This window comes from Bradyrhizobium sp. AZCC 2262 (genome assembly GCF_036924535.1).
Lineage (GTDB): Bacteria > Pseudomonadota > Alphaproteobacteria > Rhizobiales > Xanthobacteraceae > Bradyrhizobium.
The window spans coordinates 4734117-4964802 of the sequence record NZ_JAZHRT010000001.1 but is presented as its reverse complement, the minus strand read 5'-3'; the positions used below and the strand labels follow the sequence as shown (position 1 = coordinate 4964802).

The following is a 230686-nucleotide window of genomic DNA, read 5'->3' as shown; positions in this document are numbered from 1 at the left end:
TTCCAGGCCAAGACCACAGATCCGCTCGCCGATGCCGAGCCCGGCAAGATTTTGCACGAGATGCGTGGCGGCGAGATGGCCGCGCTGCGTGAGGTGCCGTTCGCGCAGTATTACGGCAGCGTCGATTCGACCTCGCTGTTCGTGCTGCTGGCCGGCCTCTATGTCGAGCGCACCGGCGACGAGGCAACGCTGGCCGAGCTATGGCCGGCGATCGAGGCGGCGCTGCGATGGATCGACGGTCCCGGCGATCCCGACAAGGACGGGTTCGTCGAGTATCAGCGCGCCACCGAGCAGGGGCTTGCGAACCAGGGCTGGAAGGATTCCTTCGACGCGATCTTTCATGCCGATGGGCAGCTCGCCGAAGGCTATATCGCGCTGGCGGAGGTTCAGGGATATGTCTTTGCCGGCAAGCGGCTGGCGGCGCGCTGCGCCCGGCGCCTGGGATTGATCGAGCAGGCGGCGCAGCTCGAATCCGCAGCCCTGCTTCTCGCCGACCGCTTCGAGCAGGCGTTCTGGTGCGAGGAGCTCGGCACCTATGCGCTGGCGCTCGACGGCGCCAAGCGGCCGTGCAAGGTGCGAACGTCCAATGCCGGCCAGCTTCTTTTCACCGGCATCGTCCGAACCGAGCGTGCCCGACGGGTCGCGGCCGATCTGATGAGCCAGAAGTTCTTTTCGGGATGGGGCATCCGCACCGTTGCGCGCGGCGAAGCCCGCTACAACCCGATGTCCTATCACGATGGATCGATCTGGCCGCACGACAATGCGCTGATCGCGCTCGGCTTCGCGCGCTACGGCCTGAAGCATTCGGTGGCGCAGCTGTTCAGGGGCCTGTTCGATACCGCCAGCTACATGGATCTGCGGCGGCTGCCGGAATTGTTCTGCGGATTCCAGCGCGAAAGGCGGCGCGGACCGGTGCTCTATCCCGTCGCCTGCGCGCCGCAGGCATGGGCCAGCGCGACGCCGTTCAGCCTGCTGGAAGCGGCGCTGGGTCTCGAGTTCGACGCTGCGCGCGGCGAGATCCGTCTGCGCGATCCGCATCTGCCGGAATTCCTCAACGAGGTGCTGTTGCGTGATCTGAAGCTCGGGCCTTCCAGCGTCGACTTGAGGGTTCGCCGCCACGGCGATGAAGTATCGCTTGAGGTGGTGCGAACGCGCGGTCAGATTCAGGTGTCGATCGTATTGACGCATTAGGAGCCATGCGCGGCTCGTGCATCTAAAAGTCAGGAGACCACATGCGCATTGGTATTCTCATCCTGTTTCTGATCGCTGGATTAGCCGGCAGCCCGGCGGCTTCAGCGGCGGAGGACACCGGCACGACACAGGGTACCCGCACCGCGCCGCCGGACGCCGCAAAGGAGCCCGCGCCTCCGCCATCGGTGACGGTGATCGGCGCCAGGGATGCCCACGGCATCCTCGGCCGCGAAGTTCGCAGCGCGGCGAACGAGGATATGGGGCGGGTCGTCGATGTGATCGTGGACCGCGAGGGCAATGTGCGCGCGGCGGTGATCGATTTCGGCGGTTTTCTCGGCGTCGGCAGCCGGAAGATCGTTGTTGACTGGGGCGCGCTGCGTTTCGGCGGCGTCGCCAACAAGCGTGACAGCATCACGCTCGAGCTGACCAAGGCGCAGGTCTCGGCGGCGCCCGAATACAAGGAGGACGCGCCGGTCATCGTGCTCGGTGCGGCCGGCCGCCTGCAGCCGTGGGATTTCGATCACTAGAGCATGATCCGGAAAATTGGGTACCGGGTTTCCTCGGGACCAACGCGAAGCATTGGCCCGGAGATCACACTTAAATAAGGAGCAGCAGCCTGGTCGCGCGTCCATCCCCATCGTTCGATCGGATTGACGACGGTCGCCACGGGCGATCCGCCGGGCAAGGCAACGTCGTGCCGCTGCCGCCCGCGCCGGGCGGCAAGCCAAAACCGTCGCGCGAAAGCCAGCGCGGTCTCGACTGGTTCATCTTCTTTCTTGCCGACGTCCAGACCGGCTTCGGTCCGTTCATTGCGGTCTATCTGACCACGCAGAAATGGACGCAGGTCGAGATCGGTTTCGTGCTGTCGATCGCCGGCATTGTCGGCCTGCTCGGGCAGATGCCGGGCGGCGCCATCGTCGACTACGCGCGTTCCGAGCGGCTGATGGCGGGTCTGGCGGTCGCCACCATCGGCTGCGTCGCGCTGGCCTATGCGCTATGGCCGATCTTCCCGGTGGTGACGGTGGCGGCGATTCTGCATGCGTTGGCGAGCTGCGTGCTGGGTCCGGCGATCGCGGCGATCAGTCTTGGCCTGGTCGGGCCGTTCGCGATCGGGGAGCGGCTTGGGCGCAATGCCCGCTTCGCTTCGCTCGGCAACGGCTCGGCGGCGGCGCTGATGGGCGCGACCGGCTACCTGCTGTCGAGCCGGTCGGTGTTTCTCGTGACCTTCATGCTGGCGATTCCGACGTTGCTGGCGCTCTCGCGCATCCGCGAGCAGGAGATCGACGTGGCGCAATGCCACGGCGCCGTCGTGCGCGAGGTTCCCGATAAAGAGGCCACCAGCGTGTTCCATCTGCTGCGCCAGCGCCCGCTGCTGATCTTTGCGGGCGGCGTGCTGCTGTTTCAGCTCGCGAACGCCGCCATGCTGCCGCTGATGGCCGGCGTCGTCACCACGCGGTCGAGCCAGTGGGCGCCGGTGCTGATTGCAGCGTGCATCATCGTGCCGCAGGCCATCGTCGCGCTGGCCTCGCCCTCGGTCGGGCGCAAGGCGCAGGCGTGGGGTAGGCGGCCGCTCCTGCTGCTGGCGTTCGGCGCGCTGGCGATCCGTGGCTTGCTGTTTGCGGTGGTGAGCGATCCCTACCTCCTGGTCGCCGTGCAGGTGTTCGACGGCATCACCGCGGCGGTGCTCAGCGTAATGGTGCCGCTGATCGTGGCCGATGTCGCCTTCGGAAGCGGCCACTTCAATCTGGCGCAAGGCATCGTCGGGACCGCGACCGGCATTGGCGCGTCGCTGAGCACGGTGCTCGCGGGCTATATCAGCGACACTTTTGGCAGCAGCACAGCCTTCACCGGCCTGGCCGGGATCGCAGCCGTTGGCTTGACGGTGATCTGGCTGTTCATGCCGGAGACCCGGCGGACCGAGGAAGCGTGAGGCGCGCAGCCAATAGCGCCGCGATAGCCAGTGACGCGCCGACGCCGGCGACGCAGGCGGTCCATCCCAAGCGGTCGAACAACTGGCCGAGCACGGCGCTGCCGGCGAGGCCGCCGAAAAAATAGCAGGCAAGATAGGTTCCGCTGGCAATGCCGCGGCTGTCGCTGGCGGCCTGGCCTACGAAGCCGGTGGCGCAGGCCTGCGCGAAGAACGTGCCGACGCCGACCAGCACCATACCGGTCAGCACCTCGGCCAGATGCCAAGACAGCAGCAGCGGCAGACCCACAGCGGCGACCGCAAGCGCGCCCCAGATCGTCGCTCGCGTGCCGAAGCGCGCCACCGCCTTGCCGGCGAACAGCGTCGTGACGACTGATGGCGCGAACACGAAATAGACAAAGCCGAGATCCATCCGCCCGAGCGACAGCGGCGCGCGCACCAGCACGAAATTCACGAAGGTGAAGATGCCGATAAACGCAAACAGGATGCAGAAGCCAATGGCAAAGGTCGAGCGCAGCGCCGGATTGCGCCAATGCTCGATCGTCGCGGCAAACGGCGATTGCGTCGGGGACATCGCGTGCATCGGCTTGACGCGCTGGATGGTGAAGTAGACCAGCACCGCACCGGCAAGATTGAGCAGCGTGAAGAAGTAGAAGTTCGAGGCCAGCCCGAGCGTATCGACGAGGGCGGCCGACACCAGCCGTCCGATCAGATTGCTGGCGACGTTGCCGGTGATGTAGGCCGCGAACGCGCCACCCGCATCCATCGAACTGCATTGCTCGCCGAGATAGGCGAGCGTCAGTGCAAACGCCGAGGCCATGCAGAGGCCCTGCGCGACGCGCAGCACCGTGAATATGGTGAGATCGGGAGCGCTCGCCAGCAGCGCGGTAGGGATCGCGAGCAGGACGAGGCTTACCAGAATGCCGAGCCGGCGGTCGATGTGCGGGCTCAGGAAGCCGACCACGAGCCCCGCGACCGCCATGCCCATGGTGCTCGCGTTGACCGCAAAGCCCATCGCGGCGGGGGTGACGTTGTAATGCCGGGTCAGCGAGGGAAGGATCGCCTGGGTGGCGAACAGATCGACCACGGTCAGGAATGCCGTGAGGCCGATGACGAGGGACCGCAGCACCACGCCGGGTGAATGGCCGTGCATTTCCATCGCTTTCGTTTTCATTTGCGCGGAGATGGCGGTCATGGCGCTTCTCGATGTTACGCTTGAGAAAAGAAGGATGTGACGCCTGGGCGTGTGGGGCGACACGCGGGACCCCAGGACGTCACATCCAGCAACGAGACGTCGGGTGGCGCTCGTTACAGCTCCTTACATGTTGTGGTCGTGCGGATCCTTGCGGACGTCGCCGACATAGAGAATGACGGTCTCCTTGCCGAGATTCTTCCACCAGTGCGAGGTACCGGCGACTTCCGGCCTGATCTCGCCGGCCTTGTGCACGATCGGCTCGGCGCAGTTGCTGGCGTATTCGACGATCTCGCCCTGCTGGACGAAGATCAGCGCGGGGCGGTCGTCATGGCTGTGCCAGGGCACGATGCCACCGGGCTCGATCGTCAGCTTGCGGAAGCGCAGCTCGCGATCCCTGATGTTGGCCGGCTGCTTCTCGAGGTTGATTGCGCCGAGCGTGACGTCGGTGACGCCGACCGGCTTGGTGTCGACCATCGGGCGGACATTGGGCTGCATCTTGCCGGCCGGGCATTCGCCCGCGATGGCGGTCGAGGTAGCTGCAATTGAACCAGCAATCATTCCGGCGAGTGCGAGGCCTTGCCAGATGGTGCGTGACTTAATGCTTGATATGAACATGTCGTGGTCTCCTCTGTTTCTGTCTTATGCCTTGGCCCCGGAATAATTTGGCCGGCTACATCAGGACAATCATTGAAATCGCGCATCGGAGGAAATGCCGGTTGGCTCTCGACTCCATAGCGCAGCGCTATGTGCGGCTCAGCCGTGGCCGAGCATGTGCCTCGTCGGCCATTGGCTGGCGCTCAATACGTCGCGGCTATCGAACCGATTGTGCAACGGCATTTCTCATTCAGGTCAGGCGGCCCTTTGATGGGTTAGCGCCCGATTGGCGGGCGTCACCATCCATCCAGAGGAAGCCCATGAAAGCCTTTTCCAAGACCCTGATTGCCGCTGCGGCGTTCGCTGCCATTGCCACCACGGCCTTCTCGCAAGTTCCCTGGGAATTCAATCCGGGCATGGCCTACATGTATGCCGGCCCCGGCAAGATGTCGGCGATGGCCATGGCGGCGACGCCCAAGAACCACGACGCGATGATGAAGAACGCCAGGAAGGTGCCTGCGAACACCGTGTTCTTCATGGACAAGGGCCAGCTCTACTCGGCCTCCGGCATGCTCGACCCGACCGGCAACTTCTATCTGCCCTGAGCCTTTCGGTGCCGCGGCGTTTGGGCCGCCCTTGCGGGGCGGCCCGGAACGGAAAATAATACTGATCTGCCGGAGCACACCATGACAACGACGCTATCATCAGCCAATGCCGAACGTCTCAAGCAGGCGTTCCAGCACTGCCGTGACATGGAAGGCACCTTGCGCGACCAGCTCGAGGCCTACGCCGCGGCAGGGCGGGAGATCTTTCCGGCCTATGGCGAGGCGGTCGACCGGCTGGTCACGCGGCTCAATGAGAACGGCGGCGGCGAAAACGCGCCGCGGCCGGGCGAGGTGATGCCGCCGTTCCTGCTGCCGGATGAGACCGGCCGGCTGGTCAGCCTGAAATCATTGATCGACCACGGCCCGGTTGCGGTGATGTTTTATCGCGGTCACTGGTGCCCTTATTGCCGGCTGAATGTGCGGGCGGTGATCCAGGCCCAGGATCGGATCAAGGCGTTGGGTGCGCAAACCGTTGCGATCATGCCGGAGACGCAGGCCTATGCTGAAAAATTCAAGTCCGAGGCGGAAGCGCCGTTTCCGGTGCTGACCGACCTCGACAATGGCTACGCGCTGTCGCTCAATCTTGCGATCTGGCTCGGCAGCGAAATCCAGCGGTTGCTGTCATACCAGGATATGGCGAGCTTCCAGGGCAATGATGGCTGGGTGTTGCCGATCCCCGCGACCTTCGTGGTCGGCCGCGACGGATTGGTGAAGGCCCGCTTTGTCGATCCCGATTTCCGCAAGCGCATGGAAATCGACGACCTGATCGCCGCGCTGAAGAGCGCGAGTGAAGAACGGTAGCGCCACACCATCCCTCAGGCGCCTGCGGTCTTGCCGATGAATTGCTGCCAGTCGGCGCCGCGCAGCATGCGCATCACCGCGGACGCCACCGCCGTCCGTTCACGCCCGGCAACGCCATAGAGGTTCACGGTTCGCCGCGCATCCAGCCCCTCGACGGCGGCTCGCTTCAGCGTCGGCGGGATCGAGGCGGTGTCGGGCACCACGGCGACGCCGATATCGGCTTCCAGCAGTTCGATCAAATCGCGTTCGGAGGCGATCTCGTGGCTGCGATCCACATCGAGGCCGTGCTCGCGAAGCGAAGCGTTCACCCGCGCGCCATGCTCGCAATAGTTTCGCGAGAGCAATTGTTCAGCGCGAAGATCGCCAAACTCGATTTTGTCGCGCGCCGCCAGCGGATGGTTTTTGTTGACGACGAGCTGAAAGTTTTCCGTGAACAGCGGCCAGGTGTCGAGCCGCTCCCATTCCTCGCTGATTTCGGCGGCAATGCCGAGCTCGGCTTCGCCCCGCTTGAGAAACTCGGCGACTTCGCGGGCGTTGCCGCGCAGAAAGCGGAGCTCCAGCCGATTGAACAGCCGCTTGATCTGGTCGAGATGCGGAATCAGCAACGACAGATCGACGGAATGGGTCAGCGCGATCCGGAGCGCGCCGACTTCGCCGCTCTTGAAGGACGAGGCAAGTTCGCGCGCCCCTGTCGCCGCCTCGTAGCATTGCTTGAGCAGCGGATGCATGCGCTGGCCGAGTTCGGTCAATTGTGCAGCGGGGCGCTCGCGGCGAAACAGGTCGCCGCCGAGTTCGGCTTCGAGTTGCTTGATGGCTCGCGTCAGCGACGGTTGCGTGACGTTGCACTCGTCGGCCGCGCGCGTGAAGTTGAGTACACGCGCAACCGCAAGGAAGTAGCGAACCTGATGCATCTCCATGGTCGTGCCCCGGTCAATGGTGCGCAAAACGTACCCGATCGCGGCGTCCGGCGACACCATAACCGCGATAGCGCCAGCGTATGGTTTTGGAAGCCAAACGGCATTTCCTTGCATGAAGGCCGCCGGGCAGGGTGGGGCGGAGATGGTCAGCGTAAGGCGCTGAATCCTCAACCCGAAAGGACGGCCATGAATATTCAGCTCAAAACCCAGGGTGCTGCGGCCGAGCGGCCGCTGGCCGGCAAGGTCTCGCTTGTCACGGGTTCGACCAGCGGCATCGGGCTCGGGATTGCCCGCGCGCTGGCGGAAGCCGGCTCGGCGGTCGTGCTGAACGGCCTCGGCGTCGCCGCCGAGATCAACCGGACCAAAGACCAGTTGGCCGCCGATTTCGGTGTCGAGGTCAGCTATTCCCCGGCCGACATGACGAGCCCGGAAGCGATCGTCGAAATGATCACGGCTTCCGTCGCCGTTCACGGGCGGCTCGATATTCTGGTCAACAATGCCGGCATCCAATATGTCGCGCCGCTCGACCGGTTTCCGGTCGAGAAATGGAATGCGATCCTGGCGATCAACCTGTCGTCGGCGTTTCACACCATACGGCTGGCGTTGCCGGCGATGCGCCAGAACAAGTTCGGGCGGATCGTCAACATCGCGTCCGCGCATGGATTGGTCGGCTCGCCCTTCAAGGCGGCCTATGTCGCGGCCAAGCACGGCATCGTCGGCCTGACCAAGGTGACCGCGCTGGAGACCGCCGAGGACGGCATCACCTGCAATGCGATCTGCCCGGGTTACGTCTATACGCCGCTGGTGGAGGCGCAGATCGACAGCCAGGCCAGGGCGCACGGCATCTCCCGCGAGAAAGTCATTCACGACGTGTTGCTGGCGCAGCAGCCCAACAAGCATTTTGCCAGCGTTGAGGAATTGGGCGCCTTGACCGTGTTTCTGGCAACCGATGCGGCGGGATCGATCACCGGGACTGCGCTGCCGGTTGACGGTGGCTGGACCGCACACTGAAGCGTGAACGTAACATCGGCAAGCCGCGCGCGAACATCAGAACGCGCGATGCGGAAGGAGCACGACATGAGCGACGTGAACCACAGCAATTCCTCGCCGACCTTGCGGTCACTGGCCAGGTCCGAGCCGGGTCAGGTCGTGCTGGTGCTGCAGGGCGGTGGCGCGCTCGGCTCCTATCAGGCCGGCGTCTATCAGGCCCTGCATGAGGCCGGGATCGAGCCGGACTGGATCATCGGCACCTCGATCGGCGCCGTCAACGCCAGCCTGATCGCCGGCAATGCGCCGCGGAACCGGTTGTCGCGCCTGCGCGAATTCTGGAAGAAGGTGGAACAGAATCCGATCTGGAGTTTTCGCGACATCTTTCCGGGCTTCAACGAAAAGCTCTCTTACTGGTCGACGGTGACCAACGGCATTCCCGGCTTCTTCCGGCCCAACCCGCTGGCCCATGCCGGCGACAGCTATCCGCTCGGCGCCGACAATGCCGGCTATTACTCGACCTCGCCGCTGGCGGCGACGCTGACCGAGCTGGTGGATTTCAACCTGGTCAATCAATGCACCCCGCGCCTGACGGTGGGCGCCGCCCATGTCCGCACCAGCCAGATGCGCTATTTCGACAGCCGCGATGGCGAACTCGGCGTCAGGCACATCATGGCGTCGGGCGCGCTGCCGCCGGCGTTCCCGGCGGTGCGCATCGACGGCGAACTCTATTGGGATGGCGGCATCTTGTCGAACACGCCGACGGAGGCCGTGTTCGACGACAATCCGCGCAAGAACTCGCTGATCTTCGCCGTGCATCTGTGGAATCCGTCCGGGCCTGAGCCGACCACGATGGCAGAGGTGCTGAACCGCCACAAGGACGTGCAGTATTCGAGCCGGATCGCCAGCCACATCGCCCGCCAGCAGCAGGCGCACCGGCTGCGTCATGTCATCAACCAGCTCGCCGCGCGCTTGCCGGAGGCCGAGCGCCAGAGCGAGGCGGTGAGGGAACTCACAGGTTACGGCTGCCCGACCCGGATGCATGTGGTGAGGCTGCTCGCCCCGCAGCTCAGCCGCGAGGACCACACCAAGGACATCGACTTCAGTCCGTCCGGCATCATGCAACGCTGGGACGCCGGCTACCGCCACACCAAATCGGTGCTCGAAAAGAAGCCCTGGGTCGGCGAGTTCGACCCGCTCTCCGGCGTCATCCTTCATGAGCAGATGGAAGTCATGCCGGAAGCGGCGGAATAATCGGAATCACGCGAGGATGGAGGGCGCGATCGTCTTGCGGTACAGCGCGCTGTAGCAGGCGGCCGATAGATCCCAGCTAAAGGATCGCGCCATGGCGCTGCGCCGCATCGCATCGAGGCGATCCTTGGCGCGGAACGCGTCGAACGCGCGCCTGACGCCGCCGAGGAAAGATTCCGCCGACGGCTGCGAAAACAGGAATCCGGTTTCGCCGTCCTTGATGGTCTCCGCCAGCCCGCCGGTCTGGTGACCGATCGGCAGCGATCCGAACCGCTGCGCGTACATCTGGCTCAACCCGCACGGTTCGAACCGCGACGGCATCAGCGTGAAATCGCTGCCGGCAAAAATTCGTCGCGCCTGGGCGTCGTTGAAACCGATGGTGACGCCTATCGCATCTGGTCTGCGGCGGTGCGCGTTGACCAGCGCCTGTTCGATCTGGAACTCGCCGCTGCCGGTCACCACGATCTGCCCGCCCGCCTCGATGATTTCGTCGGCCGCGGACAGGACGAGATCGACGCCCTTCTGGTGAACCAGACGGGCAACCAGGCCGAACAGTGGACCGCGCGACAGCGCCAGGCCAAACTGCTTGCGCACGTAATCGGCATTGGCCTGCTTGCCCTCCCAGTCGCCGGGGGCGAAGGTCTGCGCCAGATGCGCGCAGGCGCTGGGATCCCAGCTTTCGTCGATGCCGTTCAGGATGCCGGTTAGTTGCGCGGCATTCGAGCGACGCTGCAGCAGACCTTCCAGCCCGCAGCCGAGTTCGCGCGTCGTGATCTCCTTCGCATAGGTGGCGCTGACGGTGGTCAGGTGCGAGGCATAGACGAGGCCGCCCTTGAGGAACGAGACATGGTCGTAGAACTCGAGCCCGTCGATATGGAAGGAGCTTTCGGGCGCCCCGATCCGGCGCAGCGAGTCCGGCGGGAACAGCCCTTGATAGGCGAGGTTGTGGATGGTCAGGATCGAGGGGACCTTTGAGCCCCTCCATGCCAGATAGGCCGGCGCCAGCGCAGCCTGCCAGTCGTTGGCATGAACCAGGTCTGCTGCCCAATTCTTGTCCAGGGTGCCCGCGGCAAGTTCGGCGGCGGCGGATGCGAAGCGGCCGAACCTGACGTCGTTGTCCGGCCAGTCGCGCCCGGATTCGTCGCCATAGGGGTTACCCGGACGGTCGTAAAGTTGCGGGCAGAGCAGGACGTAAACCGGCAGACCATCCTTGGTCGCTGCCCGCCCGAGCGAACAGGCCGGCATCTCTGCGAGAGAGGGGCATTCTCCAACGATTTCAATGTGGGTGAACTGTTCGACGATGTCCCGATAACCGGGCAGCATGATCCGGACGTCACTCCAGCGGCGCAGCGCCCGGGGTAGCGCCGCGGATACGGCAGCAAGCCCGCCCACCCGGACAAAGTCATCCATTTCAGTGGTAACGAACAAGACCTTCAAGGCAAACGCCCTCGTACCAGCCGCACTGATCCCGCCGCACCGAGTACCGATGCAAGAATGGGTCCAACTTCCTTACCCGTAACAACGCGCGCTGCGGGCCAGCGTTCCTAGCGAACTACTTTCCTGTCGACGCTGCACAATTTAGGGTCTGGCCGCCAACCAAAACGAATGGCCGCAAAAGGCCGGGGAGTTTCACGCAATGACCATAGCCGGCAATGATCAGAGGAATTTGACAGGCAGCTTCGCAGGCCTGCGGGTCCTCGATTTTTCAACCACGATTGCCGGACCCCATTGTACACGAATGCTCGCCGATATGGGGGCGGAGGTCATCAAGATCGAGACCGAGGAAGGCGAGACGATGCGGACCCGCCCGCCGGTGCGGAATAATTGCTCGACCGCCTTCGGCCAGCTCAATGTCGGCAAGAACAGCCTTGTGCTGGATTTGAAGTCGCCCGGGGGATCGGAGGCCGTCCGCCGGCTGGTCGCCACATCGGACGTGCTGGTGGAGAATTTTCGTCCAGGCGTGATGCGGCGATTGAAGCTCGATCATGCCTCGCTGCACGAGCTCAACCCGAAGCTGATTTATTGCTCGATCTCGGGATACGGCCAGACCGGGCCGTCAGCCGAGCTGCCGGCCTATGCGCCGGTGATTCACGCGGCCTCGGGCTATGAGATGGCACATCTGGCCTACCAGCCCGGACGCAGCCGGCCGGACTATTGCGGCATCTACCATGCCGACGTGCTGACCGGCGTCTATGCGTTCGGCGCCATCTCGGCGGCGCTGTATCAGCGCAACACAACCGGGCAGGGCCAGCACATCGACGTCTCGATGCTGGAATCGATGCTGAGCCTGACGCTGAACGAATTGCAGTGGTCGCAATTCGAGGTGAAGCCGACGCAGCGGCCCATGTTCGGCCCGATCGAGACGGTGGACGGCTATGTGATGATGGCGATCGCCAGCGAGAAAACTTTTCAGAGCCTGATGCAGGTGATCGGTCACCCCGAATGGGTGAGCGATCCGCGCTTTGCGAAATATTCCGACCGCCGGGAAAACTGGGTGAGCCTGATCGAAGGCGTGGAGGCGTGGTCGCGCACTGTCACGACCGGGCAGTGCCTCGCGGCGCTCAACGAGCACGGCGTTCCCTCATCGGCCTATCGCACCGTCGCCGAGGCGCTGCGCGATCCGCAGATTGCCCACCGCGGTGCATTGGCCGAGGTCGAGGACGGCGGCGGCACCTTCAGGGTGCTCAACCTGCCGTTTCGCATGTCGGGCGCCAACGTGTCGGCGGCGCGACGCATGTCGACGCTCGGCGAGCACACGCGCGCCTACCTGAAGGAGACTGGCCTGTCGGAGGATGAAATTGCATCCTTTGCCGGCAAGGCGCAGGTCGCCGCGCGCGGCTGACATCGCGATCCGCAGAGCGAAACATTAACCCTGCGGCGTTTCATCCGCGGGGTTGCAAACGCCCTTGCCCGCGACTGCGTTTCCAGACAATCTTACCGCAGCGATCACGATCCGGAATGCCGGACGGACGACACATCGGAGGGAACATCCATGAAAGCGGCGATCCGTTCGAGCGCGCTCGCGCGAATATTTCTTGTGGCGGGATTTGGTGTGGCGCTATCGGCTATGCCCGCCAACGCGCAGAAAGCAGGCGGCAGCATCACCGTCGGCCTTGAGCTCGATATCCCCGGTTTCGATGTGCTGAAGGTCGGCGTTTACGACACTGCGGCACTCACCGCATCCTCCGCGCTCTTCGATACGCTCACTACTCTCGATGCGAACGGCAAGCCGCAGCCGAGGCTGGCAGTGTCCTGGGAGCCCTCCGAGGACTTCAAGATGTGGACCTTCAAGCTGCGTCCGGGCGTCAAGTTCCACGATGGCACGCCGTTCAATGCCGCAGCTTTCAAAGCGAATTTCGACCGGCAGAAAGATCCCGCCAACAAGTGCCGCTGCGCCTTCTATATCTCCAACGTCAGCAACGTTCAGGCGCCGGACGAGCTGACGTTGGTCTATAACCTCAGTGACCCCTCGGTGAACTTCCCATCGTTGGTTTCGTACGCGAGCCAGACCAACGCGATACACTCCCCAACCGCGTGGAAGACCAAGGGCGACGATTACAACCGCAATCCTGTCGGCGCCGGTCCGTACATTCTGAAGTCCTGGACGGCCGGCGATCGCATGATCCTGGAAAAAAACCCGGACTACTGGGACAAGGACAAGGTCTATTTCGACCGCATCACGCTGAAGCCGCTGCCCGACGCGCAATCGCGCTTCGCCAGCCTGCAGTCCGGTGAAGTCGACCTGATCTGGGATGATGAATTTTCCGCCGATAACATTCAGAAGGCGCAAAAGGACTCCAAGCTGACGGTGCACACTTATGCCGGTTCGGGTGCGGCCGTTTATGCCATGAACACCAAGACCCCGCCGTTCGACGACGTGCGCGTGCGCCAGGCGCTGGTGATGGCGCTCGACCGCAAGAAGATGTCGCAGGCGATCACCAACGGTTTGTCTCGCCCGGCCAGCAATCCCTATGGCGACGGCTCCTGGGTCAAATGCAAGGATGACGGTGCGCTTCCCGAAGACCTTGAGAAGGCCAAGGCGCTGATCAAGGACTACGGCAAGCCCGTCGATTTCAAGATGCTCGTCACGGCGACGCCGCGAGGGCGTACCGTTGGCCAGGTGCTGCAACAATTGTGGAAGCGGGCCGGTGCCAACATGGAAATCGAGCAGGTCGATCAGGCGACCATTCCGCCGCGCGCCTTCATGCGTCAGTTCCAGTTGACGCCCTGGCGGATCGTCGATCTCGCCGATCCCGACATCCAGATGTACGCCAATTTCCACACCGGCAGCCCGGTCGCGCTTGCCAACTATTCGAATCCGGAGCTCGATAAACTGCTCGAGCAAGCGCGAGTCACCGCCGACCAGAACAAGCGGGTCGATCTCTATTGCGAGATCACGCGGCTGATCAACAAGGAGGCGATCTGGTTCTGGACCTTCCAGAACACCTACTACGCGATCTCGAGCGCGAAGCTCAAAGGACTGCCTAAAATGTACAGCGGGATGATCGACGTATCGCGCACCTGGAAGGAATAGCCGCCCATGGCGTTCTTCGTCGCACGCCGGCTCCTGTATCTCGTGCCCGTGCTGATTACGGTTTCGCTGCTGACCTTCTCGATCGCCTCGTTGCTGCCCGGCGATCTCGCCTACACCATCCTCGGTGACCAGGCGACGCCGGAGAACGTGGCGGCGTTGCGGCACGACATGGGGCTCGATCAGCCGATCTGGTGGCGCTATCTGAGCTGGCTCGGCAATGTCCTGCAGGGCGATTTCGGCCGTTCGTTCCGCACCGGCCAGACGGTGCTGCAGGCGGTTGCCGAGCGGCTGCCGGTATCGATCGAACTGATGCTGCTGGCGCAGCTCGGCGCGCTGGCGATCGGCGTACCACTGGCGATCGTCTGCGCGGCGCGCAGCGGCGGGCCGTTCGACCGCTTCATGACCGGCACGGCGTTCGGCATGCTGTCGGTGCCGACATTCCTGTCGGCGATCCTGCTGATCTATTTTTTCGCGGTCGAACTGCGCTGGCTGCCGGCTACCGGCTATGTGCCGTTCGCCGAGGATCCGGTGGCCAACCTCCGCTTCTTCGTGTTGCCGTCGCTTACGCTCGCGCTGGCCGAATGGCCGGGGATCATGCGTATTCTGCGATCCGACATGATCGCGACCTTGCAGGAAGACTATATCGCGCTCGCCAAGGCGAAGGGCCTGACGCCGGCGCGCATCCTGTTCGTGCATGCGCTGAAGCCGTCGTCGCTGACGCTGGTGACGATCACCGGCATCAATATCGGCCGGCTGATCGGCGGCGCCGTCATTGTCGAGACGGTGTTCGCGCTGCCCGGAATCGGCCGGCTTCTGGTCAGCGCGATCGGCACCCGCGACCTCATCATCCTGCAGGGCGTGGTGCTGCTGGTCGCCGCCGGCTTCGTCATCATGAACTTCATCGTCGATCTGCTCTACGCCGTCCTCGACCCCAGGATTCGTCATGGCCACGCTTGAACTCACACTGGACGAGGAACTCCAGGCACGGCCGCTCAAGCGCGGACGCAGGCTGGGACCGTTGTTCTGGGCGGCGATCGGCTGGATGGTGCTTGTGTTTGCAGTCGCGATCTTCGCCGATTTCCTCCCGCTGCCGAGCCCGACCGACATGGACATGCTGGAACGGCGCGCAGCGTTCTCCGCGGCGCATTGGCTTGGAACCGACGGGCTCGGCCGCGACGAACTCTCGCGGCTGATTCATGGCGCGCGCATATCGCTGGTGGTCGGCCTCTGTGCGCCGGTGATCGGCCTCACCATCGGCGGCGCGCTCGGCATGCTCGCCGGCTATTTCCGCGGCCGGTTCGAGACGCTCGTCGTCGGCAGCATGGATGTGCTGCTGGCCTTTCCGCCGCTCATTCTCGTGCTGGCTGTGATCGCCTTTGTCGGGCAATCGATCTTCAATCTCACCTTGATCCTGGGCGTGCTGAGCATTCCCGCCTCCATGCGGGTGGCGCGGGCGGCGACGCTGACGCTGTCGCGGCGCGAATTCGTCATCGCGGCACAGGCGCTGGGCGCCTCGCATGCGCGCATCCTGCTGCGTGAACTGCTGCCGAACGTCATCCTGCCGCTGTTTGCCTTCTTCCTGCTCAGTGTCGCCGTCATTATCGTGGTCGAGGGCGCGCTGTCGTTCCTTGGCCTCGGCGTGCCACCGCCGATTTCGAGCTGGGGCAGCATGATCGGGGAGGGGCGCGAGAGCCTCGATGTGGCGCCGCGGCTTGCCTTCCTGCCGGCAGCGGCGATGTTCCTCACCGTGCTTTCCTTCAATCTGGTCGGCGACACGCTGCGGGCGCTCACCGATCCACGTCAGGGCGCGCTGTGACCGACAGTACATTGCTTTCCGTGGAGGATGTTTCCGTCAACCTGCCGACCCCGCGCGGCAACCTGCGCGCGGTGGATCGGGTGAACCTCACGGTGGGCGCGGGACAGACGCTCGGCGTCGTCGGTGAATCCGGCTGCGGCAAGACCATGCTGTCGCGGGCGATCCTGCAATTGCTGCCCAAGAAGGCAAAGCTCTCCGGCCGCGTGATGTTCGATGGGCAGGACCTGCTGCGGCTCTCAGCAGAGAAACTGCGCAAGCTGCGCGGCCGGTCGCTGGCGGTCGTGTTCCAGGATCCGATGACCTCGCTCAACCCGGTGCTCACGATTGGCACCCAGTTGATCGAGACGCTGCAGGAGCATCTCGAACTCGACGACGCCACAGCCACCAGGCGCAGCATCGAATTGCTCGCAGCTGTCGGCATTCCCGCGCCCGAGCAGCGGCTGGCGCAATATCCGCACCAGCTCTCGGGTGGAATGCGCCAACGCGTGGCGATCGCGATCGCGCTGTCGTGCGAACCAAAGCTCCTGATCGCCGACGAGCCGACCACCGCGCTCGACGTGACGATCCAGGCGCAGATCCTCGATCTCCTGGCGCGCGAGCAGCGCCGCCGCCACATGGCGATGATCATCATCACCCACGACCTCGGGGTCGTCGCCGGCCGCACCGATGAAGTCGCCGTGATGTATGCCGGCCGCGTGGTCGAGCGCGCGCCGACGCCCGCGTTGTTCAAGAAAATGCGAATGCCCTATACCGAGGCGCTGCTGGCGGCGCTCCCCAAACTCGACGCCGCGCCCCATACGCCGCTGCCCGCGATAACAGGGCGTCCGCCCGACCCGACACGGCCGCTGCAGGGCTGCTCGTTCTCGCCGCGCTGCCGCTATGCGGTGGCCCGCTGCCAGATCGAGAAGCCGGCATTGACGGAAGCCGAGTCCCGCGAACATCAATACGCCTGCTTCCACCCGATCGAGATCCATGCGGAGGCCGGCGCATGATGCTGCAAGCCGTGTCGGCCACTCCAAACGAACCGCTGCTCGCCGTCGATGATCTGGTCGTGGAATATCCCGTCGGCACGAAGATCGTTCATGCCGTGTCCGGTGTGTCCTTGCAGATCGCCCGTGGCGAGACGCTGGGTCTGGTCGGTGAATCCGGCTGCGGAAAATCGACGCTGGGCCGGGCGGTGCTGCAGTTGCGCCGGCCGACCGCAGGGCGGGTTGTATTCGACGGCCACGACCTCACGACGATGCAGGGCGACGCCTTGCGGCTGATGCGCCGGCGCGTGCAGTTGATCTTCCAGGACCCGATTGCATCGCTCAATCCGCGCCGCAGGATCGGCGACATCGTCGCCGAGCCGCTGGTGATCGCGGGCGTCAAGGATCCGGAGAAGCGCGAGCGGCTCATCCACGAGGTGCTGAGCGCGGTCGGGCTCGATCCGACCCTGGTCGTGGGACGGCTGCCACATGAATTCTCCGGCGGGCAGTGCCAACGCATCTGCATCGCGCGCGCGCTCGTCCTCAATCCGGAATTCATTGTCTGCGACGAGCCGGTCTCCGCGCTCGACGTTTCCATCCGTGCCCAGATCCTCAATCTGCTGGAGGAGATGAAGGGCCGGTTCGGCTTGACGTTATTGTTCATCGCGCACGACCTTGCGGTGGTGAAGGCGGTGAGCGACCGCGTGGCAGTGATGTATCTCGGCCGGCTCTGCGAGGTCGGCCCGTCCGAGCAGTTATTTGCCCGGCCGGCGCATCCCTATACCGCGCTGCTGATCGAGGCGATTCCGGTGCCCGATCCGGACGTCCGTCCAACCGAGACCGTGCCGGTGGGCGAGCCGCCATCGCCGATCGCGCCGCCATCCGGCTGCCGGTTCCGCACCCGCTGCCCTCGCGCGGATCAGCGATGCAGCGATGAGGTACCGGAACTGCGCGCCGTGGCACCAGGCCAGTTCGTGGCCTGCCATCATCCGCTGATCTGAGTACCGGAAGACCGTCGCCTGCGTTTGTCTCGATGGGATGGACGTGGCAATGTCCATCCGAAAGAGGTCTGCGTCCAAGAACGAGAAATGACGGGAGAGAAGCGATGAAGAGTTTTCAGGTCGCCGAGTTCAACGCACCGCTGAAAGAGGTGGATCAGGAGACGCCGCAGCCAACGGGCACGCAGGTGCTGATCAAGGTGAAGGCGGCCGGCGTCTGCCACAGCGATCTCCACATCTGGGAAGGCGGCTACGATCTGGGCCATGGCCGCAAGCCGCTGTCGCTGAAGGACCGTGGCGTGTCGCTGCCGCGCACGATGGGTCATGAGACCGTCGGCGAGTTGTTGGCATTCGGGCCCGACGTCACTGCCGCCGACAAGGGCGATCTCAAGGTGGGCGACACAGCCCTGGTCTACCCCTGGCTCGGCTGCGGCAAATGCGCGACGTGTGTGGGCGGCGACGAGAATATGTGCGTCGTCAAGCCGAATTCGCTCGGCGTCTATTGCGACGGCGGCTACGCCGATCACATGACGGTGCCGAATCCAAAATATCTCCTGAACCTCAGGGGGCTCGATCCCGTCACCGCGGCGCCCTATGCCTGTTCCGGCGTCACCACCTACAGCGCGCTGAAGAAGGTCGAGTTCGCCTTCAACTCGCCGATCGTCATCTTCGGCGCCGGCGGGCTCGGCCTGATGGCGCTGTCGCTGTTGAAGGCGATGGGCGGCAAGGGCGCCATCGTCGTCGACATCGATGCGCGCAAGCGCGAAGCGGCTGAAGCGGCCGGTGCGCTCGCCACCGTCGACGGCAAGGCGCCGGATGCGCTGGAGCAACTGGCGAAGACGGCCGGCGGACCCATTCGCGCCGTGATCGATCTCGTCGGCAATGCGCAGACCACGCAGCTCGGCTTCGACTGCCTGACCAAGGGCGGCAAGCTCGTCATCGTCGGTCTGTTCGGCGGCGGCGCGCCCTGGGCGCTGCCGCTGATCCCGATCAAGGCGATCACGATCCAGGGCAGCTATGTCGGCAATCTGCGCGAAACCGAGGAACTGCTCGATCTCGTTCGCAACAAGATGATCGCGCCTATCCCGGTGACGACGATGCCGCTTGCAAAAGCCAACGAAGCGCTGACCGATTTGCAGAAAGGCAAGCTGGTCGGCCGCGCGGTGCTGACGCCGTAACTTTCCGTCATTCCGGGATGGTGCGTTAGCACCAGACCCGGAATCTCGAGATTCCGGGTTCGATGCTTTGCATCGCCCCGGAATGACGACTCAATTAAGGAACCCCCATGTCCGCAAATAACGCCCTCCAAATCGCCGTGCTCGGGGGCGATGGCATCGGCCCTGAAGTGATGGCGCCGGCGATCGAAGTTCTGCGCAGGATCGAAGCGACCAGCGACCTGAAGTTTCGCTTCACGGAAGCCCCGGCCGGCGCCAACAATTATCTCGCGACCGGCAAGTCGATGCCGGACTCGACGATCCGGTTATGCGAGGAAGCGGATGCCGTGCTGCTCGGCGCCTGCGGCCTGCCGTCGGTGCGCTACCCTGATAACACCGAGATCGCCCTGCAGATCGAACTGCGCTTCCATTTCGATCTCTATGCCGGGGTGCGCCCGGCGCGGCTCGTTCCGGGCGTGCCGAGCCCGATCGTCGGCGCCGACCAGCGCGGCATCGACCTCGTGCTGATCCGGGAATCGACCGAAGGCCTGTTCGCCTCGATGGGCAAGGGCGTGGTGACGGACACCGAGGCGCGCGAGACGCTCGTCATCACCCGCAAGACGTCTGAGCGGCTGTTCGAGTTTTCGTTCCGCCTGGCCGAACGCCGCAAGGCGCGCGGGAAGGCGAATGGAGGATTGACCTGCGTCGACAAGGCGAATGTGTTCAGGGCGTTTGCGTTCTTTCGCGGGATGTTCGATGAAGCCGCCAAACGCCATCCCGGCGTGAAGGCCGACCGAGTCTATGTCGACGCTTGTTCGCTGATGCTGGTGAAGCGCCCGTGGGACTTCGACGTCATGGTGACGGAGAACATGTTCGGCGACATTCTCTCCGACCTCGCCGCCGGCCTGATCGGAGGGCTCGGCATGGCCCCCTCCGCCGACATCGGCGACCGCTACGCCGTGTTCCAGCCCTGCCATGGCACCGCGCCCGACATCATGGGGCAGGGCAAGGCCAATCCCACCGCGATGATCCTATCGGCGGCGATGATGCTGGGTTGGCTGGCGGAGAAGCATGGTCTCGAAAGCGCGGCCGAGGCTGGCGAGCGCATCGAACGCGCAGTCGACAAGGCCTATGCGGGGGGCGTCAAGCCGATGGAATTCGGCGGCAGCAACGGCACCGCGGATATCGCGAAGGCTGTGCTCGCGGCGCTGTAAAGAACTATGCCGCGCGCCGAACTAAACCCGTCATCCTGAGGTGCGAGCGGAGCGAGCCTCGAAGGATGAGCGGCCCCGGACCGGGCCGTCGTCCTTCGAGACGCGCTTCGCGCTCCCGCGGGTGAACGCAATTGCGTTCATCCCGGGGATGACGGATATGGAGTGTGCGCCGCTTCGATCCTTACTACTTCCCCTTGAACTGCGGCTTGCGCTTTTCCATGAAAGCCGTTCGCCCTTCGCGAAAATCTTCGCTATCCATGCAGGCCATGCCGATCGCCTTGATCGCGTCCGTGTCGCGCTTGCTTTCGTCCTTCAGCACTTCGGCAATCGTGATCTTGGCGGCCTTGATCGCCAGTGGCGCGTTGCCGGAGATGGTGCGCGCGATCTCCATGGTGGCGTCCCACAACTCCGCACCCGGCAGCACGCGGTCGACCAATCCGATCCGTAACGCTTCCGCGGAATCGATCCGCATGCCCGTATACATGATGAGCCGCGCCCAGGATGGCCCGACCAGCGAGACCAGATGCTTGAGGCCGTCATAGCCATAGGCAATACCGAGCTTTGCGGCGGGAATGCCGAACTGGCTGTTGTCGGAGGCAATGCGAATATCTGTCAGCATCGCGACCTGCATGCCGCCGCCGAGGCAGAAGCCGCGGATGCAGGCAATGGTCGGCTTCGGGTAACTCGCGAGCAGCGCGCGCTGCGCCTCGCTCCGCTTCGAATATTCTTCCGAGGCCGCCGCATTGTGGCGGGTCTTTTCGAACTGGCTGATATCGGCGCCCGAGACGAAGGCCTTGTCGCCGGCGCCGACCAGGATCACGACGCGAACGTCGGGATCGTCGCGCAGCTCGACCAGGGCGTGGCCCAGGCCGTCCCACATTTCGAGCGACATCGCGTTGCGCTTGTCGGGATTGTTGAACGTGATGACGCCGACGCCATCGCGGACGCTTTGCAGGATCTTGCCGTCGGCATGGGATGTTTCGGCGTTCTTCGGGGTGTCTAGCATCGAATTGTCCAGTCCATTTCAGGAATCAACGAAGGGGCCGAAATTCGCCTGGGCGTAGGCCGGCCGCGCCTGCAGTCTAGTCCACCACGCCGCGACGCGTGGATGTTTCTTTTCGGTCATCTCGTCCGGCGCTATTTCCTCGTCGATGCGTTTCACGAACGGGGCCGCGGCGATGTCGGCGATCGAGTAGGCCTTGCCGACCAGCCACCCGGACGGCTTCAGCGCTTCCTCCATCTTGTCCAGCAGCACGACCAGTTTGGCCCGCGCCGCGTCGCGCTCCTCCTCGGTGTAGGGTTTGCGCGCGGCCCGGAGCCAGGCCTCCTGCCGCTCCTTGCTCGGTATGTTCTTGAGTTTTTCGGCGAGTTCCTGATCCGACCATTGCGACGCGGTCTTCGCCAGATGGTGCCGCCAGTTGAAGATGATGAGATTGCCGATCAGCCCGTCGATGTGCCGGATCCAGTTGCGCATCTCGGCGCGCTCGTAAGGTGCATCCGGCCGGAGCGGGGGAGCGGGGAACGCCTCGTCGAGATACTCGCAGATCGTGCCGCTTTCATGCAGCGGCCGGTCGTCATGGATCAGTGCCGGGATCACGCCGAGCGGATTGATCCTGAGATATTCCGGCGAATGATGCTCCATCGCAGCCATGTCGACCACGTGGCCTTCATAGGCGAGGCCCTTTTCGGCGAGGCACAGCCGGACACGGCGCGAGGCGCTCGAACGCCAGCCGTGGTGAAGGATCATCATTGCGTGCCTCCCGAAGCCGATGGACCGGTCTTTTTATCGGGAGGGGTGGTGCCACGTTTCGCCGGCCACGGGCAAGGTCTGCGGCCGCAGCCCAGGATAAGCAGTTTCGCCGGAGCTGTCGGCACCGGATGGCTTTGCGGCTTACATCAAAAGAGCGATGGGCAATGATCAAAAAAAATTCCGGGCGCCACGTTCGAATAGCAGAAGATCTCTTCAACGGCCCGCGCCCGCGAGACCACATATTCAGGGCTTGTGTGTCGAAGGACCGGACTCCGCCATCGACAATGGCTTTGCTGATCTTTTCCAGCCAGATCAATATGTGACCCAGCGCAGCAACAGGCTACCCGGCGATTTCTCGCGTCGGTTGATCGGGTCCGCGGTGCTGCGATCCAGGCGCGATAATGCCTAAGCCTCGTTGGCGGCGATCGATTCCATCAAGGAGACCAATTGACGCTGTACGGTCTGGTCCTTGATCTTGCTGTAGGCACGCAACAGCCTCAGGCTGAACGCGCTGTCCAGGAACAGCAGGCTCTCGACTTCGCGCGCCTTGCCGTCGCCGTCGTAGAAGAACGTCACGGGCACGTCGAGCGCAGTAGCGATTTGCTGAAGACGAGCCGCGCCGACACGATTGACGCCCTTCTCGTACTTCTGAACCTGCTGGAAGCTGACGCCGAGCTTGTCGCCGAGCTCCGCTTGAGAGATTTTCTGTTCCACGCGCCGCAGGCGAATCCGCTTGCCCAATTCGATATCGGGTTTGCCGGCGCTGCGCTGTTTCATCTTCTTCGCTGCTGATCTGTTCATTCTGGTTTTACCGTCCTTCAATCGGGAAACCCTGGCAAAAGTAGGTCAGAGGTTCATCCGTATTTGCCGCGTTTAAAGTCAGTCCGAACCGTGAGGTTGTAAAGAGAACCACCGGAATCCTGAGATATTACGGATGGTAGCCAAACGCATGCGCGTATTGGAAGCACCCTGATACCGGCGCCGACAACTACCTAAAGCTGTCGGCACCCGGGGCGTATTGGCAAAAACCCCGCCCACTACATTTGACAAAATATTCGACAAACCACAACCACCGCGAGTTCAATGGACACAGATTTTGGCCGCATGCTTACTGTGTTGCGCTTATGCACCGGATTTTTACGGGGTTTGCCGGCTAATTATGCGATTGCTCGCAGAGCGCGCCGGCTCGATATCGGCCCTGCGCGAGATGCCCGCGTCCAGTGATGCCTGACAAAATGCAGTAACGTTCAGTTCCGGCTTTTCGGATCAGGCATGACGGGAAATTGCGGCAAGCCGCGTGCTGGCGCACCTTTGACGGCGCGGGCCAGATCCGGCAGCGCGCAACATTTGCGGCGTGCCGGCTGGCTGCGCATGAACATCGCCCGCCGGCATCAGATGCAATCATAAGACGTTGCCTCGGCAACTGATAGGGACGGGAAGGCCGACCGGCATTTTCAGCGATTTGCGAAGGGGGCACCGGTTCGGCCCGCGCCTTCCGGGGCGGGGTTGCCAAAATGATTGCCATCACCGGTCCGGCCGTCTGCGGCCTATTGGCTCGGGTACTCTACTTAAATTGGCTTCCACAGCCGCGCCGTTTTGCATACGCTTTGCGGTAGTGGCTGCGTCGTCGGCCAGGCCAAAGTCCTGCTTATAAGGGACAGGCATTACAGGGGAGGAACGCCATGAAGCGAAGAACCGTACTTGCGGGCCTTGGTGCGACGGCGGCTGCCGGCGTCCTCGGCACGCCAACGATCCTGCGGGCACAGGCGCCCGTCACGCTCAACGGAGCCGTGCAGTTCAACGACGACCACGCCTTCAACAGGGCGCTGCTGCGGTTCGAAGAGCTGGTAAAGAAATACTACGGCAAGCCGATCAATTTCACGCTGCACAGGAACTCATCGCTCGGGCTCGAAAAGCAGTATTTCGAATACATGTCCCAGGGCAAGGCGGTCGACTACGGCATCGTTTCTCCGGCCCACATGTCGACCTTCGCCAAGGCGGCGCCGTTCATCGATGCGCCCTTTGTGTTCAAGGGCATCGAGCACATGAACAAGGTGGTCGAAGCGAACATCCTCGCGCCGATCGCCGATGAAGTTGCGGCCAAGGCCGAGGTCGTCCTGCTCGGTTATGCAGGCGGCGGTATCCGCAACATCTTCGCCAACAAGCCGGTCCGGAACCTTGCCGAGATCAAGGGTCTGAAAGTCCGCGTGCAGGGCGCGCCGATCTGGTCGAAGACGTTTGCGGCCGTCGGCATGAGCCCGACGGTAATCGCCTACAACGAGATCTACAACGCCATCCAGAACGGCGTGATCGCCGCCGGCGAAAACGAGGCGGCCGGCGTCGAGGCGATGAAGTTCTACGAAGTCGCGCCGCACCTCAACCTGACGCAGCACGCGGTATCGATCCGGCCGATCTGCTTCTCGGTGAAGACGCTGAAGACCTTGCCGAAGGATTTGCAGGAGGCGATCTTCAAGGCTGGCAAGGAAGCCGGTGACTACGGCCGTCAACTGGAGTCGAGCGAGGAAGTCGTCAAGCTCGACACGCTGGAGAAGGCCGGCAAGCTCAAGCGCGTCCCGTTCGAGGAGCGCGACGCCATGAAGAAGCTCGCTGATCCCGTGATGGCCACCTACGCCAAGGAAATCGGCGCCGAGGGCATCTTCGAGAAGATCAACGTCGCGTAGAGCATGATCCGGAAAAGTGGGTACCGGTTTTCCCTCGCGACAAACGCGGAACGCGTTTGCGCGGGGATCATGCTCAAACAAACAGATGAGATCATGATGCGATTCTTCCAATCGCATCATGATCTCAGGAATTGTCGCTGCCCACGCGGCAGGAAGTCGGGGCAAGCCGGACGGCTTGCCCCATTCCATGATCGTGATCCCCCGGAGCCGTGATGACTGAAATATCGATGCCGCCGAACCCGTCGCTGTGGCGCCGAGCGACGGCGGCCTATGCAAAACTGCTGGAAATCCTGCTTGCCGCCTGCGTCGGCATTCTGGTCGTTCCGGTCACGCTGCAAATCATCTCGCGCTACACGCCGCTCATCCCGTCCTACATCTGGACCGAGGAGATGGCCCGATTCCTCTTTGTCTGGACGATCATGATCGGCGCCATGGTCGGCATCAGAGAGTCGCAGCATTTCGAAGTCGACGTCTGGCCTGACCTGTCACGCCGAAGCGAGGCCATGGTGCGAATTCTCGCGCGGCTTGGCGTGCTGGCGATGGCGCTGGTGTTTGTGTGGGCCGGGCTCGAATTCACGCGGTTCGCCTGGAACCGGACGTCGGAACTGGCTGATCTGCCGCTCTGGCTGATCCATGTCGCCTGGCCGGTGGCAGGCGTGACGTGGATCGTATTTGCGGGCGAACAGATCTTCGACGAGATGCGGATTTTGCTTGGGGCACAACAATGAGCGGCAATGTTCTTTCTGCCGGACAGGCGGCCATGGTGCTGTTCGGGGTTTTCATCGGCCTGCTCATTATTCGCGTGCCGGTCGCCTTTGCGCTCGGCCTTGCCTGTGTGCCGATCCTTTTGATCGAGCCGCATCTGTCGATCATGACGCTCGCGCAGGAGACCTTCAACGCCTACAATTCGTTCATCCTGCTGGCGGTGCCATTCTTCCTCCTGACCGCCAACCTGATGAGCATCGGCGGCATCACCGATCGCCTGGTCGCGTTGTCGCGCTCGATGGTCGGGCATTGGCCGGGATCGCTGGCTCAGATCAACGTCGTGCTGTCGGTGTTCTTTGCCGGCATTTCCGGCTCTTCCACCGCGGACGCGGCGAGCCAGTCCAAGATCTTCATCGACGCCCAAACCAAGGAGGGCTACGACCTCTCGTTCTCCATCGCCATCACCGCGGTGTCGGCCGTGCTCGCCGTCATCATCCCGCCCTCGATCCTGATGATCGTGTGGGGCGGCCTGATCTCGACCTCGATCGCCGCGATGTACTTGGCCGGCATCATACCCGGCCTGCTGATCGCGGGCGCGCAGATGGCGACCGTGCATGTCTATGCCGTTCGCCGCGGCTATCCGACCTATCCGAAAGACACCTGGAGGGAGATGTGCTGCGCCATCTGGCGGTCGATACCGGCGCTGATCACGCCGTTCATCATCGTCGGCGGCATTTTGCTGGGGTGGTTCACCGCGACCGAATCCGCCTGCGTCGCGGTGCTTTATTCCGTTGCGCTATCGGCGTTCTTTTACCGGGAAACCGGAGCGCGAGAACTCTACAAGGCGCTGCTCGACACCGGGCGTCTGGCCGGAGTCGCGCTGTTTTGCGTCGGCACCGCAAGCGCTTTCGGCTGGCTGCTGGCCTACTACAAGATTCCGCAGGAACTGCTGGCCAACGTCTCGACCTGGGGCATGGGCCCGATCGGGGCCGGCTTCTTCATCGCGTTCTGCTTTCTGGTGGTGGGCTGCTTCCTCGACGCGATTCCGGCGATCGTCATCGTCGGCACCGTGCTGGAACCGCTGGCGAAATCGGTCGACCTCCATCCGGTGCAGTTTGCGATCATCTCGATCGTCTCGCTGGCGTTTGGGCTGGTGACGCCGCCGTATGGGCTGTGCCTGATGATCGCCTGCTCGATCGCGGGCGTACGGCTGCGCTATGCGCTCAAGGACACGGCCATCATGCTGGTTCCGATGCTGCTGGTGCTGGCCGCGCTGATCGTCTGGCCCGAGGTCTCACTGTTTCTGCCGCGGCTGATCGTGCCGGAGATGCTTAAGTAGCCATCTTCGTATCGAGCTATTCCTCCCTGTCGAGCGCGCAGCTCACCGTGTAGATGACGCCGCGCGGCAGGAAGTCGACGGTCGCTTCACCGCCGAGCTGGTCGCGCGTGCTGCGCTCGATCAGCCGCGAGCCGAAGCCGCGCTGCACCGGCGCCGTGACCGGCGGGCCGCCGGCCTCGGTCCAGATCAGCCGCAGCTTGCGCCCGTCCCTTTCCTCGAGGATCTCCCAGTCCAGCGCCACGGTGCCGGTCTCGTTCGAAAGCGCGCCGTACTTCGCCGCGTTGGTCGCGATCTCGTGCACGATCATCGACAGCACCACGGCGAGCCGCGGCGACAGCGGAACCTGCGGCCCGAACATCCGCATCCGCTCCGGAGTGTTGAGCAGATAGGGCTGCAGCACCCGCGTGATCACTTCCCGCAACTCGGCGCCCTGCCATTTTTCCTGGCTCAGCAGATTGTGCGCCTCCGCCAGCGCGCCGAGCCTTCCCTCGAACTTCGCGCGCTCGGCCCGGCTTGCGCTCCGGAACGTCTGGGTGGCGATCGACTGCAGGACTGCGAGCGTGTTCTTGACGCGGTGGTTGAGTTCCTCGATCAGGAGATTGTGCAGCATCTCGCCACGCGCGATCTGGGTCGCCATCCGCACCGCAAAGGCGAGACCGACCATCAGGAGCACGGCGCCCATCACGCTTGTGATCGCGAGGTTGCGCCAGAGCGGCGCGACCAGCGAGCTTTCGGCGACGCCTGCGGCGACCGTCCAGCCGGTGAGCGAAGAGCGGGCGAAGCTCGTGATCAGCGGCACGCCCTCGAGCGATACGGTCGACACGGTGGATTCCGGAGTCCTGAACATCTCGGCGTGGAGCGAGGGCGATGCGCGCTTGCCGACGGTCTCCTGAGGATTCGGCGTGCGCGCGAAATTGGTGCCTTCGCTGTCGAAGATAGAGATCGTCCAATCCCGGTTCGGCCGCTGCTGCTCGATCATGGCCTGGAATATTTCGATCGGCGGGCTGAACGAGATGTCGTAAAGCACCTCGTCGCCCTGCATCACCGGCACTTCGATCGTCACGATCAGCCGCTTCTTGACCGTCCCAAAGAACAGGTTGGAATAGACTGGCTTCTTCTCCGCGAAGACTTTCTCGACCATGGGCAGGTTGTTGCGGAACGGCAGGTTTGCCGTGTCAGGCGTGAGCGAGGAGAACACCTGACGTCCTTTGCGGTCAGCCACCAGCACGACGCCGCCTTCGCCATACTGGTCGAGAAAACCCTGGCAGATGCGGCGGAATCCCTCGAAATCCCGGTGGTGCAGGGTGTTTGTCAGCGACAATACCTGCAGCGCGCCGGTGATCCGCTGCATCTCCGCATCAAGCACGAGACGAATGCTGTAAACCGTTTCAAACACGCGTTGGGTAGCGGTCTGGCGGTCCTGCCTGTAATGGTTGAAAACAATGCCGGCCGCGAAAAGAATCAGCGGCAGCGTGGTTCCCGCAACCAGAAGGGCAAGACGCACTGGTAGTGAAGGTTTCGGCAACACACGCCCCGGATCGGCCCCCAATACCGAAAGCATAGGAGAAGCCGCCGAATTTCGCCAAGAATAATAGGAGGATAAAGTAAGATATTCAGCCGGGTTCAAGAGCGGCCGGGTTCCGTCATGCGGCCCGGCCGTCGGTTCTCAGAGATTGCTGTCGGTGATCGCGGCATACACCATGGTGCGCAGCTCGCGCCGCAACGGATAAGCGCTCGACGGCAGCACCTGCGTCATGAAGATCATGATCAGTTCTTCCGCCGGATCAATGAAGAACGAGGTGGTCGCCGCGCCGCCCCAGTTGAACTCGCCGGGACTGCCGGCGATCAGCGTCTGCGCCGGGTTCATGGTGACGGCAAAGCCCAGACCGAAGCCGATGCCGTTATAGGCGGCTTCCGAGAACAGCGAGCGCGACATCGCCGGCAGGTCGACGCCGCCGGGCAAATGGTTCGACGCCATGAGCTTCAGCGTCTTCGGGCCCAGCAGGCGGACACCGCCGAGTTCGCCGCCATTGAGCAGCGCCCGGCAGAAGGTGAGATAGTCGGCCACGGTCGAGCACAGGCCGCCTCCGCCGGAGATGAACGAGGGCGGCGACAGGAACGAACTCGTGGCCGGGTCGTCCTGCAGCGTCAGTTTGGTCTCGCCGGCAGTCATGCCGATCTGCACGCCGGCCGAATAGCAGGCCGCCAAACGATGCGCCTTTTCCTTCGGTACGAAGAAGTCGGTGTCGTTCATGCCGAGCGGATCGAAGATGCGTTCTTTTAGAAACTGCTCGAACGGCTTGCCGCTGATCACGCCTATGAGATAGCCGAGTACGTCGGTGGCGACGGAATAGTTCCAGGCCTCGCCCGGCGAGAATTCCAGCGGGATTTTTGCGAGGTCGTCGATCATGGTCTGCAGCGAGCCGGCCTTGATCACCTCGCCGATCTTGGTCTCGCGATAGGCGGCATCGACATTGCTGCGCTGCTGGAAGCCATAGGTAAGGCCCGAAGTGTGGCGCAACAGGTCCACGATCAGCATCGGACGCGTCGGCGGGCGGGTCAGGAAGGCCGGATGAGTGCCGGCCATGAACACGCCAAGATTCTTCCAGGCCGGAATGTATTTGTGCACGGGCTCGTCAAGCGCGACGCGGCCTTCCTCGACCAGCATCATGAAGGCCACGCTCGTGAGCGGCTTGGTCATCGAATAAATGCGGAAGATCGTGTCGTCCTTGACCGGCACCTTGCGCTCGAGGTCGGCGAAGCCCTGCGCGGTCGAATGCACGACCTTGCCGCGGCGGTAGATCAGGAGCTGCGTTCCCGGAAAGCGGCCGGCGTCGACGTAGCGCTGCTTGAGGTGATTTTCGAGGCGATCGAGCGCCGCCTTGGACATTCCGGCTTGTTCGGGCGAGGCAGGGGTGGGGGCTAACATCGGCACAGATCTCCGGCTGGGATGCGGCCTTGATAGCCGAAAAGTGTGCTGCGTTCCAACCAGTCGCGCTTACCCCCCGCGGGACGCTGGTATAGGCTGCCGGCAGCCTTGGTCTATTCCCGCAGGACAGAAAAATGCGCCAATTCAGCGAAACCGAACTGACCGCCGCCGTGATCCGCAGCTTTGACGACACGCCGGATCCGCGCGCCAAATTCCTGCTGCAGGAACTGGTGAAATCGCTTCACGACTATGTGCGCAGGACCGATCTCACCTTCGAGGAGTGGGAATATGCGATCGATTTTCTGACCCGGACCGGTCAGAAGTGCACCCCGATCCGGCAGGAGTTCATCCTGCTCTCCGACGTGCTTGGCGTGTCGATGCTGGTCGATGCGGTCAACCACCGGGAGCGCGAGGGCGCCACCGAGACCACGGTGCTCGGCCCGTTCTATGTCGGCGAGCACAAGGTGACGCCGCATGGCACCGATATCTCGGCCAATCTGTCCGGCGAGCGGATGTTCGTGCAGAGCCGCGTCACCGACCTCCAGGGCAAGCCGCTGGCTGGCGTGCCGGTGGACGTCTGGCATGCCGATGATGACGGCTTCTATGATTCCCAGAAGCCGGCCTATGCGACGGAGGGGCCGTCGTCGCGGGCGCGCTTCATCACCGACGCCGATGGAAAATTCTTCTTCCGCACCATCCTGCCGTGCAGCTATCCGATCCCGACCGACGGCCCGGTCGGCGAGATGATCGTGCAGACCCGCCGCCATGCGATGCGGCCGGCCCATGTGCATTTCCTGGTCGACGCGCCCGGTCACCAGCCGCTGATCACGCATGTCTTCATGGACGGCGACAAATATCTCGATTCCGACGTCGTGTTCGGGGTCAAGGACGAACTGATCGCCAAAATCGAAAAGCGCACCGATCCGACGATGCCGGACGGCAAGCCGACGGGCGAGCCATGGCACCTCATGACCTACGAATTCCGGATGAAGCCGGGCGACGGAAACGCGCCGAAACCGATGATGGCGAAGGCCAAAGAGGACGCTTAGGGACACCGATTTTAGCGCTTGCCCAATTCTTGTGCGCCGCACAAAAATTGGGCGAATCGCAAATTTAGAATGCGAATAGCGGTTCCTTTGCGGCGCGATAATACGCCGCATCTGGCTCATATCTATCTGACAAATATATCTTTTTTGCAGCGCAAAAGGCTTGGCACGAAGCTTGAATAGCTAGTGCTGACGCCATTGATGCCGTCCCTCGAGACCACTCATCCGAATTGTGTCGCCGCCATTCCGGGGCCTCCCTGGAGCACGCCCTTCTGCGCCCTGCGCGGTGACCCCAATCGGGCGGCCCCGTTCACGCACTGACGCAAAAGGACAATGATGCCCATGACGAAGCCCACCATTCCGACCTCGCGCCGTGGTCTCAGCCGCCGCCAGCTTCTGAAGGCGGCCGGCGGAACGGCTGCCTTGCTCGCCGCCGCCAAGCTCAACTTTCCCGCCGGCGCGTTCGCGCAGGGCGCAGGTCCGGAAGTGAAGGCTGCGAAACTTGGCTTCATCGCGCTGACGGACGCCTCGCCGCTGTTCGTCGCCAAGGAGAAGGGCATCTTCGCGAAATACGGCATGCCCGACGTCGAGGTGCAGAAGCAGGCCTCGTGGGGAACGACGCGCGACAACCTCGTGCTCGGCTCCGAGGGTAATGGCATCGACGGCGCACACATCCTCACGCCGATGCCGTATCTGATTTCGGCCGGCAGGGTGACGCAGAACAATCAGCCGACGCCGATGTACATCCTGGCGCGGCTCAATCTGAACGGTCAGTGCATCTCGGTCGCCAAGGAATATGAGGACGTCAAGGTCGGCGTCGATACCGCGCCGTTCAAGGTTGCGCTGGACAAGAAGAAAGCCTCAGGCAAAGCGATCAAGGCGGCAATGACGTTCCCGGGCGGCACCCACGATCTGTGGATCCGCTATTGGCTCGCCGCCGGCGGCATCGATCCCGACAAGGACATCGAGACCATCGTGGTGCCGCCGCCGCAGATGGTCGCCAACATGAAGGTCGGTACCATGGATTGCTTCTGCGTATGCGAGCCGTGGAACCTGCAGCTCATCCATCAGAACATCGGATACACCGCCATCACCACCGGCGAGCTCTGGAACAAGCATCCGGAAAAATCCTTCGGCATGCGCGCCGCCTATGTCGACAAATATCCAAAAGCGGCGAAGGCGCTGCTGATGGCCGTGTTGGAAGCCCAGCAGTGGTGCGAGAAGCCGGAAAATCGTGACGAGGTCGCCGCCATCTGCGCCAAGCGGCAGTGGATCAACTGCCCCGTCGATGACGTCACCGATCGCGTCAAGGGCAAGTTCGACTACGGCATTCCCGGCAAGGTGGTCGAGAACTCGCCGCACATCATGCGGTTCTGGGCCGATCACGCCTCCTATCCGTTCCAGAGCCACGACCTCTGGTTCATGACCGAGGACATCCGCTGGGGCAAGTACGAACCGGGCTTCGACAGCAAGGCGCTGATCGCCAAGGTGAACCGCGAAGACCTCTGGAAGGACGCTGCCAAGGAACTCGGCGTTGCGGCTTCGGATATCCCGACCTCGACCTCGCGCGGCAAGGAGACCTTCTTCGACGGCAAGGTGTTCGATCCCGAGAATCCGGCTGCGTATCTCAAGTCCCTGTCGATCAAGCGTGTTGAGGTCTGATCCAAACCGGGCCGCGCGGCTAGCGCGCGGCCCGCTCATTGAAACGCGGAGATACAATTTCAATGTCGATGCATGCGATGAAAACCGAAGCCACGGCGGTGGCAATCCCGGTCACCTCGCCCACGACGGCTGCGCCGGTCGTGACGATGACGCCGAAGCCGGCGCCACGTGCCGAAAAGTACATCAAGATGGCGAGGGAGACCGCGGTGCGGGTCGTGCCGCCGCTCATCGTGCTCGCGCTGCTGTTATTGTTCTGGGAGTTGGTCTGTCGTCGTGCCGGCTCGACCCTGCCGCCGCCGTCGCGGGTCTTCAAGGATACCAGGGAGCTGATCTTCGATCCCTTCTTCGACCGCGGCGGCATCGACAAGGGCCTGTTCTGGCATCTCTCCGCCTCGCTGCAGCGCGTCGCGCTGGGCTATTCGCTGGCCGCGATCGCCGGTATCGCGCTCGGCACGCTGGTCGGGCAGTCGGTGTGGGCGATGCGCGGGCTCGATCCGTTGTTCCAGGTACTTCGCACCATCCCGCCGCTCGCCTGGCTGCCGCTGTCGCTTGCCGCGTTCCGTGATGGCCAGCCTTCGGCGATCTTCGTCATCTTCATCACGTCGGTGTGGCCGATCATCATCAACACCGCGGTCGGCATCCGCAACATCCCGCAGGATTATCGCAACGTCGCGGCCGTCGTGCAGCTCAATCCGCTGGAGTTCTTCTCGAAGATCATGATCCCGGCGGCGGCGCCCTACATCTTCACGGGTCTTCGCATCGGCATCGGCCTGTCGTGGCTGGCGATTGTGGCTGCGGAAATGCTGATCGGCGGCGTCGGCATCGGCTTCTTCATCTGGGACGCCTGGAACTCCTCGCACATCAGCGAAATCATCCTGGCCCTGTTCTATGTCGGCATCATCGGCTTCGTGCTCGACCGCCTGATCGCGGGACTGGCGAAGATCGTGACCCGCGGCACCGCGCTGAACTGAAGGAACATGTCATGCAGGCCTATCTGAAGCTCGACCACATCGACAAGACCTTCACCCGCGGCAATGCCACGACCGAGGTGCTGAAGGACATCAACCTGACGATCGAAAAGGGCGAATATGTCTCGATCATCGGCCATTCCGGCTGCGGCAAGTCCACGCTGCTCAACATCGTCGCCGGCCTCACCGACACCACCCAGGGCTGCGTGCTCCTGGAAAACCGCGAGGTCAATTCGCCGGGACCGGACCGCGCCGTGGTGTTCCAGAACCACAGCCTGCTCCCCTGGCTGACGGTCTATGAGAACGTCAGGCTGGGCGTCGACAAGGTGTTCGCCTCGACCAAGACCCGCGCCGAGCGCGACGCCTGGGTGATGCACAATCTCAACCTGGTGCAAATGGCTCACGCCAAGGACAAGCGGCCGTCCGAAGTGTCCGGCGGCATGAAGCAGCGCGTCGGCATCGCCCGCGCACTCGCGATGGAGCCGAAGGTGCTTTTGCTCGATGAGCCCTTTGGCGCGCTCGACGCGCTGACCCGCGCGCATCTGCAGGATTCGGTGATGGCGCTGCACCAGAAGCTCGGCAACACCATCCTGATGATCACCCACGACGTCGACGAGGCCGTGCTGCTGTCGGATCGCATCGTGATGATGACCAACGGTCCCAGCGCACGGATCGGCGAAGTGCTGGAAGTGCCGCTGGCGCGTCCGCGCAAGCGGCTCGAGCTCGCGACCAACCCCGGCTACCTCAAGTGCCGGCAACGGGTGCTCGAATTCCTCTATGAGCGGCATCGCTTCGTCGAAGCGGCCTGAGTTTTGCTTGGTCCCGCGTGGGGCGGGGCCTGGAAGAGGCAGGAGAAGAAAATGACACCTGAACAAGTCAATCTCGTGCAGCAAAGTTTCGCCAGGGTCGCTCCGATTTCCGAACAGGCCGCCGTCTTGTTTTACGACCGCCTGTTCGAAGTCGCTCCCTCGGTCAAGGCGATGTTCCCCGCCGACATGGCCGAGCAGCGCAAGAAGTTGATGGGAACGCTCGCCGTCGTGGTCAACGGCTTGAGCAATCTCGGCGCGGTGTTGCCGGCCGCCAGCGCCTTGGCAAAGCGTCACGTCAGCTACGGCGCCAAGCCTGAGCACTATCCCGTCGTCGGCGGAACGCTGCTGTGGACGCTTGAGAAAGGGCTCGGCGAAGCCTGGACTCCTGAAGTCGCCGATGCCTGGACCGCGGCTTACGGCACGTTGTCCGGCTACATGATCTCGGAAGCCTACGGCAGCACTCAAGCCGCCGAGTGAGGGTGCGTCATGAGCGAACCGCTTGTCATCGTCGGCAACGGCATGGCCGCTGCCCGCCTGGTCGACGAATTGGCCAAGGTGGCGTTGGGCCGCTACGCCATCGCCGTGATCGGCGACGAACCGCGGCTCGCCTATAATCGCGTGCTGTTATCATCGGTGCTGGCCGGCGAGACCACCTCGCAGGACATCGAGCTGCGGCCGGCCTCCTGGTGGCGCGACCGTGGCGTCACCCTGAAATATGGCTGCACGGCCACCGAGATCGATGTCGGCCGCCGCGAGCTCAAGATCGAGAATGACGAGAGCGTTCCGTTCTCGAAGCTGGTGCTGACCACAGGCTCGTCGCCGCTGCGGCTCAACGTGCCGGGCGCCGGCCTTGCCGGCGTGCATACGTTTCGCGACAGCCGGGACGTCGATCTTCTCCTGACGCTGGCGGCGCAGAAGAAGCGCGTGGTGGTGGTCGGCGGCGGATTGCTGGGCCTTGAAGCGGCCTACGGGCTCGCCAAGGCCGGTGCGCCGGTGACGCTGGTGCATCTGATGGACCGCCTGATGGAGCGTCAGTTGGATGCGCCCGCGGCCGAACTTTTGAAGTCCCTTGTCGAGCGCAAGGGGATCGAAATCCTGCTCAACGCCAACACCGCGCGCATCCATGGCGTGACCCGCGTCGAAGGCGTCGAACTGGTGGACGGCCGCCTGATTCCGGCTGACGCCGTGATCTTTGCGGCGGGCATCCGGCCAAATATCGCACTGGCTAAGGAAGCCGGCATATCGGTCAATCGGGGCATCGTGGTCGACGACCATCTGCAGACCGGCGCGGCGGACGTATTCGCGATCGGCGAATGCGCCGAGCATCGCGGCATCTGCTACGGGCTGGTCGAGCCGGCCTATGAGCAGGCGAGGGTGCTGGCGCGGCATCTCGCCGGGCGGGAAGCCTGCTATGCCGGCAGCATCGTTGCGACCAATCTGAAAGTCTCCGGCGTCAGCGTGTTCTCCGCCGGCGATTTCATCGGCGACGACGGCAGCGAGACCATCGTGCTCTCCGACATCAATCACGGCACCTACAAGAAGCTTGTGATTGCTGGCGGGCGATTGACCGGTGCGGTCCTGATCGGCGATGTCGCCGACGCGCTCTGGTATCTCGAACTGATCCGCACGCGGCAGCCGACACAAGGAATTCGCGCTGACATGATGTTCGGCCGCTCGCTCGCGATCCGTTCGGAAGCTGCATGATCCGGTTGCCGCCATGACTGCCATCGATCCCGACCTGCGCGCCATCAGCACCACCTGCGCCTATTGCGGCGTCGGCTGCGGCATCCTGGCGACGCCGGACGGGCGGGGCGGAGCGGCGATATCGGGCGATCCCGAGCATCCCGCCAATTTCGGCCGGCTGTGCTCGAAGGGCTCGGCGCTCGGCGAGACGCTCGGCCTGACCAACCGGCTGCTCTATCCGATGATCCGCTGCGGCAAGGGCACCATGGAGCGGGTGGCCTGGAGCGACGCGCTCGACCACGTCGCGCACCGCTTCCAGCACATCATCGCGCGCGACGGCCCGGGCGCGGTGGCGTTCTATCTCTCCGGCCAGCTGCTGACGGAAGACTATTACGTCGCCAACAAGCTGATGAAGGGCTTTATCGGCAGCGCCAATGTCGACACCAATTCGCGGCTGTGCATGGCGTCATCCGTCGCCGGCCACCGCCGCGCCTTCGGCGCCGACACGGTGCCGGGGTGCTATGAAGATCTCGACGAGGCGGATCTTCTGGTGCTGGTCGGCTCCAACGCGGCCTGGTGCCATCCGGTGCTGTACCAGCGCATGCTCGCCAACAAGCAGAAGCGCGGCGCGCGGATGATCGTGATCGATCCGCGCCGGACCGATACCGTCGGCGACGACGATTTGTTCCTCGGGTTGAAGCCGGGCACCGATACGGCGCTGTTCAGCGGGTTGCTGGTGCATCTTGCCGATAACGGCGTGCTCGACCGCGACTACATCGAACTCCACACCACCGGCTTCGACGACGCTATCGCCCGTGCGCGCAGCATAGCGGGCAGCGTCGGGGCCACTGCGCTGGCGACCGGCCTCGCCGAGCAGGACGTCGCGGCGTTCTTCCAGATATTTGCCAATACGCCGCGCGTGGTGACGCTGTATTCGCAGGGCGTCAACCAGTCGGCGCAAGGCACCGACAAGGTCAACGCCATCCTCAATTGCCACCTCGCGACCGGGCGGATCGGCCTGCCGGGCGCGTCGCCGTTCTCGTTGACCGGGCAGCCCAATGCGATGGGTGGCCGCGAGGTTGGCGGGCTCGCCAACCAGCTCGCCGCCCATATGGGCTTTACACCGCCCGACATCGATCGCGTGCGCCGGTTCTGGAAGGCGCCGCGCATCGCGACCCATGAAGGCCTGAAGGCGGTCCAGATGTTCGAGGCCATCGCGCGTGGCGAGATCAAGGCGCTGTGGGTGATGGGGACCAACCCGGCGGTGTCGCTGCCGAACGCCGACGGCGTTCGCGACGCCCTGAAGAAGCTCGAACTGTTCGTGGTTTCCGAGAACGTCATCTCCAACGACACGGTCGACGTCGGCGCGCATGTGCTGCTGCCGGCGGAGGCGTGGGGCGAGAAATCCGGCACCGTGACCAATTCGGAACGGCGCATCTCGCGGCAGCGCGCATTCCTTTCCCCACCCGGCGAGGCCAAGCCCGATTGGTGGATCATGGGCGAGGTCGCCCGGCGCCTCGGCTTCGGCGCGGCCTTCGGCTTTACCTCGGCGGCGGATATTTTTCGCGAGCATGCTTCTCTCTCGGCATTCGAGAACGAGGGCGCGCGCGACTTCGACATCGGCGCGCTGGCCTCGCTGTCGGACAGCGATTTCGACGCAATGGCGCCGGTGCAGTGGCCGGTCCGGCAGGGAAGCGAGCCGCAGGCGCGCTTCTTCGCCGAAGGCGGTTTCTTCGCCAACGATTTCAAGGCCCGCTTTGTCGCACCGGAAATTCCTGCGTTGCGGACCGAGACCACGGCGGCGCGGTCGCTGCGGCTGAACACCGGCCGCATCCGCGACCAGTGGCACACCATGACCCGCACGGGTGAAAGCCCGCGGCTCGGCCAGCATCTGCCGGAGCCGTTCGTCGAGGTCCATCCGGACGATGCCGCGCGTTATGGCGTGGCCCATGGCGACTTCGCGCGGGTCACCACCGATTACGGGCAATGTACGCTTCGGGTCGTCGTCAGCGAACGGCAGCAGCGCGGCATGCTGTTCGCGCCGATCCACTGGAGCGAGGCCAATGCCACCGGCGCGCGCGTCGGTTCGCTGGTGGCGCCCATCACCGATCCGTTCTCCGGCCAGCCCGAGAACAAGGCGACGCCGGCATCGATCGCGCCCTATGAATATGTATTCCGCGGCTTTGCGCTGTCGCGAACACCGCTCGCGCTGCCGGATCATGCGTGGGTCGCGCGCGTCGCCGTCAGCGGCGGTTACGGCTATCTGTTCGCCGACAACGCCGACGTTGCGGGATGGCAGTCCTGGCTGAAATCCGTGACCTCGGACGATCTTGCCGAATACAAGGATTTTGGCGGCGGCGTGTATCGTGCGGCGTCGTTTGACGGCGACCGCATCGAGGCCTGCCTGTTCATCGGGCCCGCGCGCGACGCCGGCGACTGGAATGTAGTCAAGGACCTGTTCGCCGCCGATACACTAAGCACCGACCAGCGCCGCATGCTGCTGTCGGGCAAATCGGTCGATGGCCTCGCCAATACCGGCCCAATCGTCTGCGCCTGCTTCGGTGTCGGCCGCAACACCATCTGCGATACTATCGCGGGCGGCGCGCGCTCGGCGGCGGATATCGGTGCCAGGCTGAAAGCGGGCACCAATTGCGGCTCCTGCATTCCGGAGCTGAAGCGGCTGATCGCGCAGACCGGCACGAGCGATCCTGAGCAGCGGAAGCTGGTGGCGGTGAATTAGAAATTGTCCGCCGTCCTTGCGGGAAAGATCAATCCAGTTTCTTCTTGGGACCGATGCGGATAGGCGAGGCACCGTCGCGACCGGTCGTTGCAAACCTCGGTAAGTCATCGAGCGCCTCGAACCAAGGTAGCTGTTCATTAACGAAGACGTGGCAGCGCGGCGACGCATAATTCGGATCGAGCAGCGACACCGCATATATGTGAATTTCTCCCTCTATCCGTTCATTCTCATATGTGAGGGGTGACCCACAATTCTCACAGAAACCACGCCGAACGCCTGGCGAAGAATGGAAATAGCGGGGCGCGCCCTTCGTGAACGCGAACGCGCTGCGTGGCACTGAAATCCATGTCGTTATTGGGGAAGAGGTTGCTCGTCGACAGCTCTCGCAATGGCAATGCAACGTCCAGTTCGGTTGCCCGGTGTATTGGAAGACAATCGAGCCGCACAAACATTTGCCAGACACTGAAGTGGCATCCATTGCCGCACCTTGTTCCTGTAAAGGACTGTTCGATTGTGCCGATTGACCATCGTGTGTCAACGATGTCGCCGACTGGCCCTTAGCGCGGACATGCCGGCCGCGCCAACCGACGTCTGCTTTTGACCCTGGCTGGACCCAAAGCGGACATCCGCACACACATGCCCTTCCAGTGCGCTGGTTTAAGCTGGTACAGTCCCCGCGAGAAGTTGAACGGAGACCAGTTAAATGAGCATTGCCGATCCCAACAAAACGATCCTTACGGGCGAGAACCCATTTATCCGCTTGAGCTTGAAGGATGGCGATCCGAACTCAACAGATGCGAGCTATTGGCGGATTATCTTTTCGCCAGCTGGGCCCGGCCACGTCCTCTACCTGAAGAGCGAGCTGACAGAAGGCCGCTGGCGCATCTATTCCGACAACATCGCGATGGCGCGGTGGCTGCAGACGACCGTACAAGGCATGCTCAATGCCGAACTTTCCGACACAACGATCCCCTGTGCGGAGGCGACGTTTTCCAAGGCTGGAGATCCGCGCTACTTCTGGACTGAGTACATCAAGTCGCACAGCGAAGACATCTCGCTCACCTGGTTCGATATCGGCGAGCCGCTGCTCATCCACTCGCAGCCGAACCAGATCCCCAACCGGCGCTACGGCGTATGCACTGTATTGATACCAGCGCTCGGCACGCGCCTCGTCCGCAATGGCATGGAGGCCAAGGGGCAGTCCTGGCCGCGCGAGCGCGAGGGGCGGCCCTTCTCGACATCGGCGTTGGCGTTCTCGGAAAGCTGGACTGACGCGGTCTGAGCGGAACGGCTAGGAGTGGCAGACGTCTGCTATTGCGTTGCCACCGGTCCATTGCCTGAACTTTGAACGCGACATGCACCGCTCACGGCTTGACGAACTTGAGCACGAATTCGTCCTTCGGTTGCGGCGGGTCCGGCGTATTCTTATCTCTGGGATCGTTCGGGTTGCGCAGGAAATTGCCTTCGTCCCTCAGCTTGAATCCCGCCGCCTCGACTTCCTGCCGAAGAAACGCTTCTTCGATGCGATGCAAGGTACCGGATTCGGAGATGCCAGTTCCAGGCCGACCCGAATGATCAGCTATAACGTAGAGGCCTGCCGACTTGAGCGCGCCGAAGACAGCCTTGTTCATCGCCGCGCGATCCACGCCGAGGTGTCCGAGGTCGTGATAGTTGAACATCAAGGTCGCGAGATCGACGCCTCCCGCCGCGAGCTCGGACGGAACGGGATCTTCGAACGGTCGGGAGAGCGCGACGATCGGCGCGGCCTGAACGCCATTGCTTCGGAGATTGTTTTCGCGTTCGGCGAGGGCAACCGGGGATGGTCGTGGCGCGCTTGCCGGCGCTGCTGCTGGCGCCGCACTCGGCGTGCTGGCTGGGTTGCTGTTGCCTTCGAGCGCTACCGGAGGCGTGGGTGCCCGGTTGGGATCGCGCGGCCGGCTCTGACCATAAACCTTGCCCGAGGGGCCGATCGCACGGGCTAATAATTCCGTGGTGTAGCCACCGCTCGCGCTGAGATCGACCGCGACGATACCGGGACGAATGCCGATGAAGCCCAGCATCTGCTCAGGCTTGCGTCGTCCATCATTGGCGCGATCTGCCGCAGTGCGATCGGAGCTCCTCACGATCTGGGCAATTTGCTCGGATGAAAGTGGCGGCGAACCCTGTTGCGCTGCTGCTGCTTGGGCGTTGAGAAACGGACCCGCGCTGACGCTGACTGCAACCAGGAGGCCTTTTATTCCGCTTTTTATGTTGCTCATTGCTCTCTGACCACTCTCATCTACAGGACCGGCGACGCGACGACCTCAGATGGTTTCCCTTCTCCGGCCAATGATAAGAGCACAATGCTGTCCGGAAGTACCGTCAAGCCCATAAACACTTTCGTTACCTCAACTGGTTTCCGCTATACGCTCGACTTCGACTAGAAAATCCGGGTGAGGCAACGGCGCTTCGAGCGAGCTGGTAGCCTTGCAAGCACGGGAGGGCCAGTTGCCGGCAGCTCACCCGGCGGAGGTAAGCCGGCGCGGCCGAGTGCACGGCGTTGATGACAGGGAGTAACAAGATGATACTCAATCCGGATCATGTTACGATCGCGGTGGCAGACGCTGGCCCGGCGATCGAGTTCTTCGCGCTCCTTGGCTTTAGAAAGGGTCACGTCGCGACGATCGACGGTGGCCTTCCGGCCCGGTACATGGGCATGCCGGGGATGAAAGCACAGCACATCACCCTCGCACTCGAAGGAGCGGATCCTCATTTCGAGATCCAGCTGCTCGAGTTCGACCCGACCCCGGGGACCGATCCGGGTGCGCACCCGACGAATCTGCGACAACGGGGCTTCAATCACCTCGCGTTTCGCGTCGACGACATTGAGGCGGCCACCGCGCACCTCGTGGCCAACGGCGTAACCATGCTGAGCGACGAGATGGATTACATCAGCCGAAAGCTGCGGCTCTTCGAGGGTCCCGAGGGCATCACCCTCGAGTTGGTGCAGTGGGGCGGCTCAGACGCTTCTGGCTAGAACCTCCAACTAGGCCGCTGTCCCGGCCCTGAAAGACCTCGCGTCATAAAGGTGCTTCCAACTACTCGCGATTGAGGTGCGAACTTCGCACGGCAATGCGCGCGCCGTGCCGCAGCATGGCCGGCGCGCTTGATATTCGGCTTACATTTTCATCACCTGCGGCCTATCCTCCACGTTTCTGCCCGCGTTGGCGGCCCGTCGGAGGCAGCATCAGGGGGTCCGCAGTTTGCGCTATCTCTTCGAGAAGTACTCGTTCGACACCGCCCGTCGCGAACTCCGTCGCGGATCGGATGTGACTACTGTCGCCCCGCAGGTGTTTGATCTTCTTGATTATCTGATCCGTCACCGGGAGCGTGTCGTCACCAAGGACGATCTCATCGGCGCCATCTGGAATGGACGCGTCGTGTCCGATGCGGCCCTGACGACCCGCCTGAACGCCGCCCGTAGCGCCATCGGCGATTCCGGCGAGGAGCAACGCCTGATCAAAACGTTGCCGCGAAAGGGATTTCGTTTCGTCGGACAGGTGCGGGAGGGGCAAGAGGTTGCGGGCCCGGACGATGCGCCCGAGAGCGCTCCTGCAGTACCCGACAGGCCCTCCATCGCCGTGCTGCCGTTCGCGAACATGTCTGGCGATCCCGAGCAGGAGTACTTCGCGGACGGGATGGTTGACGAGATCACGACCGCGCTTTCGCGGTTCAAATCGTTGTTCGTGATCGCTCGCAATTCGAGTTTCACGTTCAAGGGCAAAGCCGTCGATATCAAGGAAGTCGGGCGCAGGCTTGGCGTGCGCTATGTCCTCGAGGGGGCGGTGCGCAAGGCTTCGGGGAAAGTTCGCATCACGGGCCAGTTGATTGAAGCGGCTACGGGCGCACACATTTGGGCGGACAGGTTCGAGCGTGACATGACAGACATTTTCGCACTGCAGGACGACGTCACGCTCGCCGTTGTCTCAGCTATTCAGCCAAAGTTGTTTCAAGCAGAAATTGCAATGGCGACGCGGCGGCGACCGGAAGACCTCACCGCGTATGATTATTTTCTCAGAGCTTTGCAGCAGGCGATTCTTACGACCCGCGAAGGGTTGGCCGAGGCACTCCGACTGGTCCAGCGCGCCTTGGAGCTTTGCCCTGGGTTTGCTAGTGCCGCTGCTCTGGCAGGTGAATGTCACTCGGAAAACGTGCTAAGGAACTATGCCATCGATCCTCAATTCGAACGCAAGGAAGCCGTTCGGCTTATGCGCCTGGCATTGAGCCTCGACGATGGTGATCCAGACACGTTAGCAACTGCTGCATCAATCTCGGCTTTGTTGGTCGGCGATTGTGAGGCTGAGATTGAGATGGCCGATCGGGCGGTCGCGCTCAACCCAAATTCATATCACACATGGAACCGCAGAGGCTGGGTCTACAAGATTGCGGGGCAGCCGGAGGAAGCGATCCGGAGCTTTGACCGTGCCATGCGCATGAGTCCGGTAGACCCGCAACTATACTCAACGTTTACCGGGATGGGATTTGCGCTTATTGAGCTTCGTCGCTTTGACGAGGCCATCATTGCAGCGAAGAAAGCCTTGCGTCACAACCTCTGCCATCCAGGACCATACCGCTGCCTCGCGTCCGCTTTCGCCCATCTCGGACGCGACGCTGAGGCCCGTGAGGCGGCGGCTCGTATGCTCGAGATCGATCCCGCTTTCACAATATCGGCGTGGATCGCTCGGAGCCAGGTATCAAAAACTGCGAAGCTGATGATCGAGGGCTTTCGGAAAGCGGGATTGACCGAATGAGCCGTGCTCGTCCGCATCGACAGGCTGATCTATAGGGCGCGACTTGCCGCGGTGCATGAGTCGGCTGCCCTTGTCGGACGCGCCGCGCCACGCTGACGATGTCAGTTGATTAAGGGCAAAGCGGACTTTGCGCTTGGGCGCAGCGAGGTCCGGAAATGACCCAAAGCGGACATTGACCGAGCGCAACTTCTAATTACAATCTTTGCAATCGACCAGCCATGCAGGGAGGTTCGCCGTGAAAAAGCTTTTCATTTTAATCGCTTTTGCCTGCAGTGCCGTGTCTGCATACGCACAGTCATCTTCCGAAGAACTCAACCGCCGCATGATCGAGCGGCGCGCGGTCGAGGCTGTCGTCTGGGGTATGCCGGCCGTCAATTACGACCTGATGCGGCAGCAAATGCTGACGAAGACGCCGGGCAAGGTCGGACAAGTAATCTATTGGGGGCGGCCGCTGGATTGGCGCAACCAGACGCTCACGCCCAATGCCGATGCGCTCTACTTCATGACCTTCTTCAACACCAAGGATGGCCCAATTGTGCTCGAACTGCCGCCCGGCGATGCCAATGGATCATTCAATGGCAACATCGTCACCGTTTGGCAGGCGCCGCTCGAAGACGCGGGCCTGCTCGGCGCCGACAAGGGCGCCGGCGGAAAGTATCTGGTGCTCCCACCCGGCTACACAGGCGCGAAGCCCGACGGCTATATCTCGCTGCAGTCCGACACCTTCGGCAACTACATGCTGCTCCGTTCCAATCTCAAGAGCCACGGCGATGCTGATGTGCAAGCCGCCGTCGCCTACGGCAAGCGCATGAAGGTCTATTCGCTCCTGCAGGCGGCTAATCCACCTCCGACGATCTTCTCCGACGTCAAGGACGTCGATTTCGATTCGACGATCCGCTACGACGGCAGCTTTTTTTCGAATCTCGACCGCATCGTGCAGGAAGAGCCGTGGATCGCCCGCGACCGGACCATGATCGATCAGCTCAAATCGTTCGGGATCGAGAAGGGCAAAACGTTCAATCCGGACGAGGCGACAAAAGCCCTCCTGTCGTCCGCGGCGCTCGAAGCAGGCGCGCTGCTGGAAGCCCGATATAATGCCGGCCTGCCGCCGTTCTTCTCGGCGACGAGCCGCTGGACCTTCCCCGCGCCGCCTGAACTTATCAAGGCAGCGCAGGAAGGTTTCACCGATCCGAACCATTATCCGGTCGATCTGCGAGGCATGGCCTACAGCTACGCTTATATCGGCATCAAACGGCTGGGCGCGGGACAGTTTTATTCTATCTCGATCCGCGATAAGGACGGCGACGCCTTCGACGGCGGCAAGACCTACCGTCTCAATGTCCCCGCCAACGTACCGGTCGAACAATACTGGTCAGTCACGGCATATGACCGGCAAACCCATGCTCTGATCAAGAATGTCTCGCGAGCAAGCCGCTCCTCGCAGATCCCCGACCTGCAGAAGAATTCGGATGGCTCGATCGACATCTTCTTCGGACCTGCAGCACCCGCAGGCAAGGAGACGAACTGGGTGCCTACCGACCCTGCACGAAAATTCGAGCTGATGGCGCGCTTCTACGCCCCGAAGAAAGAATTCTTCGAGAAGAAATGGATCCTCTCGGACGTCGAGAAGATGAGCTCAGCGATTGGAAGCGGAGCAAGGCAATGAAAACGATGATTCACATCGCGCTTATTCTGGCGGCTACCGGCATGGCCCACGCCCAAAGCGGCAACGCTATCACCGTCACCCCCGATAATTTCGCGCGGGCAGAGAGCGACATGTACTTCGCGGCTTCAACCAAGGATATGGGCGGAACTGGAAAGCTCCTGCATCGCCGCGAGGTCGTGTCCGTGGACAAGCAGCCCGTCGTGCGGGCGAACCGCGACACGCTCTATTCATCGGGCGTGTTCGATCTCGACGCCGGCCCGGTGACCATTACGCTCCCCGACGTTGGCAAGCGTTTCATGTCGCTGCAGGCGTTCAACGAGGACCATTATGTCGTAGGCGGCGTGCGTTACGGCGCGGGCAAATACAAGTTTGACAAGGAAAATGTCGGCACCCGCTACATGCTTGTCGGAATCCGCACATTGGTCGACCCCAATGACCCCGGCGATGTCAACCAAGCCCATGCCCTGCAGGATGCCATCCAAATCGATCAGCAAGGGTTCGGCAGTCTGGAGCTGCCCAATTGGGACACTGCCAGTCAAAAGAAGGTACGAGACGCTTTGATCGCGCTCGGCGCGACGACCCCCGACTTCAAGCGCGCTTTCGGCGCAAAGGACCAGGTCGATCCTGTCAGGCATTTGATCGGCACGGCGACCGGCTGGGGTGGCAATCCCGACGAGGACGCCACCTACCTCAACGTCACGCCTCCCAAGAACGATGGCACCACCGTGCACAAACTCGTCGTCAAGGACGTGCCGGTGGACGCCTTCTGGTCGATCAGCCTCTACAACGGCGACGGCTACTTTCAGAAGAACGAACTCGACTCCTATTCGCTAAACAATCTGACCGCGAAGAAAGGGTCGGACGGATCGGTTGCGGTGCAGTTTGGCGGCTGCGACGGCAAGCTTCCGAATTGCCTGCCAATCATGAAGGGCTGGAACTACACCGTGCGGCTCTACCGGCCGCGGTTGGAGATTCTGGACGGCAGTTGGAGATTCCCCGAGCCGCAGGCGGCGAACTGAAAAGGCGCAACGCGATTTGCAAGAGATCGCGAACCGCTCGATCCGCTCCACTTGGCCTTGTCATACCGCCGACGTTGCTCGCCCGCGCCGACGAGGTCATCGAATAGTAGGTGATCCGCTTTTGGCCATCGGCGGACATGCCGAGTAGGCCGGACGATGTCCGCGTTTGGGAGCAAAGCGGAAGTCGCTGGATCATCCCGTGATGTCGCACTTTGACCCTGAGCAGGCCAACCGGCGACAGACACGGCCCGCCCAAAATTTTTCGGTGCAGCAGCCTACCCCGGCGCGCTGATGTGTTAATCCTCCCGGCCGAGTACAGGAGGGGCTGACCACAGCGATTACGTCTGCTTAGTAGGAGGCCATCCTCGGCATCAGGCGGAGCGAGTTCACCGCCCGCATAGGCGGCATCACGCGCTCACCTGCCTTAGGCGCCGAAGACTGTTCGCGCAGTACCCGTACAAATGAAAGCAGCAACGGCTGCCACGTATCCAATCGCCTTTAACGGATGTTCCTTCCCCTCTTTTAGGAACCACTGCGTTCTTCCGACTATCCAAGACAAGGGCGTCAATAAGCGGGCGGTCATGATGCCGAGCGCGAACAACGGCAACCAAGTGAAAACTGCCAGCGCAGGCAATGCCATCGTCACTTCGCCGAGCGACGTCGGCACGATATTAAGGGGCTGTTCACCGAAAATTACGGTCAGTAAAACGTTTCGCATTGTATTGGCTGCAAACACTATTGCTATCCCACTCACGGCACCGAGGACGAGGCCCATAACCGCCGCATCAACAGGCCGGACACGTGACCGCACCCGACCAATGCTGCAGAAGCGTCAGAAAGTTCTTGCCAGGGCGCCGTCCACACGTGACCCAAACCGGACATGGTGTAGCTACCGACAAAATCGCCTCGGCGGCACGGCCCCATAAGAGCACAATCAGGCTGGTGGAGGGGGCGCGCTCAACGTTTCGGGTTGCGCCCGCGGATGTGGTCGAAGCCTTCCTTGATTGCGGCGAAGCGCGCTTCGATCATCGGCTCAAATTCGAGGTCGGTGAAGATATATGGCCAGTCCTTTTCGACGCCTTCGCGGACGAGTTCACCGGCATAGATGGGATCTATGCCCTGAGAGACGCGTTCCCGGACCATATTGATGCGCTCGGCAACTGGGCCCGAAGTCGGCAAGGCGCGGACCGCCCCCTCGAAGCGCTTGGGTAGATTGCGTCTTGAATTCATGATTTGAGTGCGGATGTACCCTGGACACAGCACGGATACGCCAATCCCGCGGGGCGCGAGTTCACGCCGCAGGCCCTCGGACAGCGCGACAACGCCGTACTTGGAAACGTTGTATGCATTGCTCTGCCCCGAAATAAGGCCAGCGACCGAGGCTGTGGAGACGATGTGTCCACCCTCACCATGCTGCTCGATCAACGGCCCGAAAATCTCGATCCCCCAAATGGTCGCCATCAGGTTGACGCCCATGGTCCAATTCCACGAAGCCTCGGTCCAGGCACCATAAGGCCCACCGCCGCCGACGCCCGCGTTGTTGACGAGGATATGCACCTTGCCGTAGCGGGCAGTCGTGGCTTCGGCGGCCGCCACGAGTTCGGCTTTGAGTGAAACGTCCGCTTTCACGCCGTCGACGTCGACGTTGGTGAGCCTCAGTTGCTTGAGCGCTGCGGACAGAGCCGCTTCTTCAATGTCGCAAAGCATGACTTTCGCCCCCGCCTGGGCGAAGGCGGTCGCGATCCCCAGTCCAATGCCTGACGCTGCACCGGTCACGAACGCGGTCTTCCCAGCGAGTTCCTTCACGCGCATTCTCCCTTCGCGTCCGATGGCAAAGCGATTGATTGATCATGATTCATCTCACCCGCTGCGCTGATCGGCGCATCGGCTCCGTCGGCGACTATTGGAAGCGTCATAATGATCGAGGTACCCTTTCCCAGGACCGAGACTAGCTTGATACGGCCGCCCAGTTGCTCGGTAACGAGGTTGTGGACGATGTAGAGGCCAAGCCCTGTACTGCCTTTAGCCCGGCGCGTGGTGAAGAAAGGATCGAACACGTGCCGCTGGGAGTCCTCGGAAATGCCAGCTCCGTCGTCGGAAAAAATGACTTCCACAAAGTCGTTGCCGACGCGAGTTGCCTCAAGCGACATGGTGCCGCCGGATCGGTCAGCAAAGCCGTGGGTAACGGCATTGAAGATCAGGTTCGTCAACACCTGGCCATAAGCGCCCGGGTAGCTGTCCATGATGACGTCGGAGGGGATATTGAGATCCAGGGGATTGCGCGGTTTGGGTAGACCGGGTGTTACGCTGGCCACGATTTGCTCGGTTGCAACCCTGAGATCAAAGTTGCGGCGATCTGCAAGGCTGCGATCGACGGCGACTTGCTTGAACGCTTGAATCAGTTCGCCGGCACGCTCCAGGTTGGCAACTAATTGGTTGGCGGCGTCGCGGTTGCTATCGACGAATGCCGTGAAGGACGAACGGCGCACTGGACCGGATGATATCTGATTGGCGAACTTCGCGCAGCGCTGCGCGAGCGTGGAGGCGACCGTCAAGCTGATACCAACGGGGCTGTTTAGCTCGTGTGCGACGCCTGCAACGAGTCGACCCAGCGCGGCGAGTCTCTCGTTCTCAATCAGGTAGCGCTGGGTTTCGCTGGCGTGCAGCGCCGCTTCCGTAACCCTCCTTTTATCCCTGACTTCAGCAAACAACGCCGCCAGGAGCGATGCGCCGATTGTAACAAGCAAAATGCTGACCTGCGCTGCAGCTATGCGCTCGTCCATCGAAAGAGTGGGGTTGCCGAAATAGCCTATGCCAAAGGTCGTTGTCCAAACGATTGAAAGACTGACAGTGAAAGCTGCAGCGGCGGCAAAAACCGGCCGGCATCGCGCTGCGAGCCAAAGCAGCGGCGCGAAAAGGACGGCGACGGGTCCAACGTTTGCCAGAAGATCCGAGCGCAGAAAAATGGCGAGCGCGCTCACAAGCGCCAGCATGGCAACGGTCAGGGCGCCCTCGAGAAGCTCGGCCGCCGGCGGTCGGTCCCGTATGGCTGAAGCGAACTCGATCAGCAATGGCGCAACTACGATGATCCCCAATGCGTCAGATGCGAACCAATGCTGCCAGGTAACCCATATCGGCGTGGTCGCGCTGTGAAAGAACTTGAATGCAACGGCGCCACCGATGCCGGACATGGCGGTCCCGACGGTTGCTGCCCCGAGGAGCACCATCACGTTATTCGGCCTGGCCAGGGTGAAACCGGAACCATGGTAACGATCAATCAGCCAAGCTGTGAGCGCGGCCTCGAAAGCATTGCAACAGCCGAAGAAAACGGCACCCCAGATATTTCGATCGCCAAGCATGTTCGCCAAAATGGTAGCGGCCACTGTGCCGAAGACGACTGGCCATCGCGCGCGCGAGCCCAGGACGATCAGAGCGCCTGCCGACACGCCTGCCGCAGGCCAGAAGACCGCCACCCCCTCTGGCTTGGTCAGCAATTCGAGGCTAAGCCGCGCAGCGATGAAATACGCAATAGCGATCGCAAATGTGAGCGTGACTGCGCCCACCCACGTCGTTAGATCGAATGCGGCGGGCCTCTCTTGTTGAATCTTGGTAACTTTTGCTGCGAGGTCGGACATGGGCAGGCCTACCAAGGGTTCCAAGCATACTGACGGAACCAACCCTCGGCCTCAAGTGGCCTGAAGGTGACAAGTTCAGCGTAGGGTCCGGCATTGGCCCTTCGGACATCTTGAGCTCCAGCCAATGTTCGCCTTTGACCCAAGACCCGAAGGAGACGTCGATCATCATGTTGCCGCAAACAGGGGGCGGCGGCCATTTCCCGCAAGTAGCGGTGAAGCTCGAACTTCACGAAGTTTGTTCGCCATGGCGAACCAAATCTGCCGCCGTACCGACCAATCAAGGCACCCGAGAGGACACCCCTGGCGAGGATGCGATGAAACTGCAGAAGATCCTTTTCAGCTTCCACGGCCGGATCGGCCGCCGCACCTATTGGCTGGCGATCCTCGCCCTGATCGTCGCGGTGCAGGTCTTGACCTTCGCGCCCTTTCTCCTCGAAAGCGAAGGGTGGGCCGTCCTGATCGTCGCCTTGACCTCGCAATTCATATGGCTCTTAAGCCTGTGGCCGATAGTGGCCGTGGGCAGCAAGCGATTGCACGACCGCAACAAGAACGGCTGGTGGCTGCTGGCTTTCTGGCTGCTCCCCGTCGCACTGTTCGTTGGCGGCTTCAGCATCGTCTTCTTTGACGACCCCAGAACCGGCCAGAGCGGAGATTTCTCGACCGGCTCGATCCTGATTTTTGCGAGCCTTCCGCCCGCGCTATGGGGCATCGTCGAGCTCGGCATTCTGCCGGGCACCAGGGGGCCGAACCTGTACGGCGCCGACCCGGCGCAACAGCTGACTTGAAAGCCGCTATGCGTCCCGCGCTGGAGCTGTCCTGATCGCTCTTGCACCATAGCCGCTCCAACCCACGACCGGGTGTCAAACCGATCAGCCGGCATGTCCTACTTTGTTTCGAGGCGGGAGAAGCGGAAATTGCAGTGGCTGGCGCCGCCAGCCAGCGTTTGGGTTCGTTCCAAACGAATGCCACGCGTTGCGTAGGCCTCGAAATCAAGTCCGCAAATGTGTGGGAGGATTTCCTTGTCTCCGTGACGCGCGGCGAATTTGCAGAAGCCACAAGCCTTGTAATCGATACCGAATTCAAAGCTGTCGCCGGGCCCTGGCTCGACGAAATCGTAGACAAAATCCTCTGGATATTCGTTCGCCAGGCTTTTTGCTGCCTGCTCGCGGAGCAAGGATTGGTTCTCCCGCGACATGAACTGACGTCCCGAAGCGAGCCGTTCGGCCTCCGGCACGGTCAGCAATTGAGCCTTGTAACTTTCTCGCTCGATATCGCCAATGATCGGGAGAGCAACGCCATGCCGCCGGAGCACGCGCCCGATAGCCATAAAGCCCGTCAAGCGCATGAAGAAGTCGCTCATGCGGCCAGCCGCACCACCGACATAAGGCATCTGGCGGAGCACGACTTCGAACTCATCCATCACATCTTGTCTGACTTTGTCCAAATCCGCGAGATGCGCGCGTTCGCGCAACATCGTCTCGGCAAGATCGAGGCGCTGGCGCATGGCGGCTTCCATTGCGCCGCGATGCGCCTGATAAAATGGATGAATTTCGCCCATGCGATGTCCTTCCGCAGGATCAGCCTTCGCGTTTCATTCCGCAGCGATCGCCTCGATTTCCAGTAACCATTTGCCGTCGACGGTTTCAGCGATCATCACGGTGGACGCGGGTTCATTTCCTTGCAGCATCTTGCGGCGAACAGCGCGGTTGGCCACGACCTGGCTTCGGTCGGTCAGGAACGTATTGACCTTGACCAGATGCTCGACGCCGAGGCCGGCGGCGGCGAGCACCGCGATGACGTTGCGCCAGGCCTGCTCGCATTGTGCTTCGAAACCTTCGGGCACGCTGCCATCAGGCTGTTCCGGCACCTGGCCGCTGACGAACAGCAGCCGGCGATGCTGGGAAACCTCCAGTCCCATGCTGTAGCCGCTGGAAGGGGCGTGGACGCTTGCGGGATTGTGCCTGACAATTTGAGCCATGTCAGATTGTCTCCTGTTCGACGAATTCCAGCGCCAGACCATGCGACGCCGCGGGTGGAATCAGCAGCGCAGCATCGGTCACCTCGAAGCCGACCCCGTTGTTTTTCAAAACCCGCTTTGTCGCATCCAGATCGGTGACCGCCACACGCGCGGCGCAAAAGCGCGGCGAAGGTGCGGCGGCGAGGCTGGGCAGCCGGCGCGCTGTCTCGGCCGGGCCGAGCACGGTGATCTGGTCGCCGCGAGCGCCGACCGTCAATCGCCCGGGCGCAAGCTCGGCTGCGCTTTCCGTGAAATACTCGAGGAAAATGCGGTGCGCCGCCGGTTCCGGCGCCGACATCACGATCTCGATCACGCGCAAGGCGCCGTTGGGGTGGCGCTGATATTCGGGCTTCCAGAACAGTTCCGGCGGATGACGCTGCTGGCACGTGAAGAACGCGATCCCGGGCATCGCGGGATCGGTGGCGAAGGCCAGCGAGAACTCAACGCGCGCCGCGCTGCCACTCGGAAGCACCGCATCACGGCCGAAATCCAACGGCGCGTAGTCGCCGATGTGATCGGCCTTGAAGCGCGCCGCATCGGCGTAGGCGTCGGCGCTATGCATCGCCAGCATCGACATTCCCTCACCGGTGGCGAGAAAATCCCGGTTGTGGGCGGCGAAGCTGAACCGGCCTGATGCAGCCGGCGGCACCGCCGCCACATCGGTGACGGCCAGCAGCTCCAGAAAATTGTTCCCGAACATCGCCAGGCGGTTGCTGGTTCCGAATGGGTGCACGCCGGTCGGTGTCAGGCTGAAACCGAGCGTTTGCCAATCCGGCGCGACCTGCGCCAGATCGCGGACACAGATGACGAGATGATCTAAACGGCGGGGCATGGGATCTCCGATTTGCGGGCCGACCGTAACCGGCCGCAGTGCCGCCGCGCAAAGCATTGTTGCTGCGGTCCAGCGCAAGAAAATCTATTGCAAGGCTGGCGCCTATCAGTGACAAACTGGGCTGCGATGACCTACAGCCTTCCACCGCTCAATGCGCTCCGTGCGTTCGAAGCCGCAGCCCGACACCTCAGCTTCAAGCTGGCCGCGCATGAGCTGCATGTGACGCCTGCCGCCGTGGGGCAGCAGGTGAAGGCGCTGGAAGCGCGTCTAGGCGTACGGCTGTTCGAGCGGCTGCATAAGCAGCTCGTCCTGACCGAGGCCGGCCAGGCCTATTTGCCCGAGATTTCCGGCGGCTTTCGCCGCATCGCCAATGCGACCGAAAAATTGAAGCCGGTAGGGGCGGTGCTGCTGCAGCTCGGCTTGCACGGCAGTTTCGATCTGCGCCGTCTGGAGCTGGCGGCGTTTCGCGCAAGCCACGAAGAAATCGGCTTGCGGGTGTTGCAGCCCGCGGGCTTGCACGAGTTGATCGAGGGCAAGGTCGATGTGCTGATCGCCCGCGGTCTCGGCCACCATCCGGGCTACCGCTGCGATCGCGTGACGGAGGGCTCCGGGCTCGGCGATTGGCTGATTGCGCCTGCCGGCACCGCGGATTGTCCCGAGATATCAAGCTTCCGCGATTGGCTGCGCGGTCTGCCGGCGGAGAACACGCTCGCGCTGCATCGTCGTCGCCGTCTGGTCGGCATCAACCCAAGTTGAGGTGATCTTGAAGCAGAAAAAATTCGGCAACGGCCCTGATGTCTCCGTGATCGGGCAGGGCACCTGGTATCTCGATCGCGGCGATCGCAAGGCGGCCGTCGCCGCACTTCGCCGGGGTATCGAAACCGGCATGACCCACATCGACACCGCCGAGATGTATGGCGAGGCCGAACTCGTGATCGCGGATGCGATCGCCGGGCTGCCGCGTGAAAAACTGTTTCTGGTCTCAAAAGTGTTGCCGAGCAATGCCTCGCGGCGCGGCACCATCACCGCCTGTGAGCGTTCGCTGAGGCGGCTGAAGACCGATCATCTCGATTGCTATCTGCTGCACTGGCGCGGCTCGTGTCCGTTCGAGGAGACGGTGGCGGCGTTCGACGAACTGGTGAGAAGCGGAAAAATTCGCTCCTGGGGCGTCAGCAATTTCGACTCGGACGATCTCGACGAACTGCTCGATGTGGCGGGCGAGGGCAAGATCGCCTGCAACCAGGTGCTCTATCATCTGCAGGAGCGCGCCATCGAGCACGCGGTGATTCCGTGGTGCGAGCATCACGGCGTCGCCGTCGTCGCCTATTCGCCGTTCGGACATAATGATTTTCCGTCCGCGCGCCGCAGGGGCGGCGAGGTGCTGCAGACGATATCAGATGCGCACAAGGCGACCCCGCGCCAGATCGCGCTGGCGTTTCTCACGCGTGCGCCATCGGTATTGGCGATTCCGAAAGCTTCAAGCGCGGAACACGCCGCGGACAATGCGGCTGCCGGAAAGTTGAAATTGAGCGATAGCGAGATCGCTGCGCTCGACAAAGCCTTTCCGCGCGGGCCCAAGCCACGCGGTCTCCCGATGCTGTAGCGCGCTCCTGTAATCCGTCATCCTGAGGAGCGCGAAGCGCGTCTCGAAGGACGACGGCCACAGGTAGGGCCGCTCATCCTTCGAGGCTCGCTCCGCTCGCACCTCAGGATGACGACGGAGCCCTGCGTCTCACCGTCCTTAACAAAGTGTTGCAATCGTCCCCTCAGCGCATATCCGCATCCTGTTTTCGGACCTAGTCGCACGGAGCGAATTGGTGTTTTTTACAACCTCGCCCGAGTCGATCATTACTGCCTTTCGAGATTGCCGTGACACCGCCCCCCGCCGCAGCCGCGAGGCTGGACAGCGCTACAATACCTTTGCCCGAGAAGAGGTCCGCCGCTCCGACTGCGCCCGCGCGCGCCGATCGGCCGTTCAAGGGCATCGCGCTGATACTGGCCTCGACGGTCTTTCTCGGCGCCTCCGATGTCACGGCGAAATATCTTTCGGCGACACTGCCCTCGATCGAGATCGCATGGATCCGCTTCCTGGTGTTCGCGCTGATCATGATGCCGGCGATGATGCCGGGTTCCCCCCTCTTTGCGATGGCTACCAACCGGCTCGGCCTGCATCTGCTGCGCGGCTTGACGATTTTGGGTTCGTCGCTGTTCTTCATTTCCGGCCTGCGGTTCTTGCCGATTGCGGAAGCCTCCGCCACCGGCTTCGTCGCCCCGCTGCTCGTCACCGCACTGTCGATCATCTTCCTCAGCGAAAAGGTAGGCCTGCGCCGCTGGATCGCGACCGGCGTCGGCCTCGTCGGCGTCATCATCATCTTGCGCCCGGGCACCGGTGCGTTTCATCCCGCGGCGTTCTTTCCGCTGGTCTCGGCGCTGGCCTGGGCCTGCACGCTGATCATCACGCGGATGATGAGCGGCACCGAGCGCGCCATCACCGTGATGGCCTATTCGTCGATCGTGGGCGTCTGCATTCTCTCGGCACTGGTGCCGTTCGTCTGGGTGACGCCGACCTGGCACGACATCGCCTTCGGCATCTTCATCGGCGTCGCCTCGACTGCAGGCCAGTGGATCGTGGTGCTGGCGTTCCGCTATGCCGACGCCTCCGTGCTGGCGCCGTTTTCCTACACGCAGTTGCTGTGGGTCAGCATCCTCGGCTTCCTGATCTTCGGCGAAGTCCCTGACGTCTACACCGTCACCGGCGCCGCCTTCATCGTCGCCAGCGGACTCTACACCGCCCATCGCGAGCGGGTGCGGCGGTCGCAGCTTCTGTCGGTGTCCGGCGAGCCGTCGCCCAACGCCTGATCCTGCGCGGCCACTTCGAGCGTCTGCGCGCCCAGTTCAATGCCAACGCCTGGTCCGGCCGCACCGATGGCGGCTACCGCTATGTGACGCCATGGATGGGCATCACGCCCTATGCCGCCGGCCAGTTCACCACCTACAGCCTGCCGGCCTATGCCGAGCAGGTACTGGTGGGCTCCGGTACATTCGCGCTGAACTAGGCGGCCAAGGACGTCACGGCCTCGCGCACCGAACTCGGCGTGCGCACCGACAAGTCGTTTGCGATGCAGAAGCGCGTCTTCGCGCTAGATGTGTCGGGCAACCACGTCTTAAAGGCCTCGCAGTGACAAAGACGTGGATGGCCGGGACAAGCCCGGCCGTGACGGAAAATGAATCGATTTCAAGCCATTAGAAGGCGCCCGAGAATGCTGGCTCCTTTTTCAGTCAGGCTCTAAGGTGAAAGAAAATCACCGGGAGGAACCATGCGCGCAGCCATTTTTCGAAACGGCGAGATCGTCGTCGATCAGATGCCGGAACCCACGCCGGGGCCCGGCATGGTTCTGGTCAAGTCACTGGCCTGCGGCATCTGCGGCTCCGACCTGCATGCGCGCAAGCACGCACATCGCATGGTCGAACTTGCAAAACATTTTCCCGGCCGCAAGCCGATGGACCTGTCCCGCGATGTCGTGTTCGGCCATGAATTCTGCTGCGAGGTGCTGGACTACGGTCCGGGCACCACCGGCAAGTTCAAGCCCGGCGCCAAAGTCTGTTCGCTGCCGGCGCTGCTGACCGCGGAAGGCCCGCAGGGCATCGGCTACTCCAACGACAATGTCGGCGCCTATGCCGAACGCATGCTGCTCAGCGAGGCATTGCTGCTCGAAGTCCCGAACGGCCTCGCCGCCGAGCACGCCGCGCTGACCGAGCCGCTCGCAGTCGGCGTGCATGCGGTGGCAAAAGCCAACATCAGGGGCGGCGAGGTGCCGCTGGTGATCGGCTGCGGGCCGGTTGGCCTCGCCGTCATCGCGGCGCTGAAGATCAGGGGATTGCACCCGATCGTCGCCGCCGACTATTCGCCGGCCCGCCGCGCGCTCGCCGAAAAGCTCGGCGCCGACGTGGTCGTGGACCCTTCGCGCACGCAACCCTATGCGACGTGGGCCGAGCATGCCCAGATGTCTCCGGAAGAAAAGGCCGCGCGCCCGCCGCTGCAGGCGCTGTTGCCGGCGCTAAAACCTGCGCTGATCTTCGAATGCGTCGGCGTGCCCGGCCTGATCCAGCAGGTGTTCGAGGGCGCGCCGCGTGATGCACGCGTCGTCGTGGTCGGCGTCTGCATGGAAACCGACCGTGCCGAACCGATGCTCGGCATCCTGAAGGAGCTCAACGTTCAATACGTGCTGGGCTACACGCCGGAGGAATTTGCCTATTCGCTGCGCCTGATTGCGGAAGGGCAGGTCGATGCCGCCTCGATGGTGACCGCCAGCGTCGGCATCGACGGCGTCGCCAAGGCGTTCGCCGATCTCGCCAACCCGGAAGCGCACACCAAGATCATCGTCGAGCCGTGGCGGTGATCGACAGCGTAGCTGCGTAGGGTGGGCAAAGGAGCGTCAGCGACGTGCCCACCATTCATCCGCAGTCGTGTTGTAAGGGTGGGCACGCTACGCTTGCCCACCCTCATATGAGGGCTTTTGAGTCAAGCATCCCGACCGGGGCTTGGATGTGATTTTTTGCATTCGGTGGAGCGGCGGCGCGCGGAGCCATGCGTAGCGCAGCGTGCCGCCGCGGTCGGTGCGCTCAGGAACTGGCTTCCGGCGATTTATGCAGCATCTCACTGCATCACCTCATATCCGGTCGGGCGTTTTGCAGCCCGGTACCCACATTCCGCATGCATGCGGCGAGGAAGCCATGAGGATGAGACCCATCTACGAAGCGGCCTGTTGATTTGGCCCAAGGGTGGCACGGTCATCATCCATTCCGCGCTGACCGCGGCCGACGCCGCGACGCTGACGCGTTGCTTGAAACGTTTACGCCTTCGCGGCCTTGAGCACGGCTCCTTCGGGAACCATGCCGGTTGTGAGGTAGCGCCAGAGCGCCACCATCAGCTTGCGCGCCAAGGCCACGATGGCGATGCGCTTGTTGCGCTTGCTGGCATTGTTGTGGGTGCGGCTGCGGAACCATCGGGTGAGCGCACTCTCCGGCTGATGCCGCAGCCACAGCCAGGCCAGTTCGATCGCGGCGCAGCGGGCGCGTGGATTGCCCGCCTTGCTGATGCCCTGGTCGCGGTCGGTCCCGCCGCTCTGCCATGGACTGGGCGTCAGCCCGAAATAGCTCGCGACCTCACGCCGATTACGAAAGTCCTTGTAGAACACCTCGCTGGTCAGCGTCGTCGCGAACGCCGGACCGAGGCATTTGAGCCGGAGCAACAGTTCGCTGCGCTCGGTCATCTGCGCCGCCGCAGGTGCCGGATCCGCTTGAGCCGACGCCTGTGCGAGTTCCTCGAGCCGTTCGCGCACCAGCATCAGCCGTGCGTGCTCGTGCCTGATCTCCGCCAGCATCCGTGGCGGCACCGCCTGGCCCTGCCAATCCCGCTGCGCCGAAAGCCAGCTCAGCCAGTCACGCCGGCGCGGGTTCCCCACCGCCATGCCCAACAATCGCAGCAGCGCCTTGATCCGGGTGGTGTGCGCGGTTTGCTCCTTGATCAGCCGGCCGCGTTCACGGCTGGTGCGGCGGGCGTCCTCTTGCTCCGGCGCAGGTGCCCGCACGATCCGCACCACCTGCGGCTCACCGCGCAGATACGCCATCAGCGTCCGTAGCATCTTCTCGCCATCGATCCGGTCGGTCTTCACCCGCCGTGCCCGCTGATCCACCGCTATGCTCGCAGGGTCAAACACGTAGTTCGTGATCCCGGCAGCCAGCAGAAGCCGATGCAGCCAGAACCCGTCGTAGCCCGCTTCGTAGCAGCTCACCACCGCCGGAACGGCTCCCAGCGCCCGGGCCGCCCGCTCCCGAACCTGACCGATCAGCGCCAGCAGCGCAGCATGATCGCCGCCCTCCAGCTTGTGACGCGACATCTTGCCTTTGTCCGGACTGTGCAGCGTTACCAGCCAGCTCTTCTGGCTCAGTTCAATCGCAACGAAAATCGTGCCACAATGCCCGGCGGTGGGCGTGTCTACGGTCGATGCTTGCATCTGGCTCTCCGATGGTTCGAGTGTGGAAACCCAAACCTACCGGAAAGGGCACGCTCACCGCCCCATGGAATCTACGGACCATCACTGCGTCGCCCGGCGTCTCGGATACTCTAGCTGCATCGCAACGAAATCGGTCGTGCGCGTCCCGTAGCGGGCGGTGATTCCGTGCAGGGCATCGTCCAGCGCTTCCGCTGGTTTTCGATTCCCCACAGACGGCAGCAGGCGTTCCGCCGGCCAGCTCGCCGCGACCTGATCGGGATAGATGCGGATGCCGTTGCGGGTTTGTCGTGCATCAGCCGTGCGCGCGAACGTCACCGCCTGCGACCGATAGGTCCGTGACCACGCATCGGTGACCAATGCCAGCGACACTTCGTCGATATCAGGCTTGAGTTCGATGCCGAGCCGTTCGTGCGCCCAGAACGCCGCCGTGTTGCCGATCGCCGTCAGCGCGAACGGCCGTGTGAAGCGAAACTCGTCGCTCTCGTGGCGCGCGTCCCACTCGGGGAGGCCGATCTCCCGGCCGACCGCCTTGGCCTTGTCGCGGCCGGCGATGGCCTCGATCAGCGTCAGCGACATCGGCATCGATGCCGTGATGCCGGTCGTGGTTGCCACGCCGTCATCGACCACCAGCCGCCGGTCTTCGACATAGCGCATCGACGGATGCTTCCCGCGCAATTCCTTGACGGAATACCAATGCGTGGTCGCCCGCTTGCCATCCAGCAGCCCGGCGTCGCCGACCACTTTGGCGCCGACGCAAACGCCGATGACGATCGCGCCCTTGCCCGACTGGTTCCGGATCCATTGCAGCGCCTCGGGATCGTCGTCACGGCTCATGGCGGGGACGATGACATAGTCGGCGCCATCGGGATGCCGCGCATCGAATTCCGCGATGGTCGCCTGTGGCTCGACCTTCAGCGCCGGAAACAGCGTTATGGGGCCGGGCGCCGTCGCCAGCGTCACGACGTCGGCGACATCGGCGCGCGTGAGGATGCCGTAGGGCATCAGGTAATCGGTGGTCTCGGTGGCGTCGTTGATGCCGATGATGGCGACCAGCGGGCGCTGCCGCTTCGGCGGCTTCAGCGCCGCAATCGTCGCATCACGCTCGTCCTGCGCGATCGGCGGCGGCGCTGCGACGGAAGGCGCCGCCGGCAGCGAAAGAATCCAGACTCCGCCGATCGCGATCAGAAATACAAATGCGCCAAGGGCGCTCCACAACAGACGTCGCGATTTCATGCTCTTCCTGATCCGATGCTCACCTGATTGAATCGAGTCTACTGCCGTCATATTCGTTTCGAAATGACGCAAATCCCGCGAAAACGGTCATGGCAGAGAATGGCATTCGCGAGCTGGGCAAAGGCGCGTTAGCGACGTTCCCATCATCATGCGCGTAGCCCGGGTGAGCGTAGCGACACCCGGGAACCGCTATCACCGCATATCGCTTGCGCTCATGCGGGCTACAATTCCGCTGGGCCCTGCGGACTGATTTGCTTCGGACCACAAGCGCAACTTCATGCGGTGGCCTGCGACAAACTGGCACGACGGGCAAATCACCCAAAACCTGTCCAGCCTCTTTTGCAAAAATATTCTGCTTTCGTTCTCACCCAAATCAGTCCCATAACTCCGCTTGTCTCACGGCGGATGAGGGGCGTTGGCCATCGTCACGAACGCGCGGTGAGATGCGATGGACGTGAATGGCGCGAGACGTACGTGCCTGAAGCGTACGGTGAAGTCGTGTGGTTCGGGCGCCGCGGTGCTGGCGTTAAGTTGGCGGGATCTGTCTCGCTGGCGACGGAGGCAAAAGAGCCGTTCTCCGGGAAGAGCACGAAGTAAGCCGTAAAGCCATTGCGCAGGGAAGGCCGGAATGCTCCCGCTGCCCTGTATGCTCGTGTGCACTTTTGTTTGCGCAATTCGCACGCGAGACCGCGGGTGCAGCAAGCACCCGGTCTTCCCTGCGCCCTCTGATTGGAGGGCGGGAAGTTCTCCAGCAAACCTCGGGCGACCAGCGCCGCGAGAACGCGAAAGTGTGTTTTCGTAGGATGGGTGGAGCGCAGCGATACCCATCGCCACATGCACCGGCCTTGATGGGTATTGCTGCGCTCCACCCATCCTACGGGACCGCATGACGGGGGGAGAGCTGTGCTACACCGGCAGTGCGATCGAATACTTCACCTGGCTCAGCGCAAAGCTCGACTCGATCGAGGCGATGCCGTCGAGCCGCGTCAGCTTGTTCTTCAGGAACGCTTCGTAAGAGGAGAGGTCGGCGGCCACGACGCGCAGCAGGTAATCGCGGTTGCCGGTCATCAGATAGCACTCCAGCACCTCGTCCCATTTCGAGATCGCCTTCGCAAACCGGTTGAGGTCCTCTTCCTTCTGCCGCGCCAGCTTGATCGAGATGAAGACGCTGACGTGGAGGCCCAACGACTTCTGATCGACGGTCGCGATGTAGCGCGTGATGACGCCGCGCTCTTCCAGCAGTTTGACCCGGCGATGGCAGGGCGACACCGACAGGCCGACCTTCTCGGAAAGCTCCTGCATGGTCATGCGGCTGTCGGATTGCAGCAGGCTGAGGATCTTGCGGTCGATGGCGTCGAGGGCATGCATTGGGATGAACCCATGGTTTGGAGGCTGGACGCGGGATTTTATCCCAACATTGGGGTGTATGTCGCGATAATTTGAGATTTTTGGTGCCTGCACGCCCGCTAAAATCGGCGCATACTAACCGTCGGAGCATTGCCATGCCCATCGAGCCTGCACGCCTTGAACTATTGTCCGCGCTGGCACGGAAAGTTCTCTGGCTGTCGTCATGGACGATCCATCATGCCAACCATGTCAGGCCCAATGTCGACGGGCTGAAGGTCGGCGGCCATCAGGCCTCGTCCGCTTCGCTCGCTAACATCATGTCGGCGCTGTACTTCTCGGTGCTGCGGCCGCAGGACCGCGTCGCGGTGAAGCCGCATGCGAGCCCGGTGTTTCACGCCATCCAGTACCTGTTCGGTCACCAGACCCGCGAGAAGCTGGAAAATTTCCGCGGCTACAAGGGCGCGCAATCCTATCCCTCGCGCACCAAGGATGCCGACGATGTCGATTTCTCCACCGGCTCGGTCGGTCTCGGCGTCGCGCAAACCCTGTTCGCCTCGCTGGTGCAGGACTACGTCACTGCGCATGGCTGGATGAAGGACCGGCCCGAGGGGCGCATGATCGCGCTGGTCGGCGATGCCGAGATGGATGAGGGCAACATTTTTGAGGCGCTGCTGGAGGGCTGGAAGCACGGCCTGCGCAATACCTGGTGGGTGGTCGACTACAACCGCCAGAGCCTCGATGCCGTCGTGCGCGAAGGGCTGTGGGCGAAGTTCGAGTCCATGTTCCGCAATTTCGGCTGGGAAGTCGTGATCGTTAAATATGGCCGCCTGATGCAGGCGGCGTTCGCCGAACCCGGCGGCGAGGCCTTGCGGCGCTGGATCGACAATTGCCCGAACCAGATGTATGCGGCGCTGTGCTTCCAGGGCGGGGCGGCCTTCCGCAAGCATTTGCAGGACGACATCGGCGATCAGGGGCAGGTGTCGCAACTGATCGACCGCCGCAGCGACGACGAGTTGCTGGCGTTGATGTCCAATCTCGGCGGCCACGACATGGCCAGCATGATCGAAGCCTTCGAGGCGATCGATCACGATCGGCCGGTCTGTTTCATTGCCTACACCATCAAGGGCGTCGGCCTGCCGATGCAGGGCCACAAGGACAACCATGCGGGCCTGATGACGGTTGCGCAGATGGAGAAGTGGCGCAGCGCGCAGAACATCCGTCCTGGCCATGAATGGGAAAAGTTCGAAGGCCTGTCGCAGGCGCCGGCCGAACTCGAAGCATTTTTGGCGGCAGCGCCCTTCAATCAGGAAGGCCGCCGCCGACTGAGCGCGCCCGTGATCGACGTTCCGCAACAGCTTGCCTTCAAGCCGGCGGCGCAGATGTCCACCCAACAAGGCTTTGGGCTGATGCTCAATGAACTCGCACGCGGCGATAGCGAACTGGCTGCGCGGATCGTCACCGCGTCGCCTGACGTCACCGTGTCCACCAATCTCGGCGCCTGGGTCAACCGCCGCGGCTTGTTTGCCAAGGCGGAGAACCACGATCTGTTCCGGCAGGAGAAAATCCCGTCGACCTTCAACTGGGATTATTCGCCCAAGGGTCAGCATCTGGAACTCGGCATTGCCGAGATGAACCTGTTCATCATGCTCTCGGCGCTCGGCCTGTCGCATGCGATCAATGGCGAGCGGCTGCTGCCGGTCGGCACGCTGTACGATCCCTTCATCGAGCGCGGCCTCGATGCGTTGAATTACGCCTGCTACCAGGACGCCCGTTTCATGGTGGTGGCGACGCCATCCGGTATCACGCTGGCGCCGGAAGGCGGCGCGCACCAGTCGATCGCCACGCCGCTGATCGGTATGGCGCAGGATGGGCTGGCCTCGTTCGAACCGGCCTTCGTCGATGAACTTGCCGTGATCATGGGATGGGGTTTTCGCCACATGCAGCGCGAAGCCGGCGAGGGCGGTTCGGTCTATTTGCGGCTCTCGACCCGCACGCTGGACCAGCCGCAGCGCATCATGGCGCCGGAACTGCAACGGGACATTACCGAGGGCGCCTACTGGCTGCGCGAGCCGGGCCCGAACTGCGACATCGTGATCGCCTATACCGGCGCGGTGGCGCCGGAGGCGATCGAGGCGGTGGGCTTCATCGGCGAAAGCCACCGCGATGTCGGTTTACTGGCGGTAACCTCGGCCGACCGGCTGCATGGTGGATGGTCCGCCGCGCGGAATTTGCGGCGCGACCGCCGTGGCATCCAGTATCTCAGCCACGTCGAAAGGCTGCTGGCGCCGCTGCCACGCGACTGCGGCATCGTGACCGTGATCGACGGTCATCCAGCCGCGCTCGGCTGGCTCGGTAGCGTGCGCGGCCACCGCGCCGAGGCGCTCGGCGTCGAGCAGTTCGGCCAGACCGGTACTATCGGCGACCTCTACCGCCACTACGGCATCGACGCCAACGCCATCATCGACGCGGCGGAAAGCCTCACGGTGGGAGCGCCGGTGCGGCACCGCAAGATGGCGGTGTAGCGGTAAGGGGTGGTGTAACAGTAGGTGTCGTCCCTGCGAACGCAGGGACCCATAACCACAGGGAGTAATTGTTCAAGGCAGTATCTGTCCGCGTGCCCCAAAGAGAGGACACGGCGTATGGGTCCCTGCGTTCGCAAGGACGACGGCTACGGGCAGGGACGACGGCGAAAGTAAGCACCTTGCCACCTCCACGCCGGTGACCTTATATCCAGCGCCTGCCGCAACGCGGCACCCCGCATATGGCGGGTTCAACTGCCCTGGCTTTCGTGCAAGGATGCCTGCCGAACGCTACCGTTCCCCCTCATTACTCCCTGATAAAGAGGTTTCCGATGGTCAATCGCATGCAATTCTACATCGATGGCGCCTGGGTCGATCCCGTCGTCAAGAAGTCCACCCCCGTCGTCAACCCGGCGACCGAAGACGCGATGTATGAAGTTGCGCTCGGCTCCAAGGCCGACCTCGACAAGGCCGTGGCCGCCGCCAAGCGCGCCTTCCTGACTTATTCGCAGACCAGCCGCGAGGAGCGCGTCGCGCTCTTGGAAAAGATCATCGAGGTCTACAAGGGCCGCATGAAGGAAATCGGCGCCGCCGTTTCCGACGAGATGGGCGCGCCGCTGCCGATGGCCGAACGCCTGCAGGCCGGCGCCGGCTTGGGCCACATCGCTTCCACGCTGGAAGTGCTGAAGAACTATCATTTCGAGGAGACGGTCGGTTCGGCCGTCGTCGTGCGCGAGCCGGTCGGTGTCATCGGCATGATCACGCCGTGGAACTGGCCGCTCAACCAGATCGCCTGCAAGGTCGCACCCGCGCTCGCCGCCGGCTGCACCATGATCCTCAAGCCCTCGGAGTTCACCCCGAGCTCGGCGTTGATCTTCGCGGAAATCCTCCATGAAGCCGGCGTGCCGAAGGGCGTGTTCAACCTCGTCAACGGTCTCGGCCCGGAAGTCGGCGCCGCCATGAGCGAACACCCCGACATCGACATGATCTCGTTCACCGGTTCGACCCGCGCCGGCGTCGACGTCGCCAAGCGCGCCGCGCCGACCGTGAAGCGCGTCAGCCAGGAACTGGGCGGCAAGTCGCCGAACGTCATCCTCGAAGGCGCCGACCTCACCAAGGCCGTCACCGGCGGCGTGATGCATATGTTCAACAACTCCGGACAGTCGTGCAACGCACCGTCGCGGATGATCGTGCCGCTGTCGAAGATGAAGGAAGTCGCCGCCATCGCCAAGGGCGTCGCTGACAAGACCAAAGCGGGTGATCCCCGCGCCGAAGGCACCACCATCGGCCCGGTCGTGTCGCGCATCCAGTGGGACAAGATCCAGGCGCTGATCAAGAAGGGCATCGACGAAGGCGCGACACTGGTCGCCGGCGGTCCCGGTCTGCCCGAGGGCGTCAACAAGGGCTTCTATGTCCGTCCGACCATCTTCGCCGACGTCACCAACGACATGACGATTGCGCGGGAGGAAATCTTCGGACCGGTGCTCACGATCCTCGGCGCCAAGGATGAAGCCGAGGCGGTGAAGATCGCCAACGACACGCCCTATGGTCTCGCCGGCTACGTCACCGGCGACACCGTTGAAAGCGCGCGTCGCGTCGGTAAGCAGATCCGCGCTGGCAACGTCAACCTGCAGGGCGTGCCGAACGACCGCACCGCGCCGTTCGGCGGCTACAAGCAGTCCGGCAACGGCCGCGAGTGGGGCAAGTACGGTCTCGAGGAATATCTCGAGGTGAAGGCGGTTGCCGGCTACAACGCGGCGTAAATTGATGCGGCGCTCGCGCCGATCGTGAAAGATGCCGGCCGCCGAAAAGCGGCCGGCATTTTTTTGACCAGAATCATCGTCAGGCTAACACTCAACGTCGATGCCGCATCCGACACGGCGACGACGCAACAAAGAAAAAATGGAGGATGCCCGTGAAGAAAATCGTCGTTGTGCTTGTCGCGCTGGTGTCGCTGACCGGAACAGTACAGGCCCAGACCGTCAAGGATCTGCTCGAAACCCTCAAGGTCAAGTGGAACACGCCGACCGAGCCGTTCAAGATGATCGGTAACGTCTATTATGTCGGAACCGACGGCCTGGCGTCCTACCTGATCACATCGCCGCAGGGCCATATCCTGGTGGATACGGTGATGCCGGAAGCAACCTCCCAGATCAAGGCGAACATCGAAAAGCTCGGCTTCAAGGTCACCGACATCAAATACCTCGTCAACACCCACGCGCATATCGATCACACCGGCGGCCTTGCCGAAATGAAACAGGCCAGCGGCGCCCAGATGATCGCAGGCGAAGCCGACAAGCCACTGCTCGAAGGCGGCTATTATCCGGGCGCGCAGGAAGACACCGCGCTGGCATTTCCGCCGGTGAAGGTGGACCGAACGGTGCGCGAAGGCGACACGGTCAGCGTCGGGGACGTGACTCTAACCGCCCGCGAAACGCCCGGCCATTCGCCGGGCTGCACGAGTTGGGAATTCTCCGTGAAGGATGGCGACGCAACGCGCTCCGTGCTCATCTTCTGCAGCGGCACCGTGGCGCTGAACCGGCTCGTCGGCAATCCGACCTATTCCGGGATCGTTACCGATTACAGGAAGACGTTCGCGCGGGCGAAGGACATGAAAGTGGATGTGCTGCTCGCGCCGCATCCGGAAATGTACAGGATGCAGGACAAGCGTGCCATGCTCTCGGATGGCGCGCCGAATCCGTTCGTCAATCCCGGCGAGTTCAACGCCTATGCCGCGACGCTGGAAAAGGCGTTTGAAGACGCGCTCGCCAAGCAGACCGCCGACGCACAGGAAAAGAAGGGGTGAAGCGGCGTTGAAGGGCGCGCGGACCTATCCGCCCGGCGCGCCTTGCGTGTTCAGGTAGAGCGCGTAGATCGATTGGCTCGCGGCCATGAACAGTCGGTTGCGCTTCAGGCCGCCGAAGCAAAGATTGGCGCAGCGCTCGGGCAGCGCGATGCGGCCGATCATGACGCCGTCGGGGGCGAACACCACGACGCCGTCGAGCTCGGGATCGCCCATGCCCCAGCCGCACCACAGATTGCCGTCGATATCGACTCGAAAACCGTCCGGCGTGCCTGGTCCGGCATCGACAAACACGCGCTTGTTGGAAAGCTTGTCGCCGGAAGGCGAGACGTCATAGGCGAGGATCTTGCGGGTCGGCACGCCGCGGGACTCGATGACATAGAGGATTTTTTCATCCGGCGAAAAGGCGAGCCCGTTCGGGCCCAGCACGCCCTCGGCGACGATGGTGGCCTTTCCGGTCGCACCGTCGATCCGATAGACGTTCATGTCGATCTCGGGCTCGGCCTTGTAGCCCTCGTAATTGCCGAGCAGGCCGAACACCGGATCGGTGAACCAGATCGAGCCGTCGGACTTCACGACGACGTCGTTCGGCGAGTTCAACCGCTTGCCGTTGAAGGAGTCCATCAGCACCGTGATCGATCCGTCATATTCGGTGCGGGTGACGCGGCGGCCGCCGTGCTCGCAGGTGACCAGCCGTCCCTGGCGGTCGCGGGTGTTGCCATTGGCGAAGTTCGACGGCTTGCGGAAGATGCTGACCGCGCCGGTCTCCTCTTCCCACTTGAGGATGCGCTGGTTTGGGATGTCGCTGCAGAGGAGGTAGCGCCCATCGCCGAACCACACCGGGCCCTCGGCCCAGCGCAGCCCGGTGGTCAGCCGCTCCACCGCCGACAGCTTGAGCCAATACTTCTCAAAGCGCGGGTCGAGTGCGTGGATGGCCGGATCGGGGTAATACGTCGCTGGTCGCCAGCCGGCTGAGTGCGATGCTGCATCGGACATTTGCTGTTCTCGTTGTTGCGTTTCCCTGACAGTTGGATTTGCTATCATTGTCAGCTAATGACCGCAAATCGGTCGAGAGATAAGAGGAACGAAATGCCACGCATATTGATGACCGGCGCCGCCGGCGGGATCGGCACATCCTTGCGCAAGCTGTTGCCGCCGATCTATCCGGACCTGCTGCTGAGCGATTTGACGGCGCCGGCCGATCTCGGCAAGAACGAGCAATTCAAGGCGGCCGATCTCGCCGATCTCGTCCAGGTCGAGGCGATCTGCGAAGGCGTCGACGGCATCCTGCATTTCGGCGGTTATTCGGTCGAAGGGCCCTGGGATTCGATCCTGCAATCCAACATCATCGGCGGCTACAATCTGTTCGAGGCGGCGCGCAAGAAGGGTGTCAAACGCGTGGTGTTTGCCTCGTCGAACCACGCGGTCGGCTTCTACCCGCGCCATCACAGGATCGGCACCGACGTCACCGCGCGGCCGGACAGCCGCTATGGCGTCAGCAAGGTGTTCGGCGAAGCGGTCGGCGCGCTCTATGCCGACAAGCACGGGCTTGGTGTCACCTGTATCCGGATCGGCAATTTCGGCGAGATGCCACTGGATCATCGCCGCCTGTCGATCTGGCTGAAGCCGGAGGATCTGGTGCAGCTCTGCCACATCGGGCTCGATCATTCCGACATTCACTTCGAAATCTTCTACGGCGCCTCCTATAACGAGCGTGCCTGGTGGGACAACCATCGCGCCTACGAACTCGGCTACCGGCCGACCGGCCGTGGCGAAGATTTCCGCGAGCACGCGATGGCCGAGCAGGCCAAGCTGAAGCCGGATCCCGTCGGCGATTACTACCAGGGCGGTACGTTCTGCAGCATGGAGTTCGACGGCGACAAGGGTGGGATCGTGGATTGGAAGAAGTGACGTTCTGAGTGTCATTCCGGGATGGTCCGAAGGACCAGACCCGGAATCTCGAGATTCCGGGTTCGATGCTGCGCATCGCCCCGGAATGACGGCCAACTATTCGCTCTTATCTCCCGCGATGCGGCCGAGATAGTCCGACTTGCTGTACTGCATGTGATCAACGCACAGCTGCGCCAGCGCCCAGCTGTCGCGGCCTTTCAACAACTCGATCATCAATTCGTGCTGGCGGCGGGATAGCGCCAGTCCCTCCTTATCGGCGAGATTCTTGGCGCGCATCGGCAGCGTCAGGTTCATGTAGTCCTGCAGTGAGTGCACCAGATACGGGTTGCCGCAGGCCGAGAACAGCGCGACGTGAAAGGCGTCGTTGGCCTCGTGAATGCCGCGCAAATCCTGCGCGTCGGCCTTGGCGCAATATTGCCGCTGCAATTCGTTCAACTGCGCGATCAGGCCGGCGGGGGCGGGCAAGGCGATCATCAATGCCGCCTGCCGCGTCAGCATTTCCCGCACCTCGTAGATCTGGCGCACTTCCTCGGATGAATAGAACCGCACCGTGGCGCCAATGTTTTTCTCGCGCAGCACGATGCCCTGGCGTTCGAGCTGGAACAGCGCCTGCCGCACGAAATGCCGGCTGGCGCCGTAGCGCGTCATCAACGTGTCCTCGACCAGCCGCGAACCCGGCGCGAAGCGGCCGAAGATGATGTCCTCTTCCAGCCGGCGGATGACTTCGGCCTGTTCCTCCTCGCGCGTCGGCGCGGATGGTTCGGTCAATGCTTCCTGCGGCTTCATCGCAAGGCCTCCCAGCCCGACAGCCGATAGCAATCCTCGACCAGGCGCAAGGTCTCGAGATTGTCCTGCGGTGCCGTCTCGAAGGGCTTATTGTCGCGGAGCGCGTCGACGAAATGCGCGATCGTCCGGTTGTAGGAACCCTGATACTCGGTGGGGAGATCATAGGTGCGCTCGCCGGGCGACGCGCCCGAGCAGGTCAACGATGGTCCGTCGAGCCGGATTGCGCCCGCATCGCCGAGAATCTCCAGCCGGTCGACCTGCGCGGCCGGATGTCCGTGGGCGGCGAAGCTTGCAAAGACTGTAACGCCCGCACCGCTGCCGGTCGCAAGCTGGATCACCGCGCCGTCTTCGCCGACGAGAAGATCGCTGGAACGCGAGAGTTGCGCCGCCGTCACCTGCAGCGGCCCGAGCAGCATGCGGAGCGTGTCCAGATGATGGATCAACACCTCCGCGACCAGCATGCGCCGTTCCCGACGCATGAAGGGCTGCCGCTCCAGCGCCGGACAAAGCCCGTCCGGCCCCGGCAACACGCCCGATGTCAGCAGCGTCAGTTGGGCCTGTTTGACCTGGCCGATGCGTCCCTCGCGCAGCCACGCTGCGGCATCGCGATAATAGCCGCGAAAGCGCCAGTTCTCGTGCACCATCAGGCGCGTCGAAGCCTCGACCTCGGCGGCGAGGTCGCTTGCCTCCCGCAGGTTGGGTGCGAGCGGCTTCTGGCAAAGCACCGGCAATCGTTTCGCGGCGGCGAGCCGCACCAGCGGCGCGTGCATCTCGCGGGGGGCCGCGATATCGATGGCGTCGAGCGTCACAGTCGCGAGCATTGCCTCGGCGCTGGCGTAGGTTTGCGAAATCCCGAACTCGGTCGCGCGACGTGCGGCGTTTTCAGCGAAGGGATCGGCGATCGCCACGACGCGGGCCTGATCTGGTATAGTCGCCCAGGCAATCAGATGATGACGGCTCACCATGCCGGCGCCGATCAGGCCAATGCGCAAAGGCTGGTTCATGGGCGCGCGTTTCCGGTCATGGCCGGTAGTCAGCATACGCCTCTGATATTGTCAATAATACCGTTGGATTTTCGGGCAAAATGGCCCATTGCAGTGCTGAATAATCAAATATTGACAATAATCCAACGGGCTTCTTAAGTGCCCATCCACGACGACAGGAAGCAAGAAAATGGCCGACGGACTTCGCAAGGGACTGACGAGTTATGGCGATGCTGGCTTCTCGCTGTTCCTGCGCAAGGCCTTCATCAAGGCGATGGGCTATTCGGATGATGCGCTGAACAGGCCAATCGTCGGCATCACCAATACCTACAGCGACTACAATCCCTGTCACGGCAACGTTCCGCAGATCATCGAAGCGGTGAAGCGCGGCGTGATGCTGTCGGGCGCGATGCCGATGGTGTTCCCGACCATCTCGATCGCCGAGAGCTTTGCGTTTCCAACCTCGATGTATCTTCGCAACCTGATGGCGATGGACACCGAGGAGATGATCCGCGCGCAGCCGATGGATGCCGTGGTCGTGATCGGCGGGTGCGACAAGACCTTGCCGGCGCAGATCATGGCAGCGGTCTCCGCCGATCTCCCAACCGTCGTCATTCCGGTGGGGCCGATGGTGGTCGGGCATCACAAGGGCGAAGTGCTGGGGGCGTGCACGGATTGCCGGCGGCTGTGGGGAAAATATCGTGCCGGCGAAATTGACGACGTTGAAATCGAAGCCGTCAACGGCCGGCTGGCACCCTCTGTCGGCACCTGCATGGTGATGGGCACCGCCAGCACCATGGCATGCATCACCGAGGCGCTCGGTCTGTCGCTGCCGATGAGCGCGACGATCCCCGCGCCGCATGCCGAGCGCTTTCGCTCGGCGGAGGCGAGCGGCAGGGTGGCGGCCGTGATGGCCAGGACGAAGGGGCCAAAGCCGAGCGAATTGCTGACGGCTACTTCGTTCCAGAACGCACAAGTGGTGCTGCAGGCGATCGGTGGCTCGACCAACGGGCTCATTCATCTGACGGCAATCGCCAACCGCACCAAGCATCGCATCGATCTCGAAGCGTTCGACAAGCTCGGCCGCGAGGTGCCCGTGCTGATCGACCTGAAACCGTCCGGCGAGCATTACATGGAGCATTTCCATCATGCCGGAGGCGTGCCCAAACTGATGGCGCAACTCGGCAATCTTATCGACCTCGATGCCAAAACCATTACGGGGCAAACGCTGCGCGACGTCGTTGCCGACGCCGAGGAGGTACCGGGACAGGACGCCATCCGGCCGCGCGACAATCCGATCAAGGCTGAAGGCGCGATGGCGGTGCTGCACGGCAACCTCGCGCCGCGTGGCGCGGTCATCAAGCAATCGGCGGCAAGCCCAAAGCTGCTGCAGCATACCGGCCGCGCCGTGGTGTTCGAATCCGTCGAGGACATGACGCTGCGGGTCGACGATTCCGATCTCGACGTCAACGCCGACGACGTGCTGGTGCTGCGCAATGCCGGCCCCAAGGGTGCGCCCGGCATGCCGGAGGCGGGCTATCTGCCGATCCCGAAGAAGCTCGCGCGCGGCGGCGTCAAGGACATGGTGCGGATATCGGATGCGCGCATGAGCGGTACCGCGTTCGGCACCATCGTGCTGCACATCACGCCGGAATCCGCCGTGGGCGGTCCGCTGGCGCTGGTCAGGAACGGCGACATGATCCGCCTCGATGTCGCGAAACGCAGCATCGATCTCCTGGTCGACGAAGCGGAGCTTGCGAAGCGCCGCGCGGCGCTTGCGCCAGCCGTCACGCCCGAATGGGCCAGGCGCGGCTACGCGCACCTGTTCAACGAGACGATTCTGCAGGCCGACGAAGGCTGCGACTTCGACTTTATGCGCGGGCAGGGCAAGGACTAGCCTCTGCGGTTCTTAATTATCGACAATTATCGCCTGAAGGCTGACGATATGGCCCGTCCTGGGAGATAATCCCGATACTTTATTGACAATCTCGCTGCCCTGATGGTTTGATTGGGAAAAATCAAACCAACGGGGGAAACGCGTCATGGGGAATCCAGGGAAATCGATATTCGCGGCGATCGCCGCTGCGGTCGTCATGCTCGCTACCGGTGCAGCCGCGCAGGACGCCAAGCATTATCGCTTCGCGCACGACCAGCAACTCAACTCCGGCTACAGCATCGCCTACGACATTTTTTCAGCGAAGCTGAAGGAGTTGAGCAAGGGTACGATGCTGGTCGACCAGTTTCCCGGCGCGCAGCTCGGGCAGGAGCCCCAGCTCCTGCAGCTCGTGAAAGCCGGCGATCTTGATTTCGCGGTCGTGTCATCCGCCAACACGTCGACGATCTCGCCGCAGGCCGGCGTGATGTCGTTGCACTTCCTGTTCCGCTCGGAAGAACACAACATCAAGGCGCTCGGCGACGAGAAGGTGTTCGAAGCCGTTCGCGACATGATCGACAGCACCACGCAGGGCATTCACGCCATCGGCCTCGGCACCCAGGGCTTCCGGAACATGTACGGCAAGAAGGAGGTGCGTAAGCCGGAGGATATGAAGGGCCTGAAGGTCCGCGTTCAGGCGACCGCGACCGAGGACATGATGTTCCCGGCCTACAGCGCCCAGACGGTACACATGCCGTTCGGCAGCGTTTACACCTCGCTGCAAACCGGCGTGGTGGATTTCGGCGAGAACGCGGTCAACGTCTATCTGATCAACAAGCACTATGAAGTCGCGCCGGTGCTGTCGATGACCGGGCACGAGGCCAATAATTGCATCGTGTGGATCAGCGACAAGCTCTGGCAGAGCCTCAGTGACGAGCAGAAGAAGTGGGTGCTTGCCGCCGCGCGGGACGTCAGCGTGCAGGAGCCGAAGCGGGCTTTCGACCTGGAGAACACGGCCGCGACGAAGCTCGAGAAAATGGGCGTCAAGATCGTCAAGGACGTCGACAAGGCGAGCTTCCAGAAGATCGCCGATCCCTATCTCGACAAGCTCGCCAAGGATCTCGGCCCGCACGCCGACAAGATCAAGACGCTGATCCGGGCGATCAATTAGCATTTTATCCGTACGTCGTCCCGGCGAACGCCGGGACCCATACGCCGCGGCCCGTCGGTTGAGCGATCGGTTAGCCGATTTTCCGCAAAACAATTAGCAACTGTGGTTATGGGTCCCTGCGTTCGCAGGGACGACGACAGAGAGTGTGAAGTCAAGATGTCCATTGCCGACAAGCTGGTGCTGCAGCGCCAGCATCATTTGAAGTGGCGGGCGTTCGATCGGCTCGAACTGTTCCTGATGATCGTCTGCGGCGTGCTGTGTTTTGGTTTCTCGCTCTCGGTCACGGCCGATATCGTCACGCGGACCCTCGGCAATCCATGGCTATGGCTGCAGGAAGCCACCTCGACGCTGTTCATCTACGCGATCTTCATCGGCGCCGCGGTCGCCACGCGCCGCAACGATCATCTCTATCTGACGGCGGTCTCCGAGGCGATGCATGGCACGCCGCGGCTGATCGTCGAAATCCTGATCCGCGTCGTGGTGCTCGCTGTGGCGGGGGTTCTGATCTATTACGGCTATATCAACTATCTCAGGGGCTTCGGCAGTTTTCGGCTGCCGTCGAATACGCCGATCGCCTCGCTCTATGCCGCGATCCCGCTGTCCGGCGCACTGATCGCGCTGTTCACCGTCGAGCAACTCGTCAATGGAATCCGCAACGGCTTCGACCATCCCGAGCCGCCGCTTGAGGACGCCAGCGACATTCCGCCGGCCGACACCAGCTTCCGGAACAGGGTGCAGCCGTGAGCGCGCCCGTCATTCTTGGCCTGATGACGTTCTGCTTCCTGTTCTTCGGCTATCTCGGCGTGCCGGTGCCGTTCTCGCTCATGGCCGGGGTTTTCGTCGGCGCGCTGCTTGCCGACGTCTCGCTCGCGGCCATCATGCAGAAGATCTTTGACGGCGTGGATTCCGAAGCGCTGCTGGCGATACCGTTCTTTCTCCTGGTCGGCGAACTCATGAGTTCGGCCAACGTGGTGGTGCGAATAGCGAACCTGTCGCTGTCGCTGGTCGGGCATATCAGGGGCGGGCTCTCGCAGGTCGTGGTCGTCTTCTCGATGTTCTTCTCGGAAATGTCGGGCTCCACCACCGCCGACGTCGCCGTGATGACGCGCGCGCTGGGCGGTCCGATGAAGAAGGAGGGCTACAGTCCCTCCTTCATCGCCGCGATCATCGCCGCCGCTTCCACCATCGCGGCGCTGGTGCCGCCGAGCATCACCGCCGTGGTCTACGGCGCAGTAGGCAACGTCTCGATTGCCGGCCTGTTCATGGCCGGCGTCGTGCCCGGGCTGATGATCGGCTTCGGCCTGATGATCTACTGCTATTTCTTCGGACCGACCGGGATGCGCAGGCCGCGCGCGCCGTTGCGCCAGATCGTGTTCGCGGCAGGTGACGCCGCTCTGCCGCTGATGATCCCTGTCATCCTGCTCGGCGGTATCCTGACCGGCGCCTTCACGCCGACGGAAGCCGGCGTCGTCGCGGTGATCTGGATCATCGCGGTGGTGATCCCCGCGCTCAACCGCGGGCACTTCAAGAACATTCCCTATGATTTTTGCCTGGCTGGGCTGATCTTCTCGTTGCCGCTGATCACGATCGGCGCCGCCAATGCGTTCGGCTGGATGCTGGCCTACCTGCGCGGCGCCTCCGTGATCGCCGACTGGATCATCTCGCTCGCCGGCAACGATCCGCATCTGATCATGCTGTTGCTGGTGCTGCTGTTCACGATAGTCGGCGATTTCATCGAGCCGGTGCCGACCATCATCATCTTCATGCCGCTAGTGAACACGCTGACCCAGGCCGGCGACATCAACGCCGTTCACATGGGCGTCGTGCTGATCGCGACATTGGCATTCGGGCTGATTACGCCGCCATACGGATTGGTGCTGTTGATGGCCTCGAAATTCGTCGGCGTCCCGTTCTCCAAGGCATTACGGGCAGCGCTGCCGATCTATGTGGTATTTCTGGTGACCATCACCTTCACGATCTATTTCCCGAAGGTGGTGCTGTGGCTGCCGAAGCAGGTGATTCCGGAATCGGTCGGTTGCTTCAAGTCGCCGTCAGGGACAGGGTACATTTGTCCGAATTGATCGTCGTCCCTGCGAACGCAGGGACCCATACCGCGTTGTGCTATTGGTTGAAGCGAGACGGCTGACGTCTTCCAAAACAATTGCTGCCGCGGCGTATGGGTCCCTGCGTTCGCAGGGACGACATCGAGAGTGGGGCGACGTTAATCTACCTCCGCAACGCGCCACACATCGCCCGTCCTATCGAACCTGAACGGCGTGCCGTGGCGGAGGCAGATGAAAGAGCGTGACGGTGTCGCCACCGGTCTCACTTCGACTTGCTGGTGAACTTCTTCACAGCAACGCGAAAATCTTCGGTGAGCATGGCGTCGATGATCTTCGCTTCCTCGGCATCGAGTTGTTGCTTGGTCGGCGTAACCGCGGCCTGGTAGACCAGCGACTTGGTGCCTGCGATCGCCCCGGGCGGATTCTGCGCCAGCCGTTCGGCGAATTTGCGCGTCTCGGCCTTCAACTCTGCCGCCGGAACCACGCGGGCGACCAGGCCCATTCATGGGCCTGCTGTGCGGTAAAACTGTCCTCGGCCAAAAATATCTGCAGTGCGCGGCGGATGCCGACGGTGCCGACCATGCCGACCGTGCTGCCGCCATCCGGCGAGACGCCGATCTTGGCGTAGGCCGGCGTGAAGCGGGCGTCATCGGCGGCAATGCAGAGGTCGGTGACGAAGGCCAGCCCCATGCCGGCGCCGGCGGCGGAGCCGTGGACGCTGGAGAGAACGATCTTCGGCATCCGCCGCACCGTCTCGATGAAGGCGTGGTAGTGTTTCAGCAGTTCACCTACCACGGGCGCGACGGTGTCATTGGCGGCGGCTGCTCCAATGGTCTGCAGATCGCCGCCGGCCGAGAAGGCGCGGCCTTCGCCCTCGATCACCAGCACGCGGATATCGTCGTTGCCCTCGACTTCCGCGCCGAGTTGCTCGAGCTTCTGGGCGATCGACAGATTGATGGAGTTGAAGGCCGCGGGCCGGTTCAGGGTGATGGTGGCAATCGGGCCCTCGATCCGGAGCAGGGCGGGCGCGCTGGCGGTATCATCTGATGTCGACATGACAGGACCTCAGGGCAGGGAAAGGGGCGGGCATTTAAATCGCAGAAGGCCAGAGGTGACAATCCCCGATCAAGACAGCAAAATACGGCCCAAACCGGCCTCAGGAGGCCAGAGATGCTCTTGCGTCTCTTCGCGCCATGAGGTCAGATGGGGCCTGTCATCGTTTGGAGTGCGGACACGAGCGCCGCTCCCAGGGGACGAGACAGGCAAGCCAAAATCAGTGGAGAGGAAACAACATGGGTCATTCCCGTGTGCTTGAACGTAGGATGTTCCCATGACGGCAGGACCGGTTGTCATCATCGGCGCGGGCCATGCAGGCTTTCAGCTTGCGATGTCGCTGCGCCAGCACGGCTTTTCCGCACGCGTCGCGCTGTTGAACGATGAAGGCCATCTGCCATACCAGCGGCCGCCGCTATCCAAGGCCTACCTGAAGGGGACCGGCGGACCCGACAGCCTGATGTTCCGGCCGGAAAAATTCTATTCCGACCAGAACATCGATCTGATCTCCGATCGCGCGGTGTCGATCGATCGCGTAGCGCGCAAGGTGTTGCTCGCCTCCGGCGCTTCGCTCGATTACGGCCATTTGGTGCTGGCGACCGGCGCGCGCAACCGTCTGCTCGATATTCCCAACGCCAATCTCGACAGCGTGCGCTATTTGCGGACGCTCGACGAAAGCCAGTCGTTGCGCGACTACATCGCTCCGGGGCAGCGCGTCATCGTGATCGGCGCCGGATTCATCGGCCTGGAATTCGCGGCGACCGCCCGGGCCAAGGGCCTCGAGGTCGACGTCATCGAGCTCGCGCCGCGGGTGATGGCGCGCGCGGTGACCGCGGAAATCTCGGAACACTTTCAGTCGCGGCACGCCGCGGCCGGTATCCGGATTCATCTCGGGGTGCAGGTCACAAGCATCGAGAGCGACGGCAGCACGGTCACCGGTGTAAGCCTCAGCGACGGGCGGCATATCAAGGCCGATCTGATCGTGGTCGGCGTCGGCGTCCTGCCCAATGTCGAATTGGCGGCGGAGGCAGGGCTGAAGGTCGCGGCCGGCATCGTGGTCGACGAGCATCTGCTGACCTCCGATCCGAACATCTCGGCGATCGGCGATTGCGCGCTTTACGAAAGCCCGCGGTTCGGTGGCTCGTTGCGGCTGGAGTCGGTGCAGAACGCTACCGAACACGCGCGTTGCGTCGCGGCCCGGCTGACCGGCGATGCCAAGCCCTATGACGGCTTGCCCTGGTTCTGGAGCGATCAGGGCCCTGACAAGCTGCAGATGGTGGGGCTCACCACCGGCTACGACCGCGTGGTGGTGCGCGGCGATCGTGCCGCGGGCGCATTCTCCGCTTTTTGCTACAAGGCCGGACAACTCGTCGGCATCGAGTCAGTCAACCGCGCTGGCGACCACATGTTCGGACGGCGCCTGCTTGCCGCCAACGGCTCGATCACACCCGAGCAGGCGGCCGACAGCAGCTTCGACCTGAAGAGCGCGCTTGGTTGAGGCTCCGTAGGGTGGGCAAAGCGAAGCGTGCCCACCATCTCGCAGCGAGTTCGGTGATAGATGGTGGGCACGTCGCTATCGCTCCTTTGCCCACCCTACGAAGTCAGGCGCGTTTTGCCAGTATCTCATCCACTTCCGCCGCCATCGGCATCGATGGCGCAGCGCCCATCCGCTGCACGGAGATCGATGCCGCCGCATTTGCGTAGTTGAGCGCGTCGCGGATGGCCGTGCCGCCCGCCAACTGCGCGGCGAGGGCGCCGACAAAGCAGTCACCGGCGCCGGTCGTATCCACGGCCTTCACCGCGCGTCCGGCAATCATCAATGCCTCGCCGCCGACAAGCGCAAGCACGCCACGCCTGCCCAAGGTGACGCAGATGATTCCGTTCGTGCCTGTTTGTAGGCGCCTCGCCGCCTCGACGAAGCGATCAGGCGCGTCGCCATCGTGAAGCTCGGTATGCGCAAGAAACCCCAACTCGGTCTCATTGAGGATCAGTATATCGACGAGGTCGAGCAACTCCGGGCCACAGGCGATGGCCGGCGCCGGATTGAGGATCGTGGTCGCGCCGGCCGCCCGCGCGCGCTCGAAAAACGCGGCGATCGTAGCTTGCGGAATTTCGAATTGGCTGACAGCGACATCACCCTTGGCGAGCACGGGAGCGGCAACATCGTCCGCACTGACGAGCGCGTTGGCGCCAGGCACGACCACGATGGTGTTGTCGGCGTCGGCGATGGTGATGATGGCCGTTCCGCTATGGGTCCCGGCGGTGTCCTTGACGAGCGCGAGGTCGACGCCTTGCGCGGCGAGGAATGTCCGCAATTGCTGGCCGAAGGCATCTGTGCCCAGCCGGCCGATCAGCGCGGTCGATGCACCCAGCTTCGCCGCGGCGACCGCCTGGTTCGCACCCTTGCCGCCCGGAAAATAATGCACGGCGTTGCCGGCGACGGTCTCGCCGACCCTGGGATGCCGGCTGGCTGTCGCCACCACATCCATGTTGATGCTGCCGGCGACGAAGACGCGCCCCAAATTGCTTCTCAAGGATGCCTAATCCCAAAATTCCTTCTTACGCCCGATCTGGAACTCCTGCTTGACGGCATCGATATCGGCAAGCGCCGGCAATCCAGCCTCGTTGCCGAGGCGCTGGATCTTATAGGTCGAGGCCGCGCGCGCAAACTCGAAATGGTCCTGCCAGCCTTTCGAGGGATTGTTGAGATACGAAAACACGTAAGCGCCATGAAATACGTCACCGGCGCCGTTGGTATCGATCACGCGCTCGCCTGCGATTGGCAGCGCCGGTAGCTTGCGGACCGCACCGGTCTCGTCATACCAGAGCAGGCCCTGTTCGCCCATGGTGACGCCGCCGACCCGGCAGCCGCGGCTCTTGAGATAGTCCAGCATCGCGTTCGGCGTCTTGTCCATCTGCTCGCACAGCCGCTCGGCCACGATGGCGACGTCTATGAACTCCAACAGCTCGTGCGTGTTGGTGCGCAGGCCGCCGCCGTCGAGCGAGGTCAGAATGCCATCCTCGCGGCATAGTTTTGCGTAGTGGATCGCGGCATCCGGCTGATGGCCATCGACATGCAGCGCGCGGCAGCCCTTCAAATTCAGCATCGGAAAGGGATGGATATGCTCGTCGTCGCGGCAGCGCACGATGGCGCGCTTGCCGTCCTTTGGCATGATGAAGGACAGCGAGGAGGAATTGACCTTGCGCGGATGGATCGAGATTCCGTATTTCGCCGCCATGTCCTGAAACATGCGGCCGAGCCAGTCGTTGGCGATGGTCGCGATCAGGTCGGGCACGATGCCGAGCTTGGCGCAGCAGAACGCCGCGGTGACGGCATTGCCGCCAAAGGACACCGCGTAGGCGGAGGCCACATGTTTTTCGTCGCCGGTCGGCATGTGGTCGGTGATGAAGGTGACGTCGATATAGGTCTGTCCGATGAAGAGGGCCTGCATTCGTTTTCCGTCATGAGCTGATGGGTGATCCCGGCCCGGCGCGCTACATTAGCACTGGTTATCGAATGCATTCGCTGAAATTATTCGCAACCGTGCCGTCTTTGCAGCTTGAGATGGGAGTATAGAGGAGACTGCGACCGTCCTTAAGGGGGCTGGGGCATACCGTCGTATAACGGCTGACGGCCGTCCGGGTTTCCCAGCAACGCGACAAAAGTGGAGGAAATGATGACCGTTTATTCCGGTCCGGTGTTCGACATGGCGGTGAACCAGTTTGGTGTGATCGCCAACCATCTCGAAATCCCGATGGACGAACGCGACCGTATCCTGATGCCGAAGCGAGCCATCACCGTTTCCTGTCCGATTCACCGCGATGACGGCACGGTCGCAGTGTTCGAAGGCTACCGGGTGCAGCATCACCTCACCCTCGGCCCGACCAAGGGGGGAACGCGATTCGCGCCCTCCGTCGACATCGGCGAAGTTGCAGCACTTGCGATCTGGATGAGCTGGAAATGCGCGCTGGTCGGGCTGCCTTACGGCGGCGCCAAGGGCGGCGTCAATGTCGATCTCTCCACCATCTCCAAACGCGAACTGGAAGCGCTGTCGCGGCGCTACATGCAGGAGATGATTCCCTTCGTCGGCCCGCACACCGACGTGATGGCGCCGGACATGGGCACCAATGAGCAGGTGATGGCCTGGTTCATGGACACCTATTCGATGTACCAGGGCCAAACCGTGACCGAGATCGTCACCGGCAAGCCGGTATCGTCGGGCGGCACGCTTGGCCGCCGCGAAGCGACCGGTCGCGGTGTGGCCTATCTCGCCAGGCGCGTGCTGAAGGAGCTGTCGATCAATCCAGGCACCGCCACGGCCGTCATCCAGGGCTTTGGCAATGTCGGCTCCTATGCCGCGCTGGAGCTGCATCAATACGGGTTGAAGATCGTCGCGGTCAGCGATCACACCGGCGCGCTGCACGATCCGGCCGGGCTCGATATTCCCGCGTTGATGCGGCACGCGGGCGCGCATGGCAGCATCGCCGGTTACTCCAACCAGTTGGCCTTCGATCCCGAGCAAATCCTGACGCTGCCCTGCGACGTGCTGGTGCCGGCGGCGATGGAGCGGGTGATCGACGCGAAGGTCGCGGAAAACCTGAAATGCCGGGTGCTGGCCGAGGGCGCCAATGGCCCGACCACGCCGGATGCCGATCTGGTACTGGAAAAGCGCCAGGGCGAAGTGTTCCTGATTCCCGACATTCTCTGCAATTCCGGCGGCGTCGTGGTCAGCTACTTCGAGTGGGTGCAGGACCTGCAACAATTGTTCTGGGAGGAAGAGGAGGTGACGCGGCGCGAATATGCGATTCTCGATCGTGCCTTCGATCAGATGGTGCAGCGTGCCAATGCCGACACGATTCCGCATCGCACCGCAGCGATGGCGATCGGCGTGGAAAAGGTCCGCGCTGCCAAGAACACGCGAGGCCTCTTCCCGTGATCACCGGCCTCGATCACGTCGTCGTTCTCACCGGCGACATCAACGCGGCGGCCGCCGCCTACCAGACCTTGTTTGCCCGTGCACCGGCCTGGCAGTACGGCGGCGACGGCGCCGACCGCGTTCTGTTCACGCTCGATAACACGACGCTGGAATTGGTGGCGCCGAGCGGCGAGGGCGCGAATGCGGACCGTATTCGCGCGGTGTTTGCCGCAGAAGGCGAGGGGCTGGCGAGTATCTGCTTCCGAACCAGCGACATCGCCAAGACGCACCACAGACTCGATCGGCTGACGCTGAAGCCGGAGCCCGTTGCCGAGGTCGAAAGCCGCGACGCGATCTCAGGTGCGACGCTCACCTGGAAGCGCACGCGGACGGCCGCGGAGGCCACGCGCGGCGTGCGCCTGTTCTTCCTCGAGCGGGACAAGGAGCGCCCGCTCTCGGTCCCAACGAGCGTCGGATCGATCATGGCGATGGACCATGTCGTGGTCTCGACGTCGGACCCCGAACGCGCAGCCGCCCTCTATGGTGCGCGGCTCGGCCTCGACATGGCGCTCGACCGATCGCACCCCGATTGGGGCCGGCTGATGTTCTTCCGCTGCGGCGACTTGATTGTCGAGGTTACGCACCGGCCGGGCAAGGAGACGGATACGTCGCCGGACAAACTTCAGGACCGGCTGCGCGGCCTGTGCTGGCGCGTCGCCGACATCGACGCCACCCATGCGCGGCTGACTCAGGCCGGTGTCGACGTCTCGGAAGTCCGCACCGGCCGCAAGCCGGGGACGCGGGTGATGACGGTGCGCAGCGGCACGTGCGGCGTGCCGACCCTGCTGGTGCAGCCGTCGGCTGGGAAGCCAACCGCTGCCGACTGACCCAGCCGTCATTGCCTGCGACAAACGCGAAGCGTTTGCGCAAGGGAGCGCCAGCGACGAAGCAATCCATCTTGCTTTGTGGCCTCTGGATTGCTTCGCTGGCGCTCGCAATGACGGGGATAATGCATCCCACGTTCTCAAACGCTTCCCTGCATGCTACAGCTTGCCTGATGCAATCATCGGGCGACTAATTTGGCAAAGGCAAAACGCGTTCAGAAATGGCAGCGCGACCCCGAGGGGATGCGGCTTCGCATTCTCGAGGCCGCCAAGCAGGAATTCGCCGCCCATGGCCTGGCCGGCGCACGCGTCGACCGCATTGCGGCAAACGCCGGCGCCAACAAGCGCATGCTGTACTACCACGTCGGCAACAAGGAAGACCTCTATCTCGCGGTGCTGGAAGGCGCCTATGACAAGATCCGTTCCGAGGAGCGCGAACTCGATCTCGAACATCTCGATCCGCCCGAGGCGATCGAACGGCTGATCGACTTCACCTGGAACTACTTCCTCCGCAACCCGGAATTTCTGGCGCTGCTCAACACCGAAAATCTCGCCAAGGCCCGCCATCTGAAGCGCTCCACCAAGGTCAAATCGATGCATTCGCCGTTCGTCGAGATGATCCGCACCGTGGTGACGCGCGGTGTCGAAAGCGGCGATTTTCGCGTTGCCGTCGATCCGGTCCAGCTTTACATCTCGATCGCCGCGCTGTGCTTCTTCTATCTCTCCAACAGCGCCACTCTCTCCGTGATCTTCGGCCGCGACCTCCTGAAGAAGGAGGCGAGGGACGAACGTCTCGCCCACATGGTGGCGCTGGTGCTGGCGGCGCTGACGGGAAAGTCGACCGCGGATTTCGGCAAGCCGGCATTATCAGGCGTGCGGTCCCCGGCGCATCAGCCGGTTTGATTCTGTCGTCCCGGCGAACGCCGGGACCCATACGCCGCGGCCTTTCGATTTGAGGCGGTAGTCCTTGATCTTACTCTGACAATTGACGCCGGTGGCTATGGGTTCCTGCTTTCGCAGGAACGACGGCGGCAGTCGCAAATTGCAGCGCCAAAACCCGCTTGCCAGTATTTATCCAACGGGTTAATTTCTTCCCCGAAAAAGACGATCACAGGGAGCGGGATGTGGCGGAGCTGAAGCGCGAGAGTGGCGTGTCGAAAGCGCTGAATGCTGCGTGGGTGCGGCCGTTTTTGTTCCTGCTGTTCATCGTGGTGGCCTGGGACCTCACCATCCGCCTGTTCCAGATTCCGGCCTACCAGATCCCCGCGCCCGGCGATGTCGTGGCGGTGCTGCGGACGGAGTGGCCGGAACTGTTGCGGCAGGCCTGGCCGACCACCTACGCCACCATCTGCGGCTTTCTGCTGTCAGCGCTGTTCGGCATTCCCGTCGCCATGCTGATCGCGGGCTCGAAGACGGTGGAAAGCTACGTCTATCCGCTGCTGGTGTTCTCTCAATCGGTGCCGAAAATCGCGATCGCGCCGCTGTTCGTGGTGTGGTTCGGCTTCGGCATCATCCCGAAGGTGATCTCGGCGTTCCTGCTGGGGTTTTTCCCCGTCGTGGTGTCGGCGGTGCAGGGCTTCAAATCGGTCGACCCTGACATGGTCGATCTCGCCCGCGCCATGCAGGGTAGCCGTTTCCGCGTGTTCTGCGCCGTCAACCTGCCGCATGCGATGCCGGCTATCTTTTCGGGGCTGAAAGTCTCGATCACGCTGGCGGTGGTCGGTGCCGTGGTCGGCGAGTTCGTCGGCTCCAATTCCGGCATCGGCTACGTGATGCAGCGCTCGATCGGAACGTTCGATCTGCCGACGATGTTTGCCGCGCTGGTGATCCTGGCGCTGCTCGGCGTGGTTCTGTTCTGGGTCGTCGACCGCATCGAGCGTCTCGTGATCCCCTGGCATGTCAGCCAGCGCGACGACATCATTTTTGCTTCGTAAAGATTTATTACTGGAAACACCAACAGATGACGTCATTGCGAGCGCAGCGAAGCAATCCATAGCGCCGCAAGTGGAGGAATGGATTGCTTCGCTTCGCTCGCAATGACGAAGCAAAACGGGAGGAAGACAATGATGCGAACGACAGCGGCGATCTCCGCCGCCTTGATCTGGACTGCGCTTTCGGTGCTTCCGGCATCGGCAGCAGACAAGGTCGTGCTGATGCTGAACTGGTACGTCTATGGCGAGCACGCGCCGTTCTATTATGGCAAGGCCAAGGGCATCTATGCCGCCGAGGGCATCGACCTCGAAATCCAGGAAGGCCGCGGCTCGGCGGCGACCACGCAGGCGGTAGCGGCGAAGACCGCCAATTTCGGCTATGTCGACGTGCCCACCATGATGCGCGCCGCGGTGAAGGGTGCGCCGATCACCGCCACCGGCGTGCTGCTGCAGACCAGCCCGATGTCGGCAATGGGGTTTGTCGAAAAGAACATCAAGAAGCCCGAGGACATCAAGGGCAAGACGGTGGCGATCACGCCGGCTGACTCGATGACGCAGATCTGGCCACTGTTCCTGAAGAAGACCGGCCTCAAGGAAAGCGACTTCCAGACGGTCGCCGGTGACGGCCAGACCAAGCTGAACGCCGTCATCAACGGCCAGGCTGACCTTCTGCTCGGCTATGTCATGGACCAGTCGATGAAGATCAAGGACGCCACCGGCAAGGACGTGAATGCCATCAAGTTCGCCGACTACGGCATCAACATGGTCTGCTCGGGCGTCGTCGCCAACACCGACTTCGTCAAGGCCAATGCCGATCTCGTCAAGCGCTTCATGTCGGCGACGACGAAAGCAGTCGAAGCCGCCGAGAAGGATCCGAAAGGCGCCGCGCAGTCGATCCTCGACGCCAACCCGAAGGGCGGCAAGATCGAAACGCTGACGCAGGGGTTTGAGCTGACGATCCCGCTCTACCGCACGCCGGAAACCAGGAACAAGCGGCCGTTCCAGGTCACCGATCAGAACATGACCGATACGGTCAATCTGATGGTCGAATATGGCGGGTTGGATGCCAAGGCCAAGGATAATCCGAAGGCGTTTTACACCAACGACTACCTGCCGCAGGGCGGTTCGTGAGCAGACTAATGACGTATCTATCGTCGTCCCTGCGAACGCAGGGACCCATAGCCACCGGCCTGCATTGTTGCAGAAGGTCTCTACCCCCGTGCCCGAACCGAAGGGCACGGCGTATGGGTCCCTGCGTTCGCAGGGACGACGGGTGGAGGGGGCCTTTCTCATGAACCCCGCGACCAAACCATCCGACTTCGGCGCACCGGGCGCGCATCTGCGCCTGGTGTCGGATCGTACCGGCGGCGCGGCGTCGGGCATCACGCTGTCGGGCGTCTCGAAAACCTATCGCTCGCGCGACGGCGATGTGCCGTCGCTGCGGCCGCTGGATTTCCACATCAACGAAGGCGAGTTCTTTGTCGTGGTCGGCCCGTCCGGCTGCGGCAAGTCCACGCTGCTGAAGATGATTTCGGGCCTGCTCCCGCCTTCGACCGGTGAGATTCTCGTCGAAGGCGAGCAAGTTACAAAACCGCACGGTAATGTCGGCATCGTGTTCCAGAACGCGCTGCTGCTGCCATGGCGCAACATCCTTTCCAACGTAATGCTGCCGATCGACATGAAGAAGCTGCCGCGCGACGAATATCTGCCGCGGGCGAAAGCGCTGCTAAAGCTGGTTGGCCTCGAAGGGTTCGAGAAGAAACTGCCCTGGCAGCTTTCGGGCGGCATGCAGCAGCGCGCTTCGATCTGCCGAGCGCTGGTGCACGATCCCAAGATCATGCTGATGGACGAGCCGTTCGGCGCGCTCGACGCCATGACGCGCGAGAGGATGAATGTCGAGCTGATGCGCATTCAGCGCGAGACCGGCAAGACCGTCTTGCTGATCACGCATTCTATACCGGAAGCCGTGTTCCTCGCCGACCGCGTGCTGGTCATGACCGAGCGTCCCGGCGCGATCGCGGCGATCTACGACGTGCCGCTGCCGCGCCCGCGCTCGCTGGACGCGATGGCTGATCCCGCCTTCACCGAACTGGTGCAGCGGATACGCAAGCATTTCTTCACCCAAAGTGCGCTGGACTGAAAGCTGGCTTGATGCCGTATCGCTTGGCCGTAAAGGACATTGCCTTCTTTGAGCGTCCGGTCAGCTTCGCCCGGCCGTTCCGGTTCGGCGCGGTCGTCATCAACGCGACGCCGCAGGCCTTTGTGCGCGTCGAGATCGAGGTCGAAGGTAAGGGTACGGCCACTGGCGCCGGCGCCGAATTCCTGGTGCCAAAATGGTTCGATAAGCGGCCGCAGCTGGCGCCCGAAGAAACGGTTACCGAGCTGCGGCGCTCGCTGTTGATCGCGCGAAATATTTATCTGACGCATTCCGGCTTCGAGACGGCGTTCGGCCTGCATGCCGCCTGTATCGGCGCGCAGATCGAGGCCTGCGGCACGGAAGACATTCCGCCGCTGGCCGCGGCCTACGGACCAGCCGAAATCGACAAGGCGATCCTGGATGCGCTGCTGCGCTGTATTGGGACCAACTTCTTTGATGGTATGGCGGCCAATGTCGCCGGCATCGATGCGCGGTTGTCGCGCGATCTGACTGATGTCGACGCGCCGCAGTTTCTTGCGAGCCGCAGGCGGCGGGAGCGCGTGGCGATCCGGCACACGGTCGGCATGGACGACAAGGTCGAAGGCGAGGGCGGTGTCGCCGACATCAGAGAAAACGCCGGGGCGCGCTATTTCAAGCTCAAGCTCAACGGCGATCCCGCACACGATGCGGATCGCCTGATCAGGATCGGCAAGGAACTCGCCACGCTGCCCTACGACTATCGCGTGACGCTCGACGCCAATGAACAATATGCCGACCTCGCTGCTTTGAGCGCGCTGGTCGACCGGCTCGACCGCGAGGCGGTGTTGCGGCCGATCACGGCAAAGCTCTTGTATATCGAACAGCCGATGCCGCGCGACATCACCCGCCAATCGCCGCTCGGCGCGCTGGCACGTCGCGATTTCATCGTCGACGAGGCTGACGACTCCTACGATGCGTTTCCGATCGCGCGGGCGCTCGGCTATCGCGGTATCTCCTCGAAATCCTGCAAGGGCATCTACAAGTCGGTGATCAACGCGACCCGCGCGGCCAAATGGAGCGCCGCCGGCGAAAAATGCTTCGTCGCGGGCGAGGACTTGACCTGCCAGGCGGGATTGGCGGTGCAGCAGGATCTGGCGCTCGGCGCGCTGATCGGCGTCACCCATGCCGAGCGCAACGGCCATCATTACGTCGACGGTTTTGGCGACACGCCCGCTACTGAGGCAGAGGCATTTTTGTCCGCGCATCCCGATCTCTACGCGCGCGATGGCAACAAAATTCGGCTCGCGATCCATGACGGCGATCTCCTGACGGGATCGCTGACGGCACCGGGCTTCGCCACTTCAGTACATCCAGACTGGTCGGCGATGTCGCCGCTCGAGCAGCCCACAGCCAGAATTCCTTTGGAGAAAGCAGTATGACGACCAAACGCCTCGGCCTGATCATGAACGGTGTGACGGGCCGGATGGGGCTCAACCAGCACCTGATCCGCTCCATCATCGCGATCCGCGACCAGGGCGGCGTGCTGCTGTCCAACGGCGACCGCATGCTGCCTGATCCGATCCTGATCGGCCGCGACGCCGACAAAGTCGAGCGCCTTGCCAAGCGCTTCAACGTCGAGCGCTGGTCGACCGATCTCGACAAGGCGCTGGCCGCGAAGGACGATACGATCTTCTTCGACGCGGCCACCACGCAGGCGCGTCCCTCGCTGCTGACCAAGGCGATCAACGCCGGCAAGCATGTCTATTGCGAAAAGCCGATTGCGACCAATCTGGACGAGGCGGTTGCGGTGCTGCGGCTCGCCAACGCCAAGGGGCTCAAGCACGGCACGGTTCAGGACAAGCTGTTTTTGCCGGGCCTGAAGAAACTCGCCTTCCTGCGCGATTCCGGTTTTTTCGGGCGCATGCTCTCGGTGCGTGGCGAGTTCGGCTATTGGGTGTTCGAAGGCGGCTGGCAGGAGGCGCAGCGGCCGTCGTGGAACTATCGCAGCGAGGACGGCGGCGGCATCATCCTCGACATGGTCTGTCACTGGCGCTACGTGCTCGACAATCTCTTCGGCGAGGTCGAGAGCATCTCCTGTCTCGGCACGACAGATATCCCCGAACGTTTCGACGAGAAGGGCAAGAAGTACACGGCGACCGCCGATGACTCCGCCTACGCCACCTTCCGCCTCAAGGGCGGCGTGATCGCGCATATCAACATGAGCTGGGTGACGCGGGTCTACCGCGACGACCTCGTGACTTTCCAGGTCGACGGCACCCACGGCTCGGCGGTGGCGGGCTTGACCGATTGCGTGATCCAGGCCCGGCAGGCGACGCCACGGCCGGTATGGAATCCGGACGAGAAGCGCACCCATGATTTCTACGCCGACTGGCAGAAGGTTCCGGAAAACGTCGTCTACGACAACGGTTTCAAGGAGCAGTGGGAGATGTTCATCCGCCACGTCTGCGAGGATGCGCCCTACAAGTTCACGCTGCTGGAAGGCGCCAAGGGCGTGCAGCTTGCCGAATGCGCGTTGCAGAGCTGGCGCGAGCGGCGCTGGATCGACGTCGCCCCGATCAAGGTGTGAGGAGGCCTAGCCATGAACAAGCCAGTCTTGCCGATGTCTTCGCTGTCGCTGAAATTGCCGATGGCGGATCGTTCGATCGAAACCTATCGCCTGGCGGCGTCGCGGATGTTTCCGGCGAAGCTCGAAGGCACGCTCAACCGCGTGGCGTTCTCTGCCGCCCATGTGGTGGCCGATCCATTCGCGGATAACGACCCGTGGCTAACATCCGCTATCGACTGGGATCGGACCATTGCGTTCCGCGAGCACATCTGGGACCTCGGCCTCGGCGTCGCCGAAGCGATGGACACCGCGCAGCGCGGCATGGGGCTGGACTGGCCGACCTCGCTGGAATTGATCCAGCGTTCGGTGAAGGCGGCGAAGGCAAAGGGCAATGCGCTGGTGTTTTCCGGTGCCGGCACCGACCACCTCGCGGTCGAAGATGCGAAGTCCATCGATGACGTGATCCATGCTTACGAAGAACAGATCGCCGCGGTCGAAAAGGCTGGCGGCCGCATCATCCTGATGGCCTCGCGTGCGCTGGCAAAGCTCGGCCGCAGCGCCGACGACTACGCAAGCGTCTATAATCGCGTGCTGGGCCAGGTCCGCGAGCCCGTGATCATCCACTGGCTCGGCGACATGTTCGACCCGGCGCTGGCGGGCTATTGGGGTACGGCAGACCTCGACAAGGCGATGGACATAGTGGTTGCCATCATTAACGCCAACGCCGCCAAGGTCGATGGTGTAAAAGTCTCGCTGCTCGACAAGCAGCGCGAGATCGACATGCGCCGGCGTCTCGACAAGAACGTCAAGATGTATACCGGCGACGATTTCAACTACGCCGAATTGATTGCCGGCGACGCGAAGGGTTTTTCGCACGCGCTGCTCGGCATCTTCGACGCCATCGCGCCGGCGGCGTCCTATGCGCTGTCGCGGCTGGCTGCCGGCGACGAGGCTGGCTTCCACGATGTGCTGGGGCCGACGGTACCGCTGTCGCGCCACATCTTCCGGGCGCCGACGCGGTTCTACAAGACCGGCATCGTGTTCATGGCGTGGCTCAACGGCCATCAGAACCATTTCACCATGGTCGGCGGGCAGGAGAGCACGCGCTCGACGCTGCATCTGGCGGAACTGTTTCGTCTGGCCGACAAGGCCGGGCTGCTCTCCAACCCCGAACTGGCGACGCGGCGCATGAAGACAATGCTGGCAACGCGCGGCATCGAGCCCTGATGCGCGATTTTTCTTCCGACCATCGCTGGCTGTCGCTGAACACGGCGACGGTCCGCAAGCAGGGCGACCTCACAGCCATCGTCGAGGCCTGCGCGCGGCATGGCATCCGCGCCATCGATCCCTGGCGCGATCAGGTGGCGGCCATAGGCCTCGACTGTGCGGTGCGGGCGGTACGCGACGCCGGGCTGGAATTATCGGGCTATTGCCGAGGCGGCATGTTCACGGCGGATGCGGCGCGCCGCATCGAGGCGCGCGACGACAATCGCCGCGCCATCGATGAAGCCAAGGCGCTTGGCGCGCCCTGTATCGTTCTGGTCGTCGGTGGCCTGCCGCAGTATTCGCGGCCGGGAAGCGTTGCCTCGAAAGACATCGTGGCCGCGCGCGCGCAGGTCCGTGACGCCATCGCCGAAATGATGGAGTACGCCAAACAGGCCAACATGCCGCTCGCGATCGAGCCCTTGCACCCGGCCTATGCCGCGGACCGCGCCTGCGTGAACACGACGAAGCAGGCGCTGGATATCTGCGACCAACTCGATCCGCAGCGCACCGGCGCGCTCGGCGTCGCGCTCGACGTCTATCACATCTGGTGGGATCCGGAATTGATGCCGCAGATCGCGCGCGCGGGAAAGGATCGCTTGCTGGCGTTTCACGTCTGCGACTGGCTGGTGCCGACAAAAGATATCCTCAACGATCGCGGCATGATGGGTGACGGCGTCATCGACATCACATCTGTGCGATCGGCCGTCGAGGCGCAGGGCTTTGTCGGCTATTCCGAGATCGAAATTTTTTCCAACGACTGGTGGAACAAGTCGATGGATGAAGTCTTGAAGACTTGCATCGAGCGGCACCGGACTGTGGTGTAGCAGGGGCGAGCGTTAGTCGCGCGCTCACTGTGTCATCGATGGACGATGTTGTCTCGTCGCCGAACTGGCCCGGCGCTATTTTTCGAATGGCGTAGCAGAACGCGACAGGATGCCAGTTCCAGATTTAACCTTTGTTGAGGGTATTTAGCTTAACAAAGGGTTACCGTTGCGCCTCTACGGACTCCGGCGCTAGCTACACCGCACGGAGAACGTCTCCGCGAGCGGAGCGACAACATGAAAATCCTTTACGCAATTGCGACCCTCGCCCTGCTGTCGACATCGGCGCAGGCCTGGCAGACCGTGGAACGCTGCACCCACAGCAAGTTCTATGGAAGTGTGTGCACGACGTCCTACGTGGACGATCCGGTGCGCAACGCGGCGCAGGATCAGGAAGACGAAAAGGCCAGGCGCGCCAGCATCGAAAAGTGGGAAGCGTTCTGCAAGCCGAAGCGCACCTATGACGATGAAGGCGTCGTCCGCCTGCTTTACGCCCGCAAGGGCTGCGAGTTCGGCCGCAGCGAGTAACGCGCTTTCGCGCCTCGCGACCAGCGAGAAGCATTCCGAGCCCGCTGGCTCGATGAATTATGGCGCCTTGCCGCGCCCGAAAGACCGCTAAATCTTTATCGACCAAATTGCGGCCCGGTTAGTCACGCCGCTTTACGCCGCCTCAATGCTTGCCGGGCATTCCTGACGTTCGGCATTCATTTCAAGAGGCAGTGTCCATGCGCGTCTTCATCGCAATCTCGATTGTCCTCGCTTCGGTATCGTCCGCGTCCGCGCAGTTCGCGATGGATCACGGCCACGCCGCTGATGCCGCTCGCGCGGCGCAGGCTGCAGCGGATGCCAAGGCCGCTGCCGCCGCTGCCCCCGGCGCGCCGCTGCTTCCCAGCCAGCAAACCAATTTCTACGTCGGCGGCGGCGGCACCGTGAAGATCGTGTCCCGGACAGCGGAAGAGCTGAAGGCCGATGAAGCCGCCCAGGCCGCCTGGAGCGCGCGTTGCCGGCCGACCGTGATCGAAGACCGCGACGGCCTGCGCCGCGTGAAATACGCCGAACGCGATTGCGATCTCTCCCGCTTCAACACCGCTGGAAATTAGAATTCCCGTGCACTAGGCCAGAATCGAGCGGCCTGCTGCGACCCGGCAATCCCGGTTTCGGCTAGGCCCTCCCACGTCGAGATGCTAGAGCTTCCCCCAACTACCGTTGGGGCGGCATGACTTTCACTTCCTGGCAGTTCGGCGTCTTCACCGCGATCGTATTTGCGGCCTATTACCTGCCGGCCCTGCGAGTATTTCAGGTCCAGCTACTCGTTTTCGCGAGCCTGTTCTTTTACGGCTATGGCCAACCTGAACTGCTGGCGCTGCTGGCCGTCGCGGTTTTTGGAACCTACCTCTTCCTGGTCCTGGCATTGCGAAACCGGCAGGCCTGGCTTCCAGTCGGCATCGCCTTCAACCTCGCGCTGCTCGCGTTCTTCAAATACAAGCTGCTGTTCATTGATCCGGCGTCCCCCAGCCTGGTCGACTTCGCACCGCTTGATTTCCTGCTGAAGCTGCCGCTGCCGATCGGCATTTCATTTTTTGTCTTCCACAACATCAGTCTGCTGGTCGATCTGACCCGGCAGAAGGCGGCGCCGCCGACGCTGGCGGGCGTCTTCCTCTACATCATCTTCTTTCCGCAGCTGGTTTCAGGCCCGATCACGCGCGCCGAAATGTTCATGCCGCAGATCAATCCGAAATATATCGCGGATGTACCGTTTGTTGAGGTTGCGAAGTGGATCCTGACCGGATTTTTCTTCAAGCTCTACGTTGCGAACAACCTCAATGAAATGACGTCTTACATGAGCTTCCCGCTCTATGAGACGCTGCAGACGCAGGATCGCTGGTTGCTCGTTTTCCTCTACAGCTATCAGATCTATGCGGACTTTTTCGGCTATTCCGCGATTGCGATCGGGCTTGGTCTCCTGTTCGGCTACCGCCTGCCGATCAACTTCAATCTTCCCTACATCTCGACCTCCTTCTCCGAATTCTGGGCGCGCTGGCATATCTCGCTATCGACCTGGCTGCGGACCTATCTTTACGTCCCGCTCGGCGGCAATCGCCACGGCTTGTGGCGGACCTATTTGAACCTGATGATCGTGATGGGATTGGGCGGCCTCTGGCACGGCGCCGGGCTAGGCTATCTGATGTGGGGTTTGTTGCACGGCCTGCTGCTGGTGCTCGAACGCCCCTTGTTGGCGCGCCTGGCGTCGATCGACTTTGCGGTGTTTCGAGCGGCGCAGATGACGGTCGTTTTTGTCTGCGTCACCATGCTCTGGATTTTCTTCAAGCTGCCGAACTTCGATCATGCGGTCGGTTACCTCACGGGCATGTTTGTGCCGAGCACAAATCCCAACCCGACCAAGCTGTTCTACAGCCTGGCGCTGCTCTATTCACTGCCGGTCATGATTCAGCACCTTGGTTTCCTTCCGCTGCTCGAGGGAAGACTTCGCTGGGCGGAGCCATATCTCTACGGCGCGATGGCTGCGCTGATGTATCTGGAGGCTGGCGCTGAAACGTCGTTCATCTACTTCCAGTTCTAGCGACGAGAAAAAAATGTCTACCATTCGTTGGTTGGTGAAATGCGGTACTGGCGCAGCGATTGTCCTGATCGCCTGCGGTTTCGCCACCGTGCGCTTCGGCGGCGGGCTACAAATGCCGGCGACGACGACGCGGGACGGCACGCTGATCACCCTGAGCCGTTACTTGCGCGAACCGGTGCCTGCTACCGTGCTGGTGGGCAGTTCGATCACGTTCCGCCTCAAGGAGGAATATTTTGCAACGCGCGGCTTGCGGAATCTGGCGCTTGCCGGGGGCTCTCCGGTCACCGGGCTGGAGATCGTTGCGAACCAGCCTCAGCTCCCGAAATTCATTCTGGTCGAGGCGAATGTTCTCGCCCGTCCCACCGATGCCGCGCTGGTCGAACGTTACTCGCGCGGTGACACCGAGCCGTTTTTCTTTCGCCCGGTGCGGGCCGCGGTGGCCGCCTATGAGCAGCTGCGTCATGCGCCGCTGACCTATGAGCAGGTTGCGCTCGACCTGCGCCGATTGGTCGCGCAGCCGCCGGGCGATTTCGACAACCGGATCTATGCCGATCGCGCGCTGCAGCAATTCGATGCGGAGGATCCGACGGATGCCGCCCGGCTCAACGTGAAGCGAATTGGGGAATTGATCCGGCAAATGGAGCAGCGCGGCGCGCGGGTGTTCCTGTTCGAGCTACCATATTCCGAAGCGATTGAAGGCTCGCGCTTTGCAGCGACCACGCGGGGGATCGTTCACGCGGCGTTTCCCGATATGAAGCGATGGTTGCCTGTCGAAGTGAATCGGAGCGAGTTGCGCTGGGCGGACGGCGTCCATCTCGACGAACGCTCCGCGGTCGTTGTAACGCAGGCGATGGAACGCGCCTTGGCATCGGCGCGCATGGTCAAATGACGGAGGAGGCTTGGTCGCCCCCATCTTCACCGACTGAGGCCGCCGCGTCATCGCGATTGAGCAAGGAAGGCGATGATCTTTTTTCTATCGCCGCTCGATGCGAGGCCACCAAACGGCTTCATGCTGTTGCCGGGTACGACCTCATCGGGGTTTGCAATGAAGCGATCGAGCTTTTCCTCATCCCAGACGAAACCGGCCTCCTTCATCGCGCTGGAAAACCCGTAGTCCGGCAGCGATCCTGCTTTCCGTCCAACAACCTTGTACAGGTTAGGGCCGAGCCGATTGTCGCCCTCTCTCACCATGTGACATGTCCGGCAGGCATTGTTGAATGCCTGTTGCCCTGAGGGGTCCTCGGCGCCTTGGGATGCCTGAGGGAGCGCGGAAGGCGATGGAAGCAAGTACGCTACTGCGCTCAATGTCCCTATCAGGAATATCCGATTACGGCGCCGCACAGGTACGTCTTGCCTGCTGGACGTTGGCCAGGCAAGAAGCATGATGAAGTGCCATTGCTTCATTCGATCACCTCTTCAAGAGGATCGGGGTCAAAGTTGCGGTCAGGGGCTTGCGGTCTGCTGCAGCGTATTGAAGCGCGCCTTCTGCTCGTTGCTCAGCACGGCATAGAACTCATCCAATCCCGGCTGCACCAGCGCGGATGCCTGCAGCATGGCGTCGAGCCGCTTTTCCATCGCCTCCAGCCGGCCGAGCGGTGTGAGCGGTACGTCGTCGGGGCAGGCGGCCTGCAATTTTTCAACCGCATTCTTCGTCGCCGTGCCCAAGCGGTCGAGTGCTTCCTTTTGCTTACCTGCCGGATGTATCACGGCCTCGATCCGCTCGATCGGTAGCTGCGTGAGACCGGATTTCGGTTCGCCGCAGCCCTCGGTTTGAGCGTTCGATGCCTGTTGCGGTTGCTGTTGCGAATGCTCGCCGACGTTGGGGCCGAGCGCGTTGAAACGCGCCTTTTGCTCGTCGTTCAGCGAATTGTAAAACGCCTCAAGTGCCGGACGCACGATCCTTACCGCGTTGAGCGTTGCGCTGACGCGGTTCGTCATCGCCCGCAGGCGACCGGGTGGCGTCATCGCATAGGAATCGACACAGGATTCCTTGAACGCGTCGGCAGCCTTTGCCGCAGCGGCTTTCAGTTCATCGAGCAGGGCGCGCTGCTCGGGCGTCGGCCGTACTGCCCGCGTGATTTCCGCGATCGGCCAGGCGGTCACGCCCTTATCCGGATCTCCGCACAATTGCCGGATAGTCTGCGCGCTCGCGCTAGCGCGTCCGCGCGCTTGAGAATCCGTGACCGCTGCGCCTGGTTCAGGATATCTAGCGTAAGCGGAATACGGGCTGTCCGCGCCCCAGAACACTGTGTCGACGAAATCATCGTAAGCGTAGGCCCAATAGCCGGGGTCGTAGGCGGTGGGCCAGAAGGTATAGTTGAAGATATCGGAATAGGCATAGGGCCAGAACACCGGACCGAGCCACGCTACAAACGCGGCGCGATGGCCGCGCCGCCAGGCGTGGCGGGGAGCCCAGCGGTTCTCCCGGGCGGTGAGCGCTGCCTGGGCTTGCAGCGCATCATTATTGCGGAAGTGCGCGGCAAATCGCCCGCGGGCTGCAGCTGCAGCCGCGGTTCGTTCTTCAGCGGCAGGCCGCGGTCCCAGCCGCTGCAGGCGTGCCTGATCGCCTTGCTGTAGCCGTTGTTCGCGCTGGAGCAGGTGGTTTTGAGTCTGCAGCAACCGTTCCTGCACGCGTTGCGCCCGGCGACCTTCCGGCTTTTGCGACTGCAATTGCTGCACGCGCTGTTGCAAACGATCGATGCGGCTCTGCCGCGCTGTGCTTTGGCGCGACAGCATGTCACGCTGCCGCTCCTGCACCATTTGTGTCCGCTGCTGGACGCGCTGCTCACGCTGCTGCGCCAGCGTTTCGATCTGTTCCTTTCGCGACGGTCGCGCGCCGGCAGCGGGTGATGTGCTCGATGGTGTAGCGATGCGCGGCTCGGGGTGTCTCGTCATCGCCGGTTGCTGCGGCGGCGCGGCACGATGGATCTCGGGGCGTGGCCCCGCAACGTGTGGCGCGGCTGGTCGCGGTGGCGCGGCAATACGTGGCGCCGCGTGCGGGATCATGGCCAGTGCTCACCGCGATCGCCGACACACCAAGAAAAAGCGCCGTAACACGAACGCCGCGTGGAAGCATGATCGCAACTCCCTGCTTCGTCGCCCGGAAATGTCAACGCGCACGCGCAGAAATCGTTCGCTTGGGATCTATGGCTTGCATTTCGATTTTGCGGCGCTGGGCTGGTGCAATTCGTCGCACCCCTAGCTGACCGCGCAAGGCACGCTCAAATACCCGCGGAATCTGACCCGACCGCCGCGCACGGGTTCACCGCTGATCGCGTAATCCGGAAGCCGTGCCAGGAAGCGCGAGATCGCAACCGCGCCTTCGAGCCGTGCCAGCGCCATTCCCGCGCATTGATGCGCGCCGGTGCCGAAGGCGAGATGCCGGTTCGGCGTGCGGCCAATATCGAAACGTTCGGGATCGGCGAACTGCGCGGGATCGCGGTTGGCGGCGCCGATGCACAGCGTCACCGGCGTGCCCGCGGGCAACGCGACGCCGCCGAGTTCGAACGGCTCGACGGTCATGCGGTTGCCGAGCTGGTTCGAGCTTTCGAACCGCAGCATTTCCTCGACCGCGGTCTTGATCAGTGCGGGATTTTCGATCAGCCGCTGTTTCTCGCCAGTGTGTACCGACAGCGCCACCAGCCCGTTGCCAATCAAATTGGTGGTGGTCTCATGGCCGGCATTGAGCAGGAAGATGCAGTTGTGCAGCAGTTCCTTCTCCGTCAGCCGCTCGCCATTGTCTTCACCCTGAATCAGTCGTGTCAGCACGTCGCGATCGGGGTTGCCGGGCTTGGCCCGCCGCCGCGCCACCAGCCCCTCGAGATAGAGAAGGAAGTCCTGCACCGCCTTGTTGCCGCGGGCGAAGGCGTCCGGGCTAACCACCGGCTCCAGCGCACCGAGGATGGCCAGCGACCAGTCGCGCAAGGGCTCGCGCTCGTCCTCGGGCACGTCGAGCAGATTGCCGATCACCTCGATCGGGATCGCGGCAGCAAAGTCGTCGATCAGGTCGACCTTGCGCTTGACGGTGATGGCGTCGAGCAGGCGGTCCACCAGCCGGACCAGATCGGGCTCCATGCCGGCGATCGCGCGCGGCGACAGCGCACCCATGATCAGCCGCCGGACGCGGGTATGGGCCGGGGGATCGTTGAAGACGAGGCTCGTGGTGTGGTGCTCGTAGAGCAGGGAGGCACCGTATTTCGGCGAGAACTCCTTCTTCTTGTCCGATGAGAAGGCCTTGGTATTCTTGTAGGCCGCAACCAGATCGTCGTAGCGGGTCAGAAAGTACGCGCCGTTCGGCAGCCGCTTGACCGGCTCGGTCTCACGCAGCGCGCGATAGGTCGGGTAGGGGTTGGCATAGAATTCCGGCGTCAGCCGTTCGAGGTCGAAGGTGGCTGCCAGTTCGCGCGCATCCAAATTCATGGCTCTCTCTGGGAAGACAAGTAAGCGACTATCAAATTAGTCGCATCTGCAACTATCTTAAATGCCGTGCCCAAGACGTCAAGAAGACGTCAAACCGGAGCGCAATTTTCAGTTCCAGGCCATCAGCGGCGCGTGGGAGTTGCGGCCGGTCCGGGATGAGCCGAAAAGGTGAGTGCCGGATTCCCGGGAAAATGGTGCTCGAACAAGGCGATGTAGCTGTGTCTTTGACGTCACCCCGCAACAGAATCCGCTTGGTGCGCTGCAATAGATCCTTGACTTCGTCAAGGTGAGTGATTACTCACGCGCTCATGTCTACCCTGCGCATGACCAGTGACCTGCGGCGGCAATTGATCCTGAGCGCGGCAAAGCGATGCTTTGCCCGTAACGGCTTTGCCGGCACCACAACCAAGAGCGTGGCGGCCGCCGCGGCCATTTCGGAAGGGCTGCTGTTCAAGCACTTCCCCTCCAAGGCCGCGCTCTATGCCGAAATCCTGGCGGAGGAGTGCGAGGCCGATCCGGATTTCGCACTCCTGCTCGGCCAGGAGCCTTCAACTGCCACACTGGTCGAATTGGTCAAGGGCATGGTCGGCCATTTCATGGAAGTATCCGACGGGTCGGATCAGGAGGAAGCACAGCGGCTGCGGCTGATGACGACGAGTCATCTCGATGACGGCGAGTTCGCGCGGCTGCTCTACGACAAGATCAGCGGCCTGATCGGACCGATGTTCAGTGCATCGATCGAAAGAGCGGTCGCGGCTGGCGACGCAAAACAGATTGGCGGCGATCCGCTCAACCTGTTCTGGTTCGCCCATCACACCGTGCTGATGTCGGCGCTCACGCGGCTTCCGGCCGTGCCCTGTCTTTCCTACGGCAACGCTGCTGATCTGGAGCGGCAGCTCTGTCAATTCATCCTGCGTGGCATCGGACTTACCGAAGCCGCAATTGCTTCTCATCTGGGCGGCGAGCTGTCACCGAATTCGGGACAATCGGTAACTGCAGAAAGTGCATGACATGAATATTGTGACTGAACCAAAAATTTCGGGCAAGCCGATTGTCGACAAGTCGCACAAGCGGCCGGTTCGGCTGGTGCGCTGGTTCATCGTCGTCGGGCTGCTGCTGACCTTGCTGGTCGGCGGGCTGGTCTGGTTCAATTACTTCCGCGGCAAGATGATCGCGCAGTTCTTTGCGAACAACAAGCCGCCGCCGGTGAGCGTCAACGTTGCCACGGCGAAGCCCGAGACCATTCCGAACCTTCTGATCGCAGTCGGTGATCTCGCCGCCGTGCATCAGGTCAACGTGACCTCGGACGTCAACGGCCGCATCACCGACATCCAGTTTACGGCCGGTGCCACCGTGAAAGCGGGCACGCCGCTGGTTCAGTTGTTCGACGGTCCGGACCAGGGCGACCTCGCCAACTTCAAGGCGCAGCAGCGGGTGGCGCAGATATCGCTGGATCGCGCCAAGCAACTGATGGAGCGTCAGGTCGGACCGCAGGCGACGGTGGACACCGCGCAAGCGGCGTTCGATCAGGCCAGCGCCGGCATTGCCAAGACCGAGGCCATCATCTCGCAAAAGCTGGTGCGGGCGCCGTTTGACGGCGAACTCGGCGTTCGCAAGGTCGAGGTCGGACAATATCTGACCGCCGGCACGCAGATCGTCTCGCTGACCGATCTGTCGGCGCTGTATGCCAACTTCACCGTGACGGAAAAGGATTCCGCCCAGCTCAAGGTCGGCCAGATCGTTCGCATCGCGGTCGATGCGTATCCGGGGCGTACGTTCGAAGGCAAGATCACCACCATTGAGCCGCAGATTGCGACCGACACGCGCAACATCCGCGTGCAGGCGACGATCCAGAATCCGGACAAGATCCTCAAGCCCGGCATGTTCACGACCACCACGGTGGTGCTGCCGGACAAGCCGCCGGTCATCACCGTGCCCGAAACCGCGGTCGATTACACGCTCTATGGCGACTCGGTCTTCCTCCTCAGCGAGAAAAAAGAGGAAGACGGCAAGACCAGCCTGACAGTGACGCGGACCTTCGTGCAGGCCGGCAAGCGCCTCGAAGGACGTGCCGAAATCCTGAAAGGGTTGAAGGACGGTGACCGCGTCGTGGCCGTGGGGCAGCTCAAGCTGCAATCGGGGTCGGCGGTAACGGTCTCGAACGATCCGGTGCCACCGATTCCGGCGAACCCGCCGCGCTATTGACACATGACCCGCGGCCCAGAGGGGCCGCGCTGGCGAAAGGCGGGCAGCGGTCTTCAGCATGAGACCGCGCCCGAAAATGCTGAACTCAGCGGGATGATCTGCGATGGCCTTAACCGATATCTTCATCAAGCGTCCGATCCTGTCGGTCGTCGTCAGCCTGCTGATCCTGCTGATCGGTTTGCGGGCCGCCAGCGTGTTGCCGATCCGGCAGTATCCGAAACTGTCGAACACCGTGGTCAACGTCACCACCGTCTATCCGGGCGCGTCGGCCAACTTGATTCAGGGCTTCATCACCACGCCGATCGAGCAGGCGGTCGCTTCCGCCGAAGGCGTCGACTACATCACCTCGTCGTCGGTGCAGGGCACCAGCACGATCCAGGTCTACGTCAAGCTGAACTTCGACCCGAACCAGGCGCTGACCGAAGTCCTCGCCAAGGTGAATTCGGTCAAATATTTGATCCCGAAGGAATCGAACGATCCGATCGTGACCAAGACCACCGGCCAGACCACGGCCGTGATGTATCTCGGCTTCTCCAGCGATGAGCTCTCCGGTTCGGCGATCTCGGATTATCTGACGCGCGTGGTGCAGCCGGTGCTGTCGACGGTCGACGGCGTGGCATCCGCCGACATTCTCGGCGGACAGACATTCGCGATGCGGCTCTGGCTCGATCCCGTCAAGATGGCGGGCCGCGGCGTGTCGCCAAGCGATGTCTCTGCGGCGATTGCGGCCAACAACTTCCAGGCCGCCGCCGGTCAGGCCAAGGGCTACTTCATCGTCTCGAACATTTCGACCAACACCGACCTGCGGAATCTCGAGCAGTTCAAGAAGATGATCGTCAAGTCCAAGGACGGTGGCTTCGTGCGGATCGAGGATATCGCGAGCGTCGAACTAGCCGCCCAAAGCTCGGATGCGAGCGTCGCATTCAGCGGCGAGCGCGCCATCTTCATCGGCGTGCAGGCAACCCCGCAAGGCAACCCGCTGACGCTGGTCAAGGGCGTGCGCGCGCTGTTTCCTGAGCTCGAACGCAACCTGCCGCCGTCGATGAAGATGAAGGTGGCCTATGATTCCACCAAGTTCATTCAATCCTCGATCGACGAGGTGAAGAACACGCTGATCGAGGCGGTGCTGATCGTCGTCGTCGTGATCTTCCTGTTCCTGGCCTCGTTCCGCTCGGTCATCATTCCGGTGGTCACGATTCCGCTGTCGCTGATCGGCGTCTGCAGTCTCATGCTGGCGATGGGCTTCAGCTTCAACCTGTTGACGCTGCTGGCGATGGTGTTGGCGATCGGACTTGTGGTCGACGACGCTATCGTGGTGGTCGAGAACATCCATCGCCATCTGGAGGAGGGCAAGACGCCGGTGCAGGCGTCGCTGCAGGGCGCGCGCGAAATCGTCGGGCCCGTGATCTCGATGACGATCACGCTGGCGGCGGTGTATGCGCCGATCGGCTTCCTCGGTGGCCTGACCGGTTCGCTGTTCCGCGAATTTGCCTTCACGCTGGCGGGCTCGGTGATCGTGTCAGGCGTGATCGCGCTGACGCTGTCGCCGATGATGTGCTCGGTGCTGCTGAAGAGCGCCGACGAGGGACGATTCGCCAGGCTCGTTAACCGGGTGTTCGGTGCGATGACGCGCTGGTACGGCCGTCAGCTCGACCGCTCGCTCGACTATCGTCCGATCACCGGACTGTTCGCGCTGACGATCCTCGGCCTGGTCGGCTTCCTGTATATGAACACCTCCAAGGAGCTGGCGCCCGAAGAGGACCAGGGCATCGTGTTCTCGGTGACCAAGGCGCCGAAATACGCCAACATCGACTATGTCGACTTCTACGGCGAAAAGCTCGACAAGGCGTTTGCCAAATTTCCCGAAACCGACCTGACTTTCGTCCTGAACGGCATCAACGGGCCGCAGGGCGGTATTGCCGGCATGCTGCTCAAGGCGTGGGACGAGCGCCCGCGTTCCTCGATCAAGCTGAAGCCGCTGGTGCAGGCTGAAATCAGCAAGATCGAAGGCGTCCAGGCGTTCGCGTTCAACCTCCCGCCGCTCCCGGGCGGGCCGGGCGGCCTGCCGGTTCAGATGGTGATCAATTCGACCGCCGGCTTCCAGGCCGTCTTTGAGCAGATGGCCAAGCTGAAGGATGCCGCACGCAAGAGCGGCCTGTTCATCGTCTCCGACAGCGACCTCGACTTCAACCAGCCGATCGTGCGCGTCTCCATCGACCGGTCCAAGGCGAGCGATCTCGGCATCAACATGGCGCAGGTCGGCAGCACGCTGCAGACGCTGCTCGGCGGCAACTATGTCAACCGCTTCAACCTCGAGGGACGGTCGTACCAGGTGATCCCGCAGGTGCCGCGCGGCATGCGGTTGTCGCCGGAAGCGCTCGGCGGTTACTACGTTCCGACCAACACCGGGCAGTTGGTGCCGCTGTCGACCATCGTGTCGATCGAAACCGGTACCGATCCGAATTCGCTCACGCATTACAACCAGCTCAACTCCGCGACCTTCTCGGCGGTGCCGATGCCGGGCGTGACGGTCGGGCACGCGGTGGACTTCCTGGAGGGCGAAGCCAAGAAGCTGCCTGCCGGCTTCGGTCATGATTACCTGGCCGACTCCCGCCAATATGTGCAGGAAGGCAACCAGCTCGCGGTCACCTTCGGCTTTGCGCTGATCATCATTTTCCTGGTGCTGGCGGCGCAGTTCGAAAGCCTGCGGGATCCGCTGGTGATCATGATCAGCGTTCCCATGGCGATTGTTGGCGCGCTGATCCCGCTGTTCTTCGGCGTGGCGACGATCAACATCTACACCCAGGTCGGGTTGCTGACGCTGGTCGGCCTGATCACCAAGCACGGCATCCTGATGGTGGAGTTCGCCAACGAATTGCAGCTCAACGAAGGCCTCGACAAGCGTTCGGCGATCGAAATGGCGGCCCGCATCCGGCTGCGTCCGATCCTGATGACGACGGCGGCAATGGTCACCGGCTTGATCCCGCTGCTGACGGCCACCGGTGCGGGCGCGGCCAGCCGCTTCTCGATCGGTCTCGTCGTCGTATCGGGCATGTCGATCGGCACGCTGTTCACGCTGTTCGTGCTGCCGGCGGTCTATGTCTGGCTCGCCACCGACCACCAGGCGAAGGCCGACTCGCAGCGGACCAAGGAGATTGCCGATTTCGATCTCGACAGGACGGCGCTCAAACCGACCTGAGCCTTTCCCACGGGTAGAGAAAGTTTACGGGCGACGGCAGCGGATTATCGCTGCCGTCGTTTTTTCGTGCCGGCAGCCATGCGACCGGCGCCGCCGCCGGCTTCTGCATGCTAGGAAGAAAGAAAAACAGGGGAGCCAACATGACCAGCGACTTTTCCGCCGGCAATTACCGCTTCATTCCAGCCGTGTTTCAGTATTCCGGCGGGATAGCGGCCAATCCCGGATATGAAATCGAGCGGGTGCGTTTTGACAAGCTGGTACCGCTGGCCGAAGGCTTTGCGCAGATCGCAAAATACATCCAGGCGGCGGGCAGGCCGCTGACGTCATTCTGTGCCTGCGAGCTGCGCTCGCCAGCTGCCTTCACCGACGAAGGATTCCGCAATTTCAACCTGCACTACGTCAAGACGCTGGCGGAGTGGGGCGTGTATGACGGTACGACCAACCCGGTGGCGCGCAGCAATGTCTGCCCGGAGATCGATCCGCCGGCCGAGCCATCGTTCTACGCCTTTTCATTCACACGCCCGAGCCAGAGCGCGTCGCCGAGTTTCGTCATCGCAGGCAGTGGCGAGTCGCAGGAAGGCAACGCCAGCTATGCAGAGCGCACCGTACGCTATCGGGACGTCAGTCCGGAGGGCATTGCGGAGAAGGTCCGCTACGTCGCCAGCGTGATGGAGCGGCGCATGGGCGAATTCGGGTTCGGCTGGAAGGATGCGACCGACGTGCAGACCTACACCATCCACGATTTCCACCACGTCTTTGCCGATGCGCTGGTTCGCCGTGGCGCCGCGCGGTCGGGCCTGACCTGGCACTTCGCCCGCCCGCCGGTGATTGATCTGGAATACGAGATGGATTGCCGACGGGTGATGCGGGAGATTGTGATTTAACCGCTGCCCGAAACGAATTGTCCGTCATTGCGAGGAGCGCAGCGACGAAGCAATCCATACTTTCTTTTTGTGACGCTATGGATTGCTTCGCTGCGCTCGCAATGACGGCTTTCCGCTGCTACCGTTCCCTCGGGTCCAGCGCGTCGCGCAGGCCGTCGCCGACCAGATTGAACGACAGCACCACGAGGAAGATCGCCAGTCCCGGCCAGACCGCCATCCAGGGCGCGTTGGTCAGGAAGCGTTGCGCGGCGTTGAGCATGCTGCCCCAGGAGGGCGCCGGCGGCTGCTGGCCGAGGCCGAGGAAGGACAGCGCGGCTTCCGCGATGATCGCCGCGGCGATCGACAGCGTCGCCTGCACCAACAGCGCCGGCATGATGTTCGGCAGGATGTGAAACAGCGCGATCCGCCAGCGCGGATTGCCCATCGCGCGCGCGGCCTCGACATAATCCTCGACCTTGACGCTCATCACCTGGCCTCGCGTGAGCCGTACGAAGATCGGCGTCGCCGATATGCCGATCGCAATCATGGCGTTGCCGAGGCTGGGCCCTAAGAATGCGGCCAGCGCAATCGCGAGGATCAGGAACGGACAGGCCAGCATCGCGTCCGTCATGCGGCTGATCAGCGCGTCGATGAAGCCGCCGCGGTAGCCCGACAAGAGGCCGAGCGGCACGCCGATCGAAAGTGCGATCCCGACCGAGATCGCGCCGGCCAGCAGCGAAGCCCGCGCGCCGTAGATCACGCGGGCGAGTATGTCGCGGCCGAGTTCGTCGGTTCCGAACCAGTGCAGCGCGGAAGGCGGCATGCGCACCAGCGACCAGCTTGTCGCGATCGGCTCGTAAGGCGAGATCAGCGGCGCAAACACCGCGAGCAGGATGAAAACCGCGATCACGACAAGGCCCGCCACCGCGCCCTTGCGCTTGAACAGACGCCGCAGCGCGCGCCGCGCCGGGCTCTCCAGTTCGTCGGAGGTGGTCAGCTTGATCGCGCCGAGGGCCGCGTCGGTCATGACTTAAGCCCTCAGCCGCGGATTGACGAGGACATACGCGATATCGGCGATCAGGTTCAGCGTGATGTAGATTGTGGCCGTCGTCAGCACGACGCCCTGCACGACCGCATAATCACGGTTGAAGACCGCGTCGACGATCAGCTTGCCGAAACCCGGGATGGAGAAGATCTGCTCGGTCAGCACCGCGCCCGACAGCAGCGTGCCGAGTTCGAGCGCGCCGAGCGTGATGACTGGCGTCAACGCGTTGCGCATGGCGTGCTTGAGAATGACGGAGCGTTCGGAAAGGCCCTTGGCGCGGGCGGTGCGGACGTAGTCGCTTTCCAGCACCTGCAGCATCGCGCTGCGGGTATGCCGCATCAGGATCGCGGCAATCGCATTGCCCAGCACGAAGGCCGGCATGATGGTGGAAGCGATACTGGCGCGCCAGTTCTCAGAGGGTGGCACAAAGCCAGACGCCGGCAGCCAGCCGAGTTCAACCGAGAAAAGGAAGATCAGCATGATGCCGAGCCAGAAATTCGGCGTCGAGATGCCCCATAATGCGAACAGATTGGCGCCGTAGTCCCAGGCCGTGCCCTTCTTCACCGCGGAGATGATGCCGGCGGGAATGCCGATCAGGAAGGCGATCACGATCGCCATCGACGCCACTTGCATCGTCACAGGCAGTTTCTGCGCGATCAGATTCAGGACGGGCACCTTGATGCGCAGGGACTCGCCGAGATCGCCGGATAAAACGCCTTTGATCCAATAGGCATATTGGACCGGGATCGGTTGATCGAGCTTATATTGCTGGCGAATTTGCTGGATGACGGCGGGATCGCGCTCCTCGCCGGCCATCACCAGTGCTGGATCCCCGGGCAGAAGATGCTGGAGCGAGAAGATCAGGACCGACACGAAGAACAATGTCGGGATCAGCTGCAGGATGCGCTGGCTGAGGAAGTTCAGCATGGTGTTTCTCGTGTCTCGGGCGCAGCGCAACATGCAATGTTGCGCTGCTGAACTGGGACCCAGTCTGGTCGTGTGGTGGGTCCCCGCTCTGCGGAGCAGCGTAAGAATGCTGCACCGCGTCCAGGACACGAGAGCATAGCTCGGCCTCTCACTTCAGTTTCAGCCCGACCACCCGCACCAGCCCGTCCGGCATCTGCCTGTAGCCCTCGAGCTTGGTGGTATGCGCGATCAGAAGTTTGGGATGATAGAGATAGATCAATGGTTCGTCGTTGAGGACGGCCTTGGTCAGCTTCTCGTAAGCCGCCATGCGCTGCGCCTGATCGTTCACGAGACGGCCATCTTCAAGCGCTTTGTCAGCTTCCGGATTGGAGTAGCCGCCGTCATTCTGCGGCGCCTTGCTGTGCAGAAATACAAAGGCGTTGCCGTCCGGATCGATGCGTCCGCTCCAAGGGATGAGGAAGGCTTGAAATTCTCCGGCCTGGGCCTGCTTGAAGGACGTCGCGAACTCAATGGTACGAATCTTCAGGTCGAAACCCGCTTCGGATGCCATCGACTGCAGCACTTGCGCGACCGCCTCGTTCTCCGCGCCTAGCGGTACCATGAGATCGACCGTGACCGGGAGGCTTACACCAGCTTCCTTCAACAGGGCCTTGGCTTTGGTGACGTCGCGAGGTTTGACTGGAAATCCCTTTTGATAATAGGGATGACTGGGGCTGACCCATTGATTACCGGGGATGAACTCGCCGTTGAACACCACCTGATTGAGGGCTTCGCGGTCGATCGACAGATCGAGTGCCTGCCGCACCTTGACGGACTGGCTGAGCGCGCCCTTGTTCTTGTCGTTGGCGACATTGATGGTGAGACCCATGTAGCCGATCCCGGGCGCTGTCGACAACTTCAGCTTGCTGTCGGCTCGAACGGCCTTGATGTCAGTCGCCAGGACACGCTCGATCAAGTCAAGGCCGCCTGATTTCAGATTGGCGAGCCGCACGGTAGAATCGACGATGGGCAGAAACACCACGCGATCGATGAAGATGTTGTCCTTGTTCCAGTAATCGGCGAACTTTTCGAACACCATGCGGTCCTGCTGCACGCGCTCAACGAATTTATAGGGCCCGGCGCAAACCGGATGCTGTGCGAACTTGTCGCCTTGCTCCTTGACGGCCTTGGGCGACATCATCATCCCGGCACGGTCGGTAAGTTGTGCGATCAGCGGTGCAAACGGTGATTTGAGCACGAGCTTGATCGTCAGGGGATCGACGACATCGACATGGTCAACTGTCGCCAGTTCTGGTTTTCGGAACGAGGCCGGCAGCGTCAGGTGGCGCTCGATCGAGAATTTGGCGGCTTCGGCATCGAAGGGCTCACCATCATGGAATTTGACGCCGGACCTGAGCTTGATCGTCATCTCCTTGCCGTCGGCGGATGTCTCATGTGACAGCGCCAGTTGCGGCACGATATTGAGCTTTTCGTCGATATCGAACAGCTTGTCGCAAAATGCCGCGAACACGATACGGCCGACATAGGTGCGGCTGATCGACGGGTCGAGGGCATCCGGATCCTGGGCGATGCCTATGCGCAGCGTGCTTTGGGCGTGCACGACCGCCTCCGACGACACCAGCAACCCTGCTGCGGCAAATGCCAAACGCAAGAATTTCATCACTGACGACCCCATATCCATTAACTCACCGTTGTTGTGGTCCCAACCATATCAACCCCGTTGCGCCCTGCACCTTCCGTGCCTTTGCTGAAGGCCGCCACCAATTTTTCCAGGGCGGGTGAAAAGCCGCTGTCCATTGCCGTGACCGTCTCCGGTGGCGGCAGTTCCGCCGTGCGGTGGCAGGCTGTGGCATGTCCTGCACCATCCGTGAGCAGTTGCGGCACTTCCATGCGGCATCGGTCAATCACGTAGGGACAGCGGGTATGAAAACGGCAGCCGGCTGGTGGATCGAGTGCACTCGGCATTTCCCCTTGCAGCACAATTCGGCTGCGCTTTGCCCGCGGTTTGGGCACGGGAATTGCCGACAGAAGGGCCCGGCTGTAGGGATGCCGGGGAGCTGCGAAGAGCGCCTGCGCATCCGCGGCCTCGACGATCACGCCGAGATTCATCACCGCGACCCGGTCCGCGATGTGCTTCACGACCGCGAGATCGTGTGAGACGAAGATGTAGGCGAGGCCGAGCCGGTCCTGCAGGTCGCGCAGCAAATTGAGGATCTGCGAACGGATCGAGACGTCGAGCGCCGACACTGGCTCGTCGCAGATGACCAGTTTCGGCTCCACGGCGAGCGCTCGCGCAATCGCAATGCGTTGGCGCTGGCCGCCTGAAAATTCATGCGGATAGCGGCGGGCAAAGCGCGGCTCAAGGCCGACCAGCCGCAGCAGCTCCTCGACCCGCTCGCGCCGGCGTGCAGCCGGCACCAGATCGTGCAGCGCCAGCGGTTCGGTCAGGATCTGGCTGACGGTCATGCGCGGGTTGAGTGACGCATAAGGATCTTGAAAGATAATCTGCGCATCGCGGCGGAAGGCACGCAAATCATTGGCATTTAGCGCACCGAGGTCGCGGCCCTCGAAGCGGACAGTGCCCGCGTCCGGCTCGATCAGCCGCAGCACCAGCCGGCTCACGGTGGATTTACCGCAGCCGGATTCGCCGACCAGCGCCAGCGTCTTGCCGGCCTCGACCGTGAAGCTGACGCCATCGACCGCTTTGACATAGGCGGTGGGCCGGCCGAACACCGAACGCGCGGCGACGAAATGCTTCACCAGGCCGTCGACTTCGAGCAGCGCGGTCATGACACCAGCCGCTCCAGCGGCGCCCGGATACAGCGCGAGGCGTGACCTGGGTTCACGATTACGAGCGGTGGCGGCGCGGCGATGCAGCTCTCAACGACAAAGGGGCAGCGCGCGGAAAAACGGCAACCGGCTGGCGGGTTCGCCATATTCGGCACCATGCCCTCGATGGTCGCCAGATGCGCGGCGCGGCGGTCGAGCCGCGGGATCGAGCCGAGCAGGCCGACCGTGTAGGGATGCTGCGGGTTGGCGAAGAGTTCGTCGACCGGTGCGCGCTCGACGATTTCGCCGGCGTACATCACCGCAACCTCGTCGCAGACTTCGGCGACCACGCCGAGGTCGTGGGTGATCAGGATGATCGCGGCACCACTGGCGGCCTTCAGCTCGCGCATCAGGTCGAGGATCTGCGCCTGCAGGGTGACGTCGAGCGCGGTGGTCGGCTCGTCCGCGATCAAGAGGCGCGGGTCGCAGGCCAGCGCCATCGCGATCATCACTCGCTGGCGCATGCCGCCGGAGAGCTTGTGCGGATATTCGTCGATCCGCTTGTCGGGGGAGGGGATGTGGACGCGGCGCAACAGCTCGATGGCGCGCTCGCGCGCCTGCCGCCGCGAGCCGCCGCGATGGCGCAGGATCGTCTCGATGATCTGGTCGCCGATGGTAAAACTCGGATTGAGCGAGGTCATCGGCTCCTGGAAGATCATCGCCAGCCGGTTGCCGCGCAGGTCGCGCAGCGTCTCGTCGGGGACATCGAGCAGATCGAATCCGTCGAAGCGGATCGAACCGGAGACCTCGGCGGAGTGCTTTGACAACAAGCCCATGATGGCGAGCGACGTCACGCTCTTGCCGCAGCCGGATTCGCCGACCAGTCCGAGCGTCGCGCCATTGGCCACGCTTAGATCGACACTGTCGACCGCGTGCGTTGTGCGGCCGTCGTCGCCGTGGAAGACCACGCGCAGGCCCTCGATTTCGATCAGCGGGCCAGCCGTCATGTCTTTCGCGCCATGGCCGCCTCGATAGTGGCGTCGATGACGGCACGGTCGGTGATTCCTGCCGGATTGCTGCGCGTCGGCAGGAACGGGCGGAAATGCACCCAGCGTTCGCGGCTGACCTGTTCCAGCCGCTCGAGTTCGGCAAGTGGATCGGTATGGTCGTCGACGCGCAGGTCGAGATCGGACCATTCCTCCTCGCCCTGGATCACCAGCGCGGCCGATTGCTTGCCGCGCTTGTCGCCGCCGGCGGCTTCGCCGGCCTTCATGGCCACGATCAGCCGTTGCGCAAAGGGCAGGTTGGCATTGGTGATAAAGGTTTTCGCGGTATCGTCGAGCACGGCGGCGCCCGCCAGCATGTTACCGGCGAGGGAGAAGCCGTTACCCTGAATATGTCCGCACCAGTCGACGCATTCGGCTCCGGTATGCGCTGCGATCCGGCCCTTGATATCCATGACATGAAGCTGCCGGGCCTCGCGGCCGCTGTCGGTGGCAATCAGCGTGTCCACCACCTCGCGGGGCGAGCTTCCTTCGCGCAGCAGTTTCACGCCGTCGATGCCGTAATAGGGATTGACCAGCGCCTGCGTCGCAATACCGCCGATGCCGGGGGCGATATGCGGAACGCGCGCGCCGACCGCGAAAAACCTGGTCGCAACCGCGATGCCGATTTGGCCGGTGAGGGGATCGCGCGCGATGATCGACCAGGTCATCTCTTTGTTGCTCTTCGAACTATCGTCCTGCCGCGTAGCCCTGCATGCCCCTCGGATTGGCGGCGGCGCGGCGGCGGCGACCGACCCTGGAGGCTGCGGTGAGGCGTCCTTCCGACCAGTCGGGGCCGATCTCGACGACGTGGCCGCGGCTTTTCAGCTTATCGACGGTCGCCTTCGGCACGCGGTTCTCGACCACCAGCACGCCGGGGCGCGCGGTGCGCGGCCAGAACGAGATCGGGAAGTGTTCGGAATGCCATGCCGGCGCGTCGATCGCTTCCTGCAGGTTCAGTTTGGCGTGCACATGCCGCAGGAAGAACTGCGTGGTCCATTGATCCTGCTGGTCCCCGCCCGGCGAACCCCAGGCCATGTACGGCTCGCCGTCACGCAACGCCATGGTGGGCGAGAGTGTGGTGCGTGGGCGCTTGCCGGGCGCGAGCGCCGCCGGGTGATCTTCCTCCAGCCAGAACATCTGCGCGCGGCTACCGAGGCAGAAGCCGAGTTCCGGAATGACCGGCGAGGATTGCAGCCAGCCGCCGGATGGCGTTGCCGAAACCATGTTGCCGGCCTGATCGATAATGTCGAAATGCACGGTATCGCCGCGCACCTCGCCGAAGCGGCCGACGGTCGGCTCGCCCGCGCCCATAGCGCCGACGGCCTCGCGATGGCCTTCGGCGCGGCGCAGTTTGACGACCGAGCCAAAACCTTCGACCGACCCCGGGATGAAATCGAGCGAGGCTCTGTCTTTGGAGATCAGCTTGCGGCGCTCGTCATTGTAGGCGTCCGACAGCAAGGTCGTGATCGGGATTTCGGTGAATTTCGGGTCGCCATAAAACTTCTCGCGATCGGCGAAGGCGAGTTTTGCGCATTCGATCTGCAGGTGGATGAATTCCGGGCCGGCGGGATCGAGCCCGTCGAGCTCAAAACCCTTCAGCAAGGCGAGCTGTTGCAGCATGACCGGGCCTTGGCTCCAGACGCCGGGCTTGCAAACGGTGTAGCGGCCATAGTCGTAGGTCAGCGGCGCCTCGACGGTCGGTTGCCAGCGCGCCATGTCATCTGCCGAGAGCACGCCGCGATGCGGCGAGCCGGAGACGTCCATGACTTCCTGCGTGCGGCAGAACTTGTCGATCGCTTCCGCCACAAAACCCTGCGACCAGGATTTTCGCGCGCGTTCGATCTGCGCGACGCGGTCGGAGCCGGCGCTTTCGGCCTCTTTCAGGATGCGGGCGTAGGTTTCCGAGAGCTGCTTGTTGGTGAAGAGCGTACCGGGCCTCGGCACCTCGTTGTTTGGCAGATAGACGGCAGCCGATGTCTTCCAGTGATTGCGGAACAGTTTCTCGACGACCTGGATAGTCGCGGATGCACGCTCGACCAGCGGATAGCCGTCGCGGGCGTAGGCGATCGCGGGTTCCAGCACGTCGCGCAGCCGCATCGTGCCGTAATCGCGCAGCAGCAGCATCCAGGATTCGAACGTGCCGGGCACGCAGGCGGCGAGAAGACCGGTGCCGGGCACCATTTCCAGGCCTTCGCTCTTGTAATGCGCGATGGTCGCCTTCGCAGGCGCGGGGCCCTGACCGCAGATCACCTCGGTGCGGCCGCGTTCGGTGTCATGCACGATGATGGGCACATCGCCGCCTGGGCCGTTCAGATGCGGCTCGACCACCTGCAGCGTAAAGGCGGTAGCCACACCGGCGTCGAAGGCGTTGCCGCCTTTTTCAAGGATGCCCATGCCGACGGCGGTGGCGATCCAGTGGGTCGAGGTCACGACGCCAAAGGTGCCTTCGATTTCCGGCCTTGTGGTGAACGGATCGGGATTGATGTTGCTCATGGGAATCCGATGCGGTGCTGAGATCACGATGCGGGCGCACTTGACCACAGGTGCGGCTGGATGCCAACCGCTGGGATGCCACGCATTGCACCCATCTCCGTGATCATACCGCGGCTGCGGTCTCAACCGGATGGTTGACGGCATGGCAGGCGACGCCATCGATCAGGACGGGCGCTTCCTTGCGGCAGAGATCGAACGCCAGCGGGCAGCGCGGGTTGAAGGCGCAGCCGGGCGGCGGATCGATCGGGTTGGGGATTTCGCCCTTGACCGGGATGCGCTGGCGGCCGGACATCGCGAGATCCGGAACCGCGCCCAGCAGCATCCGGGTGTAGGGCATCCGCGGATTGGCGAATAATTCGCGCCCTTCCGCAATCTCGACGATGCGGCCGAGATACATCACGCCGATCCGGGTCGCCATGTGGCGGACCACGGCGAGGTTATGGCTGATGAAGAGATAGGTCAGCCCGAACTTGTCCTGCAGGTCACGCATCAGGTTGAGGATCTGCGCCTGCACGGAAACGTCCAGCGCCGAGGTCGGCTCGTCGCAGACGATGAATTCGGCCTCCGACGCCAATGCTCGCGCGATTGCGATGCGCTGGCGCTGGCCGCCGGAAAACTCGTGCGGATATTTCAGACCGTCGTCGGGATGCAGGCCGACGACGCTCAACAATTCACCGACGCGCGTGCGGATGTCGCGCTCGCCCTGGATCAGGTCGAAGGCGCGGATCGGCTCGGAGACGATGGCGTCGACCCGGAAACGCGGATTGAGGCTCGCATAGGGGTCCTGAAAAATCATCTGGATGCGGCGGCGCAGCCGCTGCCGCGCCTGCGCCTGCCTCGCACTCGTCATCGAGACGCCGTCGATGATCACTTCGCCCGAGCTCGGCGGCAGCAATCCCACCACCATTCGCGCCACGGTGGTCTTGCCCGAGCCGGACTCGCCGACGAGTGCGAAGGTTTCGCCCTTCCTGATATCGAAGGTCACGCCGTCGACGGCCTTCAAAAATTCCAGATGCCCGCCTTCCAGCACGCGGTTGAGCCACGGTTTTGAGACATCGAACACGCGGCGCAGATTTCGCACATCGACAAAGGAGGCCGTCATGCCGCGGTCTCCTTTGCGCTTTCATTTGGCGCGGTATCGAAGAGATGACAGGCCACGGCATGCGAGCCATGCTTGAGCGGCTCCGGCCGATCGACGCGGCAACGGTCGAACGCAAAGGCGCAGCGCGGATTGAACGAGCAGCCCGGCGGGATCGCCGACAGCCGCGGCATTGAGCCGGGAATCTGCACCAGCCGCTTGTCTTCGCCGGCCAGCGTCGGGATCGCCCCCATCAGTCCCTTGGCATAGGGGTGGAGCGGGTTCTGCACCACGTCCTGCACCGGACCGATCTCGGCGATCCGGCCAGAATACATCACGGCGACGCGGTCGGAGGTCTCGGCGATCACACCCATGTCGTGGGTGACCAGCATCACCGCCGTGCCGTGATCACGCCCGAGGCGCTTGATCAGCGAAATGATCTGCGCCTGTACGGAGACGTCGAGCGCGGTGGTCGGCTCGTCGGCGATGATCAGTTCCGGTTCGGCACAGATCGCCAGCGCGATCACGACGCGCTGACGCATGCCCCCGGAGAATTCGTGCGGATAGGCGTCGATGCGCTTCTCAGGCGCAGGGATGCCGACTTCGGCCAGCAGGTCGATGGCGCGCTTGCGCGCCGCGGTCTCCGAAAGATTCAGGTGGGTCCGGATCGTCTCCACGATCTGGTCGCCGATCCGGTAGAGCGGATTGAGGCTGGTCAGCGGATCCTGGAAGATCATCCCGATCCGTTTTCCCCGGATGCGGCGGATTTCTTCCGGCGGCAGATGGTCGATCCGCGTTCCCGACAGATAGATCTCGCCGCCGGCGATGCGGCCGGGCGGATCGATCAATCCGATGACGGCGAGGCCCGTGACCGATTTGCCGGCGCCGGACTCGCCGACCACGCCGAGCACTTCGCCCTTGGCGATGTCGAAGGAGACGCCGTTGATGGCGCGCAGCGTGCTGCGGCGGGTGAGGAATTCCACCTTGAGGTTACGCACGGAAAGGACGGGTACGGTCATCGGAGCTTTGGATTGAGCGCGTCGCGCAGCCAGTCGCCGAGCAGGTTGATGGAGAGGATCAGCCCCGCCAGCGCAATGCCGGGGAAGGCCACGATCCACCACTCGCCGGCGAACAGATAGTTGTTACCGATCCGGATAAGGGTGCCGAGCGAGGGCATGGTGTCGGGCATGCCGGCGCCGAGAAACGAGAGCGTCGCCTCAGTGATGATGGCGAGCGCGAGGTTGATGGTTGCGATCACCAGGATCGGGCCCATCGTATTGGGCAGCACGTGCCGCAGCATGATCTTGGGCGCGGGAAGGCCGATCAGCTGGGCGGCCGCAACATAGTCCTTGTTCTTCTCGACCATGACCGAGCCGCGCACGGTGCGGGCATATTGCACCCAGAAGCTCAGCCCGATTGCAACCACCAGCACCGCCAGCGTACTCATTGCATCTAATCGGTTGCCGAACACGGATTTGGCGACGCCGTTAACGAGCAGCGCGATCAGGATCGCGGGGAAGGTGAGCTGCACGTCGGCGATGCGCATGATCAAGCCGTCGACCGCGCCGCCGACATAGCCTGCGATCAGGCCAAGCGTGATGCCGAGCGTGCCGGCAAAGATAACGCCGAGCACGCCGACCACGAGCGAAATCCGCAAACCGTAGAGAATGGCCGAAAACACGTCGCGGCCCTGTTCGTCGGTGCCGAGCAGGAACGGGCTCTGGCCGTCGGCGGTCCATAGCGGCGAAATGCGCGAATTCATCAATTGCAGTTGGGCCGGATCGAATGGGTTCTGCACCGCAAGCTGCGAAGCAAAGAGCGCCAGCAGAAAGAACAGCAGGGTGACGGCCGCCGCCACCATGGTCATCCGCGAGCGGCGGAACGAATAGAAAACGTCGCTGTCGAGCGCGCGCTTCAGCCAGCTCGTGCCGGCGCGCGTCCGCGGCGCGCTCGGCTCTACTCGGTGAGGTACCACGGCATCGGACATCGGAGGTCTCGCTTCAGGCCGGGCGGCTGATGGTCGAGCGCAGGCGCGGATCGACGACGGTGTAGAGGATATCGACCACCAGGTTGATGGTGACGAAGATCAGCGAAACCATCAGCAGGTAGGCCGCCATGATCGGGATATCGACATTTTGCACCGCCTGCACGAACAACAGTCCCATGCCCGGCCACTGGAAGACGGTTTCGGTGATGATGGCAAAAGCAATTACCGAGCCAAACTGCAGCCCTGCCACTGTGATGACGGGAACCAGCGTGTTCTTCAGCGCGTGGCCGAAATGGATCGCCCGGGTCGTCAGGCCACGGGCGCGGGCGAAGCGGATGTAATCGGTGCGGAGCACCTCGAGCATTTCGGCGCGTACCAGCCGCATGATCAGCGTCATCTGGAACAGGCCCAGCGTGATCGACGGCATGATCAGCGCCTTCAGTCCGGAAAAGGTCAGCAGCCCGGTGGTCCACCAGCCGATCCGTACCACGTCGCCGCGGCCGAACGAGGGCAGCCAGCCCAGCGTCACCGAGAACAGGTAGATCAGGAGAATGCCGATCAAGAACGTCGGCAGCGAGATTCCGATCAGCGACACCGCCTGAAAGAATTTTGTAAGAAGGGTATCACGCCGCAACGCCGAATAGACCCCCATCAGGATGCCGAACACCATGGCGAAAACGGTGGCGCAGGCGGCAAGCTCCAGCGTCGCCGGCATCCGCTCCATCAACAGGTTCGAGACCGGCTGGCGGAATTGATAGGACACCCCGAACTTGAATTGCGCGGCATTGGCGAAGTAGCGGGCGAACTGCACCGGCACGGGATCGTCGAGACCGAGCGACTTGCGCACCGCCTCGCGCTCGGCGGCCGGCGTATCCAATGAGACGATCTGGTTGACCGGGTCGCCGGCGAAGCGGAACATCGAGAACGCGATGACGCCGACGGCGATCATGACGCCGATGGCCTGGATAGCGCGGCGAAGAGTGAAAGCGAGCATGGATTCCTTTCACTGCTCTTTGGATGCGGCGGCGGACGTCGCTGTCGCCTCGAAAAGAAAAGCCCCGGAAGCCGCAAAGCCGCCGGGACCTGGTGTTGAAGCCTGACTAGTCCTGTTTGGTCGCCCAGTAGAGCAGGACCTGGTTGTCGGCGCGCTGGCTCAGCTTGACTTTTTTCGAAACGCCCCACGCCAGCGCCTGCTGGTGCAGCGGGATGTAGCCGAAGTCCTTGGCGCCGATCTCGTACGCCTCCTTGATCAGGACGTCGCGCTTGTCCGTATCGGATTCCACCAGCACCTTGTCCGTGAGTTCGTCGAGCTTTTTGTTGCAGTAGCCGCCGAGATTGGCTTCGCCGCGGCTGGACTTCGGATCGTCGCGGCAGCCCATGATGTCGTACAGGACGTTGTGGGAGTCGAACGTGCCGGGGGTCCAGCCGAGCAGAAAGAACGACGTTTGATAGCCGCCGGGCTTCAGCACCTTGGCGAAATACTGCGCCTTGGGCTGGGCCAGCAGCGTCACCTTGACGCCGATGCGGGCCAGCATGCCGACGACCGCCTGACAGATCGCGGCGTCGTTGACGTAGCGGTCGTTGGGGCAGTCCATCGTGACTTCAAAACCATCGGGATAACCGGCTTCGGTCAGAAGCTTCTTGGCGCCGTCGGGATCGAACTTCGGGCGCTTGAAGTCACCCGACAATTTGAACAATTGCGGCGCGATCATCAGCGCCGAGGGCGTCGACAGGCCGCGCATGACGCGGGTCTTGATCAGCTCGATGTCGACGGCCTTGAAGAAGGCCTCGCGCACCTTGACGTCCTTGAAGGGGTTCTTGCCCTTGATGTTGGAATAGAGCAGTTCGTCGCGCACCTGATCCATGCCGAGGAAGATGGTGCGAAGTTCCGGTCCCTTCAGCACCTGGGCGTTAGGGCTGGAATCGACCCGCGAAATATCCTGGATCGGAACCGGTTCGATGACATCGACTTCGCCCGAGAGCAGGGCGGCGACGCGGGTCGCATCCGAGCCGATCGGGGTGAAGATGATTTCCTTGAGGTTATGCTCGGGCTTGCGCCACCAATTCGGGTTGGCCTTGAACACGGTCTTGACGCCTGGCTGATGGCTCTCGACGGTGAAGGGGCCGGTGCCGTTGGCGTTGAGCGAGGCAAAGCTCGGCGACGTTGCCGCGGCGGGCGTGGGCTCGACGGCGTTGTTCGCCTCGGCCCACTTCTTGTCCATGATGTACCAGGTATCCCATTGCGAATTGAGAATGGGATTGGGCGAGGGCAGGATGAAGTCCACCGTGTGGTCGTCGACCTTGACGACTTTGGTGCCGCTGGGAATGCGGGTCTGCAGGTTCGAGCCCTTCTTCTGGACACGCTCCGCCGAGAAAACCACGTCGTCAGCAGTGAAGGGGTCGCCGTTCTGGAATTTCACGCCCTTGCGCAAATGGAACCGCCAGCGGGTCGGCTCCGGTATTTCCCAGCTCTCTGCCAATGCGGGGACGATCTTGAGGTCCCTGTCGCGGGCCACCAGGCCTTCGAAGACATGTCCGAGATGGGCGTGGGTGGTGCTCTCGTTCAGCGTGTAGGGGTCGAGCGATTTGAGATCGCCCTGGTTGGCATAGCGCAGGGTCTGGGCCGATGCCGGCGCCATGGCCAAGGTTGTCGTTAAGGCAAGGATTGAAGCCGTGGCCGCTGCAAACAAGCTCCGACGTACCGACATTTGTTCGATTTCCCCGCTTTTGATCAGCCATTTCCGCGACTGGCGGCGGATATTGCCGAGCCATGTTGCCAAAGTCCAGCCGCCGCGCAAGCATCATTATCCCGCACCGCATGCCGGTTTGCGCGGCGGTGCGGCAATGGCTAGGTTCACCATAAGAGGTGCGCGCAAGCACGTGAACTTTCGGAGTGCCGGATGGCGGAACTGAAGGCCGACGTACTCGTCCTGGGTGCGGGCATGGTCGGCGTGAGCGCCGCCTTGCACTTGCAGAAGCGCGGCCGGCGCGTGGTTCTGATCGACCGGCACAACACCGCCGGCGAGGAAACCAGCTACGGCAATGGCGGATTGATCGAATGCGCCTCGGTCTTTCCCTACATGTTTCCGCGCGATCTCGGCCAGATCCTGCGCTACGCATTCCTTCGCGCGCCGCAGGTGCGTTACCATTTCAGGGACTTGCCGGCCTTCCTGCCGTGGCTGACACGGTATTTCCTCGCCTCGTCGCCGCAGCGTGCACTGCACAGTGCGATGGCCGAATTGCCGCTGATCCAGCGCAGCCTGATTGAGCATGAGGCGCTGATTGCGGAGGCCAATGTGCCGGAGCTGTTGCAGCGGAACGGCTGGATCAAGCTGTTTCGCTCCGAGGCGACGCTTGCGGGCGCCGTGGGGGAGCTGGAGCGTGCCAGGCAGTATGGGGTCGCGGGCGAGATCCTGGATACGGCGGCGATCATTGCGCGCGAGCCGCATCTGACCGGCGATTTCAGCGGCGCCATCCATTTTCCGGCGCCGGGCTTCGTGCCGGATCCCGGCGGCCTGGCCAAAGCCTATTCGGCGCTGTTCGGCCGCAAGGGTGGTCGATATCTGGTTGGCGACGCACGCACGCTCGAACAATCCGGCGGAAGGTGGCGGGTGGCGACGCTGGAAGGCACGATCACTGCGCGCGACGTCGTCGTGGCGATGGGGCCGTGGTCCGATCAGATTTTTGCGCCGCTCGGCTATTCGATCCCGCTTCAGGTCAAGCGTGGTTACCATTTGCACCTCAAGCCGCACGGCAATGCGGTTTTGAACCATCCCGTCCTGGACACCGATCTCGGCTATCTTCTGGCGCCGATGAACCGCGGCATTCGTCTGACCACCGGCGCCGAGTTCGCCCACCGCGACGCGCCGCCGACGCCGGTCCAGGTCGAGCGGGCCCTGCCACGGGCACACAGGCTGTTCCCGCTGGGAGAGCCGGTCGACACCAAGCCCTGGATGGGCGCGCGGCCCTGCCTGCCCGATATGCTGCCGGTGATCGGCAAGGCCCCCCGCCACAGTGGGCTATGGTTCGATTTCGGCCACCAGCACCACGGCCTGACGCTCGGACCCGCAACCGGCCGCCTGCTGGCTGAAATGATGACCGGCGAGACCCCGTTTGCCGATGTCCGGCCTTTTGCCGTCGAACGTTTTGGTTGACCATACCAGACGATTGACGGGGGTGGAGGCGGGGTCTTGTCCTTGCGCGACGCCGCGCATCGTGGCGATACTGTCACAAGCCAGCAAAAGGAGCGGTCATGAAAGTTAACCTCGAAGTCGATTGCACGCCGCTGGAGGCCAGGCAGTTTTTCGGATTGCCCGACGTCTCGCCGATGCAGACGGCCGTGATGGACAAGATGCAGCAGCAGTTGATGGCCAATATCGAAAAGGTTTCTCCGGAGTCGCTGATCCAGAGCTGGTTCACGTTCGATCCCAAGATCGCCGAGCGATTTCAGGATATGTTCGTGACCATGGCCGGCCTTGGCGGCATGGGCAAGAAGGACAAGTAACAGTGGCCATCGCGGAGGGCGGGGCAGTGACGGAAGAGCAAAGGCTCCGGCCGCCGAGCCTCTTTCTGATGCTGGCCGAGGCGAGGGGCCTGTTCGAATTGAATTCGAGCCTGTTGCTGTCGCCGCTATTGTTGCGGGCGCCGAAGGGCGATGGGCATCCGGTGCTGGCGCTGCCGGGCTTTCTCGCCAGCGATCTTTCGATGGCGCCGATGCGGCGCTACCTGACAGAGCTCGGCTACGACACCCATGCGTGGAACATGGGCCGCAATCTCGGCGGCGTCGCTTCCAAGCGCGGTGCGTTGCGCGACCTCCTGCGGCGCATTCACGACCAGACCGGCCGCAAGGTCAGCCTGCTCGGCTGGAGTCTCGGCGGTGTCTATGCGCGCGATCTCGCCCTGCAGATGCCGGACATGGTGCGCGCCGTGATTACGCTCGGCAGTCCGTTTGCCAACGACATAAGGGCGACCAACGCCACGCGGCTCTATGAGGCGCTGTCGGGGGAGGCGGTCGACGACAATCCCGAGATAAGAGAGGCGATCGCCGGTGACCTGCCGGTGCCGGCGACCTCGATCTATTCCCGCACCGACGGCATCGTGAACTGGCACACCTGCCTGCAGCGTCCTTCCGATACCGCCGAAAACATCGAGGTGTACTTCGCCAGCCATATCGGGCTCGGCGTCAACCCCGCTGCATTATGGGCGGTGGCCGACCGTCTGGCGCAGCCCGAAGGGGAATTTAAGCATTTTGACCGATCAGGACCATTTGCCATTGCCTACGGCCCCCCTGAAAATGCACAATCCTGAGCCAACGCCCTGAGCCAAGGGCATGATCCCGAAAGGTCCCGCCCTGCAATTGATGCAGGATGGTGAGAGGTTTTCGGATATGCTCCAATAATAAAGACATTCTGGACGCCAGAAGCGCCGCCAAGGCGCCGCGTTTTCTACTGCGGGAGGATAATATGGCGGACGCCAAGAAGCTGTCTTCGATGGACGCGTCGTTTCTCTATCTGGAAACGCCGGAAATGCCGATGCATGTCGGCAGCATGGCGATCTTCCGCCTGCCGGAGAACTATAACGGCAACTTCTTCGAGGACTTCAAGGCGATGATCGCCTCGCGGCTGCACATCGCGCCGATCCTCAAGGCCCGTCTGGAAAAGGCCCCGCTCGACATCGATCATCCGTCCTGGGTCGAGGACGACCAGTTCGACATCGACCGTCATATTTTCCGCGGCAGCCTGCCGGCGCCCTATGACCGTGCGACGCTGGAGCGCATCGTCGGCTGGATGCATGCCAAGCTGCTCAACCGCGCCCGGCCGCTTTGGGAGTTCTACGTCTTCGAGGGCATGAAGGATAACGAGATCGGGCTTTATTCCAAGATGCATCACGCCTGCATCGATGGCGGCGCGGGTGCTGCGCTGACCAACATGATTTATGACGTCACCCCGGTGCCGCGCGTGGTCGAGCAACCGGTTCCGCAGGCCAAGGGCGGCAACGAGCCGCGCGACATCGCCGCCAACCTGATCGATTCCTACCAGCAGCTCTGGCGCCAGCCCTTCGACGGCTCTTCGACGCCGAAAACCCTCGATCTGCCGCGCTCGGGCAAGAGCGATCTCGGATCGATCCTGTTCGACAACGCCATGTTCCAGATCGAGAGCGCGGTGAAATTCGCCGGCAGCATTCCGGCGATGCTCAAGAGCGTCTCCGACGTGGTCGGCAAGATCTCCGATCCGAAGTCGCGCGACAGCATCGCCAGCATGGTTTCGCCGCCGACGATTTTGAACAAGGCGATTTCGTCGGAGCGCAGCTTTGCCGGTACCTCGATCTCGCTGTCGCGGACCAAGGCGGTCGCCAAGGCATCCGGTGGCAAGCTCAACGACGTGGTGCTGGCGCTGTCCTCGGGCGTGGTCCGGCGTTATCTGCTGGAACGGGGCGCTTTGCCGGCCAAGTCGATGACCGCGGCGGTACCGATCTCGCTGCGCGAGGAGGGCAACACCGAGGCCAACAACCAGGTGTTCGGCATGATCTGCTCGATCGCCACCAATATCGAGAATCCGAAGGAGCGGCTGGAGACGATCATCGCGCAGTCCACCAAGTCCAAGGAGATGTCGCATCCGCTGCGCGCCTTCATGCCACAGGTCTCCAACGTCTCGATGCTCGGTGCGCCGATCCTGGTGCAGATCATGGCGCTGCTTTACAGCCGCTCGGACCTGTCGAACGTGTTGCCGCCGTCCGCCAACATCACGGTGTCCAACGTGCCGGGACCGCGACAGACGCTGTACGCTGCGGGTGCGGAATTGCTGCACATCTTCCCGGTGTCGATCTCGACCCACGGGATCGCGCTCAACATCACCGTGCAGAGCTACCGCGACCAGCTCGATTTCGGCTTCATCGCCGGCGCCAACATCATTCCCCATGTCCAGGTGATGTGCGACATGCTCCCTCGCGAATTTGAAGCGCTGGAGGCGGCGTTCGCGCCGCCGCCGAGAATGACCAGTGCTGCTGAATAGGGTTCGATAATGATTGAAATGCCGCCGCTGCAGTTCGCCCAGGTGAACGGTATTCGCATGGGCTATTACGAGGCGGGGCCGGCCTCCGACAAGCCGCCGGTCATCCTCTGCCACGGCTGGCCGGAAATCGCGTTTTCCTGGCGTCACCAGATCAAGGCCTTGAGCGAGGCCGGCATCCGCGTGATCGCGCCGGACCAGCGCGGCTATGGCGCGACCGACCGGCCCGAGCCGGTCGAGGCCTACGACATGGAGCATCTGACCGGCGACCTCGTCGGCCTGCTCGACCATCTCAAGATCGACAAGGCGATCTTCGTCGGCCACGACTGGGGCGGTTTCATCGTCTGGCAGATGCCGCTGCGACACATCGATCGGGTCGCCGGCGTTGTCGGCGTCAACACGCCGCACTGGGATCGCGCGCCAGCCGATCCGATCGAGCTGTTTCGCCAGCGCTTCGGCGACAAGATGTACATTGTGCAATTCCAGGACCCTGGCCGCGAGCCTGACCGGATTTTTGGAAGCCGGGTCGAGCAGACCTTTGATGCGTTCATGCGCAAGCCGGTGGCGCGTCCCGAAGGGACACCGGAGGAACAGCCGATTGCCGGCGTCGGCGCGTCGCCGCGGCTCAATCTGGCGTTTCCCCAGATGATCGCGAACTACGATGCCAAACACGATCCGCGCACGCCGATCCTGTCGCCGGAGGAAAAGAAGGTGTTCGTCGACACCTTTACCAGGACCGGCTTCACCGGCGGCATCAACTGGTACCGCAATTTTTCACGCAACTGGCAGCGCTCGAAAGGCCTCGACCATACCGTCCGCGTGCCGTCGTTGATGATCATGGCCGAGAACGATGCGGTGCTGCCGCCATCGGCCGCCGACGGCATGGAGAAGCTCGTGCCGGATCTGGAGAAATATCTCGTACGCGGCAGCGGCCATTGGACGCAGCAGGAAAGGCCGGACGAGGTCAGCGCCAAGCTGATCGAATGGCGTAGGAAGCGATTTGGGTGACTCGTCATTCCGGGCGATGCGAAGCATCGAACCCGGAATCTCGAGATTCCGGGTCTGGTCCTTCGGACCATCCCGGAATGACGGAGAGAAGGTCGAGGCAGGAGACAATTTCGCGATGGCGTCCCCCAATAAACTGAATCCAATACCGCATCCGCCGAAAAAGCCTGTCGTCGGCAACATGCTGTCGCTGGATCCGAATGCGCCGGTGCAGCACCTGGTGCGGTTGACCAAGGAGCTGGGGCCGATCTTCTGGCTCGACATGATGGGTGCACCGCTCGTCATCGTCTCCGGCCACGACCTGATCGACGAGCTCTCCGACGAGAAACGTTTTGACAAGGCGGTGCGCGGCTCGCTGCGCCGCGTTCGCGCCGTCGGCGGCGACGGGCTGTTTACCGCCGACACCAATGAGCCGAACTGGAGCAAGGCGCACAACATCCTGCTGCAGCCGTTTGGCAACCGCGCGATGACGTCCTACCATCCGAGCATGGTCGATATCGCCGAGCAGCTCGTGAAGAAATGGGAGCGGCTCAACGGCGACGAGGAGATCGACGTCGTCCACGACATGACCGCACTGACGCTCGACACGATCGGACTGTGCGGCTTCGACTACCGCTTCAATTCGTTCTATCGCCGCGATTACCACCCGTTCGTGGAATCGCTGGTGCGCTCGCTCGAGACCATCATGATGACGCGCGGCATCCCGCTGGAAGGCCTGTGGCTGCAGAAGCGCCGACGCGACCTCGCGCAGGACGTCGCCTTCATGAACAAGATGGTCGACGAGATCATCGCCGAGCGCCGTGGTAATGCCGAGGCCGCCGAGGGCAAGAAGGACATGCTCGGCGCCATGATGACCGGCGTCGACCGCGCCACCGGCGAGCAACTCGACGACGTCAACATCCGCTACCAGATCAACACATTCCTGATCGCGGGCCACGAGACCACCAGTGGGCTGCTGTCCTGCACGATCTATGCGCTGCTCAAGCATCCCGCGGTGCTGAAGAAGGCCTATGAAGAAGTCGACCGGGTGCTCGGCCCGGATCTCGATGCGAAGCCGACCTATCAGCAGGTCACGCAGCTCACCTACATCACGCAGATTCTGAAGGAAGCGCTGCGGCTGTGGCCGCCGGCACCGGCCTACGGTATCGCGCCGCTGCAGGACGAGACCATCGGCGGCAAGTACAAGCTGAAGAAGAACACTTTTGTCACCGTACTGGTGATGGCACTGCACCGCGATCCGAGCGTCTGGGGACCTAACCCGGACGCCTTCGATCCCGAGAATTTCAGCCGCGAGGCTGAAGCCAAGCGCCCGATCAACGCCTGGAAACCGTTCGGCAACGGCCAGCGGGCCTGCATCGGTCGTGGCTTTGCGATGCACGAGGCGGCGCTTGCGATCGGCATGATCCTGCAGCGCTTCAAGCTGATCGACACCCACCGCTATCAGATGCAGCTGAAGGAAACGCTGACCATCAAGCCTGACGGGTTCAAGATCAAGGTGCGGCCGCGCGCCGACAAGGATCGCGGCGCCTTCGCCGGACGCGCGGCGGTCGCCGCGGCCGCCTCGAACGCGGCGGCGCCGCGGGCGCGGGCCCGTCCGGGGCACAACACGCCGCTACTCGTGCTTTACGGCTCCAACCTCGGCACGGCGGAAGAGCTGGCAACACGGGTCGCTGACCTCGCCGAGGTCAACGGCTTTGCGACCAGACTCGGCGCGCTCGACGACCATGTCGGCAAGCTGCCGGAGGTGGGCGGGCTGCTGATCTTCTGCGCCTCCTACAATGGCGCAGCCCCTGATAACGCCACGCAGTTCGTCAAATGGCTGGACAGCGGTTTGCCGAAGGATGCGCTCGCCAAGGTGCGGTATGCCGTGTTCGGCTGCGGCAACAGCGATTGGGCCGCGACCTATCAATCCGTGCCGCGGATGATCGACGAGCAGATGGCGGCCCATGGCGCGCGCAGTCTCTATGCCCGCGGCGAGGGTGATGCCCGCAGCGATCTCGACGGCCAGTTCGAAAAATGGTTCAGGGCGGCCGCACCCGCGGCGATGAAGGAACTGGGCGTCGATTCCAGCTTCGCCCGCAGCGCCGACGACGCGCCGCTTTATTCGATCGAGCCGGTGGCGCCGTCCGCCGTCAACGTGCTCGTGGCGCAGGGTGGCGTTGCGCCGATGAAAGTGTCGGTCAATTCAGAGCTGCAGAACAAAAGCGGCGCCAATCCTTCCGACCGCTCGACGCGGCATATCGAGGTGCAATTGCCGCCCGGCATCACCTATCGCGTCGGCGACCATCTCAGCGTCGTGCCGCGCAACGATCCGGCACTGGTCGATTCCGTCGCGCGCCGTTTCGGTTTTCTGCCCGGCGATCAGATCCGGCTGCAGGTCGCCGAAGGCCGCCGCGCGCAATTGCCTGTCGGCGATGTCGTGTCGGTCGGGCGATTGCTGACCGAGTTCGTGGAGCTGCAGCAGATCGCGACCCGCAAGCAGATCCAGATCATGACGGAACACACGCGATGTCCTGTCACCAAGCCAAAACTGCTCGCCTATGTCGGCGATGATGAGGCTTCGGCGGAGCGTTACCGCTCGGACGTGCTGACAAAACGCAAATCGGTATTCGACCTGCTGGAGGAACATCCGGCCTGCGAATTGCCATTCCACGCCTATCTGGAAATGCTGTCGCTGCTGGCGCCGCGCTACTACTCGATCTCGTCGTCGCCTTCTTCCGATCTGGCCCGCTGCAGCGTAACCGCTGCCGTCGTTCAAGCGCCAGCGAGTTCGGGCCGCGGCGTCTACAAGGGCGTCTGCTCCAATTATCTTGCCGGCCGCCGCGTCGGCGACAGCGTGCATGCCATCGTGCGCGAGACCAAGGCCGGCTTCCGCCTGCCCGATGATCCGGCCCAACCCGTGATCATGATCGGCCCCGGCACGGGACTCGCGCCCTTCCGCGGTTTCCTCCAGGAGCGCGCACACCGCAAGGCGCAAGGTGCAAAACTTGGCCCGGCGATGCTGTTCTTCGGCTGCCGCCATCCCGAACAGGATTTTCTCTACGCGGATGAGCTGAAGGCCTTCGCCGCCGATGGCATCACCGATCTGCACACCGCGTTCTCGCGCGCCGACGGGCCGAAAACCTATGTGCAGCATCAGGTGGCGGCGCAGAAGGACCGCGTCTGGAGCCTGATCGAGCAGGGCGGGATCGTTTATGTCTGCGGCGACGGCAGCAAGATGGAACCGGACGTCAAGGCCGCGCTGGTTGCGATCTACCGCGAAAAGTCAGGCGCCGACGCCGATGCCGGCCTGCGCTGGATCGATGATCTCGGCACCAGGAACCGTTACGTGCTGGACGTGTGGGCGGGCGGCTGATCCGTCGTCCCTGCGAACGCAGGGACCCATACTCCGCGGCCTCTCATTGAAACATGGTGCCAGATGCTCTGCCCGTAACCACAATATCCTGTGGTTATGGGTCCCTGCTTTCGCAGGGACGACGACTATTGAGTTCGCATGCTAAAAACCTCCAGCATGATTCCCTGGGAAAAAATCGACACCGCCCGCATTCCCGGCACCGACGGTGAACTCCGCCTCAAGCGGCGCGGCAAGGAGTTTTCCATCATGCTCGGCACCAACGAGCTGATGAACAGCCGCCTCTCCGGCTCGGAGGCTGCGCTGGCGACGCTCGCGGCGAAGAAGATCGAAAAGGTCGCAAAGCCGCATCTGCTCATTGGCGGCCTCGGCATGGGCTTTACGTTGCGTGCCGCGCTCGCCGTGCTTGGAAGCAAGGCGCAGATCGTGGTGGCCGAACTGGTGCCCGCCGTCGTCGCCTGGGCGCGCGGTCCGATGGCGGAGATTTTTGGCGACAGCCTGAATGATCCGCGCGTGAGCATTCGCGAATCCGACGTCACCGAAATCATCCGCTCGCACCGTTTGAAATTCGACGCCATTCTGCTCGACGTCGACAACGGCCCGGAGGGGCTGACCCGCAAGGCCAATGACGCACTCTATAGTCCGTCCGGATTGGATACGGCACGTGCGGCGTTGCGGCCGGGCGGCGTGCTGGCGGTCTGGTCGTCCGGCCCAAATGCGCCGTTCACCAAGCGGCTTCGCGGCGCAGGCTTCGACGTCAACGAGGTCAACGTCCGCGCCACCGGAAGGGGCGGCGGTGCGCGTCACGTCATCTGGATCGCGACGAAGGGCTAGGCCGCCTTCGCCGCGGCGCGATGGGCGTGCTCGTCGATCGCGCCGATGATCTGCGGCCACATCGGGATCGGCAGGGCGTGACCCATGCCTTCGATCATCAGCAGCTTTGCGCCCGGGATCGACGCCGCGGTGTCCTTGCCGCCTTCGGGACGGACCAGCGGATCGACGGTGCCGTGAATGACCAAGGTCGGCACCTTCACCTGACCGAGTCGCTCCTTGCGGCTGCCGGAAGCTAGCACGGCGCGCAACTGCCGGCCGACGCCGGCCGGATTGAGGCCACGCTCATAGGTGCGGGCGGCGCGTGATGGGTCGAGCGCCTCGTCTTCCGGGAACGAGCCGACACGCAGCACCTTCCAGGTTTTGGCGAACCGCGCGAAATATTCTTCCTTTGATGTCGGCGGCGGCGCCATCAGCACGGCGGCGGCCTCGCGCGTCGGCGGCGGCACTTTTGGATTACCTGTGGTCGACATGATCGAGGTCAGCGAACGCACCCGCTGCGGGAACGACAGCGCGACTTCCTGAGCGATCATGCCGCCCATTGATGCGCCGACCAGATGCGCGGACTTGATGCCGAGCACGTCCATCAGGCCGACCGTGTCCTTGGCCATATCGATTAATTTATAGGTCGAGGCGACTGGGATCTTCAGGAACCGCTGCTTGAGCAGCTCGAACGGCGTCAGCCTTTTACCGCCGGAAAGATGCGAGGATTTTCCGATGTCGCGGTTGTCGAAGCGGATGACGCGAAAGCCGCGCGCGGCGAGCTGCCGGCAGAATTCATCATCCCAATGGATCATCTGGGCGCCGAGCCCCATGATCAGCAAACAGCGGTTCCGCGGCCGGGTCGCCGAAAATTTCGTAGCAGATGTCGATGCCGTTGGCGCGAGCGATCTGTGGCGGCTGATGGGCGAGCATCGCGTTTGTCTTCCCTTAGGTGACCTGAGCTTTGAGTAACTATGGCATGGTTTCCCGCACCGCAGAAGGCTTTGCAGTGGTTGACCGGCCCGCCGCAAGGGTGTGGTATGGAGCCAATTGAAGCGAAGCGTGGCAAGCGCTCGTAACCTTTCGGGAGAGGGCGCCTATGGCCGACAAAGGCAACGATCCTGCCGCGATCTGGAAGAGCATGCTGGGCGAAATGGAGAAGGGGTTCAATTCCTTCGCCAATCAGGCGATGACGTCGCCGGAGTTCTCCAAGGCGATGAATCAGGTCGGTGGCGTGACGGCGGGCGCGCAGAAGCAGCTCGGCGAGCTGATGGAGAAATACCTGCTGGCGATGAACCTGCCGAGCCGGGCGCAGATGGTCGGCATGGCCGAACGGCTGCAGTCGATCGAGGGCCAGCTCAACGAGATCAAGGCGATGCTGCATCAGGTGCATCATAACTCGTTGTCGCAGGACGGCGGCCTTGGCACGCCGCGGCCGCCGCGCACCAAACGTCCGCCAACGGAGGGAGAGCAGAAATGAATGCTCCTGCGGGTCTCGATCTCGCCTCCATCTCGGAGCGGGTCCAGTCCGAGGTGCAGCGTGCGATCCAGCGCAGCATCAAGGGCGTCGAATATTTTTCCTCGTCCGGCCCCTCACTCGGTTCGACGCCAAAAGACATCCTGGCCGTTCGCGGCACCATGAACCTCTATCACTACCGGCCGATCGCGGATGAAATCTACCGCGTGCCGATCCTGATCGTGATGGCGACCACCAACCGCGGCTACATCCTCGACATGGTGCCCGGCCAGAGCTTTATCGAGTTTCTGCTGAAGCGTGGCTACGACGTCTACATGCTGGACTGGACCGCGCCGAAGCCGGAAGAAAAATCCTTGCGGATGGAGGACTATGTCCTCGACTTTATTCCGGACTGCATTCGCCGCGTGCAGCAGGATTCCGGCGAGCACGACGTCAACGTGATCGGCTATTGCTTCGGCGGCGTGCTGTCGCTGTTGTACGGCTCGATCTTCAACGACGGGCCGATGAAGAACCTGATCTGCTTCACCACGCCGATCGATTTCCGCGAGATGAAGCTGTTTTCGAATTTCTCCGACCGGCGCTATTTCGATGTCGACCGCCTCGTCGACAGCGTCGGCAACGTGCCGCCGGAAATGATCCTGTCCTCGTTCGAGATGCTGCGGCCGGCCTCGCGCGCCGCCGGCCAGGTGCAATTGTGGGAGAACATCTGGAACGACGAGTACGTCAAAGCCTACCGGATGATGGATCGCTGGGGCACGGACACCTTGCCGCTGGCGGGCGAGTACTTTCGCGCCATTACCAAGGACTTGATGTGGGACAACAAGCTCTACAACGACACGATGTCGGTCGGCGGACGCGCGGCTGATATTTCCAAGATCAAGGTGCCGATCCTGCACGCGGTCGCCGAGCACGATCACATCGTGCCCTATGATGCCGCAAAACACCTGATCACCAAGGTCGGCTCGACGGACAAGGAAGAGGTGATGCTGAAGGGCGGTCACGTCAGCCTCGTCGCCGGCGCCAATGCGATCAAGCGGCTGTGGCCGAAACTGGATTCCTGGTTAGGTGAGAGATCAACATGAGCGAAACACGTTCCTATCCGCGCCACGTCAAGACCGACGCCGGCAACATCGAATTCCGCATGATGGCGCGCAGCGACGAGGCCGCGGTGCTGGCGTTCGCGCAAAAGCTCCCGACCCATGACCTGCTGTTCCTGCCGCGCAACATCAGCCAGCCAAAAGTGCTGTCGGCCTGGATCAACGAGATCGAGCGCGGCGCCATCACGAGCCTGCTGGCGGTGAAAAACGGCACGGTGGTCGGCTGCGGTACGCTGGTGCGCGACCCGCATTCCTGGTCGCCGCATGTCGGCGAGATCCGGATGGTGGTGTCGCAGGACGTGCGGGGGCAGGGCGTCGGCCGGGCGCTGTCGCAGGAGACCTTTGCGGTGGCCTTGGGCGCCGGCCTGAAAAAGCTGTCGGTGCAGATGACGGTCGACCAGCAGGCGGCGATCGCGCTGTTCGAGAGCCTCGGCTTCAAGGCGGAGGCCTTGCTGCGGGACCACGTTCGGGACGTCAACGGCAAGAAGCACGACATCGTCGTGCTCGGACACAATGTGGCGCAGGTGCGGGCACAGATGGAAGCCTATGGGCTGCCAGGGGCGGTTCAGCACTAGACACGCCTTCAAGACGCTGGACCGCAGAGGCTCAAACAAAAACTCGCAAAACAACCCCATGCAAAGTAGGTCGGGCGGGCTGGGGCATTAGACTAAAGTGGAACTTTTGCCGGTTCTCTTGGCAAAGCGCTCATCCATCAGGCTTATCACGAATTCGTGATATCGCGCTGCAACATTGATGTTGCGTCGCACCATTAACTATGGCACAACACTTCTGCCCCGGGCCAATCCGGACGGGGTGAGCCCATAGCTCAAACCTGAGGATGGAGAGACCGAAATGACCACCGAAACCAATTCCGTGCTGAACACCGTCAAGGAAGCCTTCGCGCCCGTCACCGAGGCGTTCACCAAGCTCCAGAACCTGGAAGTTCCGGAAGCTGCCCGTGAGTTCGTGAAGAAGCAGGCCGAGACCGCCAAGGTTCGCGCCGCCGACATGCATGCCGGTTCCGAGAAGGTCACCGCTGCCATCGAGACCGCCGTTGCCGGTTCGGTCACCGAGGCCGCCAAGATCAGCCGCAACATCCAGCAGGCGTTCTATCAGGACGCGGAAGCGTTCTTCGCCGGCATCGACAAGCTCGCTTCGGCCAAGTCGCTGAGCGAAGCCGCCCAGATCCAGTCGGACATGGTCCGTGCGCGCGGCGAAGTGCTCGTCTCGCGGGCGAAGGCCACCACCGAATATCTCGGCAAGCTCGTCACCGAGGGTGCCAAGAACGCGCAGGACAATTTTGCCAAGGTCTACTCCAAGACCGCCTGATCGCGATCCGCCTGACAACTGCATTTTCGAAGGCCCGCTTAGGCGGGCCTTCTTTTTGTCGGGTGTGCCCTGTCATTCCGGACGACGCGAAGCGGCGATCCGGAATCTCGAGATTCCCCGATGTGCAACTGCACATCTGAGGTTCGTGCTTCGTGTACGCCCCGGAATGACGGCAGTGGGTGCATCGCGCTATGATTGAAGTGGGTGTATCCCTCCGAAAGCCGTCATGAGCCTTCCCGCCACCTTCAGCATCGACTCCCCCGGCGACGCCGTCCGCGCCGCCGAGTTGCGGCGCGTGAAATTGCTGGCAACGTCGGTGCTGGCGGCGACGTTTGCGATTTTCCTCGGCGCGAAGGCGTTGCTACCGGTGCATCCAGTGTTCAGCTTCATCGCTGCCTTCGCGGAAGCGGCTACCATCGGCGGCCTCGCCGACTGGTACGCCGTGGTAGCCTTGTTCAAACGGCCGCTGGGCCTGCCGATCCCGCACACCGCGATCATCCAGAGCAACCAGCACCGCATCGCCGACAAGCTCGGCGAATTCATCGAGGTGCATTTCCTCGAATCTGCTCCCGTCGAAGCAAAACTGCGGCAGATCGATTTCGGCTCGTTCATCGCCGACTGGCTGCGCGACCGCAAGCGCAGCGAGGATCTCGCGCGCTTTGCGCTGCGGCTGTTGCCCGAAGCGGTGGCGGCGACCGAGAACTCGGGGTTGATGACTTTCGTCAGCCGCCGCATCACCGCGCAACTGATGGCGATCGATTTGGCGCCGCTCGCTGCCGGTACGCTGCGTGCCTTCGTGAAGGAGGGCCGGCATCAGGGGTTGCTCGACGATCTCCTGCGCGGGGTGCATCAGACGATGACGCAGGCCGAGACCATGGCCATGATCCGCGAAAAGATCCGCGCCGAGTTGCCGACGCTGCTAAAGCTGTATCGCGCCGACAAGTTTCTGGTGAACAAGATCGTCGCTTCGGCAAGCGCGTTCTTCGAGGAAGTTCGCAACGATCCCGCGCATCCGTTTCGCGGCGAGTTCGATCGCATGGTGTTGACCTTCGTCGATCGCCTCGGCACCGATCCGACCTATGCGGAGCGCATCCAGGGCCTGAAGCGCGATCTGCTGGCGCGCCCCGAACTGTCCGGTCTCGCGCGTCATATCTGGGCTAACGCGCGCTCGTTCTTCGAGCGCAGCGCTTCCGGTGAGACGCAGGTGCTGCAGCAGTATCTGGTGCGCATGTTCGTAACCGCAGGCGAGGCATTGGCCGGCGACGCTGAACTGCGCACCGAAATCAACCAGGGTCTCGTGGCCGTGCTGCGGACGGTCGTCGCCGAACAGAAGAGCGGTGTCTCGACCTTCATCGCCGACCAGGTCAAGTCGTGGGACATGGGGCAGTTGATCTCGCTGATCGAAATCAACATCGGCCGCGACTTGCAATACATCCGCTTCAACGGCTCGCTGATCGGCGGGCTTGCGGGGCTGGCGCTCTACACGCTCGAATACCTGCTGCGGCTGCTGTGACTAATTAATCACGTCAACGGCTTTACTTTTCCCAAGTGTGACCTGGGCCGCTTGCAAGACCAAAACCGGTTCCCTAGCTTTTTATGGAACAATGTTGCGTCGCGAACGATTCTGCTGCGTTGCGTCTAACTGAACCAGTGGCTTGGCTGCCGAGACGTAAGGGGCCAGCCCGAGAGGAGACATGATGTCCGTTGCTACACAGACGCTTTCGCCGCCGTCCAGAACCCTGATGTTTCTGGAGGGGCGAGCCATTTCCGAACTGGGCGCGTTTCTCGGGGCGTTGCCGCTCCTGAGCCTCGCGCCCCGCGGCGACGGCCATCCCGTATTAGTACTGCCCGGCCTCGTGGCGTCCGATACCTCGACGCGGCCGCTGCGCAGCTTCCTGAAGAACCGCGGTTACGCCGTCTCGGGCTGGCGCCAGGGCCGCAACCTCGGTCTGCGCCACGGCGTGCAGAACGCGATGGTCGATCTGGTGCAGGAGTTGAACGACGCGCATGGCCGCAAGGTCTCGCTGGTCGGCTGGAGCCTCGGCGGTCTCTATGCGCGCCAACTCGCCAAGATGATGCCGGAGCGCGTCCGTTCGGTGATCACGCTCGGCAGCCCGTTTGCCACCGGCCCGAAGGGGACCAACGCCTGGCGCGTCTACGAGATGGCGAGCGGCCGCCGCGCCGATGAAGAGGATGCGCGCTTCGGCGGCGCGCTGGCGGCGCCGCCGCCGGTGCCGACCACTGCGATCTTCAGCCGTACTGACGGCATCTGCGCGTGGCAGGGCTGTATGGAGCAGACGTCAGCGACTTCCGAAAGCATCGAGGTCGAGAGCAGTCATTGCGGCATGGGCCATCACCCCGCCGCCGTCTACGCGGTCGCGGATCGCCTGGCGCAGGCTGAGGGCGAGTGGGCGCCGTTCGATCGAAGCGGCTGGCGCAGCCTGGTTTATCCGAACCCGCATCGGTAAGCGCGCGCTTCTTACCTCGCCCCGCTTGCGGGGAGAGGTCGGATCGCATCGTCTGATGCGATCCGGGTGAGGGGGTACAGGTCTATCGATAGATTGCGATCGTGGAGAGAGCCCCTCATCCCAACCTTCTCCCCGTGAAGAACGGGGAGAAGGAGAAGATAGCGCCGTTGTCGCTAGCCCAAAAAACGCGCTATGCCTTGATGCATGCCGCCGCCACTTGCCCGCATCATCCAGCAGTTGAAGCGCGAACCGTCGCGCACCGGTTCGATCGTCATCACCGTATTCGGTGACGCCATCGTGCCGCGCGGCGGTTCGGTCTGGCTCGGCACGCTTCTCGAGTTCTTCGAACAACTCGACATCGACGCCAGCGTGGTGCGCACCGCGATGTCGCGGCTGACCGCCGACGGCTGGTTCGAACGCAATAAAGTGGGCCGCAACAGCTTCTACCGCCTGGTGCAGAGCGGACGGCAAACTTTTGATATCGCAACGAAACACATCTACGGCCCGCCGGCCTCCGATTGGACCGGCCGGTTCGAGCTGCTGCTGATCGGCAATGGCGAAGACCGTGACGCCTCGCGCGAGGCGCTGAAGAACGCGGGCTTCGGCAGTCCGCTGCCCGGCGTGTGGGTCGCACCGTCGGGCGTGCCGGTGCCGGCGGAAGCCGCCGGCGCCATCCGCCTCGAAGTCTCGGCCGAAGACGATAGCGGGCGACGGCTGCTCAGCGAAAGCTGGCCGCTGCATCGCACTGCGGATGCCTATCAGAAGTTCATCAAAACCTTCGAGCCGCTGCACGGCTGGATCGGCCGCGGCGAACTTCTCGCGGAGGTCGACGCCTTCACCGCGCGGGTCCTGCTGATCCACTATTACCGCCGTGTCGTGCTCCGCGACCCGCTGCTGCCGACCGCGCTGTTGCCTTCGGACTGGCCGGGCAGGGCGGCCCGAACGCTGTGCGGCGAAATTTATCGCGCGCTGCTTCCCGCGTCCGAACAATGGCTTGACCGCCATGCGACCAACGAAAATGGGCCTTTGCCAAAGCCCGGCGCGGAACTTTCGAAGCGGTTCCGCGATCCATAAATATGTTACATAAATATATTGCAATACATAATTTTTGTTATATATTATGCTCCAACGATATCAGGGAGGTCCGCCATGTATACGCAGGCGCTCAATTCGTCGGATGGCGAAGACCGCAATATTGAGGACGCCGAGCGGGCAGCGCAGTTCCAGGCGCGCATCGATGCCGAGGAGCGCATCGAGCCGAACGACTGGATGCCGGCGGCCTATCGCAAGACCCTGACGCGGCAGATTTCGCAGCACGCGCATTCCGAAATCGTCGGCATGCTGCCCGAAGGCAACTGGATCACGCGCGCGCCGTCGCTGCGCCGCAAGGCCGCGCTGCTCGCCAAAGTGCAGGACGAATGCGGCCACGGACTTTATCTCTACGCGGCCGCCGAAACGCTCGGCACCTCGCGCGAGGAGCTGGTCGACCTGATGCTGGCAGGCAAGGCAAAGTATTCCTCGATCTTCAACTACCCGACGCTGACCTGGGCCGACATCGGCACGATCGGCTGGCTGGTCGATGGCGCTGCGATCATGAACCAGATCCCGCTGTGTCGTTGCTCCTACGGACCTTACGCGCGTGCGATGATCCGCGTCTGCAAGGAAGAATCCTTTCATCAGCGCCAGGGCTTTGAGATCATGCTGACGCTGTGCCGCGGCACTGACGAGCAAAAGGCGATGGCGCAGAACGCGCTGGATCGCTGGTGGTGGCCGGTGCTGATGATGTTCGGTCCGCCCGACCAGGCCAGCCAGCACAGCGACACCTCGACCAAATGGAAGATCAAGCGTTTTTCAAACGACGAGCTGCGCCAGAAATTCGTCGATGCCACTGTCCCGCAGGCGCAATTCCTGGGCCTGACGATTCCCGATCCCGGCATGAAGCAGAACGCCAACGGCAACTGGGAATACAGCACGATCGACTGGGAAGAGTTCAAGCAGGTGTTGGCCGGCAACGGCCCCTGCAACCGTGACCGCCTCGCGGCGCGGCGCAAGGCGCATGACGACGGCGCCTGGGTGCGCGATGCGGCGCTGGCCTATGCCGAAAAGCGCAGGCAGCGCGCTGCCTTGCAGGCCGCAGAGTAGGGAGATCGAAATGGCAACGCCCAACATTCCGCTCTGGGAAGTCTTCATTCGCAGCCGCAACGGGCTGGCGCACAAGCATGTCGGCTCGCTGCACGCCACCGACGCGACGCTGGCGCTGCAGGCCGCGCGCGACATCTACACCCGCCGCGGCGAGGGCCTCTCGATCTGGGTCGTTCCGTCGAACGCGATCACCGCGTCCGATCCGTCCGAAAAAGGCATGATGTTCGAGCCGGCGGAGTCGAAAATCTATCGCCACCCGACGTTCTACGACGTGCCAGACGAAGTCGGGCATATGTGAGTTCATGGCGCGGAGGCGTGACGCCTTCGCAAACCATGAGTTCGCGGACAGGAACACAAGCGTCATCCTGAGGAGCTTGCGAAGCAAGCGTCTCGAAGGATGGAGACAGCGGAATTCTCGGCCCATCCTTCGAGACGCGCCTTCGGCGCTCCTCAGGATGACGGCTGAACTTGATGATGCAGGTGATTGACATGACCGTAGCCAACATCACCGTCTCCGAAACGCCATTGGTGCTCTACACGCTGCGCCGCGCTGACGACGCGCTGATCCTGGGCCATCGGCTGTCGGAATGGTGCGGCCACGCGCCGATGCTGGAAGAGGACATGGCGCTCGCCAATATGGGCCTCGATCTGCTCGGCCAGGCGCGCGAGCTCTATTCCTACGCCGCCAAGGTCGAAGGCAAGGGCAACGACGAAGACAAGTTCGCCTATCTGCGCGACGTCAGGCAATACCGCAATCTGCTGCTGCTGGAACAACCGAACGGCGATTTCGCGCGCACCATGGTGCGGCAGTTCTTCTATGCGACTTTCGCCGATCTCTATTGGCGCGCAATGATGCGCTCCAGCGACGCAACGCTGGCTGCAATCGCGGCGAAATCGGAGAAGGAAAGCGCCTATCATGTCAGGCATTCCTCGGAATGGATCGTTCGCCTCGGCGACGGCACCGAGGAAAGCCACCACCGCGCGCAGGGAGCGATCGACGAGCTCTGGGCTTTTACGGGCGAGATGTTTGCCGTCGATGACAGCGAACGCGGGCTGATCGATGCCGGCGTCGCGGTCGATCCCGCGCCGTTGCGTTCGCAATGGCTGAAGACGGTCACCGGCGTCGTCACTGAGGCGACGCTTGCCTTGCCAAAGAGCGACTGGATGCAGCAGGGCGGCCGCAGCGGCCGGCACAGCGAGCATCTCGGCCATCTCCTCAGTGAACTGCAGTCGATGCAGCGGACCTTTCCGGGGGCGACATGGTGACGGCTGTATCAGGCGATTTCGACCTGCGCCGCCGTGCCTGGGACGCGGCGTCGCAGGTGGTCGATCCCGAAATCCCCGTGCTCACGATCGCCGACCTCGGCGTGCTGCGAGAGGTCGAGGTCCATGACGGCCGCGTCGAGGTCGCGATCACGCCAACCTATTCCGGCTGTCCTGCGATGAACATGATCGCGCTCGAGATCGAGCTGGCGCTGGAGCGCGCTGGCATTGCGCGGCCGACCGTTCGCACCGTGCTGTCGCCGGCCTGGACCACCGACTGGATGAGCGAGGATGGCCGCAACAAGCTCCGTGCCTACGGCATCGCCCCGCCGCAGGCCTCCAGTTCACGCCGCGCGCTGTTCGGCGAACAGCAAGTGGCTTGTCCGCAGTGCCGCTCGGTCAACACCGAACTGCTGTCCGAATTCGGCTCGACCTCCTGCAAGGCGCTATGGCGCTGCAAGAGCTGCCGCGAGCCGTTCGACTATTTCAAGTGTCATTGATCATGTCCCACGCTCCGCGCTTTCATCGTCTTGCCGTCAACGATCTCCGCCGTGAAGCCGCGGATGCAATCTCGATGACGTTTACAATCCCGAAGGAACTGGAAGACGACTACAGCTTCATGCCGGGGCAATACCTCACCCTGCGCACGACGATGGACGGCGAAGAAGTGCGCCGTTCCTATTCGATCTGCTCAGGCCCTGATGACGGCGAGCTGCGCATCGCGGTGAAGAAGGTCGACGGCGGCGCGTTCTCCAATTGGGCCGCGGACGAATTGAAGTCTGGCGACGAACTCGACGTGATGACGCCGACCGGCCGCTTCGGCATCGCCCATGCGCCCGATGAGACGCGGGTCTATGTCGGCTTTGCCGCGGGAAGCGGCATCACGCCCATCCTGTCGATCGTCAAGGGCGTGCTCGCGCGTGAGCCGAACAGCCGCTTCTTTCTCTTCTACGGCAACCGCTCAACATCGAGCATGCTGTTCCTCGAAGAGCTGGAGGAACTGAAGGACCGCTTCATGCAGCGGCTTTCGCTCTTCCATGTCATCTCAGGCGAAGAGCAGGATATTCCGATCCTGCATGGCCGCCTGGACGGCGAGAAAGTGCGCGTGCTGCTGCGCTCGCTGGTACCGGCCTCGAGTGTCGATCACATCTTCATCTGCGGCCCGATGGGCATGAGCGAGGATATCGAGGCGACCTGCCGTGACATCGGCATCGCCGAGGATCGCATTCACGTCGAGCGCTTCGTCTCCGAGTTCGGCGGCAAGCCGCGCCCGAAGAAGGTCATTGCGGCGTCCGCGCCACCGAAGGCGATGGCTTCGCTCATCATCGACGGCAAACGCCGCGAGGTTCCGGTCGCCGAGGATGAATCGATCCTCGACGCCGCGTTGCGCGCCGGCATGGATTTGCCGTTCGCCTGCAAGGGCGGCATGTGCTCGACCTGTCGCGCCAAGCTGGTCGACGGCGATGCGCAGATGGAAGTGAACTATTCGCTGGAGCCGTGGGAGCTGAAGGCAGGCTTTATCCTGACCTGCCAGGCACGGCCATGTTCGGACAAGGTCGTGGTGGACTACGATCATGTGTAACGACGACGTCATTCCGGGGCGATGCAAAGCATCGAACCCGGAATCTCGAGATTCCGGGTCTGGTGCTTACGCACCATCCCGGAATGACAGAAGTGGTTGAAACTACGAGTCGCGGGATCGTTGACACTCCGGTGCTTCGTCCCAACACTGACTACGTAAAGAGGCCTGTTCGAACAGGCCCGTGCGCACAGGGAGAGAACGTTGGAATTGTCTCGCAGAGCGGGCAACCCGCTATGAACGTCGCGCTTTCGCCCGACGATATCGCCCGCGCCTGCGCGGATGCGATGTGGAAGGAAGACGACGCCAGCAAGGGCCTCGGCATGAAGATTGTCGAGGTCAAGCCCGGGCAGGCGACGCTGACGATGACGGTGGCGCCGCACATGGTCAACGGACAGCGCATCGCCCATGGCGGCTTCATCTTCCTGTTGGCCGATTCCACCTTCGCCTTTGCCTGCAACTCCCGCAACGAGCGTGCGGTCGCCGCGCAATGCGACATCACCTTCATCCGTCCGGGGAAGCTCGGCGATGTGCTGGTCGCGACAGCGCGGGAAATTTCGCGCAATGGACGGTCCGGAATCTACGACGTTCGTGTCACGGCCGGCGATGTCGTGATCGCCGAGTTTCGCGGCCACTCCCGCACCATCGCCGGGACGTGGCTGCCGAGTGCGAACAACGCGGCCACACCAAAATAGCAAGCAAGGGGAACGCGCCATGGCCATGGCAAGATTGAAATCCAGCGGAAGCGGCTATCACCCCGAGTTGGACGAAGCCGAGCGCGCCTCGCGCGACGAGATCATGGCGCTGCAGACCGGGCGCCTCGCCTGGTCGATCAAGCACGCCTACGATAACGTCGCGCATTACCGGAAGGCGTTTGATGCGGCCGGCGTGCATCCGTCCGATTTCAGGCAACTCGCCGACCTCGCCAGGTTCCCGTTCACGGTGAAAACCGACCTGCGCGACAATTACCCCTTCAACATGTTTGCGGTGCCGCGCGAAAAGCTGGTCCGCGTCCACGCCTCTTCTGGCACGACCGGCAAGCCGATCGTGGTCGGCTACACCCAAGGCGATATCGACATCTGGGCCGACGTGATGGCGCGCTCGATCCGCGCCGCCGGCGGTCGCACTGGCATGCTGATGCACAACGCCTATGGCTACGGCCTGTTCACCGGCGGCCTCGGCGCGCATTACGGCGCCGAACGGCTCGGCTGCACGGTGGTGCCGGTCTCCGGCGGCATGACCGAGCGGCAGGTGCAACTGATCAACGATTTCAAGCCCGACATCATCACGGTGACGCCGAGCTACATGCTGGCGATATCGGACGAATTCAAGCGGCAGGGCCTCGATCCCAGAGAATCGTCGTTGAAGTTCGGCATCTTCGGCGCCGAGCCGTGGACCAACGCCATGCGCGCCGAGATCGAGCAGACCTTTGATATGGAGGCCACCGATATTTACGGCCTCTCAGAGGTGATCGGCCCCGGCGTGGCGCAGGAATGCGTGGAGACCAAGGACGGCCTGCACATCTGGGAGGATCATTTCTATCCCGAGGTGATCGATCCCGAGACCGGCGCGGTGCTGCCCGACGGCGAGAAGGGCGAACTGGTCTTCACTTCGCTGACCAAGCAAGGCTTTCCGATCATCCGCTATCGCACCCGCGACCTGACACGGCTGTTGCCCGGCACGGCGCGGCCCGGCATGCGGCGCATGGAAAAGGTCACCGGCCGTTCCGACGACATGATCATCCTGCGCGGCGTCAACGTGTTCCCGACCCAGATCGAGGAAGCATTGCTCGCGACCGACTGGTGCGGCGGCCATTTCATCATCGAACTGACGCGCCAGGGACGCATGGACGTGATGACCGTGCTCGCCGAAGCTCGCCCCGAACACTGGGACGGCAGCGGATTGCCCGCACACGCCGAAAAGGTCTCGGTCTTCATCAAGAACACCATCGGCATCACCGCCCGCATCAAGGCCGTGGCGCCGAACACGTTGGAACGTTCGCTGGGCAAGGCGAAACGTGTTTACGACAAGCGGCCGAAAGGGTAACCGTTTCCCCTCATGGTGAGGAGGCGCGAAGCGCCGTCTCGAACCATGAGGCCACAGACGGGCCTGCATCCTTCGAGACGCGGCTGACGCCGCTCCTCAGGATGAGGACCTAGAGCGAAGTATGAGGGGACAAAATGGTGGAAGGAGCCTTTCTCTACATCCTTCGATGTGCGGACGGGAGCTTCTACGTTGGAACAACGAGAACGACACTGGAAATAAGAATTGCCCAGCACAACGCTGGGACGCTTGGCGGGTACACCGCCACCAGGCGACCGGTGACGCTCGTGTTCTCACAATGGTTCGATCGCATCACCGATGCCATCGAGAACGAACGCAAACTCAAGAAGTGGAGCAGGGCGAAGAAGGAGGCCTTCGTGCGGGGCGATCTCGCGGCGTTACGGCAGCTTTCCGCGCGTAGATCGCGGCATCCTTCCAGGCTATCAGCGGATTGATAAGCCGCTTGAACTAAACGATCGGTCCGTTAGTCATGGGACCAAGCTGTCACGTTACGTGGCGTTAATAGCGTTCAGGTCTACCGGAGACATTGTGAAGTCGGTTCCCAAATCAGATAGTCATACGGTCCAGGCCCGCTGCGTGCGCCTGTCGGCGAAAGTGGTGGACGCCGCTTCGCTCGCGCCTGTGATCGAGACGCGCCCGCTGTCACGCGGCGAAAACGACCTGCTGATCGAGGTCAAGGCCGCCGCCGTCAATCCGTCGGATGTGAAGGCCGCGACCGGCCTGATGCCTTATGCGATATTTCCGCGCACGCCGGGCCGCGACTATGCGGGCATCGTGATCGACGGGCCTGCGGGCTGGATCGGGCACGAGGTGTTCGGCTCGTCCGGCGATCTCGGCATTCGCCGCGACGGCACCCACGCCACGCATCTGGTGGTCGAAGCCGATGCGGCGGTGGAAAAGCCTGATAGCATTTCATGGGAGGAGGCCGCCGGCATCGGCGTGCCCTTCGTCACCGCGATGGAAGGCCTGCGGCGCGCCGTCATTCCCAAGGCCGGCGAGACCGTGCTTGTCATGGGCGTTAATGGCAAGGTCGGGCAGGCGGCGGTGCAGATCGCAAGCTGGCACGGCGCGCGCGTGATCGGCGTGGTGCGCAAGAACGAGGCTTACGAAGGTCACGCCAATTCTCCGGTCGAGGTCATCGACGCCTCCGCAACCGATGTCGCGGCGCGCGTTCGCGAACTCACCGACGGCAAGGGCGCCGATATCGTGTTCAATACGGTCGGCGATCCCTATTTCCAGGCCGCGCATCAATCGCTCGGCTTGCGCGGGCGGCAGATCCTGATCGCCGCCGTTGATCGCATCGTGCAGTTCAACATCCTGGAATTCTATCGCGGCCAGCACACTTATGTTGGCATAGATACGCTCGGCCTGTCTTCGGTCGCAACCGGCGCGGTGCTGAAGGAACTCGGCCCGGGCTTCGCCAGCGGTCATCTCAAGCCGTTTCCGATCAAGCCGAACGCGATCTATCCGCTGGATCAAGCCAAGGCTGCCTTCGTTGCAGTCGCCGGCTCTTCGCGTGACCGCGTGATCCTGCGGCCGGCGTGACGGGAGCGAAGCCATGGAGTCCACCACCATCGTCATGCTCTCAGCCCTCGCGATCGGCCTGATCTATGGCGCGGTCGGGCTTCTCAGCGGCTTCTGCTTGATGAGCGGCATGCGCGGCTGGCTGGCAGAAGGCGATGGCCGGCTGGTCCGCACCTATGCGCTGGCGATCGGCGTGGCGGTCGCCGCGACGCAATTGCTGGCGGCGGCCGGGCTCGTCGATATCGGCAAGTCGATCTATCTGCAGTCTTCGTTCTCGGCGCCGGTGATGTTCTTCGGTGGCCTCTTGTTCGGTTACGGCATGGTGCTGTCGAACGGCTGCGGCTCGCGCGCGCTGGTGCTGCTCGGGCGCGGCAATCTCCGTTCCTTCGTGGTGGTGGTGGTACTGGCGATTTTCGCGCAAATGGCGCTGAAGGGCCTGATCGCGCCGCCGCGTATTGCAATGGTCGCTGCGTCCCAGACCACGGCAACGGCAAACTCGGTGCCGGCGCTGTTCGCCGCCGCAGGCTTGAGCGCACCGGCCGCGCGCATGCTGGCAGCCTCGATCATCTCGGCGGCGCTGATTATCTTCGCCTTTGCGCAGCCGGCGTTCCGGCGCTCGGCGGGGCAGATCGCCGCGGGTCTCGCGGTCGGCCTGCTGGTGGCGGCCGGCTGGTTCGCGACCGGCTATCTCGGCGCCGATGATTTCAACCCGACGCCGGTGACTTCGCTCACCTTCATCGCGCCGATCGCCGACGCGCTGCAGTATGTCATGCTGTCGACGGGATCGACGCTCAATTTCGGCATCGTCACGGTGTTCGGCGTATTCGCCGGCAGCCTCGCGACCGCGCTGCTGACCGGACGTTTCCACCTCGAGGGCTTCCAATCGCCGCGCCACATGCTGCGCTCGGGTGGCGGCGCAGCACTGATGGGCGCGGGCGGCGTGATGGCGTTTGGCTGCTCGATCGGGCAGGGACTGACGGGATTTTCGACGCTGGCGCTGGCGTCGCTGATCGCCTTCGCCGGTATTCTCGTCGGCACCGCCGCCGGCCTGCGCGGTGCGCTGCGCGTCCGCCCGCTGGCGGCGGCCTAGTCTGCAGCCTTCGTCACAATCCGCACCTCTGACGTCAGCGTCCGATGCACTGGGCACTTGTCGGCAATCTCCATCAGCCGCTTGCGCTGATCGGCATCGAGCACACCCTCGATTGCGATGACCCGGTCGATCTGGTCCAGCATGCCCTCGCGGGTCTCGCATTCAGCGCAATCTTCCGCGTGAATCTTGCTGTGTTTCAGCGTCACCGTGATGCGCTCGACGGGCAGCGATTTGCGGTCGGCATACATCCGCATCGTCATCGACGTGCAGGCGCCAAGGCCGGCGAGGACGAAATCATACGGCCCGGGTCCGCTATCCTGGCCGCCGGCGGCAACGGGCTCATCCGCCAGCATCTGATGCGGACCTGATGTCACGGTCTGCTGGAACTTGCTGTTGCGGGTTTCGCGCACCACGACGTTACGCGGCGCCCCGCTCGCGGCAGCGGCGGGTTGCGCTGCGACGGGCTCGATATAGCGTTCGGCCCAGGCGGCGATGACGCCGGCGACATAGGCAGCGTCGCGCTTGCCGCTCAAGAGGTGATCGGCGCCCGCCAGCGAAACAAAGCTCTTGGGATGCTTGGCGGCCACAAAAATCTTCGTGGCATTGTCGATGCCGACCGTGTCGTCGGTCGGCGAATGCATGACCAGCAGCGCCTTGTGAAGTTTGGCGATATCCGCCGTCAGGCTGTGCTCGGCGATGTCGTCGAGAAACTCGCGCTTGATGTGAAACGGCCGTCCGGCGAGTTGAACCTCGACCTCGCCATGCTGGCGGATGTCTTCGATGCTATCCCCGAACAGATGGGTGACATGGACGGGATCGGAGGGCGCCGCAATGGTCACAACCGCCTTCGCATCCGGAATCTGCCCGGCGGCGGCAAGGATGGCCGCGCCGCCGAGGCTGTGTCCAATAAGCATCGCGGGCGCCCCGCGTGTTTCACGCAAATGATCGGCGGCGCGGACGAGATCGGCGACGTTGGAAGAGAAGGTCGAATTTGCAAATTCGCCCTCGCTGGAGCCGAGGCCAGTAAAATCGAACCGCAGCACTGCGATGCCCCTGGCGGCCAGCGCGGTCGCAATACGTTTCGCGGCCAGCACATCCTTGCCACAGGTGAAGCAATGCGCAAACAGCGCGTAGGCCTGCACCGGCCCATCCGGCGTATCCAGCGCGGCGGCAAGCTGATGGCCGCCTTCGCCGGTGAATTGGAAGCGTTCAGTCGGCACGGGCGTTCTCCCCAGTCAATGTTGCGGCTCAGTCGCCTGAATATCTTTGTTCAGCCCACGGGTCGCCGCGGTTGTGATAGCCGCGCACTTCCCAATAACCCGGCGCATCCTCTGCAAGAAATTCGATGCTCTGCAGCCATTTCGCGCTTTTCCAGAAATAGAGATGCGGCACGACGAGCCGCACCGGGCCGCCATGCTCCTGCTCGAGCGGTGCGCCCGACCAGCTATGGACCAGGATGGCGTCCTCGGCGGCAAAGTCTTCCAGCGCCAGATTGGTGGTGTAGCCGTCATGCGAATGCAGCACCACGAATTGCGCCTCCTCGCGCGGCCGGCAGGCATCCAGGAGATCGCGGGTTGCCAGTCCCTCCCACCGATTGTCGTAGCGCGACCAGGTGGTGACGCAGTGAATGTCGGATACGAACTTGCTCTGCGGCTGCGTGGTGAACTGGGAGAAGTCCCAGAACAGCGGGTTTTCGACCGCGCCATAGACGTCGAGCCGCCAGCGCTCTCGCGAGATGTTCGGGGTCAATCCGAGATCGAGCGTCGGCCAGTCCTTCGTCAAATGTTGGCCCGGCGGTAGCCGCGCTTCCTCGGGCCGCGAGATCTTGCCCGTGAGGAATTTTCCCTCGCGCGCCCAGCGCGCCTTGCTGCGCGTCAGCTTGTTCTCCGGCGGCGGCTCGTTCTCGTCGGCCATATCGGAACCGGTCATTCGTGGCGATGCATCGCGGATTCATGTTTGGTATCGCGCATCGTAGAATAAATGATCAGCGAGAGGAAGATCATGCCGCTGAGATAATAATAGAACCAGTCCTCATGCCCCAGCGTCTTGAAATAGAGCGCGACCGCCGGCGCGGTGCCGCCGAACAGCGATACCGTGATGGCATAGGGCAGGCCGACTCCGAGCGCGCGGACATTGGTCGGGAATAATTCCGCCTTCACGACCGCGTTGATCGAGGTATAGCCGGCAACGAAGATCCAGGCGCCGCAGATCAGCAGGAAAGCTGCGAACGGAGACTTGGTGTCCTTCAGCGTGGTCAGGATCGGGACCGTCGCCAGCGTGCCGGCCAGCCCGAAGAAGATCAGCAGCGGCTTGCGGCCGATGCGGTCGGACAGGCCGCCATAGATCGGCTGCAGGATCGTCGCGAAGATCAGCGAACCGAAGATCACGAAGGTGGTTTGGTCCTCGGTGAGGCCAACGGACAGCTTGACGAAGGTCTGCATGTAGGTCGTGAAAGTATAGAACGCCGCGGTGCCGCCGGCGGTGAGACCGACCACCAGCAGCAGCTCGCGTGGATATTTCAGAAGTCCGCGGATCGAGCCGGTTGGTTTTGTCAGCTTCTTGGCTTCCTCGAACGCGTCGGTCTCCTGCAAATTGCGCCGCATGACGGCGGCGAAGATCGCGAGCAGCGCGCCGATCACGAAGGGGATTCGCCAGCCCCAATCTTTCAACTCTTCCGGGGTGAGGAACACCTTCTGCAACAGCAACAGCACCATGATCGCGGTAAGTTGGCCGCCGATCAGCGTGACGTATTGAAAGCTCGAATAGAAGCCGCGATGCCGGGGGTCGGCGACCTCGGTGAGATACGTGGCGCTGGCGCCGTATTCTCCGCCCAGGCTCAACCCCTCGATGATGCGCGCCAGCGCCAGGATGGCGGGAGCGGCGATGCCGATGGTGGCATAGGTCGGCGTCACCGCGATGATCAGCGAGCCGAAACACATGCAGACGACGGAAAGCGTCAGCGACAGCCGCCTGCCGTAGCGGTCGGCGATGAAGCCGAACAGCCAGCCGCCAAGCGGGCGCATCAGGAAGGTTGCCGCGAACAGCACCGCGGCGTTGAGCTGCTGCACCACGGGGTCGCTGTTCGGAAAGAATGCCGGCGCGAAATACAGCGCGAACGCGGTGTAGGCGTAGAAATCGTACCATTCGACGAGGTTGCCGACCGAGCCGATGAAAATAGCCTTGATCCGCCGCTGCACGTCCTGGAGGTCGAGATGATCGTCGGCAGGCATAATGGCTTGATCGGTCATGGCCGGTCTCCAGAAGGCGACGAACGATCCCATTCTCCCGGATCAGTTCGCCACGCATAACAGCAGGTAACGACGATGGGCCGCGCCGGTTCCCGATATTGAACCGGAGAACGCCGTGCCAGAAGGTGACTGCGTTCTCCGATCGCGGTTATTTGGGCGCCCGCGGATCGATCGGGGTCGTGCCGCGCACGCCCAGAATATCCTCCAGCACCTTGGCTCCCGCCAGCAACTGCGCCTCGCCGCGCGGCGGCGCGACCACCTGCAGCCCGACCGGCAGGCCGGCGGCGGTAAATCCGCAGGGCAGCGACAGTGCGGGGCAGCACACCAGCGTGATTGCATAGACGATGCCGAGCCATTCGACGTAATTGTCGAATTTCTTGCCGGCGCATTCGGCGACATAGCGGTTCTCGACCGGGAATGGCGGCACAATGGTGGCGGGCGCCAGCAACAGATCGTATTTTTCGAAAAATTCCAGCGTGCGCGCGGTCATGGCGACGCGCTGCGCCTCGGCGCGTTCGAGCTGTTCGACGGTCAGCTTGAGGCCTTCCTCGATGTTCCAGATCACCTCGGGCTTGAGCAGGTCGCGCTTCGTGCGCAACAGCGCCGCCTTTGACAACGCAAAATCGAACGCGCGCAGCACATGGAAACATTCATGGGCCTCGCGCAGGTCGGGGTGGGCTTCCTCGACGATGGCGCCAGCTTCCGCAAAGCGCTGCGCGGCCTTGCGAGTGACGGTCGCAACTTCAGGATCGACCGGGGTGATGCCGAGATCGGGCGAATAGGCGATGCGCTTCGGCTTGCTGCCGGAGCGCGCGGCGGACAGAAACGAATTCGGCAACACCGGCAGCGACAGCGGATCAGCCGGATGCTCGCCGCTCATGGCGTCGAGCAGCAGGGCCACGTCTTCCACATTGCGTGCCATCGGGCCCTGAACGCCGAGATTGCGATCGACCGCCGCGGCTATCGTATGCGCGACGCGGCCGATGCTCGGCCTCAATCCGACGATGCCGCAGAAGCTCGCGGGATTGCGTAAGCTACCGCCCATGTCCGAGCCGTGCGCGAGCCACGCGGTGCCGGTCGCCAGCGCCACCGCCGCGCCGCCCGAGGAGCCGGCGGCGGAGCGGGACGTATCCCAGGGATTTCGCGTCGGGCCGAACACTTCGTTGAAGGTGTTGGCGCCGGCGCCGAATTCCGGCGTGTTCGACTTGGCGTAGATTACCCCGCCATTATTTTCGAGGTGTTCGACCAGGATATCTGACTTCGCCGGGATATTATCTTTGTAGATCGGCGAGCCCTGCGTCGTCAGCACGCCGGCGACATTGGTGAGATCCTTGATCGGTATCGGAAGGCCTGCGAGCAGGCCACGTTCGCTGGCCGGCTTCTTCATCAGTGCGGTGGCGTGCTTGCGGGCGCGGTCGAAGCACAGCGTCGGCAGCGCGTTGACCTGGCCGTCGACCTCGGCGATGCGCTTTTCCAGCACGTCGAGCAGATCCAGCGGGGTAACTTCGCCCGATTTCAGTTTGCCGACGATGGAACACGCCGTCTCACGCACCAGCCCCTGATCAGCCACTTCGCTATCTCCTGCTCGTTTTCGTTTCTTGGTCGCAGATGGTGCTGTAGAACATTTTCCGGCAAAGTGGAAACGCACCAAAGTTGTGGCCGACCGGAGATATTGCATGACGACATTGTTTTCTGCGCTGGACTGGCGCGCCATGAACCAGGAGGCGCGCGACCTCGGCCTCAATAACGGCGTCGCCGTGCCCGGCAGCGTCGAGATGGTCGCGGGCTGGGAGCAGCGCTCCGCCGCAATGCGCAAGCGTTTCCCCGGGCATCTCGATCTGCGATATGGCCCGCGTGAGCGCAACCGGATCGATTTCCTGAAGGCCGCCGACAACGCCCCGACGCTGCTGTTCATCCACGGAGGCTACTGGCAGGCGCGGGCCAAGGAAGTTTTCACCGTCGTTGCCGAAGGTCCGATGGCGCATGGCATCAATGTCGCGCTGATCGGCTATACGCTGGCGCCGGAGGCTGCGCTGGACGAAATCGTCGCCGAAATCCATGCCGGCATTGATTTCCTCACCGGGCAATTGCCTGCGCTTGGTGCTGCGGCCGGCGGCATCGTGGTTTCCGGCTGGTCCGCCGGCGGGCATCTTACCTCGATGGCGCTGTCGCATCCGAAGGTGAGGGCGGGCATGGCGATATCAGGCATCTACGATCTCGAGCCGATCCGCCACAGCTACCTCAACGAAAAGCTGAGCGCCGATGAGGCAACCTCTCGCCGCAACTCGCCGATGATGCAGGAAGGCGGTCCGCCAAAACCGCTATCGCTGGTGGTCGGCAGCGCCGAGCTGCCGCTATTGCGCAAGCAGACCGCCGACTTCGCCGGCCACCGTGCGAGATACGGGTTGCCGGTGACCTATGAGGAAATTCCGGGTGCGAACCATTTCACCATCATGCACGAAATGATGTCGCCGAGGGGACGGATCACGACGCTGATCCGGCAATTGTTCGAGCGAACGACGGGCCAGAGTTAGCCGCACTGACGCCTGTCCGACCCTCATGGCGAGGGGAATTGCATACCGACAACCACGAGGCTCGCAGCCCATCCTTCGAGACGCCGCGCAATTGCGCGGCTCCTCAGGATGAGGTCCGTGTGCGCGGTGACGGGCCTAGCCCCACCCCGAAGTATGCCCGCCGTCCACGGTAAAGATCACGCCCGACGTATACCCGGACCGGTCGGAAGCGAGAAACGCCATGAGGTCGGCGATCTCGCGCGCATGCGCGGGGCGGCCGAGCGGCATGTTCTTCTGGAATTCCTTGTAGCGGTTCTCGTCGCCGAACTGGTTCTTGGCTCGCGTCTTCAGCAGCGTGACGTGGCGGTCGGTGCCGACGGGGCCGGGATTGATGCCGACCACGCGGATATTGTCGGCGAGGCTCTTGCCGCCGAGCGCGCGGGTAAAAGCCATCAGCGCGGCGTTGCCGGCACTGCCGCAGATGTAATTGGCGTCGAACCTTTCGCCGGCAGCACCAATGTCGTTGACGATGACGCCGCCGCCGCGCGCCTTCATCTGCGCGTAGATCGCGCGGGTGAGGTTGATGTAGCCGAACACTTTCAGCTCCCAGGCATGCCGCCAGGTCGCCTCGTCGATCTTGTCGATCGAGCCGCCCGGGATGTCGCCGGCGTTGTTGACGAGGATGTCGATATCGGCGGCGTCCTTGACGAGTTTTGCAATGTCCTCGCCCTTGCGCAGGTCCACGACATGGGCGGTTGCGCCGATCTGGTGCGCCGAGCGCAGCCGCTCGGCGAGCGCTTTCAACTGCTCGCCGTTGCGGGCGGCCAGCATGACGTCGCAGCCTTCCTCGGCAAAGGCTTCGGCCGCGGCCGCGCCAATGCCCTTGGAGGCGCCGGTGATCAGGACGCGTTTGCCGCGCAGATGCAGGTCCATGGGATTTCTCGCTTGGGTGAGGGGATGTGGAAAGAGGGGGTCGCAAATTGTTAGGCTTGCGGCGCCATGGCGGTCAACATTGCAGTGCAGCGTTGCGCAACCGGCAGGTTTGGTCCATTGCAAGGCAATCAAATAACCGGCATTAGCCGCCTGACAAAACAGCCAAGGAAACTCTCGATGAGCAGCGCCAAAAAGCAGTATCGGATCGCGGTCATTCCCGGCGACGGCATCGGCAAGGAGGTGATCCCGGAAGGCCTGCGCGTGCTGGAGGCGGCGGCGAAAAAGCACGGGGTATCAGTGCATTTCGATCATTTCGACTTTGCGTCCTGGGACTATTACGAAAAGCACGGCGAGATGATGCCGGAGGACTGGAAGGCGAAAATCGGCAAGCACGACGCGATCTATTTCGGTGCGGTCGGCTGGCCGGCAAAGATCCCGGATCACGTCTCTCTGTGGGGCTCGCTGATAAAATTCCGGCGCGAATTCGACCAGTACGTCAATCTGCGCCCGGTGCGGCTGATGCCCGGCGTGCCGTCGCCGCTCGCCAACCGCAAGCCCGGCGATATCGATTTCTGGGTGGTGCGCGAAAATACCGAGGGCGAATATTCCTCCGTCGGTGGCCGCATGTTCCCGGACACCGATCGTGAATTCGTGACGCAGCAGACCGTGATGACGCGCGTCGGCGTCGACCGCATTCTGAAATTCGCATTCGAGCTGGCGCAGTCGCGGCCGAAGAAGCACCTGACCTCGGCGACCAAGTCCAACGGCATCTCGATCACGATGCCCTATTGGGACGAGCGCGTGGAGGCGATGGCGAAGAATTTTCCGAAAGTGAAGTGGGACAAGTACCACATCGACATTCTCACCGCGAATTTCGTGCTGCACCCGGACTGGTTCGACGTCGTGGTCGGCTCGAACCTGTTCGGCGATATCCTCTCCGATCTCGGCCCGGCCTGCACCGGCACCATCGGCATCGCCCCGTCGGGCAACATCAACCCGGAAGGCAATTTCCCGTCGGTGTTCGAGCCGGTGCACGGCTCGGCGCCCGACATCGCAGGCCAGGGCATTGCCAACCCGATCGGCATGATCTGGTCGGGCGCGATGATGCTGGAGCATCTCGGTGAGAAGCAGGCGGCTGCCGCGATCGTCGGCGCCATCGAGCGCACGCTGGGCGAACGCACGCTGCGGACAAAGGATCTCGGCGGCAATGCGGATACGACGGCGTGTGGAAAGGCCGTCGCGGACATGGTGGATTGATAAGTCAGACCCTCATGGTGAGGAGGCGCGCAGCGCCGTCTCGAATCATGAGAGCCACGATCTCGCCCGCTGCCATCCTTCGAGACGACCACTGTGCGGTCTCATCAGGATGACGGTGGAATGTGTGGCGCGGAGCACTTGTCTTCCCTTCTCCCCTTGTGGGAGAAGGTGGCGCGTAGCGCCGGATGAGGGGTTCTTTCCGCGGAGACAGGCCTCTCATCCGTCTCGCTGCCGCTAAGCTGGTAGATGACGTTATAGCTTTTCTTGTTATACTGAGATGGCGATACCTCTGGCCGTCTATGGCAGGTTAAAACGAGCCTCGCTTCACGCTTCATTGACAAACAGTTTTCGATCTAACTCGCATAGAGTAAGCCATGGGGCTCTCCACTCAGCAGTAGAGCACATTTCTTCGATTGCTAGAGATATCGGGCTGGAAGCTTCCACATCTGCGAGCCACTTATCGGGATAATAACGAGCATAATTCCCCGCGAGATAAAGTCCCACATAGTAAAAGCCAAACTCGTTTAGGGGCGGATCATTGGTCCACATCCGCCACTCGGCCGTGTTTATCATCGCGGCTCCGGGGACGGGGAAAGAGGCGTGGCCGTTTACCGAATCACTGGTCAATGTGACTACTATCCCGGTGCCAGCTTCTCTTAGATCGATCCGATCAACAAGATTTGGGTTCACTTTCAATCGTTCAAGCAGTGACCGAACCTTCGGGTCGGGATGTATGATAAAGATGTTATTCAAATTCCATTGTGGTCCCGGCCACAAGCGACCTAGACATTTCCCGCGTACGAAGTGTGGCGTTAGCCCCGCGGATTCCAAATGTTCGCTCAGTAGGGGTAGACCATTCAAGCAGTCTTCTAACGAAATGCCGGTGGAAGGAACGGGCTTGTACTGCTTGTCCTCAGCGCCCCAGAGGCATTCAAAAGTAGTCGTTGACGCTTCATCTTGGAAGTATCTCGTCATTTCCCCGGGAATGGGATGCTCGCGCGCCGTGCGATGCCACAACTCGAAGGTGCCTTTGCGCACCCCCATTATTTCCATAGGGTAAGCCTTGAGCAGACGGGAGGACTCTCGCAAAGGGGATGTTTTGGGTGACCCGATGGCGGTCATCGTAAGCCCATGATGTTTGTTCTGTTCTCTCGCTCTGTCTAGACTGCTGTCACCAGATTGCTTGAACAAGATCTCGGCAAACGCCAAACTCATAGTGCCGTAATAGAGAAGGTTAGGTTTGGTCGCTAGCGATACAGAAGCCGCCGCTGTGAAATACTCGCGGGCCTGCAGCAAGCAATATCTGATTTGTAACGCCTGCTTGCGGACGTCGTCGTAGTATCGCCTAGGCACATTGTGGAGTGAGACTAGCCTTGACGTAACCAAGTCTACGTTCTGAAACTTCCGGAGCCCTGCCCAGGCGTATGCAGAGGTGTCGGCGGTGCGAACAGTTTGGACTTGTGTGATGATCAAGATGATTGCCGGTAGTGGGTTATACGCCGGTAGGCTATCAGAAGTTGCGCAACCCAGTATAGCAGGCTGTTTTGCGGAACGAGCGCATCGCTGGAAAGTCTACAGGAGATCTGGTCGGCAAGAGCATGGTTGGACGAATTGCCTGCGACAACGTGAAGCGTTGGCGCGGAACGGAGGGACGAAGCAATCCATTTCTCAACAAGCCGTAAGATGAATGGCTTCGCTTCGCTCGCGATAATGATGAGTTTGGTAGAGTGTGCAAAGCGGTGGGCATCGGCCCAAGCGAAGCGTGAACGGTGGGCACGGCGCTTTGCGCCTTTGCTCACTTTGTGCGTACTGACTCGGCGGACAGAACCCCTCATCCGGCGCTGCGCGCCACCTTCTCCCACAAGGGGAGAAGGCAGAAGACCGCGCCTACCTGTGCTTCACGATCCTTCGGCAGTGCTCCCACGCCGCGCGCATCAAATTCTCGCTTGCTTCCGGCGTGCGGAACGCCGAATGCGCCGAGAGCGTCACGTTTTCAAGTTTCGTCAGCGGATGATCCGCCGGCAGCGGCTCGATGTTGAAGACGTCGAGGCCGGCGTGGCGGATATGGCCCGACTTCAGGGCGTCGATCATCGCTTCCTCGTCGACAACAGCGCCGCGGGCCGTATTGACCAGGATCACGCCGGGCTTCATGGCCTCGATGCAGGCGCGCGAGATCATGCCGCGCGTCTCGTCGTTCAGCAACAGGTGGATCGAGATGACGTCGCTCTCGGTCAGTACCTCGTCGTAATCGAGAAACTCGACCTTCGGGAATTTCTTCGGCGTCCGGTTCCAGGCGATCACGCGCATGCCCGAACCGAGCGCGATCCGCGCGACCTCGGCGGCGATGCCGCCGAAGCCGATCAGGCCCAGCGTCTTGCCGGTCAGTTGCATGCCGTCATCGCGCAGCCAGTTGCCGGCCCGGATGCCGCGGTCCATCTTGGCAAGGCCGCGCGCGCCTTCCCACATCAGCGCAATCGCGCACTCAGCCACCGCCGTATCGCCATAGCCCTTGATCAGGTGGACGTGGATCCCGGTCTCGGCAAGCTCTTCCGGGTTCATGTAGCTGCGCGCGCCGGTGCCGAGAAACACCACGTGCTTGAGCCCGGCGCATTTTTTCGCAATGGCGGTCGGCAACGCCGTGTGATCGACGATGGCGATCTCGGCGCCGTCGAGGATCGCGGGATATTGCTCCGGGGTGATGTCGGGGTCACGGTTGATCCGCACGTCGGGATCGCCGTCCTTTTGCAGCCCCTCGAAGATCACGGCCAGTGATTCATTGGCGTCGACGAAAACTCCGCGCACGGCTTTCCCCTCTTTGTTTGCTTATCAGGATGCGACGCCGGCCAGCGCCAGCACGGTATGCATCAGCACATTGGCGCCGGCCGCGCAATCAGCCTGCGTGGCGTCTTCCAGCTCATTGTGGCTGATGCCGTCCTTGCAGGGCACGAATACCATCGCGGCCGGCATGACAGTGTTGAGGTTGCAGGCATCGTGTCCGGCGCCGGAGGTGATACGGCGATGGGAAAGCCCAAGCATCTTCGCGGCGTTCTCCACCGCGTCCACCAGTTTTGGATTGAAATGCGTCGGCGGCTTGCGCCAGATCAGATCGAACTGGACGTCGACCTTGCGCCGTGTCGCGATCTCGCCGATCGCAGCGCGCAGATCCTTGTCCAGCGCGTCCATGATGGCGGCATCCGCGCTGCGGCAGTCGACCGTGAAGGCGATCTCGCCGGGAATGACGTTGCGCGAGGGGTTGGCAATGACAGCTTCGCCGACGGTGCCGACGGCCTTCGGCCCGTGCTTTTTCGCAATCGCTTCCATCGCCAGCACGATTTCCGACAGCGTCGACAGCGCGTCGCGCCGCAGCGGCATCGGCGTCGAGCCGGCATGGCTCTCGAAACCGGTGATCTTGCCGTCGTACCATAATACGCCCTGGCCGGAATCGACTACGCCGATGGTCTTGTGCTCGGCTTCGAGGATCGGGCCCTGCTCGATGTGCAGTTCGACGAAGCCCGAGAATTTCTGCGTTCCCACCGGGGTCGCGCCGCGGTAGCCAATGCTGTCGAGCGCCTGCGCCACCGTGACACCCTCCGCATCCCGGCGCGACAAAATGTCGTCGGTGGTGAAATCGCCGACATAAGCCGCCGACGCCATCATCGCCGGCGCAAACCGCGAGCCTTCCTCGTTGGTCCAGTTGCAGATGCAGATCGGCATCTCGGTTTCGATTCCCGCATCGTTGAGCGTACGGACCACCTCAAGCGCCGCCAGCGTGCCGAGCACGCCATCATATTTGCCGCCGGTCGGCTGCGTGTCGAGATGGGAGCCGAGGCCGACCGGAGCCTTCGACATGTCACGGCCCCTTGCGCAGGCCGAACATCGAACCCAGCGCATCGACATGGACTTCCAGCCCTGCGGCCTCGCAGGCATTCCGGAACCAGTCGCGCACCTGCTTGTCCTCGGGCCCCAGCGTCAGCCGCCGCACGCCGCCTTTCGGCGTGGCGCCGAATTTGGCGGTTTCGTGAATCGTGTCCCACAGCCGGGCGGAATCGATTTGCAGGTTGGAGGCGATTTTTGTCATTGGCCGTTCCGAAGTTCAGACGATACGCAAGGTGCGCTTTTTCAATGACGCGCCTGACGCGGCGCGTCAACAATGACGCTGCCCTGCGCGAGATTTGCGGCGAGTTCGGCCACGCGCTCGACCGCAACCGTATCCGGGGAGGCCAGCCAGCTTGCGGAAAAGGTCAGCTGCGGAAGTTGCAGATTGGTCGACAGCAGTTGCAGCCGTCCGTCGGCCATTTCGCTTTCGACGATCGCGGTCGGCATCACCGCAATCCCGAGGCCCTCGATCGCCATGTGGATGACGGTTGCCAGCGATGCGCTGGCGTGCAGGCGCATCGGCGGCAGGTCCGGGCGGTTGAATAGCGAACGCACGATCTCGTAGGGCGGGGTTTTGCGCGGGAAGGTGATGATCGGAAATTTCGCGAGATCGTGGACCGTCAACTCGCGGTTGCCCAGACCGAGCGACGGGCTGGCCAGAAAGCCCACGGGATAGTCGCACAGCACGCGGTTGCTGACCGTTGGCGCCGTCAGCGGGCCAAGCAGGAACGCCAGCTCGATTTCCTGCGCGAGCAGCCGCGTCCGCAAATTCGAGGTGATATCGACCTCGATTTCGAGCGAGAGATTTGGATAGGCGTGATTGACGCTCTTGATCAACTGCGACAGCCAGGTGTGCACGATGGTCTCGGCGACGCCGAGCCGCAGCACGCCGCGCATCGCCGAGCGGTCGCCGACCACAGCCAGCATTTCCGAGCGCAGCCCGATCAGCTTCTCGGCGTAAACCATCAATTGCCGGCCGCTCGGCGTCGGCAGCACCATGCGGCGGTCGCGCTGCAGGAGTCTTACGCCCACCTCGCGTTCGAGCTGGGCGATCCGTTGCGAGATCGCGGGCTGGGTGGTGTTGAGCTTCTGCGCAGCGCCGCGGAAGCTGCCGAGCGTCACCACCCACATGAAAGTCTCAATTGCCTTGAAATCCGTCATGCATCCTATGCCCGCAGATTGATAAATTCAACTTATCAAACTTGATTAGAAAAGAAGATTAGACTTTATCTTAGCCGTATGCGGGAGTAGATGCCAACAAGATTGAGGCGGGGATCAACGATGACAAGCTTGGCGAGGACGGAGCGACCCGGCCACGATACGGCGAATTTATCGCCTGGTGTCGCGGCCCGGCACGCCTGCCGCAGCGGCATGGCGAGCACCACGGCCGGCGTCGCCAACGGCTTCGTCCAGGGCAACCTTGTGATCCTGCCCGAAAACCTCGCGGCCTCGTTCCACCGGTTCTGCCAGCTCAATCCCAAACCGTGCCCGATCATCGGCATGTCCGATGCCGGCGATCCCAGCATCCCTGCGCTCGGCATCGACCTCGACATCCGCACCGACCTGCCGCGCTATCGCGTCTGGCGTGATGGCGAAGTGGTGGAGGAGCCGACCGACATCATGGCGCACTGGCGCGATGATCTCGTGGCCTTCGTGATCGGCTGTTCGTATTCCTTCGAGGAAGCATTGCTGGCGGACGGCCTGCCGATCCGTCACATCGAACGCAAGCTGCGCGTGCCGATGTACCGCACCAATATCGCCTGCGGTTCCGCAGGGCCGTTCGCGGGACCGATGGTGGTGTCGATGCGGCCGTTCAAGCCGGCGGACGCCATCCGCGCCGTGCAGATCACCACGCGCTTTCCTTCCGTGCACGGCGCGCCGGTTCATCTCGGCCATCCGCATGCGATCGGCATCGCCGATATCGACAAACCCGATTATGGTGATGCGGTGCCGGTCGAGGCCGACGAAATTCCGGTGTTCTGGGCGTGTGGTGTCACGCCGCAATCGGTGATCGCCGCCGCCAAGGTGCCGTTTGCGATCACGCACGCGCCCGGACTGATGCTGGTGACCGATCTCATGAACAAACAGCTTGCCGTGCTTTGATGCAGTTCGTGCTGATCATTAAGGCTTTACCGTAACCTTCGCCCGCTTCATCGATAGTTTACCGACCAACAAAGGATATCCCATGACCATCACGCGCCGGAATGTTTTGCTTGGAGCCACTGCCGCCGCCGCCTTCGCGCCACTTGCGAGCCGCGCGCAGACCTCCGAAGTGGTGATCGGTGTGATCTATCCATTCTCCGGCGCCAGCGCCCAGATGGGCGTCGATGCGCAGAAGTCGTACGAGACCGCGCTCGACATCATCAACAAGGACCACGATTTCGATCTGCCGCTGGCAAAGGGCGAAGGCTTGCCCGGCCTCGGCGGCGCCAAGATCCGCCTCGTCTTCGCCGACCACCAGGCCGATCCGCAGAAGGGCCGCGCCGAGACCGAGCGCCTGATCACCCAGGAGAAGGTCTGCGCCGTCATCGGCACCTACCAGAGTGCCGTCGCCGTCACCGTCAGCCAGATCTGCGAGCGCTATCAGATCCCGTTCATCTCGGCGGACAACTCTTCGCCGAGCCTGCATCGCCGCGGCCTCAAATTCTATTTCCGCGCAGCTCCCCATGACGAGATGTTCTCGGCCGCGATGTTCAACTTCTTCGACGTCATGAAGAAGAAAGGCGCCAAGATCGACACGTTGTCGCTGTTCCATGAGGACACCATCTTCGGCACCGACTCCGCCAATACCCAGCTCAAGCTGGCGGCTGATCGCGGCTACAAGATTGCCACCGACATCAAGTATCGCTCCAACTCGCCGTCACTGTCGGCGGAAGTGCAGCAGCTCAAGACCGCGAACGCCGACGTGCTGATGCCCTCGAGCTACACCACCGACGGCATCCTGCTGGTCAAGACCATGGCCGAGCTCGGTTACAAGCCGAACGCGATCGTGGCGCAGGACGCCGGCTTCTCCGAAAAGGCGCTCTACGATGCGGTCGGCGACAAGCTCGAAGGTGTGATCTCGCGCGGCAGCTTCTCGCTCGACCTCGCCGCCAAGCGGCCGATGGTCGGCAAGGTCAACGCCATGTTCAAGGAGAAGTCGGGCAAGGATTTTAACGACCTCACGTCGCGCCAGTTCATGGGCCTGCTCGTGATGGCGGAGGCCATCAACCGCGCCAAGTCGACCGACGGCGAAAAGATCCGCGAGGCGCTGGTCGCGACCGATATTCCGGGCGAACAGACCATCATGCCCTGGAAGCGCGTCAAGTTTGACGAACTGGGCCAGAACAACGACGCCGACCCGGTGCTGCTGCAATATATCGGCGGCAAGTTCGTCACCATCTTCCCGCCGCAGGCCGCCATCGCCGAAGCCGTCTGGCCGATGAAGTAGTCCGTCGCTTTTTGCAGAGACATCACAAACGCGGCGCCGTCCCTGCGAACGCAGGGACCCATACGCCGAGAAGCATCGGTTTCATCGTGGCCTCACGTCCTTCGTTTAAATGCGACTCCGGTGGTTATGGGTCCCTGCGCCCGTGCGCAATGCGCACTAGGCAGGGACGACGTGCGATGGGGGGATCCCGGTGACCGCCGAGACCATCATCCAAAGCCTGGCGAGCGGCCTCCTGATGGGGCTGCTCTACGGACTCATTGCCGTCGGGCTCGCGCTGATCTTCGGCCTGATGGACGTCGTGAACTTCGCCCATGGCGAATTCCTGATGATCGCGATGTACGCGACATTCTTCCTGTTTGCGTTCTTCGCGATCGACCCGCTGCTGTCGGCGCCGCTGGTCGCCGCGGCGCTGTTCGTGTTTGGGGCCGTGGTCTATCTATTGGTCGTGCGCTTTGCGGTGCGCGCCAAGGCCAATGCCGGCATGGTGCAGATCTTCTCCACGTTTGGGCTGGCGATCGTCATGCGCGGCGTGGCGCAGTATTTCTTCACGCCGGATTATCGCAGCGTCACCCACTCCTGGCTCGGCGGCAAGACCATCTCGGTCGGCGGCATTTTTCTGCCTCAGCCGCAACTGGTTGGCGCCGCGGTCTCGATTGCGGCATTCGGCGCGCTCTACTTCTTCATCAACCGCACCGACTTCGGCCGCGCGCTCGAGGCGACCCGCGAGGATGCCGGTGCGGTCGCACTGGTCGGCATCGACAAGAACCGCGTGTTCGCGCTGGGCTGGGGTCTCGGCGCGGCGCTGGTCGGGCTCTCCGGGGCCATCATGGCGACGTTCTTCTACATCTATCCGGACGTCGGCGCATCGTTCGCGCTGATCGCCTATGTGACGGTGGCGCTCGGCGGCTTCGGCAGTGTGTTCGGCGCCTTTGCCGGCGGCATCATCGTCGGTCTGGTCGAAGCCACCACGGCGCTGATCCTGCCACCCTCGCTGAAATCGGTCGGCATCTACGCGGTCTATCTCCTTGTCGTCTTCATCCGGCCGCGCGGCCTGTTCGGATCGATGTGATGGATACGAATTTCGCCAGAAGTCGCCGCCGCGACCTCATCGTCGCATTCTGTCTTGCTGCAGTTGCCGCCGTCGTGCCGCTGTTCGTCAAGGACGTCTATGTCCAGAACATCATGGTGCTGACGCTGATGTGGGGCGCGCTGTCGCAGAGCTGGAACATTCTCTCCGGCTATTGCGGGCAGATCTCGCTCGGTCACGCGCTCTATTTCGGCATCGGGGCCTATACCACCGCGCTGTTGTTCACCAAGTTCGGCGTGCTGCCATGGTTCGGGATGATCGGCGGCGGCCTGATCTCCGCGATCATTGCGATGGCGCTGGGTTATCCCTGCTTCCGCCTGCGTGGGCATTACTTCGTCATCGCCACCATCGTCATCGCCGAAATCGGCCTGCTGCTGTTCCACAACTGGGATTGGGCCGGGGCGGCGCTCGGCATCGATATTCCCGTGCGCGGCGATAGCTGGCTGAAATTCCAGTTCACGCGCAGCAAGCTGCCGTACTTCTACTTCGCGCTGGCGCTGGCCTGCGTCGCCTGGTTCGTCACCTGGTGGCTGGAAGATTCCAAATGGGGCTTTTGGTGGCGCGCGGTGAAGGACAACCCGGACGCCGCTGAAAGCCTTGGCGTCGTCGTGTTCAACTCCAAGATGGGCGCGGCGGCGGTGTCGGCGTTCCTGGTCGCCGTCGGCGGCAGCTTTTACGCGCAGTTCGTCTCCTATATCGATCCCGAAAGCGTCATGGGCTTTCAGTTTTCGCTGTTGATGGCGCTGCCCGCGGTCCTCGGCGGTATCGGCACATTGTGGGGCCCGTTGCTTGGCGCCATCATCCTGATCCCGCTCACGGAGCTCACGCGCTCCTTCATCGGCGGTTCTGGTCGCGGTGTCGATTTGATCGTTTATGGCGGGCTGATCGTCGCGATCTCGCTGGCGCGGCCGCAGGGCCTGGTCGGGCTGTTCTCGCCCCGGCGCAAGGAGGCGGCTCGATGACGACGCCCTTGCTGGAAACCCGCGGCGTCTGGCAGCGTTTTGGTGGCCTGATCGCCAACAGCGACGTCTCGATTTCGGTCGGGCGTGGCGAAATCGTCGGCCTGATCGGCCCGAACGGCGCCGGAAAGTCGACGCTGTTCAACCTGATCGCCGGCGTGCTGCCGCCCACGCAAGGCTCGATCATCTTCGACGGTCAGGACGTCACGGCGTTGCCGGCGGCGGAACGCTGCCAGCGCGGTATCGGCCGCACATTTCAGGTCGTGAAGAGCTTTGAGACCATGACGGTCGTCGACAACGTCATCGTCGGCGCGCTGGTCCGCACCACCGTGATGCGCGATGCCCGCCGCAAGGCGCAGGAGGTGCTGGAATTTTGCGGTCTCGGCCCGCGCGCCAACGTGCTGGCCAGCGATCTGGTCCCGTCCGAAAAGCGCCGGCTCGAGGTGGCGCGGGCGCTGGCGACCGAGCCGAAACTGCTGCTGCTCGACGAGGTGCTCACCGGGCTGACGCCGGTCGAAGCCAAGACCGGCGTCGAGCTGGTGCGCAAGGTGCGTGACACCGGCGTCACCGTGTTGATGGTCGAACACGTGATGGAAATCGTGATGCCGCTGGTCGACCGCGCCATTGTGCTCGATCTCGGCAAGGTGCTGGTCGAGGGCAAGCCTGCCGACGTGGTCCGCGATCCGAAAGTCATCACCGCCTATCTGGGGGATCGTCATGCTGTCGGTGCATGAAGTCACCACCGCCTATCAGGGCCTGGTCGCGATCTCGGCGGTCAGTATCGAAGTGGCGAAAGGCGAGATCGTCTGCGTCGCCGGCGCCAACGGGGCCGGCAAATCGACATTGCTGAAATCGATCGCCGGCGCAGAACGGCCGCGTTCCGGCACCGTGTCGTTCGACGGCACCCGGATCGACGGCATGGCGCAGCACGTCATCACCTCGCGCGGCATCGCCTATGTGCCGGAAAACCGCCGGCTGTTTCCGCGCCTGTCGGTGCGCGACAATCTGCGGCTCGGCAGCTACCTCTATCGCAGCGAAGCCGATCGCGAGGCGCCGCTCGACCTCGTTTTCACGCTGTTCCCGCGTCTGCAGGAACGGCTGGAGCAACGCGCCGAAACGCTCTCCGGCGGCGAGCAGCAGATGCTGGCGATCGGCCGCGCCCTGATGACGCGGCCGCGGCTGTTGATGCTGGACGAGCCGTCGCAGGGCATCATGCCAAAACTGGTCGATGAAATTTTTCAGGCCGTGAAGCGCATCCGCGACGCCGGCATGACTGTGCTGATCGTCGAACAGCGCATGTCGGAGTGTTTGGAGATCGCCGACCGCGCCTACATCCTGCAGACCGGCCGTGTGCTGATGCAGGGCAGCGCCGCGGATATTCGGGTCAATCCGGATGTGCGGAAGGCATATCTGGGATTGTGATGCCGTAGGATGGGTAGAGCGAAGCGAAACCCATCAATGCGTTGTACGGATAGATGATGGGTTTCGCTGCACTCTACCCATCCTACGAGTGCCTATGCTCCGGCGGCGTTAGCCCGAACACCTCGGTCAAATCCTTCACCTGCTCCGGCGATAGATACCGCGGGTTCAGCCCACGGAGCAGCAGATACAGCTTTGCCGTCTCTTCCAGTTCCTCGATCGCGTAAACCGCGGCTTCCAGCGTGTCGCCTGAAACGACCGGCCCGTGATTGGCGAGCAGCACGGAGGAGTATTTTCCGGCCAGTCCCTTGATGGCGTCCGCAACCGCCGGATCGCCCGGCCGATAATACGGCACGAGCGCCGTCTGTCCGCATTTCATCAGATAATAGGGCGTCATCGGCGGCAGCGCGGCGCGGGGGTCGATCTCGGGCAGCATCGACAATGCCACCGAATGGGTCGAGTGCAGATGCACCACCGCGCGCGCGGCGGTGCGGGTCTGGTAGAGCGCGGTATGCAGCGGAACTTCCTTGGTCGGCGCGTCGCCGGATACCAGCCGTCCGTCGGGGCCAAGCCGCGACATCCGCGCCGGGTCGAGCGAGCCTAGCGAGGCGTTGGTCGGCGTCACCAGCCAGCCGCCGTCATCGAGTTTCACGCTGATGTTGCCTGAGGAGCCTGGCGTCAGCCCGCGCTCGAACAGCGAACGACCGAGCCGGCAGATTTCCTCGCGGATCCTTGTTTCGCTCATGCACATTGCCCTGCTTCCTTGGCCTTTTCCCACGCTTTGGCAGCGCGGCCAAGCCGTGATACCCAGAGACAAGCCCGCCGGCCCAACGGCGGCTCAAGAGAAACCACTGAGGGAGCGCCGCATGCCAGAATCCGCCAAACCGCGCGTTGCCGTCATCGGGCTGGGCTCGATGGGTTTTGGCATGGCGACCTCGCTCCGCCGCGCAGGCCTCGAGGTCACCGGCTGTGACGTCTCTGCGGATTCCGTGAAACGGTTCGTGGCCGATGGCGGCAAGGGGGCGAGCACGCCGGCGGAAGCCGCGAAATCGGCCGACATCGTGGTCAGCGTTGTCGTCAACGCGGCGCAGACCGAAACCATCCTGTTTGGCGCCAATGGCGTCGCGGAAACCCTGGGCAAGGGGGCGGTGTTCATCTCGTCGGCCACCATGGACCCCGACATCGCGCGGCGGCTCGCCAAACAGTTGGAAGCAACCGGGCGGCGCTACCTCGACGCGCCGATCTCCGGCGGCGCGCAACGGGCGGCGCAGGGCGAACTCACCATTTTGGCCTCAGGCAGCCCGGCCGCCTTTGCCAAAGCGCGCCCGGCACTCGATGCGATGGCCGCGAAACTTTACGAACTCGGCGATGACGCAGGCCAGGGCGCCGCCTTCAAGATGATCAACCAGCTCCTCGCCGGCGTCCACATCGCCGCCGCCTCGGAAGCCATCGCGTTCGCCGCCAAGCAGGGCCTCGACATCCGAAAGGTCTACGAGGTGATCACCGCTTCCGCCGGCAATTCCTGGATGTTCGAGAACCGCATGCCGCATGTGCTCGACGGCGATTATGCGCCGCGCAGCGCGGTGGAGATCTTTGTAAAAGACCTCGGCATCATCCAGGACATGGCGCGCTCGCAAAAGTTCCCGGTGCCGGTTGCAGCCGCCGCGCTGCAGATGTTCTTGATGACGGCCGCATCCGGCATGGGCCGCGATGACGACGCCTCGGTGGCGCGGATGTATGCTCGCGTCACCGGCACGCATCTGCCCGGCGAACCGAAATAGCAGCAAGATCTGGAAGGAGACGCTCGATGCCGCGCTTTGCCGCCAATCTCTCCATGATGTTCACCGATGTGCCGTTCCTCGACCGTTTTGAGGCGGCGGCGAAGGCGGGATTTACATCCGTCGAATTCCTGTTTCCCTACGACCATCCGGCGGAGGCCGTCGGCGAGCGGCTGAAGCGCAATGGCCTGACGCAGGCGCTGTTCAACCTGCCGCCGGGCAATTGGGACGCCGGTGAAAAGGGATTTGCCGCGCTGCCGGAACGCTTTGACGATCTGAAGCGAAGCCTTGAGACGGCGCTTCCTTACGCGAAGGCGACCGGCGTCAAGCGGCTGCATCTGATGGCCGGCATCGCCAACCGAAGCCAACCGAAAGCCGTCGAGCAGTTTTATAAATCGGTGGCGTGGGCCGCGGAATTCTTCGCGCCTCATGGCCTCGACGTCGTGATCGAGCCGATCAATGCCCGCAACGTGCCGGGCTACTTTCTCAACGATTTTGGCTTCGCGCGCGACTTGATCACCGAGCTGAAGATTCCGAACCTGAAACTGCAGTTCGACATCTATCACTGCCAGATCATTCATGGCGACGTTACCATGCGGCTGCGCGAGATGATGCCGATCACAGGCCACGTCCAGATCGCCAGCATTCCCTCGCGCAACGAGCCCGACGGCGAGGAACTGAACTATCCGTTCCTGTTCGCCGAACTCGACCGGCTCGGCTATGGCGGCTTCGTCGGCTGCGAATACAATCCGCGCGGCAAGACCACCGACGGCCTCGGCTGGTTCAAGCCCTATGCCGGAGTAACGCCGTGAAATTGTCTCTGGGCTGCATCGCCGACGACTACACCGGCGCCTCCGATCTCGCCAATACGCTGACCCGCCAGGGCCTGCGCACGGTGCAGACGATTGGCGTTCCCTCGGACGATCTCGCGCTGCCGGAGGTCGACGCGGTCGTGGTGTCGCTCAAGAGCCGCTCGATCGAGGCCGGCGTTGCGGTCGATCGTTCGCGCGCCGCCGAGAAATGGCTGCGCGGCCGCGGTGCCGGTCACGTGCTGTTCAAGATCTGCTCGACCTTCGATTCCACCGACGCCGGCAATATCGGCCCCGTGATGGATGCGCTGCGCGCCGATTCGGGCGACGCGATCGTGCTGGTGACGCCGGCCTTTCCGGAAACCGGCCGCACCGTCTATCAGGGCAATCTGTTCGTCGGTTCCGTGCCGCTGAACGAAAGCCCGCTAAAGGATCACCCGCTCAACCCGATGCACGATTCCAACCTGGTGCGGGTGCTGGCGTGCCAGAGCCAAACCAAGGTCGGGTTGGTCGATCTCGCCACGCTCACGCGCGGCGCGGATGCGGTTCGCGGGCGCCTCGCCGATCTCGCGGGCAACGGCCTTGGCGCCGCGATCATTGACGCCGTGTTCGACCGCGATCTCGAAACAATTGGAAACATTGCGCTGGATCATCGCCTGTCCGTCGGCGCGTCCGGCATCGGGCTCGGCATTGCGCGGGCGCTGGTTGCGTCCGGCAAGGTCAAATCTGCTTCCGCAGGCGCAGATGCCGGCGCAGCGGTCGGTGGACCGGCCGCCTGCCTGGCGGGGAGTTGCTCACAGGCGACGCTGGCCCAGATCGCAAACGCCGAAAAGACCATGGCCGTGCTGCATCTCGATCCCGAACAGATCGTCGCGGGACCGGGCGAGGTGCGTCGCGCGCTGGCCTGGGCGAACGACCGAATCAGCGGCGGTCCCATCCTGATCGCCTCAAGCTCGACGCCGGATCAGGTTGCAGCTCTGCAGTTTCGGCATGGCCGCGATGCAGCCGGACATGCCATCGAGCAGGCAATGGCCGATATCGCAGAAGGCCTGGTGCGCTCAGGCGTGCGGCGATTGGTGGTCGCCGGTGGTGAAACTTCAGGCGCCGTCGTCGATCGCCTGCGCATTCCCGGATTCCTCGTAGGCGCAGAAATCGCTGCAGGAGTGCCGGTTTTGCGTGCCGTCGGTGCCGACAAGGGCGACATGCTGCTTGCCCTGAAATCAGGCAATTTCGGCGGAACGGAATTTTTCTCCGATGCGCTGAAGCTGATGCGCTGATCGCTGCGCCGGCGTTCATGGGGCCGGTGCGACCTGCTGCCTACGTATTTTTACCCCGACGTCGTTAACTCAACCTGAGGACGTGCCGGGTTTTATTTCGAAGCGCGATCCTTTGATTCCCTCGCCTTTCTCTGCCTCGTCACGTTCGGCGTGTTCCCCGCGCCCAAAAACCAAGAGATTCCCGCCATGCTCGCCAAATACTCGATCCGCACCAAGATCATCACCGTTGTGGCATTCCTGCTCGTCGCGATGACGGGTATGGGCCTGCTCGCGGTCAGGAACATGCGGTCGATCAACGCCAACACGGTCGACATCACCACCAGTTGGCTGCCGAGCGTCCGCGTGCTGGGAGATCTGCGCGCCGGCGTCATCACCTATCGCAACGTGATCCGCGAGCACATGCTGTCCGACACGCTGGAGGAAAAGCTGGCGATGGAAAAGACGCTCGCCACCGTCATCGAGGCCAACACCAAGTTTCGTGCCGCCTATGAGCCGATGATCACGTCGCCGGAAGAGCGTGCGCTCTATGCCGAGTGGTCGAAGCTCTGGGACAAGTATAACGCGGGCACCCAGGAAGTGATGGCGCTGTCGCGCAAGGCGGTCGGCAAGATTCCGACCGAGGCGCACGAACTGAACACCAAGACAGTCAACAAGATCGGGCTCGAGGCCGATGCCGTCCTGAGCAAGGATATCGACCTCAACAACAGAGGCGCCGACAAGGCGGCGCAGGATGCCGCCGACAGTTACGGCTCCGCGCTGACGATGCTTGCGACGATTCTCGGCGCGGCCATCATCCTCGGTATCGGCGTCAGCGCCTATCTGGTTCGCGACGTATCGAGCGGCATCGCCTCCATCGTCAGCCCGATGCAGGCGCTGGGCCAAGGCGATCTGAGCGCGAAGGTGCCGCATCAGGGCGAGAAGACCGAAATCGGCGCCATGGCTGATACCCTCCAGGTGTTCAAGCAAGCGCTGATCGCCAAGAAGGCCGCTGACGAAGCCGCGGCGCTCGACGCCGAAGCCAAGATCGAGCGCGGCCGCCGTGTCGACGGCATCACCCGCAATTTCGAAAGCGTGATCGGCGAGATCGTGCAGACGGTATCGTCGGCTTCGACCCAGCTCGAAGCCTCCGCCGGCACGCTGTCGGCGACGGCCGAACGCTCGCAAACACTGACGTCGACCGTGGCGTCGGCTTCCGGGGAAGCCTCTGCCAACGTGCAGTCGGTGGCGTCGGCGACCGAAGAGCTTTCCTCCTCGGTCACCGAGATCGGCCGTCAGGTGCAGGAATCGGCGCGGATGGCCACCGATGCGGTTGGCCAGGCCCGTGTCACCAACGACCGGGTCAGCCAGCTGTCCAAGGCGGCGAGCCGTATCGGCGACGTGGTCGAGCTCATCAACACCATCGCCGGCCAGACCAATTTGCTGGCGCTCAACGCCACCATCGAGGCGGCGCGTGCCGGCGACGCCGGCCGCGGGTTTGCGGTCGTGGCATCGGAAGTGAAGGCGCTCGCGGAGCAGACGGCAAAAGCCACCGGCGAGATCAGCCAGCAGATTACCGGCATTCAGGGCGCGACCCAGGAGTCGGTGAATGCAATCAAGGAAATCAGCGGCACCATTGAACGGCTGGCAGAGATCTCTTCGGCCATCGCGGCTGCCGTGGAAGAGCAGGGCGCGGCGACGCAGGAAATTTCGCGCAACGTGCAGCAGGCTGCCCGCGGAACCCAGCAGGTTTCCTCCAACATCTCCGACGTGCAGCGCGGCGCAGGCGAGACCGGCGCGGCCTCTTCGCAGGTGCTCTCGGCGGCGCAGTCGCTGTCGGGCGACAGCCATCGCCTCAAACTCGAGGTCGGCCGGTTTCTGGATTCGGTCCGGGCGGCCTGACGAGCGGGTCGGCGGCAGACAAGGGCCCGGCTTCCGGAAGGGAGCCGGGCCTTTTCTCGTCTGACGCGAATCTGGCGGGACTGCAACCCGATACCTTCACGCAAGCGGAAATTAACCGGTCCCGGCTACGCTGCCGGTAATTTCGGGGCCGCGCGCGCAGGTTGCTGGTTCCGCTGCCGAGCAAATTCCGCTTCCGGAAAACTTGCTTCAGAAAATTTGGGGTCGTCGACATGATCAAGCTCAACCGTATCGGAAACAAACTGGGCTTGGCCGGAGCGGTCGGCGTCTTGCTGGCGATCGGCATGGTGACCAACCAGATAATGACCGAATCTGCGGTCACGGCCGCCAATGATCGGGCTGCCCGCTCGCAGAAGGTGGCCGATACCTCGCTGGAGGCACATCTCGAGCTTCGCAAGATACAGCTCGCCGCCCGCGATATCAGGCTGGCGCGAACTCCCGCCGATGTCGAAAAGACTGTCGCCGAGCTGCAGCGGCACAAGGCGGCCATGGCGAAGGACATCGAGGCTGCGCTCGAAACGGCAAAGATGGCGGCCACCCAGGATCGGCTACAGAAGACCAAGGCCCTGATGGAAGGCTTTACCGCTGCCGTGGAAGATCTCGCTAAGGCGCAGATCACGCTGCTGGCGCAGATCGACAAGCGCTCGGGCGTCTCGGATGAATGGACCAAGGCCGTCGCGGCGCAGTTGGGTTCACCGGCGATGGCGAAACTGGACAATCGCCTCGAGATCGAACGTCTGCTGTTTCAGGCCGATGCCAGGGTGAGCACGCTGCGGGCGGCGGCCTGGAAGCTCGGCGCCACCGGTGATGCCAATTTGGTCACCGAGATGGGCAAGACCGAGGCCTCGCTGAAGGATGTCTTTAACAAGCTGCGCGGAGAGGCGGACGACCGCGAGTTGCTGGTCGTTGTCAGCAACCTGTCTTCGATCGTCAAGCGCTTCCTGGCCGCCAACGAGGACGCCGTAAAGACCGAGCAGATAAAGAACGACATCATCATCAACCGCACCACCAAGTCCGCCGCCGATGCCGCCGATCTGATGGAAGCAACGGTCGAGAATTCCAAGAAGAATGCGCTGACCTCCAAGGAAGAGGTAGTGGCCGAAACAGCGCAGGCCAACCGGATCAGCTTGGTCATGGCCCTCGTCGTCGTCGTGTCGCTGATCGGCTCGGTGGTTTTTTCCTTCCTTGGGGTCGCACGTCCGATGACGCGCCTGAACGGTGCGTTGGGCAAGATGGCCGGCGGCGATCTCGATGTCGAGATTCCCGGCGCCGGCCGCGGCGACGAAATCGGCGACCTCGCCAAGACGGTGACCGTCATTCGCGAGAACGCCGAGCACAAGGCGCGCGAGGAAGCCGAGACCAAGATCAACCAGGATCAGGTCGCGGCGCAGCGGCGCAAGGCCGAAATGATCAAGCTCGCCGACGATTTCGAAGGCGCGGTCGGCAAGATCGTGGAGACCGTGTCCTCGGCGTCGAGCGAACTCGAAGCCTCCGCCGGCACGCTGACGGCAACCGCCGAACGCGCCCAGGAACTGACCACGATGGTCGCTGCGGCTTCTGAGGAAGCCTCAACCAATGTGCAGTCGGTGGCCTCCTCCACCGAGGAGATGGCCTCGTCCATCACCGAGATCGGCCGTCAGGTCCAGGAATCGGCGCGGATGGCCAATGAGGCCGTCGATCAGGCCCGCACCACCAACGGCCGGGTCAGCGAATTGTCGAAGGCGGCAGCCCGCATCGGCGCGGTGGTCGAACTCATCAACACCATCGCCGAACAGACCAATTTGCTGGCGCTCAACGCCACCATCGAGGCGGCCCGCGCCGGCGACGCCGGCCGCGGTTTCGCCGTCGTGGCGTCCGAGGTAAAGGCGCTGGCGGAACAGACCTCGAAGGCGACCGGCGAAATCGGCCAGCAGATCACCGGCATCCAGGCCGCCACCCAGGAGTCGGTCGGGGCGATCCAGGCGATCAGCACCACGATCGAGAAGCTGTCGGAGATATCCTCGACGATTGCGGCCGCCGTGGAAGAGCAGGGCGCCGCCACCCAGGAAATCTCCCGCAACGTGCAGCAGGCGGCCCGCGGCACCCAGCAGGTCTCCGCCAACATCACCGACGTGCAGCGCGGCGCCGGCGAGACCGGCACGGCGTCCTCGCAGGTGCTTTCGTCGGCCCAGTCGCTGTCATCGGACTCGGGTCGTCTCAAGCGCGAGGTCGGCAAATTCCTCAACTCGGTGCGGGCGGCCTGATTTATCCGCCATCAGGCAAATTCAAAGCCCGGCGCTTCTTGCGGCCGGGCTTTTCTTTCTCGAGGGTGGAGCATCAGTTCGCTCAAGCCGCTTCTTGTCGCCAGCGAGAAATCGATATCGGCTTCGGCAAGTAACTCGTGAGTCACCGTAGAGCTACGGAGTGTCAACTTTACATTGGATAAAGAGCCGCAGCCTAAACCCTTTGTACAGGCTTTTTTATGCCGCTGACAAAGAGGTCCCCTGATGTCGTTTCTGGCGAATTTCCGTGTGCTCACGAAAGTGCTGGCGATCATTTGTGTGCTGTCGCTGATCACGGGGATCATGGCCTGGCTCGGGATCAGTTCGCTGCATTCGGTGAGCGAACGCTCCGACACCATGGCGCGGTCGGCGGCACGGGCCTTGCTGGCTACCCGTGCCAACAACAACGTGGTGGCAATGAACCGCGCCGAGTTTCGCAGCGCTCTTGATCCTCGCGACGAAAACAGGCTGGCTGCACGCGCGATGATTGATGAGCAGGTCAAGCAGCTCGAGGAGCGTCTTGCCGAAGTGAGCAAGACCACTGACGAGAAGACACAGGCTCTGCTGCCGGCCGTCAGATCGGCGCTTTCCACCTATCAGTCGCAAATGAAGCAGACGCTTCAGTCGGTCGACGACGCCAAATCCGCGGAGCTGACGCAGTCGGCGGCAGGATTGCGGGAAGTGGCGATGAAGAGCCGCGCCGCGGCAGAGACGCTGCAGATCGCTATCCGCTCGGTGGCGACCAGGCTTGACCAGAGGGTCATGGAAAACAACAAGGCCGCGGAGGAGGAGTATGCCTCCGCGTCGCGGCTGCTTGTCATCCTCGCGGTCGCAAGCGTGGTGTTCGGCCTGGGGTTCGGCTTCGCGGTCGGTCAGTACGGCATTGCCAAGCCGATCCGGGCGGTGGTCGAGTTGTTGCAGCAGCTCGCCGCCGGCAAATACGACGTCGGCATTTCGGGCACGGAGCGCGGCGACGAGGTCGGCGACGTCGCCAAGACCGCCGTGGTGTTCAAGGAAAATGGCCTTGCGCGGATCCGCATGGAGCGTGAGCAGAAGGAGGCGGAAGTTCGCGCCGCCGCGCAACGCCGCACCGACATGCTTCAGCTCGCCGACGGTTTCGAGCGGGCGGTAGGCGAGATCGTCGAAACCGTGTCGTCGGCCTCTACCGAACTCGAAGCCTCCGCCACCACGCTGACATCGACCGCCGAGCGCTCGCAGGAGTTGACCACCGTGGTGGCGTCGGCTTCGGAAGAAGCTTCGACCAATGTGCAGTCGGTCGCCTCCGCCACCGAAGAGCTCTCCTCTTCGGTCAATGAGATCAGCCGTCAGGTCCAGGAATCGGCGCGGATGGCGAGCGAGGCCGTCGGTCAGGCCCGTCACACCAACGAGCGCGTCGGCGAACTGTCGAAGGCGGCCGCTCGCATCGGCGACGTCGTCGAGCTCATCAACACCATCGCCGGCCAGACCAATCTGCTGGCGCTCAACGCCACCATCGAGGCGGCGCGCGCCGGCGAGGCCGGCCGCGGCTTTGCGGTGGTGGCGTCGGAAGTGAAGGCGCTCGCGGAACAGACGGCGAAGGCCACCGGCGAGATCGGTCAGCAGATATCCAGCATTCAGGCCGCGACCCAGGAGTCGGTCGGCGCGATCAGGGAGATCAGCGGCACCATCGAAAGGCTGTCGGAGATCTCCTCGACGATTGCGGCGGCAGTGGAACAGCAGGGCGCGGCGACGCAGGAGATTTCCCGCAACGTGCAGCAGGCAGCGCAAGGTACCCAGCAGGTCTCCGCCAACATCACCGACGTGCAGCGCGGCGCCGGCGAGACCGGCTCGGCCTCGACGCAGGTGCTCTCCGCCGCCCAGTCCCTGTCGACGGACTCCAACCGCCTCAAGCTCGAGGTCGGCAAGTTCCTCAACTCGGTGCGGGCGGCCTGAGGTGCCGAGTGCGAGGGGCCCAGGTTAACGGAAACTCAGTATATCTACTGAGTAGAAATTAACGGGAAGAAAGCGGCCGACATATACGATTCCGCGAGATGGGGCGGACGACGCCCGTCGTCGCGTGGAGATCAATCATGTTTGGAATGATGCGCCGGGCCAGGATGACGGTTGGCCGGAAGATCTATGCGCTCATTTGCCTGAGCTTCATCGGGCTCCTGGGCGTGGCTTTTTTCGAATCGCACGAACTGGCATCGAGCCTCAATCAGCAGAAACAGATCGAGCTGCGGCACCTCGGCGAGGTCGCCCTCGGCATCGTCAAGGAAGAGCATGCCGCGGCGCAGAAGGGCGACGTTCCGGCCGCCGACGCCCAGAAGCGGGCGATGGCCCGGATCGGTGCGCTCCGCTACGGCAACAACGACTATTACTGGATCAACGACATGCATCCCAAAATGGTGATGCATCCGATCAAGCCGGAAATGAACGGCAACGATCTGTCGGCCTACAAGGATCCGAACGGCAAGCTGCTGTTCGTCGATTTCGTCGATACGGTCAAAAAGAGCGGCTCAGGCTTCGTTCCCTATGAGTGGCCCAAGCCGGGCTTCGACAAGCCGCAGCCGAAACTGTCCTACGTGGTCGGCTTCGCGCCGTGGAACTGGGTTGTCGGCACCGGCGTCTACATCGACGACCTGAAGGCGCAGACCTGGGCTTCGACCCAGCGGTCCCTGATCGTTGCCGGCGTGATCCTGCTGTTTTCGCTCGTGGTGTCGATCTTCGTGGCGCGCAGCGTCACCGGTCCGCTGCAACGGATGACAGCCGCGATGAACGATCTCGCCAGCGGCAACCTTGCCGTCGCGGTGCCCGGCGTCGGACGCGGCGACGAGGTCGGCGAGATGGCCAAGGCGGTCGAGATCTTCAAGGGCAATGCCGTCGCCCGCCAGGCGCTGGAAGTCGAGCAGCGCGAGGCGGAGACCCGCGCGGCCAGCGGCCGCAAGACGGACATGCACAAGATGGCCAACGATTTCGAAGCCGCCGTCGGCCAGATCGTCGAGGCGGTATCGTCGGCATCGAGCCAGCTCGAAGTATCCGCGGGCACGCTGACCGCGACCGCGGAGCGCGCGCAGGAACTCACGGGCGCAGTCGCGGCGGCCTCCGAGGAAGCTTCCACCAACGTCCAATCGGTGGCCTCCGCCACCGAGGAGATGGCCTCGTCCGTCACCGAGATCAGCCGACAGGTGCAGGAATCGGCGCGGATGGCCAATGACGCCGTCGATCAGGCGCGGGTCACCAACGACCGCGTCAGCGAATTGTCGAAGGCGGCCACCCGCATCGGCGACGTCGTCGAACTGATCAATACCATCGCGGGTCAGACCAACCTGCTGGCGCTCAACGCCACCATCGAGGCGGCGCGTGCCGGCGAGGCCGGCCGCGGTTTTGCGGTCGTGGCATCCGAGGTGAAGGCGCTTGCGGAACAGACCGCGAAGGCCACCGGCGAGATCGGACAACAGATATCAAGCATCCAGGCAGCGACCCAGGAGTCCGTGAACGCGATCCAGGCCATCAGCGGCACGATTGAAAAACTGTCGGAGATTTCTTCGACCATTGCAGCCGCCGTCGAAGAGCAGGGCGCCGCGACGCAGGAGATCTCCCGCAACGTGCAGCAGGCGTCCATGGGCACCCAGCAGGTGTCCTCCAATATTGGCGACGTGCAGCGCGGCGCCAGCGAAACCGGATCGGCGTCCTCGCAGGTGCTTGCTGCGGCGCAATCGCTTTCGGGCGACTCCAACCGCCTCAAGCTCGAGGTCGGCAGGTTCCTCGACTCGGTGCGGGCGGCCTGATTCGTGCCGACTATTCGGTCCGCAGCCGGTTCCTCATGCCGGCCCAGCGATCGCCGATGATGCGAATCGGAAAACGCGAGCTGCCTTGAACAGCGTGTATTCGGCTGCACGAGAAGCGGGAGACATCCCTAGATCGTAAAATTGCGATTGCGGCATGGGCCGACCAATCGCCCTGAGCGAAACTGATGTCGAATGTGGCCAATGAATTTCCGAAATCGGGAAAAATCGGTAAGATACAAAGGCATCGTGATGATCTGATGTCCTGCAGATCTGATGCCATGTGTCCTGCGTCAATGAAGACGAGCCAGGACTCAAGACGCTTCATCCGATGGCAGAGCGCATCGAGGCGCCCCTTCGCCATGGTCAAGTCGCGCATACGTTCCCTCTCAATTCCGGTTAGCGCTTTTTTTTCGTTGTTGCGACGATCGCTACCGACGGCTCGGATGATCGCCGCGTGTCGTTGCTTGATGAACTAGCTGAGTCTGACTTTGTGAAGATCAACCGGTCTCCGGATTTCGATCATTTCCAGAGCATCGAAGGCTTGGGCGAGGCAAACAGCATTCCGCTCGATTGCCGGGACTTCGCCGCATCGTTCGCCTCGCTGAGGCTGAAGGCCTGCACGATCTATCTGCAGCGGACATTTCCGCGAATTCTTCAGGTGCAATATTCCACGACCGGGGCGATCGTCGGTCTGTTGATGGACGATGCGGCTTCGCTGATCCTGAACGGCGCGGAGGCCCGCGCGCCGGCATTTCTGCTGGTCAGGGGCAGCGCGAAATGTGAGATCGTGGAGCAGCAGCCCAATCTGGTCGCTTTCGTGAATTTCGATTCCATCGATGATCGCGGCTGGCCGGGCAAGCTCGATCATGCTCAGGTGATTGCGACCGAACCTGCCAAATTCGAGGCGCTTCGCACGACGTTGCGCGACGTCCTGATACTCGCGTCGCATTCGTCCGATACCCTGGTTCAGCCTGATGTGATCGAGAGTATCGAAGAATCGATCCTGCAGGCGGTCGATCTGGCGATGGCTGCCGCATCGCCGGCGTCCGATGCCAGGCGCCTGAGCCTGAGCCACTATCTGGCGCTGGTCCGGAAATTCGACGAGTTCGTCGCTGTCAACGCCGGCAAGACGCTGTACAGCGCCGATGTGGCGCGACAGCTTGGGGTCTCGGTCCGGACGCTGCATAACGCCGTGGTTGCGATTCGCGGCATGAGCATGCATCGTTACATGCGGCTGCGGCGGCTGTGGAGTGTGCGTCAGCAACTGCTGCGGGGGGCGGCGCCGCAATCGATCAAGGCGGTCGCGCTCGTCAACGGCTTCTGGCACATGGGCGAGTTCACAGCACTCTATCGCGAGTTGTTTGGCGAAACGCCGCAGCAGACCTTGTCGGCGGCACGTAAGAATACGGACAGTCAGTCGTGATACCGGCGAAGCGAGCGGCGATACCGTAGTTCTACGATTTGCCCAAATGTCTTCGCTTAGTCCCTCATTAACCACCGTATGAAACCTTGGCGGCATGAGTGCCGCTCTGTGGCGAGGCCGCCGCAGGAGCCCCTTCGTCCGCAACGAACCGGCTCGTCCGATTATCGGCCCGGCGCTTCTTCAACCGTGATCCCGCTCTGCGGGAAACAACGGCATCGCTGCGATTTCACTGACCCCTGCTGTTTTTTCAAGGACGCTTATCATGTCGAGCATCACCCGCTTCCTTCTGAATCTTTCGATCGGCGCCAAGCTCGGCATCGCCTCGGGCCTCGGCGTTCTGCTCGTCGCCACGATGGTGATTGTCCAGATCCGGTCCAACGCGGCAATGCGCGATCTCGACGTGCGCATGGCCGGGCAGCAGACGATCGCGCGGGATGCAGTGGATGCGAAGGCGTCGATCCGCGGCATGCAGATTGGCATCCGCGACCTGCGTCTCGCCAACAGTCCGGCGGACATACAGAAAGCCAACGACTATGTTGCGGCCCATCTCAAGTCGGTGAACCATTTTGCCGACGAGATGTTGAGACTGTCCAAATCCGCCGAGAACCGTGCACGCATCGAAAAGCTCAAGGCGAAGGCGGACGATTATGCGAAGGGCGCTCAGCAGATCGCGGCCGTTCGCGGCGAGGCGATCGCAGCAGGCAGCGGAGCCGACGCTGCAGCGAAGATCACGAAGCTGAATGAAGAAGCCATCCGCATTGCCCGCGAAGTTACGCTGCCGATCGCTGCCGAACTCGAGCCGCTCGCCAATCAGGTCGCTGAGTTCGCCAAGCACAGCGTGGAAGAGCAGGCCGCCCAGGCCACAAAGGAAATGGCTGCGGCGGAATGGGAAGCCATGGCTTTAGGCATCGGCACGGTTCTGTTGCTGATCGTAACCAGCATCTTCTCCTACTTCACGATCGCTCGTCCGATGCGCGCGTTGAGCGTGTCGATGGACGAACTTGCCGGCGGCAATTTCGCCGTCGTGCTGCCTGGACTCGGCCGCAAGGACGAACTCGGTGCGGTCGCCGCCGCCGTCGAAAAATTCAAGGTCGTCTCGGAGCAGAAGGCGCGCGACGAGGCGGAAGCCAAGATCAGGCAGGACCAGATCGCGGCGCAACAGCGCAAGGCGGAGATGGTCAAGCTTGCGGATTCGTTCGAGGCGGCCGTCGGCGAGATCGTCGAAACCGTGTCATCCGCTTCGACCGAACTCGAAGCTTCCGCCGGCACGCTGACGGCGACCGCCGAGCGTGCGCAGGAAGTGACGACCATGGTGGCGGCGGCTTCGGAAGAAGCATCCACCAACGTGCAGTCGGTGGCATCGGCGACGGAGGAACTGTCCTCCTCGGTGAACGAGATCAGCCGCCAGGTCCAGGAATCGGCGCGGATGGCCGGCGAGGCCGTGGACCAGGCCCGTCACACCAACGACCGCGTCAGCGAATTGTCGAAGGCGGCCGCCCGCATCGGCGACGTGGTCGAACTCATCAATACCATCGCCGGCCAGACCAATCTGCTGGCGCTCAATGCCACCATCGAGGCCGCGCGCGCCGGCGAGGCCGGCCGCGGTTTTGCCGTCGTGGCCTCCGAAGTGAAGGCGCTGGCCGAACAGACCGCCAAGGCCACGGGCGAGATCGGCCTGCAGATTACCAGTATCCAGGGCGCAACCCAGGAGTCGGTGCACGCGATCCAGGCAATCAGCGGGACCATCGAAAGGCTGTCGGAGATCGCCTCGACGATTGCGGCGGCGGTGGAAGAGCAGGGTGCGGCGACGCAGGAAATCTCGCGCAACGTGCAACAGGCGGCCCAAGGCACCCAGCAGGTGTCTTCCAACATCACCGACGTGCAGCGCGGCGCCAGCGAGACCGGCTCCGCGTCGTCGCAGGTGCTCTCCGCGGCGCAGTCGCTGTCGTCCGACAGCAACCGCCTCAAGCTCGAGGTCGGAAAATTCCTTGATTCGGTGCGGGCGGCCTGATTGTAGCGTTTTCGAGCGAAGTGGGTGCCGGTTCGCGTAAAGAAAACGCGTCAAAACAAGAATCTAGAGCTTCGGTTCTGATTCGATCAGAACCGATAATGCTCTAGGTCCGGCCGCGCTCGGTTCGACCTTCCCAGCTATGCCAGGGAAGTGAAGGGCGGCTGCGCTGGCGGCGTTGGTCTTTTGGCCTCTTTTCGGCTAAATCAGCGCGGTTGAACTGGCCTTTTTGCAGCGCCAGCTACCGTTGTGCCGCGGTGCCCTGGGGAATGCCTGTTACATGATAGCACTGGTCCGCATTGCGCTGAGCCGGCCGTATACGTTTGTCGTGCTCGCGCTGCTGCTGTTGATCATCGGGCCGCTGGCGGCGCTGCGCACGCCGACCGATATCTTTCCGGATATCCGCATCCCGGTCATCGGGGTGGTCTGGAACTATACCGGCCTGCCGCCGGACCAGATGTCAGGGCGCATCATCCTGCCGTTCCAGCGGGCGTTGACGACGACCGTCAACGATATCGAACATATCGTCGCCAATTCCTATAACGGCATCGGCATCGTCAAGATCTTCTTCCAGCCGAACGTCGACATCCGCACCGCCAATGCCCAGGTGACGGCGATTTCGCAGACGCTGCTGAAGCAGATGCCCCCAGGGGCTACCCCGCCGCTCATCCTCAACTACAGCGCCTCCACCGTCCCGATCATCCAGGTGGCGCTGTCGGGCGAGGGGCTGACCGAGCAAAACCTGGCTGATATCGGCATCAACCAGTTGCGCACTCCGCTCGTCACCGTGCCGGGCGCCGCCATTCCCTATCCGTTCGGCGGCAAGCAGCGCCAGGTCCAGATCGACCTCATACCCGCCGCGCTGCAGGCGCGCGGCCTGTCCGGGCAGGACGTCGCCAACGCGCTCGCCGCGCAGAATCTGATCACCCCCGTAGGCACCCAGAAGATCGGCCAGTTCGAATACAACATCCAGCTCAACAACTCGCCGCTCAAGATGGAAGAGCTTGGCAACCTGCCGATCAAGACGGTCAACGGTGCGATGGTCTATGTCGGCGATGTCGCCACCGTCCGCGACGGCAATCCGCCGCAAACCAATATCGTTCACGTCGACGGCAACCGATCGGTCCTGATGATGGTGCTGAAGGCGGGCGCGACCTCGACGCTCGATATCATCGCCGGCATCAAGCAGAAGGTGATCGACGTCAAGGACCAGCTTCCTGACGCGCTCAAGATCGGCTTCATCGGCGACCAGTCGGTGTTCGTGCGCGGCGCCATCGAGGGCGTCGCCCTGGAGGGCGTCATCGCCGCACTGCTGACCAGCGTCATGATCCTGCTGTTCCTCGGCAGCTGGCGATCGACCGTCATCATCGCGGTCTCGATCCCGCTGTCGGTGCTGGGCGCGATCATCATGCTGTCCCTGATAGGCGAGACGCTCAACATCATGACGCTCGGCGGCTTGGCGCTTGCGGTCGGAATCCTCGTCGACGACGCCACGGTCACGATCGAAAACATCAATTATCATCTGGAGCAGGGCAAGCCGGTCGAACAGTCGATCCTGGACGGCGCCAACCAGATCGTGACGCCGGCCTTCGTGTCGCTGCTCTGCATCTGCATCGTGTTCGTGCCGATGTTCTTCCTGCAGGGGGTGGCACGCTTCCTGTTCGTGCCGATGGCCGAAGCCGTGATGTTCGCAATGATCTGGTCGTTCATCCTGTCGCGCACGCTGGTGCCGACGATGGCGAAGTATCTGCTGCAGCCGCATGTCCACCATGAGGGCGGACCGCCGAAGACGTACAATCCGCTGGTGCTGTTCCAGCGCGGCTTTGAGACCCGGTTCGAGCGCATTCGCGGCACATATCGCGATCTGTTGTCGATGGCGCTGGGACACCGGCCGATGTTCGTCACCGGCTTCCTCGGGGTAGTTGCGCTCTCGTTCCTGCTGGTGCCCTATCTCGGCCGCAACTTCTTTCCGGCCGTCGATGCCGGCAACATCCTGATGCATGTCCGTACCCAGATCGGCACCCGCGTCGAGGAGACCGCCAACCAGCTCGCCGACGTGCAGAAGGCGATCCGCAAGATCCTTCCGCCTGGCGAGATCGAGACGATGACCGACAATATCGGCATGCCGATCTCGGGCATCAACATGACCTACAACAACACCGGCGTGATCGGTCCGGCAGACGGCGACATTCAAATCAAGCTCAAGGAAGGCCACAAGCCGACGGACCAGCATGTGCAGTTACTTCGCGAGCAATTGCCGCGGCAGTTCCCGGGCATGAGCTTCTCGTTCCTCCCGGCTGACATCGTCAGCCAGATCCTGAATTTCGGTGCGCCGGCGCCGATCGACCTGCAGATCCGCGGACCCAATTCGGAAGGTAATTTTGCGTATGCCAACAAGCTGCTGAGCCGCATCAAGAAGATTCCCGGGATTGCCGATGCGCGCATCCAGCAATCGCCCAATGCGCCCACCTTTAATATCGACGTCGATCGCACCCGGGCACAGTATGTCGGTCTGACCGAGCGCGACGTCACCAACAGCCTCGTGGTCAATCTGGCCGGCAGCGCGCAGGTCGCGCCCACTTATTATCTCAACCCCGACAACGGCGTGTCCTATTCGATCGTGATGCAGACGCCGCAATACAAGATGGATTCGCTCAGTGCGCTGCAGGCACTGCCGATCACGGCGACGGGCAATCCACAAGCGCCGATCCTGGGTGGCATTGCGGACCTGAAGCGCGCGACATCCAGCGCGGTTGTGTCCCAATACGACATCCAGCCGTTGGTGCAGATCTTCGCGACGCCGCAGGGCCGCGATCTCGGCGCGGTCTCTGCCGACGTCCGGGCTGCGATATCAGACACGGCCAAGGACGTGCCCAAAGGCTCGTCGGTGGTGCTGCTCGGCCAGGTGCAGACCATGAACAGCTCGTTCTCCGGCCTGCTGTTCGGCCTGCTCGCCGCCGTGGTGCTGATCTATTTCCTGATCGTGGTGAACTTCCAGTCCTGGTCCGATCCGTTCGTGATCATCACGGCGCTGCCGGCGGCGCTCGCCGGTATCGTCTGGATGCTGTTCACGACCCAGACCACGCTATCGGTGCCGGCGCTGACCGGCGCGATCATGTGCATGGGGGTCGCGACCGCCAACAGCGTGCTGGTAATCAGTTTTGCCCGCGAGCGCTACGAAGAGCTCGGCGATCCCATTGCGGCGGCGCTGGAGGCCGGTTTCGTCCGGTTCCGACCGGTGCTGATGACGGCGCTTGCCATGATCATCGGCATGGCGCCGATGGCGCTGGGCCTCGGCGAGGGCGGCGAGCAGAACGCCCCGCTCGGACGCGCCGTGATCGGCGGCCTGATCTTTGCAACGATCGCCACGCTGATGTTTGTTCCCGTGGTATTTAGTATGGTACACAAGAAACAAGGCGCCAAAGCCGCCGCCTCACCGGAGATTCCGCATGCCGCCCACTGAACAGCGCCCTCCGGTCTCGCGCCGGAAATTGGGCATATTCGGGGTTGTGGCGGTGGTCGGAGCCGGACTGATCGTTGCGACCGGCATTCGCGCCCGCGAGGATTCCAGCGCAAAGCTGAAGGAATGGACCGACAATCAGGCCGTTCCGACGGTTGCCGTCGCGCCGCCCAGCGGCAGGGCGCTCAATCCCACCCTCGAACTTCCGGGCCGGCTGGAGGCCTATTCGCGCGCGCCGATTTTTGCGCGCGTCAGCGGCTATCTTAAAAGCTGGAGCGCCGATATCGGCGCCAGGGTCAAGGCCGGCGACGTGATCGCCGAAATCGAGGCGCCGGACCTCGACCAGCAATTGCTGCAGGCGAGGGCCGACCTCGTCAGCCAGCAGTCGAGCGCGCAACTGTCGGAAGCAACGCTAACGCGGCGCAAGACGCTGCTCGCCTCGAATTTCGTCTCGATGCAGGAAATCGACGAGCGTACGGCCGACCTCAACAACAAGAAGGCCGCCGTCAAATCCGGCCAGGCCAACGTCGAACGGCTGGAAGCGCTCGCGGGCTACAAGAAAATCACCGTGCCGTTCGACGGCGTGGTCACCTCGCGCGAAACCGATGTCGGCGCGCTGATCAATGCCGGTGGCGGGGCAGGCCCGGCGATGTTTGTCGTCTCCGACATCACCAAGCTGCGCGTCTATGTGAACGTGCCGCAGAACTACGTGCCTGCGATCAAGATCGGCGCGAAGGCCGAACTCGTAATGCCGGAATACCCGAACCGCACGTTTGCCGCGACGGTAGAGGCCTCTTCGCAATCGGTCGAGGTTTCCTCCGGGACGACGCGGATGCAGCTTGCGCTCGACAATGCGAATGGCGAATTGATGCCGGGCGGCTATGCCAGCGTCCGCCTCAGTCTGCAGCGCGACGCGGTGCCGCTGCACATTCCCGCCAGCGCCCTGATCTTCAACAAGGCCGGCCTGCGGGTCGCGACCGTCGGCCGGGACGACAAGGTGCTGTTCAAGACAGTGACCATCGTCCGCGACCTCGGCCGCGAAATCGAACTCGCCTCCGGCCTCGCCGCCGACGACCGCGTCATCACCGCGCCGCCGGATGGTCTCGCTGACGGCGATCAGGTTCGGGTTGTCGGCGCCGGCGCAGGGGGCAAGCCCGCGACCGCGTCGGAGAAGCAGGACGTGAAGGGGTAGGGTTCTTGCCCTCTCCCCTTGTGGGAGAGGGTGGATCGAATGAGCGCGAGCTCATTCGAGACGGGTGAGGGGTCTGTCTCCACGGATAGAGACCCCTCATCCGCCTTCGCGTTCCGCGAAGGCACCTTCTCCCACAAGGGGAGAAGGGAAGAATCTGCGCCCGTGGGATAGCTACCCCGCCCGCCACTCCAGCACGCCGTCCTCAGCCGAGACGACATCGCCGATCGTTCCCACCGGCGTCCGGTCCATATTGAGCAGATGCGCAAGCGTCGCCGCGTCACTGGCGGGAATGCGGGCAAGTGCCCGCGCGTCGGCCCCGGTGCGCATCATCACCACGCCGTGCTCGACCTCGCCCTTGCCCTTGTAGATCACGGTAAAGCTCTCGATCTTGCCCTTGCCGTCGGCCTCAGTGACGAAGTCCGGCACCTTGCGGCGGTTGCGGTCGGCCTCGGCCTGTACGCTGGTGTCCTGCTTGAGCGCCTCTTTCGGCGTCTCGCGTGAGAGCACCAGGCCGTGATGCTTGGTGACGAAACCGCCCTGGCCGTAGAGCAGGCCGAGCTTGCCGCGCTTACGCAAGCTTCGCACCATCGCGACGGCCGCATGCGTCATATAGGTGTTGAGCGGCGCGCCGAAGAAGGTGAGGCCTCCGGTGACGGTCGGCTGGACATCGAGTCCAAGGCCGAGCGTCCGCCGCGCCATCTTGGGCACGCAGGGGAAGCAGCTATAGAGCTCGATGGCGTCGAATTTCTTGCCGTCGCCCTCGACAAGGTCCATCACTGCCTTCAACACTGCGTTCTGCGGATGGCTTTCATAAAATTGGTCGCGGACGAGATAATCGCGCGGCTCTTCCGCCGAGGCGCCGCCGATCGGATAGATCAGGCGATCCTCGGGGACGCCGGCCGCGCGGGCCTTCGCCAGCGACGTCAGCAGCACCGCGCCGCCCATGTTGACGGTCGGATTCGCCACCATCAGTTTTGTATAAGGCCACGCGATCAACCGGTTTTCAGGTGTAGGCGTCGTGATCTCATCGGACGTGAAGCGCTTCTTCAGCCATGAATTTTCATTCTCGGAAGCGACGCGCGCATAGGTCGACCATAGCGCGCCGGATTCGGCGAGTGCCTCGCGCGGGGTCTGGCCCCAATGCGCCGAAGTCGCGGACTCATAAAGCGGGTAGACCGTAATGGGGCGGAACACGCCGAGCTTCACTGCCATCGGCTTCTGGAATGCCGCGCCGCGCTTCGGCTCCTCGATATCATGCGCGAACGGCGTCCACGGCAGCGCGATGCCGCCGCGCTCGGCCTTGGTTGCGGTGGATTGCGCCTCCGCGCCGCAGACCACGGCCACGCTGCATTCGCCACGCGCGATGCGCTTTGCCGCTTCGTGGATATAGCGGATCGGGCTCTCGCCGCCGACCGGGCCATAATAGCAATGCGCGGGTGTCGCGCCGAGCCGCGCGGCAAGCTGCTTCTCGGGATCGCGGTAGCGCCAGCTCAGGAAATTGACGACGTCGAGCGAGCCGAGTTCATCGAGCAGTTTTGCCCCGCTATCCGCCTCCGCGCGCCGCACGGCCTGTTCGAGCAGCGCCATCGGTTCGAGCCCGGCCGCAATGTCCTTGGGGCGGTCGGCGATCTCGCCGACACCGACGATGACGGGAATGCGATCTTCGGGGAGGGAGGTGTTGGACATTTTTTCTTTGTTCTCTTTCTAGGCATTTGACACGCCGTCGCCCTTCGAGGCCTTCGCTGCGCTACGGCACCTCAGGGTGACGGCTACGGGCACACCGTCATCCTGAGGAGCCGCGAAGCGGCGTCTCGAAGGATGGGCCACGAATACTATTCCTCCATCAGCATATTCATATGCTCCACCGCATCGGCAAAATCCTCCTTGAATTCCTGCACCACGGCGCCGGCCGATTTCACGCTGTCGATCAGGCCGACGCCCTGGCCGACGAAGTAAGTCACAAGGTCGCGGGCCTGCGCATTCCCTGCGGCGGCCGCGCGGTCGATCGAGTTGAAGGCGTCACGGCTGATGATGCTTTGCAGCGGCATCGGCAGCGCGCCGGGGCTGTCCGGCCCGCGGTCCCATGCATCGGTCCACACCGAACGCAATTGCCGCGCCGGCTTTCCGGTGCGGCCCTTGGAGCGCACCGCATCGCGTGAAGAGGCCGCGATCATCTTCTCGCGAAAAATCTCGGTCGTTTCGGATTCCACCGTCGCCAGCCACACCGAGCCGGTCCACGCGCCCGCGGCGCCCATCGCCATGCAGGCCGCCATCTGCCGCCCGGTCATGATGCCGCCCGCGGCCAGCACTGGCACGTCGCGGATCGGCTTGATCGCCTTGATCACCTCGGGCACCAGCACCATGGTCGAGACCTCGCCGCAATGGCCGCCGGCCTCGGTGCCCTGCGCGACCAGAATATCGACGCCGGCAGCGACCTGCCGCAGCGCGTGTTCCTTCGAGCCGACCAGCGCCGCGACCGGGACATCGTGCTTCCTGCCCATGTCGATCATCGCCTTCGGTGGCACGCCGAGCGCGTTCGCGATCAGCTTGATCGGATGGCGGAAGGAGACGTCGAGCACGTCGAGTGCGCGCTGCGCGTCGAACGGCTGCGGCTGGTTGTCGGCGACGTTGGTCGTCGTCAGCTCGACGCCGTATTTCTTCAAGAGGTTGCGGGTGAAGTCGCGATGCTGCGGCGAGATTCGCGCCTCCAGGCTCTTCCAGGTGACGTCCTTTTCGCCCGCGGTCGAAATGTTTTCGGGGATCAGCACGTCGAGCCCGTAGGGCTTGCCGTCGGTGTGATCGTCGATCCACTTCAGTTCCTGCTCGATGGTCTCAGGCGAATGCGCGGTCGCGCCCAGCACGCCGAAGCCGCCGGCACGGCTGACGGCGGCGACCACGTCACGGCAATGGCTGAAGGCGAGCAGCGGAAACTCAATTCCCAGCATGTCGCAGATCGGCGATTTCATGGTTGGTGCTCCCTGTGGCGGCCGCTGGCCAGCCGCTCATTGTTGGTTTGTGTGTTGATCGAACGCTAGCCCATCGGGGGTATGCATGCCAAGCGGGACGGCCGTCCCGGGGAGCACACATTCCACCTCGCAAAATAAGCAAGGCCAGTCAGCCGATTTGCGTCTTGCGCTTTGGCGCTATGGAAGGAATGCTGTTTGGCAAATCGAAGAGAATATCAGGGAGCCTTTATTCATGTCCGCCATGCCATCCGCCGCCGCCAAATCCGCCGAGAGCTACGACGTCGTCGTGGTCGGTGCAGGCTTTGCCGGCATGTACATGCTGCACCGGTTGCGCGGGCAGGGGATGACGGCGCGGGTTTTTGAGCAGGGCTCGGGCGTCGGCGGCACCTGGTACTGGAACCGCTATCCCGGCGCGCGTTGCGATGTCGAGAGCATGCAGTATTCCTATTCGTTCTCCGAAGAGCTGCAGCAGGAATGGGACTGGAGCGAGCGCTATGCGCCGCAGCCGGAGATTTTGAAATACGCCAACCACGTCGCCGACCGTTTTAACCTGCGGCCCGATATCCAGTTCAACATCCGCGTCGACAGCGCTGTGTTCGACGAGGCCACCTCGCTGTGGTCGGTCACGACTTCCGACGGCAGGACGGCCACCGCAAAATTCGTCGTGCTTGCCACCGGCTGCCTGTCGAACGCGCGGATGCCCGACATCAGGGGCCTCGATAAGTTCAAGGGCAAGGTCTACCACACCGGCCACTGGCCGCACGAAGAGGTCGATTTCAAGGGCCAGCGCGTCGGCGTCATCGGCACCGGATCGTCGGGAATCCAGTCGGTGCCTGTGATCGCCGAACAGGCGAGCCATCTCACGGTGTTCCAGCGCACCGCGAACTTCTCCATTCCGGCGCGCAATGCACAGCTCACGGAAGAAGAGCGGCAAAGATTCCGCGCCAACTATCCCGAGATCAGGCGCTTTGCGCGCGAGGTGGCGAAGAACGGCATCTATACCGAGATGCCCGACCGCGGCGCGCTCGACGACGGCGACAACGAGCGCCACTCGAAATACGAGGCGCGCTGGAACCGCGGCGGGCTCACCTTCATGTCGGTCTACAACAACCTCGCGCTGGACAAAAAAGCCAACGACACCGCGGCCAATTTCGTCCGGGAAAAGATCGCCGAGATCGTCAAGGACCCGGAGACCGCAAAACTGCTGCAGCCGAACAATCATCCGATCGGGTCCAAGCGCATCTGCATCGACACGGAGTATTTCGCGACGTTCAACCGCGCCAACGTGACGCTGGTCGACATCAAATCCAACCCGATCGAGGAGATCACGGAGAATGCCGTGCGCACGGGGGCTAAGGATTACGAAGTCGATGCGCTGGTGCTGGCGACCGGTTTTGACGCCATGACCGGGTCGGTAGCAAAAATCGATATTCGCGGGCGCGGTGGCGAGACACTGAACCAGAAATGGGCTGCAGGTCCGCGCACCTATCTCGGCCTGATGAGTTCAGGCTTTCCCAATCTCTTTGTCATCACCGGCCCCGGCAGCCCGTCGGTGCTGTCGAACATGATCGTCTCGATCGAGCAGCACGTCGACTGGATCACCGACTGCATGGCCTATATGCGCGATCGTGGCCTCGACACGATGGAAGCCGCCACCGACGCCGAAGACAAATGGGTCGCGCACGTCAACGAGGTCGCCTCCACCACGCTCTACCCGCAGGCCAATTCCTGGTACATGGGCGCCAACGTCCCCGGCAAGCCCCGGATATTCATGCCTTATATCGGCGGCGTCGGCCCTTACCGGCAGATCTGCAACGACGTCGCGGCCAAGGGCTATGAGGGCTTTGTGTTGGAGCGGGCCGAGCCTGTTCAGAAACGTGCTGCGTCATCCTGAGGTGCGCGCTCTTGCGCGCCTCGAAGGATGAGCCGCTTGCACCACCGCCAATCACCCTTCGAGGCTCGCTACGCTCGCGCCTCAGGGTGACGGTTGGAGTTAATCGAGCTTTGTAGGATGGACAAAGCGCAACGTGCCCACCATATTCCGTACGAACATTCGAATGGTGGGCACGGCGCAAGTGCGCCTCTGCCCCCCTACATGTCAGCCCCGCAGCAGCCGCGTCAACACCTCAACGAACCGATCGACATCAGCCTCGTCATTGTACACGTGAGGCGAGATGCGCATCCGCCCCAGGCGCGGTGCGATGTAGACGCCTTCGCTTGCCAGTCCCTCGACGAGGCCCGCCGGCATCCCGCCCTTGAAGGCGAGGCTCAATATATGCGGCGCGCGCAGATGAGGCTCCGGCACGCGGACGCCGATGCCGCGCACGCCCGCCGCGATCCGTTCCGTCAGCATCGTGAGGCGTTGCATAATGGCTGGTGCGCCCCAGTCGGCCACCATCTCCATGCCGATCGAGGCCATCTCCATCGAGATGAAATGATCGCGCTCGCCCATGTCGTAGCGACGGGCATCGCCGACGTAATTGACGTCGGTGAAATACACCGCGTTCTCGGCGCGCACATTGCGGCGCCCGGCCGAAGTCTGTTCGAGTGGGATCCCATTCTGATGACGTCGGGCGACATAGAGAAAGGCGCGGCCGTAAGGCCCGAGCAGCCATTTGTAGGTCGGGAAGATCACGAAATCGGGGTCGAGGCGCTTTACGTCCATTGCCAGCACGCCGGCGCTCTGTGTCGCGTCGATCAGGAAGGCCGCGCCCCGCTGTTTCAGCGCCGCGCCCACTTTGTCGACATCGATAAGCCCGCCGTCCGACCAGTGTACCGATGAGATCGAAGCCAGGCTGACTGGCGGGGCGCCTGGTTGTTCGATCGCTGCGAGCACCGCCGATGTCCAGTCGCCATCGTCCGGCTGCTTGATCGTCTCGACGGTAAAGCCTTGCGCCCCGGCCCGCGTTTGCCATTCCAGTACCGGAGAGGAGTGATCGTTCTCCAGAACGAGGACGCGCGTGCTGCGGCCGATCGTCAAGAGTTTTGCCACCGTCGCGACGCCGTAACTGATCGCGGGGATCAGCGCGACATCGGAAGATTCGGCATTGATCAAGCGGGCAGCAGCAGCCCGCGCACGTTCGTGCTGCTCGTTCGCAAAGGCGACCGGGAGCGTCCAGGGCCTGCCCTTGCGCCCAACGGCGGCGCGGCCGGCTTCCTGAGTTTTTAGCGGCAGCGGGCTGTAGGAAGCCGCATTCAGGTAGCAGATATGAGATGGGATATCGAACAAGGCGCGCTGTGAGGCAAGCATTCGGATGGTCTCGTTGTGGTGACCGATCCAATATGGCCTATCCGCGCCGCGCCAGCCACAAAGGCATTGCTCCGAGTTGTCGGTTGTCGCGCGCTTGATCGCGCCAGGCGCGAGTCGTAGGGTGGGCAAAGCGAAGCGTGCCCACCATCACGAGTGGAGTGCTTGAGGGTGGGCACGGCGCTCACGCGCCTTTGCCCGCCCTACAAATTGCGGTGGAGCTCCCTAAACCTCCAGCCACTCCTTGCGCACGCCGGCATTGGCGGCAAGCTCGCTGGGCGTTCCCTCGAACACGATACGGCCGTGGCCCATCACGTAGAGACGGCGGGAGATTTTCAGCGCGATGGTGAGTTTCTGCTCCACCAGCAGGATCGCCGTGCCGCGCTTGGCGATTTCGTCCAGGAGGGTGCCGACCTGTTCGACCAGTTTGGGCGCAAGCCCCTCGGTCGGCTCGTCGATGATGACCAGATCCGGGTCGCCCATTAACGTTCGGCACATCGTGAGCATCTGCTGCTCGCCGCCCGAGAGCACGCCGGCCGGATTGTCCTGACGCGCTTCGAGATTTGGAAACAGCGCAAACACGTCCTCGAATTTCCAGCGGCCGACCACGCCGGCCCGCTTCAGCCCGAGTTCGAGATTCTGCTTCACGGTCAGGCCGGGAAACACCTGGCGATCCTCCGGCACATAGCCGATGCCGAGATGGGCGATCTGGTCGGGCCGCAATCCAGCGATCGGGCTGCCCTTGAAGCCGATCTTGCCGACCGGCGGCACCAGCCCCATGATGGTTTTGCAGGCGGTCGAGCGGCCGACCCCGTTGCGGCCGAGCAGGCTGACGATCTCGCCCTGATCGACCCTGAGATCGACGCCTTGCAGGATGTGGCTCTTGCCGTAGAAGGCATGGAGATCGCGGACCTCGAGCATCATGCCGCCACCGCTCCGAGATAGGCTTCCTGCACGGCGGCGTTGCCGCGGATGGCGGCCGGTGCGTCGGAAGCAATCACTTCGCCGTAGACCAGCACGGTGATGCGGTCGGCGAGGCCGAACACCACGCTCATGTCATGCTCGACCATGATCAGCGTCTTGCCTTCCGACACCGAGCGGATCAGCGCGACCGCAGCGTCGGTCTCACTGTGGCTCATGCCGGCGGTCGGCTCATCGAGCAGGATGGTCTCGGCGCCGCCTGCGATGGTGATGCCGATTTCCAGCGCGCGCTGCTCGGCATAGGACAGCAGGCCGGCCTGAAGGTTTCGCCGGTTCGAAAGCTTTAGCCGCTCGAGCAATTGGTCGGCGGCAGCGTTCAGTTCCTTCTGTCGCCCGAGCAGGTGCCAGAACGAGTAGCGGTATCCCTGCGACCACAACAGCCCGCAGCGGATGTTCTCGAACACGCTCATGCGCGGAAAGATCGACGTGATCTGAAAGCTGCGCGAAAGACCCAGCCGGTTGATCTCCTGCGGCGCCAGATTGGCGGTGGATTGACCGTTGACCGTGATCGAACCGGAGCTGATCGGGAAGCGCCCCGAGATCAGGTTGAACAGCGTGGTCTTGCCGGCGCCGTTGGGGCCGATGATGGCATGGCGCTCGCCGCGGGGAATGCTGAGATTGACGCCGCGGATGATTTCGGTGGCGCCGAACTTTTTGCACACGTCGCGCAGTTCGACGGCGGGCACGCCTGCGACATCCGCGCTCACGACATTGCCTCCTGCACCTTTACGCCCTTCATCTTGACGCCATCCTGGATCTTGACGCCTTCCATCAGCGCGTCCCAGCGCTCGCGGAAACTGCGTGCCTCGTGGCGCAGCCACAGCCCACCCAGGACAAGGGCGGCTAGCGCGATCACCCATGGCAGCGGGGCCGTGGTGTCAATGAGATGCCCGCCGATTGAGAAGTTCTTGCCCTGCGCCGCGCCGATGGTCGTGAAGGACGCGAGTTCAACCATAAACACGAAGCCGAGCAAGACCAGCAGTGCGGCCGGAAACGCCCGCGCATAAGGCAGCGCCAGTTCGCGCAGGCGCCCGGCGCGCCAGATCGGCATGTGCATGAAGATCAGCCCGATCAGTCCACCCGGCGCGTACATCACCATCACGATGAAGAGCACGCCGACATAGAGCAGCCAGGCGTTGCTGAGCAGGCTGACCCCGCTCTGCAGCAGCACCACCACGATGGTGCCGAGGATCGGTCCAAAGAACCCGCCGGCGCCGCCGATATAGACGGCGAGCAGCGCATTCGCTGACTTGGCCGCGGACACCGTGTCGAAGGTGACGATTTCGTAGATCAGCACGTACAGTCCGCCGGCGATGCCGGCGAAGAAGCCGGAGAGAGCGAACTGGTAGAGCCGTACCACGCGTGGATCGTAGCCGACAAACTGGGCGCGCTCGAAATTGTCGCGGGTGGCGTTGGCAATGCTGCCAAGCGGCGTCTGGGTCTGCAGCCGCATCAGGGCCGCGGCAATAAAGGCCCAGACCAGCACCAGGCAGTAGACCTGCCAGGGCGAGGTGTATCTGACGCCGACCAGGCTGGTGTCCATCACGCGATCGATGGGGATGCCGCCTTCGCCGCCGAAGAAGCCCATGAACATCAGCGCCGCAGCCGAGACCAGTTCGCCGAGCCCCATCGTGATCATCGCAAACGCGGTGGCGCGCTGCTTGGTCACCAGCCACCCGAAGACATAGCCGAAGAACAACCCGCCAAGCCCGCCCGCCAGCGGCACCAGTTCGGTCGGCAGCCAGAATGAGCCGGCCTTCACGAGGAGGACCACGTGCGCCGCGCAATAGGCGCCCATCCCGAGCAGCACGGCATGTCCGAACGAGAGCAGGCCGGCCTGGCCCATCAGCATGTTGTAGGACAGCGCGAAGATCGCCATCACGCCGATCTCGCTCATCAGCGTCAGCACGAAGCCGGAATGGCGGCCCTTGCTCCAGTCGTAGAACAGGAACGGGAACGCCAGCAGGATGACGAGGGCCAGCAACCAGGGCCAATGGCGGCGCAGCATGTTCATGTATCGCGCGTCCCCATCAGCCCGCGTGGCCGGAACACCAGGATCAGCACCAGCATCAGGAACGGCAGCAGCGCGCCGACCCGCGGCAAGGTGACGTTGAGGACTTCCGCAAAAGGCGTACTCGACGTCACCGTGAAGCCGAATTTTGCCAGGAGGTCAGCCAGCGAAACGTCGAACACCACGGCAAAGGTCTGGATCAGCCCCATCAGGATCGAGGCGATGAAGCAGCCGGTCAGCGAGCCGAGCCCGCCGAACACCACCACGACGAACACGATCGGGCCCATGGTAAAGGCCATCGCGGGCTCCGTGACCTGGTAATTGCCGCCGATCACACCGGCGAGGCCGGCCAGTGCGGTGCCGGCGGCGAACACCAGCGTAAAAATGCGCGGCACGTTGTGGCCGAGCGCCGACGCCATGTCGGGATGGGTCAGCGCGGCCTGGATCACCAGACCGACGCGGGTGCGGGTCAGACCGAGCCAGATCGCACCGAACATCAGCGCCGAGATCGCCAGCATGAAGGCACGATAGGCGGGGAATTGCGTGCCGTAGATTTTGAACAGCGGGAAGTCGAGCAACTCCGGCACCCGGTAGGGCACCGGCAGCAGACCCCAGGACATCTGCACGACCTTTTCGATGATCAGGGCAAGGCCGAACGTGAACAGCAGTTCGGCGATGTGGCCGTTGCGATGAACGCGCCGCAGCCCCCACATCTCGATGGCCGCGCCAATCAGCCCGCAGAGCAGCGGAGCGATGATCAAGGCCGGCCAGAAGCCGATATAGACGCTGATGGTGTAGGCGAAATAGGCACCCAGCATGTAGGCGCTGGCATGGGCGAAGTTGAGCACGCCCATCATGCTGAGAATGAGTGTGAGCCCGCTCGCCAGCATGAACAACAGCATGCCGTAGACGAGGCCATTCAGAAGGGAGACGACAAAGACTTCCATGGCACCGGACCACCGCAGAGCGCGACGCCTGCTTCCCGTTTGAGAGAGCAGGCGACTGTTATGTTGGTCAGGAGGCGCTTGGGCGCTTCATCTTGCAGGTATTGGGCTGGTCGACATCCTTGGCGAGGATGGTCGCCGACGTGGCCCAGCCGAGGCCGGTGCCTTCGGCATCGTACTTCACGCCCTTCTTGAAGGTGCCGACAAAATACTCGCTGATGATCTGGTGGTCTTCCTTGCGCATCCTGGTATCAAAGCCGAGGAAGTCCTTGACCGTGAGGTCCTCCATCGCCAGTGCGATCTTGGTCGGGTCGACCGAGCCCGCCTTGTTCACCGCGCCTTGCAGATATTCGAAGATGGTGCGGAAGCCGGCCGCGGAGAAGTCGAACTTGTGCTTGTCGCGGAAGCCCTGCGCGAACGCCTCAGCCTCCTTGTTGCCGATTTCCGGCGCCACGTTTTCGCCAAAGGACATCACGGCCAGCACGCGGTTGTCGCCGCCGACGCCGATCGCGGTCGGACCGCCGGCCAGATGGGCATAGAAGGTGTAGTAGCGCAGATCGGCGCCGGCATCGACGCCGGCCTTGATCAGCAGGTTCATGTCCGGGCCCCAGTTGCCGGTGAGCAGCGCCTGCGCGCCCGAGGCATTGATCTTGGTGATATACGGCGAGAAGTCCTTGACCTTGCCGAGCGGGATCAACTCGTCACCGACGACCTGAACGTCTGGCCGCAGCTTGGCGAGATAATTCTTCACCTCGCGCTGCACCGACTGGCCGAACAGGTAGTCCTGGTTGATCAGATAGACCTTCTTTACTTCCTTGGGCAGCGAGCGAACCATCACCTCGGCCTTCATGCCGACGTGCAGGTCGAAGCGGAAGTGCCAGAAGCTGCACTGCTCGTTGGTAAGCTCGGTGGCCACCGCGCCGCAATTCAGATAGATGATGCGGTTATCCGGGTTGCGGTCGTTGTGCTTGTTGACGCCGTCGATCAGGGCGGCGGCGATGTTGGAGCCGCTGCACTGCATGATGAAGGGCATGTTCTGGTCGGTCGCACTCTTGAGCGCGATCAGCGCGTCCGACGGCTGCGACTTGTTGTCGAACGGAACCAGTTCGAACTTCTTGCCGAGCGCGCCGCCCTTCGAATTGATGTAATCGATGATGTACTGCATCTGCTTCAGGTTGGCATCGCCGACTTGCGCGAAAGGTCCTGAAAGCGGATCGGTGTAGGCGACCTTGATGGTCCCTTGCGCCCAAGCGTGACCGCCACAGGCGATCGCGAGCACAATCCCAAAGAACGCGGTCAACCACTTGCCTTGCAGCATGGTGCATTCCTCCCCTGATGGGCCCGCATTTTTGTTTATCTTGCGGTGCCGATCCGAAACCGTAACATGGACCCGGCGCGGACCGCCACGGGAATTGTTGGGCATCGCCATGCTGCACCTTGCGGTTGGCGGCGGCAGCCCCAAGGTATACCAGACGCAATATTGTTATTTCCGCCGCGCGGCAGATCGCCACCATCACACGGCCGAAAGAAGCCTGGAGCCAAAACGAATGAACGACACCGTCACCGACCCCACCGCTTACGTCCCTCCGAAAGTCTGGACCTGGAACAAGGAAAGCGGCGGCCGCTTTGCCAGCATCAATCGTCCGATCGCAGGGCCCACGCATGAGGCCGAACTGCCGGTCGGCCGCCATCCATTCCAGCTCTATTCGCTGGCGACGCCGAACGGCGTCAAGGTCACCGTGATGTTCGAGGAGCTTCTGGCCGCTGGCCACAGCGGCGCGGAATACGATGCGTGGCTGATCAGGATCGACGGCAACCAGTTCGGCAGCGGCTTTGTCGCGGTCAATCCGAATTCGAAAATCCCCGCGCTGATGGACCGCAGTGGGCCGACGCCAATCCGGCTGTTCGAATCCGGTGCGATCCTGGTGCATCTTGCCGAAAAGTTCGGAGCCTTTCTGCCGTCCAGCGGCCAGGCGCGGGCGGAATGCCTGTCATGGCTGTTCTGGCAGATGGGCAGCGCGCCGTTTCTCGGCGGCGGCTTTGGCCATTTCTACGCCTACGCGCCGACCAAGATCGAATACGCCATCGACCGCTACGCCATGGAGGTGAAGCGTCAACTCGACGTGCTCGACCGCCGTCTCGCCGACAATGAATATCTCGCCGGCAGCGAGTACACGATCGCCGACATGGCGACCTGGCCGTGGTACGGCGCGCTGGCCAAGGGCCTGGTCTATGGCGCCGGCGAATTCCTGTCGGTGCACGAATACAAGAACGTGCAGCGCTGGACTGACGCGATCGCAAAACGCCCGGCGGTAAAGCGCGGGCGCATGGTCAACCGTATCTCGGGCGATCCGGCGAGCCAGTTGCACGAGCGGCACGAGGCGAGCGATTTCGATACAAAGACGCAGGACAAGATCGGCGAGCCCGCCAATACGTGACGTGCGTTGGCGTGTTGGCGTAACGGATCGGGCAGGGGGAAGCCGCCATGAGCTTTTTCGAAAAGGACGCCGTTCGTATCCATTATGAGGAAGCCGGCTCCGGCTTCCCGCTGCTCCTGATCGCCGGTGGCGGATTGAACTCGAACATATCAGGGATCACCGGCGATTATCCGCCCTTCAACGCGATGAAGGAGTTCGGCAACGAATATCGCTGCATCGCCTTCGACCTGCGGAATGCCCCGCCCGGCCAGTCGTCAGGCCCGCTCGAGATCGACCGTCCCTGGGATTCCCACACCGACGACCAGCTCGCGCTGATGGATCACCTCGGCATCGATAAATTCATGGTGCTGGGTTTTTGCATCGGCGGTCCCCTGATCTGGAATCTGATCAAGCGTGCGCCGGATCGTGTCGTCGCGGGCGTGCTGGCGATGCCTTCGGGATCGCGTCCGGACATGCGCGACTGGTTCTACGACAACAACATGAAGGGCTGGGCGCCGGAACTGACAAAACGCCGGCCCGACATCACGATGGAGCAGGCTGAGAAATTCCTGACGCGAATGTATCGCACCAATCCGGATTTCGTCTTCACCGTGACCCGTGATTTCGTCCGCCAGTGCCAGACGCCGGTGTTGATCCTGCCCGATGATATCCCGGCGCATCCTTACGCGGTCGCCATGGAAAGCGCGATGCTGGCGCCGAATGCGGAAGTCAGTCTATTTCCGTGGAAGGAGCCGAAAGAGCGCGTGCCGCTCGCGGTGCGCCAGATCCGTTCGTTCCTGCGCGCGCACCGGCCGGCCGGAAATTCGTAGGGTGGGCAAAGGCGCTCTTGCGCCGTGCCCACCACTTAAATCCGTGGTTGGAATGGTGGGCACGCTTCGCTTTGCCCACCCTACGAACTACGAATTAGGCGGTAGTCTTCGCCCCCTCGGCAGGTGGAAACACCACGCGGTCATCCGTCCGGCAGTAACGATCGGCGAACATGCGGCCGATCGGGTGATAGCGCTCCATGTGCACGCGCATCGCGGCGTGGTCCCAGAGGTCGTCGCGGATATGGAAGTGGATGCCTTCGCCCATCACCAGCAAGCGATCGCCGTTGACGTCGATTTCCTTCCAGGTCTTGCATTCCATCGAAAATGGCGCATCGGCCAGCCGCGGCGCCGCGATTTTCGTCGACGGCGCCACCTTGAGGTTCAGATAGTCCGGCTCGCCGATATCGGGCGGGAAGTCGCCGCTGCTCTCGTGCATCGCGTGCGCCAGCGCCTCGTCGGTCATGTTGACCACGAACTCGCCGGTACGCCGGATGTTGATAACGGTATCCTTGACCCGGCCGTCGGGCCGCAGGTTGGCGGCGAACATGCAGAGCGGGGGGTCCTCGCAGAACACGTTGAAGAAGCTGAATGGCGCGGCGTTCACGACGCCGGTTGCGCCCATCGTCGTCACCCACGCAATCGGCCGCGGCAGCACGAAAGAGGTGAGCACCTTGTAGCGCTCGCGGGGTTTTAAGTCGCTGGGATTGTATTGCATGGGGGACTCGTGGGGTAGAGCAGGGCCTAATTCTCCCGTCATTGCGAGCGAAGCGATGCAATCCATCTCGCCACGCGGGGATAGATGGATTGCTTCGTCGCTTCGCTCCCTTGCGCAAACGCTTCGCGTTTGTCGCAGGCAATGACGTCGTTCGCGAAATCAGCCTTACGGCATGCTCAGTTCGTGCCGGCCGACCACCATCCAGTGCACTTCATCCGGACCGTCGGCGAAGCGCAGGTGCCGGACGTCCTGGTACATTTCGCCGAGCGGGCTCCAGTGCGAAATGCCGGTGGCGCCGTGCATCTGGATCGCCTGGTCGATGATCTTGCAGGTGCGCTCCGGCACCATGGCTTTCACCATGCTGACCCAGATCCGCGCTTCCTTGTTGCCGAGCACGTCCATCGCCTTCGCGGCCTTCAGCACCATCAGCCGCATCGCTTCGATTTCGCAGCGCGCCTGCGCGATGATCTGCATGTTGCCGCCGAGATGGGCGATCTTCTTGCCGAAGGCTTCGCGGGTGAGGCCGCGCTGCACCATCAGGTCGAGCGCCTTTTCGGCCTTGCCGATCGTGCGCATGCAGTGATGGATGCGGCCCGGTCCAAGGCGGACTTGCGAGATCTCAAAACCGCGGCCTTCGCCGAGCAGCATGTTCTCCTTTGGCACCCGGCAATTGTTGAAGCGCAGGTGCATGTGGCCGCGCGGCGCGTGGTCGTGGCCGAACACGTGCATCGGGCCCAGAATCTCGACACCGGGGGTGTCGATCGGCACCAGGATCTGCGACTGCTGCTTGCTCGGCGGCGCGTCCGGATTGGTCTTCACCATCACGATCATGATCTTGCAGCGCGGATCGCCGGCGCCGGAGATGTAGTATTTCTCGCCGTTGATCACCCATTCGTCGCCGACCAGCTTTGCCGTGGTCGAAATGTTCTTGGCGTCGGATGAGGCGACATTCGGCTCCGTCATCGCGTAAGCCGAGCGGATTTCGCCCGCCAGCAGCGGCTTCAGCCACTTCTCCTTCTGCGCCTTGGTGCCGACGCGCTCCAGCACTTCCATGTTGCCGGTGTCCGGCGCCGAGCAGTTCATGGTTTCCGAGGCCATCGGATTTTTCGCAAGCTCGACCGCGATATAAGCGTAGTCGAGATTCTTCAGGCCCTGGCCGGTCTCGTCATCGGGCAGGAAGAAGTTCCACAGGCCTTCCTCCTTGGCCTTGTCCTTGGCCTTCTGCAGCACCGCGAGCTGTTCAGGCGTAAAGCTCCAGCGGTCCTTCTTGGCCTCGCCAAGCCGCATGAACTCGACCGACATCGGGTCGACGGTCTCGCGGATGAATTTCTTGACGTGCTCGTAGAGCGGACGAACCTCGTCCGACATGCGCAAATCGTTGAGTTCCTCGCCCGGATTGAGGTTGTAGGTCGTCGTTCGCGGGATATAGGCGTGTTTCATGGATTATTTCCTCCCATTTGCGCAAGAACGTTCATCTTGCGGGCGCGCACTCGGCTCGTTGGCCGGCAATGTAGACGGCGGGGCAGGGCTTGTACAAGCGCGGGCGAGGCCGCCGCGATTTTCCGTCTCATGGCAAGTGTCCAGGGTGGGTTAGCCTACCCCGCGGTTTCCGATCATTTGCGCCGGGCCTTGTCGAACCAGCTGAGCACCGCGAGCGTCATGGCGGTGACGCCGGTTTCGATGGTCGGCTTCGGCACCGGCGCGAACAGCGGCGAATGATTGGACGGTATTGGCGGGCCGTCGCCGTTGCGTGCCGCGTCGATACGTTCCTGATCATAGACGCCGATGTTGAACATCATCGACGGTACGCCTGCGCCGGCGAATTCGGAGAAATCCTCGCTGGCGGTCCCCGGCGGCGAAACCCTGAACTTGTCGCCAAATGCCGTCTTCAACGCTTCAGCAATGGCGGCGACCACATCGGGATCGTTCATGATGGGCTTGGTGCCCTCGAGAATCCTGATATCGGGCGCGGGTGCGCCTGACATGGCGGCAGCGGCCTTTGCCGTTCGTTCGATCCCGGCATGCATTTTGGCGCGAACCTCGGGCTTGAAGGAGCGAATGGTGCCGGAGAGTTGCACGGAGTCGGGAATGATATTTCCAGCGGTGCCACCGTGAATGGCACCGATCGTTACGACGCCGAATTCGGTTGGATCCTTTTCGCGGCTGATCACGCCTTGTACGTCGACGATGAACCGCGCCGCAATCGCAACGGGATCGACGGTCGTGTGCGGCGCCGAACCGTGACCGCCGCGGCCGTGGAATGTGATCTCGAGACCGTCGGCGGCGGACGAGCCGACCCCGGTACGATAGAAGACCGTGCCATGGGAGAATGGGCCGTCATGCAGGGCAAGCGCGATGTCGGGCTTGGGAAAGCGCGTGAACAGGCCAGCCGCAATCATGGCACGGGCGCCGGCCACAATCTCCTCCGCCGGTTGGGCGATGAACATCAGCGTGCCGTTCCACCGGTCTTTCATGCTGAGCAGCATCTTCGCCGTTCCGACCCAGCTCGCCATGTGAATGTCGTGGCCGCAGCTATGGGCGACGAACACCTCCCGCCCGCTCCAGTTGGTCTTGTCACGGCTCGCATAGGGAAGCCCGGTCTTCTCCTCCATCGGCAGGCCGTCGAGCTCGGTGCGCACCATGATGGTGGGCCCGTCGCCATTTTTGTAGATCGCGACCAAGCCGGTCTTGCCGACGTTCTCGGTGACGTCGAAGCCGAGTGCACGCATCTCCGCGGCCAGCCTGGCTGCGGTTTTCACTTCCTGAAATGCAAGCTCCGGATGGGCGTGGAGTTCCTTGTAGAGCGCGTCGAGCTTTGGATAGTCGCCCGCGATCGACGTCTCGATCGCCTTCTTGAGCTGAGCGACGTCCATCTCGGCGTGGGCCGGCAGCAGGTTCGCCGCGAACAATGCGGCGGAGGCCGCCAGAGATCCGATAAATCGATTCATGGTTTGGCCTCCCAATTGCTTTTTAATGCGTAGGGTGGTTAGCCGAAGCCGTATCCCATCCTGCGATCTACGTCGCCATCCGGTGCATCGCGCAGATTTTGTTGCCGTCGAGATCGCGCAAATAGGCGAGATAGAGTTTGCCCGCGCTGCCTTCGCGTACGCCCGGCGGATTTTCGCAGGTCTTGCCGCCATTGGCGAGACCGGCCGCGTGCCAGGCGTCGGCCTGCTCGGGCGAGTTCGCTGCAAAGCCGATGGTGCCGCCATTGGCGTGGGTTGCGGGCTCGCCGTTGATCGGCTTCGACACCGAGAATATGCCGGTCTTGGTGATGTAGAAAATGCGGTGGCCGTCGACCCTGGCCGGCCGGATATCGAGCGTGCCGAGCAGCGCGTCGTAAAACGCCTTGGCCTTTTCGAGGTCGTTGGTGCCGATCATGACGTGCGAAAACATTGGTCAATTCCTCCCCAGTTCTTCCGACGAACAGACGCGATTGCCTCGCGCTTTGCTTTCGCAGGGCGGAACAACCGCCTGCGCTGCTCGTTGCCGGGCAATGTAGACGGCGGTGTTGGCGTTGTACAAGCAGGCGATGGGCAACCGTCGGGAAGCCCCGAGTGCCAGGCGGAGCCGGCAGATTACGGTTCGGTAATCCGAGAGGGTGGTTTCCGCCGCCAAACGCGGCGCCTCGACGCACCCCGGCATCTTGAAGCGCCGGCAGCGCAATTCCTACCTTTGGGATGCCGGCCCCGGCGTCCGGCCGCGGGCGGGCAAAGGAGACGACAATGAGCTATCTGAAGACTGCCATTCTTCTGGCCGGTCTTACCGGCCTCTTCATGGGCGTCGGCTATCTGATTGGCGGCGCCAGCGGGGCCATGATCGCGCTGGTGATCGCGGCTGCGACAAACCTGTTCGCCTACTGGAATTCGGACCGCATGGTGCTGTCGATGTACGGCGCCCATGAGGTCGACCGCAACAGCGCGCCCGACCTCGTCCATCTCGTGGCCGAATTGGCCGGCCGCGCCGGCCTGCCGATGCCGCGCGTGTTCGTGATGGACGAGGCGCAGCCCAACGCGTTCGCCACCGGCCGCAATCCAGAGAATGCGGCGGTCGCGGTGACCACGGGCCTGATGCAACAGCTCAGCCGCGAGGAGCTCGCCGGCGTGATCGCGCATGAGCTCGCGCACGTCAAAAACCACGACACGCTGCTGATGACCATCACCGCGACCATCGCCGGCGCGATCTCGATGCTGGCGCAGTTCGGCATGTTCTTTGGCGGCAACCGCGACAACAACCATGGCCCCGGCATCATCGGCTCGATCGCCATGATGATCCTGGCCCCGCTCGGCGCCATGCTCGTGCAGATGGCGATCAGCCGGACCCGCGAATACGCCGCCGACGATCTCGGCGCGCGCATCTGCGGCCAGCCGATGTGGCTCGCGTCCGCGCTGTCGAAAATCGCCAATGCCGCGCATCAGGTCCCGAACATGGAAGCCGAGCGCAATCCGGCGACCGCGCACATGTTCATCATCAACCCGTTGTCGGGTCATGGCATGGACAATCTGTTCACGACGCACCCCTCGACCGAGAACCGCATCGCAGCGCTGCAGCAGCTGGCGGCCGAGATGGGCGCAGGCGGCGGCGCGCCGTCCCTCGACGCCGGACGAAATTATCCGCGCCGAGGTGCGTGGGGCCGGCCTGCATCGCGCGGACCGTGGGGATGAGCCGGTAGGGCAGAACTTCTCCGCCTGACGGCCACTCACTTTTCGTCACGGCCGGGCTAAAGCGCGAAGCGCGTCTTCGCGCCAGATGTTCCGGCGATCCACGTCTTTCCTTGGTAATTGCAGGCCATTCACTTGCCGCCCAGTCGGGATCGGTGCCAGAGGGATGGTCGATGTATTTTGTGATACCGCATCCCTGAAGACAGGAATTCCGGCGTGGAACGGTTGGACGACCTCGAGGCGTTCGTGGCGATTGTCGAGAACGGCAGCCAGGCTGCCGCCTCGCGCCACCTTCGACGTCCGCTGCAGTCCCTGAACCGTTCACTGATTGCGTTGGAACGCGCCGTTGGTGTGGAACTTGTGAAGCGCACCACACGGCGCTCGGACCCCACGGAAGCCGGACGAATGTTCTACGAGCGCATCAAGCCGGCGGTCGCGGAGATCCTTCAAGCGCGGAACGAGGCCGCCAACATTCGCGGCGAAGTATCGGGTCCGCTGAAGGTCGGTGCGCCGGTGCTGTTTGCATCGTCTTATGTCGCCCCGATCATTGGCCGCTTTCTGAAACTCTATCCGAACGTCGAGATCGAATTGAAGGCGTCCGATGAACAGGTTGACCTCCTTGCGGACGGTCTGGATATCGCCGTCCGGATCGGCGATCCGTCGATGAGTCCCTGACGGCGCGCCGACTGCAGGCGCTGCGCGTCGTAACCTGCGGTGCTCCGTCGTATTTCGCCCAGCATGGCAGTCCGAAGCACCCCGATGAGCTTGAAGGTCATCACTGCATTCTGCGGGCAGGCACAGGCGTCGCCGACAAATGGCCGTTTCGCGTTGGCGGCAAGCTGCAGACCGTCATCGTGAGCGGCCGTTTTCGCTCGAACAGTGCCGCGGCTATCCGCGCGGCCGCCAGCGAAGGCCTCGGCCTTGCTCAATTGCCGCTCTGGCAAATCAGGGAGTTCGTGGACGAGGGGAAGCTCGCGATCGTTCTGACGGAATTCGAAACCGAGGGAATGCCGGTCCAGCTCGTCTGGCCGCCGACGCGGGCGCCGCTGGAGCGCATGCGGCGCTTCGTGGACTTTCTGGCGAACGGCCTCAAGACCGATCTGATCTAGCGCATGATCCGGACCCGGAGGGCCGCTTCAGCGCAAGGTGGGCGCCGGTTTTCCGAAGAGGTCATGCGCCAAAAAAACTCAGAATATGCCGTAACCTGGGGCGAGCGCGTTGGCCGGATCACAGCGCCGCTTGATTTCCAGAAATCGTGGCCAGCTTGATCCGAAATGATTGCTCCAATCGCCGTGCGACATCGGAAACGCGCCGACCGGATACTGGACCCCGCCGGCGTCGCGGATGCGTTCGTAAAGCGCGCGGTTCTGCGCGACCATTCGCTGCGCCGTTGCGGCGTCGTCTGACGGCGGAATACGGATGATGTTGAAGGGAAAGACGATATTCTCTTCGGGCAAGCGGAACAGCGGCGTACGGCAGGCGCTGGTGCGCATGGGATAGCAGGTGATCCGGCCGAATGGGCCGACATCGGCGCCGGTCAATCCGTCCATGATCTCACGCACGATCTGCTCGGCGTTGGTGCCGCGCAGGAATGTCAACAGCCAGGGTTTTGGATTGGACCACTGGCCTTTCGATCGGAGCAAGGCCTCGAACTTTGCGAACGCTAGGGCGTCGTCGCGCCAGGTCAGGTCGGCAATCACGGCGGCGCTGCGCAGATCCGACAGTCCGGACAGCACGGCCTTGTCCTCGGGCGTTCGATCGCTGTTGTAGAACACGGCACCGTCGAGCTGATATCGCCAGCCGCCGGCGCCATCGGGAAGGATTGCTCCTTGCAACTGGTCGAAACGCGGCTGGTCCAGCACAAGCCGCTGATCGGCGATCAGGGCGACCAAGTCAGGATAAAACAGCTGAAACCGCCGGACGCGCTCGGGTGCGCGGACCAGGCGCAGCGTTGCTCGCGTGATGATGCCGCATTGGCCGAGGCCGGCTCGAACGCCGTCAAAAACATCCGGATGCGACGTCGCCGAACATGTAATTTTGTTTCCATCTCCCGTCACCACGTCCAGTTCGAGGACATTGTCGGTTTGCATGCCTGACCGGGATGACGAACCACCGATTCCGCCCACCGCGAGCGTGCCGCCGACCGACAGGCCGAGATAGTTGGTGAGAACCGGCGGCGTCATGCCGTGTGACAGCGCTGCATCGAGCACGCTCTTCCACGTGGCGCCGGCCTCGACGCTTATGCGGTCCGGCTGGAGATCGCGGATCGCATCGAGTTTGCTCATGTCGATCACGATGCCGTCCTCGCTTAACGAGCGGCCGTAGATCGAATGGCCCTGTCCGCGCGCCGCAATCTTCAAACCCTGATTCCCAACCCAGCGCATCAGGCTCGCAATATCAGCACCGGATGCCGGCTGCGCTACCGCGCGCGGCTCGCTGTGAAGCAGGCGACCAAAATCCGCGCTCGCCTCAGTGCGAAGGCTGCGGTCGGTGCTGAGCGACGGCATTTCGGTGACGTCGGCGCGCGCTGGAATCGTCGGACTGTGGTTGCGAGAGGCAACGGCCGCGGCTACTCCGAGGCCCGCACTCAGGAACGTGCGTCTGTCGGCTGTCATGAAGCGATCCTCCATCAGGCAGCCGGCAAACTCAGCCTGGCTGCTTGGTGGAAGCTGGCTTCGATCGTTTCGGGAAACAATCACGGCCCGGCGCGATGGAGATTCCCGCAAACCGGGACAATCGCTTTGCCCTTGTCGATGACCCGCCGGGTTCATCGGGAACCCGTTGCCTGACGGGCAAATCAATTCGGATTTTCCGAAATCGTGTCAAGCCCGGGAATCAAAAATATTCCGCTTTCGTTCTCACCCAAATCAGCCGCATAACTCCGCTTGTCTCACGGCGGATGAGGGGCGCTCGCGATCGTCACGAACGCGCGGTGAGATGCGATGGACGCGAGAGCTGCGACTGACGTGTGCGGCTCGAGCGTACGGCGAAGTCGTGTGGTTCGGGCGCCGCGGTGCTGGCGTTAAGTCCGAGAGAAGCGAAAGTTTTTCACGGGCGACGGAGGCAAAAGAGCCGTTCTCCGGGAAGAGCACGAAGTAAGCCGTAAAGCCATTGCGCAGGGAAGGCCGGAATGCTCCCGCTGCCCTGTATGCTCGTGTGCATTTTCTTTAGCGCAAATCGCACGCGAGACCGCGGGTGCAGCAAGCACCCGGTCTTCCCTGCGCCCTCTGATTGGAGGGTGGGAAGTTGCTGGCAAACCTCGGACGCCATGTGTCGCGAGATCGCGAAGCCGCGTTCAGTTCGTAGCCCGGATGAGCGAAGCGATATCCGGGACGGTGTTAGAGTTGCCCCGGATGTCGCTTCGCTCATCCGGGCTACAAGGTTCGCTCTTCCCCCTCACCCCGAAGGGCGAGGCCACCGGCCGCACCCAACTTCAAAACGCCGTGTACCCGCCATCGATCACAAAACAATCAGCCGTATGATACGACGACGCCTTGCTCATGATGTACACGGCGATGCCGCCGAAATCCGTGGGCTCGCCGAAGCGGCGCACCGGGATGCGCGGCATCACGTTGGCGACGAATTTTTCATTCCCCATGATGCCGGCGGTCATGTCGCTCTTGATCCAGCCGGGCAGGATCGCATTCGCGGTGACGCCGTGGCGCGCCAGCTCAACGGCGAGCGCACGGCACAGCGCGTTCAGCGCCGCTTTGGTGCCGGCGTAATGCTCGTTGCGCGCGGTGCCGAACAGCGACGCCAGGCTCGAGGTTGCGACCAGCCGACCGAACTTGTCGCCGGCCTCGGCGCGTTCGGTCATGTGGCGGGCGGCAACCTGGAACACATGAAAGACGCCATCGAGATTGGTCGCAAACATGCGCCGCCATTCTTCCTCGGTGCGGTCGATGAAGGCGCGGCGTCCACCGCCGCCGATGCCGGCATTGGCAAAGCAGCCGTCGACCCGGCCGAAACTGTCGAGGGTCGCCTTCATTGCGGCCTTGACGGAAGCGGGATCGGAGACGTCGCAGATTTGGGTATCTACCTTGGCGGGACCGGCCGACATGGTTGCCGCCGCGCCCTTGTTCTTGTCGGCGTTGCGGCCCCAGATCGAGACGTTGCAGCCTTGCGCGTTCAACGCCTGCGCGATGCCAAGGCCGATGCCGCCGTTGCCGCCAGTGATGACCGCCGTGCGGCCGGTGAGGTCAAAGATGCTCATTTGATATTCCCCTTGGGGTGTTTTCATTTGCTTTGGGGCGCGATAAGTCGTGCGCCCAGTGGCGGGCAGATGTTCTAATGCAACCATGGACAAGCCTGCCCGGAAAATCAAATATGGGCCGAGACATCCTATCTTCCGCGCAGCGAAATAGCGCGTAAACACAAGTCATGAGGAAGCAATGCAGTTCAAGCATGTCACGCTCGATTTCGACGGCCCGGTCGCCATTCTCAAGCTCGACCATCAGGAGGTCATGAACGCGGTCTCGATGGACATGCTGGGCGGTCTCGGCGAGGCGCTCGATGCGATCGACGACAAGCGGGATGAGGTGCGTTGCCTGGTGCTGACCGGTGCCGGACGCGCGTTCTGCACCGGCGCCAATCTGCAGGGCCGCAACAACCAGAAGCCCGGCAAGAGCAACGCCGGGCAATCGCTGGAAATCGGTTTCCATCCGTTCCTGCGGCGGCTGCGCCGGCTGCATTGCCCGATCGTGTCGGCGGTCAATGGCCCCGCCGCCGGCGCCGGGATGAGTTTTGCATTGATGGGCGACATGATCGTGTGCGCGCGCTCGTCCTATTTCCTGCAGGCGTTCCGCCGCATCGGCCTGGTGCCGGATTGCGGCTCGACTTGGCTCTTGCCGCGGATGATCGGCAAGGCGCGTTCGGTCGAACTGTCGCTGATGGGCGAGCGGCTGCCGGCCGAGAAGGCGCTGGAATGGGGCCTCGTCAACCGCGTCTACGACGATGCGGTGTTGATGGAAGAGGCGATGAAGCTCGCGCATGATCTTGCCAATGGCCCGACGATCGCGCTGTCGCTGATCCGAAAACTCTATTGGGACAGCCCGGAAAATTCCTTCGAGGAACAGCTCAACCTCGAATTCGAATCGCAGCGCATCGCGGGCGCGGCGGAAGATTTCAAGGAAGGCGTCACCGCATTCCTGGAAAAGCGCCCGGCCAAGTTCAGGGGCAAATGATCGAGGACCAACTCGGACGCTGTGTCGCCTCCTGGTATAAGGGGGCGACCGGCGTGACTGGGGCCGCAAAACTTTCCGGCGGCGCCAGCCAGGAGACCTGGACGTTCGACATCGTTCACGCGGGCGGCAACACCGGCGCCATCCTGCGCCGTGCGCCGCCGGGCTATGGCGCGTCGCCGGGACGGGCCGCCGGGCTCGATGCCGAGGCGACATTGATGCAGCTCGCGCATGACGCCGGTCTGCCGTCGCCGCGGGTGATGCATGTGCTGACGCCCGCGGACGAACTCGGCACCGGCTTCATCATGCAGCGCATCGAAGGCGAGACCATCGCGCGCAAGATTCTGCGCGATGAGCAATTCGCAAAAGCGCGGCCGATTCTCGCACGTCAGCTTGGCAAGGTTATCGCTGGCATTCACGGCTTGCCGGCTGCGAAATTGCCGAAGCTGCGCGAGATGACCGCGACAAAGGAGATCGCTGACCTCGAACGTGAGTACCGTAGTTTCAACTGGCCGCGTCCGGTGTTCGAACTGGCGCTGCGCTGGCTGCGCGAGCGCGACCCCGGGCCGTCGAAGGAGGTGACGCTGGTGCACGGCGATTTCCGCCACGGCAATCTCATCATCGGCCCCGACGGCGTGCGCGCGGTGCTGGACTGGGAGCTCGCGCATTTCGGCGATCCCATGGAGGATCTCGGCTGGATCTGCGTCAACTCCTGGCGTTTCGGCGAGATCGACAAGCCGGTCGGCGGCTTTGGTTCGCGCGAGGAATTATTCGCAGGCTATGAGGAAGCCGGCCGCAAGGTCGATCCTGACCGTGTGATGTTCTGGGAAGTGATGGGCACACTGCGCTGGGGCATCATGTGCTGCGGCATGATGCAGCGTTTCCGGAAAGGCCCGGATCATTCGATGGAGCGCGCCATGATCGGACGGCGTTCGTCGGAAACGGAAATTGATTTGCTGAGATTGCTAGCTCCGAGAGGAGGGTAAGATGCAGGACGAACCGACACCCACCGAACTGATCAGGGCGGTCGCGGATTTCCTCCGCAACGAGATCACGCCCTTCATCAAGGGCCACGACGCCTTCAAGCTCCGCGTCGGCATCAATGCGCTGGATCTGGTCACGCGGCAATTGGCGCTGGAGCAGGGTAATGATGCCGCCGAGGCCGAGCGGCTGAAGCGTTTGCTCGGCGCGGATGGCTCGCTGATCGAGCTGAACCGCACACTGTCGGACAAGATTTCAAAGGGCAAGGTCGATCTGCAGACGCCGGGATTGGCCGAGCATCTCTGGCAGACCACGATGGACAAGCTCGCCGTCGATCAGCCGAACTACGCGTCGTACAAGCGGGAGTTGGGGGCGAAGTGATTATCTCCGTCATTCCGGGGCGATGCGAAGCATCGAACCCGGAATCTCGAGATTCCGGGTCTGGTGCTAACGCACCATCCCGGAATGACGAAGCGTCACTTCCCCAGCCATTTCGGCGGACGCTTCTCGGAAAACGCCTTCGGCCCCTCGATGTAATCCTGCGAGGCCGCCATTGCCTTCACCGCCGGATATTCCCGCTGCTCGGCCATCGCCTGCTCCAGCGAGCCTTCAAGCCCCCTCTGGATCGCCTGCTTGGAGGCGCGGATCGACATCGGCGAGTTCTTGCAGATCGTCTCCGCCCAGCGTTCCGCTGCTACCAGCGCTTCGCCGGCCGGAACCACCTCATTCACAAAACCCAGTTCGAGCCCCTCCTTGGCCGAGACGTGGCGGGCGGTGAGGATCATGCCCATGGCGCGCTTCAGCCCGATCTGCCGCGGCAACCGGTGTACGCCGCCGGCGAGCGCAGCGAGGCCGACGCGCGGTTCGGGCAGCGCGAAGGTGGCGTTCTCCGATGCGATGATGAGGTCGCAGGCCAGCGCAATCTCGAAACCGCCGCCCATTGCGACGCCGTTGACGGCGGCGATGATCGGCTTGTCGCAGTCGAACCGCGTGGTGAGGCCGGCAAAGCCGCCCTTGTCCCAGCCGCGCTCTCCCCCCGCTGCCTGCCATTTAAGGTCGTTGCCCGCGCAGAACGCCTTGTCGCCGGTGCCCGTGACGATCGCGACCCATTGCTCGGGGTCGGCGGAGAAATCGTCGAACACCTTGTTGAGCTCGAAATGCGCGTCGATATGCAACGCATTGTACACTTCGGGCCGCGACAGCGTGATGATCGTGATCGGTCCCTTGCGCGTCACCTTGGAGAATTTCAGGTCCATGTTCGCTCCCGTTTGGATTTTCTGCGGAGAAGAATACTGGCCGCGATCATAGCGCCGGGCCGCTGTCCGATGCCATCCAATTACGCGGGGGCCCCGCGCGTGCCAAGCGTCATTCCCTTGCTTGACTTGGGCGTGGTCTTCCAACCTAAATCGATCCGTGCGGGAGCGCTGCGTAGCGCCTAAACGCAAATCAAAACAAGCGATAGTTCCGGGAGAGACCGCCTTGGATTTCAACCTGCCTGCCGACCTCACGGCCTATCTCGATGAACTCGATCGCTTCATCACGCGCGAGATCAAGCCGCTGGAGGAGGCCGACGACAACATCCGCTTCTTCGACCACCGCCGCGAATGGGCGCGCACCGATTTTGAAAATGGCGGCCTGCCACGGCATGAATGGGAAGCGCTGCTGCGCAAGGCGAAGAATCTCGCCGATGCCGCCGGGCATCTGCGCTTCGCGATCCCGAAGCGCTACGGCGGCAAGGACGGTTCCAACCTCTGGATGGCCGTGATCCGCGAACATTTTGCCTCCAAGGGCCTAGGCCTGCACAACGACCTGCAGAACGAGCATTCGATCGTCGGCAACCTGCCGCTCGTGACGATGCTCGACCGCTACGGCACCGACGAGCAGAAGGCGATGATCGAAGGTTCGATCACGGGAAAATACCGTATTACCTTCGGCCTCACCGAGCCCGATCACGGCTCCGACGCGACGCACATGGAAACCGGGGCGGTGCAGGCGACCCGCGACAACGTCAAGGGCTGGATCATCAACGGCCAGAAGATGTGGACGACCGGCATGCATGTCGCCACCCATTGCGCGCTGTTCGCCCGTACGTCGGGCAATGACGGCGATGCACGGGGCATTACCTGTCTGCTGGTGCCGGCCAAGAGCCCGGGCGTCAAGGTCGAGGAATACATGTGGACCTTCAACATGCCGACGGATCACCCGCGCGTCAGCTTCACGGATGTGTTCGTGCCTGAGGATGCGCTGTTCGGCGAAATCGGCCGCGGCCTGTCGCTGGCGCAATGTTTTGTGCACGAGAACCGCATCCGGCAAGCAGCGAGTTCACTGGGCGCGGCCGTCTACTGCATCAACGAAAGCGTCAAATACGCGCGCGAGCGAAAGCCGTTCGGCAAGGCGCTGGCCGAGAACCAGGCGATCCAGTGGCCGCTGGTGGAACTGGCGACGCAGGCCGAGATGCTGAGGCTATTGATCCGCAAGACCGCGTGGGAAATGGATCAACTCACCCAGGCGCAGGTCGAGCACACGCTCTCCGACCGGGTGTCGATGTGTAACTTCTGGGCCAACCGCCTGTGCTGCGAGGCCGCCGACCGCGCCATGCAGGTCCACGGCGGCATGGGCTATTCCCGCCACAAGCCGTTCGAACACATCTACCGCCACCACCGCCGCTACCGCATCACCGAGGGCAGCGAGGAAATCCAGAAGCGCAAGGTGGCGGGATTCCTGTTTGGGTATATGGGGGCGGGGAAGCATTAGGTGCGTGTCGATGCAGCCCGGCCTCGTGGTTCGAGACGGCGCTTGCGCGCCTCCTCACCATGAGGAGAGAAAGCTACGGCAAGCTGAGATGTGGACCCTCATGGTGAGGAGACCCGCGAAGCGGGTCGTCTCGAACCACGAGGCCAAGGTGCCTGGGCACGTTGGTAGGAGGACGGCGTCCTCAATTCACCTGACGATCCTTCCCCGCCCAAAACGGGTCCCGCAAATTCCGCCGCAAAATCTTCCCCGACGGATTGCGCGGCAGCGCTTCGAGAAAGTCGACCGACTTCGGCGTCTTGAAGCCGGCGATGCGCTCGCGGGTGAAGTTGATGATATCAGTGGCGGTCGCCTGCTTGCCGGGCTTCATCACCACGATCGCCTTGACCGCTTCACCCCATTTGTCGTCGGGGATGCCGATCACGGCGGCTTCGGCGACATCAGGATGATCGCAGATCGCGCTCTCGACCTCGGCCGGATAGATGTTCTCGCCGCCGGAGATGATCATGTCCTTGATGCGGTCATGGATGTAGAGGTAGCCGTCCTCGTCCATGTAGCCGGCGTCGCCGGTGCGCAGCCAGCCGTCGCTGCCGAGCGTCCTGGCGGTCGCTTCCGGCAGATTCCAGTAGCCGGCCATGTTGGAGCCGGAGCGGGTCGCGATCTCGCCGACTTCACGCGGGGGCAATCGCTTGCCGTCAGAATCGAGGATCGCAAGCTCGATGCCGGGCAGCGCCTTGCCGGCGGAGCGCATGCGCTCAAGCCCCTCGACATGGTCCTCGGGCGGAAGGGCGACGATGGTGCCTGTCGTCTCGGTCATGCCGTACATCTGCACGAAGCCGCATTTGAACACCTCGATGCATTCCTTGAGCAGCGCTGCGGGAATCGGCGAGGCACCATAGAGCATGTATTTCAAGCGCGAGAAATCCACCTGCCGCGCGCGCGGTTGCCGCACCACGAACTGCATCGCGGCGGGCACCATGAACAGTTTTGTAATGCCAGACTGCTCGAAGAAATCCAGAACCTTGGTCGGGTCGAACTCGCGCGCGATTACGCCCTTGGCGCCGTGATAGAGGCCCATGACGCCCCAGCCCGAACCGCCGATATGGAAGATCGGCATCGCCACCAGCGAGACATCGTCGGTCGACCACTTGTTCCAATCGGGCTTCTCGGCCTCATTGCCGGTCTGCACCAGATTGAGGAAGTTGGCATGCGACAGCATCGCGCCCTTGGGCTTGCCCGTGGTGCCGGAAGTGTAGAGCTGGATCGCGATGTCCTTCGGGCTGATCTGGACCTTCGGATCGTCACCACTGGCGGCATCCCGCCAAGCCGCAAAATCCTGCCATTCCGGCGCGCCGCCTTCGGTGGTGATCACGTGCCGCACGTCAGGCAATTGCGGCTTGATGTTGCGGACCTGGGTGATGAACTCGGGCCCTGCGAACAGCACCGGTGCCTTGCAATCGCCGACGATGAACGCGACTTCCGGGCCGGCGAGACGCCAATTGACCGGCGCCATCACGATTTTGGCCTTCATCGCGCCCATCAACAGCTCGAAATAGATGTCGCTGTTCTTGCCGAGATAGGCGATGCGCTCGCCCGGCTTGACGCCGAGCGCTACAAGCGCGTTCGCGACGCGGTTGGTGTTGATGTCGAATTCGGCGAAAGTGGTCTGACGTCCCTCGAATTCATAGGCCAGTGCGTTCCCAAGCGTCTTGGCGCGGTCGCGCACCATGTCGGCAAGGTTCGTCAATTGCTGCGAAGCGGACATGTCTTTCCCGTAGCGTCTTGTTTTCGTTGCGCGGAGTTTGGCGTCATCACGCGCGAAAAACAATACGGTGCGTCGTCCCTGCGAACGCAGGGACCCATACGCCGCGGCCTATCGGTGAGACGATGGGGCTAGTTGCCTTCGTACCAATCGACGCTGGTGGTTATGGGTTCCTGCGTTCGCAGGAACGACAGCAGAGGTTAGCTCCTTGCCGCGCGATCCTTTTCGTTCTGCGCCTTGATCGAGTCGCGCGCCTTGTTCCAGTCGTCGTCGCTCCAGTCGCGCAACTGATAGAAATTGCCGCCCATCGCGAGCGCCTGCGCGCCGTCCATGGCGATGGTCTCGCCGTTGATCCAGTCGCAGCCGCCGGAGATCAGGAACACGGCGAGGTTCTGCAATTCCTCCATGGTGCCAACCCGGCCCATCGGGTTCTGCGCCCTTGTGCGCGCGCCGGCCTCGTCGCCGGGCTTGATGCGCTTGCTCATGCCCTCGGTCGGGATTTCGCCGGGTGCAATGGTGTTGAGGCGGATGCCGTGCTTGCCCCATTCGACCGCCAGCGACATCGTCATGGCGTGGATCGCCGACTTGCTCATCGCCGACGGCACTACGTAGGGCGAGCCGTTGCGCACCCAGGTCACGGTGATCGACACCACATTGCCAGGCAGCTTGGCGGCGATCCAGCGCCGGCCGACCGCATGCGTGACGTAGAAGGTGCCGTGCATGACGATGTTGGCGACGGCATCAAAACCGCGCGGCGACAGCTCTTCCGAGCGCGAGATGAAATTGCCGGCGGCATTGTTGATGAGATCGGTGAGGGGACCCGAGGTCCAGATCTGTTCGATCATTTCGTCGACGGCCATCGCATTGCGGATGTCGACGCCGTGGCTGATCACCCGCCCGCCATGCAGATCCATCAATTCGGTCGCGGTCTCGTCGCACACGATCTTGCGTCTGCCGCAGATGTGGACCTCGGCGCCCAGTTGGAGAAACCGTGCGGCCATGGACTTGCCGAGGCCGGTGCCGCCTCCGGTCACGAGAATGCGCCGCCCGGCGAGAAGCTGATCGTTGAACATCGTTTCCACCCAAGGGGATTGTCTGTTAATTGGTCGATTGACTAAAACCGGCAACGGCCGTTCTGTAAAGCGCCAAGAAGGAAGTGTGGAGGAGAATTCTCATGGAACAACGCGTCTCTATATCGATTTCGGACGGCATCGCTGACGTCCGGCTGGTGCGGGCGGACAAAATGAACGCGCTCGATGCCGCGATGTTCGAGGCGCTGGTGGCCGCGACCGAGCGGCTTGCCCATGAAAAAGGCGTCCGGGTGGTAGTATTGTCCGGGGAGGGACGGGCGTTCTGCGCCGGTCTCGATATGGGACGCTTCCATGCGATGAAGGAACACGGCGGTAATGGGGTCGCCGGTGGCGAGAAACGTGACCTGACTGCACGCACGCATGGGCTGGCGAACTTTCCGCAGCAGGCGGTCTGGGGCTGGCGTCAGCTTCCGGTGCCGGTCATCGCCGCGATCCAGGGTGTGGCGTTCGGCGGTGGTTTCCAGCTCGCGCTCGGCGCCGACATGCGCTTCCTCACGCCCGATGCGCGGATGTCGATCATGGAAATCAAATGGGGACTGGTGCCCGACATGGCCGGCACGCCCATTCTCGCAAGTCTCGTTCGCGACGATATCCTGCGCGACCTCACCTATACCGGCCGCATCTTCTCCGCCCAGGAAGCCATGAGCTATGGCCTCGCGACACGGATCTGCGACGATCCGCGCGCGGCGGCCTTCGAGGTCGCGCGCGAAATCGCCGGCAAGAGCCCCGACGCGATCCGCGCCGCCAAGCGCATGCTGAACAAACTGTCCGTCGACCCGGCTCCGGCGCTAATGGCTGAATCCGTCGAACAGCAGAAGCTGCTCGGCAGCTCTAACCAGACCGAGGCGGTACGTGCCAACATGGAAAAACGAGCGCCGCGGTTCGCGGAGGCGGGGTAGTTTCTTGCCGTCATTCCGGGATGGTCCGAAGGACCAGACCCGGAACCTCGAGATTCCGGGTTCGATGCTGCGCATCGCCCCGGAATGACTGCACAGCTTTCAAACCCGGCAACAGATCGGAAAGCGACAATGTCTACCTCACCCCCCTTCCTCGGCATCATCAGCGGCCCGCGCCGGCGCGACCACGACGAGGTCGCCGATCGCGCCGACCGCATCGCCAGCGGCTTGCAGAAACTTGGCGTCAAACAGGGCGACAGCGTTGCCATGCTGATGCGCAACGACATCGCCTTCATCGAGGCAGCCTATGCGGCGATGCGGCTCGGCGCCTATGGCGTGCCTGTCAACTGGCACTTCAAGCCGGAAGAGGTCAATTATGTGTTGAAGGATTCCGGCACCTCGGTGCTGATCGCGCATGCCGACATGCTGCACCAGTTGCGCGAGTCGATCCCGCCGAGCGTCACCGCGCTCGGCGTGCCGACGCCGCCGGAAATTATCGCCAATTACAAGATCAACCCGGATCATCTCGCGACGCCCGATTTTGCGATCGATTTCGAATCCTGGCTGAAACAGCACGCGCGCTATGACGGGCCCGCGGTGCCGCAGCCGCAGAACATGATCTACACTTCGGGCACCACGGGCCATCCCAAGGGCGTTCGTCGTTTCGCGCCGACGCCGGAGCAGACCGCCAGCGCCGAGCGCATGCGCGGGATGATCTATGGCCTCAAGCCGGGGGCCCGCGCGCTGCTGCCGGGGCCGCTGTATCATTCCGCGCCGAACTCGTTCGGCCTGCGCGCCGGTCGACCTGGCGGCGCACTGGCGATCATGCCGCGCTTCGACGCGGAAGAATTTTTGCGGGTGGTCGAGGCCGAGAAGATCGACACCATCTTCATGGTACCGACCATGTTCATCCGGCTGATGAAGCTGCCGGAGGAAGTCCGCAAGAAGTATGACATGTCGTCGCTGCGCCACATCATCCATGCCGCCGCGCCCTGTCCGGCCGACGTCAAGCGCGCGATGATCGATTGGTGGGGACCGGTCATCTACGAATTCTACGGCTCGACCGAGTCGGGCGCGGTCACCTTTGCCACTTCCGAGGATGCGCTGAAGAAACCCGGTACTGTCGGCAAGATTTCGCCCGGCGCAGAGCTGCGTTTCATCGGCGACGACGGAAAGGAGTTGCCGCAGGGCGAGATCGGCGAAATCTATTCGCGCATATCAGGCAATCCAGACTTCACCTATCATAACAAGCCGGAAAAGCGCTCCGAGATCGATCGCGAGGGGTTCATCACCTCGGGCGACGTCGGCTATATCGACGCGGACGGCTATGTCTTCATCTGCGACCGCAAGCGCGACATGGTGATTTCAGGCGGCGTGAATATCTACCCGGCCGAGATCGAAGCTGCGCTGCATGCGGTACCGGGCGTGCATGATTGCGCGGTGTTCGGCATTCCCGACGCGGAATTCGGCGAAGCGCTGATGGCGGTGGTGGAGCCGCAGCCGGCGGTGACGCTCGACATCGCTTCCGTCCGCGCGCAGCTCAAGATATCGCTGGCCGACTACAAGGTACCAAAACACATCGAAATCCAGTCCAACCTGCCGCGGGAAGACTCCGGCAAGATCTTCAAGCGCCGCCTGCGTGATCCCTATTGGGAGCGGTCGGGGCGGAGGATTTAGTGGGTAGCGGGCGGGATTAGTTATTGTCGTCCCTGCGAACGCAGGGACCCATAACCACAGCATTTGGGGCTTGCGAAAGGTCTCTCCCCAGCGTCCCATAAGAGAGGGCACGGGGTATGGGTCCCCGCGTTCGCGGGGACGACGGCCGCGGTGTCTCCATCTTTATCTTGCACTGCGGCAAAAAACTTGCACACTCGGAATTGCCGGGCAATTTCTGAGGTAGCCAGCCATGTCTTCCCAGATAGTGTCCTCCCAGACCATGCCTTCCGAGACCGAGGCCCGGTCCAATCGCAGCGATGATGCGCTGGCGCTGGAGGAAGACGCGCGGCTGCGGACGGATATCCGCCTGCTCGGGCGTATTCTCGGCGATACCGTGCGCGACCAGGAGGGTGCCGACGTGTTCGACCTGGTCGAGCGCATCCGGCAGACCTCGATCCGGTTCCATCGCGACGAGGACAAGCTGGCGCGGCGGGAACTCGAAACCATCCTCGACAGCATGTCGACCAGCGACACCGTGCGGATCGTCCGCGCCTTCAGCTATTTTTCGCATCTTGCCAACATCGCCGAGGACCAGAACAACATCCGCCAGATGCGTGGTCGTGGTCCTGGCGGGCCGCGGCCGAACGTGCTCACCCAGACCCTGGCCCACGCAAAGACGGCCGGCTTCAGCGCCTCTGAGCTACGCCGCTTCCTTGGGGAGGCCCAGGTCAGCCCGGTGCTGACCGCGCACCCCACGGAAGTTCGCCGCAAGAGCACGATCGACCGCGAGATGGAAATCGCCGGATTGCTCGACCGTCGCGAACGCGTCCAGCTCACGGCGGAGGAAGCCGAGGCCAGTGACGAGCAGTTGCGCCGCGCCGTGCTGACGTTGTGGCAGACCAATCTGCTGCGCCGGACCAAGCTGACCGTGCTCGACGAGGTCGCCAACGGTCTCTCGTTCTACGACTACACCTTCCTGCACGAGGTGCCGAGGCTGCATTGCGCGCTGGAAGACCGACTGAACCTGGAGGAGGGCGGCGCGCCGGGTGAACTGGCCTCGTTCCTGACCATGGGAAGCTGGATCGGCGGCGACCGCGACGGCAATCCGTTCGTCACCGCCGACGTCATGCGCGGCACGCTGCGCCTGCAGTCGAGCCGGGTGATGAACTTCTATCTCGAGGAGTTGCACGTCCTCGGCTCGGAGCTGTCGCTGGCGGCGCACCTTGCCGACGTTTCCGACGAATTGCGCGCCCTGGCCGGGCGCTCGCCGGATACCTCGCCGCACCGGAGCGGCGAACCGTATCGGCTGGCGGTGTCCGGCATCTATGCCCGGCTGACGGCGACCGCGGTGCGGCTCGAGGTTGAAACCACCCGCCGGCCGGTCGGCCAGGCCGCGCCTTATGCGAGCGTAAAGGAATTCAAGGCCGATCTCGACGTGCTTGAGCGTTCGTTGATTGCGAACAATTCCGGCGTGATCGCGCGCGGCCGGCTGCGGTCGTTGCGCCGGGCCGTGGATTGTTTCGGCTTCCATCTCGCCCGGCTCGACATCAGGCAGAATTCCGCGGTGCATGAACGCACGGTGGCGGAGTTGCTGGACGCCGCGACTCCCGGAACATCCTACCTCGCGCTCGGCGAAGAGGCGCGCGTTGCGCTATTGGCGGGCGAATTGCGCAACCCGCGGCCGCTGGCGTCGTCCTTTGTCAAATACAGCGAGGAAACGCTGGGCGAACTCGCGGTGTTTCACGCCGCGGCCGAGGCGCACGCCAAGTTCGGCGCCGATGTGATCCACCAATGCATCATCTCCATGTGCAAGGGCATGTCCGACATGCTGGAGGTGGCGCTGTTGCTGAAGGAGGTCGGCCTCGTCAATCCTTCCGGCCGCAGCGCCATCAATATCGTCCCGCTGTTCGAGACCATCGAGGATTTGCAGGCGTCATCCGGCATCATGGATCGGATGCTGTCGCTGCATGATTACCGCAAGCTGGTGGACAGCCGCGGTGGCATTCAGGAAGTGATGCTCGGCTATTCCGACAGCAACAAGGACGGCGGCTTCGTCACCTCGGGCTGGGAGCTCTACAAGGCCGAGATCGGGCTGGTCGACGTGTTCGAGCGCCACGGCGTGCGGCTGCGGCTGTTCCACGGCCGTGGCGGCTCGGTCGGCCGTGGCGGCGGGCCAAGCTATGACGCCATCATCGCGCAGCCCGGCGGTGCCGTGAACGGCCAGATCCGCATCACCGAGCAGGGCGAAATCATCTCCAGCAAATATTCCAATCCCGAGGTCGGCCGTAGCAATCTGGAAATTCTCGCCGCCGCCACGCTGGAGGCGAGCCTGCTGCATCCGCGGCAGAGCGCGCCGCGCAAGGAGTATCTGACGGCGATGGAGCAGCTCTCCGCGCTGGCGTTCAGGGCTTATCGCGGGCTGGTCTACGAGACCGAAGGCTTTGCCGATTATTTCTGGGGCTCCACCGTCATCACAGAAATCTCGACGCTCAACATCGGCAGCCGTCCGGCGTCGCGCAAGAAGACCCGCGAGATCGAGGACCTCCGCGCCATTCCCTGGGTGTTCAGCTGGGCGCAATGCCGGCTGATGCTGCCGGGCTGGTACGGTTTCGGTTCGGCGGTCGAGACCTGGATCGCGGAACATCCGGAGCAGGGCATGCCGTTCCTGCAGGAACTCTATCGCGAATGGCCGTTCTTCCGCACGCTGCTGTCGAACATGGACATGGTGCTGGCGAAAAGCTCGATCGCGATCGCCTCGCGTTACGCCGAACTGGTGCCCGACGTGAAATTGCGCGAAAGCATTTTTGGACGCATCCGGCGCGAATGGCATTCCTCGATCGAGACGCTGCTCGACATCATGGGGCATGAACGGCTGCTGCAGGGCAACCCGCTGCTGGAACGCTCGATCCGCAACCGCTTCCCCTATCTCGATCCGCTCAACCACGTGCAGGTCGAGCTGTTGAAGGAACACCGCGCGCAGAACCCGGACGAGCAGGTGCTGCGCGGGATTCAGCTCACGATCAACGGCATTTCGGCGGGGCTGCGGAATAGCGGGTAAGGGGCGCGATGGCCTCACCCCGTCATTGCGAGAAGCGAAGCGAGGAAGCAATCCATGCATCCGCACGCGTTGAGATGGATTGCTTCGCTGCGCTCGCAATGACGGCGAAGGCCGCTTACGGCTTCATTGCACCCTGTGCACTGGTGTAGACGGCATAAAGCGATGACGAGCCGCAAATATAAAGTCTATTCCGCTGCTGACCGCCGAAACACAGGTTCGCGACGGTTTCCGGAATGTGGATCTTGCCGAGCAGATCGCCGTCCGCCGTGTAGCAGCGCACGCCGTCCTCGTTCGGATCGCCCCAACCGACCGAGCACCAGAGGCGGCCGTCACGATCGCAGCGCAGCCCGTCGGTAATGCTGGGCTTGGGTATCTCGGCAAAAACCTTGCTGTTCGAAAGCTTCCCGGCCGCGAGATCGACGTCGAACACGCGGATATGCGATGGGTTGTCCGGCCCATCGGTGAAGCCGGTATCGCAGATATAGAGCTTCTTCTCGTCAGGCGAGAAGCAAAGGCCGTTCGGCTCCACGAAGTCATCGACCACCATCTTGATGTCGCCGGACTTCGGATCCACCCGGTAGACGTTTTTCTTGTCCTGCTCGGCGTCGGCCTTGATGCCCTCGTAGTAGCCGCCGATGCCGTAGGCCGGGTCGCAGAACCAGATCGTACCGTCGGCCGCGACGACCGCGTCGTTCGGTGAGTTCAGCTTCTTGCCATTGTACTTGTCGGCGATGATCGTGATCGAGCCATCGAGTTCGGTCCGGGTGACCCGTCGACCGCTGTGTTCGCAAGTGATCAGGCGCCCTTCGCGGTCGATGGTGTTGCCGTTCGAGTTCATCGACGGCTGGCGGTAGACGCTGAGGTGCCCGTCATCTTCCGAGAAGCGCATGATGCGGTTGTTGGGAATGTCGCTGAACAGAACATATCGCCCGGCCGGAAAGTAGACCGGGCCTTCGGCCCAGCGGAATCCGGTCGCGACGCGTTCGACTGCCATGGTGCCGGCGAAGGCCGGAAAGCCTGTCGGTCCGAACGAAACCTTCGGCTTCTTCATCGACTCCAGGCGAGAGTCCGGATAGCGGGCGCCGGGAAGCGGGCCGAGCGGCAGGGGTGGCGACGCAGTCGTTGGCGCGCCGGTCTGGCCGAGCGGCGCGACGGAGGCGGCAGAGGCCGTCTTCATCGTCACGGCTGAGGCGGCGAGCGCGGCCGCGCCGGTCAATATCTTGCGACGGTCAAAACCGCCGCCTTGTCGTTGGGGATCGGAAAGGGTCAGCGAAGTTGTCATGATTTCCTCCCGTGTATTTTTTGTTGGGAGGAAAAACATCTGCCCGCATTCCGGCATAAAGCAGGCGGCTGTAGTGAAACAATCAGAGATGGCGGTGCTACTTGGGTTTGGCAGCGCAGCAATGCGTGGGTTGGGCAAAGCGAAATATGCCCACCGCCAAGACGATGATCGATAGATGGTGGGCACGGCGCTATGCGCCTTTGCCCCATCCTACGACTCGACCTCAGATCGGATCCCAGGGAAAGATGTCCGCGGAACGGTCGAGCTTGTAGAACGATCCCCTGAGCGCCGGCATGCCGTGCTCGGCGATGGTCTGCGGCGTCCAGCCTTCGCTGCGCTGCACCGAGCGCAGAGGACGATTCTGGCTGAACAGGAATATCTCGTTCATCCGCACACCGAAGATTTGTCCGGTGACGTCCTTGGCGGCATCGGAAAGCAGATAGGCGCACATCGGCGCGATCTTCTCCGGGCCCATCTGCTTGATCTTCTCGACGCGCGCCTTCTCGGCCTCGGTCTCGGTCGGGATGGTGCCGATCATGCGGGTCCAGGCGAATGGCGAGACGCAGTTCGAGCGCACGTTGAAGCGGCCCATGTCGAGCGCGATCGACTTCGACAGGCCGACGATGCCGAGCTTGGCGGCGGCGTAGTTGGCCTGGCCGAAATTGCCGATCAGGCCCGAGGTCGAGGTGAAGTGCACGAAGGAGCCGCTCTCCTGTTCGCGGTATATCCGTGCCGCGGCGTGAGAGACGTAGAACGAGCCCATCAGGTGCACTTTGATGACGGCCTCGAACGCTTCCACGCTCATTTTGTGGAAGATCATGTCGCGCAAAATGCCGGCATTGTTGACGACGCCATCGAGCCTGCCGAAATGATCGGTTGCCGTCTTCACGATCTTGCTGGCGGGAATCGCTTCCGCCACTGACTCGAAGTTGGCGACCGCGGTGCCGCCGCGCTTCTTGATTTCCTCGACCACCTCCTCGGCGGGCGCCGCGCTCGAACCGGCGCCATCCGCGGCGACACCGGGATCGTTGACGACGACCTTGGCGCCTTCGGCGGCGCAGAGCAGCGCGATCTCGCGGCCAATGCCGCGGCCCGCGCCGGTGACGATGATGACCTTGTCTTGCAATGATTTTGCCATTTGGGTTCTCCTGTTGTGCCCCGTCATTCCGGGATGGTGCGAAGCACCAGACCCGGAATCTCGAGATTCCGGTTTCGCGCTACGCGCGCCCCGGAATGACGGGTTGTTACTTCTCGTTCGTAAAGATGATCGTGCCGGATGCCCCGAACATGCCGCCGACGCCGTGGCAAACTGAAATCTTCGCGTCCTTGACCTGGGCGGGTGCGATGCCGCGCATTTGCCGCACGCTCTCCTGCAGCGCGTACATGCCGTACATGCCGGAATGCATGTAGCTCAAGCCACCGCCGTTGGTGTTGAGCGGCAGCTTGCCGCCCGGGCGGGTGTTGCCGTCGGCAATGAACTTGCCGGTTTCCTCGTGCGGCATGAAGCCGAGATCGCCGAGGCCATAGAGCGGTAGATGCGCAAAGGCGTCGTAGACCATCAAATGATCGACATCCTTGTGGGTGATGCCGGCTTCCTTGAACGCCAAGGGTCCCGCGACCTTGAACGCGCGCGAGCTGTCAAAAGTCTCCATCTGGCTGACCATCGGCGTTTCCACGCTTTCGCCGGTGCCAAGGATATAGACCGGCTTGTTCGGAAAGTCCTTGGCGCGGTCGGCCGAAGTGAGGATCAGCGCGCCGCCGCCGTCGGTGACGAGGCAGCATTGCAGGATGCGGAACGGGTAGGCGATCATCCGCGAATTCAGCACGTCCTCGACCGTGATCGGCGCCTTCATGGTGGCGCGCGGATTCTTCGCGGCCCATTCCCGCTGCACCACGGCGACCATGGCGATCTGCTCGTGGGTGATGCCGTAGGTCTTCATGTAGCGCAGCACCGGGATCGGGAACATGCTGGGCGGGCCGTAGACGCCGAACGGCGACTCGAACTGACCGTTGAGGCTGTCAGGCGCAGTCGAGCGCGGTAGTTTACCGATCATCGACTTGCCGCTTTCGGCATGGGTGATCAGCACGGTCTTGCATAGGCCGGCCTCGATGGCGGCAGCGGCATGCCGGACATGCAGCATGAACGAGCAGCCGCCGACCGAGGTACCGTCAACCCAGGTCGGTGTGATGCCGAGGTAATGCGCGATCTGCTGCGGGGTTTCCACGGCAGTGGCAATGCCATCGATATCCGAGAGTTTCAGTCCGGCATCGGCGATGGCGTTGAGCGCGGCATCCGCGTGCAACTGGATCTGCGACATGTTGGGGATGACGCCGAGTTCGGTGGTCTCGGCTGCGCCGACGACGGCGACTGCATTTTTGCGCATGGTGCCTAGCCCTTCGCCGGACGGAACAGGGGAAGGGTGATCTTGTCGTCGAGCTTCTCGAACGCGACTTCGAGCTTCATGTCGAGCTCGAGTGCCTCCGGCGTCTGCGGACAGTCGATGATGTTGCTCATCATGCGCGGACCTTCGTCGAGTTCGACGACCGCGATGGCATAAGGCGGAGTGAAGCCGGGCGCCGCCGGGCGGTGGTTGATCACGTAGCTGTAGAGCGTGCCCTTGCCGCTGGCCTTGAACACGGAAACCTTCCGCGAGGCGCAGGAGGGGCAGAACGGGCGCGGCGGGAAATAGACATTGGCGCAGGCGTCGCAACGCTGCAGGCGCAACTCGCCGGCCTGCGTGCCATCCCAGAAATGCTGGGTTTCCGGCGTGGGTTTTGGTTTAGCGCGCGCAGGCTCCGCCATATCGGCAATTCTCCTTGGGAATGCGGGTTAAGCCCGCTCGTTGCGAACTTGATGCGCCATTGACCGTTCCCCGTCAACGGTCCCAGCAGCGGCGTTGCCGCATGGCCGCATTCCTCCAAGCCACAGCGCTTGTATGCCAGCAATTTTCCGCGCTAGGGTATTTGTGTTGCGAGCCGCGTGGTGCTTGCAACGACAAGGAGACAATGTGCGAACGATACGAATAGGGTCCGGTGCTGGCTATTCGGGCGATCGCATCGAGCCCGCAATCGAACTCGCCGAGAAGGGAGATATCCAGTACCTCGTGTTCGAGTGCCTCGGGGAGCGAACGGTGGCGCTGGCGCAGCAGGCGCGCATGAAGAATCCCGACAGCGGCTATGATCCATTGCTCGAGGAGCGGATGCGCGCGGTGCTGCCGGTCTGCGCCGACAAGGGCATCAAGATCGTGACCAACATGGGCGCGGCTAATCCGGAGGCCGCCGCGCGAAAGACCGCCGATATCGCCAGGTCGCTCGGACTGCCGTCTCTGAAAGTGGCCGCCATCGTCGGCGACGACGTGCTCGACGCCTGCAAGGCTGGCGATCTACCGATCATGGAGTTCGACGGCACGATCAAGCAGCTCGGCAACCGGCTGTTGTCGGCGAATGCCTATCTCGGCGCCGAGTCGATGGCGCAGGCGCTGGCCGCGGGCGCCGATATCGTCATCACCGGCAGGGCATCCGATCCGGCGCTATTCCTGGCGCCGATGATCCATGCCTTCGGCTGGGCGATGGACGACTGGAATCTGCTCGGGCAGGGCACCGTCGCCGGGCATTTGCTGGAATGCGCCGGCCAGATCACCGGCGGCTATTTCGCCGATCCCGGCTACAAGGACGTGGCAGATCTGGCGCGGCTCGGTTTTCCGATTGGAGAGGTCGGCGAGGATGGCAGCCTTGTCGTTACCAAGGTTGCGGGGTCGGGCGGTGCGGTGACGGCGCAAACCTGCAAGGAACAGTTGTTGTACGAGGTGCACGACCCCGCGAAATATTTCCAGCCGGACGTGGTTGCGGATTTCTCGCAGGTGAAAGTCGAGGAAATCGGGCCCGATCGGGTTCGTGTCAGCGGCGGGCGCGGCGCGAAGCGAACCGATACGCTGAAGGTTTCGGTCGGTTATGTCGACAGCTATATCGGCGAAGGACAGATCTCCTATGCCGGCCCCGGCGCGCTGGCGCGGGGGCGGCTGGCGCTGGAGATCGTCCGCGAGCGGCTGAAGCTGACCAATGTCGCCGCGAGCGAATTGCGCTTCGAGCTGGTCGGCGTCGATTCCCTGCACGGGCCTGAAGTTTCCGCGCACGCGGGCGAACCTTACGAGGTGCGCGTGCGCGTTTCAGGGCGCACGGAAAACCTGCGCGAGGCGGTCAGGATCGGCAACGAGGTCGAGACGCTCTATACCAACGGTCCAGCCGCGGGTGGCGGGGCGTGGAAATCGGCGCGCGATGTGGTGGCAGTCGCTTCCGTACTGCTGCCGCGGGGGCTGGCAAAGCCGCAAGTCCGATTTGTGGGAGCATAAGGTGAAGCTGCGCGAGATCGCTCATTCCCGAACCGGCGACAAGGGCAACATCTCCAATATTTCCGTTATTGCCTATGACGCGAAGCACTATCCGCTGTTGCTCGAGCAGGTCACGGCCGCGCGGGTAAAATCGCATTTCGCAGGTGTTGTCGAGGGCGAGGTGGTTCGTTATGAACTGCCCAATCTGTCTGCGCTGAATTTCGTGATGGATCAGGCGCTGGGAGGCGGCGTGACGCGCTCGCTGGCCCTCGATGCGCACGGCAAATCGCTGAGTTCGGCGCTGCTTGATCTCGACATCTCAACCGCGCCGGATGGCAAATAACAAAGAGAGCGACCGACAATCATGTCTGCTAACCCGACACTCGCCACTTTGGCTGCCGATCTCGACGCGGGACGCACCACCGCCCGCAAACTCGTCGAGGAATGTCTCGCAAGGATCGCCGATCCCGCCGGCGAGGGCGCACGAGCTTTTATTCACGTCGACAAGGACGCCGCGCTCACTGCGGCGGACGCGATGGATCATCTGCGCAAAGCCCGCGCCGCGCCGTCGCCCTATGCCGGCATTCCCGTCTCGATCAAGGATCTCTACGACATCAAGGGGCAGGTGACCCGCGCGGGCTCGCGCGCGCTGGAGGATTCGGCGCCGGCTGAAGCCGATGCGCCTGTGGTGGCGCGGCTGCGCCGGGCGGGCTTCATCGTCATCGGCCGCACCAACATGACCGAATTCGCCTATTCCGGCATCGGCATCAATCCGCATTACGGCACGCCGAAGAGCGTGTGGAATCGCAGCGTCGGCCATGTGCCCGGCGGCTCATCCTCTGGTGCGGCGGTTTCGATCGCCGACGGCATGGCTTACGGCGCGCTCGGCACCGATACCGGCGGCTCGTGCCGGATTCCGGCGGCCTATAATGGCATCGTCGGCTACAAGCCGACGCAGGCCCGGGTGCCGCTCGATGGCGGCGTGCCGCTGTCGTTCTCGCTCGACAGTATTGGTCCGCTGGCGCGCACCGTGGCCTGCTGCGCGGTGCTCGACGCCGTGCTCGCCAATGAAGTCGTGCAACCTTTGCAGCCGCGCCCGGTCAAGGGCATGCGGCTGGCGGTGCCGACCACGATCGCGCTGGATGATCTTGACGAGGAGGTCGCAAGGACCTTCGAGCGTGCGCTCGAGACGCTGTCGCGCCGGGGCGCGTTGATCGAGCGGATCGAGGTGCCGGAATTTCACGATATCGGCGTCATGAACAGCAAGGGAGGTTTTGCCGCCGCCGAAAGCTACGCCTGGCACCGCTATTTGCTCACCAGCAAAGGCGACGTCTACGATCCCCGCGTCCGCGTCCGCATCCTGCGCGGCGAAGGCATCAGCGCGGCTGATTATATCGACATCCTCAAGGCGCGCCGTTCGTTCATTGCGCGAACGGAACAGCGCATCGCGCCCTATGACGCGCTGGTGCTGCCGACGACGGCGAATACGCCGCCTGGGATCGCCGACCTCGCCGACGACCAGGCCTTCACCACGCAGAATTTGCGTTCTTTACGCAATTGCACGCTGATCAACATGCTCGACGGCTGCGCGATTTCGCTGCCGGCGCATCGCAAGGGCGAGGTGCCGGTCGGGCTGATGCTGGCCGCGGCGGGCGGATCGGATCGCCGTATTTTCGAATTGGCCGCCGGAATGGAGAATATCATCCGTGTTTGATCTGACCTTCAACGTCGACGACAAGGGCGCGTTGACGCCGCTGACGCTTGCTATCGACCACGCCGTCATCGCCGGCTGGACCGGCCGCGATCCGGTGGCGCGCGACAAGCACATCGCCGAACTCGAAGCGATCGGCATCGCGCGGCCGGCTTCGACGCCGATTTACTACCGATGCTCGGCGCGGCGGATCACCCTGGAGGATCGCATTGAGGTCTGCGGCGAAAATTCCAGCGGCGAGGTCGAGTTCGTGCTGATCGGCTGGCAGGGCCGCATTTTCGTCGGCTGCGGTTCCGACCATACCGACCGCAAGGTGGAAGCCTACAGCGTCACGGTGTCAAAGCAGATGTGCGACAAGCCGGTCGCCTCCGTGCTGTGGGAGCTGGAGGACGTCATCGGTCACTGGGACCGGCTGATCCTGCGCTCCTGGGCCGTCATCGACGGCGCGCGGGTGCTGTATCAGGAGGGCACGCTGGATGCCATGCTGCCGGTCAAGGATCTGATCGACCGCGGTTTTGGCAGCAAGGGCCTGCCCGATGGCTGCGCCATGTTCGGCGGCACCTTTGCCGCCAAGGGCGGCATCCGCCCGGCTGATCGCTTCGAGTTCGAGCTGGAAGATCCCTTGCTGAAGCGGAAGATCAGTCACGGCTATGATGTGATTACGATGCCGGTGCTGGGTTAGCTTTCTCCACATGTCGTCCCCGCGAATGCGGGGACCCATAGCCGCCGTCGTTCGTTGTTAGGACTTGCTGAGGCCACAGCCGCGGCATCACGACAGCCGGTGGTTATGGGTCCCTGCGTTCGCAGGGACGACGCGAGATCGGAAATCGGGTGGCACACACCGGTGCTATTTGCGAGACTGCCCGCCATGAGAGCAACCGCAAGAAATATCGCCCGTTCCCCCGACATCGCCGCCCGCGTCGATGCCATCGACTGGCCGCAGGCAACCGCCGATCTCGACGCGCAGGGCTGCGCGGTCCTGAAAGAATTACTGTCGCCGGACGAATGCGCCGCGTTGGCCGCGCTGTACCCGGACGACCAAAATTTCCGCAGCCGGATCGTGATGGGGCGTCATGGCTTCGGCCGCGGCGAATACAAATATTTCGCCTATCCGCTGCCGGACCTGATCGCAGAATTGCGGCCGGCGCTGTATGCGCGGCTCTGCGGTGTCGCCAATCGCTGGAACGAGACGATGGGGATCGAAGTCCGCTACCCCGACCGCCACGAGGCGTTCCTGAAGCGCTGCCACGACGCCGGGCAAACGCGGCCGACGCCGCTGCTGCTGCAGTATGGTGAGGACGATTACAATTGCCTGCATCAGGACCTCTATGGCGAGCACGTGTTTCCGCTGCAGGTCGCGATCCTGCTGTCGCAGCCGGGCCGCGATTTCGAAGGCGGCGAGTTCGTGCTGACAGAGCAGCGGCCGAGAATGCAGTCGCGGCCCGAGGTGGTTCCGCTCAGGCAGGGCGACGCGGTTGCGTTTGCTGTGCATCATCGGCCGGTGCAGGGGACGCGCGGGCCCTACCGCGTTAATCTGCGCCATGGCGTCAGCCGGATCCGTTCCGGCCACCGCCACACCGTCGGCGTGATCTTCCACGACGCAAAATGAGTGCGGACTGAGTTGACTGCAGATTTGTTCGAGGCTGTTCCGGATGTGCGCCCGTCACGCGAGGTGATGGCGGAGGGCGCGGTATTGCTGCGCGGATTTGCGCGGGCGTTCGAATCCGAACTGCTTCCGGCGCTTCGCGCGATCGTCAAACAGGCAGCGTTTCGGCATCTGATCACGCCGGGCGGCCACCGCATGTCGGTCGCGATGACCAATTGCGGCAGTGTCGGCTGGGTATCGGACGAAACCGGTTATCGTTATGACGCCATCGACCCCAACTCCAAATTGCCGTGGCCCGCGATGCCGACGGTGTTGCGCAGGCTAGCGGCCGAGGCTGCGTCGGACGCCGGGTTCAACGGCTTCGCGCCGGAAGCCTGCCTCATCAACCGCTATGTGCCCGGCGCGAAACTGTCGCTGCATCAGGACAAGGACGAGCTGGATTTTGCCGCGCCGATCGTGTCGGTGTCGCTGGGGCTGCCCGCGATCTTCCTGTTCGGCGGCGCAAAGCGCGCCGACAAGCCGAACCGTTACCGGCTGGAGCATGGCGACGTCGTGGTATGGGGCGGCCCTTCGCGGCTGTTTTTTCACGGCGTTGCCCCGCTCGCCGACGGCGAACACGCCGTCATGGGCCGTCAGCGGATCAATCTCACTTTTCGAAAAACGCGATGATCTCCTTTTTCCTTCTCCCCTTGTGGGAGAAGGTGGCGCGAAGCGCCGGATGAGGGGTTCTCTCAACGAGCAGAACTCGCAGAGACAGACCCCTCATCCGTCTCGCTGCCGCTTCGCGTCAGCGATCCACCTTCTCCCGCAAGGGGAGAAGGGAAGAGCGTTCCGCTGCGTATGGGTCTAGTCTAGATGTTCTTCGCCGGATGAATGAACGCCCACGGGCTCACCTCCGAATCTGTCGGCACCTCCACCGAAATCACGTAAGGCCCGCCATCGGCCAGCGCCTTTTCCAGCGCGGGGCGGAAATGGTCGGGTGAGGTTACGCGCGCCGCGCCAACGCCAAAAGATTCCGCAAGTTTCACGAAATCGGGATTGACGAGGTCGGACGCCACCACGCGGCCGTCGAAGCGCTCGCGCTGGTCGCGGCGGACATTGCCATAGGCGTTGTTGTTGAACACCAGCGTCACCACGCCGATCTTGAACTGTACGGCGGTCGATAACTCCTGCACACCGAACATGAAGCCGCCATCACCGGTGATCGCGACCACCGGGCGGTCCGGATTGGCGACCTTGGCGCCCAATGCGGTCGGGAAACCCGAGCCGAGCGTGCCCTGATAGCCCGAGGTGATGAAGGTGCGCGGCTCGTAGATCGGAAAGCCGTACCAGGAAGCGAAACCGACCTGCGACAGCTCGTCGGTGACGATTGCGTTCGCCGGCAGCACCTCGCGCAGGATGTTCAGATAGGCCATCTGCGGCTGGACCTTCTGGATCTCCCGCTGCGCCGCCGCCGTGGCTTCGCGGATCTCGCCGCGCCGGCCGCTGCTCTTGCTGTAGCCGGCCTTTTTCACCGCCGCCGCCAGATCGGCGGTGCCGGCCTTTGCATCCGCGATGACGGCCGCGTCGGAGATGAACTTTCGCATCTCGACGGGATCGATATCGATGCGAACCGATTTCAGGCCGTCGGGGCGATAGGGCCAGCGCGACATCGTCGGCAGTTCCAGCCGGGTGCCGATTCCGATCATCAGGTCGGTGGTCGGCCACAGCCTGTAGGCCGCCGCCATGGTCAGCCCGAGCTCGTGCGCGTTGGAGACGATGCCGCGGCCGCTGCGGAACGCCACGACAGGCGCGTCGATCATCTCGGCGAGTTCGAGAATTTCCTCGCGCGCGTGAATCGCGCCGCTGCCGACAAAGATCATCGGCCGCTTGCTGCCCTTGATGAGATCAGCGGCGGCCTTGATACGGTCGGGGTCGGGCTGCGGCGCGGGAAGGGGATCGAATACCTTGGAAGCGCCAACCTCGGTGCGCTGCGTAAAGACATCCCACGGCATTTCCAGCGACACCGGACCGCGCCGTCCCGACATCATCTCCTGAAAGGCGCGCGAGACCATTGCGGGCGCAACGTCGGGATATTCGATGCGATCGGCCCACTTCACGAAAGTGCGAAGCGTCGCGAGCTGGTCCGGCATTTCGTGCAGATGGCCGCGGCCTTTACCCAGGAACTGCGTCGGCACCTGGCCGGTGAGGCAGAGCACAGGCTCGTTCGCCCCGAAGGCGGTGAGCAGCGCTGCACCCGCATTGAGCACGCCGGGGCCCGGCACCACGCTGAATACGCCGGGGCGGCCGGTCGATCGCGCATAGCCATATGCCATGTAGCCGCAAGCCTGCTCATGCCGCGCGCCGATCACCTTCAACTGCGCTTGGTGGAACGCATCGAACAGGCCATAGATCTGCGCGCCGGGCAAGCCGAACACGGTGTCGACGCCGTGCGCGACGAGGCCATTGACGATCGCTTCGCCGCCGGAAGTTGATTTCATTATTCTGTCCACTCGCTTGCAGGGATTTGTCAGGCTTCGTCGATCACGCCGTTTTTCAGCACGCCGACGCCGTCGGCTTCGACCTCGATGACGTCGCCTGGTTTCAGATAGCGCGGCGGGTCGAACCGCGCACCGGCGCCGGTCGGAGTTCCCGTCACGATGACGTCACCGGGCACCAGCGTGGTGAAGGTCGAGAGGTAGTTAATGAGATAGCGGAAGCCGAAGATCAATCGTCCCGTGCGGTCGTCCTGCCGCGTCTCGCCATTGACCCGCGTGGTGAGGCGGATGTCGGCGATCTGGCTTTCGGCGGTGTAGGGCACAAGCCACGGCCCGAGGCTGCCGGTGGAATCAAAGTTCTTGCCCTGCGTGACGTTGAACTTGGCGTGGCGCACCCAGTCGCGGATGGTGCCTTCGTTGCAGAGCGTGACCGCGGCGATGTGGTCCAGCGCATCGCTCTCCTTGATATGTCGGCCGGCCTTGCCAATGACCAGCACCAGTTCGCCTTCGTAATCGAGCTGTGCCGAGGCGCGCGGGCGGACCAGCGGCACATTGTGGCCGACGAAGGAACGCGGCGTCCGCATGAACATGCTCGGATATTTCGGGGCGTCCTGGCCGTCCTTGTACTCGGCGTTGCGGTCCGGGTAGTTGACGCCGATGCAGATGATCTTTTCCGGCGAGGGGATCGGTGGCTGCCAGCTGATCACATCGAGCGCGTGGTCCGGCTGCTGCCGCGCGCCTTCGTCGGCGAGTTTTGTCAGCGCGCCGGCTGCGATGACCTCGCGCAGCGTCGGATATTCCTTTCCGAAACGCGCGGAGAGATCGACGATTCCTGCATCGGTCACGGCGCCATATTTGGTGACGCCGCCAATGGAATAGGTCGCGAGACGGGAATTGGTCATGAAATGTCCTGTTAGCCCGGCGTCATGCCGGCAGCCTTGATGACGGCGGTGGCTTCTTGTGTCCTGAGATAGTCGATCAATGCCTTGGCGGCGTCGGCCTCCTTGGTGTCGGCGGCGACCGCCGAGGTGAACA

The 230686-nt window shown here is 62.9% G+C and carries 197 protein-coding genes and 5 pseudogenes (2 of these 202 only partly in view); 125 read left to right on the top strand and 77 right to left on the bottom strand.

Going from position 1 to position 230686, the window contains the following annotated elements:
* The 3 genes from V1283_RS23530 to V1283_RS23520 form a co-directional block, all read left to right on the top strand.
* Positions 1 to 1191: the 3' portion of an amylo-alpha-1,6-glucosidase gene (locus tag V1283_RS23530; RefSeq protein WP_334388857.1), read on the top strand. The gene continues 1008 nt to the left of window position 1, outside the view; the window shows 1191 of its 2199 coding nt (coding positions 1009–2199); its start codon lies off the left edge, out of view; its stop codon occupies positions 1189 to 1191.
* 41 nt (positions 1192 to 1232) lie between these two features.
* Positions 1233 to 1718, top strand: a complete 486-nt coding sequence (locus V1283_RS23525) for a PRC-barrel domain-containing protein (protein WP_334388856.1) — start codon at positions 1233 to 1235, stop codon at positions 1716 to 1718.
* A gap of 167 nt (positions 1719 to 1885) precedes the next feature.
* A complete protein-coding gene (locus tag V1283_RS23520; RefSeq protein WP_334388855.1) occupies positions 1886 to 3121 on the top strand; it encodes an MFS transporter in 1236 nt (411 codons plus the stop codon).
* Here V1283_RS23520 and V1283_RS23515 read toward each other — a convergent pair.
* A complete protein-coding gene (locus tag V1283_RS23515) occupies positions 3087 to 4313 on the bottom strand; it encodes an MFS transporter (RefSeq protein ID WP_334388854.1) in 1227 nt (408 codons plus the stop codon). The genes V1283_RS23520 and V1283_RS23515 overlap by 35 nt on opposite strands.
* Before the next feature lie 123 nt (positions 4314 to 4436).
* Entirely contained in the window at positions 4437 to 4928 is a 492-nt protein-coding gene (locus V1283_RS23510; protein ID WP_334388853.1) for a cupin domain-containing protein, read from the bottom strand.
* Between the two features lie 299 nt (positions 4929 to 5227).
* Here V1283_RS23510 and V1283_RS23505 point away from each other — a divergent pair, with 299 nt between their 5' ends.
* Positions 5228 to 5512 (top strand): hypothetical protein, encoded by a 285-nt coding sequence (locus tag V1283_RS23505; protein WP_334388851.1) that lies wholly within the window; start codon positions 5228 to 5230, stop codon positions 5510 to 5512.
* An 81-nt stretch (positions 5513 to 5593) separates the two neighbouring features.
* The gene (locus V1283_RS23500; protein ID WP_334388850.1) at positions 5594 to 6313 is read left to right on the top strand and encodes a peroxiredoxin-like family protein; all 720 of its coding nucleotides are present in this window, start codon (positions 5594 to 5596) and stop codon (positions 6311 to 6313) included.
* A 14-nt stretch (positions 6314 to 6327) separates the two neighbouring features.
* On the opposite strand, the gene V1283_RS23495 is transcribed toward V1283_RS23500, so the two are convergent.
* Complete coding sequence (locus V1283_RS23495; protein ID WP_334388849.1) at positions 6328 to 7230, bottom strand: LysR family transcriptional regulator; 903 nt, start codon at positions 7228 to 7230, stop codon at positions 6328 to 6330.
* A gap of 186 nt (positions 7231 to 7416) precedes the next feature.
* Between V1283_RS23495 and V1283_RS23490 the strand changes: the two genes are divergently transcribed.
* Positions 7417 to 8241 carry a 3-hydroxybutyrate dehydrogenase gene (locus tag V1283_RS23490; protein WP_334388848.1) on the top strand — a complete coding sequence of 275 codons (825 nt, stop codon included), beginning with the start codon at positions 7417 to 7419 and terminating at the stop codon, positions 8239 to 8241.
* A gap of 66 nt (positions 8242 to 8307) precedes the next feature.
* Positions 8308 to 9471 carry a patatin-like phospholipase family protein gene (locus V1283_RS23485; protein ID WP_334388846.1) on the top strand — a complete coding sequence of 388 codons (1164 nt, stop codon included), beginning with the start codon at positions 8308 to 8310 and terminating at the stop codon, positions 9469 to 9471.
* A 6-nt stretch (positions 9472 to 9477) separates the two neighbouring features.
* Here the strand turns inward: V1283_RS23485 and glgA are convergent, their stop codons facing one another.
* Entirely contained in the window at positions 9478 to 10905 is a 1428-nt protein-coding gene (gene glgA, locus V1283_RS23480; protein ID WP_334388845.1) for a glycogen synthase GlgA, read from the bottom strand.
* Between the two features lie 199 nt (positions 10906 to 11104).
* On the opposite strand from glgA, the gene V1283_RS23475 reads away from it, so the two are divergent.
* The 8 genes from V1283_RS23475 to V1283_RS23440 all read left to right on the top strand — a co-directional run bounded on the left by V1283_RS23475 (position 11105) and on the right by V1283_RS23440 (position 20152).
* Positions 11105 to 12310: a CaiB/BaiF CoA transferase family protein gene (locus tag V1283_RS23475; protein ID WP_334388844.1), complete on the top strand. Its 1206-nt coding sequence runs from the start codon at positions 11105 to 11107 to the stop codon at positions 12308 to 12310.
* A gap of 150 nt (positions 12311 to 12460) precedes the next feature.
* On the top strand, positions 12461 to 14002 hold the full coding sequence (locus tag V1283_RS23470; protein ID WP_334388843.1) for an ABC transporter substrate-binding protein: 1542 nt from the start codon (positions 12461 to 12463) through the stop codon (positions 14000 to 14002).
* 6 nt (positions 14003 to 14008) lie between these two features.
* Complete coding sequence (locus V1283_RS23465; RefSeq protein ID WP_334388842.1) at positions 14009 to 14959, top strand: ABC transporter permease; 951 nt, start codon at positions 14009 to 14011, stop codon at positions 14957 to 14959.
* Positions 14946 to 15818, top strand: a complete 873-nt coding sequence (locus V1283_RS23460; RefSeq protein ID WP_334388841.1) for an ABC transporter permease — start codon at positions 14946 to 14948, stop codon at positions 15816 to 15818. The genes V1283_RS23465 and V1283_RS23460 overlap by 14 nt, the downstream gene beginning before the upstream one ends.
* Positions 15815 to 16810: an ABC transporter ATP-binding protein gene (locus tag V1283_RS23455; protein WP_334388840.1), complete on the top strand. Its 996-nt coding sequence runs from the start codon at positions 15815 to 15817 to the stop codon at positions 16808 to 16810. The genes V1283_RS23460 and V1283_RS23455 overlap by 4 nt, the downstream gene beginning before the upstream one ends.
* Positions 16807 to 17787 carry an ABC transporter ATP-binding protein gene (locus V1283_RS23450; protein WP_442895773.1) on the top strand — a complete coding sequence of 327 codons (981 nt, stop codon included), beginning with the start codon at positions 16807 to 16809 and terminating at the stop codon, positions 17785 to 17787. Before V1283_RS23455 ends, V1283_RS23450 begins: the two co-directional genes overlap by 4 nt.
* 104 nt (positions 17788 to 17891) lie before the next feature.
* Positions 17892 to 18962 (top strand): alcohol dehydrogenase, encoded by a 1071-nt coding sequence (locus tag V1283_RS23445; RefSeq protein WP_334388839.1) that lies wholly within the window; start codon positions 17892 to 17894, stop codon positions 18960 to 18962.
* Between the two features lie 107 nt (positions 18963 to 19069).
* Entirely contained in the window at positions 19070 to 20152 is a 1083-nt protein-coding gene (locus V1283_RS23440) for an isocitrate/isopropylmalate dehydrogenase family protein (protein ID WP_334388838.1), read from the top strand.
* A gap of 184 nt (positions 20153 to 20336) precedes the next feature.
* Here the strand turns inward: V1283_RS23440 and V1283_RS23435 are convergent, their stop codons facing one another.
* The 3 genes from V1283_RS23435 to V1283_RS23425 form a co-directional block, all read right to left on the bottom strand.
* On the bottom strand, positions 20337 to 21158 hold the full coding sequence (locus V1283_RS23435; RefSeq protein ID WP_334388836.1) for an enoyl-CoA hydratase: 822 nt from the start codon (positions 21156 to 21158) through the stop codon (positions 20337 to 20339).
* 18 nt (positions 21159 to 21176) lie between these two features.
* Positions 21177 to 21902 carry a glutathione S-transferase family protein gene (locus tag V1283_RS23430; RefSeq protein ID WP_334388835.1) on the bottom strand — a complete coding sequence of 242 codons (726 nt, stop codon included), beginning with the start codon at positions 21900 to 21902 and terminating at the stop codon, positions 21177 to 21179.
* 405 nt (positions 21903 to 22307) lie between these two features.
* Positions 22308 to 22703: a helix-turn-helix domain-containing protein gene (locus V1283_RS23425; protein ID WP_334388833.1), complete on the bottom strand. Its 396-nt coding sequence runs from the start codon at positions 22701 to 22703 to the stop codon at positions 22308 to 22310.
* Between the two features lie 881 nt (positions 22704 to 23584).
* Between V1283_RS23425 and V1283_RS23420 the strand changes: the two genes are divergently transcribed.
* From V1283_RS23420 to V1283_RS23410, 3 genes are all read left to right on the top strand, one after another.
* Positions 23585 to 24583, top strand: a complete 999-nt coding sequence (locus V1283_RS23420; protein WP_334388832.1) for a TRAP transporter substrate-binding protein — start codon at positions 23585 to 23587, stop codon at positions 24581 to 24583.
* A gap of 212 nt (positions 24584 to 24795) precedes the next feature.
* A complete protein-coding gene (locus V1283_RS23415; protein ID WP_334388830.1) occupies positions 24796 to 25311 on the top strand; it encodes a TRAP transporter small permease in 516 nt (171 codons plus the stop codon).
* Positions 25308 to 26627 (top strand): TRAP transporter large permease, encoded by a 1320-nt coding sequence (locus tag V1283_RS23410; protein ID WP_334388829.1) that lies wholly within the window; start codon positions 25308 to 25310, stop codon positions 26625 to 26627. The genes V1283_RS23415 and V1283_RS23410 overlap by 4 nt, the downstream gene beginning before the upstream one ends.
* Before the next feature lie 16 nt (positions 26628 to 26643).
* Here V1283_RS23410 and V1283_RS23405 read toward each other — a convergent pair whose 3' ends face one another.
* Both V1283_RS23405 and V1283_RS23400 read right to left on the bottom strand, forming a co-directional pair.
* A complete protein-coding gene (locus V1283_RS23405; RefSeq protein WP_334388828.1) occupies positions 26644 to 28152 on the bottom strand; it encodes a sensor histidine kinase in 1509 nt (502 codons plus the stop codon).
* A 141-nt stretch (positions 28153 to 28293) separates the two neighbouring features.
* The gene (locus tag V1283_RS23400) at positions 28294 to 29556 is read right to left on the bottom strand and encodes a serine hydrolase domain-containing protein (RefSeq protein WP_334388827.1); all 1263 of its coding nucleotides are present in this window, start codon (positions 29554 to 29556) and stop codon (positions 28294 to 28296) included.
* Positions 29557 to 29690: 134 nt separating this feature from the next.
* On the opposite strand from V1283_RS23400, the gene V1283_RS23395 reads away from it, so the two are divergent.
* The 7 genes from V1283_RS23395 (at position 29691) to V1283_RS23365 (ending at position 38464) form a co-directional block, all read left to right on the top strand.
* The gene (locus V1283_RS23395) at positions 29691 to 30605 is read left to right on the top strand and encodes an intradiol ring-cleavage dioxygenase (RefSeq protein WP_334388826.1); all 915 of its coding nucleotides are present in this window, start codon (positions 29691 to 29693) and stop codon (positions 30603 to 30605) included.
* A 339-nt stretch (positions 30606 to 30944) separates the two neighbouring features.
* Positions 30945 to 32264 carry a CmpA/NrtA family ABC transporter substrate-binding protein gene (locus V1283_RS23390; RefSeq protein ID WP_334388825.1) on the top strand — a complete coding sequence of 440 codons (1320 nt, stop codon included), beginning with the start codon at positions 30945 to 30947 and terminating at the stop codon, positions 32262 to 32264.
* 77 nt (positions 32265 to 32341) lie between these two features.
* Positions 32342 to 33235: a nitrate ABC transporter permease gene (ntrB, locus tag V1283_RS23385; protein WP_442895879.1), complete on the top strand. Its 894-nt coding sequence runs from the start codon at positions 32342 to 32344 to the stop codon at positions 33233 to 33235.
* A gap of 11 nt (positions 33236 to 33246) precedes the next feature.
* On the top strand, positions 33247 to 34041 hold the full coding sequence (locus tag V1283_RS23380; RefSeq protein ID WP_108514505.1) for an ABC transporter ATP-binding protein: 795 nt from the start codon (positions 33247 to 33249) through the stop codon (positions 34039 to 34041).
* 51 nt (positions 34042 to 34092) lie between these two features.
* A complete protein-coding gene (locus V1283_RS23375) occupies positions 34093 to 34518 on the top strand; it encodes a globin family protein (RefSeq protein ID WP_334388822.1) in 426 nt (141 codons plus the stop codon).
* Positions 34519 to 34527: 9 nt separating this feature from the next.
* Positions 34528 to 35745, top strand: coding sequence for an NAD(P)/FAD-dependent oxidoreductase (locus tag V1283_RS23370; RefSeq protein ID WP_334388821.1), 1218 nt, complete (start codon positions 34528 to 34530; stop codon positions 35743 to 35745).
* A 13-nt stretch (positions 35746 to 35758) separates the two neighbouring features.
* Positions 35759 to 38464, top strand: a complete 2706-nt coding sequence (locus V1283_RS23365; RefSeq protein WP_334388820.1) for a nitrate reductase — start codon at positions 35759 to 35761, stop codon at positions 38462 to 38464.
* Between the two features lie 28 nt (positions 38465 to 38492).
* Here V1283_RS23365 and V1283_RS44775 read toward each other — a convergent pair whose 3' ends face one another.
* On the bottom strand, positions 38493 to 38942 hold the full coding sequence (locus V1283_RS44775) for a GFA family protein (RefSeq protein ID WP_442895878.1): 450 nt from the start codon (positions 38940 to 38942) through the stop codon (positions 38493 to 38495).
* A gap of 225 nt (positions 38943 to 39167) precedes the next feature.
* Between V1283_RS44775 and V1283_RS23360 the strand changes: the two genes are divergently transcribed.
* Positions 39168 to 39746: a hypothetical protein gene (locus V1283_RS23360; RefSeq protein ID WP_334388819.1), complete on the top strand. Its 579-nt coding sequence runs from the start codon at positions 39168 to 39170 to the stop codon at positions 39744 to 39746.
* Between the two features lie 82 nt (positions 39747 to 39828).
* Here the strand turns inward: V1283_RS23360 and V1283_RS23355 are convergent, their stop codons facing one another.
* Positions 39829 to 40722: a class I SAM-dependent methyltransferase gene (locus V1283_RS23355; RefSeq protein WP_334388818.1), complete on the bottom strand. Its 894-nt coding sequence runs from the start codon at positions 40720 to 40722 to the stop codon at positions 39829 to 39831.
* A 302-nt stretch (positions 40723 to 41024) separates the two neighbouring features.
* Here V1283_RS23355 and V1283_RS23350 point away from each other — a divergent pair, with 302 nt between their 5' ends.
* The 4 genes from V1283_RS23350 to V1283_RS23335 all read left to right on the top strand — a co-directional run bounded on the left by V1283_RS23350 (position 41025) and on the right by V1283_RS23335 (position 45939).
* The gene (locus V1283_RS23350; RefSeq protein WP_334388817.1) at positions 41025 to 41480 is read left to right on the top strand and encodes a VOC family protein; all 456 of its coding nucleotides are present in this window, start codon (positions 41025 to 41027) and stop codon (positions 41478 to 41480) included.
* A gap of 226 nt (positions 41481 to 41706) precedes the next feature.
* Complete coding sequence (locus V1283_RS23345; RefSeq protein WP_334388815.1) at positions 41707 to 43254, top strand: winged helix-turn-helix domain-containing tetratricopeptide repeat protein; 1548 nt, start codon at positions 41707 to 41709, stop codon at positions 43252 to 43254.
* 235 nt (positions 43255 to 43489) lie between these two features.
* Positions 43490 to 44920 carry a DUF1254 domain-containing protein gene (locus V1283_RS23340; protein WP_334388814.1) on the top strand — a complete coding sequence of 477 codons (1431 nt, stop codon included), beginning with the start codon at positions 43490 to 43492 and terminating at the stop codon, positions 44918 to 44920.
* Positions 44917 to 45939 carry a DUF1254 domain-containing protein gene (locus V1283_RS23335; RefSeq protein ID WP_334388813.1) on the top strand — a complete coding sequence of 341 codons (1023 nt, stop codon included), beginning with the start codon at positions 44917 to 44919 and terminating at the stop codon, positions 45937 to 45939. The genes V1283_RS23340 and V1283_RS23335 overlap by 4 nt, the downstream gene beginning before the upstream one ends.
* 424 nt (positions 45940 to 46363) lie before the next feature.
* Here the strand turns inward: V1283_RS23335 and V1283_RS23330 are convergent, their stop codons facing one another.
* The 3 genes from V1283_RS23330 to V1283_RS23320 form a co-directional block, all read right to left on the bottom strand.
* Positions 46364 to 46675, bottom strand: coding sequence for a hypothetical protein (locus tag V1283_RS23330; RefSeq protein ID WP_334388812.1), 312 nt, complete (start codon positions 46673 to 46675; stop codon positions 46364 to 46366).
* Positions 46676 to 46896: 221 nt separating this feature from the next.
* Complete coding sequence (locus V1283_RS23325) at positions 46897 to 47751, bottom strand: SDR family NAD(P)-dependent oxidoreductase (RefSeq protein WP_334388811.1); 855 nt, start codon at positions 47749 to 47751, stop codon at positions 46897 to 46899.
* Positions 47742 to 49574, bottom strand: coding sequence for an MASE1 domain-containing protein (locus tag V1283_RS23320; RefSeq protein ID WP_334388810.1), 1833 nt, complete (start codon positions 49572 to 49574; stop codon positions 47742 to 47744). The genes V1283_RS23325 and V1283_RS23320 overlap by 10 nt, the downstream gene beginning before the upstream one ends.
* A 167-nt stretch (positions 49575 to 49741) precedes the next feature.
* Here V1283_RS23320 and V1283_RS23315 point away from each other — a divergent pair, with 167 nt between their 5' ends.
* The gene (locus V1283_RS23315; RefSeq protein WP_334388809.1) at positions 49742 to 50359 is read left to right on the top strand and encodes a DUF805 domain-containing protein; all 618 of its coding nucleotides are present in this window, start codon (positions 49742 to 49744) and stop codon (positions 50357 to 50359) included.
* A 98-nt stretch (positions 50360 to 50457) separates the two neighbouring features.
* On the opposite strand, the gene V1283_RS23310 is transcribed toward V1283_RS23315, so the two are convergent.
* Genes V1283_RS23310 through V1283_RS23300 form a run of 3 tightly spaced genes read right to left on the bottom strand, consistent with a single transcriptional unit; the run spans position 50458 to position 52423 of the window.
* Positions 50458 to 51132: an L-2-amino-thiazoline-4-carboxylic acid hydrolase gene (locus tag V1283_RS23310; RefSeq protein WP_334388808.1), complete on the bottom strand. Its 675-nt coding sequence runs from the start codon at positions 51130 to 51132 to the stop codon at positions 50458 to 50460.
* Between the two features lie 33 nt (positions 51133 to 51165).
* Positions 51166 to 51552 (bottom strand): RidA family protein, encoded by a 387-nt coding sequence (locus V1283_RS23305; RefSeq protein ID WP_334388807.1) that lies wholly within the window; start codon positions 51550 to 51552, stop codon positions 51166 to 51168.
* Between the two features lies 1 nt (position 51553).
* Positions 51554 to 52423: a VOC family protein gene (locus tag V1283_RS23300; protein ID WP_334388806.1), complete on the bottom strand. Its 870-nt coding sequence runs from the start codon at positions 52421 to 52423 to the stop codon at positions 51554 to 51556.
* Between the two features lie 126 nt (positions 52424 to 52549).
* Between V1283_RS23300 and V1283_RS23295 the strand changes: the two genes are divergently transcribed.
* The 5 genes and pseudogenes from V1283_RS23295 (at position 52550) to V1283_RS23275 (ending at position 56823) form a co-directional block, all read left to right on the top strand.
* Complete coding sequence (locus V1283_RS23295) at positions 52550 to 53179, top strand: LysR family transcriptional regulator (protein ID WP_334393151.1); 630 nt, start codon at positions 52550 to 52552, stop codon at positions 53177 to 53179.
* 7 nt (positions 53180 to 53186) lie between these two features.
* On the top strand, positions 53187 to 54026 hold the full coding sequence (locus tag V1283_RS23290) for an aldo/keto reductase (protein WP_334388805.1): 840 nt from the start codon (positions 53187 to 53189) through the stop codon (positions 54024 to 54026).
* A gap of 266 nt (positions 54027 to 54292) precedes the next feature.
* Complete coding sequence (locus V1283_RS23285; RefSeq protein WP_334388804.1) at positions 54293 to 55282, top strand: DMT family transporter; 990 nt, start codon at positions 54293 to 54295, stop codon at positions 55280 to 55282.
* 20 nt (positions 55283 to 55302) lie between these two features.
* Positions 55303 to 55542, top strand: a pseudogene (locus V1283_RS23280) (autotransporter domain-containing protein); the annotation flags it as partial.
* A 198-nt stretch (positions 55543 to 55740) separates the two neighbouring features.
* The gene (locus tag V1283_RS23275) at positions 55741 to 56823 is read left to right on the top strand and encodes a zinc-binding dehydrogenase (protein WP_334388803.1); all 1083 of its coding nucleotides are present in this window, start codon (positions 55741 to 55743) and stop codon (positions 56821 to 56823) included.
* A gap of 453 nt (positions 56824 to 57276) precedes the next feature.
* Here V1283_RS23275 and V1283_RS23270 read toward each other — a convergent pair whose 3' ends face one another.
* From V1283_RS23270 to V1283_RS23260, 3 genes are all read right to left on the bottom strand, one after another.
* Positions 57277 to 58440 carry an IS110 family transposase gene (locus V1283_RS23270; RefSeq protein WP_334385105.1) on the bottom strand — a complete coding sequence of 388 codons (1164 nt, stop codon included), beginning with the start codon at positions 58438 to 58440 and terminating at the stop codon, positions 57277 to 57279.
* Positions 58441 to 58521: 81 nt separating this feature from the next.
* Complete coding sequence (locus V1283_RS23265; protein ID WP_334388802.1) at positions 58522 to 59673, bottom strand: DJ-1/PfpI family protein; 1152 nt, start codon at positions 59671 to 59673, stop codon at positions 58522 to 58524.
* 906 nt (positions 59674 to 60579) lie between these two features.
* Entirely contained in the window at positions 60580 to 61041 is a 462-nt protein-coding gene (locus V1283_RS23260; RefSeq protein ID WP_192734786.1) for an Lrp/AsnC family transcriptional regulator, read from the bottom strand.
* Between the two features lie 134 nt (positions 61042 to 61175).
* Between V1283_RS23260 and V1283_RS23255 the strand changes: the two genes are divergently transcribed.
* The 3 genes from V1283_RS23255 (at position 61176) to bla (ending at position 66345) form a co-directional block, all read left to right on the top strand.
* Positions 61176 to 63542, top strand: a complete 2367-nt coding sequence (locus V1283_RS23255; protein ID WP_334388801.1) for a transketolase — start codon at positions 61176 to 61178, stop codon at positions 63540 to 63542.
* A gap of 329 nt (positions 63543 to 63871) precedes the next feature.
* Positions 63872 to 65302: an aldehyde dehydrogenase family protein gene (locus V1283_RS23250; protein ID WP_334388800.1), complete on the top strand. Its 1431-nt coding sequence runs from the start codon at positions 63872 to 63874 to the stop codon at positions 65300 to 65302.
* Positions 65303 to 65454: 152 nt separating this feature from the next.
* On the top strand, positions 65455 to 66345 hold the full coding sequence (gene bla / locus V1283_RS23245; protein WP_334388799.1) for a subclass B3 metallo-beta-lactamase: 891 nt from the start codon (positions 65455 to 65457) through the stop codon (positions 66343 to 66345).
* A gap of 24 nt (positions 66346 to 66369) precedes the next feature.
* On the opposite strand, the gene V1283_RS23240 is transcribed toward bla, so the two are convergent.
* Entirely contained in the window at positions 66370 to 67338 is a 969-nt protein-coding gene (locus V1283_RS23240; protein WP_334388798.1) for an SMP-30/gluconolactonase/LRE family protein, read from the bottom strand.
* Between the two features lie 93 nt (positions 67339 to 67431).
* Between V1283_RS23240 and V1283_RS23235 the strand changes: the two genes are divergently transcribed.
* Positions 67432 to 68253, top strand: coding sequence for an NAD-dependent epimerase/dehydratase family protein (locus V1283_RS23235; protein ID WP_334388797.1), 822 nt, complete (start codon positions 67432 to 67434; stop codon positions 68251 to 68253).
* A 96-nt stretch (positions 68254 to 68349) separates the two neighbouring features.
* Here V1283_RS23235 and V1283_RS23230 read toward each other — a convergent pair whose 3' ends face one another.
* Positions 68350 to 69039 carry a GntR family transcriptional regulator gene (locus V1283_RS23230; protein ID WP_334388796.1) on the bottom strand — a complete coding sequence of 230 codons (690 nt, stop codon included), beginning with the start codon at positions 69037 to 69039 and terminating at the stop codon, positions 68350 to 68352.
* Positions 69036 to 70043, bottom strand: a complete 1008-nt coding sequence (locus V1283_RS23225) for a Gfo/Idh/MocA family protein (protein ID WP_334388795.1) — start codon at positions 70041 to 70043, stop codon at positions 69036 to 69038. The genes V1283_RS23230 and V1283_RS23225 overlap by 4 nt, the downstream gene beginning before the upstream one ends.
* 169 nt (positions 70044 to 70212) lie before the next feature.
* Between V1283_RS23225 and V1283_RS23220 the strand changes: the two genes are divergently transcribed.
* From V1283_RS23220 to V1283_RS23205, 4 genes are all read left to right on the top strand, one after another.
* The gene (locus tag V1283_RS23220) at positions 70213 to 71919 is read left to right on the top strand and encodes an IlvD/Edd family dehydratase (protein WP_334388794.1); all 1707 of its coding nucleotides are present in this window, start codon (positions 70213 to 70215) and stop codon (positions 71917 to 71919) included.
* A gap of 145 nt (positions 71920 to 72064) precedes the next feature.
* Positions 72065 to 73066 carry a TRAP transporter substrate-binding protein gene (locus tag V1283_RS23215; RefSeq protein WP_334388793.1) on the top strand — a complete coding sequence of 334 codons (1002 nt, stop codon included), beginning with the start codon at positions 72065 to 72067 and terminating at the stop codon, positions 73064 to 73066.
* Positions 73067 to 73222: 156 nt separating this feature from the next.
* On the top strand, positions 73223 to 73810 hold the full coding sequence (locus V1283_RS23210) for a TRAP transporter small permease (protein WP_334388792.1): 588 nt from the start codon (positions 73223 to 73225) through the stop codon (positions 73808 to 73810).
* Positions 73807 to 75147, top strand: coding sequence for a TRAP transporter large permease (locus V1283_RS23205; RefSeq protein WP_334388791.1), 1341 nt, complete (start codon positions 73807 to 73809; stop codon positions 75145 to 75147). The genes V1283_RS23210 and V1283_RS23205 overlap by 4 nt, the downstream gene beginning before the upstream one ends.
* Positions 75148 to 75391: 244 nt before the next feature.
* On the opposite strand, the pseudogene V1283_RS23200 reads toward V1283_RS23205, so the two are convergent.
* Positions 75392 to 76185: pseudogene (locus V1283_RS23200) on the bottom strand (enoyl-CoA hydratase/isomerase family protein).
* A gap of 274 nt (positions 76186 to 76459) precedes the next feature.
* Between V1283_RS23200 and V1283_RS23195 the strand changes: the two are divergent.
* On the top strand, positions 76460 to 77680 hold the full coding sequence (locus V1283_RS23195) for an NAD(P)/FAD-dependent oxidoreductase (RefSeq protein ID WP_334388790.1): 1221 nt from the start codon (positions 76460 to 76462) through the stop codon (positions 77678 to 77680).
* A 103-nt stretch (positions 77681 to 77783) separates the two neighbouring features.
* On the opposite strand, the gene V1283_RS23190 is transcribed toward V1283_RS23195, so the two are convergent.
* Complete coding sequence (locus V1283_RS23190) at positions 77784 to 78704, bottom strand: ribokinase (protein WP_334393150.1); 921 nt, start codon at positions 78702 to 78704, stop codon at positions 77784 to 77786.
* 18 nt (positions 78705 to 78722) lie between these two features.
* On the bottom strand, positions 78723 to 79634 hold the full coding sequence (locus V1283_RS23185) for a sugar kinase (protein WP_334388789.1): 912 nt from the start codon (positions 79632 to 79634) through the stop codon (positions 78723 to 78725).
* 225 nt (positions 79635 to 79859) lie between these two features.
* Between V1283_RS23185 and V1283_RS23180 the strand changes: the two genes are divergently transcribed.
* From V1283_RS23180 to V1283_RS23115, 14 genes are all read left to right on the top strand, one after another.
* The gene (locus tag V1283_RS23180) at positions 79860 to 81119 is read left to right on the top strand and encodes a Glu/Leu/Phe/Val family dehydrogenase (protein WP_334388788.1); all 1260 of its coding nucleotides are present in this window, start codon (positions 79860 to 79862) and stop codon (positions 81117 to 81119) included.
* Positions 81116 to 81985 carry a VOC family protein gene (locus V1283_RS23175; RefSeq protein ID WP_334388787.1) on the top strand — a complete coding sequence of 290 codons (870 nt, stop codon included), beginning with the start codon at positions 81116 to 81118 and terminating at the stop codon, positions 81983 to 81985. The genes V1283_RS23180 and V1283_RS23175 overlap by 4 nt, the downstream gene beginning before the upstream one ends.
* A gap of 192 nt (positions 81986 to 82177) precedes the next feature.
* The gene (locus V1283_RS23170) at positions 82178 to 82885 is read left to right on the top strand and encodes a TetR/AcrR family transcriptional regulator (protein ID WP_334388786.1); all 708 of its coding nucleotides are present in this window, start codon (positions 82178 to 82180) and stop codon (positions 82883 to 82885) included.
* A 221-nt stretch (positions 82886 to 83106) separates the two neighbouring features.
* Positions 83107 to 83916: an ABC transporter permease gene (locus V1283_RS23165; protein WP_334388785.1), complete on the top strand. Its 810-nt coding sequence runs from the start codon at positions 83107 to 83109 to the stop codon at positions 83914 to 83916.
* A gap of 129 nt (positions 83917 to 84045) precedes the next feature.
* Positions 84046 to 85044: an ABC transporter substrate-binding protein gene (locus V1283_RS23160; RefSeq protein ID WP_442895772.1), complete on the top strand. Its 999-nt coding sequence runs from the start codon at positions 84046 to 84048 to the stop codon at positions 85042 to 85044.
* 160 nt (positions 85045 to 85204) lie between these two features.
* Positions 85205 to 86053, top strand: a complete 849-nt coding sequence (locus V1283_RS23155; RefSeq protein ID WP_334388784.1) for an ABC transporter ATP-binding protein — start codon at positions 85205 to 85207, stop codon at positions 86051 to 86053.
* Between the two features lie 11 nt (positions 86054 to 86064).
* On the top strand, positions 86065 to 87468 hold the full coding sequence (locus V1283_RS23150; protein ID WP_334388783.1) for a hypothetical protein: 1404 nt from the start codon (positions 86065 to 86067) through the stop codon (positions 87466 to 87468).
* On the top strand, positions 87465 to 88616 hold the full coding sequence (locus tag V1283_RS23145) for a Gfo/Idh/MocA family protein (protein ID WP_334388782.1): 1152 nt from the start codon (positions 87465 to 87467) through the stop codon (positions 88614 to 88616). The genes V1283_RS23150 and V1283_RS23145 overlap by 4 nt, the downstream gene beginning before the upstream one ends.
* Positions 88617 to 88628: 12 nt before the next feature.
* Entirely contained in the window at positions 88629 to 89822 is a 1194-nt protein-coding gene (locus V1283_RS23140) for a dihydrodipicolinate synthase family protein (protein ID WP_334388781.1), read from the top strand.
* Positions 89822 to 90685: a sugar phosphate isomerase/epimerase family protein gene (locus V1283_RS23135; RefSeq protein ID WP_334388780.1), complete on the top strand. Its 864-nt coding sequence runs from the start codon at positions 89822 to 89824 to the stop codon at positions 90683 to 90685. The genes V1283_RS23140 and V1283_RS23135 overlap by 1 nt, the downstream gene beginning before the upstream one ends.
* A 234-nt stretch (positions 90686 to 90919) precedes the next feature.
* Positions 90920 to 91210: a hypothetical protein gene (locus V1283_RS23130; RefSeq protein WP_334388778.1), complete on the top strand. Its 291-nt coding sequence runs from the start codon at positions 90920 to 90922 to the stop codon at positions 91208 to 91210.
* Positions 91211 to 91407: 197 nt separating this feature from the next.
* Positions 91408 to 91782 (top strand): hypothetical protein, encoded by a 375-nt coding sequence (locus V1283_RS23125; RefSeq protein WP_334388777.1) that lies wholly within the window; start codon positions 91408 to 91410, stop codon positions 91780 to 91782.
* A gap of 116 nt (positions 91783 to 91898) precedes the next feature.
* A complete protein-coding gene (locus tag V1283_RS23120) occupies positions 91899 to 93263 on the top strand; it encodes an MBOAT family O-acyltransferase (protein WP_334388776.1) in 1365 nt (454 codons plus the stop codon).
* A gap of 13 nt (positions 93264 to 93276) precedes the next feature.
* On the top strand, positions 93277 to 94152 hold the full coding sequence (locus tag V1283_RS23115) for a hypothetical protein (protein WP_334388775.1): 876 nt from the start codon (positions 93277 to 93279) through the stop codon (positions 94150 to 94152).
* A gap of 47 nt (positions 94153 to 94199) precedes the next feature.
* On the opposite strand, the gene V1283_RS23110 is transcribed toward V1283_RS23115, so the two are convergent.
* The 3 genes from V1283_RS23110 to V1283_RS23100 form a co-directional block, all read right to left on the bottom strand.
* The gene (locus V1283_RS23110; RefSeq protein WP_334388773.1) at positions 94200 to 94667 is read right to left on the bottom strand and encodes a c-type cytochrome; all 468 of its coding nucleotides are present in this window, start codon (positions 94665 to 94667) and stop codon (positions 94200 to 94202) included.
* Between the two features lie 39 nt (positions 94668 to 94706).
* On the bottom strand, positions 94707 to 96158 hold the full coding sequence (locus tag V1283_RS23105) for a Spy/CpxP family protein refolding chaperone (protein WP_334388772.1): 1452 nt from the start codon (positions 96156 to 96158) through the stop codon (positions 94707 to 94709).
* 303 nt (positions 96159 to 96461) lie between these two features.
* Complete coding sequence (locus V1283_RS23100; RefSeq protein WP_334388771.1) at positions 96462 to 97682, bottom strand: cytochrome P450; 1221 nt, start codon at positions 97680 to 97682, stop codon at positions 96462 to 96464.
* Between the two features lie 308 nt (positions 97683 to 97990).
* Here V1283_RS23100 and V1283_RS23095 point away from each other — a divergent pair, with 308 nt between their 5' ends.
* From V1283_RS23095 to cnbZ, 4 genes are all read left to right on the top strand, one after another.
* A complete protein-coding gene (locus V1283_RS23095; RefSeq protein ID WP_334388770.1) occupies positions 97991 to 98692 on the top strand; it encodes a TetR/AcrR family transcriptional regulator in 702 nt (233 codons plus the stop codon).
* 1 nt (position 98693) lies between these two features.
* Positions 98694 to 99887 (top strand): efflux RND transporter periplasmic adaptor subunit, encoded by a 1194-nt coding sequence (locus tag V1283_RS23090; RefSeq protein WP_334388768.1) that lies wholly within the window; start codon positions 98694 to 98696, stop codon positions 99885 to 99887.
* A gap of 103 nt (positions 99888 to 99990) precedes the next feature.
* Positions 99991 to 103086, top strand: coding sequence for a MexW/MexI family multidrug efflux RND transporter permease subunit (locus V1283_RS23085; protein WP_334388767.1), 3096 nt, complete (start codon positions 99991 to 99993; stop codon positions 103084 to 103086).
* A gap of 140 nt (positions 103087 to 103226) precedes the next feature.
* A complete protein-coding gene (gene cnbZ / locus V1283_RS23080) occupies positions 103227 to 103970 on the top strand; it encodes a 2-amino-5-chloromuconate deaminase CnbZ (RefSeq protein ID WP_334388766.1) in 744 nt (247 codons plus the stop codon).
* 118 nt (positions 103971 to 104088) lie between these two features.
* On the opposite strand, the gene V1283_RS23075 is transcribed toward cnbZ, so the two are convergent.
* From V1283_RS23075 to V1283_RS23020, 12 genes are all read right to left on the bottom strand, one after another.
* Positions 104089 to 104976: an ABC transporter permease gene (locus tag V1283_RS23075; protein ID WP_334388765.1), complete on the bottom strand. Its 888-nt coding sequence runs from the start codon at positions 104974 to 104976 to the stop codon at positions 104089 to 104091.
* Positions 104977 to 104979: 3 nt separating this feature from the next.
* Complete coding sequence (locus tag V1283_RS23070; protein ID WP_334388764.1) at positions 104980 to 105921, bottom strand: ABC transporter permease; 942 nt, start codon at positions 105919 to 105921, stop codon at positions 104980 to 104982.
* A 148-nt stretch (positions 105922 to 106069) separates the two neighbouring features.
* Positions 106070 to 107581 (bottom strand): ABC transporter substrate-binding protein, encoded by a 1512-nt coding sequence (locus V1283_RS23065; protein ID WP_334388763.1) that lies wholly within the window; start codon positions 107579 to 107581, stop codon positions 106070 to 106072.
* A gap of 20 nt (positions 107582 to 107601) precedes the next feature.
* Complete coding sequence (locus V1283_RS23060) at positions 107602 to 108711, bottom strand: ABC transporter ATP-binding protein (RefSeq protein ID WP_334388761.1); 1110 nt, start codon at positions 108709 to 108711, stop codon at positions 107602 to 107604.
* Complete coding sequence (locus V1283_RS23055; protein ID WP_334388760.1) at positions 108708 to 109697, bottom strand: ABC transporter ATP-binding protein; 990 nt, start codon at positions 109695 to 109697, stop codon at positions 108708 to 108710. The genes V1283_RS23060 and V1283_RS23055 overlap by 4 nt, the downstream gene beginning before the upstream one ends.
* On the bottom strand, positions 109694 to 110404 hold the full coding sequence (locus V1283_RS23050; RefSeq protein WP_334388759.1) for a DUF1028 domain-containing protein: 711 nt from the start codon (positions 110402 to 110404) through the stop codon (positions 109694 to 109696). The genes V1283_RS23055 and V1283_RS23050 overlap by 4 nt, the downstream gene beginning before the upstream one ends.
* A gap of 19 nt (positions 110405 to 110423) precedes the next feature.
* Complete coding sequence (locus V1283_RS23045) at positions 110424 to 112229, bottom strand: gamma-glutamyltransferase family protein (protein ID WP_334388758.1); 1806 nt, start codon at positions 112227 to 112229, stop codon at positions 110424 to 110426.
* A 103-nt stretch (positions 112230 to 112332) separates the two neighbouring features.
* Positions 112333 to 113331, bottom strand: a complete 999-nt coding sequence (locus V1283_RS23040; RefSeq protein ID WP_334388757.1) for an ABC transporter ATP-binding protein — start codon at positions 113329 to 113331, stop codon at positions 112333 to 112335.
* Positions 113328 to 114326, bottom strand: a complete 999-nt coding sequence (locus V1283_RS23035) for an ABC transporter ATP-binding protein (RefSeq protein WP_334388756.1) — start codon at positions 114324 to 114326, stop codon at positions 113328 to 113330. Before V1283_RS23035 ends, V1283_RS23040 begins: the two co-directional genes overlap by 4 nt.
* Complete coding sequence (locus V1283_RS23030) at positions 114323 to 115294, bottom strand: ABC transporter permease (protein WP_334388755.1); 972 nt, start codon at positions 115292 to 115294, stop codon at positions 114323 to 114325. Before V1283_RS23030 ends, V1283_RS23035 begins: the two co-directional genes overlap by 4 nt.
* Before the next feature lie 13 nt (positions 115295 to 115307).
* Positions 115308 to 116288 (bottom strand): ABC transporter permease, encoded by a 981-nt coding sequence (locus V1283_RS23025; RefSeq protein ID WP_334388754.1) that lies wholly within the window; start codon positions 116286 to 116288, stop codon positions 115308 to 115310.
* Positions 116289 to 116394: 106 nt separating this feature from the next.
* Positions 116395 to 118002: an ABC transporter substrate-binding protein gene (locus V1283_RS23020; RefSeq protein ID WP_334388753.1), complete on the bottom strand. Its 1608-nt coding sequence runs from the start codon at positions 118000 to 118002 to the stop codon at positions 116395 to 116397.
* Here V1283_RS23020 and V1283_RS23015 point away from each other — a divergent pair.
* From V1283_RS23015 to V1283_RS22980, 8 genes are all read left to right on the top strand, one after another.
* Positions 117932 to 118207: a hypothetical protein gene (locus V1283_RS23015; protein ID WP_334393413.1), complete on the top strand. Its 276-nt coding sequence runs from the start codon at positions 117932 to 117934 to the stop codon at positions 118205 to 118207. The two genes, V1283_RS23020 and V1283_RS23015, sit on opposite strands and share 71 nt — an antisense overlap.
* Positions 118195 to 119448, top strand: a complete 1254-nt coding sequence (locus tag V1283_RS23010) for an NAD(P)/FAD-dependent oxidoreductase (protein ID WP_334388752.1) — start codon at positions 118195 to 118197, stop codon at positions 119446 to 119448. The genes V1283_RS23015 and V1283_RS23010 overlap by 13 nt, the downstream gene beginning before the upstream one ends.
* Before the next feature lie 98 nt (positions 119449 to 119546).
* Entirely contained in the window at positions 119547 to 119798 is a 252-nt protein-coding gene (locus V1283_RS23005; RefSeq protein ID WP_334388751.1) for a DUF6489 family protein, read from the top strand.
* Positions 119799 to 119866: 68 nt separating this feature from the next.
* Positions 119867 to 120601 (top strand): esterase/lipase family protein, encoded by a 735-nt coding sequence (locus V1283_RS23000; protein ID WP_334393148.1) that lies wholly within the window; start codon positions 119867 to 119869, stop codon positions 120599 to 120601.
* 155 nt (positions 120602 to 120756) lie between these two features.
* Positions 120757 to 122304 carry a WS/DGAT/MGAT family O-acyltransferase gene (locus V1283_RS22995; RefSeq protein WP_334388750.1) on the top strand — a complete coding sequence of 516 codons (1548 nt, stop codon included), beginning with the start codon at positions 120757 to 120759 and terminating at the stop codon, positions 122302 to 122304.
* A gap of 9 nt (positions 122305 to 122313) precedes the next feature.
* A complete protein-coding gene (locus V1283_RS22990; RefSeq protein ID WP_334388749.1) occupies positions 122314 to 123309 on the top strand; it encodes an alpha/beta fold hydrolase in 996 nt (331 codons plus the stop codon).
* A 115-nt stretch (positions 123310 to 123424) separates the two neighbouring features.
* Positions 123425 to 126661: a bifunctional cytochrome P450/NADPH--P450 reductase gene (locus V1283_RS22985; RefSeq protein WP_334388748.1), complete on the top strand. Its 3237-nt coding sequence runs from the start codon at positions 123425 to 123427 to the stop codon at positions 126659 to 126661.
* A 156-nt stretch (positions 126662 to 126817) separates the two neighbouring features.
* Positions 126818 to 127492, top strand: coding sequence for a spermidine synthase (locus tag V1283_RS22980; protein ID WP_334393147.1), 675 nt, complete (start codon positions 126818 to 126820; stop codon positions 127490 to 127492).
* Here V1283_RS22980 and V1283_RS22975 read toward each other — a convergent pair.
* Positions 127489 to 128404, bottom strand: a pseudogene (locus V1283_RS22975) (alpha/beta fold hydrolase). The gene V1283_RS22980 and the pseudogene V1283_RS22975 overlap by 4 nt on opposite strands.
* Before the next feature lie 166 nt (positions 128405 to 128570).
* Between V1283_RS22975 and V1283_RS22970 the strand changes: the two are divergent.
* The 17 genes from V1283_RS22970 to V1283_RS22890 all read left to right on the top strand — a co-directional run bounded on the left by V1283_RS22970 (position 128571) and on the right by V1283_RS22890 (position 143504).
* Complete coding sequence (locus V1283_RS22970; protein ID WP_334388747.1) at positions 128571 to 128951, top strand: hypothetical protein; 381 nt, start codon at positions 128571 to 128573, stop codon at positions 128949 to 128951.
* Positions 128948 to 130030: an alpha/beta fold hydrolase gene (locus V1283_RS22965; RefSeq protein ID WP_334388746.1), complete on the top strand. Its 1083-nt coding sequence runs from the start codon at positions 128948 to 128950 to the stop codon at positions 130028 to 130030. Before V1283_RS22970 ends, V1283_RS22965 begins: the two co-directional genes overlap by 4 nt.
* Positions 130027 to 130620: a GNAT family N-acetyltransferase gene (locus tag V1283_RS22960; protein ID WP_334388745.1), complete on the top strand. Its 594-nt coding sequence runs from the start codon at positions 130027 to 130029 to the stop codon at positions 130618 to 130620. Before V1283_RS22965 ends, V1283_RS22960 begins: the two co-directional genes overlap by 4 nt.
* Positions 130621 to 130897: 277 nt before the next feature.
* The gene (locus V1283_RS22955; RefSeq protein ID WP_334388744.1) at positions 130898 to 131374 is read left to right on the top strand and encodes a phasin; all 477 of its coding nucleotides are present in this window, start codon (positions 130898 to 130900) and stop codon (positions 131372 to 131374) included.
* Positions 131375 to 131600: 226 nt separating this feature from the next.
* Positions 131601 to 132887 (top strand): DUF445 domain-containing protein, encoded by a 1287-nt coding sequence (locus V1283_RS22950; protein WP_334388743.1) that lies wholly within the window; start codon positions 131601 to 131603, stop codon positions 132885 to 132887.
* 184 nt (positions 132888 to 133071) lie between these two features.
* Positions 133072 to 133842: an esterase/lipase family protein gene (locus V1283_RS22945; protein WP_334388741.1), complete on the top strand. Its 771-nt coding sequence runs from the start codon at positions 133072 to 133074 to the stop codon at positions 133840 to 133842.
* A 204-nt stretch (positions 133843 to 134046) separates the two neighbouring features.
* Positions 134047 to 134916 (top strand): phenylacetic acid degradation operon negative regulatory protein PaaX, encoded by an 870-nt coding sequence (gene paaX / locus V1283_RS22940; RefSeq protein ID WP_334388739.1) that lies wholly within the window; start codon positions 134047 to 134049, stop codon positions 134914 to 134916.
* 75 nt (positions 134917 to 134991) lie between these two features.
* Entirely contained in the window at positions 134992 to 135984 is a 993-nt protein-coding gene (gene paaA / locus V1283_RS22935; protein WP_334388738.1) for a 1,2-phenylacetyl-CoA epoxidase subunit PaaA, read from the top strand.
* A gap of 10 nt (positions 135985 to 135994) precedes the next feature.
* Complete coding sequence (gene paaB, locus V1283_RS22930) at positions 135995 to 136282, top strand: 1,2-phenylacetyl-CoA epoxidase subunit PaaB (RefSeq protein ID WP_027539035.1); 288 nt, start codon at positions 135995 to 135997, stop codon at positions 136280 to 136282.
* Between the two features lie 191 nt (positions 136283 to 136473).
* A complete protein-coding gene (paaC, locus tag V1283_RS22925; protein ID WP_334388735.1) occupies positions 136474 to 137250 on the top strand; it encodes a 1,2-phenylacetyl-CoA epoxidase subunit PaaC in 777 nt (258 codons plus the stop codon).
* The gene (gene paaD, locus V1283_RS22920; protein ID WP_334388734.1) at positions 137244 to 137747 is read left to right on the top strand and encodes a 1,2-phenylacetyl-CoA epoxidase subunit PaaD; all 504 of its coding nucleotides are present in this window, start codon (positions 137244 to 137246) and stop codon (positions 137745 to 137747) included. Before paaC ends, paaD begins: the two co-directional genes overlap by 7 nt.
* Positions 137748 to 137749: 2 nt before the next feature.
* Positions 137750 to 138829, top strand: coding sequence for a 1,2-phenylacetyl-CoA epoxidase subunit PaaE (gene paaE, locus V1283_RS22915; protein ID WP_334388733.1), 1080 nt, complete (start codon positions 137750 to 137752; stop codon positions 138827 to 138829).
* 233 nt (positions 138830 to 139062) lie between these two features.
* Positions 139063 to 139521, top strand: a complete 459-nt coding sequence (gene paaI / locus V1283_RS22910) for a hydroxyphenylacetyl-CoA thioesterase PaaI (protein ID WP_334388732.1) — start codon at positions 139063 to 139065, stop codon at positions 139519 to 139521.
* A gap of 19 nt (positions 139522 to 139540) precedes the next feature.
* Positions 139541 to 140872 (top strand): phenylacetate--CoA ligase PaaK, encoded by a 1332-nt coding sequence (gene paaK / locus V1283_RS22905; protein WP_334388731.1) that lies wholly within the window; start codon positions 139541 to 139543, stop codon positions 140870 to 140872.
* Between the two features lie 134 nt (positions 140873 to 141006).
* Positions 141007 to 141324, top strand: a complete 318-nt coding sequence (locus V1283_RS22900; protein ID WP_334388730.1) for a GIY-YIG nuclease family protein — start codon at positions 141007 to 141009, stop codon at positions 141322 to 141324.
* 91 nt (positions 141325 to 141415) lie between these two features.
* Positions 141416 to 142435: a quinone oxidoreductase family protein gene (locus V1283_RS22895; RefSeq protein ID WP_334393146.1), complete on the top strand. Its 1020-nt coding sequence runs from the start codon at positions 141416 to 141418 to the stop codon at positions 142433 to 142435.
* A gap of 13 nt (positions 142436 to 142448) precedes the next feature.
* A complete protein-coding gene (locus V1283_RS22890; protein WP_334388729.1) occupies positions 142449 to 143504 on the top strand; it encodes a YeeE/YedE family protein in 1056 nt (351 codons plus the stop codon).
* Here the strand turns inward: V1283_RS22890 and V1283_RS22885 are convergent.
* The 4 genes from V1283_RS22885 to V1283_RS22870 all read right to left on the bottom strand — a co-directional run bounded on the left by V1283_RS22885 (position 143501) and on the right by V1283_RS22870 (position 148322).
* The gene (locus tag V1283_RS22885; RefSeq protein WP_334388728.1) at positions 143501 to 144724 is read right to left on the bottom strand and encodes a bifunctional alpha/beta hydrolase/OsmC family protein; all 1224 of its coding nucleotides are present in this window, start codon (positions 144722 to 144724) and stop codon (positions 143501 to 143503) included. The genes V1283_RS22890 and V1283_RS22885 overlap by 4 nt on opposite strands.
* A 28-nt stretch (positions 144725 to 144752) precedes the next feature.
* Positions 144753 to 145418: a sulfite oxidase-like oxidoreductase gene (locus V1283_RS22880; RefSeq protein ID WP_334393145.1), complete on the bottom strand. Its 666-nt coding sequence runs from the start codon at positions 145416 to 145418 to the stop codon at positions 144753 to 144755.
* Between the two features lie 11 nt (positions 145419 to 145429).
* Positions 145430 to 146752 carry an MFS transporter gene (locus tag V1283_RS22875; RefSeq protein WP_334388727.1) on the bottom strand — a complete coding sequence of 441 codons (1323 nt, stop codon included), beginning with the start codon at positions 146750 to 146752 and terminating at the stop codon, positions 145430 to 145432.
* A 148-nt stretch (positions 146753 to 146900) separates the two neighbouring features.
* Complete coding sequence (locus V1283_RS22870; protein ID WP_334388726.1) at positions 146901 to 148322, bottom strand: amidase; 1422 nt, start codon at positions 148320 to 148322, stop codon at positions 146901 to 146903.
* Positions 148323 to 148428: 106 nt separating this feature from the next.
* On the opposite strand from V1283_RS22870, the gene V1283_RS22865 reads away from it, so the two are divergent.
* Entirely contained in the window at positions 148429 to 149286 is an 858-nt protein-coding gene (locus V1283_RS22865; protein ID WP_334388725.1) for an alpha/beta hydrolase, read from the top strand.
* A gap of 135 nt (positions 149287 to 149421) precedes the next feature.
* Here the strand turns inward: V1283_RS22865 and V1283_RS22860 are convergent, their stop codons facing one another.
* On the bottom strand, positions 149422 to 150198 hold the full coding sequence (locus V1283_RS22860; RefSeq protein WP_334388724.1) for an SDR family oxidoreductase: 777 nt from the start codon (positions 150196 to 150198) through the stop codon (positions 149422 to 149424).
* Between the two features lie 177 nt (positions 150199 to 150375).
* Here V1283_RS22860 and V1283_RS22855 point away from each other — a divergent pair, with 177 nt between their 5' ends.
* Positions 150376 to 151455: a tartrate dehydrogenase gene (locus V1283_RS22855; protein WP_334388723.1), complete on the top strand. Its 1080-nt coding sequence runs from the start codon at positions 150376 to 150378 to the stop codon at positions 151453 to 151455.
* Between the two features lie 324 nt (positions 151456 to 151779).
* Here the strand turns inward: V1283_RS22855 and V1283_RS22850 are convergent, their stop codons facing one another.
* The 4 genes and pseudogenes from V1283_RS22850 to V1283_RS22835 form a co-directional block, all read right to left on the bottom strand.
* A complete protein-coding gene (locus tag V1283_RS22850; RefSeq protein WP_442895877.1) occupies positions 151780 to 152808 on the bottom strand; it encodes a YaaC family protein in 1029 nt (342 codons plus the stop codon).
* 534 nt (positions 152809 to 153342) lie between these two features.
* A complete protein-coding gene (locus V1283_RS22845) occupies positions 153343 to 154257 on the bottom strand; it encodes an NAD(P)-dependent oxidoreductase (protein ID WP_334388720.1) in 915 nt (304 codons plus the stop codon).
* 24 nt (positions 154258 to 154281) lie between these two features.
* Positions 154282 to 155533: pseudogene (locus V1283_RS22840) on the bottom strand (Zn-dependent hydrolase).
* Positions 155534 to 155574: 41 nt separating this feature from the next.
* Complete coding sequence (locus V1283_RS22835; RefSeq protein WP_334388719.1) at positions 155575 to 156492, bottom strand: LysR family transcriptional regulator; 918 nt, start codon at positions 156490 to 156492, stop codon at positions 155575 to 155577.
* Positions 156493 to 156612: 120 nt separating this feature from the next.
* On the opposite strand from V1283_RS22835, the gene V1283_RS22830 reads away from it, so the two are divergent.
* The 6 genes from V1283_RS22830 (at position 156613) to V1283_RS22805 (ending at position 162229) form a co-directional block, all read left to right on the top strand.
* Positions 156613 to 157434 (top strand): putative hydro-lyase, encoded by an 822-nt coding sequence (locus V1283_RS22830; protein WP_334388718.1) that lies wholly within the window; start codon positions 156613 to 156615, stop codon positions 157432 to 157434.
* 82 nt (positions 157435 to 157516) lie between these two features.
* Positions 157517 to 158761 carry an ABC transporter substrate-binding protein gene (locus V1283_RS22825; RefSeq protein ID WP_334388717.1) on the top strand — a complete coding sequence of 415 codons (1245 nt, stop codon included), beginning with the start codon at positions 157517 to 157519 and terminating at the stop codon, positions 158759 to 158761.
* Positions 158762 to 158951: 190 nt separating this feature from the next.
* Positions 158952 to 159830, top strand: coding sequence for a branched-chain amino acid ABC transporter permease (locus V1283_RS22820; protein ID WP_334388716.1), 879 nt, complete (start codon positions 158952 to 158954; stop codon positions 159828 to 159830).
* Positions 159830 to 160810 (top strand): branched-chain amino acid ABC transporter permease, encoded by a 981-nt coding sequence (locus tag V1283_RS22815; RefSeq protein WP_334388715.1) that lies wholly within the window; start codon positions 159830 to 159832, stop codon positions 160808 to 160810. Before V1283_RS22820 ends, V1283_RS22815 begins: the two co-directional genes overlap by 1 nt.
* Complete coding sequence (locus V1283_RS22810) at positions 160807 to 161541, top strand: ABC transporter ATP-binding protein (protein WP_334388714.1); 735 nt, start codon at positions 160807 to 160809, stop codon at positions 161539 to 161541. Before V1283_RS22815 ends, V1283_RS22810 begins: the two co-directional genes overlap by 4 nt.
* Positions 161525 to 162229, top strand: coding sequence for an ABC transporter ATP-binding protein (locus V1283_RS22805; RefSeq protein ID WP_334388713.1), 705 nt, complete (start codon positions 161525 to 161527; stop codon positions 162227 to 162229). Before V1283_RS22810 ends, V1283_RS22805 begins: the two co-directional genes overlap by 17 nt.
* An 82-nt stretch (positions 162230 to 162311) precedes the next feature.
* Here the strand turns inward: V1283_RS22805 and otnC are convergent, their stop codons facing one another.
* On the bottom strand, positions 162312 to 162971 hold the full coding sequence (gene otnC, locus V1283_RS22800) for a 3-oxo-tetronate 4-phosphate decarboxylase (protein WP_334388711.1): 660 nt from the start codon (positions 162969 to 162971) through the stop codon (positions 162312 to 162314).
* Positions 162972 to 163092: 121 nt separating this feature from the next.
* Here otnC and ltnD point away from each other — a divergent pair, with 121 nt between their 5' ends.
* The 7 genes from ltnD (at position 163093) to V1283_RS22765 (ending at position 174017) form a co-directional block, all read left to right on the top strand.
* Positions 163093 to 164007 (top strand): L-threonate dehydrogenase, encoded by a 915-nt coding sequence (gene ltnD / locus V1283_RS22795; protein ID WP_334388710.1) that lies wholly within the window; start codon positions 163093 to 163095, stop codon positions 164005 to 164007.
* A 26-nt stretch (positions 164008 to 164033) separates the two neighbouring features.
* The gene (gene otnI / locus V1283_RS22790; RefSeq protein WP_334388709.1) at positions 164034 to 164816 is read left to right on the top strand and encodes a 2-oxo-tetronate isomerase; all 783 of its coding nucleotides are present in this window, start codon (positions 164034 to 164036) and stop codon (positions 164814 to 164816) included.
* Positions 164813 to 166090, top strand: coding sequence for a 3-oxo-tetronate kinase (gene otnK / locus V1283_RS22785; RefSeq protein ID WP_334388708.1), 1278 nt, complete (start codon positions 164813 to 164815; stop codon positions 166088 to 166090). The genes otnI and otnK overlap by 4 nt, the downstream gene beginning before the upstream one ends.
* A 186-nt stretch (positions 166091 to 166276) precedes the next feature.
* Complete coding sequence (locus tag V1283_RS22780; RefSeq protein WP_334388707.1) at positions 166277 to 167968, top strand: methyl-accepting chemotaxis protein; 1692 nt, start codon at positions 166277 to 166279, stop codon at positions 167966 to 167968.
* Positions 167969 to 168198: 230 nt separating this feature from the next.
* Complete coding sequence (locus tag V1283_RS22775) at positions 168199 to 170229, top strand: methyl-accepting chemotaxis protein (RefSeq protein WP_334388706.1); 2031 nt, start codon at positions 168199 to 168201, stop codon at positions 170227 to 170229.
* 243 nt (positions 170230 to 170472) lie between these two features.
* Entirely contained in the window at positions 170473 to 172179 is a 1707-nt protein-coding gene (locus V1283_RS22770; protein ID WP_334388705.1) for a methyl-accepting chemotaxis protein, read from the top strand.
* Positions 172180 to 172316: 137 nt separating this feature from the next.
* A complete protein-coding gene (locus V1283_RS22765; RefSeq protein WP_334388704.1) occupies positions 172317 to 174017 on the top strand; it encodes a methyl-accepting chemotaxis protein in 1701 nt (566 codons plus the stop codon).
* Positions 174018 to 174027: 10 nt separating this feature from the next.
* On the opposite strand, the gene V1283_RS22760 is transcribed toward V1283_RS22765, so the two are convergent.
* A complete protein-coding gene (locus V1283_RS22760; protein ID WP_334388703.1) occupies positions 174028 to 174393 on the bottom strand; it encodes a hypothetical protein in 366 nt (121 codons plus the stop codon).
* A gap of 78 nt (positions 174394 to 174471) precedes the next feature.
* On the opposite strand from V1283_RS22760, the gene V1283_RS22755 reads away from it, so the two are divergent.
* The 4 genes from V1283_RS22755 to V1283_RS22740 all read left to right on the top strand — a co-directional run bounded on the left by V1283_RS22755 (position 174472) and on the right by V1283_RS22740 (position 182100).
* Complete coding sequence (locus tag V1283_RS22755; RefSeq protein WP_334388702.1) at positions 174472 to 175440, top strand: helix-turn-helix domain-containing protein; 969 nt, start codon at positions 174472 to 174474, stop codon at positions 175438 to 175440.
* 262 nt (positions 175441 to 175702) lie between these two features.
* Entirely contained in the window at positions 175703 to 177451 is a 1749-nt protein-coding gene (locus tag V1283_RS22750; protein WP_334388701.1) for a methyl-accepting chemotaxis protein, read from the top strand.
* A 277-nt stretch (positions 177452 to 177728) separates the two neighbouring features.
* Positions 177729 to 180911, top strand: a complete 3183-nt coding sequence (locus tag V1283_RS22745; RefSeq protein ID WP_334388700.1) for an efflux RND transporter permease subunit — start codon at positions 177729 to 177731, stop codon at positions 180909 to 180911.
* Complete coding sequence (locus V1283_RS22740) at positions 180898 to 182100, top strand: efflux RND transporter periplasmic adaptor subunit (RefSeq protein WP_334388699.1); 1203 nt, start codon at positions 180898 to 180900, stop codon at positions 182098 to 182100. Before V1283_RS22745 ends, V1283_RS22740 begins: the two co-directional genes overlap by 14 nt.
* A 171-nt stretch (positions 182101 to 182271) precedes the next feature.
* Here the strand turns inward: V1283_RS22740 and V1283_RS22735 are convergent, their stop codons facing one another.
* Positions 182272 to 183786, bottom strand: a complete 1515-nt coding sequence (locus tag V1283_RS22735; RefSeq protein WP_334388698.1) for an acetyl-CoA acetyltransferase — start codon at positions 183784 to 183786, stop codon at positions 182272 to 182274.
* A 146-nt stretch (positions 183787 to 183932) separates the two neighbouring features.
* Positions 183933 to 185066 (bottom strand): nitronate monooxygenase, encoded by a 1134-nt coding sequence (locus tag V1283_RS22730; protein ID WP_334388697.1) that lies wholly within the window; start codon positions 185064 to 185066, stop codon positions 183933 to 183935.
* A 232-nt stretch (positions 185067 to 185298) separates the two neighbouring features.
* On the opposite strand from V1283_RS22730, the gene V1283_RS22725 reads away from it, so the two are divergent.
* Positions 185299 to 186960, top strand: coding sequence for a flavin-containing monooxygenase (locus V1283_RS22725; protein WP_334388695.1), 1662 nt, complete (start codon positions 185299 to 185301; stop codon positions 186958 to 186960).
* 204 nt (positions 186961 to 187164) lie between these two features.
* Here the strand turns inward: V1283_RS22725 and V1283_RS22720 are convergent, their stop codons facing one another.
* The 6 genes from V1283_RS22720 to V1283_RS22695 all read right to left on the bottom strand — a co-directional run bounded on the left by V1283_RS22720 (position 187165) and on the right by V1283_RS22695 (position 193567).
* Complete coding sequence (locus V1283_RS22720; protein ID WP_334388693.1) at positions 187165 to 188316, bottom strand: aminotransferase class V-fold PLP-dependent enzyme; 1152 nt, start codon at positions 188314 to 188316, stop codon at positions 187165 to 187167.
* A gap of 222 nt (positions 188317 to 188538) precedes the next feature.
* Positions 188539 to 189234 (bottom strand): ABC transporter ATP-binding protein, encoded by a 696-nt coding sequence (locus tag V1283_RS22715; protein ID WP_334393144.1) that lies wholly within the window; start codon positions 189232 to 189234, stop codon positions 188539 to 188541.
* Positions 189234 to 190001, bottom strand: a complete 768-nt coding sequence (locus V1283_RS22710) for an ABC transporter ATP-binding protein (protein ID WP_334388692.1) — start codon at positions 189999 to 190001, stop codon at positions 189234 to 189236. Before V1283_RS22710 ends, V1283_RS22715 begins: the two co-directional genes overlap by 1 nt.
* Entirely contained in the window at positions 189998 to 191308 is a 1311-nt protein-coding gene (locus V1283_RS22705; protein ID WP_334388690.1) for a branched-chain amino acid ABC transporter permease, read from the bottom strand. Before V1283_RS22705 ends, V1283_RS22710 begins: the two co-directional genes overlap by 4 nt.
* Positions 191305 to 192252 (bottom strand): branched-chain amino acid ABC transporter permease, encoded by a 948-nt coding sequence (locus tag V1283_RS22700; protein WP_334388689.1) that lies wholly within the window; start codon positions 192250 to 192252, stop codon positions 191305 to 191307. The genes V1283_RS22705 and V1283_RS22700 overlap by 4 nt, the downstream gene beginning before the upstream one ends.
* A gap of 67 nt (positions 192253 to 192319) precedes the next feature.
* Positions 192320 to 193567, bottom strand: a complete 1248-nt coding sequence (locus V1283_RS22695) for a branched-chain amino acid ABC transporter substrate-binding protein (RefSeq protein ID WP_334388688.1) — start codon at positions 193565 to 193567, stop codon at positions 192320 to 192322.
* Positions 193568 to 193796: 229 nt separating this feature from the next.
* On the opposite strand from V1283_RS22695, the gene yghU reads away from it, so the two are divergent.
* Complete coding sequence (yghU, locus tag V1283_RS22690) at positions 193797 to 194687, top strand: glutathione-dependent disulfide-bond oxidoreductase (RefSeq protein ID WP_334388687.1); 891 nt, start codon at positions 193797 to 193799, stop codon at positions 194685 to 194687.
* A gap of 47 nt (positions 194688 to 194734) precedes the next feature.
* Complete coding sequence (locus tag V1283_RS22685) at positions 194735 to 195496, top strand: alpha/beta fold hydrolase (RefSeq protein WP_334388685.1); 762 nt, start codon at positions 194735 to 194737, stop codon at positions 195494 to 195496.
* 94 nt (positions 195497 to 195590) lie between these two features.
* On the opposite strand, the gene V1283_RS22680 is transcribed toward V1283_RS22685, so the two are convergent.
* The 4 genes from V1283_RS22680 to V1283_RS22665 form a co-directional block, all read right to left on the bottom strand.
* Entirely contained in the window at positions 195591 to 196211 is a 621-nt protein-coding gene (locus tag V1283_RS22680) for a flavin reductase family protein (protein WP_334388684.1), read from the bottom strand.
* A gap of 165 nt (positions 196212 to 196376) precedes the next feature.
* Entirely contained in the window at positions 196377 to 197651 is a 1275-nt protein-coding gene (locus V1283_RS22675) for an acyl-CoA dehydrogenase family protein (RefSeq protein WP_334388683.1), read from the bottom strand.
* 173 nt (positions 197652 to 197824) lie between these two features.
* The gene (locus V1283_RS22670) at positions 197825 to 199159 is read right to left on the bottom strand and encodes an amidohydrolase (protein WP_334388682.1); all 1335 of its coding nucleotides are present in this window, start codon (positions 199157 to 199159) and stop codon (positions 197825 to 197827) included.
* Between the two features lie 67 nt (positions 199160 to 199226).
* Positions 199227 to 199607 (bottom strand): VOC family protein, encoded by a 381-nt coding sequence (locus V1283_RS22665; protein WP_334388681.1) that lies wholly within the window; start codon positions 199605 to 199607, stop codon positions 199227 to 199229.
* 329 nt (positions 199608 to 199936) lie between these two features.
* On the opposite strand from V1283_RS22665, the gene htpX reads away from it, so the two are divergent.
* Together htpX and V1283_RS44770 are read left to right on the top strand one after the other, a co-directional pair.
* Positions 199937 to 200875: a zinc metalloprotease HtpX gene (htpX, locus tag V1283_RS22660; RefSeq protein ID WP_334388680.1), complete on the top strand. Its 939-nt coding sequence runs from the start codon at positions 199937 to 199939 to the stop codon at positions 200873 to 200875.
* Positions 200876 to 201088: 213 nt separating this feature from the next.
* Positions 201089 to 201981, top strand: a pseudogene (locus V1283_RS44770) (LysR family transcriptional regulator).
* Between the two features lie 78 nt (positions 201982 to 202059).
* Here the strand turns inward: V1283_RS44770 and V1283_RS22645 are convergent.
* A complete protein-coding gene (locus V1283_RS22645; protein ID WP_334388678.1) occupies positions 202060 to 203487 on the bottom strand; it encodes an FAD-binding protein in 1428 nt (475 codons plus the stop codon).
* 818 nt (positions 203488 to 204305) lie between these two features.
* On the bottom strand, positions 204306 to 205085 hold the full coding sequence (locus tag V1283_RS22640) for an SDR family NAD(P)-dependent oxidoreductase (RefSeq protein ID WP_334388677.1): 780 nt from the start codon (positions 205083 to 205085) through the stop codon (positions 204306 to 204308).
* A 178-nt stretch (positions 205086 to 205263) separates the two neighbouring features.
* On the opposite strand from V1283_RS22640, the gene V1283_RS22635 reads away from it, so the two are divergent.
* Genes V1283_RS22635 through V1283_RS22625 form a run of 3 tightly spaced genes read left to right on the top strand, consistent with a single transcriptional unit; the run spans position 205264 to position 207414 of the window.
* The gene (locus V1283_RS22635; RefSeq protein WP_334388676.1) at positions 205264 to 206055 is read left to right on the top strand and encodes an enoyl-CoA hydratase/isomerase; all 792 of its coding nucleotides are present in this window, start codon (positions 205264 to 205266) and stop codon (positions 206053 to 206055) included.
* On the top strand, positions 206052 to 207038 hold the full coding sequence (locus V1283_RS22630; protein ID WP_334388674.1) for a phosphotransferase family protein: 987 nt from the start codon (positions 206052 to 206054) through the stop codon (positions 207036 to 207038). The genes V1283_RS22635 and V1283_RS22630 overlap by 4 nt, the downstream gene beginning before the upstream one ends.
* A gap of 1 nt (position 207039) precedes the next feature.
* A complete protein-coding gene (locus V1283_RS22625) occupies positions 207040 to 207414 on the top strand; it encodes a DUF6285 domain-containing protein (protein ID WP_334388672.1) in 375 nt (124 codons plus the stop codon).
* Between the two features lie 95 nt (positions 207415 to 207509).
* On the opposite strand, the gene V1283_RS22620 is transcribed toward V1283_RS22625, so the two are convergent.
* A complete protein-coding gene (locus tag V1283_RS22620; protein ID WP_334388671.1) occupies positions 207510 to 208289 on the bottom strand; it encodes an enoyl-CoA hydratase-related protein in 780 nt (259 codons plus the stop codon).
* Between the two features lie 223 nt (positions 208290 to 208512).
* On the opposite strand from V1283_RS22620, the gene V1283_RS22615 reads away from it, so the two are divergent.
* Complete coding sequence (locus tag V1283_RS22615; protein WP_334388670.1) at positions 208513 to 209787, top strand: acyl-CoA dehydrogenase family protein; 1275 nt, start codon at positions 208513 to 208515, stop codon at positions 209785 to 209787.
* Between the two features lie 181 nt (positions 209788 to 209968).
* On the opposite strand, the gene V1283_RS22610 is transcribed toward V1283_RS22615, so the two are convergent.
* Entirely contained in the window at positions 209969 to 211549 is a 1581-nt protein-coding gene (locus V1283_RS22610; protein ID WP_334388669.1) for a fatty acid--CoA ligase, read from the bottom strand.
* Between the two features lie 197 nt (positions 211550 to 211746).
* Complete coding sequence (locus V1283_RS22605) at positions 211747 to 212619, bottom strand: SDR family oxidoreductase (RefSeq protein ID WP_334388668.1); 873 nt, start codon at positions 212617 to 212619, stop codon at positions 211747 to 211749.
* A 101-nt stretch (positions 212620 to 212720) separates the two neighbouring features.
* On the opposite strand from V1283_RS22605, the gene V1283_RS22600 reads away from it, so the two are divergent.
* The 3 genes from V1283_RS22600 to ppc all read left to right on the top strand — a co-directional run bounded on the left by V1283_RS22600 (position 212721) and on the right by ppc (position 218247).
* Complete coding sequence (locus tag V1283_RS22600; protein WP_334388667.1) at positions 212721 to 213536, top strand: crotonase/enoyl-CoA hydratase family protein; 816 nt, start codon at positions 212721 to 212723, stop codon at positions 213534 to 213536.
* 129 nt (positions 213537 to 213665) lie between these two features.
* On the top strand, positions 213666 to 215210 hold the full coding sequence (locus V1283_RS22595; RefSeq protein ID WP_334388666.1) for an acyl-CoA synthetase: 1545 nt from the start codon (positions 213666 to 213668) through the stop codon (positions 215208 to 215210).
* A 244-nt stretch (positions 215211 to 215454) separates the two neighbouring features.
* Complete coding sequence (gene ppc / locus V1283_RS22590) at positions 215455 to 218247, top strand: phosphoenolpyruvate carboxylase (protein ID WP_334393142.1); 2793 nt, start codon at positions 215455 to 215457, stop codon at positions 218245 to 218247.
* A 115-nt stretch (positions 218248 to 218362) separates the two neighbouring features.
* On the opposite strand, the gene V1283_RS22585 is transcribed toward ppc, so the two are convergent.
* From V1283_RS22585 to V1283_RS22570, 4 genes are all read right to left on the bottom strand, one after another.
* The gene (locus V1283_RS22585; protein ID WP_442895876.1) at positions 218363 to 219298 is read right to left on the bottom strand and encodes an SMP-30/gluconolactonase/LRE family protein; all 936 of its coding nucleotides are present in this window, start codon (positions 219296 to 219298) and stop codon (positions 218363 to 218365) included.
* 454 nt (positions 219299 to 219752) lie between these two features.
* Positions 219753 to 220667, bottom strand: a complete 915-nt coding sequence (locus V1283_RS22580) for an SDR family oxidoreductase (RefSeq protein ID WP_334388663.1) — start codon at positions 220665 to 220667, stop codon at positions 219753 to 219755.
* Positions 220668 to 220773: 106 nt separating this feature from the next.
* A complete protein-coding gene (locus V1283_RS22575) occupies positions 220774 to 221913 on the bottom strand; it encodes a thiolase C-terminal domain-containing protein (protein ID WP_334388662.1) in 1140 nt (379 codons plus the stop codon).
* A 5-nt stretch (positions 221914 to 221918) separates the two neighbouring features.
* Complete coding sequence (locus V1283_RS22570) at positions 221919 to 222332, bottom strand: Zn-ribbon domain-containing OB-fold protein (RefSeq protein ID WP_108519790.1); 414 nt, start codon at positions 222330 to 222332, stop codon at positions 221919 to 221921.
* A gap of 205 nt (positions 222333 to 222537) precedes the next feature.
* Here V1283_RS22570 and V1283_RS22565 point away from each other — a divergent pair, with 205 nt between their 5' ends.
* The 6 genes from V1283_RS22565 (at position 222538) to alkB (ending at position 227843) form a co-directional block, all read left to right on the top strand.
* A complete protein-coding gene (locus V1283_RS22565; protein WP_334388661.1) occupies positions 222538 to 223878 on the top strand; it encodes an acyclic terpene utilization AtuA family protein in 1341 nt (446 codons plus the stop codon).
* 1 nt (position 223879) lies between these two features.
* Complete coding sequence (locus V1283_RS22560; protein WP_334388660.1) at positions 223880 to 224200, top strand: AtuA-related protein; 321 nt, start codon at positions 223880 to 223882, stop codon at positions 224198 to 224200.
* A 21-nt stretch (positions 224201 to 224221) separates the two neighbouring features.
* A complete protein-coding gene (locus tag V1283_RS22555; RefSeq protein WP_334388658.1) occupies positions 224222 to 225571 on the top strand; it encodes an amidase in 1350 nt (449 codons plus the stop codon).
* Positions 225564 to 226250 (top strand): DUF2848 domain-containing protein, encoded by a 687-nt coding sequence (locus V1283_RS22550; protein WP_334388657.1) that lies wholly within the window; start codon positions 225564 to 225566, stop codon positions 226248 to 226250. The genes V1283_RS22555 and V1283_RS22550 overlap by 8 nt, the downstream gene beginning before the upstream one ends.
* 186 nt (positions 226251 to 226436) lie before the next feature.
* On the top strand, positions 226437 to 227177 hold the full coding sequence (locus tag V1283_RS22545; protein ID WP_334388655.1) for a 2OG-Fe(II) oxygenase: 741 nt from the start codon (positions 226437 to 226439) through the stop codon (positions 227175 to 227177).
* 12 nt (positions 227178 to 227189) lie between these two features.
* Positions 227190 to 227843 carry a DNA oxidative demethylase AlkB gene (gene alkB / locus V1283_RS22540; protein ID WP_334388654.1) on the top strand — a complete coding sequence of 218 codons (654 nt, stop codon included), beginning with the start codon at positions 227190 to 227192 and terminating at the stop codon, positions 227841 to 227843.
* A gap of 182 nt (positions 227844 to 228025) precedes the next feature.
* On the opposite strand, the gene V1283_RS22535 is transcribed toward alkB, so the two are convergent.
* The 3 genes in view from V1283_RS22535 to V1283_RS22525 are tightly spaced (at most 29 nt apart) and all read right to left on the bottom strand, a layout consistent with a single transcriptional unit that may run on beyond the window.
* A complete protein-coding gene (locus tag V1283_RS22535; RefSeq protein WP_334388653.1) occupies positions 228026 to 229654 on the bottom strand; it encodes a thiamine pyrophosphate-dependent enzyme in 1629 nt (542 codons plus the stop codon).
* Between the two features lie 29 nt (positions 229655 to 229683).
* Entirely contained in the window at positions 229684 to 230553 is an 870-nt protein-coding gene (locus tag V1283_RS22530; RefSeq protein WP_334388652.1) for a fumarylacetoacetate hydrolase family protein, read from the bottom strand.
* 11 nt (positions 230554 to 230564) lie between these two features.
* On the bottom strand, positions 230565 to 230686 hold the end of the coding sequence (locus tag V1283_RS22525; RefSeq protein ID WP_334388651.1) for a molybdate ABC transporter substrate-binding protein. 643 nt of this gene lie beyond the right edge of the window; the window shows 122 of its 765 coding nt (coding positions 644–765); the start codon falls outside the window, past its right edge; the stop codon is at positions 230565 to 230567.

Coding starts and splice junctions, on each gene's coding strand:
- V1283_RS23050 (WP_334388759.1), bottom strand. CDS start 110,404: ATGACCTGGTCGATCATCGCGCGCGATCCCCTCACCGGCCAAATCGGC.
- V1283_RS22645 (WP_334388678.1), bottom strand. CDS start 203,487: ATGACAGCCGACAGACGCACGTTCCTGAGTGCGGGCCTCGGAGTAGCC.
- V1283_RS23085 (WP_334388767.1), top strand. CDS start 99,991: ATGGCCTTAACCGATATCTTCATCAAGCGTCCGATCCTGTCGGTCGTC.
- V1283_RS23065 (WP_334388763.1), bottom strand. CDS start 107,581: ATGAAATTCTTGCGTTTGGCATTTGCCGCAGCAGGGTTGCTGGTGTCG.
- V1283_RS23320 (WP_334388810.1), bottom strand. CDS start 49,574: ATGTCCGACCTCGCAGCAAAAGTTACCAAGATTCAACAAGAGAGGCCC.
- V1283_RS23230 (WP_334388796.1), bottom strand. CDS start 69,039: ATGAAGCCGCAGGAAGCATTGACCGAACCATCCGCGCCGACGCGCGAG.
- V1283_RS23495 (WP_334388849.1), bottom strand. CDS start 7,230: ATGGAGATGCATCAGGTTCGCTACTTCCTTGCGGTTGCGCGTGTACTC.
- paaX (WP_334388739.1), top strand. CDS start 134,047: ATGCCGCCGCCACTTGCCCGCATCATCCAGCAGTTGAAGCGCGAACCG.
- V1283_RS23015 (WP_334393413.1), top strand. CDS start 117,932: ATGGCCAAGGTTGTCGTTAAGGCAAGGATTGAAGCCGTGGCCGCTGCA.
- V1283_RS22595 (WP_334388666.1), top strand. CDS start 213,666: ATGTCTACCTCACCCCCCTTCCTCGGCATCATCAGCGGCCCGCGCCGG.
- V1283_RS23090 (WP_334388768.1), top strand. CDS start 98,694: ATGAATATTGTGACTGAACCAAAAATTTCGGGCAAGCCGATTGTCGAC.
- V1283_RS22980 (WP_334393147.1), top strand. CDS start 126,818: ATGATTCCCTGGGAAAAAATCGACACCGCCCGCATTCCCGGCACCGAC.
- V1283_RS23465 (WP_334388842.1), top strand. CDS start 14,009: ATGGCGTTCTTCGTCGCACGCCGGCTCCTGTATCTCGTGCCCGTGCTG.
- V1283_RS22580 (WP_334388663.1), bottom strand. CDS start 220,667: ATGGCAAAATCATTGCAAGACAAGGTCATCATCGTCACCGGCGCGGGC.
- V1283_RS22670 (WP_334388682.1), bottom strand. CDS start 199,159: ATGAATCGATTTATCGGATCTCTGGCGGCCTCCGCCGCATTGTTCGCG.
- V1283_RS23445 (WP_334388839.1), top strand. CDS start 17,892: ATGAAGAGTTTTCAGGTCGCCGAGTTCAACGCACCGCTGAAAGAGGTG.
- V1283_RS23235 (WP_334388797.1), top strand. CDS start 67,432: ATGCCACGCATATTGATGACCGGCGCCGCCGGCGGGATCGGCACATCC.
- V1283_RS22575 (WP_334388662.1), bottom strand. CDS start 221,913: ATGCGCAAAAATGCAGTCGCCGTCGTCGGCGCAGCCGAGACCACCGAA.
- V1283_RS23450 (WP_442895773.1), top strand. CDS start 16,807: ATGATGCTGCAAGCCGTGTCGGCCACTCCAAACGAACCGCTGCTCGCC.
- V1283_RS22680 (WP_334388684.1), bottom strand. CDS start 196,211: ATGCAATACAATCCCAGCGACTTAAAACCCCGCGAGCGCTACAAGGTG.
- V1283_RS23275 (WP_334388803.1), top strand. CDS start 55,741: ATGCGCGCAGCCATTTTTCGAAACGGCGAGATCGTCGTCGATCAGATG.
- V1283_RS23180 (WP_334388788.1), top strand. CDS start 79,860: ATGACCGTTTATTCCGGTCCGGTGTTCGACATGGCGGTGAACCAGTTT.
- V1283_RS22900 (WP_334388730.1), top strand. CDS start 141,007: ATGGTGGAAGGAGCCTTTCTCTACATCCTTCGATGTGCGGACGGGAGC.
- V1283_RS22675 (WP_334388683.1), bottom strand. CDS start 197,651: ATGAAACACGCCTATATCCCGCGAACGACGACCTACAACCTCAATCCG.
- V1283_RS23210 (WP_334388792.1), top strand. CDS start 73,223: ATGTCCATTGCCGACAAGCTGGTGCTGCAGCGCCAGCATCATTTGAAG.
- otnC (WP_334388711.1), bottom strand. CDS start 162,971: ATGAGCGAAACAAGGATCCGCGAGGAAATCTGCCGGCTCGGTCGTTCG.
- V1283_RS22665 (WP_334388681.1), bottom strand. CDS start 199,607: ATGTTTTCGCACGTCATGATCGGCACCAACGACCTCGAAAAGGCCAAG.
- paaB (WP_027539035.1), top strand. CDS start 135,995: ATGGCAACGCCCAACATTCCGCTCTGGGAAGTCTTCATTCGCAGCCGC.
- V1283_RS22965 (WP_334388746.1), top strand. CDS start 128,948: ATGAATGCTCCTGCGGGTCTCGATCTCGCCTCCATCTCGGAGCGGGTC.
- V1283_RS23505 (WP_334388851.1), top strand. CDS start 5,228: ATGAAAGCCTTTTCCAAGACCCTGATTGCCGCTGCGGCGTTCGCTGCC.
- V1283_RS23490 (WP_334388848.1), top strand. CDS start 7,417: ATGAATATTCAGCTCAAAACCCAGGGTGCTGCGGCCGAGCGGCCGCTG.
- V1283_RS23390 (WP_334388825.1), top strand. CDS start 30,945: ATGACGAAGCCCACCATTCCGACCTCGCGCCGTGGTCTCAGCCGCCGC.
- V1283_RS22875 (WP_334388727.1), bottom strand. CDS start 146,752: ATGACCGATCAAGCCATTATGCCTGCCGACGATCATCTCGACCTCCAG.
- V1283_RS22865 (WP_334388725.1), top strand. CDS start 148,429: ATGACGACATTGTTTTCTGCGCTGGACTGGCGCGCCATGAACCAGGAG.
- V1283_RS23155 (WP_334388784.1), top strand. CDS start 85,205: ATGAACCCCGCGACCAAACCATCCGACTTCGGCGCACCGGGCGCGCAT.
- V1283_RS22960 (WP_334388745.1), top strand. CDS start 130,027: ATGAGCGAAACACGTTCCTATCCGCGCCACGTCAAGACCGACGCCGGC.
- V1283_RS23395 (WP_334388826.1), top strand. CDS start 29,691: ATGCGCCAATTCAGCGAAACCGAACTGACCGCCGCCGTGATCCGCAGC.
- V1283_RS23040 (WP_334388757.1), bottom strand. CDS start 113,331: ATGACGGCCTCCTTTGTCGATGTGCGAAATCTGCGCCGCGTGTTCGAT.
- V1283_RS22600 (WP_334388667.1), top strand. CDS start 212,721: ATGGAACAACGCGTCTCTATATCGATTTCGGACGGCATCGCTGACGTC.
- V1283_RS23470 (WP_334388843.1), top strand. CDS start 12,461: ATGAAAGCGGCGATCCGTTCGAGCGCGCTCGCGCGAATATTTCTTGTG.
- V1283_RS23315 (WP_334388809.1), top strand. CDS start 49,742: ATGTTGCCGCAAACAGGGGGCGGCGGCCATTTCCCGCAAGTAGCGGTG.
- V1283_RS23430 (WP_334388835.1), bottom strand. CDS start 21,902: ATGATGATCCTTCACCACGGCTGGCGTTCGAGCGCCTCGCGCCGTGTC.
- V1283_RS22985 (WP_334388748.1), top strand. CDS start 123,425: ATGGCGTCCCCCAATAAACTGAATCCAATACCGCATCCGCCGAAAAAG.
- yghU (WP_334388687.1), top strand. CDS start 193,797: ATGAACGACACCGTCACCGACCCCACCGCTTACGTCCCTCCGAAAGTC.
- V1283_RS23260 (WP_192734786.1), bottom strand. CDS start 61,041: ATGCATGCCCTCGACGCCATCGACCGCAAGATCCTCAGCCTGCTGCAA.
- V1283_RS44775 (WP_442895878.1), bottom strand. CDS start 38,942: ATGGATGCCACTTCAGTGTCTGGCAAATGTTTGTGCGGCTCGATTGTC.
- ltnD (WP_334388710.1), top strand. CDS start 163,093: ATGCCAGAATCCGCCAAACCGCGCGTTGCCGTCATCGGGCTGGGCTCG.
- otnI (WP_334388709.1), top strand. CDS start 164,034: ATGCCGCGCTTTGCCGCCAATCTCTCCATGATGTTCACCGATGTGCCG.
- V1283_RS22880 (WP_334393145.1), bottom strand. CDS start 145,418: ATGGCCGACGAGAACGAGCCGCCGCCGGAGAACAAGCTGACGCGCAGC.
- V1283_RS23525 (WP_334388856.1), top strand. CDS start 1,233: ATGCGCATTGGTATTCTCATCCTGTTTCTGATCGCTGGATTAGCCGGC.
- V1283_RS23440 (WP_334388838.1), top strand. CDS start 19,070: ATGTCCGCAAATAACGCCCTCCAAATCGCCGTGCTCGGGGGCGATGGC.
- V1283_RS22530 (WP_334388652.1), bottom strand. CDS start 230,553: ATGACCAATTCCCGTCTCGCGACCTATTCCATTGGCGGCGTCACCAAA.
- V1283_RS23400 (WP_334388827.1), bottom strand. CDS start 29,556: ATGTTAGCCCCCACCCCTGCCTCGCCCGAACAAGCCGGAATGTCCAAG.
- V1283_RS23425 (WP_334388833.1), bottom strand. CDS start 22,703: ATGAACAGATCAGCAGCGAAGAAGATGAAACAGCGCAGCGCCGGCAAA.
- V1283_RS22545 (WP_334388655.1), top strand. CDS start 226,437: ATGAGAGCAACCGCAAGAAATATCGCCCGTTCCCCCGACATCGCCGCC.
- V1283_RS23135 (WP_334388780.1), top strand. CDS start 89,822: ATGCGCGATTTTTCTTCCGACCATCGCTGGCTGTCGCTGAACACGGCG.
- V1283_RS23070 (WP_334388764.1), bottom strand. CDS start 105,921: ATGCTGAACTTCCTCAGCCAGCGCATCCTGCAGCTGATCCCGACATTG.
- V1283_RS23150 (WP_334388783.1), top strand. CDS start 86,065: ATGCCGTATCGCTTGGCCGTAAAGGACATTGCCTTCTTTGAGCGTCCG.
- V1283_RS23265 (WP_334388802.1), bottom strand. CDS start 59,673: ATGAAATCGCGACGTCTGTTGTGGAGCGCCCTTGGCGCATTTGTATTT.
- V1283_RS22760 (WP_334388703.1), bottom strand. CDS start 174,393: ATGCGCGACTTGACCATGGCGAAGGGGCGCCTCGATGCGCTCTGCCAT.
- V1283_RS23500 (WP_334388850.1), top strand. CDS start 5,594: ATGACAACGACGCTATCATCAGCCAATGCCGAACGTCTCAAGCAGGCG.
- V1283_RS23215 (WP_334388793.1), top strand. CDS start 72,065: ATGGGGAATCCAGGGAAATCGATATTCGCGGCGATCGCCGCTGCGGTC.
- V1283_RS23475 (WP_334388844.1), top strand. CDS start 11,105: ATGACCATAGCCGGCAATGATCAGAGGAATTTGACAGGCAGCTTCGCA.
- V1283_RS23300 (WP_334388806.1), bottom strand. CDS start 52,423: ATGCCCCGCCGTTTAGATCATCTCGTCATCTGTGTCCGCGATCTGGCG.
- V1283_RS23350 (WP_334388817.1), top strand. CDS start 41,025: ATGATACTCAATCCGGATCATGTTACGATCGCGGTGGCAGACGCTGGC.
- V1283_RS22780 (WP_334388707.1), top strand. CDS start 166,277: ATGCTCGCCAAATACTCGATCCGCACCAAGATCATCACCGTTGTGGCA.
- V1283_RS22945 (WP_334388741.1), top strand. CDS start 133,072: ATGTCCGTTGCTACACAGACGCTTTCGCCGCCGTCCAGAACCCTGATG.
- V1283_RS22705 (WP_334388690.1), bottom strand. CDS start 191,308: ATGAACATGCTGCGCCGCCATTGGCCCTGGTTGCTGGCCCTCGTCATC.
- V1283_RS23020 (WP_334388753.1), bottom strand. CDS start 118,002: ATGTCGGTACGTCGGAGCTTGTTTGCAGCGGCCACGGCTTCAATCCTT.
- ntrB (WP_442895879.1), top strand. CDS start 32,342: ATGAAAACCGAAGCCACGGCGGTGGCAATCCCGGTCACCTCGCCCACG.
- V1283_RS22640 (WP_334388677.1), bottom strand. CDS start 205,085: ATGAGCATCTTTGACCTCACCGGCCGCACGGCGGTCATCACTGGCGGC.
- htpX (WP_334388680.1), top strand. CDS start 199,937: ATGAGCTATCTGAAGACTGCCATTCTTCTGGCCGGTCTTACCGGCCTC.
- V1283_RS23055 (WP_334388760.1), bottom strand. CDS start 109,697: ATGACGGCTGGCCCGCTGATCGAAATCGAGGGCCTGCGCGTGGTCTTC.
- V1283_RS23140 (WP_334388781.1), top strand. CDS start 88,629: ATGAACAAGCCAGTCTTGCCGATGTCTTCGCTGTCGCTGAAATTGCCG.
- V1283_RS22745 (WP_334388700.1), top strand. CDS start 177,729: ATGATAGCACTGGTCCGCATTGCGCTGAGCCGGCCGTATACGTTTGTC.
- V1283_RS23380 (WP_108514505.1), top strand. CDS start 33,247: ATGCAGGCCTATCTGAAGCTCGACCACATCGACAAGACCTTCACCCGC.
- V1283_RS23160 (WP_442895772.1), top strand. CDS start 84,046: ATGATGCGAACGACAGCGGCGATCTCCGCCGCCTTGATCTGGACTGCG.
- V1283_RS23510 (WP_334388853.1), bottom strand. CDS start 4,928: ATGTTCATATCAAGCATTAAGTCACGCACCATCTGGCAAGGCCTCGCA.
- V1283_RS23195 (WP_334388790.1), top strand. CDS start 76,460: ATGACGGCAGGACCGGTTGTCATCATCGGCGCGGGCCATGCAGGCTTT.
- V1283_RS23435 (WP_334388836.1), bottom strand. CDS start 21,158: ATGCTAGACACCCCGAAGAACGCCGAAACATCCCATGCCGACGGCAAG.
- V1283_RS22585 (WP_442895876.1), bottom strand. CDS start 219,298: ATGAAGAAGCCGAAGGTTTCGTTCGGACCGACAGGCTTTCCGGCCTTC.
- V1283_RS22810 (WP_334388714.1), top strand. CDS start 160,807: ATGACGACGCCCTTGCTGGAAACCCGCGGCGTCTGGCAGCGTTTTGGT.
- V1283_RS23365 (WP_334388820.1), top strand. CDS start 35,759: ATGACTGCCATCGATCCCGACCTGCGCGCCATCAGCACCACCTGCGCC.
- V1283_RS23075 (WP_334388765.1), bottom strand. CDS start 104,976: ATGACCGACGCGGCCCTCGGCGCGATCAAGCTGACCACCTCCGACGAA.
- V1283_RS22630 (WP_334388674.1), top strand. CDS start 206,052: ATGATCGAGGACCAACTCGGACGCTGTGTCGCCTCCTGGTATAAGGGG.
- V1283_RS22620 (WP_334388671.1), bottom strand. CDS start 208,289: ATGGACCTGAAATTCTCCAAGGTGACGCGCAAGGGACCGATCACGATC.
- V1283_RS23485 (WP_334388846.1), top strand. CDS start 8,308: ATGAGCGACGTGAACCACAGCAATTCCTCGCCGACCTTGCGGTCACTG.
- V1283_RS23005 (WP_334388751.1), top strand. CDS start 119,547: ATGAAAGTTAACCTCGAAGTCGATTGCACGCCGCTGGAGGCCAGGCAG.
- paaD (WP_334388734.1), top strand. CDS start 137,244: ATGGTGACGGCTGTATCAGGCGATTTCGACCTGCGCCGCCGTGCCTGG.
- V1283_RS23250 (WP_334388800.1), top strand. CDS start 63,872: ATGGTCAATCGCATGCAATTCTACATCGATGGCGCCTGGGTCGATCCC.
- paaI (WP_334388732.1), top strand. CDS start 139,063: ATGAACGTCGCGCTTTCGCCCGACGATATCGCCCGCGCCTGCGCGGAT.
- V1283_RS22685 (WP_334388685.1), top strand. CDS start 194,735: ATGAGCTTTTTCGAAAAGGACGCCGTTCGTATCCATTATGAGGAAGCC.
- V1283_RS23355 (WP_334388818.1), bottom strand. CDS start 40,722: ATGAGCAACATAAAAAGCGGAATAAAAGGCCTCCTGGTTGCAGTCAGC.
- V1283_RS23120 (WP_334388776.1), top strand. CDS start 91,899: ATGACTTTCACTTCCTGGCAGTTCGGCGTCTTCACCGCGATCGTATTT.
- V1283_RS23240 (WP_334388798.1), bottom strand. CDS start 67,338: ATGTCCGATGCAGCATCGCACTCAGCCGGCTGGCGACCAGCGACGTAT.
- V1283_RS22555 (WP_334388658.1), top strand. CDS start 224,222: ATGTCTGCTAACCCGACACTCGCCACTTTGGCTGCCGATCTCGACGCG.
- V1283_RS23370 (WP_334388821.1), top strand. CDS start 34,528: ATGAGCGAACCGCTTGTCATCGTCGGCAACGGCATGGCCGCTGCCCGC.
- V1283_RS22860 (WP_334388724.1), bottom strand. CDS start 150,198: ATGGACCTGCATCTGCGCGGCAAACGCGTCCTGATCACCGGCGCCTCC.
- V1283_RS23360 (WP_334388819.1), top strand. CDS start 39,168: ATGAGCATTGCCGATCCCAACAAAACGATCCTTACGGGCGAGAACCCA.
- V1283_RS23095 (WP_334388770.1), top strand. CDS start 97,991: ATGTCTACCCTGCGCATGACCAGTGACCTGCGGCGGCAATTGATCCTG.
- V1283_RS22890 (WP_334388729.1), top strand. CDS start 142,449: ATGGAGTCCACCACCATCGTCATGCTCTCAGCCCTCGCGATCGGCCTG.
- V1283_RS23420 (WP_334388832.1), top strand. CDS start 23,585: ATGAAGCGAAGAACCGTACTTGCGGGCCTTGGTGCGACGGCGGCTGCC.
- V1283_RS22765 (WP_334388704.1), top strand. CDS start 172,317: ATGTTTGGAATGATGCGCCGGGCCAGGATGACGGTTGGCCGGAAGATC.
- V1283_RS23375 (WP_334388822.1), top strand. CDS start 34,093: ATGACACCTGAACAAGTCAATCTCGTGCAGCAAAGTTTCGCCAGGGTC.
- V1283_RS23125 (WP_334388777.1), top strand. CDS start 91,408: ATGCGCGTCTTCATCGCAATCTCGATTGTCCTCGCTTCGGTATCGTCC.
- V1283_RS23110 (WP_334388773.1), bottom strand. CDS start 94,667: ATGAAGCAATGGCACTTCATCATGCTTCTTGCCTGGCCAACGTCCAGC.
- V1283_RS22830 (WP_334388718.1), top strand. CDS start 156,613: ATGACAAGCTTGGCGAGGACGGAGCGACCCGGCCACGATACGGCGAAT.
- V1283_RS22950 (WP_334388743.1), top strand. CDS start 131,601: ATGAGCCTTCCCGCCACCTTCAGCATCGACTCCCCCGGCGACGCCGTC.
- V1283_RS23030 (WP_334388755.1), bottom strand. CDS start 115,294: ATGTCCGATGCCGTGGTACCTCACCGAGTAGAGCCGAGCGCGCCGCGG.
- V1283_RS22570 (WP_108519790.1), bottom strand. CDS start 222,332: ATGGCGGAGCCTGCGCGCGCTAAACCAAAACCCACGCCGGAAACCCAG.
- V1283_RS22700 (WP_334388689.1), bottom strand. CDS start 192,252: ATGGAAGTCTTTGTCGTCTCCCTTCTGAATGGCCTCGTCTACGGCATG.
- V1283_RS23335 (WP_334388813.1), top strand. CDS start 44,917: ATGAAAACGATGATTCACATCGCGCTTATTCTGGCGGCTACCGGCATG.
- V1283_RS23035 (WP_334388756.1), bottom strand. CDS start 114,326: ATGACCGTACCCGTCCTTTCCGTGCGTAACCTCAAGGTGGAATTCCTC.
- V1283_RS23105 (WP_334388772.1), bottom strand. CDS start 96,158: ATGACGAGACACCCCGAGCCGCGCATCGCTACACCATCGAGCACATCA.
- V1283_RS23460 (WP_334388841.1), top strand. CDS start 14,946: ATGGCCACGCTTGAACTCACACTGGACGAGGAACTCCAGGCACGGCCG.
- V1283_RS23310 (WP_334388808.1), bottom strand. CDS start 51,132: ATGGGCGAAATTCATCCATTTTATCAGGCGCATCGCGGCGCAATGGAA.
- V1283_RS22730 (WP_334388697.1), bottom strand. CDS start 185,066: ATGAAATCGCCGATCTGCGACATGCTGGGAATTGAGTTTCCGCTGCTC.
- V1283_RS23185 (WP_334388789.1), bottom strand. CDS start 79,634: ATGCAGGCCCTCTTCATCGGACAGACCTATATCGACGTCACCTTCATC.
- V1283_RS23115 (WP_334388775.1), top strand. CDS start 93,277: ATGTCTACCATTCGTTGGTTGGTGAAATGCGGTACTGGCGCAGCGATT.
- V1283_RS22625 (WP_334388672.1), top strand. CDS start 207,040: ATGCAGGACGAACCGACACCCACCGAACTGATCAGGGCGGTCGCGGAT.
- V1283_RS22815 (WP_334388715.1), top strand. CDS start 159,830: ATGGATACGAATTTCGCCAGAAGTCGCCGCCGCGACCTCATCGTCGCA.
- V1283_RS23010 (WP_334388752.1), top strand. CDS start 118,195: ATGGCGGAACTGAAGGCCGACGTACTCGTCCTGGGTGCGGGCATGGTC.
- V1283_RS22715 (WP_334393144.1), bottom strand. CDS start 189,234: ATGCTCGAGGTCCGCGATCTCCATGCCTTCTACGGCAAGAGCCACATC.
- V1283_RS22740 (WP_334388699.1), top strand. CDS start 180,898: ATGCCGCCCACTGAACAGCGCCCTCCGGTCTCGCGCCGGAAATTGGGC.
- V1283_RS23325 (WP_334388811.1), bottom strand. CDS start 47,751: ATGCGCGTGAAGGAACTCGCTGGGAAGACCGCGTTCGTGACCGGTGCA.
- V1283_RS23025 (WP_334388754.1), bottom strand. CDS start 116,288: ATGCTCGCTTTCACTCTTCGCCGCGCTATCCAGGCCATCGGCGTCATG.
- paaC (WP_334388735.1), top strand. CDS start 136,474: ATGACCGTAGCCAACATCACCGTCTCCGAAACGCCATTGGTGCTCTAC.
- V1283_RS22535 (WP_334388653.1), bottom strand. CDS start 229,654: ATGAAATCAACTTCCGGCGGCGAAGCGATCGTCAATGGCCTCGTCGCG.
- V1283_RS23000 (WP_334393148.1), top strand. CDS start 119,867: ATGCTGGCCGAGGCGAGGGGCCTGTTCGAATTGAATTCGAGCCTGTTG.
- V1283_RS22835 (WP_334388719.1), bottom strand. CDS start 156,492: ATGACGGATTTCAAGGCAATTGAGACTTTCATGTGGGTGGTGACGCTC.
- V1283_RS22770 (WP_334388705.1), top strand. CDS start 170,473: ATGTCGTTTCTGGCGAATTTCCGTGTGCTCACGAAAGTGCTGGCGATC.
- paaA (WP_334388738.1), top strand. CDS start 134,992: ATGTATACGCAGGCGCTCAATTCGTCGGATGGCGAAGACCGCAATATT.
- V1283_RS22970 (WP_334388747.1), top strand. CDS start 128,571: ATGGCCGACAAAGGCAACGATCCTGCCGCGATCTGGAAGAGCATGCTG.
- paaE (WP_334388733.1), top strand. CDS start 137,750: ATGTCCCACGCTCCGCGCTTTCATCGTCTTGCCGTCAACGATCTCCGC.
- V1283_RS23305 (WP_334388807.1), bottom strand. CDS start 51,552: ATGGCTCAAATTGTCAGGCACAATCCCGCAAGCGTCCACGCCCCTTCC.
- V1283_RS22995 (WP_334388750.1), top strand. CDS start 120,757: ATGGCGGACGCCAAGAAGCTGTCTTCGATGGACGCGTCGTTTCTCTAT.
- V1283_RS23060 (WP_334388761.1), bottom strand. CDS start 108,711: ATGACCGCGCTGCTCGAAGTCGACGGCCTGGTGAAGCATTTCGTCGCC.
- V1283_RS22855 (WP_334388723.1), top strand. CDS start 150,376: ATGAGCAGCGCCAAAAAGCAGTATCGGATCGCGGTCATTCCCGGCGAC.
- V1283_RS23225 (WP_334388795.1), bottom strand. CDS start 70,043: ATGAACCAGCCTTTGCGCATTGGCCTGATCGGCGCCGGCATGGTGAGC.
- cnbZ (WP_334388766.1), top strand. CDS start 103,227: ATGACCAGCGACTTTTCCGCCGGCAATTACCGCTTCATTCCAGCCGTG.
- V1283_RS22635 (WP_334388676.1), top strand. CDS start 205,264: ATGCAGTTCAAGCATGTCACGCTCGATTTCGACGGCCCGGTCGCCATT.
- V1283_RS22720 (WP_334388693.1), bottom strand. CDS start 188,316: ATGCTTGCCTCACAGCGCGCCTTGTTCGATATCCCATCTCATATCTGC.
- V1283_RS23515 (WP_334388854.1), bottom strand. CDS start 4,313: ATGACCGCCATCTCCGCGCAAATGAAAACGAAAGCGATGGAAATGCAC.
- V1283_RS23045 (WP_334388758.1), bottom strand. CDS start 112,229: ATGAGCAACATCAATCCCGATCCGTTCACCACAAGGCCGGAAATCGAA.
- V1283_RS23130 (WP_334388778.1), top strand. CDS start 90,920: ATGAAAATCCTTTACGCAATTGCGACCCTCGCCCTGCTGTCGACATCG.
- V1283_RS22805 (WP_334388713.1), top strand. CDS start 161,525: ATGCTGTCGGTGCATGAAGTCACCACCGCCTATCAGGGCCTGGTCGCG.
- V1283_RS22750 (WP_334388701.1), top strand. CDS start 175,703: ATGTCGAGCATCACCCGCTTCCTTCTGAATCTTTCGATCGGCGCCAAG.
- V1283_RS22735 (WP_334388698.1), bottom strand. CDS start 183,786: ATGTCCAACACCTCCCTCCCCGAAGATCGCATTCCCGTCATCGTCGGT.
- V1283_RS22955 (WP_334388744.1), top strand. CDS start 130,898: ATGACCACCGAAACCAATTCCGTGCTGAACACCGTCAAGGAAGCCTTC.
- V1283_RS22725 (WP_334388695.1), top strand. CDS start 185,299: ATGTCCGCCATGCCATCCGCCGCCGCCAAATCCGCCGAGAGCTACGAC.
- V1283_RS22695 (WP_334388688.1), bottom strand. CDS start 193,567: ATGCTGCAAGGCAAGTGGTTGACCGCGTTCTTTGGGATTGTGCTCGCG.
- V1283_RS23220 (WP_334388794.1), top strand. CDS start 70,213: ATGGCCGACGGACTTCGCAAGGGACTGACGAGTTATGGCGATGCTGGC.
- paaK (WP_334388731.1), top strand. CDS start 139,541: ATGGCCATGGCAAGATTGAAATCCAGCGGAAGCGGCTATCACCCCGAG.
- V1283_RS23100 (WP_334388771.1), bottom strand. CDS start 97,682: ATGAATTTGGATGCGCGCGAACTGGCAGCCACCTTCGACCTCGAACGG.
- V1283_RS22610 (WP_334388669.1), bottom strand. CDS start 211,549: ATGTCCGCTTCGCAGCAATTGACGAACCTTGCCGACATGGTGCGCGAC.
- V1283_RS22775 (WP_334388706.1), top strand. CDS start 168,199: ATGATCAAGCTCAACCGTATCGGAAACAAACTGGGCTTGGCCGGAGCG.
- V1283_RS23255 (WP_334388801.1), top strand. CDS start 61,176: ATGCCCATCGAGCCTGCACGCCTTGAACTATTGTCCGCGCTGGCACGG.
- V1283_RS23410 (WP_334388829.1), top strand. CDS start 25,308: ATGAGCGGCAATGTTCTTTCTGCCGGACAGGCGGCCATGGTGCTGTTC.
- V1283_RS23415 (WP_334388830.1), top strand. CDS start 24,796: ATGACTGAAATATCGATGCCGCCGAACCCGTCGCTGTGGCGCCGAGCG.
- V1283_RS22990 (WP_334388749.1), top strand. CDS start 122,314: ATGATTGAAATGCCGCCGCTGCAGTTCGCCCAGGTGAACGGTATTCGC.
- V1283_RS22825 (WP_334388717.1), top strand. CDS start 157,517: ATGACCATCACGCGCCGGAATGTTTTGCTTGGAGCCACTGCCGCCGCC.
- V1283_RS23295 (WP_334393151.1), top strand. CDS start 52,550: ATGACCTACAGCCTTCCACCGCTCAATGCGCTCCGTGCGTTCGAAGCC.
- V1283_RS23270 (WP_334385105.1), bottom strand. CDS start 58,440: ATGCAAGCATCGACCGTAGACACGCCCACCGCCGGGCATTGTGGCACG.
- V1283_RS22605 (WP_334388668.1), bottom strand. CDS start 212,619: ATGTTCAACGATCAGCTTCTCGCCGGGCGGCGCATTCTCGTGACCGGA.
- V1283_RS23145 (WP_334388782.1), top strand. CDS start 87,465: ATGACGACCAAACGCCTCGGCCTGATCATGAACGGTGTGACGGGCCGG.